This window comes from Streptomyces sp. NPDC054047 (genome assembly GCF_055585065.1).
This window is the reverse complement of record NZ_JBVJKV010000014.1, coordinates 12429-241923: the sequence shown is the minus strand read 5'-3', so window position 1 is coordinate 241923 and position 229495 is coordinate 12429. Positions and strand designations below refer to the sequence as shown.

Below are 229495 nucleotides of genomic sequence, written 5' to 3'. Positions count from 1 at the left end.
GGGGCCCCAGGCGTGCAGGCGCTTCAGGGCTTCGTCGAGGGTGCCTGTGGTGTCGGCTGTGGCGTCCATGGAGGCACGGTAGGCGGGGCGCGAACAGGGGCGTAACGGCCTTGCGGCCTAGGACGGGACCTAGGCCGTGACCTGCGGGACCTAGGTCCCGCTTGGGCGCTGGGGGCCCAGGGGACGCTCGTACCAGGCGACGTCCCAGTAGCGGCCGAACTTCCGGCCCACCTCGCGGTACGTGCCGACATGGCGGAAGCCGAAGCGTTCGTGGAGGCGGCCCGAGGCGTCGTTCGGCTGGGCGATCCCGGCGTAGGCGCGGTGCAGGTCCTCGCCGTCCAAGGCCTCGAAGAGCGCCTTGTAGAGCAGGGTGCCGATGCCGCGGCCCGCGGCCTGTGGCGCGCAGTAGACGCTCACTTCCACCGAGGTGGCGTAGGCGGGCTTGGCCCGGAAAGGAGAACTCGTGACGTACCCGAGGATCAGGCCGGAATCCCTCTCCTGGGCAACCAAGAGACGGTGGGGGCCGTCTTCAGGATGGGAGAGCAGCCAAGGGCGGCGCTCTTCCGGCAGGCAGACGGCCGTGTCGAAGGTGATCGCCGTCTCACGTACATAGTGGTTGTAGATAGCGGTCAGGGGCCCCAGATCGGCCTCAGTGCCCGGCCTGACCTGCACCTCTGTACGTTCCGACGGCATCTGGCCTCCCTTTGTGGCGGCACAGGGTACTGCAACGTCAGGAAAATAGATGCGCGGCTTGGGAATTCTGTCCGGATTCCAGTCGTTGTTTCCATCGGAAGCAGGGCACCCGGAAGGGTGTGGTTTCCACCACAGAGGCCCGTGAAAAGGGCCGACCAGGACCTCCACACGCAAGGGAGCACGCATGGCAACCCGTGCCGTCGCCCGTCGTAAGTCCGCCACCTCCGGCGAGACCGACGCGGCACGCAGTGTTCGCGCCGTAGGCGGGGAGATCGCCGACCGCGACCTGGTCGGCATGTACCTCGACGAGATCGCGCGTACGCCGCTGCTCGACGCCGCCAAGGAAGTCGAGCTGTCCCAGATCATCGAGGCCGGTGTGTTCGCCCGGAAGATAATCGACGGCGAGGTCGAGAGCTCCGGCGCCGGCGCGAAGGCGTCCCGCGAGGAGCTGGAGGCGCTCGTCGCCGACGGCGAGCGGGCCAAGGACGTCTTCATCCGGTCGAACCTTCGGCTGGTCGTCGCTGTGGCGCGACGCTATCCGCGCAGCGGTCTGCCGCTCCTCGACCTGATCCAGGAGGGGAACGCGGGCCTGGTGCGCGCGGTCGAGAAGTTCGACTACGCCAAGGGCTTCAAGTTCTCCACGTACGCCACGTGGTGGATCCGTCAGGCCATCACGCGCTCCATAGCCGACCAGTCGCGCACCATCCGTCTCCCCGTCCACCTGGTGGAGGAGCTGGGACGGATCCGCCGGGTGATGCGTGAGTTCAACCGCAAGCACGGCCGCGACCCCGAGCCCGCGGAGGTCGCCGCGGAGCTCGACTCCACGCCGGCGCGTGTCACGGACGTCCTGGACTGGGCCCGCGACCCGGTCTCGCTGAACATGGGCGTGGACGACAACGGGGACACGCAGTTCGGTGACCTCCTCGAGGACACCTCCGCGGTCTCGCCCGAGCAGTCCGTCCTGACGCTGCTGCGCAGCGAGGAACTGGACGACCTGATCGGCCGCCTCGACCAGCGCACGGCCTCCATCATCAAGATGCGGTACGGCATCGAGGACGGCCGCGAGCGGACCCTCACGGAGGTCGGCAAGCAGCACGGTCTGACGCGGGAGCGGATCCGCCAGATAGAGAAGCACGCGCTCCTGGAACTGAAGAAGCTGGCGAGGGACACGGGCTTCGACGCGGCGGCTTAGGCGGCGGCCTGCTTGACGGTTCCTTACAGCTGAGCGGGGCGGGGCCTGGGCGGGGCCTGGGCGCGGCCCCGCGAAGCCGCCCAATAGCTGAGCCCCGGTGCCATCCCCCCCGGCACCGGGGCTCATTTCTTTGCCTTGCGGCTGGTGGGCGGGTCCCCTTTCCCGCGCTCCGCGCGGAGGCCCCGCTCCCCGGGTGTGTCCTCGCGCTGGGCACGGGGGCCGCCCGCCCATGGGGTGCGGCCTCGCGCTTCGCGCGGAGATGTTCCGTCCACCGGGTTCTTTCCCGCGCTCCGCGCGGAGTTCTCCCGCCCACCCACCCGATTACCCCGGGGCAATGGGTGGGTGGGAGGGAAAGATCCGCGCGAAGCGCGGGAAGGGGTTGGCACCCACGGCCCGCTGGTAGGAGATCCGCGCAGAGCGCGGCGAAGGGGTTGGCACCCACGGCCCGCTGGTAGGAGATCCGCGCGAAGCGCGGGAAGGGGTTGGCACCCACGGCCCGCAGGTAGGTAAGAGATCCGCGCAGAGCGCGGCGAAGGGGCGGCACCCACGGCCCGCAGGGGAAGGATCCGGGCGGCGCGTGTAGGGGAGGGCCCTCTCCACGGCCTGCGGGGAGAGCCCTCGGCGCCACCTCCGCGGCCCGCGGGGCGGACCCACGGCCCGTGGGGTGAAGCACACGGCCTCAGTCGGAGGCGGCCGCCTGGGTCATGCGGGAGCCCAGCTTCCGGAGGGAAGCCAGCAGTTCCGGTGGGCCGTGGGCCACGAAATCGCAGCCCGCCGTAGCCAACCGCACCGCCAGCCAGTCGATGGAGTCCGTCACCTCCGAGCGGAGCCGGCACGACGTGGCCGTCACGGGCTCCGGAGTGCCGAGCGCCGAGGGGAACGCCCCCGCGACAACCTCCGCGGACGCGGCGAACGTCACGTCGATCGCGTACGAAGGCTGGCCCCGCCACATCGACCGGCGGATGAACTCCGCCGCGTCCCCCGTGGGCAGCTCCCGCGGGACGAAGCGCGCACCGGTAGCGAAGGGCGACGACACCCGGTCCACCCGGAAGGTGCGCCAGTCGTCGCGGTCGATGTCGTACGCGACCAGGTACCAGCGCCGTCCCGTCGACACCAGCCGGTGCGGCTCCGTCAGGCGGCGGGACTCGGTGCCGTCGCCGGAGCGGTACGCGAAGCGCAGACGCTCCTGGCCCGCCGCCGCGGACGCCATGACCGTGAGCGTCTCGGGCGCGATGCTGGCGCCGTCCCCGCTGGTCAGCGGGGTCGTCGCGATCTGGAGGGTCTGCACCCGGTGCCGCAGCCGCGAGGGCAGGACCTGCTCCAGCTTCGCCAGCGCCCGCACCGACGCCTCCTCCACCCCCTCCACCGCGTGCCCCGCCCCCGCCCGCAGGCCCACCGCGATCGCCACCGCCTCCTCGTCGTCCAGGACGAGCGGCGGCATCGCCTTGCCCGCGACCAGGCGGTACCCACCGGTCGCCCCCTGGCTCGCCTGCACCGGATAGCCGAGGTCCCGCAGCCGGTCGATGTCGCGCCGCACCGTGCGGCGGCTGACGCCGAGCCGGTCCGAGAGCTCGCCGCCCGGCCATTCGCGTGGGGTCTGGAGGAGGGAGAGGAGCTGCAGCAGCCGAGCCGGGGTGTCCGTACCGCCGGACCGTTCGGAGGTCGTGCCGGAAGTCGAAGTCATGTCACACAGGATGCCGCCCATCTAGGACATCTTCTGGCCTATATGACTTCTAGTCTTCTCTCATGACTTACAGCAGCTCCGCGAAACCCGTGCCAGGAACGGCAGCCGCCGCCGACCGGCGTCGCTGGTTCGCCCTCGCCATCGTGATGACCGCGGCCTTCATGGACCTCGTCGACGTCACCATCGTCAACATCGCGATCCCGTCCATCCAGGAGGACGCAGGCGCCTCGTACAGCCAGATCCAGTGGATCACCGCGGGCTACGCACTCGCGTTCGCGGCCGGTCTCATCACCGGCGGGCGGCTCGGTGACATCCACGGGCGCAAGCGGATGTTCCTCCTGGGGATCGCGGGCTTCACGGTCGCCTCCGCGCTCTGCGGCTTCGCCGCCAACCCGGAGATGCTGGTCGCGTCGCGGATTCTCCAGGGCGGCATGGCCGCGATGATGGTGCCGCAGGTCCTGTCGATCGTGCACGCCACCTTCCCCGCGCACGAGCGCGGCAAGGTCTTCGGGCTCTTCGGGATGGTCGTGGGGCTCGGCGCCGTCTCGGGTCCGCTGCTCGGCGCGCTGCTGACGCAGTGGAACCTCTTCGGGCTCGAATGGCGCCCGATCTTCCTGATCAACCTGCCCGTCGGGATCGTGGGACTGATCCTGGGCAGCAAGTTCATCACCGAGTCCAAGGCGCCGAAGGCGCTCAAGCTCGACCTCGTCGGCGTCGTCCTGGTCACCCTCGGCCTGCTGATGGTGCTCTACCCGCTCACCCGTGGCCGGGAGCTGGACTGGCCGCTGTGGGGTTACGCCGTGATGGCGGGCGGAGTCGCCGTCTTCGGCGCGCTCATCGCGTACGAGAAGGCGAAGGCGGCCAAGGACGGTTCGCCGCTGGTGGAGCTGTCCCTGTTCAAGGTGAAGAGCTTCGCGGCGGGCATCGCGGTGCAGACCGTGTTCGGTGTCGCGATGGGCATCTTCTTCCTGGTCTGGACGGTGTACATGCAGACGGGGCTCGGCTGGAGCGCGCTGCGTGCGGGCACCACCGGGGTGCCGTTCTCGATCGCCGTGTCGGTGGCGGCCGGCATGTCCGTGCAGAAGCTCGTGCCGCGGTTCGGCCGCAAGGTGCTCCAGGGCGGCGCGCTCGTCATGGCCGCCGGGGTACTGCTCTACATCTGGGAGGCGGACCGGTACGGCGCGGACATCGCGTCCTGGCAGATGGCGCTGCCGCTGGTCGTGATGGGCGCGGGCATGGGCTTCATCGTCGCGCCGCTGACGGACGCCATCCTGTCGGACGTGCCGCGCGAGCACTCGGGGTCGGCGTCCGGGCTGCTCAACACCGTGCAGCAGATGGGTACGGCGCTCGGGCTCGGCCTGGTCTCCGTGGTGTTCTTCGGCATGATCGACGAGAAGGCGGCGCGCAGCGAGGTGCCGATGGAGATCGTGGGCGCGTTCCAGAACTCGCTGTGGTGGGTCGTCGGCGTGCTCGTCGTCATCTTCCTGCTGATGTTCGCCCTGCCGGGCAAGCCGCGACAGCATGTCGAGGGCGGTGACACCGGTGACGCGGGTGACGCCGGGGACGGGGTCGTCGCCGGGGGCGCCGGTGAACTCCCGGAGCGGGAGCCCGCGTTGACCTCTTGATCTGACCCCCTGAGGGGGGAGTGGCGGGTGCGGCCCGGGTGGAGCCTAGAGCTCTGCCTGGGCCGCCGTCGTGTCCAGGGATTCGAGTACGGCGGCTGGGTTGCCGCCCTTCACGACGGCGGCGCCGATCTCCTTGCGGATGGTCGCCCGGACCGTCGGCCACGAGCGCAGGCTGACCGGCTGGAACTGCGCCTGCGGCATCTGGTCGATGAACTTCCACAGCGGGCGCTGCGCCGCGTCCGCGCGCAGCGCCGAGGACGCCGAGCTGGTCACCGGGAGCGCGGCCTGGCCCCCGCCGTACGCCTTCGCGGACTTGCGGCCGTAGAGGTAGCCGAGGAACGTGCCGCACGCGTCGCGGTGGCCGTTCTGCTTGAACGCCATCAGCCAGTCGCTCAGGCCCACGGGAGCTGCCGCCCCGCCCCTCCGGGCCGGGAACGCGGCGTGCGCGTAAGGGAACTTGACCTTGTCGGCGGCGCCCATGAGCACCGGGTGCGCGATCAGCATCCCGATGGTGCCGCGCATGAACTGCTCGTACGCCGCCGTCCTGTTGAGCCCCGCCGGGTCCGCGCCCGCGAGCCCCTTCGCGACCAGTTCGTCGCGCAGCCAGGTCAGCGTCCGGACGTTGCCGGCGGTGTGGAAGTCGTAGCCGGCCAGACCCGAGTAGCCGCCCTCGTCGGCGAGCAGCCAGGACAGGGTCTCGTCCTCGGCGGCTTCCGGCCCCAACTGCAGCCCGTAGGGGGTCTTCACGCCGATGCCCTTCAACGCCTGGGCCGTCTTGAGCAGTTCGTCCCAGGAGGTGGGGGCGCCGTTGATGCCTGCCCGCTTGAAGAGGGCCGTGTTGTAGAAGAGGCGAGGGGTGCTGGCGAGGAACGGGATGCCGTACTGGATGTGCCTGACCGATCCCGCCTCGGCGTACGAGCGGGTGAAGTCGGCCTCGGTGCGGATGTCGAAGAGGTCGGATGCGCCGTAGAGCTGCTCGTCCTCGGCGTAGGGCGCGAAGACGTTCGACTGCGCGATGTCGGGGGCGTTGCCGTCCTTCACCCGGCGGGCGAGCGTCCGGTCGAGCTTGTCGAAGGGGACCCGTTCCAGGGCGATCTTGACGGCGGGGTGCGCCTTCTCGAAGGCGGTGACCAGGCCGTCCCACTGGTCACCGATGGAGGAGCCGACGCTCTTGTCGTAGCTGGCGACGAGGACTTCGAGGGTGGTGGTGTCGCTGCCGGACGCGCAGCCGCTGAGGCTGACGCCGAGTCCGAGTCCGAGCGTGGATGCGCCGGTGAGGCCGGCGGAGTTGGTCAGGAACTGTCGACGACGCACCGGGCTTGCCACCTTCGTAACGCACTGGATCTCACGGCTCGGATCTCATGGCTCTCGTACGGTGGCAGATTCTGCCACACAGGCACAACATGCCCAGGAGTGCCCGTCCGCCTGCCTGGAGCGCTGGCATAACCTGCCTCGCATGCCCGCAAGTTCGCTCAACTCGCCCGATTCGCTCACCGAGCGCCGCAAGGCGGAGACGCGCCTGGACATCGCCCGCACCGCGGCCGCGCTCTTCGCCGAGAACGGGCTGCGGGCCACCCGCGCCGAGGACATCGCGCGCGCGGCGGGTGTCGCGCCGCGCACGTTCTACCGCTACTTCGCGACGAAGGAGGAGGCGGTGGCCCCGCTCTTCGCGGCCGGGGCGCAGCAGTGGGCGGAGGCGGTGCGGGGTGCGCCTGCCGGGCTCTCGGTGCGGGAAGCGCTGCGGTACGCGGCGGCGAGGGCGCTGGTTCCTGACAGCGATGCGGCGCCGGGGGTCGCCATCGGGGACGCGGAGGCGCTGGAGTGGGTGCGGGGGCTGCTGCGGATGGCGGGGGAGAGTGCTGCGCTGCGCGCGGTGTGGTCGGACGCCTGTCACGCCTCGGAGAAGACGCTGCTCGCCATCCTGGCCGAGCGGGAAGGTGGCGCCGCGCGGGAAGGCGGCGCCGCGCGGGAAGGTGGCGCCGAGCGGGAGCCCTCTCTGGAGCTGCGGCTGGCGGCGGGGGTCGCGAGTGCGGCGGTGCGGGTGGCGGTGGAGACGTGGGCGTCGGGCGACGCCCCGGCCGGTGGCGGGGGCGGTCCCGCGGCGCTGGCGGACCACTGCATCACGACCCTGGACGGCTTCACCTGGCCGTAGGCCCGCCCCTCGGGGTTCGTTGCCGACTGCGGGCGCGTGCGTGTTGCGGGGTGGTTGTCCGTGGGTGCGGTGCCGGGCCGGTATGTCCGTCCTCGCTATCGTCCGGTGGCCGCCGTGCTGTTTCGGCGCCGGAGCGCCGCGAGCCGTGCTCCGGGCGGACATACCGGCCCGTCCCCTCCCGAGCGTCGCCGACTGCGGGTGTGTGGGGGATGGGGCGGGCCCTGCCCCCCCCGCCTGCCAACCTCTGCCCCGCGGGGCAATCGGGTGGGTGGGAGAGGTCCCTGCGGGGGGAAGTCGTAGGGCCCAGTGGTGGCGGGGCGGAAGTCCGTTTGTGTCTGGTGGGGGTCCGAACTTGTTTACTTCGCGGAAATCTGGACGTACTCTGCGAGTGAAACCACACGCTCGGGCACAACTCGGAGGCGAACGGACATGTACGCAGCGGAGCGCCAGCAGGAGATCCTGCGGCTCGCGCGTGACGGCGGTCGGGTGGACGTGCTGTCGCTGGCCGAGGAGTTCAAGGTCACCGCCGAGACCGTTCGGCGTGACCTGAAGGCCCTCGACCGGGCAGGTCTCGTGCGCCGCGTACACGGCGGTGCCATACCGGCCGGACGCCTCGACTTCGAGCCCGACCTCGCCGAGCGGGAGGGAACGGCCGCCGACGAGAAGGACCGCATCGCCCGCGCCGCCCTCGCCGAGCTCCCGACGGAAGGCAGCGTCATCCTCGACGCGGGCTCCACCGTCGCCCGTCTCGCCGCGTCCCTCCCGCTGGAGGCGACCTTCACGGTCGTCACCCACGGCCTCCCCACCGCGGCCCGCCTCGCCGACCACCCCGGCATCCAGCTCCACCTGATCGGGGGCCGCGTCCGCAGCCGTACGCGCGCCGCCGTCGACGCGTGGGCGCTGCGGGCGTACGGAGAGATCCGCGCCGACGTGCTGTTCGTCGCCGCGAACGGCTTCTCCGCGGAGGGCGGGCTCACCACCCCCGACCTCGCCGAAGCGGCCGTCAAGCGCGCGGCGATCGGCGCGGCCCGCCGCGTGGTGCTCCTCGCGGACTCCACCAAGCACGGCCAGGAGCACTTCGCGCGCTTCGGCGATCTGACCGACGTGGATCTGCTGATCACCGACACCGGGCTCAGTCCCGAGGACGCCACGGCCATCGAGGGCGGCGGCACGGAGGTGATCCGGGCATGAGCGGCATGAGCGGCATGAGCGGCACGGACACGAACGTGGACAGCAACAGCAAGAACAGCCCGCAGGCCGGCAAGGAAACGGTACGTACGCGCATGATCCTCACCGTCACCCCCAACCCCTCCCTCGACCGCACCTACGAGGTTCCCTCGCTGGACCGCGGCGAGGTCATCCGGGCCACCGGCGACCGGATGGACCCGGGCGGCAAGGGCGTCAACGTATCGAGGGCCGTCGCCGCGGCGGGCGCGGAGACGCTCGCAGTCCTGCCCCTCGGCGGCGCGCCCGGCGCGCTCGTCGCCCAGCTCCTGGACGAGCAGGGCATCAAGGTCGCGCCGGTGTGGGTCGCGGGCCAGACCCGCTCCAACATCGCGGTGGCCGAACCGGACGGCACCCTCACCAAGATCAACGCGACCGGGCCCGAACTGACGTCGGCCGAGGCCGAGTTGCTGCTCGGAGCCGTGCGGGAGCGGTCCGCGGGCGCCGACTGGATCGCCTGCTGCGGCAGCCTGCCGCGCGGGCTCGCCCCCTCCTGGTACGCCGACCTCGTGGCCCGCGCGCACACCGCGGGCGCCCGTATCGCCCTCGACACCTCCGGCCCGGCGCTCCTCGCCGCGCTCGCCGAGCGTCCCGACGTCGTCAAGCCCAACGCGGAGGAGCTCGCCGAAGCGGTGGGCCGCCCCCTGGCCACCGTCGGCGACGCGGTCAAGGCGGCCGAAGAACTGCGGGAGTCGGGCGCGCGGGCCGTGCTCGCCAGCCTCGGCGCGGACGGCCAGCTCCTGGTGGACGGATCGGGTACGTACTTCGGCAGCGCACCGGTCGACGCCGTACGCAGCAACGTAGGAGCCGGTGACTCCTCCCTGGCCGGTTTCCTCATCGCGGGCGGCACCGGCGCGACCGCCCTCGCCTCGGCCGTGGCGCACGGCGCGGCGGCGGTGCAACTCCCCGGCAGCGCCATGCCCACCCCCTCCGACCTCGCACCCGACGCGGTCACCGTCACCTCACAGGTCCCGATGGACCGCGTACTGACGGAGCCGGCCGCATGACTCCCCACGCCCGCAAGGGCGCGAGCTCCACCTCAACCCCCGTCCCCACCCCCGCCCTCCGGGCGATACGCGTGCGAAGGAGCCCGCGATGAGCGAGATGATCACCGCGGAACTGGTCGACCTCGAAATCGACCGGTCCGCCGGAACCAAGGAAGCGGCGGCCCGTGCCCTCGCCGAGCGCATGGTCGCCCTGGGCCGGGTGACCGATCTGGAGGGGTTCCTCGCCGACGTGGCGGCCCGCGAGGCACAGATGCCGACCGGTCTCGACGGCGGCATCGGCATCCCGCACTGCCGCAGCGCCCATGTCACCGAGCCGACCCTCGCCTTCGGCCGCTCGGCCGACGGCATCGACTTCGGGGCGCCGGACGGGCCCGCCGATCTCATCTTCCTGATCGCGGCTCCTGCCGGGGCCGACGACGCGCACCTGACCATCCTGTCGTCGCTGGCACGGCAGTTGATGGACGAGGAGTTCACGAGCGCGCTGCGGGGTGCGACGGACGCGGAGTCCGCGGCCGCCCTGATCAGCGGGGAGCCCGCCGCGCGCGGTGCGGCGGAGGAACCGACCGACCCGCAGGCGGAAGAGGACCCCACCGAACCGCGGTCGGAAGACGACCCCATCGACCCCCGGTCGGAAGATGGCCCCACCCCGGTGGAGCCGTTCCGGATCGTGGCGGTCACCTCCTGCCCCACGGGCATCGCGCACACGTACATGGCAGCCGAGTCCCTGGAGAACGCCGCCCGCGAGGCAGGCGTGGAGCTCACGGTCGAGACCCAGGGGTCGGCGGGGTTCACCCGCCTCGACCCGGCGGTCGTCGCGGCCGCCGACGGCGTCGTCTTCGCGCACGACGTCCCCGTACGGGACAAGGACCGTTTCGCCGGCAAGCCCACGGTGGACGTGGGCGTGAAGGCGGGCATCAGCAGGCCCGCCGAGCTCATCGCGGAGGTCCGGGCGAAGGCGGCCCGCGGCGAGACCACCGCGGACGTCGGGCCGAGCCCCGTGGACAACGCCGGGGACAGCGGCGACGGCTACGGCACCAAGCTGCGCAAGTGGCTGATGTCCGGCGTCAGTTACATGGTCCCGTTCGTCGCGGCGGGCGGCCTCCTCATCGCGCTCGGCTTCGCCATCGGCGGCTGGAAGATCGACAAGGCCCCGTCCATCGCCGAGCACTTCGTGTGGACGGACACCACCAGCTGGGCCGCGCTCCTCTTCCAGATCGGCGGGCTCGCCTTCGCCTTCTTGGTGCCGGTCCTCGCGGGCTACATCGCGTACGGAATGGCCGACCGGCCAGGGCTCGTGCCCGGGTTCGTCGGCGGCTCCGTCGCCGTCACCATCAACGCGGGCTTCCTCGGCGGTCTCGCGGCGGGTCTGATCGCGGGTGCGGTCGTGATGGGCATCCAGCGCGTGCGGATCCCGTCCGTCCTTCGCGGCATCATGCCCGTGGTCGTGATCCCACTGATCTCGTCCGCGGTCGTCGGCTTCCTGATGTTCCTCGTCATCGGAAAGCCCATCGCGGAGCTCCAGAGCGCGCTCACCGACTGGCTGGAGGGCCTGTCCGGCGCCAACGCCATCATCCTGGGCGTCATCCTCGGCCTGATGATGTGCTTCGACCTCGGCGGTCCGCTGAACAAGGTCGCGTACGCCTTCGCCGTCGGCGGCCTCGCCAACCCGACCGACGGCAGTTTCAAGGTCATGGCCGCGGTGATGGCGGCCGGCATGGTCCCGCCGCTCGCCATGGCCCTGGCCACCACGGTCCGCGGCCGGCTCTTCACCAAGACCGAGCGTGAGAACGGCAAGGCGGCCTGGTTCCTCGGCGCCTCCTTCATCACGGAGGGCGCGATCCCGTTCGCCGCGGCCGACCCGCTGCGGGTGATCCCCGCCTCGATGGCGGGCGGCGCGGTCACCGGTGCCCTGTCGATGGCGTTCGGCTGCACGCTGCGGGCCCCGCACGGCGGCATCTTCGTGGTGCCGCTCATCGGGCAGCCGCTGCTGTACCTGGTGGCGATCGCCGCCGGTGTCGCTGTCTCGACCGTGACGGTCATCCTGCTCAAGGGCGGCCGGAAGACGAACCCCGCAGAGAGCGGTGCGGAGGCCGAGGCGGGCGCGACGGAGAAGAAGGTTCCGGCGGCCGTCTGAGCCCGGTTCCGCGGGCCCGGTTCCGCGGGTCCGGGCCGTTCGGGCTCTATGAGGGGGGTTGTGCGACATGCGTCACTTCAGGACGTAAGTCCCACAACCCCCTGTCGTAAGCCCTGGATCGTGTTGTCTACTGAGCGGCATGCTCCAGAATGTCTCGTTCCTCCAGCAGGCAGGCGTGGCCGTACTGGCCGTGGCGACCGCCGTCTGGGCCGTGGGCCTGGTGCGGGTACTGCGTCGCGACCAGGCCGACGTGGACGTCTGGCGTCAGTCCCAGGCGCTGCGGGCGCTGCCCGCGCAGACGGGCCCGCCGCGCGCGGAGACGGTCGAACTGACGCCGGACGAGCGAGCCGCCTTCGCGGGCCTCGTACGGCAGTTCGGCGGAGACGGCCGGTCCTGACGGACGCTTCTGACGGCCGGTCGTGACGGACGCTTCTGGCGGCCGGTCGTGAGGTTGGGTGCCGCCCCTGCGTGCCGCCCCCTGCTGTGTGCGCTGCCCTACTTCGTACGCTGCTGCGGAACGCTCCTCGCGCGCTGCTCCATCGCCGCGCGTGCCGCCTCCTCGGAGACGTACACCTCGCACCTGTGGCGCTTGTCGGGCGTGACCGTGTGCTCGACCTCCCAGAGGCTGAGCTCGCTGCCGTCGAAGAGCAGGAACGCGTGTTCGTAGAGCGAGAAGCAGAGGCGTGCCTCGCCCGCCAGGCAGGGGCGGCCGAAGGCCTGCGTGATCTGGTGCGCGAACGCCGAGCGCAGTAACCGCTCGATGTCCTCGGCGGGCCGCCCCTCGCTCACCGAGTTCTCCGCGCGGCGCAGCAGCCGGCGCGCGTGATCCGCCGAGTCGTCCGGGACGTACGTATGACGGGGCTCGTCGGCGACCGAGAGCTGGAGCACGACGGGCTGATCGCAGGCGGTGGCGGGGGTGTCGGGCGGCAGCGGCAGGCGTGAGGTGGCGACACCGGCCTCTTCCTCGTCCGCGTACAGCTCGTGCTGGGCGTGGCTGCCGGGGCCCGTGTTGTGCACGAGCTCCCAGAGGGTGAGTGACCCGGCGTCGGCGAGCAGCCACGTGTGCCGGTACGTCTCGCGGTGCAGGCCCGCGCTGTGGTGCGCGGAGTGCAGCGAACTGTCGTACGCGAGAGCTGAGTCCAGGCGCCCTATCGTCTCGTCCGGCAGGTCGAAGGAGTTCAGGGCGCGGCGAAGAAGCCGCTCCAGATGCTCCTGCGGAGAGTGCGAAGACTCCTGCTCGGCCGACTGTGGCTCGTACGCCGTCTCGTACTCGTACGGAACGCTCAAGGTTTCTCCCGGCGTTGCTGCATGTCACCTTGTGAGTGCATACCGTAGCCCCTGCGTCGGACATCATGTCCGGGAACGGGAAAACGTACGAGCCGCACGGCAAGTTCCCGTGCGGCTCGCGGTGTTGGGCCTGGTGAGAGGCTTGGCGCGGGGGCTGGAATCAGCCCGCGCTGCCCGCCGTCCACTGGCTCCAGGACATGTTCCAGCCATTGAGGCCGTTGTCCGGGGCGATCGTCTCGTCCGGGGAGCCCTTGACGGTCACGATGTCCCCGATGAGGGAGTTGTCGTAGAACCACGCGCCCGGCGTGCTGGAGTCGCCCGCGCCCTGCGCGTCCTGGAGGCCGACACAGCCGTGGCTGGTGTTGGAGCTGCCGAAGATCGAGGGCGAGCCCCAGTAGTTGCCGTGGATGAAGGTGCCTGAGGACGACAGGCGCATCGCGTGCGGGACGTCCTTGATGTCGTACTCACCGCCGAAGCCGACCGTGTCGCCGTTCATCCGGGTCTGGGTGAACTTCTCGGAGATCACCATTTTCCCGTTGTACGTGGGGTTCGCCGGGCTGCCCGCGGAGATCGGGATGGTCTTGACGACCTTGCCGTCCCGCTCGACCGTCATCGTCTTGGCCTTCACGTCGACCGTGGACACCTGCGCGCGGCCGACGGTGAAGGTGACCGTCTTGTTCTGTACGCCGGTGGCGCCGTCCGCGCCCTTCACGCCCTCCAGGGAGATCTTCATGGTGACCTTGGAGCCGGCCTTCCAGTACTCCTCGGGCCTGAAGTCGAGGCGCTGATCGCCGAACCAGTGGCCCACGACCTTCTGGCCGCTGTCCGAGGTGACCTTGATGTGCGACTGGACGGACTGCTTCTCGGTGATCGCCTTGTCGAAGTTGAAGGAGACCGGCATGCCGACGCCGACCTTCGTGCCGCCGTCGGGGGTGTAACTGCCGATGAAGCTGTTGTCCTTCGAGACGGTGGTGAAGATCGAGTTCTCGGTCGCTTCCTTGCCCTTGGTGTCCTTGGCGTTGGCCTCGATCTTGTACTTCATGCCGCGCTCCAGCTGGGTCTTGGGCTTCCAGCTGGTGCCGTCGGCGGCGAGCGTGCCGTCGACCGCCGCCCCGGTGGAGACCAGGGTCATCTTCACGTCGGTCAGCTTGCCGCCCTCGACCTTGACGCCGGTGGCGTTGATGGACGCGCCGGTCGAGCCGTCCTTGGCCGAGATGGTGATGTCGGCGCCCTGGGTCTTGGGCTTGCCGTCCTTGCCGTCGCTCGAGCCGTCCGAGTCGCCGCCGCAGGCCGTCAGGGAGAGCGCGCCCACGGCTGCCAGCGCGGTGGCCGCCAGAAGGGTGCGCCGCCGGGGCTTGGCTATGTGCGACGTTGTCACGGGCTGCTCCATCTTTGTGCGAAGTGCGCGTTCTGATCCAGTACGGGTTAAGAGCCGCCTGCGGGCGGAAAGGTTCCGTCCGCTTGGTGTGAGGGCGGGCACAGAGACATGGCCCGTCGGCGCCCAACGGGCCTCTCTATGCGGTCATTTGTAGCGTTTCTTTCTTGGAATTCCCTTAGGCAATGCTTTGGTGTTCCTGAGGGGTGGAGGGGGCGGAGGAGGGCGGAGGGGGCAGAAGGGGGGGAGGGGGAGCGGAAGCGGGGTGGCCGGGGCTATTCGGCTTCGGCTTCGGCGGCGGCCGCGGCCGCCGCCTGGTTGCCGTAAAGGTCGCGGTACGAGGGGAACTTGCCGCCCGGTGTCTCCACGGACTCCGCGGCCAGGAGCGCCCGGACGATCGCCGCCGTCACCATGTCCGCGCCGGCCGCGAGGATCTCGTTCAGGGCGAGCGGGCTCTGCTCGGCTCCCGGCAGGGGGCGCTCGCCGGTCGCGAGGGTGAAGACGGTGTCCCCGTCGTTGAGGAGGTGGACGGGGCGCACGGCGCGCGCCATGCCGTCGTGCGACGTGCCGGCCAGCTTCTGCGCCTGGGCCTTGGTGAGTTCGGCGTCGGTGGCGACCACGGCGAGGGTGGTGTTCAGCGGGGGAGGCCCGCTCCTGCCGGAGGCGGCGGCTTCGGCGAGGCGGCGCGTGGCCTCCGCGTGCGCCTCGGGGGTGGGGTAGTCCATGCGCCGCCCCTCGAAGTACCGCCCGTACAGCGCGCCCGTCGCCGGATCGACCCCGGCGCCCGCCGCGTTCGCCACGACCAGGGCGGCGACCGTGACGCCCGATTCCAGCCGGACGCTCGCGCTGCCGATACCGCCCTTGACCTTGCCGACCACGGCGCCGGTGCCCGCGCCCACGTTCCCCTCCTCCACCGGCGTGAACGGTTCGGTGCCCGCGGCGGCCTCCACGGCGGCGCGGCCCGTCGCGGCGTCGGGGCGCGCCGTGAAGTCGCCGCCGCGGCCGAGGTCGAAGACGCAGGCGGCCGGGACCACGGGGACGACGTGGGAGGGATCGGGGCCGACCCGCACACCGCGGCCCTGCTCCTCGAGCCACGCCATCACACCGGCGGCGGCGTCCAGGCCGTACGCGCTGCCGCCGGTCAGGACGACGGCCTCCACGCGCTGGACCAGATTGCGGGGGTCGAGCGCGTCCGTCTCCCGGGTGCCGGGGCCACCGCCCCGCACGTCCACGGCCGCGACGGCGCCGCCCACCGGGGCGAGCACCACGGTGGTGCCGGTGAGGTGGCCCTCGTGGGCGGGGGCGGTACGAGTGGCATGGCCTACGCGAAGCCCGGGGACGTCGGTGAGGGAGTTGAGGGAGTTGAGGGAGTTGAGGGGACTGGGGGAGCTGGGGGAATCGAGGGAGTCGGGAGAGCCGGGGGAAGGGGAGGAAGCCATGCCGACTTGCGTATCACGCGGGGGAGTTACGCGGCCGTCTCCCGGCGTGCCGTCCGGCTGGTAAGCGTCGAGCGGGTCGAGCCGGTCGAGCGGGTCGCGCCGGTGGCCGTCGCCACGAGTTCCCGCGCCCGCGCCCGCGCCCGAGCCCGAGCCCGCTCCCTCGCCCACACCCGCGAAGGGGCCCGCGAAGGGGCCCGCAGAACGGCGGGTGCGGGACGTGGGGCTGGTGCTGGTGGCGGCCCGGGGGCCGGTGCGGACGTCATGATCCCGGGCACAGCAGCAGGCGTCCGCCGGATCGGGCTGCGGCGCCCAGCGCGTCGGCGGGCCCTGGACGTGACACCCGGCAGCGCGTCGGCGGTGACACCCCGCAGCGCGTCGGCGGTGACACCCGGCCGCCGCACGGCGGGCGGCCGAGGCCCGCTCGCGCACCCCGGCCCACGAGGTCCGAAGACCCCCTGACCTTGGTGCCTTTGGGCTGGTCGGAGCATGCCCTACGCCTCTGCTCCCGGAGAGCCGCGCACGGGAACGTGGAAGCGTCAGGCCCCGGAGCAAGGTCGGGACCGGTAGCGAACTGGGAACCAACATGAGATCGCCTGCCACCCACGAAGCGCGGACCGCACCCACGGACGCGACGTACGACCCGGCGCAGTACCGCCCAGGCAGGACCATCACCGACTGGGAGCCGGAGAACGAACTCTTCTGGAAGTCCATCGGCAAGAAGGTCGCCTCCCGCAACCTGTGGATCGCCGTCCCCGCACTCCTGGTCGCGTTCGTCGTCTGGCAGGTGTGGTCGGTCACCGCGACCAACCTCAAGGACGTCGGCTTCGGCTTCTCCACCTCGCAGCTGTTCTGGCTGACGGCGATCCCCGGCATCACCGGCGGCACGGCGCGCGTCTTCTACACCTTCCTCGGCCCGATGATCGGCCAGCGCCGCTTCACCGCGCTCTCCACGATCGTCCTGGTCATCCCGCTGATCTGGCTGGGCATCGCGGTCCAGGACCCGAACACCTCGTACGGCGTGATGGTCGCCATCGCGGCCCTGTGCGGTGTCGGCGGCGCGAACTTCGCCTCGTCCCTCGCCAACATCGGCTTCTTCTTCCCCAAGCGCGACAAGGGCAACGCCACCGGCATCAACGGCGGGCTCGGCAACCTCGGTGTCTCCGTCGTCCAGCTGGTCACCCCGATCGTCATCACCAGCTCGGTCCTGGCGGTCGGCTCGGCCCAGCACAAGGCCGACGGCACTCCCGTGTGGCTGCAGAACGCCGCGTTCCTGTGGGTGCCCGTCCTGGTGGTCCTGGCCGCCGTCGCGTGGTTCGGCCAGAACGACCTGAAGGTCGCGTCGACCCCCTTCAGCCAGCAGAAGATCATCTTCAAGCGCAAGCACAACTGGCTGATGACCTGGCTCTACGTCGGCACGTTCGGGTCCTTCATCGGCTTCGCGGCGGCTCTGCCGATGCTCATCAAGACCACCTTCACGCCGATCGACGCGGCCTACTCCGCGGCCACCTACGCCTGGATGGGCCCGGCCGTGGGCGCGCTCGCCCGCTGGGCAGGCGGCTGGATCGCCGACAAGATCGGCGGCGCCAGGGTCACCATCATCTCGTTCGTCGGCATGGCGCTCTCGATCATCGGCGTCATCAACTTCCTGCCCTCCGGCGGCGACAGCGGCAACTTCTGGGGCTTCCTCGTCTGCTTCCTGTTCGCGTTCTTCTTCTCGGGCATCGGCAACGGCTCGACGTTCCGCCAGATCCCGGTGATCTTCCGCGCCCAGCACCTGAAGGGACTGACGGAAGGCACGCCCGCCTACACGAAGGCGCTGAAGCAGTCCGAGATGGAGGCGGGCGCCGTCACCGGCTTCACCTCCGCCATCGCGGCGTACGGCTTCTTCTTCATCCCTGCGATGTTCGCCAACTTCGCGGTGACCAGCGCGATGTGGGGCTTCGTGGCCTTCTACGTCAGCTGTATCGCGGTCTGCTGGTGGTTCTACGCCCGCAAGGGCGCGGAGTCCCCGAGCTGACGCCTTGAGCGGCGTCGGCGGAGCGGGCCGGGTGTGGGAGCACCCGGCCCCTTCGCATGTCCTGAATCCATGCGACGACATCCCGTACCACGAGATGTCCGGGAAATTCTTGTGAATGTGTTCACAAGCGAACTTAGGTCCAAAGTCCCGATGAAAACAGCAGGTCAGGGTGGGTGAGTTGAGCCGGGGGAGCGGAGAGAGGGGACCTCGGGCCCGGAAGTGGGGACCATTGCGGAGCCGCTGGACGATCGAACCGGAGTGCAATGGACGCATAGCGAAAAGGCGACTCGGAAGGTGCCGGCGATGACTGCCACTCCCGCGGAAACGACAGTGCACGGCGAGGCATGGGACGGCTTCAAGGGCGGTCTGTGGCGCGACGCCATCGACGTCCGCGACTTCGTGCAGCAGAACTACACCCCGTACGAGGGCGACGACTCCTTCCTGGCCGGCGCGACCGAACGCACCACCCAGGTCTGGCAGAAGCTCCTGGCGATGTTCCCGGCGGAGAACGAACGCGGCATCTACGACGTCGACGTGAAGACCCCCTCCCGCATCGACGCCTTCAAGCCCGGCTACATCGACGACGACCGCGACCTCATCGTCGGCCTGCAGACCGACGCCCCGCTGCGCCGCGCCATCATGCCCAACGGCGGCTGGCGCATGGTCGAGAGCGCACTCAACGCCTACGGCTACGAGGCCGACCCCGAGGTCAAGGAGGTCTACACGCACCTCCGCAAGACCCACAACGAAGGTGTCTTCGACGCCTACACGCCCGAGATCCGCGCCTGCCGCTCCTCCGGCATCATCACCGGCCTGCCCGACGCCTACGGCCGGGGCCGCATCATCGGCGACTACCGCCGCGTCGCCCTCTACGGAGTCGACCGCCTCATCGCCGAGAAGGAGGCGGGCAAGGCGCTCCTCGGCGAGGAGTGGGCGACCGAGGACGTCATCCGCGCCCGCGAGGAGACCTCCGAGCAGATCAAGGCCCTGGGGGAACTGAAGGCCATGGCGATGTCGTACGGCTACGACATCTCGGCGCCCGCCACCACCGGCCGCGAGGCCGTCCAGTGGCTGTACTTCGCCTACCTGGCCGCCGTGAAGGAGCAGAACGGCGCGGCCATGTCGATCGGCCGCATCGACAACTTCCTCGACATCTACCTCCAGCGCGACATCGAGTCCGGCCGCATCACGGAGGCCCAGGCCCAGGAGTACATCGACGACTTCGTCATCAAGCTCCGCATCGTCCGCTTCCTGCGCACCCCCGAGTACAACGAAGGCTTCTCCGGCGACCCGACCTGGGTCACCTGGTCGATGGCCGGCATCGGCGAGGACGGCCGCCCGCTGGTCTCCCGCACCACGTTCCGTGCCCTGCAGACCCTCTACAACCTGGGCCCGGCCCCCGAGCCGAACCTCACCGTCTTCTGGGCGCGGGAACTGCCCAAGGGCTTCAAGGACTTCGCCGCCAAGGTCGCCATCGACACCTCGGCCATCCAGTTCGAGTCCGACGACCTGATGCGCCCCAAGTACGGCGACGACACCGCGATCGCCTGCTGCGTCTCCGCGATGGCCGTCGGCAAGCAGATGCAGTTCTTCGGAGCCCGCGTCAACGTCGCCAAGGCCCTGCTCTACGCGATCAACGGCGGCCGCGACGAGAAGACCGGCAAGCGCGTCGTCGAGGGCTTCGAGCCCATCGAGGGCGACTACCTCGACTACGACACCGTCGCCGAGCGCTACGACGCGATGCTCGGCTGGCTCGGCAAGACGTACGTCCACGCGCTGAACGTCATCCACTACATGCACGACAAGTACGCCTACGAGCGCATCGAGATGGCGCTGCACGACCAGGAGATCCTGCGCACGATGGCGTGCGGCATCGCGGGCCTCTCGGTCGCCGCCGACTCGCTCTCGGCCATCAAGCACGCCAAGGTCAAGGTCGTCCGTGACGAGACGGGCCTGGCCGTCGACTACGAGATCGAGGGCGACTACCCCGCCTACGGCAACAACGACGAGCGGGCCGACCACATCGCCCAGCGGATCGTCTCGGACTTCATGGGCAAGATCAGGCAGCACCCGACCTACCGCAACGCCGTGCACACCCAGTCCGTTCTGACGATCACCTCGAACGTCGTCTACGGCAAGAAGACCGGCAACACCCCCGACGGCCGCCGCGCGGGCGAGCCGTTCGCCCCCGGCGCCAACCCGATGAACGGCCGTGACGAGCACGGCTACATCGCCTCGGCGCTCTCGGTCGCCAAGCTCGACTACGACGACGCCGAGGACGGCATCTCGCTCACCAACACCATCACGCCGGACGCCCTGGGCCGCACCCCCGGCGAGCGGATCCAGAACCTCTCCGGAGTCCTCGACGGCTTCATGGCCAGCGACGGCTTCCACATGAACGTCAACGTCCTCGACAAGGCGACCCTGGAGGACGCCATGGAGCACCCGGAGAACTACCCGCAGCTGACCATCCGGGTCTCGGGCTACGCGGTCAACTTCATCCGCCTGACCCGCGACCAGCAGCTCGACGTCATCAACCGCACCTTCCACGGCTCGCTCTGAGCCACCGGCTTTCGCTGAGCCACCGGCTCCCCACGAGCCACCCCTGATCCGCGGCCCCGGAGCCGGACCCTCACTCCGGCTCCGGGTGCCGCGAACACCACGTCCTGCCAGTAGTTCGGGAGTTCTGCCATGGCTGTCCTGCTCGACACGGCGACACCGGCGAATCCGGCGACACCGGAGACCCCGGCGGCGGCGGTCACCCGGCGCCCCGTCACCGGGTCCATCCACTCCTGGGACCTGTCCACCGGCGTCGACGGTCCTGGCACCCGCTTCGTCACGTTCCTCTCGGGCTGCCCGCTGACCTGCCTGTACTGCCACAACCCCGACACCTGGCGGATGCGCGACGGCAAGCGGACCACCGCCGACGACGTGATCACGGAGGCCGCCAAGTACACCAAGTTCATCTCGGCGGCGGGCGGCGGGGCCACGGTCAGCGGCGGCGAACCCCTCCTGCAGCCCGTCTTCACCGGCGAGCTGCTGCACCGCCTCAAGCACGAGCTGGGCCTGCACACGGCCCTGGACACGTCCGGCTTCCTCGGCGTGCGCGCCACCGACGCGCTGCTCCGCGACGCCGACCTCGTGCTCCTCGACATCAAGTCCTGGGACCGCGAGACGTACAAGAAGGTCACCGGTCGCCCCCTGCGGCCCACCGTCGACTTCGCCCACCGCCTCGCCGACCTGGGCAAGGACGTCTGGGTGCGCTTCGTCCTGGTCCCCGGCCTGACCGACGACCCGGAGAACATCGCGGGCGTCGCCCGCTTCGCCGCCTCGCTCGGCAACGTCTCGCGCGTCGACGTGCTGCCCTTCCACAAGCTGGGCGAGGCGAAGTGGGACGCCCTCGGCAAGGACTTCACCCTGCGCGACACCCCCTCGCCCACCCCCGGACAGGTGGCCGCCGCCAAAGAGATCTTCGCAGCTCAGGGACTGCTGGCCGTCTGACGGACGCCGCGGCGCCCCACGGACGTACCCTGGAGACATGAGCACCGCCCCTGCCCCCGAACCGCGCGATCCGAAGGAATCGGAGGGCTCCACGGCGCCGAAGAAGCCGAAGAGCGCCCTGGTCTTCGACGACCCCCTGTCGCAGCAGTCTTCGGACGACACGGACCGCGGGTGGGGCGAGCGGCCTCCGGTCGGCGGCGACAGCGCCGCCGACCTGGCGCGCTTCCTCGACGAGAAGCCGCCCCACCACCTCTGAGCCCGCTCTACCGCCCGTCGGGCCCAGGGCTCTGCGGCGCGTCGGGCCCCGATGCCGAGCCCGGGCCCGTGCCCGTGCCGCGCTGCTGGGCCACGAGGGCGTCGCGGATCTCCTTGAGGACCTCCAGCTCCGACAGTTCGAGGACCTCCTGCGTCCCCTCCTTGGCGGCCTTCCGCGCGGCCTGCCTCGCCAGGTACTTGGCCATGGGCAGCACCATCAGGAAGTACACGACGGCCGCCGTGATCACGAAGCTGAGGGTCGCGCTGAGGACCGTGCCCCACATGATCGGGATGCCGCTGGTGACCTCCCCCGCGTCGTTCATCTGGCACGGAGACTTCAGGCACGAGCTGTAGTGGTCGAGATCCTTCGTCCCGAAGGCGCCGACCAGCGGGTTGATGACACCCTTCACCACGGAGTTCACGATGTTCGTGAACGCGGCTCCGATGACCACCGCGACCGCCAGGTCGATGACATTGCCGCGCATCAGGAAGGCCTTGAAGCCCTCCCAGAGACTCGGGTCGTTCTTCTCGCTCACCAAAAGGCCCTTCGTTGCAAGTGCAGGTTGTGAAACAGACAGCTTCGCAACCTACGGCAGGCCCTGGTAGGACTGTCCAATTGGGTAGCTCGAATGAGCGACTTGACAGGAAGCCAGTGCAGTTGCACACGTCATGAATCAGCACAGCGTCACCGCCAGGCGCATGCTCGCACCGGCCCCGGCGAGCCGTGCCGCCGTCGCCCGCGGCACGGAGAGGACCACCAACGCCCCTGCTTCGGCGGCGCTTTCGGCCGCGCCCTCCCGGGGCTCGGGCACCTCGGTCACCCTGGCCCCGGCAGCCACCACCCGTGAAGCGGAGCCGTCGGCGGCGACGACGTCGACCCGATCGCCCCGGTGCAGCAGGCGCACCGTCTCCGCGTCCGCGATCCGCACGGGCGCCGTCACCCAGCGGGCGACACGGTCCGGCTGCCGCGAGGGGGAGGCGGCCGCCGGGTGCCCCTGCGGCGACGCCCGCTCGGCATCACGCGGCCCGGCGGCCACGAGCGCCGCCGCCGTCACCGCGAGCCCCGCGGCCACGGCCCGCCGTCTGTGCCGCAGCAGGCTTCGCAGGCGGCGGCGCCCGCCGCTCACCCGCACCGGGGAGAAATGCGGCACGGGGCACGGCGGGGGAGGAGAAGGGGAGGAGATGTCTGGGGGAACATGCGCCACGACGGCCACCACCTGCGGAGAGTTCGAGAGAGCTGAGGATCTTGCCTTCCGCTCCCACGATGCGCCGCCGCGCCGAATCCCGCTGAGCCCCGTGCACTACTCGCGGGTTGTGGACAACTCCCTCACCCGAAGGTGAAGTTCCGGCCCCGCACGCCTCCGCACGCCCCCGCCCGCCGGACCCCTCACGGCAGCCGAATCCCCGGATCCATCCCACCCAGCGCCCCCGCACACAGGCAGTCCCGCTCGCCCTCCGCCGGCAGCCCCGCCACCGCGTCGAACAGCACCGTCCGCAGCCGGTCCACATTCGCCGCGAACACCTGGAGCACCTCTTCGTGCGAGACGCCCTCGCCGCTCTCCGCGCCCGCGTCCAGATCCGTGACCAGCGTCAACGACGTGTAGCAGAGCTCCAGTTCACGGGCGAGCACGGCCTCGGGGTGCCCGGTCATGCCCACCACCGACCAGCCCTGCGCCGCGTGCCAGAGCGATTCGGCGCGGGTCGAGAACCGCGGCCCCTCGATCACCACGAGCGTCCCGCCGTCCACCGCCTCCCACTCCCGCCCGCGGGCGGCCTTCAGCGCGGCGCCGCGTCCGACGGGGCAGTACGGGTCGGCCAACGACACGTGCACGACGTTCGGAATGCTCCCGTCCGGCAGCGGTACCCCGTCGAAGTACGTCTGCGTACGCGTCTTCGTGCGGTCCACGAGCTGATCGGGCACCAGCAGCGTGCCGGGCCCGAACTCGGGCCGCAGCCCGCCCACCGCACACGGGCCGAGCACCTGCCGTACGCCCACGGAGCGCAACGCCCACAGATTGGCGCGGTAGTTGATGCGATGCGGCGGCAGATGGTGCCCGCGGCCGTGCCGGGGCAGGAACGCGACCCGCCGCCCGGCGATGTCACCGAGGAAGAGGGAGTCGCTCGGCGCTCCGTAGGGGGTGTCGACCTGGAGCTCGGTCACGTCGTCGAGGAAGGAGTAGAAGCCGGAGCCGCCGATGACACCGATATCGGCCCGCATCGCGTCCGCCGTGTTCACCATGTCGGGATTCACCATGCCGAGCACAGTAGCCGGGCGCGGGAACGCCGAGGTCCCCGCTGTCGGAGGACAGCGGGGACCTGGAAGAACGACGTGCGCGGGGCGCTGTGGCCTAGGCGGCCGACGAGCTGGAAGAGCTGGACGAACCGGCCGACGAACCCGAGGACGAGCCGGACGACTTCGAGTCCGAGCCCGAGGAGCCCGAGGAGGACGAAGAAGCGCCCGCGGAGGACTTGGAGTCCGACGGCTTGGAGTCCGAGGACTTCGACGCGTTCGCCGTCGACGGCGTGCTGCTCGACGACGAGCCGCGGCTGTCGTTGCGGTAGAACCCGGAGCCCTTGAAGACGATGCCGACCGCCGAGAACACCTTCTTGAGGCGTCCGTCGCAGCTGGGGCACACGGTCAGGGCGTCATCGGTGAACTTCTGCACCGCCTCGAGGCCCTCGCCGCATTCGGTGCACTGGTACTGGTACGTCGGCACTTGCTTCCTCCTGGCACTCTCACTCGATGAGTGCTAACGACGGTCCATAGTGACGTATTCCGCGTGATCAGTCCACCGTGACCGGCTCGCGGTGACCGACGCCACGTGCCACGGTGCGCCCGACGGACCGCGGAACGAGCCGCGAGCGCAGGGTCACGAGCACCGCGAGCGCCAGTGCCGTACCGCCCAGCGGCACCAGGAATCCGGCGCCGTCCCAGAAGTGGTCCTCCAGCTGACCCGCGACCGTGACGGCGGCTGCCTGGCCGAGCGCGACGGCGCCGGTGAGCCAGGTGAACGCCTCGGTCCGCCCGGACGGGTCCACGAGCTTGTCCACCAGCGTGTAGCCGGTGATCAGGGCGGGCGCGATGCAGACGCCGACCAGCAGGCCGAGTCCGGCGAGCAGCACCACGGAGTGCGCGGCCCAGAGGCCGGAGGCCATCAGGGTCAGTGCCGTGTAGCCGACCAGGAGCCGCCGCTGCGGGGCGATCTTCCAGGCGATGGCGCCGCAGACGAGACCGGAGAGCATGTTGCCCGCCGCGAACGTGCCGTACAGGACGCCGTTCAGGCCGGGTTCGCCGATGGACTCGGTGAAGGCCGCCAGGGAGACCTGCATGCCGCCGAAGACGGCGCCGATGCCCAGGAAGGTCACGATCAGCACGCGCACACCGGGGATCCGCAGCGCGGAGACGTGCTCCACGCGCGCGTGCTCCTCGCGGGTGGCGGGCTTGGGCTGGGTGCTCTTCTGCGCGGCGAACAGCAGGCCGCCCACCAGCGTGAGCCCGGCCTCCGTGAAGAGTCCGGCCGCCGGGTCGATGGTCGTGCACAGCGCGGTCGCGAAGAGCGGACCCAGGACGAATGTCAGCTCGTCCGTGACCGACTCGAAGGCGGCCGCCGTGCCCGCCAGCGGGGAGTCCTGGAGCTTGACGCCCCAGCGGGCCCGCACCATGGGGCTGATCTGCGGCTGCGAGGCGCCGGTGGGCACCGCCGCGACGAAGAGCGCCCACAAGGGGGCGTCGGAGAGCGCGAGGACCGTCAGGGAGAGCACCGACACCGTGTGGATGAGCACGCCCGGCACCAGGACGGCCCGCTGGCCGAACCGGTCGGCGAGTTTGCCGCCGAAGGGGGCGAACACCGCCATGGAGACACCGGTGACGGCCGACACGGCGCCGGCGACGCCGTACGAGCCGGTGGTGTGCTGCACGAGCAGCACGATGGAGATGGTCAGCATCGCGAAGGGCTGTCGCGCCGCGAAGCCGGGCAGGAGAAACGTCCAGGCGCCGCGGGTGCGCAGCAGCTGTCCGTATCCCGGGCGGGAGGTGACCGTGGATGCCACGGCCCGTGCCTTTCTGCCGCCTGGTAGCGCGGCCCCCTTTTCAGGGCGGCGGCGCCGAGAGCTGTCCTCTTGCGCGGGACTGCGGTAGATGCCGGTTGCCCACTGCGAGGACACGCGGCCGCCATACGGTCGGCGCCAGCTCTGCTTCAGACAGAGTTGGTTCGATCAGTTGGTACAGAAGAAGTGTGCCTTCATCGTACAGGGAATGGTGGCATCAGACCTGTGAATACGGAGAATGAGGCGCCCATCACCTGCGATTACCTCGCCCCTCCGGCTCCTGACCAGCGGTTCCCAGCCATCCGGCCAGTTTTCCGCCCTGTCCGACGGCCCGCAGTCGCTTCTCCGCCGCGTCCCGCACCGGGTCGGTCGCGACGACCAGGAGCTCGTCCCCGCGCTGCAGCACGGTCGTGGGCTGCGGCACGAAGGATTCGCCGTTGCGAACGACGAGGGTGACCGCGGCCCCCGCGGGCATCCGCAGTTCGCCCACCTCGACGCCGTGCATCCGCGATCCCTTCGGGATCGCCACCGAGAGCAGGTGTCCGCGCAGCCGCTCCAGGGGCGCCGATTCGATGCCCAGGTCGGCGGCGCCCGAAGAGTCGCCAAGGCGCAGCTTCCTGGCCAGCCACGGCAGCGTAGGACCCTGGATGAGGGTGTAGACGACGACCAGGACGAAGGCGATGTTGAAGATCCGCTGGCTGTCGTCGACGCCGTTCACCATCGGGATCGTGGCCAGGATGATGGGCACGGCTCCGCGCAGTCCCGCCCAGGACATCAGGGCCTTCTCCTGCCAGGGCATGCGGAACGGCAGCAGGCTGATGACGACCCCCAGGGGTCTGGCCACCATGGTCAGGATCAAGCCGATGATGATCGCAGGCCACATGTCGTCCAGCAGGTCGTGCGGGGTGACCAGGAGGCCGAGCAGTACGAACATGCCGATCTGCGCGATCCAGCCGAGCCCTTCGGCGAAGCCGCGGGTGGCCGGCCAGTGCGGCAGCTTCGCGTTGCCCAGGACCATCGCCGCGAGGTAGACGGCGAGGAATCCACTGCCGTGCGCCATGGCTCCGGCCGCGTAGGCGGCGACCGCGATGGCCATCACGGCGATGGGGTAGAGGCCGGACGCGGGAAGTGCCACGTGCCGCAGCCCGAAGGCGCCGAGCCAGCCCACCGCGATGCCGATCGCGGCACCGATCGCCAGCTCCAGGGCGATCTCGCCGAGCAGGATGTACCAGTGCTCCACGGGCCCCGCCGTGGAGAAGGCCACGACCAGGATCACCACAGGGGCGTCGTTGAACCCCGACTCCGCTTCCAGGATGCCCGTCACGCGTGAGGGCAGCGGCACCTTGCGCAGCACGGAGAAGACCGCCGCCGCGTCCGTCGAGGAGACCACCGCGCCGATGATGAGCGCTTGGCGCCACTCCAGGCCGACCAGGTAATGGGCACCGGCGGCCGTCACGCCGACGCTCACCGCGATGCCGGCGAGCGACAGGACGGCGGCTGCGGGCAGCGCGGGTTTGATCTCTTTCCACTTCGTGCCCAGGCCGCCCTCGGCCAGGATCACGACGAGCGCCGCATAGCCGATGACCTGCGTCAATTCGGCATTGTTGAAGGTGACGTTGCCGATGCCGTCCTGGCCCATGGCGATGCCGATGCCCAGGTACAGGAGCAGGCTGGGGAGCCCACTGCGCGACGAGATGCGGACCGCCGCGACCGCGACGAGCAGGACGAGCGAGCAGATGAGCAGAAGCTGGTTGAGGTCGTGGACAGTCAGGGGCCGTTCCTTCCTCCGCGCGAGCCAAGTACTTCGTTACCTTACCTAATTGTTAACGCTTCCTTGACGCCTTCGAACACCCATACGATGCGTCGCGATGTACGTTCCTGACTCCGCGTCCGGGGCCGCAGTGCCCTGCGCCTATGGTTGCTCCAGCGCTCCCACCACCGCCCAGCCAGCCCTGCCGCTCGCGTAAGGACAGCAAGGACAGCGATGCCCTCGAATACCACCGCCTCTTCCGGTCATAAGTCCGGCAAGAAGAAGGGGCGCCGAGCCCGCCTCCTCGTGATCGTCCTGGTCCTGGCCATCGTGGCGGGCATCGGTTACGGCGCGTACTGGAGCGTCAGCACGGTGCGGGCCTCCTTCCCGCAGACCAAGGGGACGATCAAGCTCGACGGCCTCTCCGGCCCCGTCGACGTGAAGCGTGACGGCAACGGCATCCCGCAGATCTATGCCGAGTCCGACGCCGACCTGTTCATGGCCCAGGGCTTCGTCCAGGCGCAGGACCGCTTCTGGGAGATGGACGTACGTCGCCACATGACCTCCGGTCGCCTCTCCGAGATGTTCGGCAAGGGCCAAGTAAAGACCGATGAGTTCCTGCGGACGCTCGGTTGGCACCGTGTGGCGCAGAAGGAGTACGACACCAAGCTCTCGCCCGCGACGAAGAAGTACCTCCAGGCGTACTCCAAGGGAGTCAACGCCTACCTGAAGGACAAGAGCGGCAAGGACATCTCCCTGGAGTACGCCGCCCTTGGCTTCACCAACGACTACGAGCCCCAGGAGTGGACCCCCGTCGACTCCGTGGCGTGGCTCAAGGCCATGGCCTGGGACCTGCGCGGCAACATGCAGGACGAGATCGACCGCTCCTTGATGACCAGTCGCCTCGGCCCGTCCCAGATCAAGGACCTGTACCCGCAGTACCCGTACGACCGGAACAAGCCCATCGTCCAGGAAGGCGCCTACAACAGCGTCACCAAGGAGTACGAGGGCAAGGGCAGCAGCACGGGCAGCCAGTCGCAGACCGGCGGCGCGGCGGGCACCGGCCTCGCGGGCAACACCGAGGCCCCGGGAGGGCTGCAGTCCCAGCTGTCGGGCCTCTCCGACATCCTGGACAGCGTCCCGGACGCGGGCCTGGGTCCGAACGGCAACGGCATCGGATCCAATTCCTGGGTCGTCTCCGGAGACCACACGATCTCCGGGAAGCCGCTGCTCGCCAATGACCCGCACCTGTCACCGCAGCTGCCGTCCGTCTGGTACCAGATGGGCCTGCACTGCCGGACGGTCTCCAAGGACTGCCAGTACGACGTCTCCGGCTACACCTTCGCCGGGATGCCCGGTGTGGTCATCGGCCACAACCAGGACATCGCCTGGGGCATGACGAACCTCGGCGCCGACGTCACGGACCTCTACCTCGAGAAGTTCGCGGGCGACGGCTACGAGTACGACAACAAGGTGCTGCCCTTCAAGTCGCGCGTGGAGACCATCAAGGTCGCGGGCGGCAAGTCCAAGAAGATCACCGTCAGAGAGACCGGCAACGGACCCCTGCTGTCCGACCGTGACGACGAACTGGTGAAGGTCGGCAAGAAGGCCACCGTCGACAGCGCCGCCCCCGACCGGGGCGACGGCTACGGAGTCTCGCTGCGCTGGACCGCGCTGAAGCCGGGCAGGTCGATGGACGCGGTCTTCGAGCTCAACAAGGCGAAGGACTTCTCGGGGTTCCGCAAGGCGGCCGCTTCTTTTGAAGTGCCCTCGCAGAACCTGATCTACGCGGACACCAAGGGCCACATCGGCTACCAGGCGCCGGGCAAGATCCCGGTCCGCGGCAAGGGCGACGGCGCGCTCCCCGCGCCCGGCTGGGACTCCGACTACCGCTGGACCGGCTACATCCCGCAGTCCGCGCTGCCCTACGAGTACGACCCCAAGCGCGGCTACATCGTGACCGCGAACCAGGCCGTCATCGGCAAGGAGTACCCGTACAAGCTCACGTCGGACTGGGGCTACGGGGCACGCAGCCAGCGCATCACCGATCTGATCCAGTCGAAGATCAAGAACGGTGGGAAGGTCTCCACCGAGGACATGCGCACGATGCAGATGGACAACAGCAGCGAGATCGCCAAGGTCCTCGTGCCCAAGCTGCTCAAGATCGACGTCAAGGACAGCTACGTCCGTGAGGCGCAGAAGCTCCTCGAGGGCTGGGACTACACCCAGGATCCCGACTCGGCGGCAGCGGCGTACTTCAACTCGGTCTGGCGCAACATCCTCAAGCTCTCCATCGGCAACAAGCTGCCCAAGGAGCTGCGGGTCAAGGGCCAGTGCCTGAACGTCGAGCCGGCCGGGAACACGGGTCCGGCCGACGAGGCCGAGCCGGTGCGCGAGTGCGGCCAGCGGGACGCGGAGTCCGCGCAGCCCGACGGCGGCGACCGCTACTACGAAGTGATCCGGTCGATCCTCGACGACGAGGACAACGACTGGTGGAAGTCGCCCAAGACCCGCACGGACGCCGAGACCAAGACCCGTGACCAGCTGTTCGGCCGGGCCATGGAGGACGCGCGCTGGGACCTGACGGCCAAGCTCGGCAAGGACGTCGACACCTGGAGCTGGGGCCGCCTGCACCGGCTGACCCTGAAGAACCAGACCCTGGGCGTCGAAGGCCCCGGCTGGCTCCAGTTCATGCTCAACCGCGGCCCGTTCAAGCTGGGCGGCGGCGAGGCGGCGGTCAACGCCACCGGCTGGAACGCGGCGGGCGGCTACGGAGTGCAGTGGGTGCCGTCGATGCGCATGGTGGTGAACCTCGACGACCTCGACAAGTCGAAGTGGATCAACCTCACCGGCGCTTCGGGGCACGCCTACAGCGCGCACTACACCGACCAGACGAGCAAGTGGGTCAAGGGCGAGCTGCTTCCGTGGTCCTTCTCCGAGAACGCCGTGAAGAAGAGCACGAACGACACCCTGGTGCTGCGGCCCTGAGCTGCCGCACGAGACAGTGAAAGGGCCCTCCACGCGCGCGTGGAGGGCCCTTTCGCGTACGGAGAGGGTCAGCGGAAGCGGCGTACTCCCGACGGCGTGACGACGGCGTGCACCGGCTTGTCGTGCGGCTCCTGGGGGAGGTGGGCGACGACCTCCGTGTCGTACAGGAGCACCACCAGGGCGGGATCGGCGCCGGCCCGGTCGAGCCGGGCGAGCACCCTGTCGTACGAACCGCCACCGCGCCCGAGCCGCATCCCGCGCTCGTCCACGGCCAGGCCCGGCAGCAGCACGGCGTCCGCCGCCAGGACGGCGTCGGGCCCCAGGCGCGCCCCTGAGGGCTCCAAGAGCTCGATCTTTCCCGGGTGTTGCACGCGGGTCAGCGAGCCCTCGCCCTCGTAGGCCGCCCAGTCCAGGTCGTTGTCCGCCAGGAGCACCGGCAGCAGGACCCGCGTCCCGCGCGCGTGCAGGGCGTCGAGGAGCGCCCGCGTCCCCGGTTCGCTGCCCACGGAGACGTACGCGGCGACCGTGCGCGCCCCGGCGAGCTCTTTCAGCTCCAATGCGCGGTCGGCGAGAACCGCGGCGGCCTTCTGCGCGTCATCCCTAGTCAACCGGCGTCTCACCGCGAGGAATTCTCCCCGCAACGTGCGCTTGGTTGGCTGGTCCGAGCCGGGTTCTTTCATGGTGCGCTCACAAACCCTTCCAGGTGCGCTCATATGAGAACAAAATGTCCGGAGACACAGATTCCGCACATACGCACCGGTTATGGTTACGGACATGACTGAGTCTCACCCCCCAAGGATCAGCAAGGCTGTCATTCCCGCAGCAGGCCTGGGCACCCGGTTCCTGCCGGCCACCAAGGCCACTCCCAAGGAGATGCTGCCGGTCGTCGACAAGCCGGCGATCCAGTACGTGGTCGAGGAGGCCGCCTCCGCCGGCCTGGACGACGTCCTCATGATCACGGGCCGCAACAAGCGCCCCCTGGAGGACCACTTCGACCGCAACTACGAGCTGGAGTCGGCCCTTCTGAAGAAGGGCGACGAGGCGAGACTCGCCAAGGTCCAGGAGTCCAGCGACCTCGCGACCATGCACTACGTGCGCCAGGGCGACCCCAAGGGACTCGGTCACGCCGTCCTGTGCGCGGCCCCGCACGTCGGCAACGAACCGTTCGCCGTCCTCCTCGGCGACGACCTGATCGACCCGCGCGACCCGCTCCTCGCCCGCATGGTCGAGGTCCAGGAGCGGCACGGCGGCAGCGTCATCGCCCTCATGGAGGTGGCCCCGGAGCAGATCCACCTCTACGGCTGCGCGGCGGTCGACGCCACGGACGAGGGCGACGTCGTCAAGGTGACCGGCCTGGTCGAGAAGCCCGACGCGGCGGACGCCCCCAGCAACTACGCCATCATCGGCCGGTACGTCCTGGACCCCCATGTCTTCGACATACTGCGCAAGACCGAGCCGGGCCGCGGCGGCGAGATCCAGCTCACCGACGCCCTCCAGCAGCTCGCCGTCGACGAGAAGGTCGGCGGCCCCGTGCACGGGGTCGTCTTCAAGGGCCGCCGCTATGACACCGGCGACCGCGGCGACTATCTGCGTGCCATTGTCAGACTCGCGTGCGAACGTGAAGACCTGGGCCCGGACTTCCAGGCCTGGCTTCGCAGTTACGTGTCCGAGGAGATGTAGCACTTTGAGCAGCAGCGCGACGACCGAAGTCACCGGCCAGGAACACGTCTGGTCGGTGAGCGAGCACCTGGACGACATCCTCGGAACCGTCCGCCCCCTGGAGCCCATCGAGCTCCAACTCCTCGACGCCCAGGGCTGCGTCCTCGTCGAGGACGTCACGGTGCCCGTCTCGCTGCCGCCCTTCGACAACAGCTCCATGGACGGCTATGCCGTCCGGGTCGCCGACATCGCGGGCGCGAGCGAGGAGTTCCCCGCCGTCCTGACGGTCATCGGTGACGTGGCGGCGGGCCAGGGCGAGCAGCCGGTCGTCGGCGCGGGCCAGGCCGCCCGCATCATGACCGGCGCCCCGCTGCCGCCCGGCGCCGAGGCCGTCGTCCCCGTGGAGTGGACCGACGGAGGACTCGGCGAAGGCCCCGTCTCCGGGATGCGCGCGCACAGCGCCGCCCCCGAGGGAGCCTCCGGAGAGGTCCGCGTGCACCGCCCCGCCGAGGCACGCGCGCACGTGCGGGCGCGTGGCAGCGACGTCCAGGCCGGTGACCGCGCACTGACCGCGGGCACGGTCCTCGGCGCCCCGCAGATCGGCCTGCTCGCCGCGATCGGCCGCGGCACGGTCAAGGTGCGCCCGCGCCCCCGCGTGGTCGTCATGTCCACCGGCAGCGAACTGATCCAGCCCGGCGAGGAGTTGGCCAAGGGCCAGATCTACGACTCCAACAGCTTCGCCCTCACCGCCGCCGCCCGGGACGCCGGAGCGATCGCCTACCGCGTGGGCGCGGTCGCCGACGACGCCGAGACGCTGCGCTCCACCATCGAGGACCAGCTGATCCGCGCCGACCTCATCGTCACCACGGGCGGCGTCAGCGTCGGCGCGTACGACGTCGTGAAGGAAGCCCTCGCCTCCGTGGGGGACGAGGACGAGGACGGCAGCGGCATCGAGTTCCGCAAGCTCGCCATGCAGCCGGGCAAGCCCCAGGGCTTCGGCTCCATCGGCCCCGACCACACCCCGCTGCTCGCCCTGCCGGGCAACCCGGTGTCGTCGTACGTCTCCTTCGAGATCTTCGTACGACCCGCCGTGCGCGCCCTGATGGGCCTGCCGGACGTCCACCGGCCCACGGCACGCGCGGTGCTCAGCGCCGACAAGGCGCTGAGCTCGCCCGCGGGGAAGCGGCAGTTCCTGCGCGGGCAGTACGACGCCGACGCGGGCAGCGTGCGGCCCGTGGGCGGCGCGGGCTCCCACCTCGTCGCGGCCCTCGCGCACGCGGACGCGCTGATCGTGGTCCCGGAGGACACCACAGCGGTGGAGCCGGGCACCGACGTCGAAGTGGTCCTGCTCGGCTGAAGGGCACTCTCGCGCGGTACGGTGTCGCGCACATAGGCCCCCTTGCGCCGCACCGCGAGAGGGCCCGGACCGGGAGCGCCACAGCACATGAGTACGCAGCAGAGCCTGACGCACATCGACGAAGCGGGCGCCGCCCGCATGGTCGACGTATCCGCGAAGGACGTGACCGCGCGCACCGCCCGCGCCAGTGGCCGCGTCCTGGTCTCGCCCCGCGTGATCGAGCTGTTGCGCGGGGAAGGCGTCCCCAAGGGCGACGCCCTCGCCACCGCGCGGATCGCCGGCATCATGGGCGCCAAACGCACGCCCGACCTGATCCCGCTCTGTCACCCGCTGGCCGTCTCCGGGGTGAAACTCGACCTCTCCGTGGCCGACGACGCCGTCGAGATCCTCGCCACCGTGAAGACGACGGACCGTACGGGCGTCGAGATGGAGGCCCTCACCGCGGTGTCCGTCGCCGCCCTCACGGTGATCGACATGGTCAAGGCCGTCGACAAGGGCGCGGTCATCACGGACGTACGCGTCGAGGAGAAGACGGGCGGCAAGTCCGGGGACTGGAGCCGCGAAGGAGCCGGAGCATGACGGCCTACCGCGCGCTCGTCGTCACCGCCTCCAACCGCGCTGCCGCGGGCGTCTACGCCGACCGGGGCGGGCCGGTCATCGCCGACGCCCTTGCCGCGCTCGGCTTCGAGGTCGAAGGCCCCCGGGTCGTCCCCGACGGCGCCCCCGTCGAGCAGGCCCTGCGCGCCGGAGTCGACGCCGGATACGACGTGATCCTCACCACAGGCGGCACCGGCATCTCGCCCACCGACCGCACCCCCGAGGCCACCCGCGCCGTCATCGACCACGAAGTGCCGGGCATCCCGGAGGCGATTCGCGCCCACGGCAGACAGCAGGTGCCCACGGCCGCGCTCTCCCGTGGTCTGGCCGGAGTCGCGGGGCGCACGCTCATCGTGAACCTGCCCGGCTCGACCGGCGGCGTACGGGACGGCCTGGCCGTCCTGGAGCCCCTGCTGACGCATGCCGTCGAGCAGCTCCGGGGCGGCGACCATCCCAGACCCCCTGGTGGTGCGAGCTGAACAGCCCTTCCTGGCCCGTCGAGCTGACGGACGGCGACGTCGCCCTCCGTCCGATAAAGATGCGCGACCAGCGGCCCTGGCGTGAGGTCAACCGGCGCAACCGGGACTGGCTGCGCCCCTGGGAGGCGACGATCCCGCCGCCCACGCCCAGCGGCCCGATCGTGCAGCGCCCGACGTACCGCCAGATGGTCCGGCATCTGCGCGCCGAGGCGCACGCCGGGCGCATGCTGCCCTTCGTGATCGAGTACCAGGGGCGTCTCGTCGGGCAGTTGACGGTCGCCGGGATCACCTGGGGATCGATGTGCTCGGGCCATGTCGGCTACTGGGTCGACCAGTCGGTCGCGGGCCGCGGCGTGATGCCGACCGCCGTCGCCCTCGCGGTGGACCATTGCTTCCGATCGGTCGGGCTGCACCGTATCGAGGTCTGTATTCGACCCGAGAACGGGCCGAGCCGCAGGGTCGTGGAGAAACTCGGATTCCGCGAGGAGGGGCTTCGTCCACGCTATCTCCACATCGACGGTGCCTGGCGCGACCATCTTGTCTTCGCGCTCACCGCGGAAGAGGTACCGGAAGGGTTGCTGCGGCGCTGGCACCAGGCACGACCCCGGAAGACCGCGTAAATAGAATAAGTGTTTGAAATTGATCGGTGATCGACCGTCTGGAACCCCAGTTGGTCCCTCTAGGGCATTAATTTCACGGTCCCGGTGGCCTGTTGATCGCATCAGTCACAAAAAAAGTTCGAGATATCAGCCAGATCGTGCGACACACCGGCTCAATTGGCAGATGGCCTCAAGCAAACCCCTCTACCGTGTGAGGCGTGAGCAGCAGCGGCCTCATCTACGCAGTCATCGTCGGGGCCTGGGCCGCCTACTTGGTGCCGATGTGGCTCCGTAGGCAGGACGAGCTCAATGAAGCCCGTCCGACGGAACGCTTCAGCACCGCCATCCGGCTCTTGTCCGGACGGGCGGGGATGGAGCGCCGATACGCCAAGGACCTGCAAGCGCGCTCGCCTGAAGAGGAGGAGTCGCGCGACCCGGACAACGCCACCGGCTCGGTGGACGTCCGGGCCTTCGTCGCGCCTCCGCATCGACAGGGCGACCAGGAGGAGCGGCCCGAGCCGCAGGGCAAGGCGCCGGTCAAACCCCAGGCGCAGCAGCCCTCGGTGCGACCGCCGGCGCAGCAGCCTGCGGCGCGCTCCCAGGCGCACCCCGCGGCGAAGCCTCCGGCCAGGTCCTCGGTGAAGGCCCAGGTGAACACCCCGGCACCGGTACCGGCGCAGGCCCCAGCGCAGTCCGCCGCGCGCCCCCAGCAGTCGCCCGCCCAGCGTGCGGCATCGGCGGAAGCCGCCGCGCGCGCCCGGCGCGTGAAGGTGCTGGCGCGCCGTCGGCGTACGACGGTGATGCTCTTCATCGCCTTCACGATCGGCACGGTCGTCGCCGCGGTGGGCGGGCTCGCGTTCCTCTGGGCGCCCGCGGCGCCGGCCGCGCTCCTGAGCGCGTACATCGTCTACCTGCGCGGCCAGGAGCGGCGCCGCTTCACCTACACCATGGACCGGCGCAGGGCCGAGGTCGCCGCGCAGCGGCTTCGGGAGCGCCAGCCGCGCAGGCGCGCGTCGAGCGCCGCGGAAGCCGTCGTCGACGACGCGGAGGAAGGACCGGCCCCCGACACCGAGACGGGCCTGTCCGCGCTCGCCGCCGACCGCCGCGCCCTGGTCGAGCAGACCGACCACGCGGAGTGGGTCGACCAGCAGCGCGAGCGGCAGCGCCGCCCCGGCCACGGCGACAGCTGGGACCCGGTGCCGGTGCCCCTGCCGACGTACGTGACCGCGCCGGTCGCACCCCGGGCCACCGGTGACGTCGACCTGGGCGCACCCGATGCCTGGAGCTCGGCGCGGTCGAGCACCGTGGAGCCCGCGGCCGACGAGACGGACGAGGGCGAGTACGCGCAGTACGGCGAGTACGCCGAGGGCACGGAAGGCGCCGACGGCGTGGACGGAGTCGGTGGCCGCAGCGACGCACGGCGGGCGGCGTCCGCCCGCCGGGCCCGCGAGCGCGGACGCACGCCGCTCTTCGACCAGTACGAGGAAGGCGAGCGGCCACGGGCCGCCAACGAGTGAGGCCTGACCAGCCAGGAACGGATTTCCAAGCACCCGGATCGGGATGCTAGAGTTTCACTCGTTGCAAGGGCCTGTGGCGCAGTCTGGTAGCGCACCTCGTTCGCATCGAGGGGGTCTGGGGTTCAAATCCCCACAGGTCCACTGCACATGAGATCCCGTCCGGTTCTTCGAACCGGGCGGGATCTTTGCGTGTGCCTCGACACCGAAGCGCCGAAGCGCCGAAGAACCGCCGTGAGGTGCTGAAGGGCTACAGCTGCTTCGCGAAGCAGCGGCTCAGGTCCTCGAAGCGGTAGTGGCCGAACTTGCTGGGGGCCGGGGTGTAACCGGTCGAGGTGTACAGGGCTATCGCCTCCGGCTGCTTCGTGCCCGTCTCCAGGACCATGCGCGTACGGCCCGCCGCCCGCGCGTCGTCCTCCAGGGCCGCCAGGATGCGGCGGGCCAGGCCCAGGCCGCGGGCCTCCGGGGTGACGTACATGCGCTTGATCTCGGCGTCGCCGTGCGCGTAGCCCTCGTCGTTCTCCTCGTGGCCGCGCCAGCCGCCGGTGGCCAGCGGGGTGCCGTTCTCGTCGTACGCGAGGAGGTACAGGCCGCGCGGGACCGTGAACATCGCCGGGTCCAGAGGTGTGACGTCGCCCTCATCGCCGTACCGCTCCGCGTACTCGAGCTGGACGCGGTCGTTGAGCCTGACCGCGTCGGGGTGGTCGAAGGGGGTGGGGCGCAGCTCGACGGCGGGCCGCCGCAACGGTGACTGGATACTCATGCGAACCATCGTACTTCTATGCGGTGGGGTGGAGGTATCCATTAAGTGTGCCGGTATCGTTCCCGGATGCTCACTGTGACCTCTGTGAATGTGAATGGGCTGCGCGCCGCCGCCAAGAAGGGCTTCGTGGAGTGGCTCGCCGAGACCTCGGCCGACGTGCTCTGCCTCCAGGAGGTGCGGGCCGAGCCGCAGCAGCTGCCGGAGGAGGTGCGGGCCCCTGAGGGGTGGCACGTCACGCACGCGCCGGCCGCCGCGAAGGGGCGCGCGGGCGTCTCCCTCTATACGCGCCGTGAGCCGGATCGCGTGCAGGTCGGGTTCGGGTCGGATGAGTTCGACGGCAGCGGGCGCTACGTCGAGGCCGATCTGCCCGGCGTCACGGTCGCGAGCCTCTACCTGCCCTCCGGCGAGGTGGGCACGGAGCGGCAGGACGAGAAGGTCCGCTTCATGGGGGAGTTCCTCACGTACCTGAAGGGGCTCAAGCAGCGGGCCGCCGCCGAGGGGCGCCAGGTCGTGGTCTGCGGCGACTGGAACATCGCGCACCAGGAGGCCGACCTCAAGAACTGGAAGGGCAACAAGAAGAACTCCGGCTTCCTGCCCGAGGAGCGTGCCTGGCTCGGTGAGGTCTTCGAAGGCGACGCCGGCTACGTGGACGTGATGCGGGCGCTGCACCCCGACGTCGAGGGCCCCTACTCCTGGTGGTCCTACCGGGGGCGAGCCTTCGACAACGACACGGGCTGGCGAATCGACTACCACGTGGCGACGCCGGGGCTCGCCGAGCGCGCGGTCAAGGGATTCGTGGAGCGGGCGGCCAGTCATGAGGAGCGGTGGTCGGACCATGCGCCCGTAACGGTGGTCTACGACATGTGAGGCCGCGCGGCGCCATGGCATGTTGCGGGCACGTACCTGACAATGACTCAACTGTCAGCCGTGTGGGGGAGACTTCATGTCCGGTATGTCGAGACCGTCGCGTCGGGGTGTGCTGCTCGGGGCTCTGGGAGCCGGGATCGGGGCGGGGCTCCCGCCGGCCGTCGCGTCATCGGCCTCCGCCACCCCTTCCGCGAATGCCTCCGCCTCCGCTTCCGGTGGAGTGCCCCGGCGTACTCCACCGGTGCTCCTCACCGAACAGGCGACCCAGCAGATCCTCGTGCTCGATCCGCGGCGCAGGGTATGGGACGTGGAGGCCGATCCGTCCGTCGTGCGGTGGGCGTTCTCGCCGATGCGGCAGGCGGGGTACAAGGACCTGCGGCCCGAGGACAGTTGGGTGTATCCGAGCGAGTCGAAGGTGCGCAGGCACAAGGGGCGTACGTACGTCCTGACGACCGCGTCCTTCGGCTTCGTCGGGGTCGTCGACTACCCGTCGGGGCGGCGCTACTGGGGCGCGGCGATCGGACCCGGCGACGACCTCTTCAACCCGCACAGCGCGGAGATCCTGCCGGACGGCAACGTGGCGGTGGCGTGCAGCACGGGCGCGCTGGTCAGGCTGTACGCGGCGTCGCAGGGGCCGCGCGCCTCGCGGTACGCCGAGGCGGAACTCAAGGGCGCGCACGGGCTGCACTGGGACGGTGCGCGCGAGGTGCTGTGGGCCATCGGCGACGACGACCTGGTCACGTACGAAGTGGGCGGCACGCGGGCCCGGCCCGCGCTGACGCGGCGGTCGTCGGTGGGCCTCCCGATCGGGACTCCGGGCAGGACCGCGGGCGGCCACGACCTCTTTCCCGTGGCCGGGCGTCCGGAGCGGCTCTGGGTGACGACGAACGCGGCCGTCTTCCAGTACGACATCCCGAGCGGGGACTTCACGCAGGACTTCGCGGGCCACGAGGAGATCTCCCGGAAGTCGGTCAAGGGCGTCGGCAACGATCCGCGGACGGGGCAGGTCATCAGCACCGTGCCGGAGAGCGGCCTTGAGGAGACCTGGTGGACGACGAAGGTGAGCGTCCATCAGCCGCGCGGTGAGTACAAGCTGGTCGACGGCGGGATCTACAAGGCGCGGTGGTTCCTGCCGCGGTGAGGCGTGGGTGAGTCTTGGGTGGGGCGTGGATGAGGCGTGCCGGACGGGTTAGGCGTCGTCGTCCGGCTTCTCCGAGGCCAGGCGGCGGTCCAGGGCCATCGACAGTTCCGCCTCCACCACGCTCTTCGCCAGCGGGCGCAGGCGGTCGATGCTCACGTCGCCCGCCTCGGCGGGCGTGTGGGTGCGGATGATCGTGATGAACAACTCCGCGAGCGCGTCCGCGTGTTCGCGCACGCGCTGGCCCGCCTCCAGGACCGCCGCCAGCGGGATGCCCTCGCGGACCAGCGCCGACGAGACGTCCAGGAGGCGGCGGCTCACGTGGACGATCTCCTCGCCGTCCGTGCCGAGGTAGCCGAGGTCCAGGGCCGCGGCGAGGTTCTCGGGGGTGACCTCGCCCGCGAAGTGGTCGGCCAGTTCCTCGGGGGTGAGGCGGACCGGGGTCTCCTCGGTGGGTTCGCCGATGCCCAGGAGCTCGCCGACGTCGCGCCCGTTCTCGAAGGCCTCCGCGAGTTCCGCGATGCCGCTCAGGGTGTGGCCGCGGTCCAGGAGTGCGGCGATCGTCCGCAGTCTGGCCAGGTGATGGTCGTCGTACCAGGCGATGCGGCCCTCGCGGCGGGGTGGCGGGATAAGGCCGCGCTCACGGTAGAAGCGCACGGTGCGGACCGTGATGCCGGCCGCCTTGGCCAGCTCCTCCATGCGGTACTCGCGTGTCTCTGCCACGGCAGCAGCCTATGTGCTGCCGGATCGTGCAGGTGTTCTCCTCGCGCTACCGGCGGTAACTCGCGACGCCTGACCCCTACCCATCAGTACGCAGCTGTTCTAGTCTCCCAATTGCGCCAGTGGTCACTGGCAGAGTCGTGAAGCAGTTCGGGAGGCGGCGGCATGGCCGAGGACGAGCGCCAGCGGGTGCGCGAGCAGGGGCGCGAGCCGGGGAGCGAACACGAGCATGTGCGGGTGGCGGTGATCGGGTCCGGATTCGGTGGGCTCGGGGCCGCGGTCCGGCTGCGCCGGGAGGGCGTCACCGACTTCGTCGTCCTGGAGCGGGCCGGCGCGGTGGGCGGCACCTGGCGGGACAACAGCTATCCGGGCTGCGCGTGCGACGTGCCCTCGCACCTGTACTCGTTCTCCTTCGCGCCCAACCCCGACTGGCCGCGCACCTTCTCGGGCCAGGGCAAGATCCAGGAGTACCTGGAGCAGATCGCCGACACCTTCCGCCTGCGCCCGCACATCCGCCTCGACACCGAGGTGAAGCTGATGCGCTGGGACGCGGAAAAGCTGTGGTGGGAGATCGAGACCAGCAACGGCACCCTCACCGCCGACGTCGTCGTCTCCGCCACCGGACCGCTCTCCGACCCCAAGCTCCCGGACATCCCGGGCCTGGACACCTTCGAGGGCAAGGTCTTCCACTCCGCGCGCTGGGACCACGACTACGACCTGCGCGGCAAGCGCGTCGCGATGATCGGCACCGGCGCGTCCGCCATCCAGATCGTGCCCGCCATCCAGCGCGAGGTGGGCAGACTGACCCTCTTCCAGCGCACCCCGCCCTGGGTGATGCCGCGCATGGACCGTGCGATCACGAAGGCCGAGCGCTGGCTGCACCGCCAGCTGCCGTTCACCACGCACGCCCGGCGCGGAATCCTGTGGGGCATACGGGAGTTGCAGGTCCAGGCATTCACCAAGCGGCCGAACGAGCTCGGCGCGGTCGAGCAGCTCGCCAAGCGGAACATCGCGCGCGCCGTCAAGGACCCGGCGCTCCGGGCCAAGCTGACGCCCTCGTACCGCATCGGCTGCAAGCGGATCCTGCTCTCCAACACCTACTACCCGGCGCTCGCGCAGCCCAATGTGGACGTGGTCGCCAGCGGGCTCAGCGAGGTGCGCGGGAACACCGTCGTCGCCGCGGACGGCACCGAGACCGAGGTCGACGCGATCATCTTCGGTACGGGCTTCCACGTGACGGACATGCCGATCGCCAACCGCGTGGTGGGCCCCGACGGCGTGACGATGATGGAGACCTGGAAGGACGGGATGAAGTCGCTGCGCGGCGCGACCGCCGCGGGCTTCCCCAACTTCATGACGGTCATCGGCCCGAACACCGGGCTCGGCAACTCCTCGATGATCCTGATGATCGAGTCCCAGCTGAACTATCTCGCCGACTACATGCGGCAGTTGGACGTGCTCGGCGGCCGGGCCGCGCTCGCCGTGCGGACGAGCGCCGTCAACGCCTGGAACGACAAGGTTCAGGAGCGGATGAAGCGCACCGTGTGGAACACCGGCGGCTGCAACAGTTGGTACCTCGACGAGAACGGCGTGAACACCACGATCTGGCCCGGTACGACGTCCGAGTTCCGCGCCGCCACGCGGCGGGTGGATCTCGCCGAGTACGAGGTGGTGCGGCCGCCGAAGGTGAGTGCGGACGCGGCGCCGCCGAAGTCCCGCAAGGCGAAGAAGGTCGAGGCAGGCGCATGAGCAGGCTGACGCACGTGACGAGCGGGCCCTTCGCCCCGCCTCCCGCCGCGCGGGAGCTGACCGTCGTGTCGGCGGACGGCGCGCGGCTGCACGCCGAGGTGCACGGCCCTGAGGGCGCGCCCGCGGTGGTCCTCGCCCACGGATGGACGTGCTCGACCGCCTTCTGGGCGGCGCAGATACGTGACCTGGCGGTCGACCACCGGGTGATCGCGTACGACCAGCGGGGGCACGGGCGCAGTGCCGCGCCCGCGGGGGCGGAGGGGTACAGCACGACCGCCCTCGCCGACGACCTCGAAGCGGTGCTCGCGGCGACGCTCGCGCCGGGGGAGCGGGCCGTGCTCGCCGGGCACTCCATGGGCGGCATGACGATCATGGCCGCGAGTACGCGGCCGGGGTTCCGGGAGCACGCGGCGGCGGTTCTGCTGTGCAGCACGGGGAGTTCGCGGCTGGTGGCCGAGTCGCTCGTGGTGCCGATGCGGGCCGGGCGGATCCGGACGCGGCTGACGCGGTCGGTCCTGGGCGCGAAGGCGCCGCTGGGTCCTGTGACGCCGCTGGCCCGCCGCATCCTCAAGTACGCCACGATGGGCCCGGGTTCGCCCCCGGAGCGGGTCGAGGTGTGTGCGCGGATCGTGCACGGATGTCCTCGGGTGGTGCGCTACCGCTGGTCGCACGTGCTCGACGAGATCGAACTCGACGCGGGCGTCCTGGAGTTGACGGTGCCGACCGCGGTCGTCGCGGGTACGGCGGACCGGATGACGCCCGTCGCGGGCGCGCGGCGCATCGCCGCGATGCTGCCGGACTCCCTGGGCCTGACCGAGCTGCCGGGGCTCGGTCACATGACGCCCGTCGAGGCGCCGGAAGCGATAACGGACGGGATCAGGGATCTCGTGAAGCGGTACGTACGGGTGGGCGAAGAGCAGGTCCAGGGACTCGAAGGGAGCAGCGCATGAGCAAGGTCAGCCTGGAGGGTCAGGTCGCGGTCGTCACCGGGGCGGCGCGGGGCGTGGGGGAGCTGCTCGCGCGCAAGCTGTCGGCGCGGGGGGCGAAGGTCGCGCTCGTGGGCCTGGAGCCGGACGAGCTGAAGCAGGTGGCGGCTCGGCTGCACACGGAGAGCGAGGCCTGGCACGCGGACGTCACGGATCACGTGGCGATGGCGCGGGTCGCCCAGGAGGTCAAGGAGCGGTTCGGGAAGGTCGACATCGTCGTCGCCAACGCGGGCGTCGCCAACGGGGGGCCGTTCGTCGAGTCCGACCCCGAGGCGTGGCGCCGGGTGATCGAGGTCAACCTCATCGGCAGCGCGGTGACGGGCAGGGCGTTCCTGCCCGTGCTCATGGAGAGCCGCGGCTATCTCCTCCAGATCGCCTCGCTGGCGGCGATCACGCCGGCGCCGATGATGACGGCGTACTGCGCGTCGAAGTCGGGCGTGGAGGCGTACGCGCACTGTCTGCGGGCCGAGGTGGGCTACAAGGGCGTGAAGGTGGGCGTCGGTTACCTGTCCTGGACGGACACGGACATGGTGCGGGGCGCGGACCAGGACGACGTGATGCGGGAGTTGCGGCAGCGCCTGCCGTGGCCGTCCAACAAGACGTACCCGCTGGGCCCCGCGGTGGACCGGATCGTCGCCGGCATCGAGCGCCGGTCCAGCCATGTGTACGCGCAGTGGTGGCTGCGGGGGATGCAGGGCATCCGGGGATACCTTCCGGGGATCATCGGCTCGGTCGGCCAGCGTGAGATGCGGAGGTTCGAACCCCGGCTGGGTTCGGTCTCCACGGGGCTCGTGGGAGCGGGCGGCTCCGCCGATGAACAGGGCCGCGCGGGGCGGTAGTTGCTCGCGGGGGTCCTGCTCCCGGGGGCGGGGCGGGGCGTGCGCCTCGCCTCGCCTCGCTCGCGGCGGGGGTGGGGCGGGGCCCGCTTCACTGCGGGGGAGTGGGGCCGATCCGCCTCGCCGTGAGCGTCTGACCCGCCGTGGGGGCGGACCCTGGCCCGCCGCTCCGCGGCGGATCTTTCCCGCCCACCCACCCGATTACCCCGTGGTGAACAGGTGGGTGGGTGGGGGTGATTCGCCGCGGGCCATGGGGAGGGCGGGCGGGGTTGATCCGCCGCGAAGCGGTGGGACAGGGGCCGCACCCACCGAGCCGCAGGTGACGGCAGCCCCCCCCGCAGCGGCGCCGCAGGTAACCCGGCGCCGCAGGCAACCGGCGCCGCAGGCAACCGGCGCCGCAGGCAACCGGCGCCGCAGGCAACCGGCGCCGCAGGCAGAGCGAAGCCCACCCGGCGTCCCGGGTGGGCTCACTGGTCAAAGCTCAGCGCAGCGTCAGGCGTCGTAGTCCTGGTTGAACTTGTCCTGCTGCTCCTGCGCCGCCCGCTGTGCCTCGTCCGGGGACTTCGCGGAACGCTCCCGCGACTCCTCCTGGGCCTGCTGGCCGCGCTCCCGCGCGTCGTCACGAGCCTGCGAGGCGCGCTCGCTCGCCTCGTCCTTCTCGCCGCCCATGGCGCCCTTCGCCTTGGCGGAGAGGTCGTTGGCCTTGTCCTGGAACTGGTCCTTGATGCCCATGCGGTTCACTCCTAGAGGGTGAGGTTGGAAGGGCCTCGACCAGACTTACATGACGGTACATTCCCCGCATTTCGATCAATCACGGCCAGTGATCCGACACCGTAGGCCGCCTGCGAAACCCGCGCACCGACTACCCCCTCGGCGGCAGCTTCGGCCGCCTCCTGTCCGGTACGTCCTCCATCCCCGGCGGGTCCGCCGCCGGCTGCCGTTCCAGGAGGTCGAGCGCCACCCCCACCGCGTCGTCCAGCTGGGCGTGCCGGCCCTCCGCCCAGTCCAGGGGCGTGCGCAGCACCTCCAGGTCCGGGGCCACGCCGTGGTTCTCCACGGACCAGCCGTACGCGTCGAACCACCCCGCGTTCATCGGCACCGTGATGATCGTCCCGTCGCCCAGGACGTGCCGCCCGGTCATCCCGACCACGCCGCCCCACGTCCGCTGGCCCACCACCGGGCCGAGGCCGAGCAGCTTGAAGGCCGCCGTGATCATGTCGCCGTCCGAGGACGTCGCCTCGTCGGCCAGGGCCACCACGGGGCCGCGCGGGGCGTTCGACGCGTACGACACCGGCTGGGCGTTCCGCGTCAGGTCCCAGCCCAGGATCTTGCGCGTCAGCTTCTCGACGACCAGCTCGCTGATGTGGCCGCCCGCGTTGCCGCGCACGTCCACGATCAGGGCCGGGCGCGAGACCTCAAGGCGCAGGTCCCGGTTGAACTGGGCCCAGCCGGAGCCGCCCATGTCGGGGATGTGCAGGTAGCCGCACTTGCCCCCGCTCAACTCCCGTACGACCTCGCGGCGTTTGGCCACCCAGTCCTGGTAGCGCAGGGGGCGTTCGTTGATGAGGGGGACGATCGCCACCCTCCTCGACCTGCCCTCCCGCTCAGCGGGCTGGAACGTCAGCTCCACCGTCGTGCCGCCCGCTGCCGCGAGCAGGGGGAAGGGGCCCGTCACCGGGTCCACCGGGCGGCCGTCGATGTGGGTGAGGACCGCGCCCTCGCGGATGCCCGCGCCCGCGAGCGGCGAGCGCGCCTTGGAGTCGGATGAGTCGCCGGGCAGGATGCGCTTGATCATCCAGCTGCCGTCCCGGCAGACCAGGTTGGCGCCGAGCAGCCCCATCGCCCGCTGGTAGTGCGGCGGCCCTTCGTTGCGGCGAGCGGCGGAGACGTACGCATGGGACGTGCCCAGCTCGCCCAGGACCTCGCGCAGGAGGTCGGCGAACTCGTCGGGGGACGCGACCCGGTCCACCAGCGGCCGGTACTGGTCCAGGATCGCGGGCCAGTCGATGCCGCACATCCGAGGCTCCCAGAAGTAGGCGCGGATCAGGCGGCCCGCCTCGTCGTAGGACTGGCGCCACTCGGCCGCCGGGTCGACCTCGTGCAGGATGCGGCGCAGGTCGATCCAGACGGTCGTGTCGACGTCGCCGGTCTCCGTCGAGGGGACCGCGCGCAGGTCGCCCTCGTCGACCACCACGAGCCGCGAGCCGTCGCCGCTGAGCGCGAACCAGTCGAGGTGGTCGACAAGCGCGGACTTCTTGCCCTTGGTGATGTTGAAGTACTCCAGGGTGGGGCGTCCCGAGGTGTCCGCCGGGTTGGCGAACGTCTCGCCGAGCGCGCCCGAGATCGGCCAGCGCAGCCAGACCAGGCCGCCACCGCTGACGGGGTGGAGCGCCGAGTACTTCGACGCCGAGACCGGGAACGGCGTCACCCTGCTCTCCAGGCCCTCCACCTCCACGATGACGGCGCCGTCCTCCGACCCGCTGTCGGCCGGGTCGAGCCCGCCCGCGGCCGGCCGGCCGTCGGGGGAGAGGGCGAAGGGGGACGGGGTGGCCGAGGACAGGGGGACCAGGTAGGGACGGCAGCCGAGCGGGAAGGACAGGTCGCCGGTGTGCACGTCGTAGACCGGGTCGAAGCCGCGCCAGGAGAGGAAGGCGAGATAGCGGCCGTCGCGGGTGAAGACCGGGTTCTCGTCCTCGAAGCGGCCGTTGGTCACGTCGACGATCGTGCGGGCGCCGGGACCGTGGATGCGGGCCATCTTGATCTGCCGCAGGGAGCGGCCGATGCCCGGATGCGACCAGGTCAGCCATGCCCCGTCCGGGGAGAACGCCAGGTCGCGCACCGGTCCGTTGACGGAGCGGATCAGCTCCGTCACCTCGCCGTTCGACTCCTCGGTGGCGTCGACCAGGAGGAGCCTGCCGTCGTTCGACGAGATGGCGAGCCGTTCGCCGTCGGGGTCGGAGAGCAGTTCGAGGACCCGGCCGAGCTCGCCCTGCGCCAGCCTGCGCGGTTCGCGCTCGCCGCTCGCGCGCGGCAGATAGGCGATCTCGACGGCGTCCTCGCCCTCCGCGTCGGTGACGTAGGCGACCTGCCCGCCCTTGCCGAGCATCTCCGGGAGCCGGACGCGCACGCCCGGGGTGTCCGTGATGGTGCGGGCGGGCCCGTCCCGGTGCGTGAGCCAGTACAGGCTGCCGCGTACGACGACGGCGCTGGCCCGGCCGGTCGTGTCCACGGAGATCGAGTCGAGGTGCTGCGCGGCCGGCACCTGATAGATCCGCCGTCCGGCGCGTGGCCCGCCCAGGCGCACGTCGAGGCGGCGCGGCACGGAGTCGGCGGACAGGTCGTCCACCAGCCAGACGTCGCCCGCGCACTGGTAGACGACGCGGGTGCCGTCGCTGGAGGCGTGCCGGGCGTAGAACGCGTCGTGATCGGTGTGCCGGCGCAGGTCGGAGCCGTCCGGCAGGCAGGAGTAGAGGTTGCCGACGCCCTCGTGGTCGGAGAGGAAGGCGATCCTGCCGTCCACGAACATGGGGGCGTCCAGGTGCCCGTCGAGGTCGGGCAGGAGCTGTTCGCCGTGCAGCCACAGGCGGCCCGTCGCCCCGCCCCGGTAGCGCTTCCAGGCGGCGGGCTCGTGCGGGGGCTTGCCGGTCAGGAGCAGCGTCTTGCGCTCGCCGTCGATGTCGTTGACCGCGATGTCGTACACCGGGCCCCAGGGCAGCTTGCCGCCGGGTGAGCCGTCGGTGTGCACGCTGTAGGCCCAGCAGAAGTACGAGAAGGGCTGGCCGTGCGAGGAGACGGCGAGGATGTCGCCGTCGGGGGACCAGCCGCAGACCCGGGTGTCCGTGCTCCCCCAGTAGGTGAGGCGCCGGGCCGGGCCGCCGTCGACCGGGGCGAGATGGATCTCGGGGTCGAGGCTGCGCCAGGTCGTGTACGCGATGTGGCGGCCGTCCGGCGAGAAGCGCGGGTGGCTCACCTTGGTCCGGTCGACGGTCACCCGCCAGGCCCTGCCCGCGGGGGCGCCGTCCGGGCTCAGCGGGGCCACCCAGAGATCGTCCTCGGCCGCGAAACAGAGACGGTCGCCGCTGAGGTGCGGAAATCGCAGGTAGGCGTGGTCAGCATGGGCTTCATCGCGCGCGTCGGTCACTTCACCATGCTTTTCCGGTGCGGAGGGCCCGGCAACTCGTACACGGGGGCGGACAGGTGCGGACGGGCGTGGATCGATGCGTGGATCGATGCGGGGAGCAGTGCGGGGAGCGAGCGCGTGACGCAGCACACGTACGAAACTGTTTCGTTTCGTTAAGGCCGCGGGTACAGTCATGGCGTACGCAGCGGTTTCGACGAGGAGCGGAGGGATCATGGCTGAGGCGGCAACGGTGCGGCGTAGCCGGATCACACCCGAGCGCGAGGCCGAGCTCTACGCGGCCGTGCTCGACCTGCTCCGCGAGGTCGGCTACGAGGCGCTCACGATGGACGCCGTCGCGGCCCGTGCGAAATCCAGCAAGGCCACCCTCTACCGCCAGTGGGGGAGCAAGCCGGAGCTGGTCGTCAGGGCGCTGCGGCACAACAAGCCGGTGTCCATCGAGGACATCGACACCGGGTCCCTGCGCGGCGACCTGATCGAGTCCGTGAACCGTTCGGACGACTGTCAGATGGAGCAGGACGCTGCGCTGATGCGCAGCCTGTTCCACGCCATCCACGAGAACCCCGAACTCCACCAGGCGCTGCGGCAGTTGCTCATCGAGCCGGAGATCACGGGCCTGAACGCACTGCTGCGCAGGGCCGTGGACCGCGGCGAAGTGGACCCGGGCAACCCGGCGTTGAACTACGTCATCCACATGATGGTCGGGGCCTTCGTCGCCCGTGACCTGATCGAGGACCGCACGGTCGACCGTGATTTCCTCCGTTCCTACATCGACGCCGTGATCCTCCCCGCTCTCGGCGTCTGACCCGACCCCCTCACCAGCCCCACCCTCTCCACCTGACGCGACCGCTCACGTCGTCGGGCTGATCCCCCCTGCCCTCAGACACAACGACCTGACCGGGAGTTCGCCCTCGTGGCCACTTTCCTCTACAAACTCGGCCGACTCGCCTTCAGGCGACGGCACTTCGTCGCCCTGATCTGGGTGGCGCTCCTGACGCTCGCCGGAGTCGGCGCCGCGTCCGCGCCCACCGCCGCCTCCAGCTCCTTCTCCATTCCCGGGACCGAGGCCCAGAAGGCCTTCGACCTGCTCGAAGAGCGCGTGCCCGAATCCAGTGCCGACGGCGCGAGTGCCCGTGTCGTCTTCAAGGCACCGGACGGCGAGAAGGTCACCGACCCGGCCAACAAGGCCGAGATCCAGAAGACCGTCGCCGCCCTCAAGTCCGGTTCGGACGAGGTGGCGCGGGCGGACAGCCCCTTCCAGACCAAGACGGTCAGCAAGGACGGCTCCACCGCGTACGCGTCGGTCTCGTACAAGGTCACCTCGATGGAGCTGACCGACGAGAGCCGTGACGCGCTGGAGAAGACCACCGAGCAGGCGCGTGACTCCGGGCTCACGGTCGAGGTCGGCGGCGACGCGCTGCAGGCCATGCCCGAGACCGGGGCCACCGAAATCATCGGCATCGCGGTCGCGGCCGTCGTCCTCGTCATCACCTTCGGCTCGCTGATCGCGGCGGGTCTTCCCCTCCTCACCGCGCTGATCGGCGTGGGCATCGGGGTCTCCTCGATCACCGCGCTCGCCAGCGCGCTCGACCTGGGGACGACGACCTCCACGCTCGCGATGATGATCGGTCTCGCGGTCGGCATCGACTACGCGCTCTTCATCGTCTCCCGCTACCGCGGCGAACTCGCCGACGGACGGGACCGCGAGGAGGCGGCGGGCCGCGCCGTGGGAACCGCCGGTTCGGCCGTGGTCTTCGCCGGGCTCACCGTGGTCATCGCCCTGGTCGGCCTCGCCGTGGTGAACATCCCGATGCTCACCAAGATGGGCTTCGCGGCGGCCGGCACGGTGGTCATCGCCGTACTCATCGCGCTCACCCTGATCCCGGCGCTGCTCGGGTACGCGGGCAAGAAGGTCAAGCCCACGGGCGAGAAGAGCAAGGTGCTCGGCAGGGGCGGCAAGAAGGCCGCCGCGGAGTCCGACGCCAAGCCGAAGGACAACCTGGGCACCCGCTGGGCGCGCTTCGTCATCCGCCGCCCGCTGACGGTCCTGCTGGTCGGTGTCATCGGCCTCGGCGCCGCGGCGCTGCCCGTCTCCTCCCTCGAACTGGGCCTCCCGGACGACGGCGCGCAGCCGACGTCCACGACCCAGCGCAAGGCGTACGACCTGGTCTCCGACGGATTCGGGCCCGGTTTCAACGGCCCGCTGATGACGGTCGCCGACCTCAAGGGGTCGGCCGACCCGAAGGCCGCGGCCGGTGAGATCAGCAAGACGATCTCCGGACTCGACGACGTCCTCTCGGTCGCCCCGCCGATGCTCAACAAGGAGGGCGACACGGCGATCATCAGCGTCGTCCCGTCCTCCAAGCCCAGCGGCATCGAGACCGAGAACCTCGTGCACTCGATCCGCGACGCGGGCGCCGACATCAAGGCCGACACCGGCGCGAGCGTCATGGTCACCGGCACGACGGCCATGAACATCGACGTCTCGCAGAAGCTGAACGACGCCCTGCTGCCCTACCTGGCCCTGGTCGTCGGCCTCGCCTTCCTCCTCCTGATCGTCGTCTTCCGCTCCATCCTGGTCCCGCTCAAGGCGGCGCTCGGCTTCCTGCTCTCGGTCCTCGCGGCCCTGGGCGCGGTCGTCGCGGTCTTCCAGTGGGGCTGGCTCGGCTCGCTCTTCGGCGTGGAGCAGACCGGCCCGATCATGAGCATGATGCCGATCTTCATGGTGGGCGTCGTCTTCGGCCTCGCGATGGACTACGAGGTGTTCCTCGTGACGCGCATGCGAGAGGCGTACGTCCACGGGGAGCGGCCCGGCCAGGCGGTCGTGACCGGCTTCCGGCACGGGGCGCGCGTGGTCTCGGCGGCCGCCGTGATCATGATGGCGGTGTTCGCCGGCTTCATCGGCTCCAGCGAGCAGATGGTCAAGATGATCGGCTTCGGTCTCGCGATCGCCGTCTTCTTCGACGCGTTCATCGTGCGCATGGCGCTGGTCCCGGCCGTGCTCGCGCTGCTGGGCAAGCGGGCGTGGTGGCTGCCGAAGTGGCTGGACCGCGCGCTGCCGAACGTCGACGTCGAGGGCGAGGGCCTGCGTGACCTCGACGCGTCGGGCGCGGGAGGTCCCGAGGAGGACCGGGAGCTCACGCGCGTCTGACCCGCGTCAGTGCGGGACGGGGGCGGTCGCGTACGTGCGGCGCAGGAAGCGGATCAGCGCCGATGCGTCGAACTGCACGACCGCCACTCCCTGCGCCGAGTGGAACTCCATGACCGTCTGGACCCGCCCACAGGGCCATATGTGTACGTCGCCGCTGGTGGTCGGGGCCCGCAGCCCCTGTTCGAGCAGCTGCCGGGCGAAGGTCCACTCGTGGGAACCAGGGAGGCCGATCCGCACCGACTGCGGGTCGGCCTCCGGGTCGTACCGGAGGACGGCGGGGACGGCCAGCTGGTCGTCAGGGGAGTCCGTGACGACGTGGGCACGTGCGAACTGCTCTACTGCGGACATCGCCGAACTCCTCACCATCACGTGCCTTCTGCCCTCTAATGTCCCATATATTCCGATTCCTGCTCCAGGTGTGACCGGGATAACTGGGTAGTCGCCGCTCTTGCAAACCGTTCGCAACAAGGCACTATCATTGAACGGTTCACGAGCGATCCGCTCTGCTTCTCTCTTCCTGTCCTGCCCAGGAGCGCGCGCATGCATGTCCCCGACGGATTCATCAACGCACCCGTCTCCGCCGCCACCGGGGTCATCGCCGCCGGGGCGATCGCCGTCAGCCTCCGTGGCGCACGGCGTGAGCTGGACGAACGGACCGCGCCGCTGGCCGGCCTCGTCGCCGCGTTCATCTTCGCGGTGCAGATGCTGAACTTCCCGGTCGCCGCCGGCACCAGCGGACATCTGCTCGGCGGAGCACTCGCCGCGATACTCGTCGGCCCCTATACAGGCGTCCTGTGCGTCTCCGTCGTGCTGCTCATGCAGGGCGTCCTCTTCGCCGACGGCGGCCTGACCGCGCTCGGCGTGAACATCACGGACATGGCGATCGTCACGACCGTCGTGGCCTACCTCGTCTTCCGCGGCCTGGTGAAGGTGCTCCCGCGCACCCGCCGCTCCATCACCGCCTCCTCCTTCGTCGCCGCGCTGCTCTCCGTGCCCGCCGCCGCGGTCGCCTTCACGTTCCTCTACGCGCTCGGCGGCACCACCGACGTCTCCATCGGCAAGGTCGCCACCGCCATGGTCGGCGTGCACGTCCTCATCGGCATCGGCGAGGCGGCCATCACCGCGCTCACCGTCGGAGCCGTCATCGCGGTCCGCCCCGACCTGGTCTACGGCGCCCGCGGCCTCACCCAGAAGCTGAAGCTGCGCGTCGCGGGCGAGCTGGTCGACGCCCCCGCCGCCGATACCCCGGCCCCTGCAGCCGCGCGCTCCCACCGCAAGGTGTGGATCGCGGGCCTGGTCACCTCCCTCGTCCTCGCGGGCTTCGTCAGCTTCTACGCCTCCGCGAACCCCGACGGCCTGGAGAAGGTCGCCGCCGACAAGGGCATCGACAAGAAGGCCGAGGAGCACGCCACGTCGGACTCCCCGCTCGCCGACTACGGCGTCAAGGACATCACCGACAGCCGCCTCTCCGGCGGCCTCGCGGGCGTGATCGGCGTCGGCGTCACCGTCGTCGCGGGATCGGCCGTCTTCTGGGCGCTGCGGCGTCGCCGTACGGCGGACACGGACCCGGCATCCACGGCGTCCGTCTCCGAGAACGCCTGACATGGGTTCGGGCCACGCCCACCGGCTCTACCGGCACGGCCACTCCCCGGTGCACGCGCTGCCCCCGCACACCAAGCTCGCGGCGGTCTTCTGCTTCGTGGTCGTGGTGGTCTCCACACCGCGCGAGGCGATGTGGGCGTTCGCTCTCTACGCGGTGCTGCTCGGCGTGGTGGCGTACGCGTCCCGCGTCCCGCTCCCCTTCCTCCTGAAGCGGCTGCTCATCGAGGTGCCGTTCGTGGCGTTCGCGGTGCTCATGCCGTTCGTGGCGGAGGGCGAGCGCGTCGACGTACTGGGCATGTCCCTGAGCGTGAACGGACTCTGGGGCGCCTGGAACGTCCTGGCCAAGGGCACGCTCGGCGTCGCGGCCTCCGTGCTCCTCGCCTCGACCACCGAACTGCGCTCGCTGCTCCTGGGCCTCCAGCGGCTGAAGCTGCCGCCGCTGCTCGTCCAGATCGCCTCGTTCATGATCCGCTACGGCGACGTGATCACGGACGAGATGCGCCGCATGAAGATCGCACGCGAGTCGCGCGGCTTCGAGGCGCGGGGCGTGAGCCAGTGGGGCGTCCTCGCGAAGTCCGCCGGCGCGCTCTTCATCCGCTCGTACGAGAGGGGCGAGCGGGTGCACCTGGCCATGGTCAGCCGGGGATACGCCGGTTCGATGCCGGTGATCGACGAGGTCACGGCCTCGCGTGCACAGTGGACGTACGCCTTCGCCCTGCCGGGCGCCGCTCTTGTCGTCTGCCTGCTGGGATGGACCCTGTGACTACTGCTCCCGCCTCTCTGGACGTCTCCGGCCTCGCCTTCGCCTACCCCGACGGGCACCAGGCGCTCTTCGGCGTCGACATGACGATCGGCCGCGGCGAGCGGGTCGCGCTGCTCGGCCCGAACGGCGCGGGCAAGACGACGCTCGTCCTGCACCTGAACGGCATCCTGACGGGCGGCGCGGGCACGGTCACCGTCGCGGGCCTGCCCGTCGGCAAGAAGCACATGGCGGAGATCAGGCGACGGGTCGGCATCGTCTTCCAGGACCCCGACGACCAGCTCTTCATGCCGACGGTGCGCGAGGACGTGGCGTTCGGCCCGGCGGCGGCCGGGATGCGGGGTCCCGAACTGGAGGCGCGGGTCCAGAAGGCGCTGGCGCAGGTGGGCATGGCGGAGTTCGCCGACCGCCCGCCGCACCACCTCTCCTTCGGCCAGCGCAGGCGGGTCGCGGTGGCGACGGTCCTCGCGATGGAGCCGGAGATCCTGGTCCTCGACGAACCGTCGTCGAACCTGGACCCGGCATCACGCCGCGAACTGGCCGACATCCTGCGGTCGTTGGACGTGACGGTCCTGATGGTCACGCACGACCTGCCGTACGCGCTCGAACTGTGCCCCCGGGCCCTGATCCTCAGCGAAGGCGTGATCGCGGCGGACGGGCCGTCGGGGGAGCTGCTCGGTGACGAGGACCTCATGGGCGCGCACCGGCTTGAGCTGCCGTTCGGCTTCGATCCGAAGACGGTGAAGGTGAACCGGTAGGGAATCCATGGCAGTGGGCGGCTGTTGGTCCTGGCATGGATGTCGATGTGCGCGGTGTGGTCGCCGAGGGGTTCGAGCCGGTCCGGGACGCTTTCGTCCGCAACTTCCGCGAACTCGGCGAGCAGGGAGCGGCGGTCACCGTGTACCGCGACGGGCGGCCGGTCGTGGAGCTGTGGGGCGGCACGGAGTCGTTCGACGGGGGCGGGGCGTGGGAGCGGGGGACCGCCCAGGTGGTGCGCTCGGCCACGAAGGGCGTGGCGGCGGCCGTCCTGCTCCTCCTCCACCAGCGCGGCGAGCTGGACCTGGACGCGCCCGTCGGCTCCTACTGGCCGGAGTTCAAGGCCGGGGGCAAGGAAGGGGCGCTGGTCCGCGACGTGCTCGCGCACCGGGCGGGGGTACCGGCGCTCGACGTTCCGCTGACACCTGCCCAGGCGGCGGACCCCGACTTCGCCGCCGCGGCGGTCGCGGCCCAGGCTCCGTTCTGGGAGCCGGGCACGGAGCACGGCTATCACGCGCATACGTACGGCTGGCTGACCGGGGAGTTGGTGCGGCGGGTGACGGGGCGGGGCATCGGGGAGTGGGTGGCCTCGGAGATCGCCGGGCCGCTCGGCCTCGACCTGTGGATCGGGCTTCCGGAGGGGGAGGCGGGGCGGGTCGGTCGGCTCGGGCAGGTCTCGGCTCCCGCGGCGCCGGGTGGCCTCAGGATCCGCCCCCGCCGGAACGTGGCCGAGGCGTACGCCGATCCCGACTCCCTCACGCAGCGGGCCTTCGGTGCGATCACCCCGTCACCGGACGAGAACGACCCGGCGTACCGGGCGGCGGTCCTTCCCGCGTCGAACGGCATCGCGACGGCTTCTTCGCTGGCGCGGTTCTACGCCTCGCTGATCGGTGAAGTCGAGGGCGGGGCGCGGTTGTTGACCCCGGAGGCGGTGGCGCTGGCGCGGGGCGAGGTGTCGGCAGGGCCGGACCGCGTCCTGATCGTCAACACCCGCTTCGGGCTCGGCTACATGCTGCACGGCGGTGCGTCGCCCCTGCTGCGGGCCGGGTCGTTCGGGCACCCCGGCCGGGGCGGCGCGCTCGGCTTCGCCGATCCGGAGTCGGGGATCGGCTTTGGGTATGTGACGAACGGGATGAACAAGGGGGTTACGGCGGACCCGCGGGCACAGGGGTTGGTGCGGGCCCTGCGGGGGCTGTTGTAGGGGCCTTTGCCCCAACCCCGCCCCTTCCCGTAAACCCGCTCTGGCGCGGGGGCCTTCCGGGAGCTTTGGGGGCCGTCATCACCGGCTCCGCCGAGTTAGTCCTCAAACGCCGGACGGGCTGGATTTCCAGCCCGTCCGGCGTTTGAGGACATCTTGTCCGGGGTCCGGGGCGGAGCCCCAGGTAGGTCCGGGGCGCAGGCACGGTTTTCGGGAAGGGGCGGGGCTGGGAAAAGAAAGACGCTCTCACCCCGCGTGCAGCATCAACCCGATCCCCGCCACCATCAGCCCCGCCGCCACCAGCCTCGGTGCGCCGAACTTCTCCTTGAAGAACACCGCTCCGATTCCCGCGCCCACGATGATCGACGACTCCCGCAGCGCCGAGATGGGCGCGAGGTCCGCCTTCGTCTGGGCCCACAGGACCAGGCCGTACGCGGCCACGGACAGGGCCGCCCCCAGCAGGCCCACCGCCGCGAACGGCCGCAGCCGGGCCACGAAAGCCCCGCGCCAGCGGTATGCCGCGTACACCGGGATCGCGAGGCCCTCCAGGATCATCAGCCACGCGATGTAGCCCAGGGAGGAACCGGAGGCACGGACGCCGAGTCCGTCCACCACCGTGTACGCCGCGATCGAGACGCCCGTCGCGAGCGCCGCGCCGATCGCCGCCCAGTGGGGGCGCCGGCCCGAGCCGCGTATGCCCCACAGGGCGAGGCCCGTCAGGCCCGCGCAGGAGACCGCGACGCCCGCCGCCTGCCAGCCGTCCGGGATCTCGCCCGCGAAGACCGCAGCGAGGATGGTGACCACCAGCGGCGCCGTGCCGCGCGCGATCGGGTACGCCTGGCCGAAGTCGCCGAGCTTGAACGACTTCATCAGCAGGGCGTAGTAGCCGATGTGGATCAGCGCGGAGACGATCAGGTACGGCCACGCACCGGCCGCGGGCATCGCCGCGAACGGGGCGATGAGCACGCCGATCAGCAGACCGCCGCCGGATATGAGGGTGAAGCCGACCAGCTTGTCGGTGATGTGGTGTGCGATCGCGTTCCAGCACGCGTGCGTGACGGCGGCAAGCAGCACCGCCGACGCGACCAGCGGCGTCACTTGGCGGTCTCGCGCACGTCCACCAGGGTGCCGTTCGCGTGGTGGACCAGGTCCTTGGGCGCCATGGGGAAGACGGCGTACGGGGTTCCTGCCGCCGCCCACACCACCTCGTGGCCGAGCAGCGAGCGGTCCGCGAGCACCCGGGTCCGCGTCACGTGGCCGAAGGGCGGTACGCCGCCGATCGCGTACCCCGTGGTCTCCCGCACGACGTCCGCCTTCGCGCGCGTCACCTTCTCCGCGCCCAGCTCACGCCGCACGAGCTCCAGGTCGACCCTTGAGGCGCCGTCCATCAGGACCAGGACCGGAACACCGTCCGCCGCGAAGATCAGCGACTTGCAGATCTGGCTCAGCTCGCAGCCGATGGCCGCGGCGGCCTCCTGGGCGGTGCGCGTCGCCTCCGGGAAGCGGCGGACCTCGCCGACGAGTTCAGCGAGACCGAGGTCCGCGAGGGCCGCGGCGAACCGGGGGTGGGCGGGGGAATCTGTAGCGCTCATGCCCGGCACGCTAGCGGTCCGTGTACCGGGCACGCGACCGTGTATCCGCATACCGGACAGCGGGTCCCGCCGAGTGCGACCGCGGCTACCGACCCGCCTGGAACATCGCCCGCACCAGCGGCCCGGCCGACTCGCCGCCGTGTCCGCCCTGCTGCACCACCGCTCCCGCGGCCAGGTCACCGCGGTACGCCGTGAACCAGCCGTTGGGCTTCTTCTGGCCGTCGACCTCCGCGGAGCCCGTCTTCGCGCCCATGTCGGAGCCGAGCCCGGACATGGGCTCCACCGCCGTGCCCGCGACCGCCGTGTAGTGCATCAGGTCACGCAGCGCCGAGGCCGTCGCGCCCGACATCTTCCGGGGCGCCGTCGCGAGCGTGCGCTTGTCGACGTCCGGGGAGACCAGGTACGGCTGCCTGAACGTGCCCGACTTCGCCGTGGCCGCCACCGACGCCATGTTCAGCGGGTTCATGCGGACCCCGCCCTGCCCGATCAGCGAGGCGCCCATCTGCGCGTCGCTCTGCACCGGGATCGCGCCGTCGAAGGACGGGACGCCGATCGACCAGTTGTCGCGGCCGAGGCCGAAGACCTCCTGCGCCTGCTTGGTCAGGGAGTCGTTCTGGAGCTTCTTGGCCTGGCTGATGAAGGCGGTGTTGCAGGACCGGGCGAAGCTCGCGCGGAACGTGCCGTCCTTGATCTGGAACTTGTCGTCGTTCTGGAACTTCCAGCCGCCGTACGTCACGTACTTCGGGCAGGGGTGCTTCTTGTCGACCCCCGCGAGCTTCTTCTCCAGGAGCAGCGACGACGTGATGACCTTCATCGTCGAGCCGGGGGCCAGCGAACCCTGGAACGCGGTGTTGAAGCCGCCGGGGTTCGAGTTGGCCGCCGCCAGGATCTCGCCCGTGCTGGGCTTCACCAGGACGACCGCCGCCTGCTTGCGCTTGCCCGTCTCCTTCTCCGCCGCCGACTGGAGCTTCGCGTCGAAGGTGGTCTTCAGGGTGCCGGGGGTTCCGGGGGAGAGCGTGAGCAGCGTCTTGTCGGGCGTCGCCTTGGCGTCGTCCTTCGTCGTCGCCGACTTCTCGGCCGCCTTCGCGCTGTCCTTGCGCACGACGCGCAGTTCCACGCCCGCCGTGCCGCCGGCCTTCTCGCCGTACTTCTCGCGCAGGCTGTCCAACACCGTGCCCAGGGAGGGGTACTTCGCCTTCGTCAGCTCGCCGCCGTCGCGGTCCACCGCCTTGATCGGCGGGTCACCGGCCTCGCCGGTGACCAGGCGGTCGCCGTCCTTCAGGTCCGGGTGGACGACGGAGGGCTGCCAGCCGACCAGCGTCTTGCCGTCGTGCTTTCTTCGCACCACGGTGAGCTCGGACCCGTAGGCGAAGGGCTTCTTCTTTCCCTCGTACGAGACCGTGGACGTGACCGAGAACGGCACCTTGGCGCCCGCCCGCTTGCCCGGCGCCAGCTTCACCTCGGTGAGGTGGGAGTCCTTGGCGTACGCGGTCAGCGCGGTCTTCGCGGCCGTCCGGTCGTCCGTGAGCGCCGCGGCCTTCGCCACGTCGCCCTTCTCCCACGCGGCGAGGAAGTCCCGCGTGGTGGCCCGGACCTCGGCGGCCGTCGGCGGGCCCGCGGCCACCGGCTTCTCGTCGACCGTCGGTCCTTCGTCGCCGGACGAGCCGCCGATCAGGCTGTACGCGGCGATGCCCACGCCGCACACCACCACGGCGGCGGCGCCGCCGAGCACGCCGGGGTGCACCTTGGCGCCGCCGGTGCCCGATGTGCCCGTGATGTTCTTGATGCCCTTGCGCTCGCTGGCGCGTCCTCGCTTGCCCACTGATCCTCCGCAGATCCCGGAGCCCCCAAGCTCCGCACCGGAAGGCCCAACACTAGGGGGCTTTCATGAAGCCCCCGACCAATCACCTCAACTGCCTGCGGCAAGCACCGCCGCCACGATAGGACCGGCCGCGTCGCCGCCGTGGCCGCCCTTCTGGACCACCGCGGCGGCCGCCACGTCCTCCCGGTAGCCCGTGAACCAGCTGTCCGGCTTCTCCTGGCCCGTGACCTCCGCCGAACCGGTCTTCGCGCCGATGCTGCCGCTGAGCCCGGACATGGCACGGGCGCCGGTGCCGCTGACCGCCGTGCGGTTCATCATCTGGCGCAGCTGCTGGACGGTGGAGGCGGGCAGGCCGCGCGCCTGGGCCAGTTCCCGGTCGTCGAGGCCCGGGTCCACGATGACCGGCTGCCGGAAGGCGCCCGTCATCGCGGTCGCCGTGACCGACGCCATGTTGAGCGGGTTCAGCTGCACCTTGCCCTGGCCGATCATGTTCTGCGCGCGGTCGGGGCCGCCGGACGCCGGGACCGAGCCGTCCGTCGTCCGGACGCCGACCTTCCAGTCGAGCCCGAGGCCGAACCGGTTCTGCGCCTCCTCGGTGAGGGACGCGTCCGTGATGCCGTCCTCGTCGACCAGCTTCACGAACGCGGTGTTGCAGGAGCGCGCGAAGCTGTCCGACAGGGTCGCGCCCTCGTCCGGGGCCAGGCCGGGGAGGTTGTTGATCCGGTTGCTCTGCCAGACCGCGCTGTCCGGACAGGGCGCGGGGCCGCTCGCCTTCGTCACGCCCTTGTCGATGAGCATCGCCGCCGAGACGATCTTCATGGTCGAGCCGGGGGCCATCGTGCCCTCGAAGGCCGCGTTGAACTCGTCCTGCCGGTGGTTGGCGACCGCGAGGACCTCGCCGGAGCTCGGCTGCACGGCGACCACGGAGGAGTCCGCGTGCCGCGCCACCGCCTTCTCCGCGGCGCGTTGCACGGACGCGCTCAGCGTCGTCCGCAACTGCCCGGCCTTGCCCTTGGCGAGGGTGAGGAGCGTCTTGGTGCCCGCGTTCTCGTCCGCGTGCTGGACGTAGAGCTCGACGCCCGGTGTGCCGCCCGCCTTGTCGCCGTACTTCGCGCGCAACTGGTCCAGGACCGGGCCGAGCGAGGGGTAGTCCTTCTTGTCCAGGACCTGGCCGTTGCGGTCCACGGCCTGGATGGGGGGCGCGGCGGCCTCGCCGGTCTCCAGGGTGTCGTCCCGCTTCAGGTCCGGGTGGATGACCGAGGGGTCCCAGTCGACGAGCGCGCGGCCGGTGGTCTCGCCGCGGACGACGGTCAGTTCGGAGTCGTACGCGAGGGGCTTGGTCCTCCCCTTGTACGACACCGTTGCCTCCACCGAGAACGGCACGATCGTGCCGGTGGTCTTGCCCGGCGTGAGCTTCACCTTCGTCAGGTGGGCGTCCTCGCGGTAGCCGGTCAGGATCTTCGAGGCCACTTCGGCGTTGTTCGTGTACTGCCCGGCCTGTTCGGCGTCGCCGGCGGCCCACGCGGCGAAGAACTTCTTCGTCGTCTCGCCGATCTCACCGCTCGTCGGCGGCCCCGTCTTCACGGCCCGCGGGCCCGCCCCCGACGAACCGCCGCCCCCGGTCACGCCGTTCACCACGTTGTACGCGCCGTACCCCGCGCCCCCCACCATGACGGCGAACACCCCGCCGACCAGAGTGACCTTTACCCCTCTTCGCATATCGCGTTCCCCTCCCCAGGAGCCCTCCCGAATGCATTCGGGAGGGACGCTCGCCCCGAACCCTAAGCGGCGGAGGAGACGTACGAGAGGGCTGTTATCCGAAGGTGTCCTAGGTGCCCACTACAGCCAGATGTCTAGACCCACGTGTCCAGGAGCATGCGGGCCCGCCAGGAATCGATGGGAATGGCCTGGCCGGTGTAAATGGGCCAGAACCAGATGAAGTTCCAGAGGATCAGGAGGACCAGAACACCCGATGCCGCGGCGCCCACCACGCGCCGCCGTTCGCCGGAACCGGGCGGACCCAGGATCGCGCCGATCATCATCGCGACGGCCAGGCACAGGAACGGCACGAAGACGACGGCGTAGAAGAAGAAGATCGTCCGCTCCTGGTACATGAACCACGGCAGATATCCCGCCGCGATCCCGCACACGATCGCGCCCGCGCGCCAGTCCCTGCGGAACACCCACCGCCACAGCACGTAAAGCAGCGCGAAGGCCCCGGCCCACCACAGCATCGGGGTGCCGAGCGCGAGGACCTCGCGCGCGCACTTCTCCGCCGTGCCCGAGGGGCAGCCGTCCTTGCCGGGCAGCGGCGACTCGTAGAAGTACGAGACGGGGCGCCCGTCGACGATCCAGCTCCACGGGTTCGACTGGTAGGTGTGCGGCGAGGAGAGCCCCACGTGGAAGTCGTACACCGCGTGTTCGTAGTGCCACAGGCTGCGCAGCCAGTCCGGCAGGAGCGTCCAGGAGCCGCCCTTGCCGTCCGTGGCCGCCCAGTTGCGGTAGTAGCCGCCCGTGCCGTCGGTCGGGGAGAGGATCCAGCCGAGCCAGGACAGGACGTACGTGCCGATCGCGACCGGCACCGTCGAGACGAACGCCGGGAACACGTCCCGCTTCAGGACCGCCAGGTAGGGGCGCGTCGCCCCGGCGACGCGACGGCCGCCCACGTCCCACAGGACGGTCATCAAGCAGAAGAAGACCATGATGTACAGGCCGTTCCACTTGGTCCCGAAGGCGAGACCGAGGCAGAGACCGGCCGCCCAGCGCCAGGGGCGCCGGCCCAGGCGCAGGTTCTCGGCGACGTACGCGTCCGGGCGCACGATCCCGTCCTCGTCCGTGGGCAGCGCGGCCGCGAGCCTCGCGCGCGCCTTGTCACGGTCGATCAGGAAGCAGCCGAACGCGGCGAGCACGAAGAACATCAGGACCTGGTCGAGCAGCGCGGTGCGGCTCATCACGAAGTGCAGCCCGTCCACCGCGAGCAGCCCGCCCGCCAGACAGCCCAGGAACGTCGAGCGGAAGAGCCGCCGTCCGATCCGGCACAGCATCAGGACCGACAGGGTGCCGAGCACCGCCGTCATGAAGCGCCAGCCGAAGGGATCGAAACCGAAGATCCACTCGCCGACGCCGATGACGTACTTGCCGACCGGCGGATGCACCACGTACGCGGCGTCCGTGGGGATCGTGACGTTCGATCCCTGCTCCAGGACGGTGTCGTTGACCTTCTCGGGCCAGTTGACCTCGAAGCCCCGGTGGATCAGCGCCCAGGCGTCCTTGGCGTAATACGTCTCGTCGAATATCACGGCCTTCGGGCTGCCGAGATTCCAGAACCGGGTGATCCCCGCGACGAGCGTGATCAGCAGCGGGCCGATCCAGCCCGACCACCGGACCAGTAGATCGGCGTACCGCTTGGGCATGCCGATCGACGCCCACAGCCGCGGGCTCGGCTCGGTGTACGCGGGCACGAGCCGGGCCCGGACATCGGCCGTGGGCCGCGCGACATGTCCGAAGCGGCGCAGCCTGTGCTGCCACGACGGCTGCTGCTCCTCGGCTGCCTGGCCCTGGCGGGTGTCCGGGGAAGACGCGGTACTGGTCACCGCGCCATCGTAGGGAACCCGACTGTGTGAGTCCCGCTCCCGGCCCCTGCGAGGATGGATCCGTGACAGGAAGCGCTGATTCCCCCGGAAACCCGTCCCCCGGAACCCTCGTGCTCGCGGGCACGCCCATCGGCGACGTCGCGGACGCGCCGCCGCGGCTCGCCACCGAGCTGGAGTCGGCCGACGTCGTGGCCGCCGAGGACACCCGGCGGCTCCGCAGGCTCACCCAGGCGCTCGGCGTGCAGGTGGGCGGGCGGGTCGTCTCGTACTTCGAGGGCAACGAGACCGCACGTACGCCCGAGCTGGTCGAGGCGCTGCTCGGCGGTGCGCGGGTGCTGCTCGTGACCGATGCCGGGATGCCCTCGGTGTCCGACCCCGGCTACCGGCTCGTGGCCGCCGCCGTGGAGAAGGACATCCGGGTCACCGCCGTGCCAGGACCGTCCGCCGTGCTCACCGCGCTCGCCCTGTCGGGCCTCCCGGTGGACCGTTTCTGCTTCGAGGGCTTCCTGCCGCGCAAGGCGGGCGAGCGGCTCTCGCGGCTGCGCGAGGTGGCCGACGACCGTCGCACTCTCGTCTACTTCGAGGCACCGCACCGGATCGACGACACCCTCGTCGCGATGGCCGAGGCGTTCGGCGACGAGCGCAGGGCGGCCGTCTGCCGCGAGCTGACCAAGACGTACGAAGAGGTCAAGCGCGGTTCGCTGAAGGAGCTCGCCGAGTGGGCGGCCGACGGCGTACGCGGTGAGATCACCGTCGTCGTCGAGGGAGCACCGGAGAAGAGCGCCGGTGACCTGGGCCCGGAGGAGCTGGTGCGCAGGGTGCGGGTGCGCGAGGAGGCGGGGGAGCGGCGCAAGGAGGCGATCGCCGCCGTGGCGGCCGACGCGGGGCTACCCAAGCGCGATGTGTTCGATGCGGTGGTGGCGGCAAAGAATGCGGCTCAGGCCGCCCCATCGGACGGCAAAGGACTATCGTAAAAGGCAAAGTGCGGGCCGTGCAGCGGGCCTGAAGGCTATGGAAAGGCCAAATCGCCTTCAACTGTCGACAGGTCTGATGCACTCGCTCCGGGAAAGGCGTCCACTGGTCAAAGGGGACGCACCCGTCCCCACGCTTCCGGTCGGGAGGAAATCCCCGGTCCGGCAGCGCTTGTCCAGCGGACAAGAGGAGCTGGCATGAGTGAGATCGCCGACACCGGTCACCACACCACGGCGTCCCGAGCGATAGACGCGACAAGCGTCGTTCACGAGTCGTACGCCTTCGCCTGCATGCGGTGCGGGCACGGCTGGGAGCAGTCCTACGACATCGAGCATCACGTGGACGGCAAGGGCAAGGAATTCGTGATGTACCGGGCGGACGGCCGGCATGTGCCGTCGCCCCTGACCCGGCCGACGTGCCTGAACTGCGGCGGACATGTCGTACGGATCATGCGAGCCGGGCAGGTGTCGTCGGTGCTCGATCTGATGCGAGGGCAGCGGCATCACGCGCCGCGGGCGGCGGGAGCGGTCGACGCCGGGGCCGGCTCGGGAGCCGAGGCCGCGCAGCCCCATGAGCCCAAACATCACCACTGGCATCTGTCGGCGCTGCTGCATCCCTTCCACCACCGCAAGGCGGGATGACGCCGGGAAGCCGGGATGACGTCGGGAAGCCGGGATGACGTCGGTGTGAGGACCCCTTCGTAGGATCGGGTCATGCCTTCCTCTTCCACTTCCGCTTCCAAGGGCGCCGACGCCAAGAACGCCGCGCCGCCGCTGCCCGAACCCCTGCGGGTTCCGGTCGCCGACTCCCACACCCACCTCGACATGCAGTCGGGGACGGTGGACGAGGGGCTCGCCAAGGCCGCGGCGGTGGGCGTGACGACGGTCGTGCAGGTGGGCTGCGACATCGCGGGTTCGCGCTGGGCCGCCGAGACGGCCGCCGCGCACGAGAGCGTGCACGCCACCGTCGCCCTGCATCCCAACGAGGCGCCGCGCATCGTGCTCGGCGACCCCGACGGCTGGTCCCGGCAGGGCGCGCGCGAGGCGGGCGGCGAGGGCGCGCTCGACGCCGCGCTCGCCGAGATCGACCGGCTGGCCGCGCTGCCGCAGGTCAAGGGCGTGGGCGAGACCGGGCTCGACTACTTCCGCACCGGACCCGAGGGTAAGGCCGCCCAGGAGCGGTCCTTCCGCGCCCACATCGAGATCGCCAAGCGGCACGGCAAGGCCCTGGTCATCCACGATCGCGAGGCGCATGAAGATGTGCTGCGGGTCCTGAAGGAAGAGGGGGCGCCGGAGCGCACCGTCTTCCACTGCTACTCGGGCGACGCGGCGATGGCCCAAGTGTGCGCGGAGAACGGCTACTTCATGTCCTTCGCGGGCAACATGACGTTCAAGAACGCGCAAGGGCTGCGGGACGCGCTGGCCGTCGCCCCGCTCGAACTGGTGCTCGTGGAGACGGACGCGCCCTTCCTCACGCCCGCTCCCTACCGCGGACGGCCTAACGCGCCGTATCTCATTCCGGTCACATTGCGGGCCATGGCCGAGGTGCGCGGTATCGGCGAGGACGCCATGGCCGAGGCGATCTCGGTCAATACGGCGCGCGCATTTGATTACTGAGCGATAACGAACGATTACGCCCATTGCCCCGCGGTTCAGGGCAACACCGCGACACTGCGTAGTCGTGCTGCTTTGGAGAGTGACGAATGCTCCGCTAGGTTCTGGTCCGCCTCGCCCGATCCGGACCCCGGACCAGAACGAGAACGCTGGAGCGTCGTCGTGAGTCATGCGCCGCAGTACGAGACGTCTTATGCAGGCGCCGCGACCTATGAGCCGGAGCTGGAACCGGAGCTGGAACCGGAGCTGGAACCGGAACTGAACCCGGAACTGGACCCGGAGCCGTGGCCCGCCGAGGCCGAGCCCGGGGACTGCTTCCCCCGGCAGGCCACCGGGTCCGCTCCCGACGGAGGGCGGGCCGAGGCGCGGCGGGCCGCCCGGCGGAAGAAGACGAAGCCGCGGTCGAGACCGAAGGCTCCGTCGGGGAAGCCCGAGGCGTTTCGGCGGCTGCTGCCGCAGGCGCTGGTCGTCGCCTTCCTCGCGGGCGGCACCTCCGCCTTCGTGGCCAACGACAAGGCCGTGCGGCTGAGCGTCGACGGCGAGTCGCGGACCCTGCACACCTTCGCGGACGACGTGGGGGAGCTCCTTGAGGACGAGGGCGTGGACTTCGGCACCCACGACATCGTGGCGCCGACCGCGAGCACGGCCCTGGCCAGCGGCGACGAGATCGCCGTCCGCTACGGCCGGCCGGTCAAGCTCACCCTCGACGGGCAGCGGCGCGAGGTGTGGACGACGGCGCGCACGGTGGACGGCGCGCTGCGGCAGCTCGGGGTGCGGGCCGAGGGCGCCTATCTGTCGGCCTCGCGGAGCAAGCGGATCGAGCGGGGCGGGCTCGATCTGGACGTACGCACCGAGCGCACCGTGACGATCATGGCGGACGGCCGTGAGCGGACCATCCGTACGAACGCGGCGACGGTGGGGGAGGCGGTCGCGGAGTCCGGGATCACCCTGAACGGCCAGGACACGACCTCCGTCGCGGCCGACAGCTTTCCGCGCGACGGGCAGACGGTCACCGTCATGCGGATCTCCGGGCGCAAGGAGGTGCGGGAGGAGCCGATCCCGTTCGACGTGCGGCGGGTGGACGACGCGTCGATCTTCGCCGGTACGGAGGTCGTGGAGCGGCAGGGGCACCAGGGGACCCGGCGGGTCACGTACGCGCTGCGGACGGTCAACGGCGTCAAGCAGAAGCCGCGGCGGGTGCGGTCGGAGGTCGTGCGGGAGCCGCAGACGCGGATCGTGAAGGTGGGGACGAAGCAGCTGCCGAATTCGGTGTCGGGGGCGGACGGCCTGAACTGGGGGTCGCTGGCGCACTGCGAGTCGGGCGGCCGACCGAACGCGGTGGACGCGTCGGGGACCTACGGCGGCCTGTACCAGTTCGATACGCGGACGTGGCAGGGGCTCGGCGGGTCGGGGCGCCCCCAGGACGCTCCGGCGGAGGAACAGACGTTCCGCGCGAAGAAGCTGTACGTGCAGCGGGGGGCCAGCCCGTGGCCGCATTGCGGGGCGCGGCTGTAGGGCCGGGGCGGCCGTTCCCGGCCCCGCTCCCTCCGCGGATCCCCCGTCGCCCCTCCCACCCTTGGTCGCCGCGGGGTAATGGGGCGGGTGGGAGAGGCTTGTTCGGGCAGGGGCGCTGCGGGGCGCCGGCGGCTGGCTGGGGCCAGGGGTCAGGACCCGTAACCTGGGGTGGTGAGTAACAGTGAGCCCGGCACCCTCCTCGGCGCCGCCGACATCCGCGAGCTGGCCGCCGCCCTGGGCGTACGCCCGACCAAGCAGCGCGGCCAGAATTTCGTCATCGACGCCAACACCGTCCGCCGCATCGTCCGCACCGCGGAAGTCGGCCCACAAGACGTGGTCGTCGAGGTCGGGCCGGGGCTCGGCTCGCTGACCCTGGCCCTGCTGGACACCGCGGACCGCGTCGTCGCGGTCGAGATCGACGACGTACTCGCGGGCGCCCTGCCGGCCACCATCGAGGCCCGCCTCCCCGCGAAGGCGGACTCCTTCGCGCTGGTGCACAGCGACGCCATGCTCGTGCGCGAGCTGCCGGGCCCCGCCCCGACCGCGCTGGTCGCCAACCTCCCGTACAACGTCGCCGTGCCCGTCCTGCTGCACATGCTCGACACCTTCCCCACCATCGAGCGCACGCTCGTGATGGTGCAGGCCGAGGTCGCCGACCGGCTCGCCGCCGATCCCGGCTCGAAGGTGTACGGCGTGCCCTCGGTGAAGGCGAACTGGTACGCCGACGTGAAGCGCGCCGGATCCATCGGGCGCAACGTCTTCTGGCCCGCCCCGAACGTCGACTCCGGTCTGGTGTCGCTCGTCCGGCGTGCCGAGCCGGTCAAGACCACCGCCTCGAAGAAGGAGGTCTTCGCCGTCGTCGACGCGGCCTTCGCCCAGCGCCGCAAGACCCTGCGCGCCGCGCTCGCCGGATGGGCGGGCTCCGCCGCCGCGGCGGAGGCGGCGCTCGTCGCCGCCGGAGTCTCGCCGCAGGCGCGCGGCGAGGCGCTGACGGTGGAGGAGTTCGCGCGGATCGCCGAGAACAAGGGAGCGGGCGCGTGAGCGTGACCGTCCGCGTTCCCGCGAAGGTCAATGTGCGGCTCGCCGTGGGCGGCGCCCGTGCCGACGGGTTCCATGACCTGGCCAACGTCTTTCTCGCCGTCGGGCTGTACGACGAAGTCACCGTGACCCCCGCCGAGCAGCTGCGCGTGACCTGCTCCGGGCCCGATGCCTCGCAAGTCCCCCTGGACCGAACGAACTTGGCGGCCAGGGCCGCGGAGCTGCTCGCCGCGCGCCATGGGCGTACGGCCGACGTGCACATCCACATCGCCAAGGACATCCCCGTCGCGGGCGGCATGGCGGGCGGCAGCGCGGACGGCGCGGGCGCGCTCCTGGCGTGCGACGTGCTGTGGGGGACCGAGGCCTCGCGGGACGAACTGCTCGACATCTGCGCCGAGTTGGGCAGCGACGTGCCGTTCAGTCTGGTGGGCGGGGCCGCGCTCGGTACCGGGCGCGGCGAGAAGCTCGAAGTCCTCGAGGTGGGCGGGGCCTTCCACTGGGTGTTCGCCGTGGCCGACGGCGGTCTCTCCACGCCCGCCGTCTATCGCGAGTTCGACCGGCTGACGCCGGACGCTCCCGCCCCGGAGGCGTCCGCCGAACTGCTCGACGCCCTGCGCACGGGGGACGTCACGGCGCTCGCCGGTGCCGTTGCCAATGATCTTCAGCCTGCCGCGCTCTCGCTCTTCCCCTCGCTCGTCGACACGCTCGCCGCGGGTACCGACGCGGGCGCCCTGGCCGCGCTCGTCTCCGGCTCGGGGCCGACGACCGCGTTCCTGGCCGCGGATGCCGCTGCCGCGGAACGGATCGCCGAGGCTCTCACGGCCTCCGGCACCTGCCGCTCGGCCCGGGTGGCGGACTCGCCCGCGACGGGTGCGACCGTCCTTTAGGGCGCTGCTGGGCGCTGCTGGGCGCTGCGTACTCAGGCGCGGATCTGAGTACGTACGCGCTGACGCGCGGCCCGCGGTGCGCGCGACCGTACGTGCATGGGATCAAGCGTTCGCGAACTGGCCGAGAAGACGCCCACCGGGCGTGACCGGTACATCGACCTGCTGCGGGTCGCCTCGCTCGGCACGGTCGTCGTCGGGCACTGGCTGATGGCGGCCGTGACCGTCGGCGCCGACGGCCGCACCGAGGTGGGGAACCTGCTCGCCGTCGTGCCCGGCCTGCAGCTGCTCACCTGGGTGCTGCAGATCATGCCGGTGTTCTTCTTCGTCGGCGGCTTCTCGCACGCCCTGTCGTATCGCTCCCTGAGCCGGAAGGCACCTGGCGGTTCCGTCTACTCGGCCTTCCTGCGGGCGCGGCTCCAGCGGCTGCTGCGGCCGACGATGGTCTTCATCGGGGTGTGGGGCGTCGCCGCGCTTGCGGTTCAACTGCTGGGCGAGGGCGGGGCGTTGCTGGACGTGACGCTGCGGCTCGTCGCCCAGCCGCTGTGGTTCATCGGCATCTACCTGGCCATGGTCGCCTTCACACCGCCGCTGCTGAGGCTGCACGAGCGGTACGGGTGGGGCGCGTTCGGCGGGCTCGTGCTGGCCGCGGGGGCGGTGGACGTGGCGCGCTTCGCCTTCGGCGTGCCGTACGTGGAGTTCCTGAACTTCGCCTTCGTGTGGCTCGCCGTGCATCAGCTCGGCTTCCTGCGGGCGGACGGCAGGCTGCGGGTGCCCGCCGCCCTGGCCGTGGCGGGGCTCGCGGGCGCATCGGCCCTGGTGGTCTTCGGGCCCTATCCGCTCTCGATGGTCGGCATGCCCGGCGAGCGCGTCTCGAACATGGCCCCGCCGACCCTCGCGCTGCTCTGCCACGGGATGTGGCTGGTGGGCGCGGTGGAGCTGCTGCGGGGGCCCGCGGTGCGGTGGCTCGCGCGGCCTCGGGTGTGGCGGGGCGTGGTGGCGGCGAACGGGGTCTCGATGACGGCGTTCCTGTGGCACCTGACGGCGATGCTCGGGGTGTACGGGGTGCTGATCGCGCTGGACGTGCCGCTGCCGGAGCCCGCTTCGGGCCAGTGGTGGGCGCAGGTTCCGCCGCGCATGGCGGCCGCGGCGGTGCTCACCGGGCTGCTGGTCGCGGCGTTCCGCCGCTTCGAGAGGCCGGGGCCGGCGCGGGAGCCGGGAGGGGGCTCCGGTCCCGTCGCCGCGGTGGGGGTCGTGCTCTGCCTCTTCGGGGTGCTCGGGATCTCCATGGTCGGGTTCGGGGGACTGCTCGAAGGGCGTACGGCGATGGTGGTGGCCGTGCGGATGACGGCGCCCGTGGCGGTGGGGATGGCGCTGGTGGGGTGGCTGCTGGTGGAGCGGGCGGGGCGTTCGTCCCTGTCCGGCTCCGGCGGCCGTACGGGCTGATCGCCCCGGGAACGGCCGCCGGTCCCGCGGCCGCCGCCTCCGACTACGCTGGAGGTCGATCGATCCCCTTCCCTGGAGCGTTAATGGCCGTCAACCTGGTCAATGTCGAGGCAGTCAGCAAGGTGTACGGCACGCGTGCCCTGCTCGACGGTGTCTCCCTCGGCGTGTCCGAGGGGGACCGGATCGGCGTCGTGGGGCGCAACGGAGACGGCAAGACGACCCTCATCCGCATGCTCGCCAAGCTGGAGGAGACGGACTCCGGCCGGGTCACGCACAACGGCGGTCTGCAGCTCGGCGTGCTGACCCAGCACGACTCGCTCGACCCCGAGGCCACCGTGCGGCACGAGGTCATCGGTGACCTCGCCGATCACGAGTGGGCCGGCAGCGCCAAGATCCGGGACGTCCTGACCGGGCTGTTCGGCGGCCTGGACATGCCGGGCTTCCCGCAGGGGCTCGACACCGTCATCGGACCGCTCTCCGGTGGCGAGCGCCGCCGTATCGCGCTCGCGAAGCTGCTCATCGGCGAGCCCGATCTGATCGTGCTCGACGAGCCGACCAACCACCTCGACGTCGAGGGCATCGCCTGGCTCGCCGAGCACCTGCGGACGCGGCGCTCGGCGCTCGTCTGCGTCACGCACGACCGCTGGTTCCTGGACCAGGTCTGCACGCGCATGTGGGACGTGCAGAGCGGGTCCGTCTTCGAGTACGAGGGCGGGTACTCCGACTACGTCTTCGCCCGTGCCGAGCGCGAGCGCATCGCGTCCACCGAGGAGACCAAGCGCAAGAACCTGATGCGCAAGGAGCTGGCCTGGCTGCGGCGCGGCGCCCCCGCCCGCACCAGCAAGCCCCGCTACCGCATCGAGGCGGCCAACGAGCTCATCGCCGACGTGCCGCCGCCCCGCGACACCAGCGAGCTGATGAAGTTCGCCACGACCCGGCTCGGCAAGACCGTCTTCGACCTGGAGGACGTGACCGTCCAGGCCGGTCCCAAGCTGCTCCTGAAGCACCTGACCTGGCAGCTCGGTCCCGGCGACCGCATCGGCCTGGTGGGTGTCAACGGCGCGGGCAAGACCTCGCTCCTGCGGGCGATGGCGCAGGCGCAGCGCTCCGACGGCGACGTGCAGCCCGAGGCGGGTCGCGTGGTGGTCGGCAAGACCGTCAAGCTCGCCTACCTCTCGCAGGAAGTGGCCGAACTGGCCCCGACGCTGCGGGTGTTGCAGGCCGTGCAGCAGGTGCGCGAGCGGGTCGACCTCGGCAAGGGCCGGGAGATGACCGCGGGGCAGCTCTGCGAGACGTTCGGGTTCAACAAGGAGAAGCAGTGGACGCCCGTCGGTGATCTGTCCGGCGGTGAGCGGCGGCGGCTCCAGCTGCTTCGGCTGCTCATGGACGAGCCGAACGTCCTCTTCCTCGACGAGCCCACGAACGACCTCGACATCGAGACCCTGACCCAGCTCGAGGACGTGCTCGACGGGTGGCCGGGTTCGATGGTCGTGATCTCCCACGACCGGTTCTTCCTGGAGCGCACCACCGACAAGGTCTTCGCGCTGCTCGGCGACACCACCATGCGGATGCTGCCGCGCGGCATCGACGAGTACCTGGAGCGGCGCAAGCGGATGGCGGACGCCGGTGTTCCGGCGGCTCCCGTCGCCGCCGCGTCCGCCGCGGCGCCGGCCGTCGCGCAGAAGACCGTCTCCTCCGCCGACGCCCGCGCCGCGAAGAAGGAACTCCAGAAGATCGAGCGGCAGCTGGACAAGATGTCCACGAAGGAAACATGGCTGCACGCCCAAATCGCCGATAACGCCACCGACTTCGGAAAAGTGGCCAAACTGGACGCCGAGTTGCGTGAACTCGTCAGCGAGCGGGACGAGTTGGAGATGCGCTGGCTGGAGCTCGCGGAGAGCGCGTAGAGGTCTCGTAACGGACGCATCACGGGCCGGTCCTCCCTTGGGAACAGGGGTCGGACCGGTCAGGTGTGCTAGGCGGTCAGGGTGATAGAAAGGGCGCCCTGAGCACCACTTGGCGTGCCGAAAAATCAGTGAAGGGGGAAGCGCTGATGACTCAGCCGCCCAACCAGCCGCCGTCCGGCGGTTTCGGAGCTCCGCAGGATCCGAAGCCGGGAGCGGCGCCGCAGCCACCGGGTCAGCCCGCGCAGCCGCCGCAGATGCCCGGCCAGCCGCCGCAGGCCCCGCCGACCGCGCCGTCGGGGACCCCGCAGACTCCGCCCGCACCGCAGCCCGGCTACGGCTACCCGCAGACTCCGCCCGCACCCCAGCCGGGTTACGGCTACCCGCAGCAGCCCGGCCAGCCCGGACCGTACAACCAGCCCGGACCCTACGGCCAGCCCACGCAGCCCGGTCAGCCGGGTCCCTACGGCCAGCCCACGCAGCCGGGCCCTTACGGGCAGCCCACGCAGCCGGGCCCCTACGCCCAGCAGCCCCCGTACGGCTACCCGCAGCAGCAGTTCCCCGGCGGCCCCGGCGTGCCCGGCACCCCGCCCGGCGGCGGTGGCGGCAAGAACCCCTTCAAGGGCAAGCCCGGTCTGATCGTGGCGGCCGTCGCGGCCGCCGCGCTCGTCATCGGCGGCGTCGCCTGGGCGGTCGTCGGCAGTGACGACGGCGGCAAGAAGAAGCCGGTCGCCGAGAAGACCGACGACCCCAAGGCCAGCGGCTCCGCACCGGTCAACCCGGGCGACGGCGACGGCGACGGCGAGAAGGAGCAGGAAGACCTCAACGCCGGCCGTCAGCCCGGCGAGGCGAAGGTGCTCTGGTACAAGGAGGCGCCCAAGGTGCCCGGTTCCGGCGCCGACGCCAAGGGCATGTGGGTCAAGGACAACGTCGCCGTCAAGGCCGCGTACAAGGAGATCACCGCCTACGACGTCACGTCGGGCGAAGAGGCCTGGCCGACGATCAAGTTCCCGCAGAAGATCTGTGGCACGACCCCGCAGATGACGGACGACGGCAAGATCGTCGTCGCGTACAAGGACGGCCAGAAGGACGACGCCAAGTGCAGCCAGGTTCAGGTCGTCGACCTGAAGACGGGTGACAGGGGATGGAAGAAGCCGGTCGAGGAGGAAGGTCTCTTCGACTTCGCCACCAACGCCGACCTCTCCCTGACCGGCGACACCCTGATGGTCGGCCGCTCCCAGTCCGGCACCGCCCTGCGGATGCGTGACGGCAAGGAGCTCTTCGTGGCCGGCAAGAAGGAGGAGGGCACCTGTTTCCCCAGCGGCTTCGCCGGCGGCAAGAAGATGCTCGTCTCCTACTCGTGCGGTGCGGGTTCGTCCTCCGAGCACGACGAGCTTCAGCAGATCGACCCGAAGACCGGCGACGCCGTGTGGACGAAGAAGTTCCCCAAGGGCTGGCGGGTGGGCCGGATCTACTCCGAGAGCCCCACGATCGTCTACCTCACCAATGAGGACAAGAAGAAGTGGAACATCACCACGCTGAAGCCCAACAGCAGCGCCACCCGCTCTGAGGTCACCGTCGACGAGAAGTTCGCCCCGGAGTGCGACGGCTCGACGTTCCTCGGCGGCAGTCTGCAGGGCTGCCTGGGCGCGACGACCGACGACAAGAACCTCTACCTGCCGACCGAGGCGACGTCCGGCGCCAACGAGGTCGTGGCGATCAGTCTCGCCACCGGCAAGGAGGCCTGGCGCACGAAATCCCCGCTTGAGGAATCGATGCTGCCGATGAAGGTCGAGGGCGGTTCGGTCATCGCCTACGTGAATCCTTCGTACGACGCCGGCGGCCGGGTCGTCTCGATCCCGATCTCGGGCTCGCACAAGCCGAAGACGCTCCTGAAGAACCCCGGCGGGATCTCGGAGATCGAGAACGGCTTCTTCTCCAAGACGGTCGACTACGTGGACGGTCGCTTCTACATCTCCACCACGCGGCTCTCGGGCAGCGCGAAGGGCCAGGAGAAGCTGATGCTGGCCTACGGCAAGTGACCTTCTCCGGCGGCCAAGCCGCCCCCTTTGTCGCCTAGTTCACCTCTCGTCCCCAAGGAATCGACGTCATGACCCAGCCGCCCCAGCCGCCCAACGAGCCCCCGCAGGGCGGGTTCGGCGCTCCCCAGGACCCCCCGCCCGGCGGTTTCGGCGCCCCCCAGGACCCCCCGCCGGTGGGCTTCGGCAAGGCTCCCGAGCCGAACAACCCGTCGTACGGCTACCCGCAGACCCCGCCGCCGGCCCAGCCGCCGACGCAGCCCGCGGGTCAGCCCCAGGTCGGCCCGCCGCAGACGCCGCCTCCGCCGCCGCAGGGCCAGCCCAACTACGGCTACCCGCAGGCGCCGCAGGCCCCCGGCACCCCGCCCCCCGGCCAGCCCCAGGGCTACGGCTACCCGGGCCAGCCGACCCAGCCCTACGGCCAGCAGCTCCCGTACGGGCAGCAGCCGCCCTACGGCGCCTACCAGCAGCCCGGCACGATGCCGATGGCGCCTGCCGCCGCGGGCTCGGGCGGCGGTTCGAAGCTCAGCAGCCAGATGAAGATCATCATCGGTGCGGTCGTCGCGATCGCCCTGATCGTCGGCGGCGGCGTCATCTACGCCACGACGTCGGACAAGGACAACACCGAGGCGAGCTCCGAGGGCTCGACCGGCGGCAAGGACGGCAAGGGCGGCGAGGAGAAGAGCGGCAACGAGCAGGGCCCGAGCGGCCCCGGCACGGAGAAGGTCCCGGCCAACACCAGCGCCACGGTCTCCATGCAGCTCCCGCAGCCCGAGGTCCCCAAGGACGCCGTCTGGAGCATCAAGGGCTCCTGGCTCACCGACGACGTGTACGCCAAGGCGGGCGTCAACGAGATCGTGGGCTACGACCCGACCGACGGCAAGGAGCTGTGGACGCTGCCGCTCGCGGGCCAGACGTGTGCGGGATCGCGCGAGGTCACCAAGGACGGCATCGCCGCGGTCGCGTACGAAGAGGCCAAGCGGAAGAAGGAGGGCGACCACGAGACCTGCTCGCAGATCTCCGCGATCGACCTGAAGAGCGGCAAGCGGCTCTGGACCGAGACCATCGACGAGGGCAGCTCGGCCGCCCGCGTCGAAGAGGTCACCATCAGCGGCAGCACCGTCGCCGCCGGTTCCAGCGCGGGTGGCGCGGCCTTCGACCTCACCACGGGCGACCACCTGTGGGAGCCCACCGTGGGCGACAAGTGCCAGGACGAGGGCTACGCCGGCGGCGAGCAGCTCGTCGTCGTCCAGAAGTGCGGTGACTACGGCGACGAGAAGCTGAAGGTCCAGCTCCTCAACTCCAAGACCGGCAAGGTCAAGTGGACCTACCCGGTGACGCCGGGCGTCGACAACGCCAAGATCATCTCGACCCGCCCGGTCGTCTTCGGCCAGGACACCCAGGAGATCACCGCGAGCGGCGTCACGGACGTCTTCTCGATCGACGACAAGGGCGAGCTCCGCGCCAAGATCTCGCTGCCCGACGGCAAGTACGACCACGACTGCGAGGTCAACGTCATCTACGCGTGCACCGCGCTGGCCGTCGGCAACGACAAGCTCTACGTCCCCACCCGTCAGCACGACGGCGGCGGTGACGGCTACAGCCAGACGAACGAGATCATCGCTTTCTCGCTGGCCACCGGCAAGACCACCGGCGACCGCGCCGACGCGGGCGAGGACGGCGAGATGTTCCCGATCCGCATGGACGGCGGCGACATCCTGGCGTACAAGGACGCGGGCTACAACAAGGGCGCCCAGGTCGTCTCCCTCAACGGCAAGACGATGAAGGAGACCAAGCTCCTGGAGACCCCCGCGGCCGAGTCCGTCGGCAGCGCGATCAGCAGCATGGTCCCGAAATCGAACGAACTCCTTTACGGGAACGGCAGGCTGTACCTCGGCAAGGAGCTGATCAGCAAGCCGTACTCGAAGGACGAGAAGGAGTACACGGCCCTGGGGTTCGTCGCCAAGTAACCCGTGTGACCTCCGCGTACGCACCGGACGGCCCCGTTCCTGAAGAGGAGCGGGGCCGCTGCGTTCTCCCCGCTTTCCCCCGCGATTCCCCGCGCGTCTTCCGTACGCGTGTACTCCCCCTCACCCGTACATGGCCGGGATTTGGGCATTCCGGGCCGCTTATCGCCGGTAGGGGGCGCGCGACGTCGAACAAGCGTGTAGCTTCCGGGGGATGAGTGGGTGCGGGGCCGGGGGGCCCTCGATCCGTGGGGGATCCGTGGGGGAAGGTGGGGGGTTGCTCGATGGGTGTGCGACTCATGGTGGTCGACGACCACCGACTGCTCGCCGAGGCACTCGCCTCGGCCTTGAAGCTGCGCGGGCACCGTGTGCTCGCCGCGGCCGCGCCCGCGGCCGGGGCGGCGGAGCTGGTCATCAGCCGCGCTCCCGAGGTCTGCCTGCTCGGTACGGCGACGCCCGCGGAGCCCGGGATGTTCGATCCGGTGGTGAAGATCAAGCGGGAGCGTCCGCAGGTCGCCGTGGTGGTGCTCGGCCCGGTGCCCAGCCCGCGCGGCATCGCCGCGGCCTTCGCGTCGGGGGCTTCGGGGTACGTACGCCACGACGAGCGGATCGAGGGCGTCGAGCGCGCCATCATGAAGGCGAGAGCGGGCGAGGCGGCCGTCGCCCCGCAGCTGCTCCAGGGCGCGTTCAGCGAACTGCTCAACCCCGCAGCGCAGCCCGACGACGAGGGGCAGCGCCTGCTCCAGATGCTGACGCCGCGCGAGGTCGAGGTCCTGGTGCGGGTCGCGGACGGCGAGGACACCCGGCTGATCGCCGCCGGGATGGGCATCGCGCCCAGCACGGCGCGCACGCATGTGCAGCGCGTCCTGATGAAACTGGGCGTCGGGTCCCGCCTGGAGGCCGCCGCGCTCGCCGCGCGGACCGGCCTGCTCGACCGGGCGGAGCGGCCCGCCGCGGCCTACGCGAACGACACGGAGACGCCGACGGGGCCCGAGTCACCGGCACAGTGAACTCGGGCCCCGCTCAAGGGTTACTTCTCCGGCGTTACTTCTCTTCCGCCGCCTCGGTGGGCGTTTCGGCGGGCGCCACCGTGGGGCGCAGCCAGAGCCAGCCGAGGAAGAAGAGCCCGAGCGCCAGCATGGCCAGGCCCGTCCACAGGTTGATGCTGATGCCCTCCGCCTTCTTCAGGTCGGCGTCGGACGGTGAGATTCCGGCGATCGTCACGATGATCCCGTAGACGACGAACAGGCCACCGATGATCCGCCGGATGTCGAAGAGGCGAGCCGCCGTGGCGGACTTGGCCTCCAGCTCGGAGACTTCGCGTCGCAGTTCAGACATGTTCTTCCAGACCTCCGATCGGGGTTAGAGCGAGTACGGCAGGTAGCAGAGCGCGGCGAGCACGATCGCTCCCCAGCCGAGCAGCGCGGGCTTGCGGTACCAGGCGTCGTCGCCCTCGGCGGGCGGCTCCTCCAGGCCGGGCGACGCCGTCCCGTAGACCAGACCGGCCAGTTCGGCCTCCGGCTTGGGCGCGGTGAAGAGCGTGACCACGACCATCACCACGGCTCCGGCCACGAAGCCGACGATCGCCGAGACGAAGTTGGCGCCCTGGTCGGTCGGGATGTCGATGACGCCCTGCTTGTAGATGTAGAAGTAGTTGACCATCGCGGCGGTCGTGCCCGCGAGCAGGCCCCACACGCCGGACTTCATCGAGGCCCGCTTCCAGAACATGCCGATGATGAAGACCACGAACATCGGGACGTTGAAGAAGGAGAACAGCGTCTGGAGGTACCCCATGATGTTCGAGAACGACGAGGCGATGAAGGCCGTTCCGACGGAGGCGAGGACACCGATGGCGGTGATCACGCGGCCGAACTTCAGGTAGTAGCCGTCCTCGCGGTCCTTGACCACGTACTTCGCCCAGATGTCGTACGTGAAGACGGTGTTGAAGGACGACACGTTGGCCGCCATGCCCGCCATGAACGCCGCGAGCAGACCGGTCACCGCGATGCCGAGCACGCCGTTGGGCAGCAGCTCCTGCATCAGGTAGGGGATCGCGTCGTTGTACGTCAGGTCCGAACCGGCGGTGCCGATCTTCGGGACGAGTACGGCCGCGACCAGGCCCGGGATCATCACCAGGAAGACGATGAAGATCTTCGGGAAGGCGGCGATCAGCGGCGTGCGCTGGGCGGCGGAGAGGTTCTTCGCGGACAGGGCGCGCTGCACCTCGGCGAAGTTGGTCGTCCAGTAGCCGAAGGAGAGCACGAAGCCGAGGCCGAGGATGATCGTCAGCCAGTTCGCGCCCAGCGGGTTGGCGTCACCGATGCCGGTGCCGCCCCACGCGCTCATGAAGTCCGCGCCGTGCGACTTCTCGATCGAGCCGGACAGACCGTCCCAGCCGCCGACCTTCTTCAGGCCGATGACGCAGATCGGGATGAGCGCGGCCAGGATCACGAAGAACTGGAGCACTTCGTTGTAGATCGCCGAGGAGAGCCCGCCGATCGTGATGTACGCGAGGACGAAGAAGCCGGCGACCACGATCGCCACCCACTGCGGCCAGCCGAGCAGCGCCTCGACGACGATCGACAGGGCGTAGAGGTTCACGCCCGCGATGAGGATCGCGGCGAACGCGAAGAGCACCGAGCTCAGCAGGTGCGCCGACTTGTCGAAGCGCTGGAGCAGGTATTCGGGTACCGAGCGGACCTTGCTGCGGTAGTAGAACGGCATCATCACGAGGCCGAGGAAGACCATCGCGGGGATGGCGCCGATCCAGTACCAGTGGACGACCGCGACGCCGTACTGGGCGCCGGTCGCGGCCATGCCCAGGATCTCGGTGGCGCCGAGGTTCGCGGCGACGAACGCGAGGCCGGTGACCCAGGCGGGCAGTGAGCGGCCGGACAGGAAGAAGTCGAGGCTGGTCTTCACGGAGCGCCGGGCGGCGAAGCCGATGCCGAGGACCACGATGAAGTAGATCGCGAGGATCGCGTAGTCGAGGCCGTTGGTGGGCAGCCGAAGCCCCTCGGCCAGGGTCTGTGTGGGGGACTGCATGGGGAACTCGCTTCGTTGCGCGAACTGATCAGACCGGAACCTACGCTCCTCACTTCAATAACTGAAGACTTCTGTTGGTGTTCTTTGTTGGATTGTGATCGGACCCATGGCTCCGACCGCATTGACGCCGCTGTTGCCTTGTGATTTGTTATGTTCGGTTATGTTGGGTGGGTGTTGGTGAGGAGCCCCGGACGTGAAGAAGACCTCGACCCGTCTCGCAGACGGTCGTGAGCTCATCTACTACGACTCGCGCGACGACGCGGTGCGCGACGCCATCGACCGAAGGCCCCTGGACCCCATCGCCACCACGGCGGAGATCCGCAGGGACCCGCTCCTGGGCGACGCGGTCGCCATCGCGTCGCACCGCCAGGGCCGCACCTACCACCCGCCGGCCGACGAATGCCCGCTGTGCCCCTCCGCGGGCGAGCGGCTGAGCGAGGTCCCCGACTCCTCGTACGACGTGGTGGTCTTCGAGAACCGCTTCCCCTCGCTGGCCGGGGACGCCGGACGGTGCGAGGTCGTCTGCTTCACCTCCGACCACGACTCGTCCTTCGCCGACCTCACGGAGGAGCAGGCGGGACTCGTCCTGGAGGCATGGACCGACCGGACCGCCGAGCTCTCGCACCTGCCCTCCGTGGAGCAGGTGTTCTGCTTCGAGAACCGCGGCGCCGAGATCGGCGTGACCCTGGGCCACCCGCACGGCCAGATCTACGCCTATCCCTTCGTCACCCCGCGCACGTCCCTGATGCTGAGGTCGCTCGCCGCGCACAAGGAGGCGACGGGCCGCAACCTCTTCGACGACGTCGTGGCCGACGAGTCGGCCGCCGAGCGGGTGGTCCTGGAGACCGGGCACTGGGTGGCGTTCGTCCCCCGCGCCGCGCACTGGCCGTACGAGGTGCACCTCTACCCCAAGCGCCGGGTGCCGGACCTGCTCGGGCTCGACGAAGCCGCGCGCACAGAGTTTCCCCAGGTCTATCTGGAACTGTTGAGGCGCTTCGACCGGATCTTCGGCGAAGGTGAGGGCGGGACCGGGGCCCAGGCGCTCACTCCGTACATCGCGGCGTGGCACCAGGCACCGTTCGGCGCGCTCGACGAGCACGAAGGGGTCAATAGGGACGACTTCGCGCTCCACCTCGAGCTTTTCACCATTCGCCGCACTTCGGGCAAGCTGAAGTTCCTCGCGGGTTCCGAATCCGGCATGAGCGTGTTCATCAACGACGTGCCGCCGGAAGCCGCGGCCCAGCGACTGCGAGAGGTAGCGAGTTCATGAGCGGTAAGTACCTGGTCACCGGCGGGGCGGGCTATGTGGGAAGCGTGGTGGCCCAGCATCTGATCGAGGCCGGGCACGAGGTGACCGTCCTGGACAACCTCTCCACCGGATTCCGCGAGGGCGTCCCGGCCGGCGCGACGTTCGTCGAGGGCGACATCCGCGATGCCGCCAAGTGGCTGGACTCCTCCTTCGACGCCGTGTTGCATTTCGCCGCCTTCTCGCAGGTCGGCGAGTCCGTCGTGAAGCCCGAGAAGTACTGGGACAACAACGTCGGCGGCACGATGGCGCTGCTCGCCGCGATGCGCGACGCCGGGGTCCGCAGGCTCGTCTTCTCCTCGACGGCGGCGACGTACGGCGAGCCGGTCAGCACCCCCATCACCGAGACCGACCCGACCGCCCCGACCTCCCCGTACGGCGCGTCGAAGCTCGCCGTCGACCACATGATCACCGGTGAGGCCACCGCCCACGGCCTGGCCGCGGTCTCCCTGCGCTACTTCAACGTGGCGGGGGCGTACGGCCAGTACGGCGAGCGGCACGACCCCGAGTCGCACCTGATCCCGCTGGTCCTCCAGGTCGCGCAGGGCCGCCGCGAGGCGATCAACGTCTTCGGCGACGACTACCCGACCCCGGACGGCACCTGCGTCCGCGACTACATCCACGTCGCGGACCTCGCGCAGGCGCACCTCCTGGCGGTCGAGGCGGCCGCCCCCGGCGAGCACCTGATCTGCAACCTCGGCAACGGCAACGGCTTCTCCGTGCGCGAGGTCATCGAAACCGTCCGCAAGGTCACCGGACACCCGATCCCCGAGGTCATGGCCCCGCGCCGCGGCGGCGACCCGGCGGTCCTCGTCGCGTCCGCGGCCACCGCGCGGGAACGGCTCGGCTGGAATCCGTCCCGCGCGGACCTCGCGGGCATCGTCGCCGACGCGTGGGCATTCGCCCGGCGTTGACCGGTATCAAGGGGTAACTGATGGACGTAGCGGGACAGTTCGCCGAGTTGTACGGGTACGAGGCGGACGGGGTCTGGTCGGCGCCGGGCCGGGTCAACCTCATCGGCGAGTACACGGACTTCAACGAGGGCTTCGTGATGCCGCTCGCCCTTCCGCACACCGCGGTGGCGGCGGTGGCGCGCCGCACCGACGGCGTGCTGCGGCTGCACTCGGCGGACATCGACGCTCCCGTCGCCGAGCTGCGCGTCGACGAGCTGACACCCCTGTCGAAGTACGGCCAGGGCGGCTGGGCGGCCTACCCGGCGGGCGTGGTGTGGGCGCTGCGGGACGCGGGCCACGAGGTCTCCGGGGGCGCGGACATCCACCTCGCCTCGACCGTGCCGACGGGGGCGGGCCTGTCCTCGTCGGCCGCCCTGGAGGTCGTCACGGCACTCGCCCTGAACGACCTGTACGAACTGGGCCTGGACCGGCCCGGGTTGGCGGTCCTGGCCCAGCGCGCCGAGAACGCCTTCGTCGGCGTGCCCTGCGGTGTCATGGACCAGATGGCCTCCGCGTGCGCCACCGAGGGCCACGCCCTGCACCTGGACTGCCGGGACCTGACGACACGGCAGGTCCCCTTCGACCTCGCCGCGCACGGCCTGCGGCTGCTCGTCGTCGACACCCGGGTCAAGCACGAGCTGGGCGACGGGGCGTACGCCGAGCGGCGGGCCGGCTGCGAGGAGGGCGCGCGCGTCCTCGGCGTCTCCCACCTGAGGGACGTGCCGTACGCCGAACTCCCCGCCGCCCTGGAGAAGCTGACGGACGAGAAGATCCGCCGCTACGTACGCCACATCGTCTCGGACGACCACCGGGTGGAGCAGGTCATCGGCCTGCTCGACGCGGGGGAGGTCCGGGCGATCGGCCCGGTCCTGACCGAGGGCCACGCCTCGCTCCGCGACGATCTCCGCATCTCCTGCGAGGAGTTGGACCTGGTGGTGTCCACCGCGAACGCGGCCGGGGCGATCGGCTCCCGGATGACGGGCGGCGGCTTCGGCGGCTCGGCGATCGTCCTGGTGGAGGAGGTGGACGCGGAGCCGGTGACGAAGACGATCCTGGAGGCGTTCGCCTCGGCGGGCTTCACGGCCCCGCGGGTGTTCCCGGCGGTCCCGTCGACGGGAGCGCGCCGGGAGAGCTGACTTTCCCCGGCCCCGGCTGATCCAGCCCCCGGCTACCCCAGCCGCTTCGTGAGGGTGAACTCCTTCGCGCCCTCGGGGTAGTCGGGGATCACCGCCACCACTTCGTACCCCTGCCCGCGGTAGAAGCCGGGCGCCTGGAAGTCCCATGTCTCCACACGGGAGTTGAGGCAGTCCCGCTCCTCGCGCGCGATGCGCTCCGCCTCGGCGAGCAGCCGCGCGCCCAGGCCTGCCCCCTGGTGGTGCTCGCTGACCCAGAGGTGGTCCACATGGAGCCAGCGGCCCCAGGTGTGCCCGGCGAGGCCGCCCACCAGGCCCTCCGTGCGCTCCAGCAGCCAGACGGCCAGCGGTATTTCGCGGTCCTGCGGGGTGCCGCGCAGTGCGCGGATCACGGGTGACGCGGCGTTGTTCGCGTCCTGGAGCCCGGCAAGGAGCAGAGCGAACCGGTCTTTGTCGACTCCTGTCTCAATACGAAACATACGGCTCACCATAAACGCGCTGGCCAGTCAGTTCTGTAAATTACCTTCCGCTCCTGCCGTGCGGCCCTACTCTGAGTGGCAGTGCCGGTGGGGGCCGGCACTGATCAGGGGGCGAGACAGTCGGGTACGACACCCGGCGTGGGGGTAGTGGTCCAGTCCGGCGGCGGCCGGGCGACTGCGGCGACCCCCGCTCCGAGTGTCGTGCCCGCACCGTACGTCCTCCGACGTCTTTTCGACGGGGACATCCCCTGCTCTCCGAGGAGAGCTTGGGGAAGGGGGTTTCAGTGGTTCGTATCCGAGTCCTGGTCGTCGACGACCATCGCATCTTCGCCGAGTCGCTCGCAGCGGCCCTGGCGGCGGAACCCGACGTGGACGTGTCCGCGGCGGGCAGCGGTCCGGCCGCGCTGCGCTGCCTGGAGCGGGCGATAGCCGAGGGGCGCAGATACGACGTGCTGCTCGTCGACGCCGATCTGGGCGCCTCCGCGAGCGCAGTGCAGGGCGTGCGCCCCGCACCTTCGGTGCAGGAGGGCAACGCGGACGCTCTGGTGGACGGCATCTCCCTGGTGGCCGGGGTCCGTTCGGGCCAGCCGATGGTCCGCACGGTCGTGCTCGCCGAGAAGGACGACCCGCGCAGGGCCGCTCTCGCGCTGCAGGCCGGCGCTTCGGGCTGGGTCGCCAAGGACTGTTCGCTCTCCCGGCTCCTGACGGTCATACGGGGAGTGCTGCGGGAGGAGACCCATCTGCCGCCCGCGCTGCTCACCGGCGTCCTGCGTGAGCTGACCGCCGCGCGCAAGCACCGCACGGAGTCCGAGCGCCTGGTGGAGTCCCTGACGCCGCGCGAGCGCGAGGTGCTGCGCTGCATGGTGGCGGGCCTGGGCAGGAAGGCCGTGGCCGAGCGCCTCTTCCTCTCCCCGCACACGGTGCGTACGCACATGCAGAACGTGCTGGGGAAGCTGGGCGTCCACTCCACGCTCGCGGCCGTCGCGCTGGCGCGCAGGGCAGGGGTCGGGCCGGTCGACCTAGCCGGGGATGTTGTCGAACGGGGCGGTCAACTGGCGTAGCAGCGCGGCCAGTTCGCCACGCTGTCCGCGCGAGAGCTCGGCCAGGATCGCCCGCTCCTGCTTGAGGAGCCCGGCGAGTGCCTGGTCGGCGCGGTCCTGCCCTTCCTCGGTCAGCCGCACGAGCACGCCCCGCCGGTCGCTGGGGTCCGGAAGGCGCTCGACCAGGCCCTTCTTCGCGAGCCGGTCGATGCGGTTGGTCATCGTGCCGGAGGTCACCAGGGTCTGGGTCAGGAGTTGTCCGGGGGAGAGCTGGTAGGGGGCGCCCGCGCGCCGCAGCGACGTCAGTACGTCGAACTCCCACGGCTCCAGATGGTGCTCGGAGAACGCGAGGCGACGGGCCCTGTCGAGATGCCGCGCGAGCCTGCTGACGCGGCTGAGCACCTCGAGTGGTTCCACGTCGAGGTCGGGGCGCTCCCGGCGCCATGCTGCGACCAGACGGTCGACCTCGTCCTCCATGACGATCAGTGTAGGGGGTCTGTCGACATGAAGTCTCTTGACGTCAAGATACTTCGGGGTTCAGGATGGCGATACGACGTCCGTGGCGCCGGTACGAAGCGATGTGACGCCGGTACGAAGGTGACGTGACGCCGGTCCGAAGCGTGCACGAAGTCTGTGCGACGCCGAGGTCCTTACCGCTCGCCCCTTGCCCCCTGCCCCCTGCCCCTTGCCCCATGCCCCTTGCCCCTTGGCCCGAGGAGGCCCTCTGATGCCCGCCGCTTCCGGTAGCCCCGCCCCCACCTGGGACCCCGGCCAGTACCTGCGCCACTCCGGCCACCGCGCCCGCCCCTTCGTGGACCTGCTGGCCCGCGTCCCCGAACTGCCCGCCGCCGAAGGGCGTGCGCCGCGCATCGCGGACCTGGGCTGCGGCCCCGGCAACGTGACGCGCCTGCTCGCCGAGCGCTGGCCCACGGCGCACGTCACGGGCTTCGACAACTCCCCGCAGATGCTGGAGCAGGCGGAGCGCCTCGCGGGCCCCACCTCCGGCGGTGGCCGCCTGGACTTCGCCGCGGCGGACGCGGCGGACTGGGCGCCGCCCGCAAAAACGTACGACCTGATCCTGTCCAACGCGACGCTGCAATGGGTGCCGGGTCACCCGGACTCCTTCCCCGCCTGGATCGCGGCGCTGGCCCCCGGCGGCACGTTCGCCTTCCAGGTGCCCGGCAACTTCGACGCCCCGAGCCATGTCCTGATGCGGGAGCTGAGCGAGTCGGAGCGCTGGCGCGGCCGGCTCGGCGGCCGGCTCCGCCACGCGGACGCGGTGCTCCCGCCGACGGCCTACCTGGAGCGGCTGGTCTCCCTGGGGTGCGAGGCGGACGTCTGGGAGACGACGTACCTGCACCTGCTGGAGGGGGCGGACCCGGTCCTGGACTGGGTGAAGGGAACGGGCCTGCGGCCTGTGCTCACGGCCCTGGCGGGCGACGAGGGGGCGAGGCGGGAGTTCCTCTCCGAGTACGGGGAGCTGCTGAGGAAGGCGTACCCGGCGGGGCCGGGGGGCAGCACGGTCTTCCCCTTCCGCCGGGTCTTCGGAGTGGCCCGGAGGGAGGTCTGAGCCGGATGCTGACTGGCATCGACCACGTCCAGCTGGTCGCTCCCCCGGGGAGCGAGCCGGAGCTGCGGGCGTTCTACTGCGGGGTGCTGGGCATGACGGAGATCCCGAAGCCGGGGGCGCTGGTGGGGCGGGGCGGGTGCTGGTTCCTGGCGGGGGCCGGGGCCGGGGCCGGGGCGGGGGCGGGGGCCGGGGCCGTGCAGCTCCACCTCGGGATAGAGGGGGACTTCCGCCCGGCGAGGAAGGCGCATCCGGGGCTGCGGGTGCGGGACATCACCGCGTACGCGGAGCGGCTTGCCTCGCGGGGCGCGCCGGTGACGTGGGACGACGCGCTGCCGGGCCACCGCCGCTTCTACACGAACGACCCGGTGGGCAACCGCCTGGAGTTCCTGGAGGGGGCCCCTCCCACTCCACCCTGACCCCCGCTTCGCGGCGGAAGCCCCCACCCACCCACCCGAGCGCCCGGCAGTGCCCGATGCCTTCCGCCCGTCTCGACCTGAACCCCCGCTTTGCGGCGGATGCCCCCACCCACCCACCCGAGCGCCCGGCAGTGCCCGATGCCTTGCGCCCGTCTCGACCTGAACCCCCGCTTCGCGGCGGATGCCCCCGCCCACCCACCCGGGCGCCCGGCAGTGCCCGATGCCTTGCGCCCGTCTCGACCTGAACCCCCGCTTCGCGGCGGATGCCCCCGCCCACCCACCCATTACCCCGTGGCGTCGGATGCTCAGGGATCACCCCACCAGTCCGCGTGCTCGCTGTGGGGTGATCGGGTGGGCCGGAGGGAGACATCTGCCGCGAGGCGGCGGTCTCGGAGGGGGCGCCCCCCGATTACCCCGTGGCGGCGGATGCTCAGGGATCACCCCACCAGTCCGCGTGCTCGCTGCGGGGTGATCGGGTGGGTGGGAGGGAGACATCTGCCGCGAAGCGGCGGTCTCGGAGGGGGCGCCCACGGCAGGGTGCCGGGCGAAGTTCGGCGGTGCAGGGCGCGGGTGCTGCGGGGTGCTCGCCGGGGGACCGCGGGGAGTTCGCCGGAGCTTGTGGGGTGGGCGCCCGCGGGGTCTCGGGCGGGGGGGCGCCTCCCGGGCACCTGGACGCCGGGGGTCCGAATCCCCGGTGTGCAGGTGTCCGCCCTGGGGCGTCAGCTTTTGCGGTGGCCTATCAGGCGCGGCTTCGGCTCCAGGCCGTCCAGGCCGTGCCAGGCCAGGTTCACCAGGTGCGCCGCCACCTCCGCCTTCTTCGGCTTGCGGACGTCCAGCCACCACTGGCCCGTCAGCGCCACCATGCCCACCAGCGCCTGGGCGTAGAGAGGCGCCAGCTTCTGGTCGAAGCCCCGCGTCTTGAACTCCTGGCCCAGGATGTCCTCCACCTGCGTCGCGATGTCCGAGATCAGGGAAGCGAACGTGCCCGTCGACTGCGCCACCGGCGAGTCGCGGACCAGGATGCGGAAGCCGTCCGTGTACGTCTCGATGTAGTCGAGGAGGGCGAACGCCGCCTGTTCCAGGAGCTCGCGCGGATGGCCCGCCGTCAGCGCTCCCGTCACGCCGTCGAGCAGCGCCCGCATCTCGCGGTCCACCACCACCGCGTACAGACCCTCCTTGCCGCCGAAGTGCTCGTACACGACAGGCTTGGAGACACCGGCCTTCGCCGCGATCTCCTCCACCGACGTGCCCTCGAAGCCCTTGGCGGCGAAGAGCGTGCGCCCGATGTCCAGCAACTGCTCCCGGCGCTCGGCACCCGTCATCCGCGTCCGGCGCGTACGCCGGGGCTGCTTCTCTTTGCTGGCAGAACTGGAATTGCTGGAGTCGGTCGCCACGTCGTCAATCATGCCGGGCCGACGGTGTTCGGCTTCCGGCGGGAGTCGATACGGGACTCCGAGGGCCAGCGCACGTCCGTCGCCCAGCCCAGCTGCTCGCACCAGCGGATGATCCGCGCGGAGGAGTCCACCTGGCCCCGCAGCACACCGTGCCGCGCCGACGTCGGGTCGGCGTGGTGCAGGTTGTGCCAGGACTCGCCGCAGGACAGGACCGCGAGCCACCACACGTTGCCCGAGCGGTCGCGCGACTTGAAGGGGCGCTTGCCCACCGCGTGGCAGATCGAGTTGATCGACCACGTGACGTGGTGGAGGAGAGCCACCCGGACCAGTGAGCCCCAGAAGAACGCCGTGCAGGCGCCCCACCACGACATCGTCACCAGGCCGCCGACCAGCGGCGGGATCGCGAGGGAAACGATTGTCCAGAGCAGGAACTGGCGGGAGACCAGACGGATCGCCGGGTCCTTGATCAGGTCAGGCGCGTACTTCTCCTGCGAAGTCTGCTCCTCGTCGAACATCCAGGCGATGTGCGCCCACCACAGGCCCTTCATCAGGGCAGGGACCGTCTCGCCGAAGCGCCACGGGGAGTGCGGGTCGCCCTCCGCGTCCGAGAACTTGTGGTGCTTGCGGTGGTCCGCCACCCAGCGCACCAGCGGGCCCTCCACCGCCATCGACCCCGCCACGGCCAGCGCGATCCGCAGCGGACGCTTCGCCTTGAAGGAGCCGTGCGTGAAGTAGCGGTGGAATCCGATCGTGATGCCGTGGCAGCCCAGGTAGTACATGAACACCAGCAGGCCGAGGTCCAGCCAGCTCACCCCCCAGCCCCAGACCAACGGCACCGCCGCGACCAGGGCGAGGAACGGGACGATGATGAACAGAAGCAGCGTGATCTGCTCAAGGGAGCGCTTCTGCTCACCGCCCAGCGTCGCGGAGGGGGCCGAAGAGGGCGAGGAGACGTTCGTGGGGGCGTCGGTCGTCGATCGCGAAGCGTCTTCGATCACATCGGTGTCGGAATACGCATCGGAAGATGTGGTCATGGGCACGTCCCCTGTGGGGTCGAGGGTATGAGGGTCACGGCGCGAGTGCGGCGGGCGCACGATCACGGGTCCCGCGTTATCTACGGTCCCGTAACCTACGGCGTCGTAAGTATGGCAGCGCGGAACCCCGCGGCAAGAGGCCGCGAGTCCGTGCCGCGATGTGACACCTATCCTTGGAAACGGTCGGACAGCGCGGTCCGCTCTCTCTAACTCCCCCGGAACGCGGATTCCTATCCGGCCGGGGACCCCCCTCCCAGACCTGACGTGCTTCAACACTGCAAGGAGCCGCACCTGTGAGCAGTGCCGACGACCAGACCACCACAGCCAGCACCGAGCTGCGCGCCGACATCCGCCGCCTCGGCGACCTGCTGGGCGAGACCCTCGTACGTCAAGAGGGCTCAGAGCTCCTCGAACTGGTCGAGAAGGTCCGCAGCCTGACCCGAGAGGACGGCGAGGCCGCCGCCCGCCTGCTCGGTGGCACCGAACTGGAGACCGCGGCCAAGCTGGTCCGCGCCTTCTCCACGTACTTCCACCTGGCGAACGTGACCGAGCAGGTCCACCGCGGTCGCGAGCTGCGCGCCCGGCGTGCCGCCGAGGGCGGACTCCTGTCCCGTACCGCGGACCGGCTCAAGGACGCCGACCCCGAGCACCTGCGCCAGACCGTGCAGCACCTGAACGTGCGCCCCGTCTTCACCGCGCACCCCACCGAGGCCGCCCGCCGCTCCGTCCTCAACAAGCTGCGCCGCATCGCCGAGCTCCTGGAGACCCCGGTCATCGAGTCCGACCGGCGCCGCCACGACACCCGCCTGGCCGAGAGCATCGACCTGGTGTGGCAGACCGACGAGCTGCGCGTGGTCCGGCCCGAACCCGCGGACGAGGCGCGCAACGCCATCTACTACCTGGACGAGCTGCACGCCGGCGCCGTCGGGGACGTACTCGAAGACCTCACCGCCGAGCTGGAGCGCGTCGGCGTCCAGCTGCCGGAAGGCACCCGGCCGCTCACCTTCGGCACCTGGATCGGCGGCGACCGCGACGGCAACCCGAACGTGACGCCCGCCGTCACCTGGGACGTCCTGATCCTCCAGCACGAGCACGGCATCAACGACGCGCTCCTGCTCGTCGACGAGCTGCGCGGCTTCCTCTCGAACTCCATCCGCTACACCGGAGCCACCGAGGAGCTGAAGTCATCCCTCCAGCTCGACCTGGAGCGGCTGCCCGAGATCAGCCCCCGCTACAAGCGGCTGAACTCCGAGGAGCCCTACCGCCTCAAGGCCACCTGCATCCGGCAGAAGCTGGAGAACACCAAGGAGCGCCTGGCCCGCGGCACCGCCCACGAGGACGGGCGCGACTACCTCGGCACCGGTGAGCTGCTGCACGACCTCACCCTCGTCCAGACGTCGCTGCGCGCGCACAAGGGCGCCCTGTTCGCCGACGGCCGGATGAACCGCACGATCCGTACGCTCGCCGCGTTCGGTCTGCAGCTGGCCACCATGGACGTACGGGAGCACGCCGACGCCCACCACCACGCGCTCGGCCAGCTCTTCGACCGCCTGGGCGAGGAGTCCTGGCGGTACGTGGACATGCCGCGCGAGTACCGGCAGAAGCTGCTCGCCAAGGAGCTGCGCTCGCGCAGGCCGCTCGGTCCCTCCCCGGCCCCGCTGGACGCCGCGGGGGAGAAGACCCTCGGGGTCTTCCTCACCGTCAAGAAGGCCTTGGAGGTCTTCGGGCCCGAGGTCATCGAGTCCTACATCATCTCCATGTGCCAGGGCGCGGACGACGTCTTCGCGGCGGCCGTCCTGGCCCGCGAGGCCGGGCTCATCGACCTGCACGCCGGCTGGGCGAAGATCGGCATCGTGCCGCTCCTGGAGACGACGGACGAGCTGCGCGCCGCCGACGTCATCCTCGACGAGATGCTCGCCGACCCGTCCTACCGCAAGCTGGTCGCGCTTCGGGGCGACGTCCAGGAGGTCATGCTCGGCTACTCGGACTCCTCCAAGTTCGGCGGCATCACCACCTCGCAGTGGGAGATCCACCGCGCCCAGCGCAGGCTGCGTGACGTCGCGCACCGCTACGGCGTGCGCCTTCGCCTCTTCCACGGCCGCGGCGGCACCGTCGGCCGCGGCGGCGGCCCCTCGCACGACGCGATCCTCGCGCAGCCGTGGGGCACCCTCGAGGGCGAGATCAAGGTGACCGAGCAGGGCGAGGTCATCTCCGACAAGTACCTCGTGCCCTCGCTGGCCCGGGAGAACCTGGAGCTGACGGTCGCGGCGACGCTGCAGGCCTCGGCCCTGCACACCTCTCCCCGCCAGTCGGACGAGGCGCTCGCCCGCTGGGACGCGGCGATGGACGTCGTCTCGGACGCCGCGCACTCCGCGTACCGCAAGCTGGTCGAGGACCCGGACCTGCCGACGTACTTCCTCGCGTCGACGCCCGTCGACCAGCTCGCCGACCTGCACCTCGGCTCCCGGCCGTCGCGCCGCCCCGGCTCGGGCGTCTCGCTCGACGGCCTGCGCGCCATCCCGTGGGTCTTCGGCTGGACGCAGTCGCGGCAGATCGTGCCGGGCTGGTTCGGCGTCGGCTCGGGCCTGAAGGCGCTGCGCGAGGCCGGTCTGGACACCGTGCTCGGCGAGATGCAGGAGCACTGGCACTTCTTCCGGAACTTCATCTCGAACGTGGAGATGACCCTGGCCAAGACGGACCTGCGGATCGCCCGGCACTACGTGGACACGCTCGTCCCCGACGAGCTGAAGCACGTCTTCGACGTGATCGAGGCGGAGCACGCGCTGACGGTGCAGGAGGTCCTGCGCGTCACCGGCGGCGAGCAACTGCTCGACTCCCACCCGGAGCTTCAGCAGACGTTCGGCATCCGGGACGCGTACCTGGACCCGATCTCCTACCTCCAGGTCGCGCTCCTCAAGCGCCAGCGCGACGCGGCCGCGGCGGGCGAGGAGGCGGACCCGCTCCTCGGCCGCGCGCTGCTCCTCACCGTGAACGGTGTCGCGGCGGGCCTGCGCAACACCGGCTGACGCACGTGCGGGCGGGTGCTCCGGCACCCGGAGCACCCGCCCGCACGTCAGGTCAGGTCAGAACGCCAGCGTCGCGAAGGACGCCGTCAGGAGCGCGCCGCCCGCCACCGCGAGGCCCCAGGCCGTACGAGGGAGGCGAAGACCCCCGGCGACCACCACCGCGGACAGCAGCAGCGCCCCGCCCAGGGGGAGCCACGCGTGCAGGAAACCGGGGCCGCCGGTGCGGACGACCTCGGAGGTGCCGGGCTTCACCGCCACCGGAATCCGCGCCCCCTCCTTCTCCGCGATCGAGCGGTCGATCTCGACCCGGTCGCGCGGCTTGAAGCCGGAGGCCGAGGAGGACGACGAAGGGGCGTACGGACCCACGCAGGTGTCCGACGAGCACCGCGTCACCCGCATCGTGCCCCGCTCCCGCTCACCGGAGAGCATCACGTGCTGCGCCGTGCCCCAGGACGCCCAGAACCCCGCGACCAGCAGCAGCGCCGCAAGCGTGCCCATGGCCGTCCGGCGTACGAGTAGCAGCGCAGTCATGGCGGCGATCCTTGGCCATGGCGCTGCGCTCAGTCAACAGCCCTGGGGCAACCGGTCAAGAGTTGTACGAACTCTGCGCCCGCTCAAGACCCTCGATCACCAGAGCCTCCGCCGCGTCCGCCGCCCGGTCCACGAAGTAGCCGAGCTCCTTGCGCTCCGCCGACGAGAAGTCCTTCAGGACGAAGTCCGCGACCTGCATGCGCCCCGGCGGACGCCCGATCCCGAACCGCACCCGGTGGTAGTCCGGGCCCATCGCCTTCGTCATCGACTTCAGACCGTTGTGGCCGTTGTCGCCGCCGCCCAGCTTCAGGCGCAGCGTGCCGTAGTCGATGTCCAGCTCGTCGTGGACCGCCACGATGTTCGCCGTCGGCACCTTGTAGAAGTCGCGCAGCGCCGTCACCGGACCGCCCGACACATTCATGTACGACATCGGCTTCGCCAGGACGACCCGGCGGTTCGCCGGTCCCACGGGGCCGATCCGGCCCTCCAGCACCTGCGCCTGCGTACGACCGCTCCGCTTGAACGAGCCGCCGATCCGCTCCGCCAGGAGATCGGCCACCATGAAGCCCACGTTGTGCCGGTTCATGGCGTACCCAGGGCCTGGATTGCCCAGACCCACGATCAGCCAGGGCGCGCTGGGGTCCGTCGTCATCTGCATGTCTCCTTCATAGCCCAACCGCCGCCCCGCGCAGGAGCGCGGAGCGGCGGTTGGCAGAGTTCGAACCAAGTCGAGCTCAGGCGTTCGCGGTCGAGGCTCAGGCCTCGGCGGCGGCGTCGCCCTCGGCCTCGGTCTCGGAGGCCTCCTCGGCCTGCGCGGCCAGAACCTGCAGGACGACGACGTCGTCCTCGACGTTCAGGGTGGTGCCGGCGGGCAGCGGGATGTCCTTGGCGAGGATGGTCGCGCCGGCCTCGAGGCCCGCGATGGAGACGGTGACCGACTCGGGGATGTGCGTGGCCTCGGCCTCGACGGGCAGCGCGTTCAGGACGTGCTCGAGCAGGTTGCCGCCCGGGGCGAGCTCGCCCTCGGTGTGGACGTAGATGTCGACGTTGACCTTCTCGCCCTGACGGACGAGGAGCAGGTCGACGTGCTCGAGGAAGCCCTTGATGGCGTCACGCTGGACGGCCTTCGGGATCGCCAGGTGCTTCTTGCCGTCGATGTCGAGGGCGAGAAGGACGTTGGACGTACGGAGCGCGAGGTGCAGCTCGTGGCCCGGAAGCGTGATGTGGACGGGGTCGGCGCCGTGACCGTAGACAACGGCCGGGACCTTGCTCTCGCGGCGGATGCGGCGGGCGGCGCCCTTGCCGAACTCGGTGCGGGTCTCGGCGGCGAGCTTGACCTCGGACATGTGCACTCCTCGTAAGTCAGAAATGTCGAATGGGGTCGGTTACCCGGCCATACGACTACTGGCCTGCTACGAAGAGCGCGTCGATAACGGACCGCCGTACTGCAATGAGTACGGCCTCCCTCGCCGAGCAACTCCGTGAGTCTACCCGGCGGGGGAGGCCGCCTCAAAGTTGATCTATCGAACCCGCGAGGGCTAGGCCTGCTCGTCGAAGAGGCTCGTGACCGAACCGTCCTCGAAGACCTCACGCACCGCGTTCGCGATGGTCGGCGCGATCGAGAGCACCGTGATCTTGTCGAGCTCCAGGTCACCCGGGTCGGGCAGCGTGTCCGTGAACACGAACTCGCTCACCTTGGAGTTCTTCAGACGGTCCGCGGCCGGGCCGGACAGCACGCCGTGCGTCGCCGTCACGATGACGTCCTCCGCACCGTGCGCGAACAGCGCGTCGGCGGCGGCGCAGATCGTGCCACCGGTGTCGATCATGTCGTCGACCAGGACGCAGACGCGGCCCTTCACCTCACCCACGACCTCGTGGACGGTGACCTGGTTGGCGACGTCCTTGTCACGGCGCTTGTGCACGATGGCCAGCGGGGCGCCGAGACGGTCGCACCAGCGGTCGGCGACACGCACGCGGCCGGCGTCGGGGGAGACCACTGTCAGCTTGTCGCGGTCGACCTTCGCGCCCACGTAGTCCGCGAGGATCGGCAGGGCGAAGAGATGGTCGACCGGGCCGTCGAAGAAGCCCTGGATCTGGTCGGTGTGCAGGTCGACCGTGAGGATGCGGTCCGCACCCGCGGTCTTCATCAGGTCCGCCACCATGCGGGCCGAGATCGGCTCACGGCCGCGGTGCTTCTTGTCCTGGCGCGCGTAGCCGTAGAACGGCACGATCACGGTGATGGAGCGGGCCGACGCGCGCTTCAGCGCGTCGATCATGATCAGCTGCTCCATGATCCACTTGTTGATCGGAGCCGTGTGGCTCTGGATCAAGAAGCAGTCCGCGCCACGAGCCGACTCCTGGTACCGCACATAGATCTCGCCGTTGGCGAAATCGAAAGCCTTCGTCGGCACGATGCCGACACCCAGCTTGTGTGCGACCTCCTCGGCCAACTCGGGGTGGGCGCGGCCGGAGAAGAGCATCAACTTCTTCTCGCCGGTCGTCTTGATCCCGGTCACAGCACTTGTCTCCTCAGACGAGTTCTTCCCGCTGCCGAGTCCGCGCGTCCCGTGCGCTGAGTCGGCCGAAATGGTGTGCATCTATCACGGTACGCCGTGTCCGACGCACCTGTTTCCGGTCAGCTTCCGCTTGCCGAATTCCTGGACTCCCCGGACGCCGCCTCGGCCGCCCTCGCGGCCGCGCTGCCCGGACGCTTGCGCGCCACCCAACCCTCGATATTCCTTTGCTGGCCACGGGCCACGGCCAGCGAACCCGCAGGAACGTCCTTCGTGATGACCGAACCCGCCGCCGTGTAGGCGCCGTCCCCGACCGTGACAGGAGCCACAAACATGTTGTCCGAACCGGTCTTGCAGTGCGAGCCCACCGTCGTGTGGTGCTTGGCCTCGCCGTCGTAGTTCACGAAGACGCTGGCGGCACCGATGTTGGTGAAATCACCGATCGTCGCGTCACCCACGTAGGAAAGGTGCGGGATCTTCGTCCCCTCACCGATCTTCGCGTTCTTCATCTCGACGTACGTGCCGGCCTTCGACTTCACACCGAGCCGGGTGCCCGGCCGCAGATACGCGTACGGACCGACGCTCGCCTGCTCCCCGACCTCGGCGTCGTTCGCCACCGTGTTGTCCACGCGCGCGCCCGCGCCCACCCTGGTGTCCTTCAGGCGGGAGTTGGGCCCCACCTCGGAACCCTCACCGAGGTGCGTGGCGCCCTGGAGCTGCGTGCCCGGGTGCACGAGCGCGTCCTGCTCGTACGTCACCGTCGCGTCGATCCACGTCGAGGCGGGGTCCACGACCGTGACACCGGCCAGCATGGCCTCCGTCAGGAGGCGGTCGTTCAAGGTGCGGCGGGCCTGCGCCAGTTGCACCCGGTTGTTGATCCCCGCGATCTCCTGGTGATCACCGGCGACGGCGGCCCCCACCCGGTGCCCCGCCTCACGGAGGATTCCCAGCACGTCGGTGAGGTACTCCTCGCCCTGGCTGTTGTCCGTGCGCACCTTGCCGAGCGCCTTCGCGAGCAGCTGCCCGTCGAACGCGAAAACGCCGGAGTTGATCTCACGGATCAGACGCTGCTTCTCGGTGGCGTCCTTGTGCTCGACGATGCCGGTCACCGCGCCGCTCTCGCCGTCCCGCACGATGCGGCCGTAGCCGGTCGCGTCCGGGACCTCGGCGGTCAGCACCGTCACGGCGTTGCCGTCGCCGGTGTGCGTGGCCGCCAGCTTCCGCAGGGTCGCGCCGGTCAGCAGTGGGGTGTCGCCGCAGACGACGATGACGGTCCCGTCCACGGCGCCGCCGAGCTCGTCCAGGCCGATACGGACGGCGTGGCCGGTGCCCTTCTGCTCGCTCTGGTAGGCGGTGCGCACGTCGGGGGCGACGGCGGAGAGATGGCCGATGACCTGCTCGCGGGCGAACCCGACGACGGTGACGAGCCGCTCCGGGCTCAGCGCGTACGCGGCCTCGAGGACGTGCCCGATGAGGGAACGGCCGCAGATCTCGTGCAGGACCTTGGGGGTGGCCGACTTCATACGGGTGCCCTCACCCGCTGCGAGGACGACGACGGCTGCCGGGCAGTTGGCGCTCACGGGGATGCCCTTCGGCTTCGGATTGTGCGGGGAGTGGACATCCGCAGGATACCGGGGCGTTGTGGGGCGGAAATGAGGGCGGGTCCTGACCTTGCGGTCAGGACCCGAACGTAAGCAGCTCCCCCGCCAGGACTTGAACCCGGACAGATGGCACCAAAAGCCACAGTGCTGCCAATTACACCACGGGGGATTGAAGCGACCCAAATTGGACATTTGGCTAGGTCGCCGTTTCGGCACCCAACACTATGCCGTACCAAGCCCCTTCCATGCGACGGTAGAGATCGGCGCTTTGCCTCACATAGATCACGAGGCACCCGTAGTACCCGTCTCCCGTGTTCTTGCGCACGGTGCGGGGGTGGTGCTTTTTCAGGGTCGGCTTGCTGAACGCTCCCGCGTCGATGCCGACGACCTCTGCCCAGTGTCTTTCGGCGGCCGCCACGTCCGCGGATTCATGAATGCTGACGCGCAAGGTCAAGCGGTCGAGGCCGACGCCGAGCAGCGCCAGCCAGCGCATGTGGAGTCGGATCACGTTCGGGTCGCTGTTGATGAACTGGAGTACCTCGGTGCGGCGGTACGGCTTGTCCTTGGAGCCTTCGGCCCAATAGAGGGCGACTCCGGCGATGAGCAGCTCGCGGTCCGACAGCTCGCCGATCGCTGCCGCCGCTGCCTGCTTGGTCGCCCGGCGTTCGCGGTCCTGGTCGGCTCGCAGCCGTGCGAGTCCGGCGTTCATGCGTGCTCGTTGTTCCTCGGGCGTGCACTTGGGTTCTGGCTTCGGCAGGTCCCGCACCCACAGCGATACCGAACTCTTCGAGCAGCCCAGCTCGGCCTGGATCTCGTTGTACGTCCGGCCTTGGAGGCGCAGCTCCCGTGCCCGCTCCCGTAGGCCGTCCTTCGCCCTCGGGCGCTTGGTCCACTCGGCGGGAGGCTCGCCCTGCACGAGTCGGCTCAAGGTCTCCTTGTTGCGCACCCCGAGTTCCTCGGAGATCTGCCGCAGGCTCAGCCCCTCGCGCCGCAGCGCGATCGCTCGCTCTCGCAGGCCCTCGAAGTCCGCGTACTTGCTCGTGATTTCCGTCATGCGACGACCGTCGTCCGGAATGTGGACGTCCGGCCGGAAAGCGGGAGCGGTTCAACAGTTCGAGGGATTCCGGGCGGTTTCGCTTTGCGTCGAACGGCGCGTGCGTTCGATCACCGAGCACGAAACTCGCCGGAAAAGGAGGGCTTGTCGCCCGTAGGCTGGAAGGCATGACCACGACGGGGGAGAACCACAGCGCGGCCGTGACCGGGCCGTGGTGGTGGGAGCGGCGGCGCAGTGCCGTGCTGGATGTGGGGCTCGCGCTGGCATCGGCGGCGGAGTGCGGGGCCGAGGGGATCACGTTCGCGGGGGACACGGGGGTGCCCACGGGGGTGGGGATCGCGTTCGGGGTGCTGGCCGGCGCCTCGCTCGTGCTGCGGCGGCGGTGGCCGATCGCCGTGGTGCTCATCTCCATCGCGATCACGCCGGCTCAGATGGGGATCTTCCTGACGGTTGTCGGGCTCTACACCCTGGCCGCCTCCGAGCTGCCCCGGCGCATCATCGGGTCGCTCGCCGGGATGTCCCTGCTGGGCACGATGATCGTGACGCTGGTGCGGACCCGGCAGGACATGGAGAGCGGGGAGCTGGGGTTCGCCGAGGGGTTCATACCGTTCATCGCGATCACCACCTCCATCGGGCTCACCGCGCCGCCGATCCTGCTCGGTCTTTACGTCGGGGCCCGGCGGCGGCTCATGGAGAGCCTGCGGGAGCGTGCCGACAGTCTTGAGCGTGAGTTGCAGCTGCTGGCCGAGCGGGCCGAGGAGCGGGCCGAGTGGGCGCGCAACGAGGAGCGGACCCGGATCGCGCGGGAGATGCACGACGTCGTCGCGCATCGGGTGAGTCTGATGGTCGTGCATGCGGCGGCTTTGCAGGCTGTCGCTCGGAAAGATCCCGAGAAGGCCGTCAAGAACGCCGCCCTCGTCGGTGACATGGGGCGGCAGGCGCTGACCGAGCTGCGCGAGATGCTCGGTGTGCTGCGGACCGGGGAGACCCCGCCGGCCGCGGGTGGCCGGCACGGGTCGGTCTCCGACGCGGTGCCGCTGGCCGCCGTGGGGTTCGCCGCCGCGGCCGCCGCCTCGCGTGCGGTGGACGAGGACGGGCCGTGCCTGGAGGAGATCGAGGAGCTGGTGGGGCAGTCCCGTGCCGCGGGGATGGCGGTGGACCTGTCCGTGGAGGGCGAGTCGCGTGCGTACGCGGCGGACGTGGAGCAGACCGCGTACCGCGTGGTCCAGGAGGCGTTGACCAACGTGCACAAGCACGCCGCGGGCGCCAAGACGTACGTACGCCTCGCGCACCGCGGTGCGGAGATCGCGATGCAGGTGGAGAACGAGCCGCCGCCGGAGGCGGGCTCCGGGGACGCCCGGCTGCCCAGTGGGGGCAACGGCCTGGTGGGCATGAAGGAGCGGGTCGTCGCGCTGGGCGGTGTCTTCGTGTCGGGGCCGACGGACGCGGGCGGCTTCCGGGTGTCGGCGGTACTGCCCGCGGCCGCGGCCTAGCTCCCCGGGGCTGCTGTCAGCTCGCCTTCAGGCGTTCCGGCTGGGTGCCCGATGCCAGGGTGGCCAGTGCCTCGTCGATGTGGGAGCCCAGGTACCAGTCGCCGCTGTGGTCGAGGCTGTAGACGCGGCCGTCCGCGTCGATGGCGAGCAGGGCCTGGGTCTCCGTCTCCTCTCCTATGGGGCAGACCTCGGTGTCGAGGGCGCGGCCCAGGTCGCCGAGGGTGCGGGCCAGGTGGAGGCCGTACAGCGGGTCCAGGTGCACGGCGGCGGGCGCTATGTGGCGGCCGGGGCCCTGCGGGGTGATGTGCAGTCCGCCGAACTCCGCCCACGCCTCGACGGCGGCGGGGAAGACGGCGTGCCGGTGGCCCGCCGGCGAGGTGTGGCGGCGCAGGACGTCGGCCCAGATCTCCGCCTGCTTTATGTCCCAGCGTCCGGGGCGCCAGCCCGCCGCGCGCAGGGCGGCGTCGACGGGGACGGGGAAGCGGGGCGACGCGGCGGTCGGCGCGGTGGGGTGGTCGGTGTGCTGTTCCGTGTGCATGGGCGGCCCTCGTTGCGGTTCGGCGGTTCGGCGGCTTGGTGGGGTCAGGATTCCGGGGTCGCGGGTTCCACGATCCGTACGCCGAAGTGCGCTGTGAGGGCGGTGCAGGAGCGGCACGGGCGGGCGAAGCCGCCGTGCAGGGGGTCGCCGTCCTCGCGGATGCGGCGGGTGGTGAGCTTGGAGTGCTTGAGGGCCTTGCGGGCCTCGCCGTTGGTCATCGGTTTTCGCGCCGCCCGTTTCGAGCGGGACCCGTCGGCCGCCGTGAGGTGGCGCGAGATGAGGATGGCCTCGGCGCACCGCCCGGTGAAGCGTTCGCGCTGACCGCTTGTGAGGGTGTCGAGGAAGTCCTGTACGAGTGGGTGCAGAGCGGGCGGTTCCTCCCCGCGGCCCGCGGTGCACGTGAGGGTCGCGCCGCGGACGGAGAGCGCCGCCGCGACGGTGGGAAGTATGCCGTCGCGGCGCTGGCGCAGCGTGGGCGCCTGCGCGGAGGTGCTGCTCCAGCCGACGCGCGGGTCCCCCGCGCCGTCGTGGTGCTCGGCGGTCGCCGAGGGCGCCGTCGTGGCCGCCGTGCGGCCTGCCGTACCGGTCTGTGCCGTGTGCATGGTGGTGCTTCCCTCCCCGCAACTCGCGGTGTGACCGCGTGTGCCACGCCCCCGCGTTGCGGTGACAGCCTGCCAAATGGGGCGGGTGGTGCGGAAGCTGGGGCACCGCGACACGCCCGGCTTTCGTCGCACGGTGACGGTCCGGTGGCTGCTGGTCATGGAACCGGAGGCCCGGTGACCCGTGTCGTCCTTACGCATAGGCTGTCGACATCCGCAGACCGCGGAACGCAGGACGAAGTACGCACAATCCACGCACAGCGACATCCACGCACGGCGCCGTCCGTGCACAGCGATCCGCAGAACTCACAGTGCCGCAGGGGGCAACCGCCATGACGACAGGTCGGCTGGGGCAGCAAGCCGCGCCGCCGAACGCGGCCTACGCCGGGCAGGTCGTGCACTTCCCGGATCCGGTCCGGGCCACGCGCCACCCCAGAGGGGTGCGCGTGGACGAGCACGGCTATCCGGACTTCTCCGTCTACGCGCGTGCGGCCGCCGAGATCGCCGAGCCCCCGGAGGGCTTCGGCGTCGACGAGCTGCGCCTGACGGACTACGTCTCCGCGAACGCGGCGCTGGCCGCGGCGGACCACGAGCTGTGGGACACGATTCCGCCGGTGGCGACCCCGCACGGCTGGACCTGGCACCACGTGCCGGGCGGCAGGCGCCTGGAGCTGGTCCCGGTGGAGGTGAAGGCGCTCCTGCGGCACCACGGCGGGCTCGCCACGACGCCGGTGGACCAGGACAAGCGGGGCACGCGCCCGCTCCAGGAGACCCGTCCCGCGCATCTCGCGCTGCCGAAGTCGGCGGTCGCGGTGAGCGAGCAGGAGGTCCTCGGCGCCGAGGAGGAGCTGGGCTACCGGCTGCCCGGCGCCTACCGCTCCTTCCTGAAGGCGGCGGGGGGCTGCGCGCCGGTCGGCGCGGCGCTGGACGCGGAGCTCGGCCTCCTGATCGACCAGCCGTTCTTCACGGTGCGGGACGAGGCAGCGGTCAACGACCTGGTGTACGTGAACAAGTGCCTGCGCGACCATCTCACCAAGGACTACTTGGGAGTTGGTTTCGTGCAGGGCGGCATTCTCGCCGTGAAGGTCAAGGGCGACCGGATCGGTTCGGTGTGGTTCTGCGCGTACGACGACGCACGGGACGTCTCGGAAACGGCTGCCTGGCAGCCCGCCGAGCGGGTGCAGCGGCTGCTGCTGCCGTGCGGTGACGACTTCGACGCGTTCTTGTCCCGGCTCGCGGGGAACCCGCCGGAGCTGGAGACCGTGGCGAACCTGATGGTGGACGGCGGCTTCGCGCGCGCCGTCCCGGTGGGGGAGTGACTTGTCGATGGTGACCTTCGCGCAGGCGCAGGAGCGCGCCGAGGAGTGGATCAACGGCGATGTGCCCGGATACCAGCACCGCGAGGTGCGGGTGCGGGAGTTCGAGCTCGGTTTCGTCGTGTGGGCGGAGGACCGTGAGAACGGTCCGGTGTCCGACGGCGGCCGTCAGCGGCTCGTCATCGCGCGCGACAGCGGCGATGCCTCGCTCTGGCCGGGCCTGCCGGTCGGTGAGGTGATCCGCCGGTACGAAGAGGAGTACGGCGCCCCTGAGGTGGCGCCGCAGGACGCGGCGCCGGCTCCGCCGGAGCGGGTCGACCTGAATCAGACGTCGTTCCTGTTGAGCCCTCCGGAGTGGCTCCAGGAGGCGGCGGACAAGCTGGGCATCCCTGATCGGCGGGCGGAGTCCGCGAAGGCGGGCGCGGCCGCGGCTGCGGACGCGGGGTTGTCTCCTGCTCCGGAGGCGTCCGACGAGGGTGTGGGGTACGGCGGTCCGGCGCCGTCCGAGCCGTCTGCGCCGTCTGTGCCGTCTGTGCCGTCCGCGCCTGCCGAGACCGCGGCGCCTGTCGCGTCCGCGGCTCCCGAAGCGCCCGGTGGCGGTACGCCGTGGCCCGCGGCCGGGGGGTCGGGTGAGCCCGTCGAGGACACCCCGTGGGCCGGTACGGACACCAACGCCGACTCCGGTGACGACCGTTCGGTACCGGCGCCCGCGACGGTGTTCGCGCCGCCGCTGGTCGGCGGTGACGATGACGACGTCCGGCCGCCCGGTGTGGCGCCGGAGGCCAAGACCGCGCTGATGCGCGGCGGCAGCGGCCTTCCGTCGACCACGGTGGCGCCCGCGCTCGACGGCCCGAACCTGCCGCCTCCGGGTGCCGGTGCGCCCGACGCGTCCGCGTACGGCTATCCGCAGGGGCCCGGTCCGCGGACCCCGGCGGCTCCGGGGCCGAACCTGCCCCCGCCGCCCGCCGGTGCCGCGGTGAACATGCCGCCGCCTCCGGGCGTGAGCCCGCCGGACCCGTCCACGTACGGCTACCCGCAGGGTCCCGCTCCCGGAGCCGCTCAGCACTCCGTGCCGCCCGGCTCCGGGGACATCGCCGACGCCGCGACCAGCAAGGCGCAGGCGCCGCCGCGCGGTGCGCGTGGCGGCGGTGCGGTCACGCCGCCGCCTCCCGGTGCCCCGGGTACGCCCGGTGTGCCCCAGGGGAGTACGCCGCCGCCGTCCGGTCCCGGTGCTCCGGGCACCCCGGCGGGGGGTTACGTCCCGACGCAGCTCGTATCGGCGCTGGGCCCCGACGGACCTCAGCCGCCCGCGGCTCCCGACGCCCCGCAGCCGCCGAACGCACCCGGCACCCCGCCTCCCGGCGGCGGTGTCCACCACGCGGCCACGATGCTGGCCGACCCGAGCCTGGGTGGCCCCGGCGGGATCAAGCCGCCGGGTGCTCCTGGTGCTCCTGGTGCTCCCGGCGCTCCGGGTGCCCCTGGAGCTCCTGGTGCGCCGCAGCCTCCCGGCCCGCCCGGTGCTCCGGGGACGCCTCCCGGCGGGGTGCACCACGCGGCGACGATGCTGGCGGACCCGAGCCTGGGTGGCCCCGGCGGGATCAAGCCGCCGGGTGCTCCTGGTGCTCCTGGTGCGCCGCAGCCTCCCGGTCCGCCCGGTGCTCCGGGCGCTGGTGCGCCGCAGCCTCCTGGTGCCCCCGGCACCCCCGGTGCGCCCGGCGGTGGCGTCCACCACGCGGCGACCATGCTGGCCGGGCCCGCGGTCGGCGGCCCCGGCGCGCCCCTGCCGCCGCAGGCCCCGGGCGCTCCCGGCGCTCCGGGTGCCCCCGGCATGCCGCCTCCCATGCAGGGCCGGCCCGGTCAGCCCGCTCCCGGTCAGCCCTACGGCTATCCGCAGCCGCCCGCAGGTCAGCCGACCGTCGGGCCCGGCTACCAGGCCGTACTCCGCTATCGCGCGCAGGACGGCTCCGAGCAGCAGCTCATCCGCCGCTCGGCGCCCGGTACCCCGCACCCGGAGTGGCAGATCCTGCACGAGCTGCGCGGCATGAACGTGCCGCCGCAGCAGGTGCTCGAACTCCACACCGAGCTGGAGTCCTGCGAGCTGCCGGGCGCGTACTGCGCCCGGATGATCCGCGAGACCTGGCCGCAGGCGCGGATCACGAGCATCGCCCCGTACGGCAGGGACCACGCGTCCCGGCAGGGCGGCATGCAGCAGCTCATCGCGCACCAGGCCGAGTTGCACCAGGTCGCGGACGGTCCGGCGCGCCCGGCGCCGGTGCGCGCGCCGCTGCCGCAGGTGCAGCCCGCGCCGCCGATCCCGCCGGAGGGCGTGGCGCAGGAGCTGGTGGGCGCGTTCGGGCCCGGCATCTTCCGCTTCGACCAGCGGGCGGTCTCCCGGCAGGGCGTGCCCGACCTCGTGGCGCACACGCTCGTCGTGGCGGGCCTGCCCGTCGACTTCGGTCCGTTCTTCTGGGCGCAGGCCCAGCCGGGTCGGCCGGTGCCGACCCTCGCCGAGACGGCGCAGGAGCGGGGGGTGCAGCCGGCGTCGGACGCGGGCTCGTACCTCGTCATGGGCAGCGACTTCGGCCGCGCGATCTGCGTCCAGTACGGCACGGCGAACATCGTCGCCGTGCCCGTGGAGGCGGGACCCGGCGGCGCCCCGGTGGCGCCGCAGTTCGTGAACACGGGTCTTCCCGAGTTCGCGCGCTGCCTGGCACTCCTCGGCCGCATGTGGCGGTTGCGGTTCGGGCTGAACCAGGAGCAGGCGGGGCGCTGGACCGTGGACTTCCAGGGGCAGCTGGCGGCGCTGGACCCGGCGGCGCTCGCTTCGCCGGAGAGCTGGTGGTCGGTGCTGCTCGAGCAGATGTGGGACGGGCTTCTGTAGCCCCCTCGCCGTGGTGAACGAGGCGCTCGACCCTGTGCGTGGGTCGGGCGCCTCGTGCGTTGTCCCGACGAGTGCGAACCCGATTCCGGCTTCTGGTGGCAAATAGAGCATCCTTGAGCGGATGACATGCGCGGAGTGTCGCGTTATGAGCGCTTCCGCTTGATCCATCAAGATGTGCGCCAATCGCGTAATACGCGCGTGGTGCGTCGGAGGAGGGATTCAAGGATGAGCAGCGGTGCAACGGCGTCGGAGCACGGCTTCGTCGCCGTGCGCGGACGTGGCTACCGTCCCGAGCAGGTGGACGCGTACGCCTTCGATCTGTCCCAGGACCGCGACGGCGCGTGGGAACGTGCCGCCCGGCTCACCGTCCTCGCCAAGGAGATGGAGGCGGAGGCGGAGCGGCTGCGGGACGTGGTGTCGCGGCTCGCGCCTCAGACGTACGAGAATTTGAGCGAGCGCGCGCGGAACATCCTCGCCCTGGGCGAGGAGGAGGCCGCGGCCGTGCGGGCAGCGGCCGAGGCGGACGTGCAGCGCGTGACGGAGGCGGCCGACGCGGAGGCCCGGGAGGTCCGTGAGGCCGCTCGCGCGTACGCCGACGAGGTCCTCGGCGAGGCCGAGGAGCGGGCCCGGCAGCGGCTGCTCGCCTGCCGCGCCGCCGCGGACGAGTCGCGGATCGCGGCCCGCCGTGACGTGAAGGAGTGGCGGGGCGAGGCCCTTGCCGCGCTGCGGGAGACGCGGCAGCGCAGTGCCGCGCTCCTGGAGGAGCAGGAGAAGGAGCACGCGGAGCGCTGGGAGGCCGCCGAGCGGGAGATCGCCCTGCGGGAAGCGGAGGCGGCGGCCGCGGAGGCCTCGCTCGTCGCTGCCGCGGAGGCCCGCCTCTCCGAGGCGAAGCGGGCCTCGGTCGAGGCGGAGGAGTCCGCCCGGCACGGGCAGGAGGACGCGGAGGCGCGGGGCGCCGAGTTGCTCGCTGCCGCGAGGGTGCGGGAGGAGCAGGTCGGGCGGGAGACGGAGCGGATGCTGCGGGAGCACGGGGAGGAGTGGGACGAGGTGCGGGCGCACATGGAGCATGTGCGCAGTAGCCTCGCTGCCCTGACCGGGCGGGCTGCCGCCGAGGGTGCCCCCTAGCTGGGCGGGGCGTTTCAGGCCGCCGCTTCGCGGCGATTCTTTCCCGCCCACCCACCCGATTTCCCCGCGTCGAGCCTTCCTGGAAGGGGCGGGGGTGGGTGATCAGCTCGCGTCGGCTCCTGAGGGGTGGGTGATCAGCTCGCGGCGAGTGTCATCTCCTCGTCACCCCCGCCAAGATCCAGCCCTCCACCGCCTCGTACCGCTTGCGCTGTTCCTCCGATTCCCTGGGGCCTGACGACACCGTGCCCAGCCAGCCCAGGAAGAAGCCGAGGGGGATGGAGGCCAGGCCTGTTGTGGTGAAGGGGAACCAGTTGAAGTCGTGGTTCGGGAAGGCTGATGTGGGGGCGCCCGAGACCAGGTTGGTGCCCGTCATGAGGATGACCGAGCCGAGCGTGCCGCCGATCAGGGTCCAGAGCAGGCCCCTGCGGGTGTAGCGGCGCCAGAAGAGGCTGTAGACGAGTGCCGGGGCGAGGGCGGACGCGCCCAGGCAGAACGACAGCGTGACCAGTGGCTGGAGGTTGTGGTGCTGGACCATGACCGCCAGGGCGATCGCCAGGCCCCCTATGGCCAGCGCCGAGACGCGGGCCAGTGTCATCTCCCGGCGTGGGGTCAGCTCCCTGCGCAGATGCGCGAAGACGTCGTGCGCCAGGGAATTGGCGCAGGCCAGGATCATTCCGGCGACCGAGGCCAGCAGCGTCAGGAAGATCGCCGTGGTGACCGTCGTGAAGACGAGGGTCTCCGCCGTCGACGCGTTCGCGCCGAACACCGCCTTGGAGCCGAGGAGATAGGCCGTGTTGCCCTGCGGGTCCGCCTGTGCGATGGCCGCCCGTCCGAGCATCGCCGTCGCGCCGAAGCCGACGATCGCGATGATCAGTACGAAGAGGGCCACCGACGACACCGCCCAGGACAGCGAGCGGCGTACCTCGCGCGCACTGCGCGCCGTGTACATCCGCATCGTGACGTGCGGCAGGCACGCGCCGCCGAGCACCACCGTCAGCTCCGAACTGATCATGTCCAGGCGGGGGTTGGGGCCGCCCGCGAACTGCAGTCCGGACTGGAGGAAGGCCGGGCCGACCCCGCTGCCCTTCTCGGCGGCGGCGAGCAGCGCGCCCGGGTCCCAGTCGAAGCGGCGCAGGATCAGGGCGGCGATGACCACTCCGGAGCCGAGCAGCATCACGATCTTCAGGATCTGGATGAGGGCGGTGCCCTTCATGCCGCCGATCGCCGCGTAGCTGATCATGAGCGCGCCGAGCGCGACGACGCAGCCCGTCTTCACGCCTTCGCCGGAGAAGCCGAGGATGAAGGAGAGCAGATCGCCCGCGCCCGCCAGTTGCACCAGCATGAGCGGGATCAGCGCGGCCAGCGTCGCCGCGCACGCGGTGATGCGTACGGCGCGGCCCGGCATCCGGCGGGTCAGTACGTCGCCCATGGTGAACTGGCCCGCGTTGCGCAGGGGTTCGGCCAGCAGGAACATCAGGAGCATGAGGGAGAGGGCCGTGCTCAGGGCCAGGACGACCCCGTCGTACCCGAGGAGCGCGATCACTCCGCCCGTGCCGAGCACGGTCGCCGCCGAGATGTAGTCGCCCGCGATGGCCAGGCCGTTGCGCATCGGTGAGAGGGCGCCGTAGCCGGTGTAGAACTCGCCGAGGTTGTCGCGGTCGGGGCCCGTCATCACGCACAGGAGCAGCGTGAGGGTGACGACGGCGGTGAACGCCACCAGGGACATGGCCTGGGCCGAGTCGGTGGCCAGCGTGATGTCGGAGCGGGTCAGCGGGGACGGGGGGCCGGTCAGAGGGGAGCGGGAGTTCATCGGTTGGCCTCCAACTCCGCCAGTTTGCGCAGGCGTTCGGCCAGCGGGTCGACCCTGCGGCGGGCGGTGTACTCGTACAGCGCTATGGCCAGCAAGGTGACGGGCACCTGGCACAGGCCGAGCAGCAGGCCGGTGGAGAGGCCGCCGGAGACCGTGCCCGTCATCAGGGTCGGGGCGAACGCGGAGAGGATCAGGAAGAGCGTGAAGTAGCCGAGCGCCGTGAGGGTGGCGACGCGGCGCTGCCAGCGGTAGGCGCTGCGCAGGTGGCGCAGGTCGCTGTGGCGGCCAAGTGCGGGGTGGCGGGGGAGCCTTGGGGGTGGTGGGGGGTCCGGTGGCGCGACGGGCTGCCAGGGATAGGTGGGGTAGGAGGGGGAGGAGCTGTGCGGGGGGAGGTGGGGGTGGTAGGCGTGATGCGGGTGCTGGGGTTGAGGGCTCTGAGGGCTCTGAGGGCTCTGAGGGCTCTGAGGGCGTTGAGGGTTCTGAGGGGGTTGCTGGGGGCGGTGCGGGCGCTGGGGTTGATGAGGGTAGGACATCCCGGTTCTCCTTGCGCGGCGTCGGTCCGGTGCGGGACCGCAGGGAGCGAGAGGTGAGAATCGAGCACGTTACTTGTAAGTAGTAGAGCCGCGTAAGGTTTTGCACATACTGGTTGGTCGGTCTATTCGGCCGGTTTGTTCATAGGGCGTTCGCGCGGGGTCGGTTCGGGGTTTTCCTGGCCCTTCAGGGCCTCTGACTCCCCGTTTTCCGGGGTTTCCGTCCCGATTACCGGAAAGCGCCGAGGCGCCAGGAACACCAGAACGAGGAGTGCGATCACCGCCGCGCACCCCGCTCCCACGTACACCGTGTCGACCGCCGAATCGACCGCGCGGCGCAGCCGTTCGGGGTCGGCGACCGCGGCCGGGTTCTCCAGGGCGTGGGCCACCGAGTCCAGGGAGCCCGCGCCGCCGAGCCGCGAGGTGAGCACCCCGTTGGCCACCGCGCCGAAGAGCGCGGCGCCCAGGGTCTGGCCGATCTGGCGGCAGAAGAGGATGGACGCGGTGGCCGTGCCGCGCTCGGACCAGCCGACGCTGGACTGCACCCCGATGATCAGCGGCAGCTGGAAGAGGCCGAGTGCCGCGCCGAGCAGCAGCATGATCAGGGCCGGCTGCCAGGCCTGCCCCGGGTAGGGCAGGAGGGGGAACGCGAAGAGGACGAGGGCGGCCCCGCCGATGCCGATGAGCGCCGTGTCGCGGAAGCCGAGCCTGCGGTAGACGTGCTGGCTCAGGGCGGCGGAGACCGGCCAGCTCAGGGTCATCACGGAGAGCACGAACCCGGCGGCGATCGGCGCGAGGCCGAGCACGGACTGGGCGTACGTCGGCAGGAACACGGTGGGCGCGACCATCAGGAGGCCGAGCGCGCCCAGGGCGAGGTTGACCGCCGCGATGGTGCGCCGGCGCCAGACCCAGCCGGGGATGATCGGCTCCGCCGCGCGCCGCTCGATGACCACGACGGCCCCGGCCAGCAGCAGTCCGCCCGCGAACAGCGCCAGTGACTGGGCGGAGAGCCAGCCCCAGGCGACGCCGCCCTGCACGAGCGCGGTGAGCAGGACGCCACCGCAGGCGAAGACGGTGAGCGCGCCCGCCCAGTCGGTGCGCCCCCGGGTGACCGCCTCGCGCTGCGGCTCGTGCAGGTGGCGCACGATCAGCCAGAGGGCGACCGCCCCGATGGGCAGATTGATCAGGAAGATCCAGCGCCAGTCGGCGTACGCGGCGATCAGGCCGCCGAGACCCGGCCCCGCGATCGAGGAGGCGGCCCACACGGTGGACAACTTGGCCTGGATCTTGGGGCGTTCCTTGAGCGGATAGAGGTCGGCGGCGAGCGTCTGCACCGTGCCCTGGAGCGCGCCGCCGCCCAGGCCCTGGATGACGCGGAAGGCGATCAGCGCCCCCATGTTCCAGGCCAGGGCGCACAGGGCCGAGCCGATCAGGAAGAGGACGCTGCCCGCGATGAGGACGGGCTTGCGGCCGAAGGTGTCGGAGAGCTTGCCGTAGATGGGCAGGGTGACGGTGACGGCGAGCAGATAGCCGGAGAAGAGCCAGGAGAAGACGGAGAAGCCGCCGAGGTCGCCGACGATCTGCGGGATGGCGGTCGAGACGATGGTGGAGTCCAGGGCGGCGAGCGCCATGGCGAGCATGAGGGCGGCGACGACGGGGCCGCGCCGCCCGCTGCCGGTGGCGTTCGAACGTATGCCGTCCGTGCCCGAACCTGCCGCGCCGCCCGCTCCGGCTGTGCCCACCGAGATTCCTTCCCCCTGCATCTAATTGCTCCGGGCCACCTTCTCACCCGGTGGGTTCCGAGGGCAGGGGTGGAGAACATCTCGGCAGGTGGGTCGGGGTGTGGTCAGCAGGAGGGTGGAGTGACCCCGAGAGCGGCTCCACCGGCGGGTGGAGATCCCTTAAGGGATCCTCCGTACTACGGACCGGGGTTCCTTCGTACCGCTGGAGGATGAGAAGGCCACGGCCGCTTCTTAGATTGGCTTTATGCCGACGGACGGACCGGGGGACGGCCGACGGAGGCGCCGACTTCAGGGCCGGGGGACGGCCCCGAAGTCGGCCGACCACACCCCCGGGGGTGGGGTTTTCCCCCGCAAAAGACTGCGCTGGGCACCAGGGTGCCGGAGCCGTCGGACGACCAGACTCTTTATGCGTAGCGAACACGCCTGACCCACCGCGCAACCGACTTAGGAGACTTACCGTGACATCGGCTGTAACCATTCCCAGGCACGGGGGCACTGGAGGGCGTACGGCCGTGGCGGCACGGGCGCGCCAGGTCGTGAAGGCGTACGGGTCCGGGGAGACCCGGGTCGTCGCGCTCGACGAGATCGACGTGGACATCGCCCGCGGGCAGTTCACCGCGATCATGGGTCCGTCCGGCTCCGGCAAGTCGACCCTGATGCACTGCCTCGCGGGCCTCGACACCGTCTCCTCCGGGCACATCTACCTCGACGAGACCGAGATCACCGGCCTCAAGGACAAGAAGCTCACGCAGCTGCGCCGGGACCGGATCGGCTTCATCTTCCAGGCGTTCAACCTGCTGCCGACGCTCAACGCCCTGGAGAACATCACGCTCCCGATGGACATCGCGGGCCGCAAGCCCGACCGCGGCTGGCTCGACCAGGTCGTGGAGACCGTCGGCCTCGCGGGCCGCCTCAAGCACCGCCCGACCGAGCTCTCCGGCGGCCAGCAGCAGCGGGTCGCCGTGGCCCGCGCCCTGGCCGCGCGCCCCGAGATCATCTTCGGTGACGAGCCGACCGGCAACCTCGACTCCCGTGCGGGCGCCGAAGTGCTGGGCTTCCTGCGCAAGTCGGTGACCGAGCTGGGCCAGACCATCGTGATGGTCACGCACGACCCGGTGGCGGCCTCGTACGCGGACCGGGTGCTGTACCTCGCGGACGGCCGCATCGTCGACGAGATGTACGCGCCGACCGCCGAGACCGTCCTCGACCGCATGAAGGACTTCGACGCCCGGGGGCGTACGTCATGACCGTCCTCAAGACCTCGATGCGCAACTTCTTCGCGCACAAGGGCCGCATGGCGCTCTCCGCCGTGGCCGTGGTCCTCTCGGTGGCGTTCGTCTGCGGCACCCTCGTCTTCTCCGACACGATGAACACGACGTTCGACAAGCTCTTCGCCGCGACGTCCGCCGATGTCACCGTCACCTCCAAGTCCGCGACGGACCCGGGCGACCGGCCCGACACGGGCAAGCCCGAGTCGATGCCCGCATCGGTCGTCGAGCAGGCGAAGAAGGCACAGGGCGCCAAGTCCGCCGAGGGCGCGGTCGTCAGCGAGAGCGTCACCGTCGTCAACTCCGAGAAGAAGAACGTGGGTCCCACCGGCGGCGGCCCGACCATGGCCGGCAACTGGACGCGCAACGAACTGCGTTCGATGGACATCACCTCCGGGCACGCCCCGCGCGGGCCCACCGACGTGATGGTCGACTCCGACACCGCCGACAAGCACCACCTCAAGATCGGTGACGAGCTGCGCACCATCGCCGTCACCGGCGACCACACCGCGAAGATCTCCGGCATAGCCACCTTCAAGGTGACCAACCCCGGCGCCGCGATCGTCTACTTCGACACCGCGACCGCACAGCGCGAACTCCTCGGCGCCACCGGCAGGTTCACACACGTCAACGTGGTCGCCGACGAGGGCGTCAGCGACACGGTCCTCAAGGGGAGCGTGACGCGGGCCATGGGCGCGGACGCCTCCGCGTACAAGGTCAAGACGCAGAAGGAGAGCTCGGACGACAACCGCAAGAGCGTCAGCGGCTTCCTGGACGTCATGAAGTACGCGATGCTCGGCTTCGCCGGGATCGCCTTCCTCGTCGGCATCTTCCTCATCATCAACACCTTCTCGATGCTGGTCGCCCAGCGCACCCGCGAGATCGGCCTGATGCGCGCCATCGGATCGAGCCGCAAGCAGGTCAACCGCTCCGTGCTCGTCGAGGCGCTGCTGCTCGGTGTCTTCGGCTCGGTCCTCGGTGTCGGCGCGGGCGTCGGCCTCGCCGTCGGCCTGATGCAGCTCATGTCCGGCATGGGCATGGAACTGTCCACCCAGGACCTCACCGTCAAGTGGACGACCCCCGCGGTCGGCATGGTCCTCGGCATCGTCGTCACCGTCCTGGCCGCCTACCTCCCCGCGCGGCGCGCCGCCAAGGTCTCCCCGATGGCCGCCCTGCGCGACGCCGGGACACCGGCCGACGGCAAGGCGAGCGCCGTGCGCGCGGTCATCGGCCTGGTCCTCACCGGCGCCGGCGGCTTCGGCCTCTACACCGCGTCCCAGGCGGACAAGGCGAGCGAGGGCTCGCTCTTCCTCGGCGGCGGCGTGGTCCTGACCCTGATCGGCTTCGTCGTCATCGGCCCGGTCCTGGCCAACGGCGTGGTCCGCGTCATCAGCGCCGTACTGCTTCGGATGTTCGGCCCCATCGGGCGGATGGCCGAGCGCAACGCCCTGCGCAACCCGCGCCGCACCGGCGCCACCGGCGCGGCCCTGATGATCGGCCTCGCCCTGGTCGCCTGCCTCTCCGTGGTCGGCTCCTCGATGGTCGCCTCCGCCACGGACGAGCTCGACAAGTCGGTCGGCGCGGACTTCATCATCCAGCCCGACGGCCAGCAGGCGATCACGCCGAAGGCCGCGAAGGCCCTGGAGAAGGCCGACCACATCGCCCACATCACCCAGTACAAGGACATCAAGGCGGACCTGACCGCCGCCAACGGCAAGGTCGCCAAGGGGGTCGGCCTCAGCGCCGCCGACGCGACGTACGCCCAGGACCTGCGCAGCGAGACGGTCGCCGGCAAGCTCGCCGACGCCTACAAGCCGGACTCCATGTCGGTCGGCGCGGACTTCGCCAAGGACCACGGCATCACCGTCGGCGACAAGGTGAAGCTCGCCTTCGACCACGGCAGGACGGGCGAGATGACGGTCCGGGCCATCACGTCGAGCGACACCTCGATCGACTCGGGCGCGATGTACGTGAACCTCACGACCGCCGAGAAGTACGTGCCGGCCGACCGGATGCCGCCGAACGAGATCATGTTCGCCAAGGCGGAGAAGGGCCAGCAGGACGCGGCGTACAAGTCGCTGAAGGCGGCCATGGCCGAGTACCCGCAGTACAAGGTCATGGACCAGACCGACTTCAAGCAGACCCTGAAGGACCAGGTCGGCCAGATGCTGAACATGGTCTACGGCCTGCTCGGCCTCGCGATCATCGTCGCGATCCTGGGCGTGGTGAACACGCTGGCCCTCTCGGTGGTCGAGCGCACCCGCGAGATCGGCCTGATGCGGGCGATCGGCCTCTCGCGCCGCCAGCTGCGCCGCATGATCCGCCTGGAGTCGGTGGTCATCGCCCTCTTCGGCGCGCTGCTCGGCCTGGGCCTCGGCATGGGCTGGGGGGCCACGGCCCAGAAGCTCCTGGCCCTGGAGGGCCTGAAGGTCCTGGAGATCCCCTGGCCGACGATCCTCACCGTCTTCGTCGGCTCGGCGTTCGTGGGCCTCTTCGCGGCCCTGGTCCCCGCCTTCAGGGCGGGCAGGATGAACGTCCTGAACGCCATCGCCACCGAATAGCTCCTGCTACGGGGGTGCGGGAAGAGCGGCCCCGGCGGCGCGAGTACGCGCCGCCGGGGCCGTCTGCTTTCGGCCGGTCCGGCGACCGCCCTGTCCGACCGAGCCGCGCCTGTCACTCCGGAGTCGTACGCTGGAGATCCCCCGGCCCGTTCACGTTGCCGGGCGGTTCGCGTTGCCCTGCGCGCCCCAGAACCTGGACGGAAAGCGAAAGCCCACATGAGCCTGCACGGTCTGCTCGACGCTGTCGTCAAGGACTCCGCACTCGCCGAAGCGGTCAAGACCGCCACCGACGGCAACCGCGCCCACGTAGACCTGGTCGGTCCGCCCGCCGCGCGCCCCTTCGCCATCGCGGCCCTCGCCCGCGAGACGAACCGCACCGTCCTTGCCGTGACGGCGACCGGCCGCGAGGCCGAGGACCTGGCGGCCGCCCTGCGCACGATCATCCCGCCGGACGGAGTCGTCGAGTACCCCTCCTGGGAGACGCTCCCCCACGAGCGCCTCTCGCCGCGCTCCGACACCGTCGGCCGCCGCCTCGCCGTCCTGCGCCGCCTGGCGCACCCCCGGCCCGACGACCCCGAGACGGGCCGGGTCTCCGTCATCGTCGCCCCCGTGCGCTCGGTCCTCCAGCCGCAGGTCAAGGGCCTGGGCGACCTGGAGCCCGTGGCCCTGCGCACCGGCGAGACCACGGACCTGAACGACACCGTGGAAGCCCTCGCGGCAGCCGCGTACTCCCGCGTGGAGCTGGTCGAGAAGCGCGGCGAGTTCGCCGTGCGCGGCGGCATCCTGGACGTCTTCCCGCCGACCGAGGAGCACCCCCTGCGCGTCGAGTTCTGGGGCGACGACGTCGAGGAGATCCGCTACTTCAAGGTCGCCGACCAGCGCTCCCTGGAGGTCGCGGCGCACGGCCTGTGGGCCCCGCCCTGCCGCGAGCTGCTCCTGACGGACGACGTACGGGAACGGGCCGCCGCCCTCGCGCAGGCCCACCCCGAGCTGGGCGAGCTGCTCGGCAAGATCGCCGAGGGCATCGCCGTCGAGGGCATGGAGTCCCTCGCCCCTGTCCTGGTCGACGACATGGAGCTGCTGCTCGACGTCCTGCCGCGGGACAGCATGGCCGTGGTCTGCGACCCCGAGCGCGTGCGCACCCGCGCCTCCGACCTCGTGGCGACCTCGCAGGAGTTCCTCCAGGCCAGCTGGGCCGCGACGGCCGGTGGCGGCGAGGCCCCCATCGACGTGGGCGCCGCCTCCCTGTGGGGCATCGCGGACGTCCGCGACCACGCCCGTGACCTGGGCATGATGTGGTGGTCCGTCTCCCCCTTCGCCGCCGACGAAGACGTGGACGACGACACCCTCAAGCTCGGCATGCACGCCACCGAGACCTACCGCGGCGACACCGCGAAGGCGCTCGCCGACACCAAGGGCTGGCTGGCCGAAGGCTGGCGCACCGTCTACGTGACGGAGGGCCACGGCCCCGCGGCCCGCACCGTCGAGGTCCTGGGCGGCGAGGGCATCGCGGCCCGCCTGGACGCGGACCTCAGCGAGCTCACCCCCTCCGTCGTGCACGTCTCCTGCGGCTCGATCGACTACGGCTTCCTGGACCCGGCCCTCAAGCTCGCGGTCCTCACCGAGACCGACCTCTCCGGCCAGAAGGCGGCCGGCAAGGACGGCCAGCGGATGCCCGCGCGCCGCAGGAAGACGATCGACCCGCTGACCCTGGAGACCGGCGACTACATCGTCCACGAGCAGCACGGCGTGGGCCGCTACATCGAGATGGTGCAGCGCACCGTCCAGGGCGCGACCCGCGAATACCTGGTCGTCGAGTACGCGCCCGCCAAGCGCGGCCAGCCCGGCGACCGCCTCTACATCCCCACCGACCAGCTGGAACAGATCACCAAGTACGTCGGCGGCGAGGCCCCCACGCTGCACCGCCTGGGCGGCGCCGACTGGACGAAGACGAAGGCGCGCGCGAAGAAGGCCGTCAAGGAGATCGCCGCCGACCTCATCAAGCTCTACAGCGCCCGCATGGCGGCCCCCGGCCACGCCTTCGGCCCCGACACCCCCTGGCAGCGCGAGCTGGAGGACGCCTTCCCGTACGTGGAGACGCCCGACCAGCTGACCACCATCGCCGAGGTGAAGGACGACATGGAGAAGACGGTCCCGATGGACCGCCTGATCTGTGGCGACGTCGGCTACGGCAAGACGGAGATCGCGGTCCGCGCCGCCTTCAAGGCGGTCCAGGACGGCAAGCAGGTGGCGGTCCTGGTCCCCACCACGCTCCTGGTGCAGCAGCACTTCGGCACGTTCTCCGAGCGCTACTCCCAGTTCCCCGTGAAGGTGCGGGCGTTGAGCCGCTTCCAGACCGACACGGAGTCCAAGGCGACCCTGGAGGGCCTGCGCGACGGCTCGGTCGACATCGTGATCGGCACGCACCGCCTCTTCTCCTCCGAGACGAAGTTCAAGGACCTGGGCCTGGTCATCGTCGACGAGGAGCAGCGCTTCGGCGTCGAGCACAAGGAGCAGCTGAAGAAGCTGCGCGCGAACGTCGACGTCCTGACGATGTCGGCGACACCGATCCCGCGAACCCTCGAAATGGCCGTGACCGGCATCCGCGAGATGTCGACGATCACCACGCCTCCCGAGGAGCGCCACCCGGTCCTGACCTTCGTCGGCCCGTACGAGGAGAAGCAGATCGGCGCGGCCATCCGCCGCGAGCTGCTGCGCGAGGGCCAGGTCTTCTACATCCACAACCGCGTCGAGTCCATCGACCGGGCGGCGGCCCGCCTGCGGGACATCGTCCCCGAGGCCCGCATCGCCACCGCGCACGGCCAGATGTCCGAACAGGCCCTGGAACAAGTGGTGGTGGACTTCTGGGAGAAGAAGTTCGACGTCCTCGTCTCGACGACGATCGTCGAGTCGGGCATCGACATCTCCAACGCCAACACCCTGATCGTCGAGCGCGGCGACAACTTCGGCCTCTCCCAGCTGCACCAGCTGCGGGGCCGCGTGGGCCGAGGCCGCGAGCGCGGCTACTCCTACTTCCTCTACCCGCCGGAGAAGCCCCTCACGGAGACCGCCCACGAGCGCCTCGCCACGATCGCCCAGCACACGGAGATGGGCGCGGGCATGTACGTGGCGATGAAGGACCTGGAGATCCGCGGCGCGGGCAATCTCCTGGGCGGTGAACAGTCGGGCCACATCGCGGGCGTCGGCTTCGACCTCTACGTACGCATGGTGGGCGAGGCGGTGGCCGACTACCGCGCGTCCCTGGAGGGCGGGGTGGAGGAGGAGCCGCCGTTGGAGGTCAAGGTCGAGCTGCCGGTCGACGCGCACGTCCCGCACGACTACGCGCCCGGCGAGCGCCTGCGCCTTGCGGCCTACCGTTCCATCGCATCGGCGAGCAGCGAGCAGGACGTCAAGGCGGTGCGCGAGGAACTCACCGACCGCTACGGCAAGTTGCCCGAGCCGGTGGAGAACCTCCTCCTGGTGGCGGGCCTGCGCATGCTGGCCCGCGCGTGCGAGGTCGGCGAGATCGTGCTCCAGGGCAACAACATCCGGTTCGCCCCGGTGGAGCTGCGGGAGTCGCAGGAGCTCCGGCTCAAGCGTCTCTACCCCGGCACGGTCATCAAGGCCAACGCCCACCAGCTCCTGGTGCCGCGTCCGAAGACGGCCAAGGTCGGCGGAAAGCCGTTGGTCGGCCGCGAACTGCTCGGCTGGGTGGGGGAGTTCCTCACGACGATCGTGGGGTCGTAGCGCTCGGGCCCCGCCCTCCTTCGGGGGCGGGGGTCACGGGGTGCAGGCGTCGGCGATCGACCGGCTGTTCTCGTAGAGGTGGTGCCGCGTGATCCGGCCGTCCTCGACCGTCAGGCGCAGCGAGAAGGGGCCCTCGAAGGACTTGCCGGTGGCGCGCACGGTGCCCCAGAGGCGGCCGAAGATCACGGCTTCCGTGCCCTCGACGACGATCGTGTCGACGGTGGCGCCCGCCTTCTCCGGGACGGTGTGCGCGGCGAGTTCTTCGGCCTGGGCCGCGCACTCGGCGGCGGTGGAGCGCGGCCGGATCCACGGCACGCCCGGGTTCTCGGCCAGCAGCCAGTCGACCTCGTCGGCGAAGAGGGCGGTGAGCCCCTCGGTGTCGCCCGCCAGCCTGCACTGCAGGAAGGCCTGGACGGCGGCGCGGGTGGTGTCTTCGGTCGTCATTTCTCACTCCTCGGTCGGCGTTCCTGCGGATGAGGTCGATGGTGCCGTGCGTCCTCCGGCGGGTCGATTACGCCGGAGGTAATGCGGGGGACGATATGGTCTAAACCAGTCGCTCGGTACGGTGGCGGTGCGAGACGAAAGCGTGTGGGCCAGGGGAGGGGAAGTGCCGTGGGGCATGGGGCTGTTGTGGGGCTCGTCTGTTTTCCGGTGAAGTCGATGCTGGGGGACGAGCGGGATCACCTCGTCGTCGACGAGCGGGGCGTGGCCGGAGACCGGCTGTGGGCCCTGCGCTACGAGGACGGGAAGCTGGCGAGCGGCAAGAACCACCGCCGGTTCCGGCGGACGCCGGGGATGCTGGAGCACACCGCCGTGTACGAGGGTGACGGCCCCGTCGTCACCACGCCGGACGGCGAGACGCTGCGGCCCGGCGATCCCCGGATCGCCGAACTCTTCGGCGTAGGCGCGGAGTTGGTGCGCGAAGGCGAGACGAGCCATCAGGACGCGGGAGCCGTCTCGCTCGTCGGCACCGCCTCGCTGCGCGCGCTCGGCGAGCTGCTCGGCGACTCCGACCCCGTCGACGTACGCCGGCTGCGCAAGAACATCGTGGTCGGTACCGACGAGCCGTGGGTCGAGGAGGACTGGGTCGGCCGGGAGATCGCCTTCGACGGCGGCCTGCGGCTGCGCGTCACCGAGCGCATCGAACGCTGTGTCATGACCACCCAGGCCCAGCGCGGGCTTCCGGCGGACGGCCGCATCCTGAAGACGCTCACCGCCTCGCGCGGCATGTGCATCGGCGTGTACGCGGACGTCGTGACGCCCGGCACGCTCGCACTCGGGGCGGAGGTGACCGTCGCGTGAACCCCCGTACCAGCCGCCGTGTCACTGGAGTTCGGGCCGCGCTGCTGCTCGCGGTCCTCGCCGCCGGGTCCGTCACCGGCTGTATGCCCGAGGAGAAGGACAGCGGCTCATCCGGGCCCGACGCCAAGGCCGGGCCCGCGCTCGCCGCCGTCGACGCGCTCACCGTCAAGGGCCGCGCGCCCAAGACCGGCTACGACCGCGACCGGTTCGGCAGCCCCTGGGCCGACACGGACTCCAACGGCTGCGGCACCCGCGACGACATACTCAAGCGCGACCTGGAGGACGTGAAGTACCGCGACGGGGACTGCGAGGTCGCCTCCGGCTCGCTCTCGCCGGACCCCTACACCGGCAAGGACGTAACGTTCGTGCGCGGTCGCAGCCAGGTCGACATCGACCACCTCGTCGCCCTCTCCGACGCCTGGCAGAAGGGCGCGGGCACCTGGGAGCCGAGCAAGCGCATCGCCTTCGCCAACGATCCGCTCAACCTCCTCGCCGTCGACGCGGGCCCCAACCGCGGCAAGGGCGACGGCGACACGGCCACCTGGCTGCCGCCGGACAAGGGCTACCGGTGCGCCTACGTGGCGCGCCAGGTGGCGGTGAAGAAGAAGTACGGGGTGTGGGTGACGGGCGCCGAGCGGGACGCCATGAAGCGGGTCCTGACGGGCTGCCCGGGGGAGAAGCTGCCGGCCGGGGACAGCCCGACGGCCGCGCCCGGGCGGTTCCACGCGCGCTGAGGTCTTCCCGTACGGACGGAAAACCGCTTAACAGACGGGCCCGTGGCCGCTAGCGTCCCGGGCATGGACCTGAAGATCACGACGCTGGCCGAGCGGCCCGAACTCGCCGGGCCGCTCTGGGCGATGGACGACACCTGGCCGGAGTTCATCGGGAACGACCCCATCGCGTGGTCGATGATCGGGCGGATCGTCAAGGATCTTCCCGAGTACGTCCTGGTCGCCACGGACGCGGAGGGCGCGGTCGTGGCCCGGGCGTTCAGCGTGCCGTTCGCGCTGCGGGCGGACGGGCGCGGGGAGCTGCCGGACGGCGGCTGGGACCAGGTCATGCTGTGGGCGTTCTCCGACCTGCGGCACGGCAGGAAGTCCGACACGGTGAGCGCGATCGAGATCACCGTGGCGAAGTCCTTCCTCGGGCAGGGCGTCTCGGGGCGGATGCTCACCGCGATGCGCGAGAACGCACGCGCGCGCGGCTTCACGGAAGTCGTCGCTCCGGTGCGCCCGAACGCCAAGCACCTCGAACCGGCCGCGCTGATCGACACGTACGCACAGCGCAAGCGCGACGACGGTCTGCCCGCCGACCCGTGGCTGCGGGTGCACGTGCGGGCGGGCGGCACCATCGCGAAGGTGGCGCACGCGTCGATGACGGTGTCCGGTTCGACCGCGCAGTGGCGGGCGTGGACCGGCCTTCCGTTCGACACGGCGGGTCCCGTCGAGGTGCCGGGCGCGCTGGTGCCGGTGCACTGCGAGCCGGAGCGCGGGTACGCCGTGTACGTCGAGCCGAACGTGTGGGTGCGGCACGTGCTGTGAGCCCGTGCCGCGTGCCACGTGGGACCGGGAGGCTCAGCCCGCGAGCTTGTCGATGTCCATGACGTCGCCGGCGGGAGGCGTCGTGTCGACCGGCTTGTCGAAGTCGCTGAACGCGATGGTGTCCGGCGTCTTCGCGGTCTCGTTCACGACCTTCAGGAGATACGGCTTGCCCTCCGTGGCGACGTAGAGGGTGTACCGGTCGGTGCCGTCGTTCTCGGTCAGCATGAGGGCCGGTGTGCCGTCGACGGTGGTCGTCTTCCCCCTGCGGGCGGGGGAGTCGGCGCCCCTGAACTCGTCGAGCAGGACGTCCAGGTCGCAGAACCCGGTGATGTCCTTGGCGTCGGAGCCGGTCGCGGACGTCTTCACCCACTTGCCCGCGAGCATGTCCACGGCGGCCTGCGTCTCGGCCGCGGGCTCGCCCTTGCCCTGGGCGCGCAGGAACTTCTCGTCGTACTTCATGTAGACCGTCTTCGCGGTCGTGATCAGGTCGAGCGAGCCCTCCCCGCCCATCGCCATCGTGCCCGCGCAGCGGCCCTTGGTGTCGAGGGCCATGTCCAGCTCGATGGTGCCGCTCTCGTCCGGGACGCTGCCCTGCACGGTGAGGGACGAGGCGCCGGTCGTCACCTTCACGGCCTTGTCGACGATGTCGGGCCCGGACAGGCCGGGGAACGGCCCCGCCTCCTTCTTCGGCTTGGCGGCGGTCGTGGAGCCGTCCGTCTCGGTGCCGCAGGCCGTCAGGCCGACGGTCGCGGCGGCGGCCAGGCACACGGCGGCAAGAGTGGTACGTCGCATGAAGATCCCCCCACGGGATTGGAAGTGCTGCCGCCATCTCAGCAGAGCCTGTGAACCGAGTCAACACGACGACAGGTGGATGGTCTGTTAACACCCGTGAAGCGGGCGGTCCCGCATGAGGTGGGTAGGATCGGCGCCACAGCGCCGCGGGGGGTACGCGCGCGGCGGGCAGCGGGACCGAGGGGAGCCAGTTGGTGCGGGAGAACGCGACAGAGGTGACCGCCGCGGGGATCGCCCGGCTCGCCGGCGTCGGCCGGGCGGCCGTCAGCAACTGGCGCCGCCGCCACCCCGACTTCCCCAAGCCCGTCGGCGGCACCGACACCAGCCCCTCCTTCGCGCTCGCGGAGGTCGAGGAGTGGCTGCGCACCCAGGGCAAGCTGGGCGAGCTGGGCGAAGTGCCGCTCAGGGAACGCGTCTGGCAGCACCTGGCGGGCCACCCCGCGGGCCCGGTCACCGCCCTCCTGCACGCGGGCTGCGCCCTGCTCCTCGTACGCGACCGCCACCCGGACTGGCTCAGGGTGAGCGCGGTGTCGGACGAACGGATGGCGGAACTGCTCCCGGAGGCGCTCGCGCAGGTCGTCACCCCGCGGTTCGGTGCGCCCGCGGCCGCCGCCCCGGGCCACGGCGGCCCGCGGCGGGCCGCCGTGGCCGTCCCGGACGCCGAGCGGCTCCTGCCCTCCGTCCCCCTCCTGCGGGGCGTGGCCGAGCTGGCCTCCGAGCTGGGCGCCCGGCAGACGTACGAGTTCCTGATCGGGCGGCACATCGACGCCAGCCCCCGGCAGTACACGCTCACTCCGGCCGGTCCCGCCGACCTGATGGCCGCGCTCGCCGAGCCCGCGCTCGCCGGTCCCGCGCCGACCGTGCTCGACCCGGCCTGCGGCACCGGCGCCCTGCTGCGAGCCGTCGCGCCCCGGCCGGGGCAGCGCCTCTACGGCCAGGACGGCGCCCCCGAACTCGCCGCCCTCACCGCCCTGCGCCTGGCCCTGCACTCCGACGCCACCGTGCGCGCCGCCGCCGCCGACACCTTGCGCGCGGACGCCTTCGGCGAGGCGCGGGCCGACGCCGTGCTCTGCCACCCGCCGTTCAACGACCGCAACTGGGGGCACGACGAACTCGCCTACGACCCCCGCTGGGAGTACGGCTTCCCGGCCCGTACGGAGTCCGAACTCGCCTGGGTCCAGCACGCGTTGGCCCGCCTCCGGGACGGCGGCACCGCCGTCCTGCTGATGCCGCCCGCCGCCGCGTCGCGCCGCTCGGGGCGCCGGGTGCGCGCCGACCTCCTGCGCCGCGGCGCCCTGCGCGCCGTCATCGCGCTGCCCGCCGGTGCCGCGCCCCCGTACAACATCCCGCTGCACGTGTGGGTCCTCAAGCGCCCGGTGCCGGACGGGCAGGCCTCGCCCGAGCTGCTCCTCGTCGAGACGGCGGGGCTCGCCGCCGCCGACGGCAGGGACCGGCAGGCGTGGCGGCCGGTGCAGGACGCCGTGCTGGACGTCTGGCGGCGCTTCGACCGGCACGGCACGGTCGAGGAACAGCCGGGGCTCGCCCGCTGCGTGCCGGTGCTCGAACTCCTCGACGACGAGGTCGACCTGGCCCCGGCCCGCCGCCTGCCGCCACCGGCCACGGACGGCGGCGCCGAGGAGCTGACCGCTGTTCGCGAACGGCTCGGGGACGCGGTGCGCCGCACGGCGGAGCTCATGCCGCCGCCCGCGCAGGCGGGTGACGCGACCCGGGGGCCGGTCACCACCGTGGGCGAACTCGCCCGCGCGGGCGCGCTGTCGCTGCGTACGGCGACGGGGTCCGGGGGCGGGGCGCCCGGCGTCACGCGGGTCCTCACCGAGCACGACGTGCTGGCCGGAACGGAACCCTCCGGCTCCGTCGACCCGTCGGCCGACCGGGCCGACTCCGTGGTGACCCGCCCCGGCGACGTCGTCATCCCGCTCTCCGGCGCCACCACCACCGCCCGCGTCGTCGACGAGGCCACGGCGGGCGCCGCGCTCGGCCGGGGGCTCACCCTCCTGCGCCCCGACCCGGCGGCCCTGGACCCGTGGTTCCTCGCCGGCTTCCTGCGGGGCACCGCCAACAACCGCCAGGCGAGCAGCTATGCGTCCACCGCGGCCCGGCTCGACGTCCGCCGCATCCGCCTTCCGCGCCTGCCGCTCGACGGGCAGCGCGCCTACGGAGAGCGGTTCCGGGCGCTCGCCGCCTTCGAGGACGCCCTGCGGCTCGCGGGCAGGCTGGGCGAGCAGTTGGTGCGGGGCCTGCACGACGGACTGACGGACGGCACGCTTCCGCCGGAGTGACAGGACCGGGTTCCGCCGAAGTGGCACGACCGGGTTCCGCCGGGGGCCGCGATCGGGACGTGACCAGTACGGCAACGGTTCGGTACAACCCTGGACCGCTTCTCCTTGTCGGCCTATACGCTCGAATCTGCATCCTTTCGTATTTCGACTTTCGGCCGCGCGTTCCTCCAGGCGAACGTGCGGCCGCATCAGGCACCAGGAGCAGCCATGCACGGCCACGGCTACGCGCCGCAGCAACCGCCGCCGACCTCCGGCGGCACTCATGTGACGCTGCGCGTGATGTTCGTGGTCCTCGCCGTCGTGACGTGCGGTCTGCTCGCCTGGGCGCCGATGCTGCGGCTCGCGATCGTGACGCGCAAGGCGTACGACTGGGCCTTCTTCGGCCTGGTGACCGCGCTCGACGTGACGGCCCTCGTGCTCGTCGGCGTCGACCCGGGCGAGGACGAGTTCCAGGGCCCCGGCAGCGCGGGCATGGTGATCCTGCTGAGCACGCTGGTCGCGGTGATCGCCTACTACTTGTTCGCGGACATCCGGCACTTCAGCCGCCACCGGCAGCCGCAGTACGTGGGCTACGCAGGGCCGCAGCCCACGTACGGCTATCCGCAGCAGCAGGGACCCGCCCCCGTCCACCTCCAGCCCACGCAGCAGCACCAGCCGCCGGTCCAGCCGACGCAGCAGCACCAGCCGCCGGTCCAGCAGACGCCGCCCCCGCCCACGCGCCCCGCACCGGCCCGCATCCACCAAGTACAGGCCGAGCTCGACGAGCTCAGTGACTACCTGCGCAAGCAGGAAGGCGGCAACTGACCGTGTCACTGGGGACGGGCGGCCGTGTGGTCGCCGGGCGCTACGAACTCTCCACGCTCATCGGCCAGGGCGGCATGGGCCAGGTCTGGACGGCGTACGACCAACGCCTCGACCGCCGCGTCGCGGTCAAGCTGCTCCGCCCCGACCGGGTCGCGGGCGCCGAGGCCGAGGAGCTGCGCCGCCGCTTCGTGCGCGAGTGCCGCGTCACCGCACAGGTCGACCACCCGGGCCTGGTCACCGTCCACGACGCGGGCACGGAGGGCGAGGACCTCTACCTCGTCATGCAGTACGTGGACGGGGCGGACCTCGGCGACCACCTCGCCGAGCACGACCCCTACCCGTGGCAGTGGGCCGTCGCGATCGCGGCCCAACTGTGCGCCGTGCTCTCCGCGGTGCACGCCGTGCCGATCGTGCACCGCGACCTCAAGCCGCGGAACGTGATGGTCAAGCAGGACGGCACCGTCGCCATCCTCGACCTGGGCATCGCCTCGGTGATGGACACCGACACCACCCGCCTCACCCACACCGGCTCGCCCATCGGCAGCCCCGCGTACATGGCGCCCGAGCAGGCGATGGGCGGCGCGGTCGGCCCGTACACCGACCTGTACGCCCTGGGCGTCCTGCTGCACGAACTCCTCAGCGGCGACGTGCCGTTCAGCGGCTCGACCGCGCTCGGCGTGCTCCACCGCCACCTCTACGAGCCGCCGCTCCCGGTCCGCCGGCTGCGCGCCGAGGTCCCCGAGGCCCTCGAAGCCCTGGTGCTCCGGCTCCTGGCCAAGGACCCCCAGCACCGGCACGCCAGCGCCCAGGAGGTCTACGAGGAACTGGCCCCGCTCCTTCCCGCGCGCGGCATCCCGACCGGCGGCCCGCTCGACCCGACCCGCCCCTTCCTGCGCCCGCACGCGCCGTGGCCCGACCGCGCCGCGACACCGGCGTCGGCCCCCGACATCCAGCCGGACCGGCCCGGCCAGAGCCAGGTCCCGGGCGGTCCCGGCAGCCAGACGGACGTCGTGCGCGCGGTCGACGAGGTCAAGCGGCTCCTGGGCGAGGGCCGCATCACCCAGGCCGTGGACATCCTCGGCTCGATCCTGCCCGCGGCCGCAGCCAAGCACGGCGAGCACTCCCCGGTGGTCCGCTCCCTGCGCAAGCAGTACGCGGCGACGCTGATGGACGACGGCCAGTACCGCCGCGCCCTGCCCGAACTGCGCCGCCTCGCCGACGAGCGCGCCGCCGAGTCGGGCCAGGCCGACCCGCACTCGCTCCAGTTCCGCTACGAGGCCGCGCAGTGCCTCGAACAGCTCGGCGAACCGGCGGCGGCACTCGCGGAGTACCGCGCCCTCCTGCCGTACTACGAGAACCGCTACGCGTCGGACGACCGCGAGCGCCCCCTCGACATCCGCCGCCGCATCGGCCACCTGCTCCTGGCCCTGGGCGACCGGGCGGCGGCCCACGACACGCTGGCGCGGCTGCTCATGGACGCCGAGCGGATGCACGGCGTGGGGCATCCGTTCCCCGCGGAGATCCGGCGGACGTTGCAGTGGCTAGGACAAGTGCGCGGGTAGTGACGGCTCGGCGCGGGGGTGCCCCAACCGGTGCCCCAACTCTTCGAGAATCGTTGGTCGAATAGGTGGCCGAGAGACCGGCCACTCCCTAACATCGATCACCGCAAGACTTTGTGCACCGCCGCACAATCTCTCGACCGGGAGGCTCACTTGCACCGCCGCCGTCGCACCGCGCTCACCCTCTCCGCCGCCGCGATCGCCGCGGCCCCTCTCCTCACGGCCTGCGGCAGCGAGGCGCATCCGGGCGCCGCGGCCGTCGTGGGCAACGACCGGATCACGGTCTCGCAGCTGGAGGGCCGGGTGAACGAGGTGCGTGACGCGCAGCGCGCGGCGATCCCGGACGAGCAGCAGTACGAGCAGGCGATCGCCAAGACCGGCGGCCTCACGCGCAGCACGCTGCACACGATGGTCCTGGACAAGGTGCTGCACCAGGCTGCGTCCGACGCCGGGGTGAAGGTCACGCGCCGCGACATCCAGACGATGAGAGCGGGCCTGGAACAGCAGGCGGGCGGCAAGAAGGCGCTCGAACAGGGCTGGCTCCAGCAGTACAGCGTCGCCCCGTCCCGCCTGGAGGAAAGCCTCCGTACGGAGATCGAGGCGCAGAAGCTGGCGAAGAGGCTGGGCGCGGACATGAACGCCCCGGAGGGCCAGGAGGCCTTCTGGAAGGAACTCTCCAAGGCCTCCAAGAAGCTGGACGTGGACCTGAACCCGCGGTACGGCACGTGGGACGTGGAGAAGAACAAGCGCACGGACACGAAGACGCCGTGGGTGCGCGAGGTCTCCGGGGACGGTGCCGCGGCGCCCAAACAGGCGTAGGGGGAGCCCGGGTAGCCCGAGCGGACGTGAGGAGGGGGCTGTCGGCGCCGTGGGTTACGTTCGACGGGTGAACGAAACCACGCTCCCGGCCGACGCCCCCGGCCGCGTCATCCTCCTCACCACCAGCCACCGGGTGGCCCCCGGCCTGCTGTCCTGGCCCGCGTGGCAGGCCCTGCACGGGGCGGACGAGGTGCTGTGCGCCGACGTGGACCACCCCCAGCTGCCGTATCTGCGTGAGGCGGGCGTGGCGGTGGACCAGGCGTCGCCCACGGCCCAGGAACTGGTGGACGCCTGCTCCGGCGGCCGCACGGTCCTGGTCGTCGCCACGGCCGAGGGCGACCGCGCCCTGACGGACGGCCTGGCCAGGCTCGCGGGCTCGGGCCGCGTGTCGATGCCGGACCTGGAACTGCTCCCGGCGTCGTACGACCTGCCGGGCGCGCGGCTCCTGGACCTGGTCCAGGTCATGGACCGGATCCGCGTCGAGTGCCCGTGGTCCTCCCAGCAGACGCACAAGGGCCTGGCGAAGTACGCGATCGAGGAGGCGTACGAACTCGTCGAGGCGATCGAGGAGGGCGACAGGGATGAGCTCCGGGAGGAGCTGGGCGACGTCCTGCTCCAGGTGGTCTTCCACGCGCGCATCGCCGAGGAGGACGAGGAGTCCCCCTTCTCCGTGGACGACGTGGCGGGCACGCTCGTCGAGAAGCTGATCCACCGTCACCCGCACATCTTCGGCGACGACTCGGCGGACACCCCCGAGGACGTGAAGGCGCACTGGCTGCGTACCAAGGCTGAGGAGAAGCAGCGCTCGTCCCTGACGGAGGGCATCCCCCTGGGTCAGCCGGGCCTCGCCCTGGCGGCAAAGCTGGCTTCACGGGTGCGGACGGCGGGCCTCGAGGTGCCGCTGCCCTCGGGCGAGGGCGTCGGATACGAACTCCTCGCGCTTGCCCTGCGGTCCGAGGCGCAGGGCGTCGACCCGGAGGCGGCGCTGCGGGTCGCGGCGCGGGCTTACCGGGACGCGGTTCGCGCTGCCGAGGGCACGGGGGCTGAGTACCTTTGAGATAGGGCAGTTCGAGATGCGTGGGGGCGTGCGTGGAACCGGAGTTGGAGGAGCTCGCGGCTTCGGCGGCACGGGCCCTGCTCGTGGCGTCCCGGACGCCGCGGTGGCGGGAAGTGGCCCTCCGGGTGACGCTGCTGCTCCGGGAGGTCGGGCTGCACGAAGGCTGGATCGGGCTCCCCACGACGGGCGGTTACGAGTGGCCTCCGAGTCGGCGGATCATGGAAGAGTGGCAGGGACGGATGGGGCGCCTGCTGGTCTCCAACCCCGGCTCCGCCGCCGAACTGCGAGGCATCGTGGCCGAGTTCGGCAGCGGGGACGTGCCCGCGCGCCGTGCCGACTTCTGCCCGAACGGGCACCTGGTCGGCGCCTCCGGCTGGTGTCCGCTCTGCGCGGCCCCGACCCCGGCTCCGACCCCGGCCCCGGACACCACCAACACCGTCTCCGGCGGCACCGTGCACGGCGCGGTGATCCAGTCGCGGGAGATCGACTCGGTCGTGGTGAACACCGCGCCCGTCGTCGCGGGCGACCACGTCGACTTCGGCGACGGCACCTTCAACGGCCCCACGATCGGCGTCCAGTACAACCACTACGGCCCACGGCCGGACAACGCCCCCGCGGCGGCGACCGGCTGGCCCCGCGTCGACCAACTGCGGCGCCTGGCCCTCGGCGTGCACCCCACCCGGCGGTTCGGCGACGAGCCGAGCCTGCCGCCGTACGTTCCGCGCGACTGCCACGGAGAGCTGACGGGCCTGGTCGCTCAGGCCGTGGCCAAGGGCGGCCTGGTCGTCGTCACGGGCGAGCCGCTCTCCGGCAAGACGATGACGGCATGGGCCGCGCTGCGCGGCGCCGTCGCGGACGACACCAGGGTCTACGCCCCGGACGCGGGGGCCGACCTGCGCGACCTCCCCGCCCGGCTCCGGGGTCGCGACGCCAAGGGCACGTACGTGGTGTGGCTCGACGACCTGGACGGCCACCTCGGCGAGCACGGCCTCACCGCGGGGCTCCTCGCCCACCTCACGCATGAGGGCATCCTCGTACTGGCCACGATGAACGACGAGGCGTACGACACCCACCGCTTCGGGGGCAGCCCCGCGTCCCGCGTCCTGAGCGCGGCCCGCACGGTGGAGGTGCCGGTCCAGTGGAGTCCCGCGGAGCTCGCGCGGCTCGCGCAGGCCGACGATCCGCGGCTCGTGGACGCCCTGCGGTGGCGCGGCGAGCGGGGGGTCGGCGAATTCCTCGTCATCGGGCCGGAGTTGTGGGACGAGTGGCGCCGGGCGCGGCGGCCCGCCGCGCAGCCGCTGGGGCATCTGCTGGTGAGGGCCGCGATCGACCTCGCCCGGTGCGGGATCGAGGACGTACCGGAAGAGCTGCTGGAAGCGGTGTGCGCCGTCTACGGCTCCGTCCTTGAGGACGCCGACTCCGAGGCGGTCGGCCAAGCGCTCTCCTGGGCGACCGAGCCTCGGCAGGGCATCACCGGGCTGCTGGTGTCGGACGACGAACGGGGCACCTGGCGGGTCTACGGCTCGCTCGTCGCGGACGCCGTCCGCTCTACGGACATCGCGCCGGTTCCGCTCATGGTCTGGCTCCAGGCTCTCGGAACGGCGGAGGACGACGCGCTCTCGTTCGACGCGGTGGCGGAGGCCGCCCGGCGGATCCTGACGCCGCGCGCCGCGCAAGAGGACGGCGACGCTCTGACGGCGCTCGGCATGCTGGCCGCCGCGGAGGACGACGAGGAGGGCGCGGTGGAGTGGCTGCGCAAGGCGGCGGACTCCGGGAGCCTCGTCGGGGCCGGGGCGCTGGGCGATCTCCTCTTCTTCCAGGGCAGGGACGCCGAAGCCATCCCGTACCTGGAGCGGGCCGTGGCGGGGGACTGGCCCGACGTCGAGGTCACGCTCGGCCGCGCCCACCAGAACCGCGCCGTCCACTACCTCCGCCGGGCCGAGGCCTCGGGCAACGCCGATGCCGGGCGGCGCCTGAAGGGCCCCCTCGCCCCGCCCGACCAGGGATCGGCCCCCGGCTAGGGATACCGTCGACCCCATGCAAGACCAGCCGCCCGCCCCCGCAGAGGCGACCCCCGCAGCCTGCCCCGCAGGGGCCGCGTCCCCGGCGCCCGACGCCCAGGGGCCCGAGCTCTTCACCTGGGAGTTCGCCACCGATCCCTACCCCGCCTACGCCTGGCTGCGCGAGCACGCACCCGTGCACAAGACCCGGCTGCCCAGCGGTGTGGAGGCCTGGCTGGTCACGCGGTACGCCGATGCCAAGCAGGCGCTCGCCGACCCCCGGCTCAGCAAGAATCCGGCCCATCACGGCGAGCCCGCGCACGCGAAGAGCAAGACCGGCATCCCGGGCGAGCGCAGCGCGAACCTCATGACGCATCTGCTCAACATCGACCCGCCGGACCACACGCGGCTGCGGCGCCTGGTCTCCAAGGCCTTCACTCCCCGCCGTATCGCCGCATTCGCGCCGCGCGTGCAGGAGTTGACCGACCGGCTCATCGACCAGTTCGTGGAGAAGGGGGAGGCCGACCTCATCCACGACTTCGCCTTCCCGCTGCCCATCTACGCCATCTGCGACCTGCTCGGCGTCCCCCGCGAGGACCAGGACGACTTCCGCGACTGGGCGGGGATGATGATCCGCCACGGCGGAGGGCCCAGGGGAGGAGTCGCCCGGTCCGTGAAGAAGATGCGCGGCTACCTCGCCGAGCTGATCCACCGCAAGCGCCTCGAACCGGGCGACGACCTCATCTCCGGGCTCATCCGCGCCTCCGACCACGGCGAGCACCTCACTGAGAACGAGGCCGCCGCGATGGCGTTCATCCTTCTCTTCGCCGGGTTCGAGACCACCGTCAACCTCATCGGGAACGGGACGTACGCCCTCCTGACCCACCCCGAGCAGCGCGAGCAGCTCCAGGACTCCCTCAAGGACGGCGACACCGCCCTCCTGGAGACCGGGCTCGAGGAGCTCCTGCGCTTCGACGGTCCCGTGGAGCTCGCCACCTGGCGGTTCGCCACCGAGGCGCTGACCGTCGGAGGGGAGGACATCGCCGCCGGCGACCCCGTCCTCGTCGTGCTCGCCGCCGCCGATCGCGACCCGGAACGGTTCCGGTATCCGGACACGATCGACCTCGCCCGCCGCGACAACCAACACCTCGGCTACGGCCATGGCATTCATTACTGTCTCGGCGCACCGCTCGCCCGGCTCGAAGGCCAGGCCGCCCTCGCGACCCTCCTGCGGCGCCTGCCTGACCTGCGACTCGCGGTGGAACCTGGTGATTTGAGGTGGCGTGGCGGGCTCATCATGCGCGGACTCCGCACGCTGCCCGTGGAGTTCACACCCGCACAGCGGAGCAAATATTCGACACCTGGAGAGACGTTTAACTGACGGACCGTCAAGACTGTGACTTTCACGTGATCTCCGCTGCATCGACTTGTGACAAGCGTTCGACTGCCGCTACGTTCACCGACGACTCGGCATCCCGTGCCGCAGTCGTCGCTCCAGTCACGCGAAAGGCAACCGCATGCTCTCCGGCAATGGTCGTCACCGACGCCCCCGCCAGGCCCCGGCCCTGATCGTCGCGGCAGGAGTCGCAGGATCGGCCATCGCGATCCCGCTGCTCGGTGCCACCAGCGCGAGCGCGGCGGACACCGCCACGTGGGACAAGCTCGCGGAGTGCGAGAGCGGCGGGTCCTGGAGCGCGGACGCGGGCAACGGGTACTACGGCGGGCTCCAGTTCTCGCAGCAGGTCTGGGAGGAGTACGGCGGCCTCGACTTCGCGCCGAGCGCCGACCTGGCCAGCCGCTCGCAGCAGATATCCGTCGCCGAGAAGGTCCTCGACGACCAGGGGACCAGCGCCTGGCCGAGCTGCGCGCCGATCGCCGGTCTCACCCAGGACGGCGCCGCCGCGGACGTCGACCCGGGCGCTCCGATCACGACGATTCCTTCCGACGAGTCGACCGAGTCCGGTGAGTCGGCCGAGCCGGACGAGTCGGACGAGCCGAGTAAGTCGCCGAGCGAGTCGGCCGACTCCGCGGACGGCACCAAGTCTTCGGACAAGCCCTCGGACAAGTCCTCCGAGAAGCCGGGCGCCGATGACGACGCTGACGCCGACGCCGACGCGCGAGACAAGAATCACGACGAGCCGGGCAACTCGGGCGAGTCGGATGACCCGGGCAAGTCCGGGCAGAGCGATGAAACTTCGCCCACTCCCACCCCCTCCTCCGGCGCGGGCGAGGGCCGTCACCGCGGCGACAGCGCGGACGACAAGCCCTCCGACGACACCTCCCGCGAGGGCTCGGGCCGGCACGCCTCCCGCGGAGAGGAGCGTCAGCAGGACGGCTCCGACGGGACGTACACGGTCCGTTCCGGAGACAGCCTCTCGCTCATCGCCGACGACCTCGACGTGAAGGGCGGGTGGACCGAGCTGTACTCCGAGAACGAGAAGTCCGTCGGCTCCGACCCCGATCTCATCCTTCCCGGTCAGAGCCTCGATTTGGGCGAAAAGTAGGGGTAGTTGACGACTCGTTTTGCGCTTGATGTCCCAATTGGCGCAAGTGAGAGATGGGTCTCAGAAGCCCTGATCGTCTTTGAGTTTCTCCCGATCGCATGACTACGGTCGGGACCGCTCGCCACAGCGGGCCCCGCCGGTCGGTACGCCGAGTCCTGCCAACGGCCGTTCGGGAACAGTCGTCGCGTAAGCGCCGTAGGCAGGAGCGGGGGACCCAAGGTTTCCGCCGGGACCGGATGTCGAGCGTCGCGAGAGCGAGGCCGACGGAAGGAAACGGCTAGGGGTTAAGTCGCGCTTCAAGGAAGCGCGGCCGGGCAACTTCATCGGCCCGAACCCGACAGCTCACCTCGCAGGCGTCGGTGAGGGGATCACTCATGCTGTTTTCCAGCAAGGGCAAGCACCGCCGCCCGTCCAAGGCCACCCGTGTCGCCACGCTCGCAGGCGTCACCGGTGTCGCCGTCGCCGCCCCGCTGATGGCGGCCGGCTCGGCCTCCGCCGCGACCGGCTCCGAGTGGGACGCCGTCGCCCAGTGCGAGTCCGGCGGCAACTGGTCCATCAACACCGGCAACGGCTACACGGGCGGCCTGCAGTTCTCGTCGTCCACGTGGGCCGCGTACGGCGGCACGAAGTACGCGCCCACCGCCGACAAGGCCTCCAAGGCCCAGCAGATCGAGATAGGCGAGAAGGTCCTCGCGGGCCAGGGCAAGGGTGCCTGGCCGAGCTGCGGCGTCGGCCTCTCGGGCGCCTCCTACGAGGGTGGCGGTGCGCAGGAGAGCGCCCCGCAGCAGACCCAGGAGCAGCCCAAGAGCCAGCCCAGCGCCCAGACCGAGCAGCCGCAGCAGGCCGCTCCGAAGGCCGAGGCCCCCAAGGCCGAGGCTCCGAAGACCGAGTCCAAGAAGACCGTCGAGACCCCGACCGGCAAGACGGTCAAGAAGGGCGACGGCGAGTACAAGGTCAAGAAGGGTGACACCCTCTCCAAGATCGCCGAGGCGAAGGACGTCAAGGGCGGCTGGCACAAGGTGTACAAGCTCAACGGCGACATCATCGACAACGCCGACATGATCTACCCGGGCCAGCAGCTCCACCTCAGCTAAGAGCTGACGGCGGCGGCGCCTCGGCGGAGGCGTCGCCCCACCCCCGTCCCCACGGGCCCTCCCCGCCCCGGTGCGCGTATCCCCCGTACGCACCGGGGCGGGGTCATGTGCGCCCTCCACGTTTTGTTCCGTTCGGAAACATTTTGCTCTCGGTTTGTCCACAGGGCGGTCGCTCGGCTGGCTCTTGTCCGGGAGCCGGTTAGGCTCGTGTCCGCGAGGCCAACGCCCCGCGTACCCGCGTCACATCCCAGAAGGAGATGCTCGTGCCGTCCATCGACGTCGTCGTAGCCCGGGAAATCCTGGACTCCCGAGGCAACCCCACGGTCGAGGTCGAGGTCGGCCTCGACGACGGCAGCACGGGTCGTGCCGCCGTTCCGTCCGGTGCGTCCACCGGTGCTTTCGAGGCCATCGAACTCCGTGACGGTGACCCCAACCGTTACCAGGGCAAGGGCGTGGAGAAGGCCGTCCTCGCCGTCATCGAGCAGATCGGCCCGGAGCTCGTCGGGTACGACGCGACCGAGCAGCGCCTGATCGACCAGGCGATGTTCGACCTCGACGCCACCGACAACAAGGGCTCGCTCGGCGCCAACGCCATCCTCGGCGTCTCGCTGGCCGTCGCGCACGCCGCGTCGGAGGCCTCCGACCTCCCGCTCTTCCGCTACCTCGGCGGCCCGAACGCGCACCTGCTGCCCGTTCCGATGATGAACATCCTGAACGGCGGGTCGCACGCCGACTCGAACGTGGACATCCAGGAGTTCATGATCGCGCCGATCGGCGCCGAGTCGTTCTCGGAGGCCCTGCGCTGGGGCACCGAGGTCTACCACACGCTGAAGAAGGTCCTGAAGGACAAGGGTCTCTCCACCGGCCTGGGCGACGAGGGCGGCTTCGCCCCGAACCTGGACTCCAACCGCGCCGCGCTCGACCTCATCCTCGAGGCCATCAAGCAGGCCGGTTACGTCCCCGGTGAGCAGATCGGTCTCGCGCTCGACGTCGCCGCGTCCGAGTTCTACAAGGACGGCAAGTACGAGTTCGAGGGCAAGTCCCGCTCGGCCGCCGAGATGACCGAGTACTACGAGGAGCTCGTCGCCTCGTACCCCCTCGTCTCCATCGAGGACCCGCTGTTCGAGGACGACTGGGCCGGCTGGAACGCCATCACCGAGAAGCTCGGCGAGAAGGTCCAGCTCGTGGGCGACGACCTGTTCGTCACCAACCCCGAGCGCCTGGCCCGTGGCATCGAGGAGAAGTCGGCCAACGCCCTTCTGGTGAAGGTCAACCAGATCGGCTCGCTGACCGAGACCCTGGACGCCGTCGAGATGGCCCAGCGCAACGGCTTCAAGTGCATGATGTCGCACCGCTCCGGTGAGACCGAGGACGTCACCATCGCCGACCTCGCCGTCGCCACCAACTGCGGCCAGATCAAGACCGGCGCCCCGGCCCGCTCCGAGCGCGTCGCCAAGTACAACCAGCTCCTGCGCATCGAGGAGATCCTCGACGACGCCGCGGTCTACGCCGGTCGTTCGGCGTTCCCCCGCTTCAAGGGCTGAGCCGCTTCTCCGGGCCGAGGCTCGGGCTCCGGCTCCGCTGAGCAGTTACCTACGTCCCCGTACTCGGTCCCGTACCGTGTGCGGGGACGTACGTACGTATCGGGGAGGCGGCACACATGGCCGTGAAGGACCGCGACCGGTTCTCCACCGCGACCAGACTGCGGCTGCTCGGCGAGCAGACCGCGGAGCGTGTCTACCGCTCCCAGACCAAGCGCCAGGCGCGCCGCTCCCGGCTCACGGGACGTGCCGCGCTCCTCGCGCTCGTGCTCTGCTCGCTGGTCGTCGCGCTCGCCTACCCGATAAGGCAGTACGTCTCCCAGCGCGCCGAGATCGCGGACCAGCGCAAGGAGCAGGCCGAGCGCCGCGCGAACGTCGAGAAGCTGCGCGACGAGAAGGCCCGCTGGCGGGACGACGAGTACGCGGAGCAGCGCATCCGGGACCGGCTGCACTACGTGATGCCGGGCGAGACCGGCTACACGGTGGTCGACCCCGAGGCGGCGAAGAAGCAGCGCTCCGACCAGGGGGCGGCCGCCAGGCCCTGGTACTCGAACGTCTGGGACGGCGTCGACAAGGCGGACCGCCCGGCCGACGACTGACCCGGTACCACCACCATTCTCCGTAGTCACCGCACCATCTCTCCTTGAGAACCGATCGAAAGACAGGCATGGAAACGCCCCCGCCGACCACCCCGCGCACCGAGCCCACCGACGCCGACGTCGAGGCCTTCAAGCAGCAGCTCGGCCGTCCGCCGCGCGGCCTGCGGGCCATCGCCCACCGCTGCCCGTGCGGGCAGCCGGACGTCGTCGAGACGGCGCCGCGCCTGCCGGACGGGACGCCGTTCCCGACGACGTACTACCTGACGTGCCCGCGGGCCGCCTCCGCGATCGGCACGCTTGAGGCCAACGGCGTCATGAAGGAGATGACGGAGCGGCTGGGGACGGACCCCGAGCTCGCCGCCGCGTACCGCGCGGCGCACGAGGACTACATCGCGCGCCGGGACGCCATCGAGGTCCTGGAAGGCTTCCCGAGCGCGGGCGGCATGCCCGACCGCGTGAAGTGCCTGCACGTCCTGGTCGGCCACTCCCTGGCCGCGGGCCCCGGCGTGAACCCCCTGGGCGACGAGGCGATCGCGATGCTCCCGGAGTGGTGGCGCAAGGGCGCGTGCGTGTCCCTTGCGGAGGCCGAGCCCGCCGCGGAGGAGCGCGCATGACCCGCGTGGCCGCCATCGACTGCGGTACGAACTCGATCCGCCTGCTCGTCGCGGACGCCGACCCCGCCACCGGCGAACTGGTCGACCTGGACCGCCGGATGACCATCGTCCGCCTGGGCCAGGGCGTCGACAAGACGGGCCGTCTGGCCCCGGAGGCCCTGGAGCGGACCTTCGCGGCGTGCCGCGAGTACGCCGAGGTCATCAAGGAGCACGGCGCCGAGCGCCTCCGCTTCGTGGCGACCTCCGCCTCCCGCGACGCCGAGAACCGCGACGACTTCGTACGCGGCGTCCTGGACATTCTCGGCGTCGAGCCGGAGGTCATCAGCGGTGACCAGGAGGCCGAGTTCTCCTTCACGGGAGCGACGAAGGAGCTGGCGGGCAGCGACCACCTGGCCAAGCCGTATCTCGTCGTGGACATCGGCGGCGGCTCGACGGAGTTCGTCGTCGGCGACGAACACGTCGCCGCGGCCCGCTCCGTCGACGTCGGCTGCGTGCGCCTGACGGAGCGCCACATCCGCTCCGACCCGCCCGCGCCCGCCGAACTCGACGCCGTCCGCGCCGACATCGAGGCCGCGCTCGATCTGGCCGAGCGGACGGTGCCGATCCGCGAGGCCCGCACCCTGGTCGGGCTCGCGGGTTCGGTGACCACGGTCTCCGCGATCGCGCTGGGCCTGGACGCGTACGACTCCGCGGCGATCCACCACTCCCGGATCTCCTACGAGCGGGTGAGCGAGATCGTGGGACGCCTGAGCCGGGCCACGCACGACGAGCGCGCCGCGATCCCGGTGATGCATCCGGGCCGCGTGGACGTGATCGTGTCGGGCGCCCTGGTCCTTCTGTCGATCATGGATCGGACCGGCGCCCGGGAGGTCGTCGTCAGCGAGCACGACATCCTCGACGGCATCGGCTGGTCGATCGCCTGAGCGCGTCATATAGCGTCTGAGCGGCTGGTGAGGGGGTCGAAGGGCCCCGCGGCGACATGCCGTCGGGAAACTTCGTGAAGTTCTTCACAAGGAAATCGGCTCGGTTGGTCGATGTTCAGGGGTTCCGAGCCCCTGAAAGTGCTCCCAGAGGACTCCGCGACCCATGACAGTGAAGGTTCGCGAGTGTGTCCGGAGCGTGTTCCGGGCGGGTGGTCCACACGGCCTCGGAGGCCAGAGTGGCAGCTCACAAGGGGTGCACAACGTTTCGGGTTGCCGCGTGGTTCCCCTGGGGCGCTATGGCCTGCGTCACGTGGGCGGCGAAGTGTAGCAGAGGGTCTACCCATGCTTGTGAAGGGGCGCACGAGCGACCCCCGTCGGGCAGGTGGATACTCGATGGCATGAGCACCACGGAGCGTCCCAGGATCCTCGTAGTAGGCGGTGGGTACGTAGGCCTGTACGCAGCTCGGCGCATCCTCAAGAAGATGCGCTACGGAGAGGCGACCGTCACGGTCGTCGACCCCCGGTCGTACATGACCTACCAGCCCTTCCTCCCCGAAGCTGCAGCCGGCAGCATTTCGCCTCGGCACGTCGTCGTCCCGCTGCGACGCGTGCTGCCCAAGGCGGAAGTTCTGACCGGCCGGGTCACCACCATCGACCAGGACCGCAAGGTCGCGACGATCGCCCCCCTCGTGGGCGAGGCGTACGAGCTGCCTTTCGACTACCTGGTCATCGCGATGGGCGCGGTCTCCCGCACCTTCCCGATCCCCGGCCTCGCCGAGCAGGGCATCGGCATGAAGGGCATCGAGGAGGCCATCGGCCTGCGCAACCACGTCCTCGAGCAGCTGGACAAGGCTGACTCCACGACGGACGAAGAGGTCCGCCGCAAGGCGCTGACCTTCGTCTTCGTCGGCGGTGGCTTCGCGGGTGCGGAGACCATCGGCGAGGTCGAGGACATGGCCCGCGACGCGGCCAAGTACTACAACAACGTGAAGCGCGAGGACATGCGCTTCGTGCTCGTCGACGTCGCGGACAAGATCCTCCCCGAGGTCGGTCCGAAGCTCGGCCAGTACGGCAAGGAGCACCTCGAGGGCCGCGGTGTCGAGGTCTACCTCAAGACCGGCATGGACTCCTGCGTGGACGGCCACGTGGTGCTGAACAACGGCCTCGAGGTCGACTCCAGCACCATCGTGTGGACCGCGGGCGTCAAGCCGAACCCGGCGCTCGCCCGCTTCGGTCTGCCGCTGGGCCCCCGTGGCCACGTCGACACCCAGACGACCCTCCAGGTCCAGGGCACCGACTACATCTGGGCCGCGGGCGACAACGCCCAGGTGCCGGACATGGTCGGCCGCAAGGCCGGCAACGAGAACGCCTGGTGCCCGCCGAACGCCCAGCACGCGCTGCGTCAGGCCAAGGTCCTCGGCGACAACGTGATCTCCGGCATGCGGGGCTTCCCGCAGAAGGAGTACAGCCACGCCAACAAGGGTGCGGTCGCCGGTCTGGGCCTGCACAAGGGCGTCGCGATGATCGTCATGGGCAAGGTGAAGATCAAGCTCAAGGGCCGTCTGGCCTGGTACATGCACCGCGCGTACCACGGCATGGCGATGCCGACGTTCAACCGCAAGATCCGTGTCTTCGCCGACTGGACGCTCGCGGTCTTCCTCAAGCGTGAGGTCGTCTCGCTGGGCGCCATGGAGACGCCGCGCGAGGAGTTCTACGAGGCCGCCAAGCCCGCGCCGAAGCCCGCCGCGGCCAAGGCCGAGCCGGTCGCCGCCGGGTCCGAGGAGAGGGCCAAGGCCTCCTGACCTCCGGTCGCTGAAAAGGCCCGAAGGGGCCGCCCGCCATCCGTGGTGCGGGCGGCCCCTTCGGGTTTTTCCGGCGCCGTATACATGCCGCCTACATGTATTTTGCCGATCCGTGACGCGGCAACGGGACTGCGGGAGCGTCCGGTTGGTGTTTACGTGGTGTTGAACCTATCCGGGATATCCCGAATCACGGAGGTGTGCACCATGCCAGACGCCGCACTGCGGCTGAAGAGCCTTGCCGAACAACTGCTGGGGGCCCCGCTCCCCGTACGCATTCGTGCCTGGGATGGTTCCGAAGCAGGCCCGCCGGGTGGCCCCACCCTCGTCGTACGCAATCGCCGCGCCCTGCGCCGCCTCATGTGGAAGCCGGGCGAGCTGGGCCTGGCCCGGGCCTGGGTGGCCGGGGACCTGGACGTCGAGGGCGACCTGTACGCCGCGCTCGACGCACTCGCCGGGTTCATCTGGGAGCGCGACGAGGACGCCAAGGGCCTAGGGCAGTCCCTGCGCGACCCGAAGTTCCGTGCCGCCGCCCGCACCCTGGTGGGCCTCGCCGCGCCCTTCCTGCCGCCACCCCCGCCCCAGGAGGAGATGCGCAGGCGGCGCACCCTCCACCTGCACACCAAGGGCAGCGACCGGCAGGCCATCAGCCACCACTACGACGTGGGCAACGACTTCTACGAGCTGGTGCTCGGCCCCTCGATGGTCTACTCGTGCGCCTACTGGGAGTCCGAGCACTCCACCCTGGAGGACGCCCAGCGCGACAAGCTGGAGCTCATCTCCCGCAAGCTCGACCTGAAGCCCGGCATGCGGCTGCTCGACGTCGGCTGCGGCTGGGGCTCCATGGCGATCCACGCGGCGCGCGAGCACGGCGTCACCGTCGTCGGCGTCACGCTCTCCCAGGAGCAGGCCGCGTACGGCAGGAAGCGCATCGCGGAGGAGGGCCTGACCGACCGGATCGAGATCCGCGTCCAGGACTACCGCGACGTGCGCGACGGTCCGTACGACGCGATCTCCTCCATCGGTATGGCCGAACACGTCGGCGCCGAGCGGTACTTGGAGTACGCACACGACCTGCACGCGCTCCTGGCGCCCGGCGGCAGGCTCCTCAACCACCAGATCGCGCGCAGGCCGCAGGCCGACGAGTCGGCGTACGAGGTGGACGACTTCATCGACGCCTATGTCTTCCCCGGCGGCGAGCTCGCGCCCGTGGGGTCCACCGTCGGGCTCCTGGAGCGCGCCGGGTTCGAGGTGCGCGACGTGGAGGCGATCCGCGAGCACTACGCCCTCACGCTGCGCCGCTGGGTCGCCAACCTGGAGGCCCACTGGAAGGAGGGCCAGCGGCTCACCTCGCCGGGCCGCGCCCGCATCTGGCGCCTCTACATGGCGGCGTCCGCGCTGGCCTTCGAGCGCAACCGCATCGGCGTCAACCAGGTCCTCGCGGTGAAGACCCCGGAGGTGGGCACCTCCGGGATGCCGCTGCGGGCCCGCGCCTGGCGGTAGGGCGTACGCGAGCGGGGCCCCGGACGGTGGATGTCCGGGGCCCCGCTCCTGTCACGTACCGCCGGGGGCTACTCGCTCTTGATCGCCATCAGCGGGTTCAGCTTGGCCGCGCTGCGGGCCGGCCACATCGCCGCGAGGACGCCGACCAGGGCCGCGATGCAGAGGAAGATCGCGATACGGCCGACCGGGACCTCCATCGCGTAGGTCTTCACCGTCCCGGAGATGCTGTTGCCCGCGGCCCAGCCCATGAAGAGGCCGAGGCCGATGCCGAGCACCGCGCCGAACAGGGAGATGATGACCGCCTCCAGGCGCACCATCTGCTTGACCTTCGCGCGGTCCAGGCCGATGGCCCGCATCATGCCGATCTCGTGCTTCCGCTCGAAGACCGACATGGCCAGGGTGTTGATGACACCGAGCACCGCGATCAGGATGGCCATCGCCAGGAGGCCGTAGAGCATGTTCAGCATCAGGTTGATCGCGCCCGCGATCTCGTTGCTGATCGCGTCCTTGTCCTGGATCTTGATGGCGGGGTTGTCGCCGAGGGCCTTGACGATGGTGTCCTCGGCCTTGTCGGACGTGCCGCCCTCCATCTTCACCAGGACCTGCTGGTCGGTGATCTTGGAGAGGTGCGGGTCGACCACGGCGAGCGGCGTGAACAGACCGTCGATCATCTCGTTCGGCTCGTAGACGCCGGCGACCTTCAGCTGTGCCGTCTTGTCGTCGTCGAACTTCACCGGGACGGTGTCGCCCGGCTTCAGGTTCTCCCTGTCCGCGGTCTCCTTGTCGATCAGCGTGGAGTCGCCCTTCAGGGCGGCGAGCGAGCCACTGGTGAAGTCCAGGCTGGCCAGCTTGCCGAAGGCCTTCTCGTCGACGCCGGAGATCTTGCTGTACGAGCCGTCCACCTCGCCGTAGGCCGTGCGCAGCGGGCTGCTCGCCTCGACCTCGGGAAGCTTGTCCAGCTTCTCGCGGACCTCCGGGGTCAGCGGCTGGTAGTTCGCCATGGAGACGGTGTAGTCGGCCTTCAGGGAGCCCGCGGCCATCTTGTTGATCGCGCTGCTCATGGAGGTCGCGACCACCGTCATCGCCGTGATGAGGGTCAGGCCGATCATCAGGGCCGCGGCCGTGGACGCCGTACGGCGCGGGTTGCGCACCGCGTTGAGCCGGGACAGCTTGCCCGTGACGCCGAACGGCTTCAGGAGCGGGGCCGACGCGGCGATGAACGGGCGCGACAGGAGCGGGGTGAGGACGATGACGCCGACCATGATCGTCGCGGCGCCGCCGGCCATCACGTAGTTGTCGTCCATGAAGAGCATGACCGCGCCGAGGGCGACGATGATCGAGCCGATGGTGTTGCGCACGACCAGGCCGCGCATGGTGGGCGACGCGTGGACGCTGTTCATCGCGGCGACCGGCGGGATCTTCGCGGCGCGGCGGCCCGGCAGCCAGGCGGCCAGCATGGTCACGACCACGCCGATGATCAGGGCGACGACGATCGTGGTCGGGGCGATGACGAGCGGTCCGTCGGGCAGCGAGGCGCCCGCGGAGTTCATCAGGGACTCCAGGCCCATGGCCACGCCGATGCCGAGCGCGAAGCCGGTCACGGCGGCCACCAGGCCCACCAGGAACGCCTCGATGAGCACGGAGCGCGTCACCTGACGGCGCGAGGCGCCGACGGCGCGCATCAGGGCCAGTTCCTTGGTGCGCTGGGCGACCAGCATCGTGAAGGTGTTGGCGATGATGAAGATGCCGACGAAGAGCGCGATGCCCGCGAAGATGAGCAGCACCTGGCTCATCGACTTGGTCTGCTCCTCGATCATCGCCTCCTGGTTGTCGGAGAGCTGGTCGCCGGTGAGGGCGTCCGTCTCCTTCGGCAGGATCTTCTCGACCGAGCTCTTCAGCGCCGTCTCGGAGGTGCCCGCGGCGGCCTTCACGTCGATCTCGTCGTACTCGGTCTTGCCGAGGACCTTGAGAGCGGTGTCGTTGTCGAACACCACCAGGCTGCCGCCCGCCAGGACGCTGCCGTCCTCGGTGTCGAAGACGCCGCTGATCTTCGCCTGCTTCACCGGTCCGTCGGTGGAGTAGCGGACCGTGTCGCCGACCTGGTAGCCGGTGCGCTCGGCGGTCCTGGAGTCCAGGGCGAGGTCACCGGCGGACTTGGGGGCCGCGCCCTCGGTGAAGTCGTAGCGGGGGTCCTTGCCGTCCTTGCCGGGGTAGTAGTTGGCCCCGTTGGTGCCCCACTCGCCGCCGACGAGCTTGCCGTCCTTGTCGGCGAGCGCGGTGAAGCCCATGACGCCGCCTATCGCCGATTCGGCGCCGGGCAGGTTCTGGGCCTTCTTCAGGAGGGCGTCGGTCAGCCGCGGCGGCTTCTTGGCCTCGCCCTCGTCGGGGGACGAGTAGAAGGAGGAGCCGCCTTCGGGCTGGACGGCGACGGAGACGTGGTCGAAGCTCTTCGCCGACTTGTTCTTGTAGGCGTTGCCGAAGGTGTCGGTGAAGACCAGGGTGCCGGAGACGAAGGCGACGCCGAGCATGACGGCGAGCACGGTCATGAGCAGCCTGGCCTTGTGCGCGAGCACGTTGCGCAGGGCGGTACGGAACATGGGTGTGAGTCCTGGGAGAGAGAAGGTGGGCCCCGGAGAGGGCGCCCTCGAAGGGGCGCGGGGAACTGCGCGACAAGCCACGGCGTACCCGCGGGCGGGAGCCTGCGGAGGTGGCACGGCGCTCAGCTCGTGCGGCCCTTGGCGTCGAAGTCCTTCATCCGGTCGAGGACCCCGTCGGCCGTCGGCCCGTGCATCTCGTCGACCACACGACCGTCGGCCAGGAAGATCACGCGGTCCGCGTACGCCGCGGCCACCGGATCGTGGGTGACCATGACGACGGTCTGGCCCAGTTCGCGTACGGAGTTGCGCAGGAAGCCCAGGACCTCCGCGCCCGAGCGCGAGTCCAGGTTTCCGGTCGGCTCGTCGCCGAAGATGATGTCGGGCTGCGAGGCCAGCGCGCGGGCCACGGCGACGCGCTGCTGCTGGCCGCCGGAGAGCTCGGTGGGCCGGTGCTTGAGCCGCCCGGCCAGGCCGACCATGGAGATGACCTGCTCCAGCCACGCCTTGTCGGGCTTGCGGCCCGCGATGTCCATCGGCAGCGTGATGTTCTCCAGGGCCGTCAGCGTCGGCAGGAGGTTGAAGGCCTGGAAGATGAAGCCGATCTTGTCCCGGCGGAGCTTGGTGAGCTGCTTGTCCTTGAGGGTGGACAGCTCGGTCTCGCCGATCCGCACGGAGCCGCCGCTGAAGCTGTCGAGCCCCGCGACGCAGTGCATCAGGGTCGACTTGCCGGAGCCCGACGGGCCCATGATCGCGGTGAACTCGCCCTGCCGGAAGTCGACGGAGACATGGTCCAGGGCGACCACCTGGGTCTCGCCCTGTCCGTACACCTTGGAGAGATCCGTGGCGCGCGCGGCCACTGCGGTGGTGCGGGCGGCGAAGGGGGTGGTGGTCACGGGGCGGTGCTCCTGTCGGGACGACGAGTGGGGACGTACTCCATCGTCCTTGCGGATCCGCGCCGTGTAGTCAGCCGCTGTTCCGGTTCCGAGGGCCCTCTGCAGTCGGACCCCGGGCGCCGGTGTCATACCTGGGGATGACACCGACCCCTGACACGGGTACCACTCGCCAGTGACCCCCCGGACGTTCCGGAGGCGGCTAAATTCCGTCATTCCGTCACGGAGGCCGCACAGTGGCGGAAGGGCCTGCGGCATGTACCTATGGGCTGTACCGGTGGCTGATGCACCCTCAGACGTCAATAAAATAAGACAACATCGGGCTGTTGTTCCGCTGTTCGGGGGACGCCTCCCGATAGGGTCGAATCACTTGATGCGGAGCCCATGGCCTGCCCGGATGGTGGAATGCAGACACGGCGAGCTTAAACCTCGCTGCCCCTAGCGGGCGTGCCGGTTCAAGTCCGGCTCCGGGCACCTCCGCTAAGACGTCGGCGGTATCCCGCTACGGCATCAGTACGCCGTTGAAGCGGGCCGCCGTGTGCAGGTCCGCCTCGATCGCCGCCGCCGTCTCGCGCAGTGCGGGAAGCAGCGCCCCGATGGTCTCCGCCAGCGGGGCGGTGCCCGCGTGCTGGGCCACGTTCAGGGCGCCGACCACGCGCCCCCGGGCGTCCTTGAGCGGTACGGCGACCGAGCGCAGACCTTCCTCCAGTTCCTCGTCCGCGGTGGCGTAGCCGTCGGCGGCGGCCCGGTCCAGGACGCGGTTCAGCTCCGCGGGGTCGGTGACGGTGCGCCGGGTGAGGGGCTCGGGCGGGGCGGCCTGCAGGATGCGCGCGCGCTCCGGCGCGGGCAGCCCGGCGAGCAGGACGCGGCCCATGGCGGTGGGGTAGGCGGGGAAGCGCGTGCCGAGCGTGATGTGGACGCTCATGACGCGGACGGTCGCCGCCCGCGCCACGTACAGGATGTCCGTGCCGTCGAGCACCGTCACCGAGGCCGACTGGTGGACGCGCCCCGTCAGTTGGCGCAGGTGCGGCTCGGCGATGTCGGCGAGGCCGAGGCGGGAGAGGCGCGCGTAGCCGAGCTCCAGGATGCGGGGGAGCGGGCGGTAGAGGCGGCCGTCGTGCGCCGCGTACCCCTCCAGTTCCAGGGTGTGCAGGCAGCGGCGTGCGGTGGCCCGGGGCAGCCCGGTGGCCGCGGCGATCGCGGTGAGCGGGAGTCCGTCGCCGCGGGCCCGGCCCAGCGCGCGCAGGACGGCGAGACCGCGGGCGAGCGACTGGAGGAACCCGGGGCCCAGTTCGGTCTTGGCGTCGGCGGTGTCCGGCTCCTGAGCTGCCGTCAGTTCCTCTTCCGCGTACGCCGCTTGGACGGTCGGCAGCGCTTCGAGCAGCGCCGCCTCCTGTCGCAGCCGTGGCAGCACGAGCTCCGCGAGGCCCTGCGCCGTGTGCCTGCTGGTGTGGCTCACCGCAGACAGGGCGTACCGGGCCTGGCCCGTGGCGTCGCGCACCGGGACCGCCGTCGCGATCAGGCCCGGCTCGATCAGCTGGTCGTCCAGGGCCCAGCCCGTCGCCCGCGAGCGCTCCACGCGGTCCGCCAGAGCCGGGGGCGGCGCGGCCGGGCCCGGCGGCAGCGCGGGGAAGGCGCTCCCCTCGGGGTCGGCGGCCACGCGGGCCCGCCACGCCGCCCACGCGGCCTCGTCCCACTCGGCGGCGAACAGTGCCCCCGGCGCGCACCGCTCGGCGGGCAGCAGATCGCCGATGCGGAAGGCCACGGACATGGCGCGGCGCCGCGCTGCCTGCGTGACGAAGCGGACGCCGTCGCCGTCCGGCACCGCGAGGGACACCGACTCGTCCAGCTCGTCCGCGAGCCGGGCGGTGCGCGCCGCGACCTCGCCGCTGAGGCCGCCGGCCGCGAGATAGGCGTTGCCGAGCTCCATCAGGCGGGGTGTGAGGTGCAGTTCCTGGCCGTGCTCGCGTACGTAGCCGATGCGGGCCAGGGTCGCCACGACCCGGTCCACCGTCGAGCGGGCCAGGCCGGTGGCGCGGACGAGGTCGCCCGCCCGTGCCTGGTCGGCGACGGCGAGGGCGCGCAGGACCGCGAGACCGCGCTCCAGGGGGCGTACGGACTCTTCTGGCATGGCGCCGCTCCTCGCACGGGTGGACATCGGGTTCCCCGCAACCGTTGACAGCCGCATGGTCCGGTCGGAGACTCCCGTCAGCACATTATGAACGAAAGTTCACCAGACGAACAAGTGGAGGGGTCGGCCGATGCGCACCACCGTCGGAATCATCGGAGCCGGACCGGCGGGGCTGCTCCTCGCCCGCCTGCTGCACAACGCCGGCATCGACTCCGTCGTCCTGGAGAGCCGGGACCGCGCCTACGTGGAGCAGCGCCAGCGCGCCGGAATCCTGGAGCAGGGCACCGTCGACGTCCTGCGCGCGGCGGGCGCCGCGGCCCGCATGGACCGCGAGGGCATTCCGCACGACGGCATCGAGCTGCGCTTCGACCGCCGCAGGCACCGCGTCGACTTCCCCGCCCTCACCGGCGGCCGGTCCGTGATGGTCTACGCCCAGACCGAGGTCTGCAAGGACCTCATAGCCCTCCAGCTCGCCGCCGGTGGCCCGCTGCTCTTCGAGGCCGAGGCGCTCGCCGTCGAGGGCGCGGAGACCGAGAGCCCCAGCATCCGCTTTTGCCACCAGGGCCGCGAGGACGTCCTCGAATGCGACTACGTGGTGGGCTGCGACGGCTCCTGGGGCGTGGCCCGCAAGGCCGTGCCCGCCGACGTCTCCCAGGTCTTCGAGCGGACGTACCCCTTCGGCTGGCTCGGCATCCTCGCCGACGTACCGCCCTCGCACGACGAACTGGTCTACGCCCGCCACGACCGGGGCTTCGCGCTCCTCTCGATGCGCTCGCCCACGGTGACCCGCGCCTACCTCCAGGTCCCCGCGGGCACGGACGCCGCCGACTGGGGCGACGAGGAGATCTGGGACGAGCTCGACCGGCGCCTGGAGACCGACGACGCCTGGACGCTGAAGCGCGGCCCCATCACCGCCAAGTCCGTCACCCCCATGCGCAGCTACGTCCACGAGCCCATGCGGCACGGACGCGTCTTCCTCGCCGGGGACGCCGCCCACATCGTCCCGCCCACCGGCGCCAAGGGCCTCAACCTCGCCGTCGGCGACGTCGTCACCTTCGCCCGCGCGCTCGTCGAACTCCGCGAGACGGGCTCCGACGCCCGCCTGGAGGCGTACTCCGCGACCTGCCTGCGCCGCGTCTGGCAGGCCGAGCGCTTCTCGTACGCGATGACCACGATGCTGCACCGTGCCCCCGACGCCACCGGCTTCGAGGACCGCATCCAGCTCGCTCAGCTGGACCGCATCACCACCGCACGCCCGGCCGAGACCGACCTCGCCGAGGGCTACACGGGCTTCCCCCTCGACTGAGCCCATCCCGCCGCACCCCCCAAAAAATCCCCACTCCACAAAGAAGTGAGAGCCCCGTGACCGCTCCCCAAGGCGCCGCGCCCCAGCGGACCTTCAAATCCGTCGCCCCCGTCATAGCCCTGTGCTGGCTCGTCGTCTTCTTCGACGGCATGGACGTCAACATCTACGGCGCCGTGATGCCGCACCTCATCGACGACGAGGGCTTCGGCTTCACCGCGTCGACCGCGGGCACCATCGGCTCCTGGACCACCTTCGGCATGCTCATCGGCGCCCTCGGCTGCGGCACGCTCACCGACTGGGCAGGCCGCAAGCCGATGGTGACGGGCAGCGTCGCGCTCTTCTCCCTGGGCTCCGCGGTCTGCGCGCTCGCGCCCAGCGCCGCCGTCTTCGGCGGCGGCCGGTTCATCGCCGGGCTCGGGCTCGGCGGCCTGATGCCGATCAGCCTCGCGATCGTCGCCGAGTTCGCGCCGCGGCGCAGGGCCGCGCTTGCCACCGGCCTGATGATGACCTCGTACCACGCGGGCGGCATGGCGGCCACGGGCCTCGGGCTCTGGCTCGGGCCCGACCACGGCTGGCGCGTCGTCTTCTGGGCGGGCGTGATCCCCGCCGTCGTCGCCATCCCCCTCGTACTGAAGTGGCTGCCCGAATCGCCCGGCGTGCTGCTCGCCAAGGGGCGCGCGAGCGAGGCCGATGCCGTCGCCGCCCGCTACCTGCTGCCGTCCCCGACGCTCGCCGAAGCCCCCGAGGCGGGCGCCAAGGGCCGCTTCGCCGCCGTCGCCTCGCTCTTCACGCCGGGCCAACGCCTGGCGACCCCGCTCCTGTGGCTCGCGTCCTTCGCCGGACTGCTCCTCGTCTACGGGGTCTCGACCTGGCTCCCCGAGCTGATGCGGGCCTCCGGCTACTCGCTCTCCTCCTCCGTCACCTTCCTCATGGTGATCAACGCGGGCGGCATCGTCGGCATGCTCGTCGCGGGGCGGATGGCGGACAAGTTCGGCGCCGTGCGGATCTCCGCCATCTGGTTCCTGCTCACCGCCTGCGGCGCCTTCCTGCTCAAGGCGGAGCTGCCGCTCGGTGTCGCGTACGTGATCGTCTTCGTCACCGGCATCTGGCTCTTCTCGGCGCAGGTGATGGTCTACGCCTCCGCCCCGTCCGTCTACACGCCCGCCCAGCGCGCCACCGGGCTCGGCTGGATCACCGGCGTAGGGCGCACCGGCGCGGTCGTCGGACCGTGGCTGGGAGGCGCCGTCGTCTCCGGCGGGAACGCGTCACTCGGATTCACCACGTTCGCCGTGGCCGCCGTGCTCGGAGCCGTCGCGATCTCGCTCGTGCCACTCGTCCGGCGCAGCCGGCGGACCCCGGCCGACGAGGGTGTATCCCCGGCCTCACCGGGAACAGAGAGCACCGGGCCGGACGTTCTTGGTCACAAGGAGGGAAAGATCCTCCCCAAGCACTAGGGTCTTCCTTTTGCCTACGCATTACTCTTGAGCCAAAGCCACGCACGGTGGCCATGGAGGAGTGAAATGAGGAGCAGCAACCCGGTCTTCTCGCGACGGGGGTTCAGCCGCGACAACGGCTACGCGGGCTTCGGCACGCAGCCGCAGGCCGGGGGACCCGCCGCCGGGACGCAGACCCAGCAGGGCAACCCGTACGCGGGCACCGCGGGCCAGCAGGCCCCGGCCAATCCGTACGCGACGAACCCCTACGCCCAGCAGGACCTGCAGCACGGCGCCCCCCAGGCGCCCGTAACCACCGCCGGCCGGATGACGATGGACGACGTCGTCATGCGTACGGCCACCACGCTCGGCACGCTCCTGGTCACGGCGGCGCTCGCATGGGCGCTGCTGCCCGTGGACGACGCCAACATCGGCAAGTCGTACGGCATCGCGATCGGCGCAGGCCTCATCGCGATGGTGCTCGGCCTCGTGCAGGCCTTCAAGCGCAAGGCCTCGCCCGCGCTGATCCTGACGTACGCCGCCCTGGAAGGTGTCTTCCTCGGCGTCGTCTCGAGCGTCGTCGACAACCGCATCGCGGACGGCGCGGCCATGCAGGCCGTGATCGGCACGATGGCGGTCTTCGTCGGAGTCCTCGTCGCCTACAAGGCGGGCTGGATCCGCGTCAACCGTCGCTTCTACGGCTTCGTGATGGCCGCGGCGATGGGCTTCCTGCTGCTGACCGCGGTGAACCTGCTGTTCGCGGTCTTCGGCGGCGGCGACGGCCTCGGGTTCCGCAGCGGCGGCCTCGGCATCGTCTTCGGCATCGTCGGCATCCTGCTCGGCGCGTGCTTCCTGGCCCTGGACTTCAAGCAGGTCGAGGACGGCATCGCGTACGGCGCGCCGAAGGAAGAGGCCTGGCTCGCGGCGTTCGGTCTGACGATGACGCTCGTCTGGATCTACCTCGAGTTCCTGCGCCTGATCGCCATCCTTCAGGGCAACGACTGACGCGGCTGATCAGCTCACCGAAGGGCCCCGCGGAACGGAAGTTCCGCGGGGCCCTTCGTCGTGTGTGAGTGAGTGAGGGAACAGGGGGGTCAGAGCAGCTTGCGCGCGGCCCGGCGCAAGTCGTACTCGTGAATGATGGCCTTTGCGTGCCCATAAGCCAGGTTGTGCTCCGCGCGGAGCCAGCTGACTTTCTCCTCGAAGCGGAAGAGCGAGGGGCCTTCGTCCACGGCGCGAAGCCAGTCGGAGATCTCACGACCGGTGCAGTGGGGGATGCGGGCGATCAGATTGCGGTGGGTCTCCTCGGAGAAGACTTGTGACATCGGCGCCTCCGGACGCGTCGCGATGTGTTCCGTCCTTCACGCCACCGTGCCTGAGCGTTGGGGCGTTGGCAACAGTCCCGCCCGGGCGCATAAGGTCGCCGGGTGCTTGATACGACGCCTTTGACGGCCGCAGTGGACCAATTCGCCGACCGGTTGCGGGCCGCCCCGCAGAGCCGCCTGCAGCGGGGGGCGGCGACCGAGGCGCTCGCTCTGGCCAGGGAACTGGCGGCGTGGGCGCAGCGGATCGAGGTACCGGACGCGGAGCCGCGGGAGATGCCGGACGCCGGGATGTTCGCGGCGGCCGACCAGATCACGGTCGCGGGGCGGGATTTGGCCCTTGTGCTGGAGGATTCCGGTCAGCTCGCGGAGGCGCTGACGCTCGTGGAGAAGGCGCAGAAGCGCGCCGCGGTGTGACGTGTGACCCCGGCGTGTGCCGGGGTCGCTCCGGTCAGACCGAGGCGATGACGCGGTCGGCCAGGATGTAGACGTTCTCGGTGCCGCACTCGAAGGTCAGCGCGTAGGCGCCGGAGACTCCGGAGCCGCCGAGCAGGACCGGGGTGTGGCCGTCGCGCAGGGCGTCGGACAGGAGCTCCGCGGTCTCGCGGTGGCCCGGGGTCATGCAGAGCGTCGTGCCGTCGGCGAAGACGTAGACGTCCAGCGTGCCGAGCGGTCCGGGGCGCACGTCGGCGAGCGCCGTGCGGGCGTCGGCCAGTTCCTCAAGACAGGCGACCGTGCGCTCGTGGTCGCCGTTGACGGGGGACTGGACCGGCACGAAGTCCGGGTGCGAGGGGTGGCGGCGGCGGGCCGCGGCCAGCTCCGGCGAATCTCCCCCATGGACTCCGTCCAGGGAGGTGCCCCCAGCGAACTCGTCGGCCGGATCGCCGTACGGCTCGACGACCGGCTCCAGGCTGTCCTGCTCCAGGCCCGAGAAGTCCGCCTGGCGGGGCAGGAACAGCTCGTCGGCCATGTCGGAGAGGCCGGGCAGGCCGCTCAGCAACGAGGGCGCGTCCGAGGCGTCACGGGCTTCCTGGGCGGCCCAGAAGGCCCGTGCCTCGGCCAGCTCGCGCTCCCGTTCCTCGGCGAGTGCCTCGGCGACAGCCGTGCGTATCTCGTCGGTGTCCGGAGTGGTGCGGGCGGCGGGCACGACGGCGTGTGCGGTCGCCGAGCGGCTCTGGGCCAGCTCGGTGCGCAACGTCGTGATCTGCTTCCGAAGCCCGTGCACGGCGTGCAGGGCGGCGGCACCCACGGCCGTGGCAGCGGCCGTGGAGAGCAGCAAGGCAATAGGCATGGCGCTCACTGACGTACTCCCGGTTTCAAGTCGACCCCCGACTTCCTACATCAGCTTGAAGCCTGCACGATCCACCTGTCAGTGCATTACGTCACGAATTGGACAGGTCTTTCGGCCCGGTGTTTATCCACAGACATGCTCTGACCTGGGGATATGCATCTCCCCCAGGAGATAGGTCACATCCTGGGGGAGATTGAGTCACGAATCAATGGAGACGTGAGGCATCCGCAGGGGCGGAAGGGGTCAGCTGAGGCGCTCGATGACCATCGCCATGCCCTGGCCGCCGCCGACGCACATCGTCTCCAGACCGAACTGCTTGTCGTGGAACTGGAGGGAGTTGATGAGCGTGCCGGTGATGCGGGCGCCCGTCATGCCGAAGGGGTGGCCGACGGCGATGGCGCCGCCGTTGACGTTCAGCTTGTCGAGCGGGATGTTCAGGTCGCGGTAGGAGGGGATCACCTGGGCGGCGAAGGCCTCGTTGATCTCGAAGAGGTCGATGTCGTCGACGGTGAGACCGGCGCGGGAGAGGGCCTGCTTCGACGCCTCGACCGGGCCCAGGCCCATGATCTCGGGGGAGAGGCCGGTGACGCCGGTGGAGACGATGCGGGCCAGCGGGGTCAGGCCGAGCTCGCGGGCCTTGGTGTCGCTCATGATCACGAGGGCGGCGGCGCCGTCGTTGAGCGGGCAGCAGTTGGCGGCGGTGACGCGGCCGTCGGGGCGGAAGACGGGCTTGAGGCCCTCGACGCCCTCCAGGGTGACGCCGGCGCGGGGGCCGTCGTCCTTGCTGACGACCGTGCCGTCGGGGGTGGTCACCGGGGTGATCTCACGCTCCCAGAAGCCGTTCTTGAGGGCTTCCTCGGCGAGGTTCTGGGACCGCACCCCGAACTCGTCCATGTCCTTGCGGGTGACGCCCTTGGCGCGGGCCAGGTTCTCGGCGGTCTGCCCCATCGCGATGTAGGCGTCCGGGATCAGGCCGTCCTCGCGCGGGTCGTGCCAGTCGGTGCCCTCGGTCTTGGACACGGCCTCGGTACGGGCCTCGGCGTCGGCGAAGAGGGGGTTGTGGGTGTCGGGAAGCCCGTCGCTGGACCCCTTGATGCTGCGCGACACCATCTCCACGCCGGCGGAGATGAAGACGTCGCCCTCCCCGGCCTTGATCGCGTGCAGGGCCATGCGGGAGGTCTGCAGGGAGGAGGAGCAGTACCGGGTGATGGTGCAGCCCGGCAGGTGGTCCATGCCCATCTGCACGGCCACGATGCGGCCGAGGTTGTGCCCCTGCTCGCCGCCCGGCAGACCACAGCCGAGCATCAGGTCGTCGATGAGCTTCGGGTCGAGCTCGGGGACCTTGGCGAGGGCGGCCTCGATGATCGTGGCGGTCAGGTCGTCCGGGCGCAGATCCTTCAGGGAGCCCTTGAAGGCGCGGCCGATCGGGGTGCGGGCGGCGGAGACGATCACGGCTTCGGGCATCGAGGCACTCCAGTGACGAGGGGGCAGGCAGGACTCCTTGGGAAGTTACCTGCACGTATCGCCATAGGTCATCGGGCGGGGACTGTGATGCGGGCCGCATTTTCCTAAGCGCTTGCTCAGCCTGGCGGGGGTGCGCCGGGGGCCTTGCGGGGGCCTTGCGAGGGGCCTCGGAGGGCTCGGAGGGCTCGGAGGGCTTGGACACCCCGCCCCCCCCTCGGCCCCCGCAGGGCTTGGACACCCCGCCCCCCCTCGGCCCCCGCAGGGCTACTGCGGCAAGGGGGACGGGTCCGGTGCGTGGTGGATGCGCCGCCGGCGACGGCGCTTGAGCAGGGCCCAGGGACCGCGAGGCCCCGTCGGCATCGCGGCCGCCACCTCCGTGCCGCCCTCCGAGGCGGCCTGCGCGGCCGCCCGGGCCACCGGCAGGAAGCCCTCGCGCCGCGACACGTCGGGGCGCTCCTCCTCCGGCCACAGCCCCAGCGAAGCGCACAGCGTCGGCAGCACCGCCATCGCCGCGGTCGCGTACCCCTCCGCGGAAGGGTGGTAATTGTCCGGGCCGAACAGCTCCCGCGGGTTCGCGAGGAACTCCGGGCCCAGCAGGTCGCCGAGCGACACCGTCCGCCCGCCCTGCTCGACCACGCCGATCGTCTGCGCGGCGGCCAGCTGCCGCGACACCCGCCGCGCCATCCACCGCAGGGGTTGGTAGACGTTCTCGACCGTCCCCAGGTCCGGGCACGTCCCGACCACCACCTCCGCCCCGGCCGTACGCAGCCTGCGCACCGCGGCCGCCAGATGGCGCACGGAGCGCGTCGCGGGCATCCGGTGCGTCACGTCGTTCGCGCCGATCATCACGACGCAGACGTCGGGAACCCAGGACGAAGGGTCGGACAGGATCAGCGTCACCTGGCGGTCCAGATCGTCCGACTGCGCACCCGGCAGCGCCACGTTCCGCAGCTCCACCGGCCGCTCGGCCACCGCGGCGAGCCCCGCCGCCAGCAGGGCTGCGGGAGTCTGCCGGGCCCGGTGCACCCCCTGGCCCGCGGCGGTCGAATCGCCGAGCATCGCGAACCGCAGGGGTTCCGCACCGTCCGGCCGATCCGCGTACCCCCAGCCGTAGCGACCGTCCGCCCGCGGTGGAGCCGCATGCTCCCCGCTGTTCCCGACGGTCCGCTTCGCCAGCTGCACCTCGGCGAGGACCACTCCCACGGTCGCCGCCCCGAGCAGCCCGATACCTCCGCCGCCGTAAGCCGCGCCCGCGGCGATCCGCCGCGCCACCCTCGCCCTCGACATGCCCTGCAGCCACCTCCTCGTCGTCATACCGCCCTACATCAACTCATTGCCCCGTAAGGACGGTCGGCCAATCGCATGCGGAGGTGAACGACTGAACGGGACCCTTAGGCTGACGGCACCCATTCGTCGCACTACATCGCAGCCCGGAGACAACGGTGCAATTCCACGACTCGATGATCAGTCTCGTCGGCAACACCCCGCTGGTGAGGCTCAACAACGTGACCACGGGCATTCAGGCGACCGTCCTGGCCAAGGTCGAGTACTTCAACCCCGGCGGTTCCGTGAAGGACCGCATCGCGCTGCGCATGATCGAGGCGGCCGAGCAGAGCGGGGAGCTCAAGCCCGGCGGCACCATCGTCGAGCCGACCTCCGGCAACACCGGGGTGGGGCTCGCCATCGTGGCCCAGCAGAAGGGCTACAAGTGCATCTTCGTGTGCCCGGACAAGGTCTCCCTGGACAAGATCAATGTCCTGCGGGCCTACGGCGCCGATGTCGTCGTCTGCCCCACGGCCGTCGATCCCGACCACCCGGACTCGTACTACAACGTCTCCGACCGCCTGGTGCGCGAGACCCCCGGCTCCTGGAAGCCCGACCAGTACAGCAACCCGAACAACCCGCTCTCCCACTACCACTCCACCGGCCCCGAGCTGTGGGAGCAGACGGAGGGGAAGATCACCCATTTCGTGGCCGGCATCGGGACCGGAGGCACCATCTCCGGGACCGGCGGGTACCTGAAGGAGATCTCGAAGGGCGCGGTCACCGTCGTCGGCGCCGACCCCGAGGGGTCCGTGTACTCCGGCGGCTCCGGGCGGCCCTACCTCGTCGAGGGCGTCGGTGAGGACTTCTGGCCGACGGCCTACGACCGGAACGTGACGGACGAGATCATCGCGGTGTCCGACAAGGACTCCTTCCAGATGACGCGGCGGCTCGCGAAGGAGGAGGGGCTGCTCGTCGGCGGGTCCTGCGGGATGGCCGTCGTGGCCGCGCTGCGGGTCGCCGAGCGGCTCGGTCCGGACGACGTCGTGGTCGTGCTCCTGCCCGACTCCGGCCGTGGCTACATGAGCAAGATCTTCAGCGACGAGTGGATGAACGACTACGGATTCCTGGAGCAGGCGGGCGACGCGCCTCGCGTCGGTGACGTACTGCGCCGCAAGGAGGGTGGCCAACTGCCCTCGCTCGTCCACATGCACCCGGAGGAGACGGTCGGCGAGGCCATCGACGTACTGCGTGAGTACGGCGTCTCGCAGATGCCCATCGTCAAGCCGGGCGCGGGCCACCCGGACGTGATGGCGGCCGAGGTCATCGGCTCCGTCGTCGAACGCGAGCTCCTGGACGCCCTGTTCACGCAGCGCGCCTCGCTCGGCGACCCGCTGGAGAAGCACATGTCGGACCCGCTGCCGCAGGTCGGCTCCGGCGAGCCGGTCGCGGACCTGATGTCGGTGCTCGGCGGGGCCGACGCGGCGATCGTCCTGGTCGAGGGCAAGCCGACCGGTGTGGTGAGCCGTCAGGACCTGCTGGCCTTCCTGGCGGAGCAGCAGGGGCAGTAGGAGCCGGCCCCGGGTGTGCCGTGGGTCGTGTGCCGTGAGGCGTGTGCCGTGGGGTCGTGGGGCCGTGGGGCGAACTTCGCGGAAGTGGTACGAGCGCGACACGTCCGCGCAGCACCCGCTTAACACGGCTCCGGCACATTGGTTGTTGTCGGCGTACAGGAACTCCGGAGCGGCTCCCGGACCTCTGAACGCCTGGACGTCGCCTGGTCCTGACCCGGCCGGCGTCCCTCGCGGGGACCGCCGTCGTCCCGCCCCCTGGGTATCCGGGGGTGCGGCGGTCCCCGCGCATGAACTTCGTATACGTCGCGGCGTCTCTTGTCGCGCGCCTCTTCAGGCGTGACGGGAGACGTGAGGGGCCGTCACTCCGCTCCCGGCGACACCACCAGGCCCCGCCCTGTCCCCTCGATCAACTCGACGTACGCGCGGACCACCTCGGCGACCGGAGTCCCCTGCGACCCGTCGCGCCCCATCTTCTCCAGCGTCTGCGCCACCCATCCGGGGCTGACGGAGTTCAGCCTGATGCCGCGCGGCATCTCTTCCGCTGCGGTCGGCACGAAGTGGGCGAGGCCCCCGTTCACGAGGGCGGCGAAGGAGAGGCCGGGCTCGGAGAAGGCCGAGATGCCGTTGGTGAGGGTGAGCGAGCCGCCGTCCGCGAGGTGGTGCGCGGCGCGGCGGGTGAGGTGGACCTGGCCCAGCATCTTGCCTTCGAGGCCCCGGAAGTAGTCCGCGTCGGAGGAGGCGTCGATCCGCGCGATCTGCCCGCTTCCCGCCACCGCGACGACCGCGTCGACGGCCCCGACCGCCTCGAACATCGCGTCGATGGACGTCGGCTCCGCCAGATCCACCACGACCGGACCGCGCCGCGACGCCCGGACCACCTCGTGGCTCCCGCCCGTCTCCAGGGTGTCGGCGAGTGCGGATCCGATGGTGCCGGTGGCACCGATGACGACGATCTTCATGAGGGTCCCGATTCCCGAGCGGTGAGCAACAGATTCCTGCGGGGTGAGCAGTGCTCGTTCAGGCTCGGGGAGTGTCCGACCGGCGTCCAATACCTGCCGTCATAACCACCGGGGATGACCCTCCCCCCGGGTGGCGATCGGCGGCGGAATGCCGTGAGCCGCAGCCTCAGTCGTCCCACTCCGACTTGCGCCCGCGGTCGCCGCGGCGCCCGAAGTTCATGCCCCGCATCGAGTGCACCGCGTTCACGCCGACGATGCCGCCCCAGGTGACGAAGAGGCCGGGCAGGTCCGCGTTGACCACGCCGATCGCCGAGAGCGGGATGGCGAGGATCAGCGAGACGATGCCGAAGCCGAAGCGCTCGCCCCAGGAGTCCACGGCGCCGTTGGGCGCGCGGGAGCCGCGGGCGACGACCATCTGCTGCTCGGCCATGTGCCGGCGCATCCGCCGGTCGATGGTGCCGTCCAGTCGCTGCTCGACCTTTCCGAGGAAAGAGTCGACCAGCGCGGACTCGTACTCTTCGCCTAGTTCCCTGCGGGCGTGCAGAGTGGCGTCGAGTTCCTTCTTGAGTTCGGCGTCACGGGCTTCCATGGTTCCGTACGGTACGCAGCCGTCGCGGGCCTGACAGTGGGGCTATCCCCCCTTTTTTCGGCGGGGCCCAGCACCCGTCCTCAGACCTTGCTCAGGGCGTGCTCCCGTTCCGTCGGGATGTGCGAGGTGTCGCGGCGGGCGATGAGCCAGTAGAGGACCGCCGGGACCACCAGGCCCACGATCCAGGAGATGTCCGCGCCGCCCAGCGGCTCCACGAGCGGGCCGGTGTAGAAGTGCGTGACCAGGAAGGGGAGTTGGGCGAGCAGGCCGACTCCGTAGACCGTGAGCGCGTCCCAGCGCCAGGCTCCGTAGCGGCCGTGGGGGTCCGAGAGCGCCGGGATGTCGTAGCGCTCCCGCGAGATCAGGTAGTAGTCGACCAGGTTGATCGCCGACCAGGGCGTGAAGAACGTCAGCAGGAACAGCAGGAAGTCCTTGAAGGACGTCAGGAAGCTGTCCTTGCCGAGCAGCGCCACGACCGTGCCCGCGATCATGATCAGGGTGATGTACGCCGCCCTGCCGCGCGGCGAGAGCGTCTTCTGGCCGCGGAATCCGCTGATGCTGGTCACCATCGACATGAAGCCGCCGTAGGTGTTGAGCACGTTGATGGTCAGCTTGCCGAGCGCGATCACGAAGTACAGGAACGACGCGATCAGGCCCGTGCCGCCCAGGCCCACCACGTATCCGACCTGGTTGGCGAGGAAGGCGTCGCCCGCGCTCGCCGCCACGAGCACACCGAACGTCATCGACCACTGCGAGCCGAGCGCGGAGCCGGACAGGGTCCACCAGAAGGTGGCCCGCCCCGACGTCGTACGCGGCAGATAGCGCGAGTAGTCCGCGACGTAAGGACCGAAGGCGAGCTGCCAGGACGCCGAGAGCGACACCGCGAGCAGGAACATCGGCAGGTCGAAGTGGGCGTCGCCGAGCAGTGCCGATATGTCCACGCGGTCCAGGAGGCGGATGCCGAGGTAGATGAAGGCGAGCGCGCAGATCACGCTCGCCACCCGGCCCAGGACGTGGATCACGCGGTAGCCGACCGCCGCCACCACGGCCGTGACCACCGCGAAGACGATGATGCCGGTGGTGTCGTTCGTGTGCGTGAGTTGGGCCGTGGCCTGTCCTGCCAGGACGCTGCCGCTGGCGAAGAAGCCGACGTACATGAGGATGACCAGCAGGAGCGGGACGACCGCGCCGCGCACCCCGAACTGGGCGCGGGACTGGATCATCTGGGGCAGGCCGAGCTTGGGGCCCTGCGCCGAGTGCAGGGCCATCACCGCGCCGCCGAGCAGATTGCCGAGCAGCAGGCCCACCACCGACCACACCACGTCGCCGCCGAAGACGACGGCGAGCGCGCCGGTGACGACCGCGGTGATCTGGAGGTTGGCGCCGAGCCAGAGGGTGAACTGGCTGAACGCCGTGCCGTGCCGTTCGTCGTCGGGGACGACGTCGATGGAGCGCCGCTCCACGAGAGTGTCTGCCATGATCCGGTGAACTCCCTGCTGCCGAGCCGGTGGTGAGCTACTTCTTGCTGATGCCGTGCTTCGCCGCCCAGTCGTTCGCGACGTCCTCGGGGTCCTTCTTGTCCTTGTCCACCAGGCGGTTGAGCTCGGTGAGGTCCTTGGTGGTCAGCGCGTTGCCCAGGCGGGCGAGCGCCGCCCGCACCGTCGAGTCGGCCTTGCGGTCGGCGATGAGCGGGACGACGTGCTGGCCGGGGATCAGGTTCTTGGGGTCGGTGAGCACGACCCACTTCTCGGCGATGATGTCGGTGTCGGTGGTGAAGAGGTTCGCCACGTCGACGTCGCCCTTGCGCAGGGCGCCCTTCACCAACGGGCCGGAGGAGTCGAGGGACTTGAACTCCTTGAACTCCACGCCGTAGACGTCCTTGAGGCCCACCGAGCCGACCGTGCGCTTCTTGACCTCGGGCGCGGCGCCGATGACGAGCTTGCCGTTGTGCTTCGCGAGGTCGGCGAGGGTCTTGAGGCCGTACTCGTCGGCGGTCTCGCGGGTGACGACGAAGGCGTCGGAGTCCTCGGCCTTGCCGTAGGGCAGGATCTGCAGGCCGCGCGGCAGGGCCATGGCGAGGGCGTTCTGCATCTCGCCCTCCTCGGTGGCCTTCGCCTTGGTGTCGAGGTAGTGCAGGAGCGCGCCCTGGTACTCGGGCAGGAGATCGATGTCGCCGCCCTTGAGGGCGGGGATGAGGATCTCGCGGGTGCCGAGGTTGGGGCGGACCTTGGTCGTCACGCCGGCCGCTTCGAGGGCGGCGGCGTAGAGGTAGCCGAGGACCTGGTTCTCGGTGAAGTTGGCGGTGCCGATGGTGACGCCGTTCTTGCTGGAGCCACCGCCCGAGCCGCCGGAGCCGCCGCCGTCGAGGGAGGTGATGCCGCCGCTGCAGGAGGCGAGCGCGGGGACGGACGCGGCGGCGAAGAGCCCGCCGAGGAGGTTTCTGCGGTTCATGGGGGCCATCTGGGTTTCTCCTAGGCCGACTTGGCGGGGCGGTGGCGGAAGAGGGCGCGCTGAAGCGCGGAGAGCGCGAGATCGAGTACGACGGCGACGAGGGCCACGAGCACGGCGCCGCCGAGCACCTGCACGAGGTCGCGCTGGGCGAGCCCGTCGAAGACGTACCGGCCGAGCCCGCCGAAGGAGACGTACGCGGCGATGGTGGCCGTCGCGACGACCTGGATGAGCGCGAGCCTCAGGCCGGTCATGATCAGGGGGAGCGCGAGGGGCAGTTCGACCTGGAACAGGACCTGGTGCCAGCGCATGCCCTGGCCGCGCGCCGCGTCCCGCACCTCGGGGTCGACGGCGGTCATGCCCGCGTACGTGTTGGTGACGATGGACGGCACGGCGAGGGCGACGAGCGCGATGTAGACGGGCCACATCGAGAGCCCGCTGGCCAGGAAGACCAGGACGACGAGCCCGACCGTGGGCAGCGCGCGTCCGAAGCTGGAGAGGTTGATGGCGAGGAAGGCGCCGCGCCCGGTGTGCCCGATGAGCAGGCCGACCGGCAGCGCGATCGCGGCGGCGATGAGGGTCGCGAGCAGTGAGTACTGGAGGTGCTCGGCGAGGCGGGTGCCGATGCCGTCGGACCCGGCCCACTGCTCGCCGCTGACCAGCCAGGCGCCGAGGTCCTTGAAGAGTTCGTACATGTCACGCGCTCCTCTTGCGGCGGGTCCAGGGCGTCAGGACGTACTGGAGGGTGACGAGCAGCGCGTCCGCGACGAGTGCGAGGAGCAGGGTCAGGACGACGCCGACGATGACGGGGGTGGGGAAGTTGCGCTGGAACCCGTCCGTGAAGAGCTGTCCGAGGCCGCCGTCGCCGATGTACGTGGCGACGGAGACGAGCGAGATCGCCATGACCGTCGCGATGCGTACGCCCGCCATGATCACCGGGAGCGCGAGGGGCAGTTCGACGGTGAGGAGGGTGCGCAGGGGTCGGGTGCCCATGGCCTTGGCCGCCTCCTTCGTCTTGGCCGGGACGGAGTCCAGACCCTCGACGGTGTTCCGCAGGAGCACGACGAGCGTGTAGATCGTCAGGCCGATGACGGTGGTGGTGCGGGTGAGCCCGCTGACCGGCAGGAGCAGCACGAAGATCGCGATGGAGGGGATGGTGAACAGGACGTTCGACAGGCCGAGGAGCAGTCCGCGCAGGGGGCGCACGCGGTGCGCGACGACGGCCAGGGGGAGCGAGATGAGCAGGCCGAGGAGTACGGCGGTGAGGGCGGCCTGAAGGTGCGAGAGGGTGAGGGTGGTGAGGTCGTCGGTGTGGTCGGCTATCCACGACCAGTCGACGCTCACGCGGGTCGCTCCGCGGGCTTGACCGGGTCCACTGCCTCGGCCTCGGCTTCGGCGTCCCGCGGGTGCGTCTGCGTCCGATGGTCCGTCGGCGGGTGCGGGTCGTCCTGGGTTGCTCGCGCTGTTCCCCGCGCCCCTTCGGCGGCACCCCTGTCCCGGCGGCCCTGCTCGTGCGCCACGCCTGCGTGCTCGTGGATGTCGTCGCGCGACGTCACACCGGTCAGGGTGCCGTCCGCGTCGACCCGGGCCACCAGACCGCTCGGCGCGGCTATCGACTCGTTCAGCGCCGACAGCAGCGAGTCCGTGTCCCGCAGCGGGCGTACGGGGATGTCCGCCGCGTCGCCGTCCTTGTGCCGCCAGGCCAGCGGTGCCCCCGCCGAGTCCAGGCGCAGCGTCCAGGCGCCGCCCTCAGGGGCGGGGCCCTGCGGGACCGCGGCGAGGGTGGAGAGCGAGAGCAGCTTGAGGCCGCGCTCGGCGCCCAGGAAGTCCGCGACGAAGTCGTCGGCGGGGCGGGCCAGGAGCTCGGCGGGGCTCGCGCACTGGACGAGGTGGCCGCCGGTGCGGAAGACGGCTATGCGGTCGCCGAGCCGTACGGCCTCGTCGATGTCGTGCGTGACGAAGACGATGGTCTTGTTCAACTCCCGCTGGAGGCGCAGGAGTTCGTCCTGGAGCTGGGTGCGGACCACGGGGTCGACCGCGCCGAACGGCTCGTCCATCAGGAGCACCGGCGGGTCCGCGGCGAGTGCGCGCGCCACGCCGACCCGCTGCTGCTGGCCGCCGGAGAGCTGGTGCGGGTAGCGCTTCCCGGCATCGGCGGCGAGGCCGACCGTCTCCAGGAGCTCCGCCGCCCGCGTCCGCGCCTTCCTGCGGCCCCAGCCGAGCAGGAGCGGCACCGTCGCGATGTTGTCCAGGACGGTCCGGTGCGGGAAGAGCCCGGACTGCTGGATCACGTAGCCGATGGAGCGGCGCAGCTCGGCCGCGTCCTGCTCCAGGACGTCCTTGCCGTTGACCCTGATCGTCCCGGAGGTCGGATCGACCATCCGGTTGATCATGCGGAGCGTCGTCGTCTTGCCGCAACCGGAAGATCCGACGAGGACGGTCACGCCCCCTTCCGGCATCTCAAGGGTCAGGTCGTGGACCGCGGTTGTGCCGTTCGGGAAGCGCTTGTGGACCGTATCGAATTGGATCATGAGGAGTCCCTTGCCCGGCTGTATATCGTCATGCAGAGTTCTCGTTGACTGAATAGATTGTCAATAGCTTGTCCACGCCCCGGCGTAAATCACTGGTAACGAGTGGTCGCAGGGCAAGACGGAGCGTCCGGGTTGAGGAGGAATTACGAGTGATGTCGTCTCGTATCGCGGACAGGGCGACCGACAGGGCACCTGACGACAGCGGCTCGGTCGTCGTCCTGGACGGCCGCGGATTGATGGTCGCAGATGTCGTACGTATGGCCGAATCCACCGCAAAGCCCGTTCCCGGCACGGACGGGATGAAGCGTGTGGAGGCCTCCTGGAACGCCGCGCGGGAGATCGCCTCCTGGGGCCGCGTCTACGGCCGCTCCACCGGCGTGGGCGCGAACCGGAATGAGTCCGTGCCCACCGAGGCGGCGTCCGACCACGGTCTGCGCCTGCTGCGCAGCCACGCCGGCGCGATCGGCGACGAGCTGCCCGCACGGCAGGTGCGCGCCATGCTCGCGGTCCGCGCCAACCAGCTGCTCGCCGGTGGCGCGGGGCTGCGCCCGACCGTCGTCACCGCGCTCTGCGAGGCCCTGGAGACGGGCGCCTACCCGAAGGTCAACGAATTCGGCTCGGTCGGCACGGGCGACATCGCCGCGCTCGCGCAGATGGGCCTCGCGCTCGCGGGCGAGCACCCCTGGCAGGGGTCGGGCGCGGCCCCCGCCCCGCAGCCCCTGGACAACAACGACGCCCTCGCCCTGATCAGCAGCAACGCCCTCACGCTCGGCCAGTCCGCGCTCGCCCTGCACGAGCTGCGCGGCCTCATCGCGGCCACGCAGGTGGTGGCTGCGCTCTCCCTGATGGCGGTCGACGGTTCGTACGAGGCGTACGCGCTGCCCGTGCACGAGGCGCGGCGCCACGCGGGTTCCTACGCGGTCGCCGAACGCATGCGGCTGATCCTGGGCGCCCCCGACCGCCCCACGCCCCCGCTCGGCCGCATCCAGGACCCCTACGGCCTGCGCTGCGTCCCGCAGATCCACGGGCCCGCGCACGACGCGGCGGACGCCCTTGAAGACGTCCTCACGGTGGAGATCAACGCGGCCGCCGAGAACCCGCTGATCTCGGCGGATGACATGGCGGCGTACCATCACGGCGGCTTCTACCTGGCCCAACTCGCCCTGTCCCTGGACCACTTCAGGCTCGCGGTGACGCAGGCCGCGCGCCTGTCGACCTCGCGCCTCTCGACCCTGAACGAGCCGGGCTTCACGCGCCTTCGCCCGTTCCTCGCGGACGGCGAACCGGCGTCGTCGGGCGTGATGATCCTGGAGTACGCGGCCGGGGCGGCCCTCGGTGACCTGCGCGCCTTCTCCGCGCCCGCGTCCCTGGGCCACGCGGTGCTCTCGCGCGGCGTGGAGGAGCAGGCCAGCTTCGCCTCGCTCGCGGCGCGGCAGACGCTGCGGGCGTGCGACGCCTACCGCCTGGTCGTGGGCTGTGAACTCGTCGCGGCGGTCAGGGCGTTGCGGCAGCGGGACATGCGGCTCGACCCGGACCTGCCCGTGGGGCGGGCCTTCGAGCTCGCGGACTCGATACTCGACGCGGAGCTGGCCGACCGGCCGCTGACGGATGATGTGACGGCGGCGGCCGGGCTGCTCGACCGGTTCACGGAGCTGTGGCTGGACCTCGGGGCCGGGGGCGGAACGGCCTTCGAGAGCAAGGGTGTTGTGAGGGGAACGGGAGCGGTATGAGTGACAGTCCTGCGGCGCGGCTGCAAGTGCTCTTCGAGGGGCACCGGCTCACGCCCACACAGCGGCGCATCGCGCACTGCATGGTGCGGCGGGCGGGGGACGTCCCCTTCCTCTCCAGCGTCGAGCTGGCGGAGCTGGCCGGGGTGAGCCAGCCCTCGGTGACCCGTTTCGCCGTGGCGCTCGGCTTCGACGGGTACCCGGCGCTGCGCAGGCACCTGCGGGAGCTCGCACCCGCGGAGGCGGCGGGCGAGGCCTCGCTCAACGAGTACCAGCAGGCGGTCGAGGCGGAGATCGCGAACCTCCGGCATCTGGCGGAGGTCCTCGCCGACCCCTCGCCGGTGGAGCGCGCCGGACAGCTCCTCGCCTCCTCGCGCCCGCTGCCGGTCCTCGGCCTGCGGGCGGCGGCGTCCCAGGCGTACGGCTTCTCGTACTTCGCGGCGAAGGTCCATCCCGACGTACGCCTCCTCGACGCGGGCGGCACGATGCTGGCCGACCGGATCGACGCGGCGGTGCGGGCGGGGGCCTCGGCCCTGCTCTGCTTCGCGCTGCCGAGGCATCCGCGGGAGGTGGTGGACGCGCTGGCCTACGCGCAGGCGGCGGGCCTCTCGGTGGTGACGGTCGCGGACTCGGCGTTCGCCCCCGTGGCGGCCCACTCCGACCTCCTGCTCCCGGCGGCGGTCGGCACGGGCCTGGCCTTCGACACGGCCTGCGCGCCGATGCTGCTCGGCCGGGTGCTCCTGGAGGCCATGTGCGACGGACTGCCGGACGCGCAGGCACGGTTGGAGGAGTTCGACGCGGGGGCCGCGGCGCGCGGTCTCTTCGTGGAGTAGCGGGCCGGGCCCGAAAGGCCCGGCCCGCCGGGTGTCACGTCCCGGCTCAGACCTCCAGATTCGCCTCGATGCGCCGGAGTTGATGGCGGGCCATGGCCAGGTTGGCCCGGTCCTTGTCGAGGGCGATGTAGAGGAAGAGGCCGTTGTTGTTGCGGCCCTTGATCAGCCGGATCAGGTGGTACTGGCTGCTGAGCGAGATCAGGATGTCCTCGATCTCTTCCTTGAGGTCCAGGAGCTCCATCGTGCGCAGCTTGGCCCGCACCACGTCGGTGTTGCCGGCCGCGGCGACGTTCAGGTCCAGGTCCTTTCCGCCGCCGATCGTGCCCAGCGCCATGCCGCTCGTGTAGTCGACCAGGGCGGCGCCGATGACTCCCTCGATCGAGGTGGTCGCTTCCTTGAGTGCTGTCTCTGTGTTGGCCATGAATTTCGCACTTCCTTTCCGTCTGCTGGGCGTCCGCGGTGACGGGGACGATGAGGGTGTTGTGGGGGACATGGGTCAGGTTTCCTCCGCTCGTTTTTCGACGGCGGCGTCGACGAGCTCTCCGATGAGCGCGCTGGAACGGCGGCCCTCCAGATGCAGCCGGCCCACGTTCACGCGGGGCTCGGCGAGCAGGGTCAGCACGGCGGAGGAACCGGCCGTGTACGTCGCCACATAGCCGTCCTCGCCGCGGATGAGCAGTTCGCGGAAGCCGCCCTGATGCGTCGCGTCGGACAGCCGCAGGGCCACCCCGAGCGCCGCCGCCGTCAGGGCGCAGACGCCCTCCGCGTCGACGTCCGCCGCGTCCTGCGCGAGCACGAGCCCGTCGACGCTGGCCGTCAGGGCTCCCCTGAGCTGAGGAATCCTGGTCCGCAGCCGTTTCAGTTCGCCCAGTACGTCGGCTTCCACGGCCATCAGCTGTCTCCTCCCGGCGCGCTTCCAGAGCGCGAAGAACTTCATGGGTGCGGGGGCCGGATCCGCCGAGCGGCACGGAGATTCACAGACTTGCCTCCAGCGCGTCGCGGACCCGGCGCAGGAGGTCGATGTCCGGCTCGGCGTGGTCCTCGGGGATCGGCAGGTGGAGCATCCTCGGCGCCGGGTCCGGTGTCCGCGGGGGCTCCACGAGCCCGGCCGCGGCGAGCCGTCTGACCTCGATGAGGGTGTGGAACGAAGGGCGGCCGAGCGCCCAGGCGATCGCCGTCGGCGTACGGACACCGTCGGCGAGCCGCAGCAGGGCGTCCTGGCGTCCGGTGACGGTCTGGCCGGGCGCGGGCTCGCGCGGCACGACGGGGGAGGTGTCCAGTTCCGGACAGGGCCAGACGCTGTCCAGCAGGGCCCGGCGCCGCCGGGTCTCGCGCTCCACGGTCTCGGCCGACACCGGCCGCACCCGGCCGAGCCAGTGCGCGACGCCGTATCGGAACCGGGTGGGCCCGCTCGCCGGGCCGAGGACGAAGAACGCGGCGTCGAACAGCGCGCCGGTGTGGCACATCTCCAGCTCGCCCGCGGTGACCCGGCCGCTGTCTATCAGATGCCGCCCCACCTCGTGCCGGGTGCCCGCGAGCGAGAGTGCCTCCTGCCAGCCCTGCGGGGGCAGCGCCCCGCCGGCCGTGAGCAGGACGTCGATGCCGGGCGCCGCGGGGCTCTCCGCGTGCACGACGCGGCCGTCGACGAGGTAGAGGGTGCCCTGGTCGCGCAGCAGGGCGCCGGTCGCCCGCTCACCGGCCAGGCGCATCAGCATGGGCGAGGTGGCGGGCGCCGTTATCCGCATGGCGCTCACACCAGCACCAGGCGCTCGGAGAGGTCCCGCAGCCGCATGCGCGCGAGCGCGAGATTGCCGGTGTGCCGGTCGAGCCAGAGATAGAGGAAGACGCTGCTGTCGAAGGTCGTCTCGACGAAGCGGATCAGGTGGTACTCGGTCCGCGTGGTGACCATGAGGTCCTCGACGGGGAGCCCCTTGCGGTCCGCGGTCCGCGCCGGGTCCAGCGCGTCGGGCCGGGGCGCGAACGCCTGGTACTCGGCCGCCGACCGCGCCACCTCCGCGGTCTCGGCCGCGGTCGCCTCGTGGTCGCCGCCCGGAGGATCGCCGACCGAACCGAGGGCGAGCCCACTGGTCCAGTCGACGATCGCCGCGCCGCGCGCACCGGGCAGTGTCATGGCTTCGAGCAGACACTCGTCGATTCCGGGCACGCGGCTCCCCTTCCCCAGGGTTGAACCGGGTGGCCCCTACCACCCGACCGGGGGCTCAGCGCCGCCCGGTGTGAGGAAGGTACGCAGAAGTGGTGGAGTTTCCAGGGAAATGGGCACTTTCCAGGGGTACATGCCCGACCTCGACGGGATCAGTGCGAGGAGAGGTCCGGGGCGGCCCATGACTGACCGAATGTGGCGATCGGACGACCGGACCGCCCCCGTTCCCCCCTGGCTCTTCACGACCCTTCATCCCTGAACCTTCACCCCTGGCCCGTCACTCCTCGCCGTGCGCCTTGAGTACCACCTTGTTCACGCCCCACAGCGCGATGCCGATGGCGATCAGCACCCCCGCCCGGATGTAGACCTCGGCAGGACGGTCCGCGAGAGGGCTCGCGAGGATCAGGGCGGTGATGGCGCCGAGCACCGGAAGGACCGTCGGCGCGCGGAAGTGCTCGTGGTCGACGGGGTCGCGGCGCAGGACAAGGACCGCCACGTTGACCACCGCGAACACGCACAGGAGCAGGAACGCGGTGGTGTCGCCGAGCCCCTCGATCTCACCCGTCGACACCAGGCCGATCGCGAGCAGCGACACGAAGACGATGCCGACCACCGGTGTACGGCGCCGGGGCAGGACCCGGCCCATCGCGCGCGGCAGGATGCGCTCGTTGGCCATGCCGTAGCAGAGCCGCGAGGCCATCATGATGTTGATCAGGGCCGAGTTGGTGACCGCGAACAGGGCGATCAGCGCGAAGAGTTTGTGCGGGAAGTCGATGCCGCCCGCCTTCACGACCTCAAGGAGCGGGCCGCTCGACCCTTCGAGCACCTTGTAGTCCACGAGCAGCGACGACACCAGCGCCACCAGGACGTAGATCGTGCCCGTCACCGCGACTCCGATGAAGATCGCCCGCGGGAACGTGCGCACCGGGTCCTTCGTCTCCTCGGCCATGTTCACCGAGTCCTCGAAGCCGACGAAGGCGAAGAAGCCGAGCGCGGTCGCCCCGAGCACGCCCGTCATCAGGGCGTAGGCAGTGCCGTCCCCGGCCTCGAACTCCGTCAGACGGGACGGTTCACCGTCCCCGCTCAGGACCGCGTACGCGCCGATGGTGAGGATGATGACCAGGCCCGTCAGCTCGACGATCGTGAGGACCACGTTCGTCTTCACCGACTCGGCGACGCCCCGCAGGTTCAGCGCCGCGAGCGCGAGGATGAAGAGGATCGCGATCAGGGTCGGCGGGAGCGCGTCGCTCGTCAGCTCGCTCAGGTAGTCGCCGCTGAAGGCGCGGGCCGCCGCGCTCGCGGACGAGAGCCCCGACGCCATCACCATGAACGCGACGATGAAGGTGAGGAACGGGACCTTGAAGGCCTTCTGCGTGTAGAGCGCGGCGCCCGCCGCCTTCGGGTACTTGCCCACCAGCTCGACGTACGACGCGGCGGTCAGGATCGCCACGACGAAGCCGATCGCGAACGGCACCCACAGCGCGCCGCCGACCTTCCCCGCGACCTTGCCGGTGGTGGCGTAGATGCCGGTGCCGAGGATGTCGCCGATCACGAAGAGGATCAGGAGCTTGGGGCCGATCGCGCGGTTCAGCGCGGGTTCTTCGGCGGGTGGCGGTGTGCTGGTGGCTTTTCCGGATGTCGTCACAGGATCATCTCCCCCGAGGGTGTGCCTGGGGGGAGCATCTGCCCCGGATGTGGCGCGGGAATGCGGGAGTTGAGGAACTTCAGAGCTCGCGCAGCGCGTCCCGCCGCGCGCCTCCCGACTCGGCGACGATCTCCTCCAGGGTCTGCGGCTCCCGCACGGTGGCGAAGGCGACGGACCCGGCCGCGCCCGCCGCGAAGCCGTAGATCCCGGGCCGGGCAAGGCTGTTGTACGAGTAGTGGTGCGCGAAGTAGTAGGCGCCCGTGTCGAGGACCGCCGCGTAGTCGCCCTGTTCGAGCAGCGGCAGCGGACGGTTCTCGGCGAGCAGGTCGCCCGCGAAGCAGGCAGGGCCCGCGATGTCCTGGCCGACGGGCGGGCCGCTCTTGGCGCGCCCCTTCGCGTCGTACGCGGCGATCCGCAGCGGCCAGGACGCGGGCGCGTACACCGTGCGCGCCGCCACCTGGACGCCCGCGTGCGTCACCGCGATGGGCCGGGCGCCCGCCGTCTTGGCGTACTCGACGCGGGCCAGGATCGTGCCGTGCTTGGCGAGCAGCGAGCGGCCGAACTCGGTGACCAGGCCGTAGCGCCCGTCGAGCAGGCCGGGCACGCGGGACTTCAGGCGGCGCGCGTACTGCGCGTGCGTCGGGGTCTCCTCGTCCGAGCCGAAGTTGACGGGCAGGCCGCCGCCGATGTCGATGGTGTCGATCTGCTGCCGGCCGACCCGTTCGTTGATCTCCTCGGCCAGCTCGTACGTCGCCGCCACACCCCGCACCATCAGTTCCAGCGGCATGCCCTGCGACCCCGAGTGCGCGTGCAGCCGCGTCAGCCAGGGGCGGTCGAGATACGCCTGGACGATCCACTCGCGGGCGCCCTCGTCGCGCAGCGCGACGCCGAACTTGGAGGTCGCCGTGGCGGTGGAGAGGGCGCCGATGGAGCCGCCGCCGATCTGCGGGTTCACGCGCAGGCCGACGGGGGAGCGGGTGGGCGCGGAGCGGGTCATCGCGTCGATGCGGGCCAGCTCCTGCGGGTTGTCCGCGTTCACGGCGATGCCGAGGGCCAGGGCCTCGCGCAGCTCGGCGGGGGTCTTCGCGGGCGAGTCCAGGACGGTGTGCGTGGGCGGCACGCCGGCGGCCCGCGCCAGGGCCAGCTCGCCGGGGCTCGCCACCTCGGCGCCGATGCCCGCGTCGCGCAGCAGGCGCAGGACCGGGACCAGGGGCGATGCCTTGACCGCGAAGGCGTGCAGGACGGGGGTGCCGGGCGGCGTGACCGCCTCGAAGGCGGCGCGCAGGGCGGCGGCGGACGAGCGGATGCCGGTGACGTCCAGGAGGCCGACGATGGGGGACGCGGGGTCGACGAGGCCCTGCTCGACGGCGGCGCGGACGGCCTGGTCGCGCCGGGCGGCGGCGTCCGGCGCCGCATCCGCCGGGGGAGGTCCCGCGGGGTCGGCCGTCGCGAGGCGCCGGGTGGCGGCCTCCGGGTCCGTGACCGCCTCGGATACGTGTGTGGTCTCCGCGCCCTGATCGCTCATGTGTTCCAGCCAATCACCCGCGACGCGGTATCGCTGCCCCGTCAACGTATTGACTAGCTCTATTCAGCATCGCAGGATGTGAATAACAAGGTCACAGCAGCACGTGACCGCCGGAGCACCACCAGCAGAACTTCACGCGAGGAGGCATCGCCATGTCAGGACCCCGCCCCGTACGGGCACCGCGCGGTACGGAATTGAGCGCCCTGGGATGGCAGCAGGAAGCCGCCCTGCGCATGCTGCAGAACAACCTCGACCCCGAGGTCGCCGAGCACCCCGACAAGCTCGTCGTCTACGGCGGCACCGGCAAGGCCGCCCGCGACTGGCGCTCCTTCGACGCGATGGTCCGTACGCTCAAGACCCTCAAGCAGGACGAGACGATGCTCGTCCAGTCCGGCCGCCCGGTCGGCGTCATGCAGACCCACGAGTGGGCCCCGCGCGTCCTGATCGCCAACTCGAACCTCGTGGGCGACTGGGCGAACTGGGAGGAGTTCCGGCGCCTTGAGGCCCTCGGCCTCACCATGTACGGGCAGATGACCGCGGGCTCCTGGATCTACATCGGCACGCAGGGCATCCTCCAGGGCACGTACGAGACGTTCGCCGCCGTCGCCGCCAAGAAGTTCAACGGCACCCTCGCGGGCACGATCACCCTCACCGCCGGGCTCGGCGGCATGGGCGGCGCCCAGCCGCTCGCCGTCACCATGAACGACGGCGTCGCGATCTGTATCGACGTCGACCCGCGCGCCATCGAGCGCCGCATCGAGCACAAGTACCTGGACGTGAAGGCCGACTCCCTGGAGCACGCGCTCCAGCTGGCCGTCGAGGCGCGCGACGCCCGCCGTCCGCTCTCCATCGGCCTGCTCGGCAACGCGGCGGACCTGCTCCCGCGCATGCTCGCCGAGGGCGCTCCCATCGACATCGTCACGGACCAGACCTCCGCCCACGACCCGCTCGCCTACCTCCCGACCGGCGTCGACTTCGACGACATGCAGACCCTCGCGGCCAAGGACCCGGCGGGCTTCACCACCCGCGCCCGTGAGTCCATGGCCAGGCACGTCGAGGCGATGGTCGGCTTCATGGACGCGGGCGCCGAGGTCTTCGACTACGGAAACTCGATCCGCGGCGAGGCCCAACTGGCGGGCTACGACCGCGCGTTCGCCTTCCCCGGCTTCGTCCCCGCCTACATCCGCCCCCTCTTCTGCGAGGGCAAGGGCCCGTTCCGCTGGGCCGCGCTCTCCGGCGAGGCATCGGACATCCACAAGACCGACAAGGCGCTCCTGGACCTCTTCCCGGAGAACGAGTCCCTGCACCGCTGGATCAAGATGGCGGGGGAGCGGGTCCACTTCCAGGGCCTGCCCGCGCGCATCTGCTGGCTCGGCCAGGGCGAGCGCGACAAGGCGGGCGACATGTTCAACGACATGGTCGGCAACGGCACCCTCGCCGCCCCGCTCGCGATCGGCCGCGACCACCTCGACTGCGGCTCGGTGGCATCCCCGTACCGCGAGACCGAGGCCATGCTCGACGGCTCCGACGCGATCGCCGACTGGCCGCTCCTGAACGCCATGGTGAACGTCGCGTCGGGCGCCTCCTGGGTCTCCATCCACCACGGCGGCGGCGTCGGCATGGGCCGCTCCATCCACGCGGGCCAGGTCTCGGTCGCCGACGGCACCGCGCTGGCCGGCGAGAAGATCCGCCGCGTCCTGACGAACGACCCCGGCATGGGCGTCATCCGGCACGTGGACGCGGGCTACGACATCGCGGAGTCGGTGGCGGACGAGAAGGGCGTACGGATTCCGATGCGCGAGGACGGCACCGCGTGAGCGACACCTTCCTCGCCATGTGGCGTTCGCTGCGGCCCATCGGCCGCAGCGACGCCTCCGGCGGCTACCGCCGCTACGCCTGGACCGGCGCCGACGCCGACTGCCGCGTCTGGTTCCAGGCGCAGGCGGAGGCGCGCGGCCTCGACTACGAGGTCGACCGCAACGGCAACCAGTGGGCCTGGCTCGGCGACCCGTCCCGGGGCGACGCGGTCGTCACCGGCTCCCACCTGGACTCCGTCCCGGACGGCGGCGCCTTCGACGGCCCCCTCGGGGTCGTCTCCGCCTTCGCCGCGCTCGACGAGCTCCGCGCACGGAAGGTGGCATTCCGCCGCCCCCTCGCCATCACCAACTTCGCCGACGAGGAGGGCGCCCGCTTCGGCCTGGCCTGCGTGGGCTCGCGTCTGACGGCGGGCAAGCTGACCGTCGAGGCCGCGGGTGCGCTGACGGACGCCGACGGCATCACGCTCCCGCAGGCGATGGAGGCGGCCGGGTACGACCCCGAGGCCATCGGCCCGGACCCCGAACGCCTCGCCCGCATCGGCGCGTTCGTCGAGCTGCACGTCGAGCAGGGCCGCGCCCTTGACCTGACCGGCGACCCGGTCGGCATCGCCTCCGCCATCTGGCCGCACGGCCGCTGGCGCTTCGACTTCAGGGGCGAGGCCAACCACGCGGGCACCACCCGCCTGGTGGACCGCCGCGACCCGATGCTCACGTACGCGGAGACGGTCCTGGCGGCCCGCAGGGAGGCCGAACTTGCGGGCGCGGTGGCGACCTTCGGCAAGATCGCGGTCGAGCCGAACGGCGTCAACGCGATCCCGTCCCTGGTCCGGGGCTGGCTGGACTCCCGCGCGGCGGACCAGTCGACGCTCGACACGGTCGTGACGGGCATCGAGAAGGCCGCGCGCGAGTACGCGGACCGGCACGGCATCGACCTCGACGTCGTACGCGAGTCCTTCACGCCGGTGGTCGAGTTCGAGCACGCGCTGCGGGACGAGCTCGGCACGATCCTGGGGAGCGGATCGGAGAGGCCGCTCCCGGTCCTCGGGACGGGTGCGGGACACGACGCGGGCATTTTGTCCGAATCGATCCCCACCGCCATGCTGTTCGTACGGAACCCCACGGGCATCTCGCACTCCCCGGCCGAGTTCGCCGCCGAGGACGACTGCCTGACCGGGGTGACCGCACTGGCCGACGTACTGGAAGGGCTGGCGTGCAGGTGACGACGGAGACCTACTGGCTGGAGCATGCCTGGCTCGACCCGACGGTGGAGCCGGGCGTGGCGGTGGAGGTGACGGGCGACCGGATCACGGCCGTCCGCAAGGGGGTGGACTCCCCGCCACCCGGTGCCACGGTCCTGCGCGGCCTGACGGTCCCCGGCCTGGCGAACACCCACTCGCACGCCTTCCACCGCGCGCTGCGCGGCACGGTCCAGGTGGGCTCGGGCACGTTCTGGACGTGGCGCGAGGTCATGTACTCGGTGGCGGACCGTCTGACGCCTCAGACGTACCACGCGCTGGCCCGCGCGGTGTACGCGGAGATGGCCCTCGCGGGCATCACCACGGTGGGCGAGTTCCACTACCTGCACCACGGGCCGGGCGGCACGCCGTACGCCGACCCGAACGCGATGGGCGAGGCGCTGATCCAGGCTGCGGCGGACGCGGGCATCCGCATCACGCTCCTGGACACGGCGTACGTGGCGTCCGGTCTCCTGACGGAGTCGCGGGGCGAGCCCCCCAACCGCCACCAGCTGCGCTTCTCCGACGGCACGACGGAGGCGTGGGCGGAGCGGGCATCGGCGCTGACGGACCGCGACCACGCGCGCATCGGCGCGGCGATCCACTCCGTACGGGCCGTGCCCGCGCGACAGTTGGGGGTGGTGGCGGAGTGGGCATCGGCCCGCAGCGCACCGCTCCACGTGCACCTCTCCGAACAGACGGCGGAGAACGAAGCGTGCCAGGCGGTGCACGGCCGCACCCCGACGCAACTCCTCGCGGACCACGGGGTGTTGGGCGCCCGCACGACGGGCGTGCACAACACGCACCTCACGGACGAGGACATCGCCCTGCTCGGCCGCACGACGACGGGCACGTGCATGTGCCCCACGACGGAGCGGGACCTGGCGGACGGCATCGGCCCCGCGGTCCGCCTGCAACGGGCGGGCAGCCCGCTCTCCCTGGGCAGCGACAGCCACGCGGTGATCGACATCCTCGAAGAGGCGCGGGCGATGGAACTGAACGAGCGCCTGCGCTCGCACACGCGGGGCCACTGGACGGCGGCGGCGCTGCTGCGGGCGGCGACGGCCGACGGGCACGCGGCGCTGGGCTGGGCGGACGCGGGCGTGATCGAGGCGGGCGCGCTGGCCGACTTCGCGACGGTCGCGCTCGACTCGGTCCGCACGGCGGGCCCGCTGCCACGCCTCGCGGCGGAGACGGCGGTCTTCGCGGCCACGGCATCGGACGTCCGCCACACGGTGGTGGGCGGCCGGCATGTCGTCCGGGACGGGGAGCATGCGCTGGTTCCGGACGTGGCCTCGGCTCTGACGGAGGCGATCGCGGCGCTCAGAGAGTGAAGTTGTCCCCAACCCCACCCCTTCCCGAAAACCCGCTGGCGCGGGGGCCCTGGCCTTGGGTGCTGTCGTCACCGGCTCCGCGGAGTTCGTCCTCAAACGCCGGACGGGCTGGAAATCCAGCCCGTCCGGCGTTTGAGGACATCTTGTCCGGGGTCTGGCGCGGGAGCCCCAGGTAGGTCCGGGGCGCAGGCACGGTTTTCGGGAAGGGGCGGGGCTGGGAAAAAAGTGTCCGAACCTCAGCCCCCTGGAGCCAGCCATGCCCACCACCCTCATCACCAACATCGCCAGCCTCGTCACGAACGACCCCTCCCAGGGCGACGGAACCCCCCTCGGCCTCCTCACGAACGCAGCCGTCGTCCTGGACGGCGAACGAATCGCCTGGGTGGGCCCCGCCGCCAAGGCCCCCGCGGCGGACGAGACCCACGACGCGCAAGGCCAGGCGGCCATCCCCGGCTTCGTCGACTCCCACTCCCACCTGGTCTTCGCGGGCGACCGCACCCAGGAGTTCAACGCCCGCATGTCGGGCCGCGCGTACTCGGCGGGAGGCATCCGTACGACGGTCGCGGCGACCCGGGCCGCGACGGACGCCGAGCTGGAGGCGAACCTCACCCACTACCTCCGCGAGGCCCTGCGCCAAGGCACCACCACCTTCGAGACGAAGTCGGGCTACGGCCTCAACACCGAGGACGAGTCCCGAGCCCTGCGCATCGCGGCGGCCCACACCGACGAGGTGACGTTCCTCGGCGCGCACATCGTCTCCCCGGACTACGCCGAGGACCCGGCGGCATACGTGGACCTCGTCACCGGCGAGATGCTGGAGGCCTGCGCGCCCCACGCCCGCTGGATCGACGTCTTCTGCGAGAAGGGCGCCTTCGACGGCGACCAGGCCCGCGCCATCCTGACGGCCGGCAAGGCGAAGGGCCTGCACCCCCGCATCCACGCCAACCAGCTCTCCTACGGCCCCGGTGTCCAGCTCGCCGTAGAGCTGGACGCGGCGTCGGCGGACCACTGCACGCACCTCACGGACGCGGACGTGGACGCCCTGGCCAACAGCGACACGGTGGCGACGCTGCTCCCGGGCGCGGAGTTCTCCACCCGGGCCGAGTGGCCGGACGCCCGCCGCATCCTGGACGCGGGCGCGACGGTCGCCCTCTCCACGGACTGCAACCCGGGCTCGTCCTTCACGTCCTCGGTCCCCTTCTGCATCGCCCTGGCGGTACGGGACATGGGCATGACCCCGGACGAGGCGATCTGGTCCGCCACGGCGGGCGGCGCGGCGGCCCTGCGCCGCACGGACATCGGCGTCGTCCGCGAGGGCGCCCGCGCCGACCTCGCCCTCCTCGCCGCCCCGAGCCACGTCCACCTGGCCTACCGCCCGGGCGTCCCGCTGGTGAGCGAGGTCTGGCGCCGGGGTACGCGGGTGGCCTGACGTCCGGGGCGAGCCGTACCGCACTGCCCGGCGGCCCGCTCTAGCGGCCCGCGGGCTCCAGCGGGATGTCCAGGACCGCCTTGCCCGCGACCTCGCGGGCGAGCAGCGCGGCCAGGGACTCGCCGGTGCGGCTCCAGTCGTCGCGGCGGCCGATCTGGGGGTCCAGTTCGCCACGGGCGACGAGGGAAGCGAGCCAGCCGAGGTCGGCGCCGAGGCCGTCGGCGTCGTCCAGCAGGAAGAACGTGGTGAGGGAGCGGTCGTGGCGCCCGCCGTCCCCGAACAGGGCGCCGAACGGGAACTCCTCGCCGGCGCCCGAGCTGTGGCCGACGGCCACCAGGGTCCCGTGGGGCGCCAACGTGTCGTAGGCGTCGACCAGTTGGGGACCGCCGACCACGTCGATCACCCCGTGGACCGGCTGTATGGACTTCAGGGCGTCGTTCGCCACGATCTCGTGGGCGCCCAGACGGGTCAGCGCATCGCCGTTGGCGGGGTCGCTGGTCGCCGCCACGACCTGCGCGCCGCCGCGCGCCGCGAGCTGTACCGCGAACCTGCCCACGCCGCCGCTCGCCCCCGTCACCAGGACCCGGCGCCCCAGGATCGGCCCGAGTCGCCGCAGCGCGCGCAGCGCCGACCCGGCGGCCACCGGCAGCGCACCGGCCGCGCCCAGCTCCGCGCCCTCGGGCACCGTACCCATGAACTCCGTTTCGACCGCCCGGAGTTCGGCCCAGGCGCCGGTGGGTCCGATCGTGACGACCCGGGTACCGGGCGCGGGTCCGGAGCCGTCGGCGGCTGCCCGCACGACGACCCCCGCGGCGTCCCATCCGGGGACGGTGCCTTCCTCACCGCTCGGTACGACGAACGCGGCTTCCCCGTGGTTGACGGAGAACGTGTGGATGCGGACGAGCGCCTGGTGGGGGGCGGGTTTCGGGTCGGGAATCTCGTTCAGGGCGAGGTGGCCGGGGGCGGAGTGATCGATCGTGAGTGCTCGCATGCCGGTGATAGTGCCACTGAGTGGCATAAGCCAGCAAGGGGCAAATGCTCTCGGGGGGCGGGCCGAGTTAGAGTGACGACATGACGGATGGCAAGGAGACCGGCAAGAACGGCGGCAAGAAGGGCGGCGGCCGCGGCGAGTTGCCGCTGCGGGAGCGGAAGAAGCTGCGTACACGGCGGGCTCTGGCCGAGACGGCCCTCGAACTGTTCTCCGCCAAGGGGTTCGCGGCCGCCACGCTCGACGAGCTGGTCGAGGCCGTCGAGGTCTCCAAGCGCACCTTCTTCCGCACGTTCGCCTCCAAGGAGGACGTCGCGCTCGCGCCGGAGCGCGAGCTCTGGCGGGCCTACGTCGACGACATCAGCGAGCGGCCGTTCGGCGGACAGCCCCTGCTCGCCGTCTTCGAGGGGTCGCTGTACGCCGCCGTGGCGAGCATGGATGAGGGCTGGGAGCGGCGCTTCCTGACGAGCCGCGCGCTGGCCGATGCCACGCCCGCACTCAACGCGCACAGCCTGCGGCACTGCGCGGAGGTCACCGACGAGGTCGTCGCCCTCGCCGTCGCGCGGCTCGGCGCGGAGCCCCGCACGGACATCACCCCGCTGCGGGTACGGCTGCTCCTGGAGCTGATGCTCTCGGCCTGGCGCGGCGCGCTCAAGGAGTGGTCGGCCCCCGGCGGTGAGCAAGGCCGCGCGGCCCTCGTCGAGGGGATGGACGCCGCGTTCGGCGAGATCCCGGCGCTCCTCGAACTGGCCGCGCAGGAGCCCGTCTTCCGTAGGGTGCGGGCATGAGGGCGATGAAGACCATCGGGCTGCTGGGCGGCATGAGTTGGGAGTCCAGCGCCGAGTACTACCGGCTGCTCAACGAACTCGTGCGGGAGCGGCTCGGCGGTCTGCACTCCGCGCGCTGCGTGCTGTACTCCGTCGACTTCGCCGAGATCGAGCGGCTCCAGGCCGCGGGGGAGTGGGAGCGGGCGGGCGAGGTGCTCGCGCGGGCCGCCAAGGGGGTCGAGGCGGCCGGTGCCGACCTCGTCCTCATCTGCACCAACACCATGCACAAGGTCGCTGAACAGGTCCAGGCGGCTCTCTCCGTGCCTCTCCTGCACCTGGCGGACGCGACCGCCGACGCGGTGCTGCGAGGCGGCGTACGGCGCGTAGGGCTGCTCGGCACCGCGTTCACCATGGAGCAGGACTTCTACCGGGACCGGCTGGCCGCGCGCGGCCTCGAGGTGCTGGTGCCGGACGCGGAGGGGCGCGCGCTGGTGCACCGGGTGATCTACGAGGAATTGTGCCTCGGGGTGGTGCGTGCGGAGTCTCGCGCTGGGTACCAGAAGGTCATCGGCGAACTCGTACGGGACGGTGCCGAGGGCGTGATTCTCGGGTGCACGGAGATCGAGCTGCTCATCGGGCAGGAGCACAGCCCGGTGCCGGTCTACCCGACGACCAGGCTGCACGCGGAGGCGGCCGTGGCGGCGGCGCTGTAGATCAACTCAATAGCGATGCAGCGATGCAGCGATGCCATGAGGGCTCCCGCCCCGGGCCGCGAGACGAACGAACCCACCCGCCTGCCCCGAGCTGCGGGGCAAACGGGTGGGTGGGGATGATCCGTCGCGAAGCGGCGGCCTCGATGTCCGCGAGAACGCCGAGCGGCGAGACCCCTCACTCGTCGACGGTCAATCCCTTGCGGAGCTTGACGAGCGTGCGCGACAGCAGCCGCGACACATGCATCTGCGAGATGCCCAGCTCATCGCCTATCTCCGACTGCGTCATGTTGGCGACGAAGCGGAGCGAGAGGATCTTCCGGTCGCGCGGCGGCAGTTCGGCGATCAGCGGCTTCAACGACTCGACGTACTCGATGCCTTCGAGTCCGTGGTCCTCGTAGCCGATCCGGTCCGCCAGCGCGCCCTCGGAGTCGTCCTCCTCGGGCTGGGCGTCCAGCGAGCTGGCCGTGTAGGCGTTGGACGCCGCCATGCCCTCGACGACCTCGTCGTTGGAGATGCCCAGGCGCTCGGCGAGCTCGCCCACCGTGGGGGCGCGATCGAATTGCTGGGCGAGTTCGTCGCCCGCCTTGGCGAGGTCCAGTCGGAGTTCCTGAAGGCGGCGCGGGACGCGCACCGACCAACTCGTGTCGCGGAAGAAGCGCTTGATCTCGCCGACGATGGTCGGCATCGCGAAGGTGGGGAACTCGACGCCTCGGCTGAGTTCGAAGCGGTCGATCGCCTTGATCAGGCCGATCGTGCCGACCTGGATGATGTCCTCCATGGGCTCACTGCGGGAGCGGAACCGGGAGGCGGCGAACTTGACCAGGGCGAGGTTGAGTTCGACGAGGGTGTTGCGGACGTACGCGTACTCGTGCGTGCCTTCCTCGAGAGACTCGAGGCGTTCGAAGAGGGTCTTGGACAGAGCCCTCGCATCCAGCGGCCCCACCTCGGCGAACGGCGGGATCTCAGGCAGGTCGGCGAGCCCCTCGGGGACCGCCTCCGTCTCCGGCACGGCCGTCAGGGCCGGAAAGTCGTCCGGCGTGGCTTCCGTGCGGGGACCCGGGATCTCGGTCTCGATACGGTTCGGTGAGAGTGTCGACGTCGCTCGGTCAGTGCGCGATTCGTCGAGCCGGGGTGACATGGTGTCCTCCATCGTTCTCGGCATATGGCTGCCGATGCCAATACGTGCACTGCGGTGTGCGGCGCCTCCAAAGCCGTCCGTGTTGATTACTGTCTCTTCTACCCCTACCCGGTTCCACAGCCCGGTCGCAAGTGCGTTGTGCGGCGAAATGTCCGAATTCGGGGGGATGTTCGGGTACCCGAGCGCGTGTGGAAGGCGTAATGTTCGGGGGCGTCATCAACAGCCACGACGGTCGGAAGTGAGTGACGGAATGGACCGCGGGACAGTCGGTAGCGCGCAGGGTGGCCGGCTTCTGGTCGAAGTCCGGGCCGAGGGCCCGAGCGTCGTCGTGACTCCGGCAGGTGAGTTGGATCACCACACCGCCGATTTGTTGCGTGAACCACTCGAGGCCTGCCTCGACGACGGCTTCTCGCGCCTGGTCGTCGACTGCTCGCGACTGGAATTCATGGACTCCACCGGACTCAATGTCCTCCTGGGGGCCCGGCTCAAGGCCGAGGCCGCGGGGGGCGGAGTGCATCTGGCCGCGATGCAGTCGGTGGTGGCCCGAGTCTTCGAGATCACGGGAGCCGAGGCGGTCTTCACTGTCCACGAGACGCTGGAAGCGGCGTTGACCGACTGACGGGCGGCCCGCTGACGGAGCGTGCTCAAGAGTTACGTGCCGGTTGTCTCTATGTGATCACGGCGTTACCAGCGTCACACGGGTCACGTCGAATAAGTGGGTGTTCTCACGGTTCGGCCGGGCAGGAGACACTCTGGATCCGTCGACAGCGGTCCGCGAAATCAATCGTTGCCAAAACAACAGCAGGAACGGCCGAGCAGCCGATGATCCCTCTTGGAGTCCCGCTACTTGTCCAGTTCCTTGTCCAGAGTCCTCCTTGTCGGTGAGGTGAAGCGCTGATGAGCACCACCCGGCCTTGCTCGCCGGGCGACCGCGGTCCGGAGTACGAGACCGCCGTCGCGGACGCTCCCGCGGACCAGGCCGCTCCGGCGGCCGCGGGTCGTCAGGGGCGCCAGGTCCGCAGGCTGAGCCTGAGCGGCGCGAGCGGCATCGTGCCGCTCGCCCGGGACTTCGCGCGCCAGGCGCTTCAGGCGTGGGGCTGGCTGCCCGCGGCGGGCGCGGATCAGCGGGCGGCCGCGGAGGACGTCCTCCTCGTCGTGTCCGAGCTGGTGACCAACGCGTGCCTGCACGCCGAGGGCCCGGACGAGCTCTGGATCTCCTCCGACAGCAAGGTGCTGCGGATAGAGGTCTCCGACCGCGGCGCCGGTCAGCCCGCGCCCCGTACACCGCACCGCGCCGGCCGGCCCGGCGGGCACGGGATGTTCATAGTCCAGCGGCTCTGCCTGGACTGGGGGGTCGTCCGCACCCCGGGGGTCTCGGGCAAGACGGTGTGGGCGGAACTGAGCGCGCCGGTGTAGGGCCGCTCAGTTCCCCCTTGGGTTACCCACGGTTAGTACGCGCGCCGGATCACTGAGATCCGGCGCGTTCTTTGTCTTCCCTCGACAAGGCCCCGGGCGTACCTTGAGCGCCCAATCTGATGTGCCGTCAGTAAATCCGCACCGCGGCACGCCACGACCGGCATGAGGGGAACCTGAGGTGTCTCACCAGAAACGAAGCGCCGCACTCGCGCTCGCCACGGTCCTGGCCGGCGGCTCGGCGGTGCTGATGGCCGCCCCCGCCGCGCAGGCCGAGGTCCAGGACGTCAACTATCAGTGCAAGACGCCCATCGGCAACAAAGGCGCCGTATCGCCGATCGACATCAAGAGCGTCAAGAGCGGCAGCGGCTACAAACTCACCATGTCCTTCCAGAAGGGCGTCTCCTCCAGCCCCGTGGAGCTGGGCAAGGGTGCGATGAAGCCGAGCGCGCTCATCAAACTCGGCGGCGCGGAGAGCGGCACCGTGCCGGTCTCCGGGGCGCCTAACGACAAGGCGATCCCCGCCAACACCCCCATCAAGATCAGCGACCTGTCGGGGACGTACACGCCGAAGAAGAGCGGCAAGGTCACCTTCACCGCGGGTGTCCTGACGATCAAGGCGCTCGGTACGACGACGACGTGCACGCCGTCCAACAGCCCCAAGCCCTCGCTCTCCCTCGACGTGAAGGGATCGGGCGGCGGTGGCACCACGGGCGGCGGCTCCGGCGGCTCCAGTGACGACGGCGGCTCCGGCGGCTCGGCGAGCGCCCCCTCCGGCGGCGACGAGCTCCCGCAGACCGGACCCGCGGACTCCGCGATCGCGCTCGGCACCCTCGGCGGCACGGTGCTGCTCGCGGGCGCGGCCGGCGCGCTCTGGCTGACCCGCAGGAACCAGGCGGCCCGGTCGCGCTAGGCGCGGTGCGCGGCGTCGCAGGGACGCGGTGACCGCGCGCGCCCCTGCCCCGACCACCGTGTACGACGCGTACGCCGTGTACGACGCGCACATCGCGCACATCGCGCACATCGCGTACGAAGATCCAGGAGCCGCCGATGCCGTCGCTGCTGTCCGTTGCCCGTGCTCTCACCGTGGCCGTGGCCCTACTGGTGACGGGCGTGGCACCGGCGCCTGAGGCGTTCGCCGACGACGCCGGAGCGTGGTCGCTCGCGCCCTCCGCGGGAGGAGGGACGCGGCCCGCGAAGGACGGGCGGCCCTACTTCTACGTGGAGGGCACGCCGGGCTCCGTCCTGGAGGACACGGTGACGGTCACCAATCCGGGGGCGAAGCCGCGCACGGTGGAGCTGAGCGGCGCGGACGCGGACAACACCAAGGGTGGCGCGTTCTCCCTGGAGCGGGGAAAGCCGAAGGACACCGGCTCCTGGATCACGTTCGCCGAGCGCAAGGTCAAGGTGCCGCCGCGCACCCGCGCCGAGGTGCCGTTCAGCGTGAGCGTGCCCGAGGGCGCGGTACCGGGCGACCACCCCGGGGCGATCGTCGCGCGGGAGGGCGGCCGTGACGCCGGGGTCCGCGTGCACCTGCGGGTGAGCGGTCCGACGCTCTCGGCGCTGACGGTGGAGCGCGTGAAGGCCGAGGGCGGGCGCATCTCGTACGACGTCGTCAACCGCGGCAACACGGTCCTGACCCCCAGGCTGACGGTCCACGCGGAGGGTCTCTTCGGCCCGCTGCTCGACCGGGGCCCGCGCCCGCTCCCGGTGGAGCTCCTGCCCGGCCGCAGGGTCTCCCTGACGGAACCGTGGTCCGACGCACCCGCGCTGGACTCCGTCCAGGTCACGCTCACGGTGACGGCGTCGGGCGGAGCCCACGACAAGGCGAAGGCGTCGGCCCGCTTCGTGCCGTGGGGCGCGGTGGCGGGGGCGGGCGCCGGGGTGCTCGGGCTCGTGGCGGCGGGGGTGTGGGCCGTGCGCAGACGCAGAGCCTCCGGGGACCCACCGCGGGACGAACTCGAACAGGGCGGTACGGAGCTGGAGTTGGCGGGAGCGGGCACGGGAAGGGGCGAGCAACTGTGAACGGCTACCGACGAGGCGGCAGGGCATCCATGGCCGCGGCCGCCGTGCTTGCGGCACTCGTGGCGCTCCTGCTCCCTGCGGGGCAGGCCGCCGCCGCGGACAAGCCGGAGGTCACCCTCTCCAAGGCCGAGGCCGGCAAAGGGGGCGACATCACCGTCAAGGGCGAGGGATGGCGGCCCGGCGCCCTGCTCATGATGCTCGTCTGCGGTCAGGCCACCCCGGCCAGGGGCGTACCCGGCGGCACGAACTCCTGCGCCAACGACACCGGCCGCGCCGTCACCACGGACGGCAAGGGCACCTTCAGCAAGAAGCTCCCCGTGGCCGAGCCGCCCAAGGCCTGCCCCTGCGTGGTCCACGTGGCGACGGTGACCGGGGAGAAGGCCCAGGCGGACGCCGCCTTCAAGGTCGCGGGCCACCCCGTGGAACCCCTGCCCAAGCAGCAGGGCGGCGGCAGGCTCTCCGTCCTCACCGACACCCGGCTCGAAGGCTCCAGCGGCGTACTGACCTGGTTCGGCGCCCCGCCGTCCCGCACGTTCGTCTTCACCGTGGGCAACGTCGGCTCGGCTCCCGTCAAGGACCCCGTCTTCCAAGTGGGCACCTCGCACGGCGTGTTCGCCCCGCAGTGGGAGGAGCAGCAGTGGCGCGGCACCATCGCCCCCGGCAAGAAGGCCCAGATCAAGCTGCCGGTCGAGCTCTCGGCCGGAGCGCACGGCGACTACCTCGTCTCCCTGAAGTTCGGCGGCAAGGTGCTCGCCGAGCAGCCCTGGGGCGTCGGCCGCCCCTGGGGCGTCACCGTCTTCTGGATCCTGCTCTGCGTCGTCGTGCCGGCCGCCGTCTTCCGCATCGGCATGGCGGTGGTGGACAAGCTCCGCCCCAACCGCCGCCGAGGAGGCCGGGGCTCCCGCCCGGCGGGGCGCCACCGCACCGGCAGGATCGCCGAACTCACCGACCGGCTGCCGAAGTTGCGACTGCCCCAGGGTGCGGTCGCGGCGGACGAGACGGCCCGTACGCCACGTACGCAGCCGCCCCGCGATTCCGGCAGGTCCGGCAAGTCCGGCAAGTCCGCCAACGACGGGGCCACGACCACGGGCACCCTCCCGTGGTTCACCCCTGACACAGACCCCGGCGCAGGGACCCCACCCGCCGGAAAGCTCTCCGCACCGTCAGAGAACAGCCCGACGACGAAGGGAAACACGTGATCAGCACACGACGGAGAGCGGGCGCGGCCTCGGTCTCGCTCCTGCTGGGCGGGGCGGGCATCCTGCTGGGCGCGAGCCCCGCGCAGGCGGCCGAGGTGGCGTACAAGACGGAGTGCATACCGCCGTCGATCTCGGGCCTTCCGCCCGTGCAGGGCACCACGAAGGTGGAGATCACCGCGCCCGCCACCGCGAAGGTGGGCGACGAGGTCGAGGTCGTGTGGAAGACCACTCAGGCCGCGTCCAAGAACCCGGACATCCTCGACCTGGACAAGGACACGGTGAAGCCGACCGGCACCATCAAGCTGGGCGGCGGCCAGAGCGGTGACCTGGCGGTGGCGGGCGAGCGGGTCAATCCGCCGATCAAGAAGAACAGCCCGATGATCCTGTCCGACATGAAGGGCAAGCTGAAGCTGACCAAGGCGGGCGACATCACGCTCACCCCGGGCGCGTACAACATCAACGTCAGCAAGCCGATGTCGACCGACACCAAGTGCACGCCGAAGGAAGAGGTCAAGGCGGGCGCGACCATCAAGGTGACGGAGGGCGGCGGCGGTTCGGGCGGCGGTACGTCGGGTGGCAGCACCTCGGGCGGCAGCACGTCCGGAGGCACCACGTCCGGAGGCAGCACCTCCGGCGGCTCCAACGGCGGTGACACCGGGGGCGGTTCCACCGGCGGTGGCGGCGGCGAGACCGACTTCCCCGGCAAGGAAGTCCAGACCCCCTACAAGTGCAAGACGCCCATCGGCGACAAGGACGCCACCTCCCCCGTCCAGATCAACGCCAAGAAGGACGGCGGCGACTACGGCCTCACCGTCGAGTTCAAGAAGTCCGTCATGGACAGCCCCGCCGACATCCCCGCGGACTCGGTGAAGCCGTCGATGGAGGTCAAGCTGGGCGGCGCGGACAAGGGCACGGTGCACGTCGAGGGCCCCACCAACAAGGAGCCCATCAAGTCCGGCGACCCGATGACCATCCCTGACCTGACGGGCACGTACAAGCCGGGCGCCGACGGCAAGTCGACGCTCTCGCCGGGCGTCCTCACGGTCAAGGCGCTGGGTACGACGACGACCTGCACCCCGACCAAGGCCGATGTGTCCCTGGAGATCGACACGGCGGCACAGCCTGGTGGCGCGGCCGGTGGTTCCGGCGACGGTTCTGCGGGCGGATCCGCAACCGGCGGTGGCTCCGCCGCGGGCGGTGGCGGCGACCTCGCCGAGACCGGCGCCGACGACAACGGGGCCTTGCGGGCGCTCGGCCTCGTCGCGGGCACGGTGATCCTGCTGGGCGGCGCGGTCTTCACGTTCCTCCCGAGGCGAAGGAGTGGCGTGCGCTGAGGCCCCCGTAAGGGGGCGCGGGGAACTGCGCGAGCAACCAGAGATGACCCGCACCGGCCGATGGTGTGCACCCCGCAGACGCGTCTGCCCGCGGCGGTCCGACCGGCGGGTGCGGGCCGCCTTGCGTTGCTCGCGCAGTTCCCCGCGCCCTTCAAGGGGCCCTCAGGCGTGCTGCCGCAGCCAGCGGAGGACCGCCTGGGCGAGACCGGGGCGCTTCAGGAGCTCGCCCCCATGAGCCGTACCCGGCTCGACACGCACGGTGACGTCGCGCAGGCCCGCCCGCCGCTCCGCGCCCGCGAGGTCGTTGGAGTGCGCGGTCGGCACGAAGTCGCCCGCCGAGTGCGTGAGGAACATCGGCGGGTCGTCCGTGCCCGACGCGTGCGACATGGCGGCGAGGTCGTCCCACTTCCGCAGGCACCGCCGCTCGCCCCGGTCCGGCGAGCACCCCGCGAGCCGCTCCGCCGAGCGCCGCAGCTTGCGGTGCGCCGGCGAGGCGCCGGGCGTCCCGCCGTCGAGCCAGGCGCGGTAGGGCGAGGCCACGGGGGAGAGGGCCACCACGCCGCGCACCCGCCCCCGCCCCGCGCCGTAGGCCCCGGCGCTGACGGCGAGGTGCCCGCCGGCGGACGATCCGAGCACCACGGGAGCGCCGCCGCCGCGCCGCTTCACCCACCGCAGGGCCGCGAGCACGTCGTCGCGCTGCGCGGGCCAGGCGGCGTCCGTGGCGAGCCGGTAGTCGGTGTCGTACACGGTGAACCCGCGGGCCGCGAACCACCGCGCCCACCCGCTCCAGTCGGTGTCCCGCACCCAGGAGCCGCCGTGCAGGATCAGCAGGGCCGGGCGCCCGGAACGGTCGCCGTACACGGTGATCTTCTGCCGCGCGTGCCCCCCGTACGAGAAGGTCCGGCCCGGCGACGGCTCGGGAGCCGCCTGGACGGCGGCACTGGACGACAGCAACGCCACACAGAGGGCGAGGACCGGCAATGTACGGCGCATGGCCAGATGCTCCACCGCGCGGCCCCGCCACCGGCACAGAAACGTTCCGCGTCACCGCCACGGGTTAGCGAACGATCCCCTGTTCGCGCGAGTGGACGTACGAAAAGGGCCGCCGCACCCTTCACAGGTGCGGCGGCCCTTCCCTTCGTCCACCGGCCCGCTGAGGGCGCGGCGGACGTCAGTTGACGGAACCCATGAGTTCCTTGACCTTCTTGCGGTTCATCCAGATGCCGAAGCCCGCGATGACGGCGATGGCCGCCTCGACGGCGACCGCACCCGAGTTGTTCAGGTCGATGCCGAGCTGCGGCGATGTCAGCAGACCGGTGACGGAGTCGCCCGCGGTGACCGCGAGGAACCAGACACCCATCATCTGGGCGGTGTACTTCGCCGGGGCCATCTTCGTGGTGACGGAGAGGCCGACCGGGGAGAGGCAGAGCTCGCCGACGGTCTGGATGAAGTAGATCGCCACCAGCCACATCGGGCTGACCTTGCCGCCGTTGTTGGCGGTGTCGATCAGCGGGATGAGGAAGACGAGGAAGGAGATGCCGATCAGCGTGAGGCTGGAGGCGAACTTGACCGCCGTGCTCGGCTCCTTGCCCCGCTTGTTCAGCCAGAGCCACGCCGAGGCGACCACGGGGGCGAGCGCCATGATGAAGATCGGGTTCAGCGACTGGTACCAGGAGGTCGGGAAGTCGAACCCGAGCAGGTTGTTCGTCGTCGAGTGCTCGCCGAAGATCGACAGCGTCGAGCCGTTCTGGTCGTAGATCATCCAGAAGACGGCGGCGACGATGAAGAACCAGACGTAGCCCGACAGCTTGGACTGCTCCAGGTCCGTCAGTTCCTTGTCGCGCTTCATACGGACCAGGACGGTGACCGGGATGACCAGACCGGCGATGGTGAGGGGCATCAGGGCCCAGTCGGCGAAGTTGCCGGTCACACCGAGGAACGAGTAGAGGGCGACCGCGACGATCAGCCAGATCAGGCCGTTGCGCAGGGCGGACGCGCGCTGCTGCGGCGTCGCGGGCTGCGAGACGACGCTGCTCTCCGCGCTGAGGTGGCGCGAGCCGAGCATGAACTGGCCGAGGCCGAGCGCCATGCCGATCGCGGCGAGCGCGAAGCCGAAGTGCCAGTTGACGTTCTCGCCCACGGTGCCGATGGTCAGCGGGGCGAGGAAGGCGCCCACGTTGATGCCGATGTAGAACAGCGTGAAGCCGCCGTCACGGCGCGGGTCCTCCGGACCGTCGTAGAGGTGGCCGACCATCGCGGAGATGTTCGCCTTCAGCAGGCCGGAGCCGAGCGCGACGAGACCGAGACCCGCGAAGAACGTCGCCGAGCTGGGCAGGGCGAGCGTGATGTGGCCGAGGATGACGACGATGGCGCCGATGGCGACCGTCTTGCGCGGCCCCCAGAAGCGGTCCGCCATCCAGCCGCCGGGCATGGCGAGCAGGTAGACCATCGACATGTAGACGGAGTAGATCGCCGTCGCCGTCGTGGCCGACATGTTCATGCCGCCGGGAGCGATCAAGTACAGCGGGAGCAGAGCTTTCATGCCGTAGAAGCTGTAGCGCTCCCACATCTCGGTCATGAACAGTGTGGCCAGTCCGCGGGGGTGGCCGAAGAAGGTCTTCTCAGAGCCGGGGGTACCGGCGGAGTCCTTCGTCAGGCTGGACGCCATGGGTCGATCCTCGTGTTCGGGACGCGCGGCAAGAGCGTGTGCGCGCCCGGTGGGGGGCGGTCGGCACCGGGGTCCTGCCGTCCACACCCCCACGCCCGGGGGGAGTTCGCGCTCCGTAGGGGGAAGGCGCTGGTACGGGGACTCCGAGATCCACGCCCTGGCGCGTCATCACGCTCAGGGCCCGACCACAGGTCATTCCTTTCAAGGCTGGCAGAAGCCGGCCCGCACATAAAAGAGACCTAAGGCCGCACAGTGGGCCAAAGGTCCTTGCATAGTGCATCAGGCGTTGGGTCACCATACGCCACGACAGTGCGGCATATGGAAGGACTTGAGAGATGGATCACAGGTTGTGATGGAACCAACGGCCCACATTTGAAGGTGATCCTCAGGATCGCACCCCATAGCCGCAGGCGTCGACGATCAGCGGGCGATCACCCCACGACGGTCGTCCGGCGCGGACTACCATCACCCCATGACCCGTGTACTGCTCGCCGAGGACGACGCGTCCATCTCGGAGCCGCTGGCCCGTGCCCTGCGCAGGGAGGGGTACGAGGTCGAAGTGCGTGAGGACGGCCCGACCGCCCTCGACGCCGGGCTGCAGGGCAGCGTCGACCTCGTCGTACTCGACCTGGGGCTGCCCGGCATGGACGGCCTCGAGGTGGCCCGCCGCCTCCGTGCGGAGGGGCACACGGCGCCGATCCTCATCCTGACCGCCCGCGCCGACGAGGTGGACACCGTCGTCGGCCTGGACGCGGGCGCCGACGACTACGTGACCAAGCCCTTCCGCCTCGCCGAACTGCTCGCCCGGGTCCGGGCCCTGCTCCGGCGCGGCGCGGCCGAACCGCAGCAGCCGCCGGCCACGCACGGCGTGCGCATCGACGTCGAGTCGCACCGCGCCTGGATGGGCGAGGAGGAGCTCCAGCTCACGGCCAAGGAGTTCGACCTGCTGCGGGTCCTGGTCCGGGACGCGGGCCGGGTGGTGACGCGGGACCAGCTGATGCGGGAGGTCTGGGACACGACGTGGTGGTCGTCCACGAAGACCCTGGACATGCACATCTCCTGGCTGCGCAAGAAGCTGGGCGACGATGCGGCCAACCCCCGGTACATCGCCACCGTGCGGGGCGTCGGCTTCCGCTTCGAGAAAAGTTAGGGGCTGCGCCCCGTCAGGGGCGCGGGGAACTGCGCGAGCAACTCAAGAAGACCCGCACTCGCCGTAAGACCGCCGTGGGCAAACGCGTCCGCGGGCCCGTCGTGGCCGGCCGCGCAGTTCCCCGCGCCCCTGACGGGGCCCCTGCCGGTTCGTGATCCGGGACACTGGGGGCATGCGCCGTCGTCTCATCAACTCCACGCTCGCCGTGGTCCTCGTCGTCATCGCGGTCTTCGGGGTGAGCCTCGTCATCGTGGAGACGAGGACCATCAGCAGCAGCGCCCAGGAGCGGGTCACATCCGAGGCGCTCCGCCTGGCCAGCATCGTCGACAGCCGTCTCATCAGCGACGAGCGGATCAGCGCCGAGATCCTGCGGGACGTGGCCGCGGTCGACACCGACCGCTATGCCCTCATCGAGATCCCCGGCCGCCGCCCCATCGAGATCGGCAGCCGCCCCACCGGTGACGTCATCCACGACACGGCCAGGGGCGAGGAGGGCGAGAAGGTCACCGTCGAGGAGCCGCGCACCGCGGTCACCCAGGAGGTCGGCCGCACCCTGCTGATCATCGCCGCGGTGGCCCTGCTCGCGATCGTCGCCGCCGTGCTCCTCGCCGTCCGGCAGGCCAACCGCCTGGCCTCGCCGCTCACCGACCTCGCGGAGACCGCGGAGCGCCTCGGCTCGGGCGATCCCAGGCCCCGCCACAAGCGGTACGGGGTGCCGGAGCTCGACCGCGTCGCGGACGTCCTGGACGGCAGCGCCGAGCGGATCGCCCGGATGCTGACCGCCGAGCGCAGGCTCGCCGCCGATGCCTCGCACCAGCTGCGTACGCCGCTGACGGCCCTCTCCATGCGCCTGGAGGAGATCACCGTCACCGAGGACCTGGACACGGTGAAGGAGGAGGCCACGATCGCGCTCGCGCAGGTCGAGCGCCTCACCGACGTCGTGCAGCGGCTGCTCACGAACTCACGCGACCCGCGCACCGGCTCCGCGGTCTCCTTCGACCTGGACGAGGTCATCAAGCAGCAGCTGGAGGAGTGGCGCCCGGCCTACCGCAGCGCGGGCCGCGCCATCGTCAGCTCGGGCAAGCAGCACCTGCGGGCCGTGGGCACGCCGGGGGCGGTCGCACAGGTCCTCGCGGCGCTCATCGAGAACTCGCTCATGCACGGCGGCGGCACCGTGGCCCTGCGGACCCGCGTGACGGGAACCCAGACGGTCGTGGAGGTCACGGACGACGGTCCCGGCGTCCCCGCCGATCTCGGCGCGCGGATCTTCGAGCGGACCATCAGTGGCCGCAACTCGACGGGGATCGGCCTGGCGGTCGCCCGGGACCTGGCCGAGGCCGACGGCGGCCGCCTGGAGATGCTCCAGACCAAGCCACCGGTGTTCGGCCTGTTCCTGTCGCGCACGCCGCCGCACAAGCGCGACCGTGAGCACGAGGAGACGGTGCGCTAGCGCGTGCCCCGCACGACGGGCCGCTTCTCTTCGCCCGCCGGAGCCGCCGGAGCCGCCGGAGCCGCCGGAGCCGCCGGAGCCGCCGGGGCCGCCGGGGCCGCGGTCCCGTCCTCCAGGAACGATTCCGCACGGGCGACGGCCTCCCGCGCGGGCAGCGTCTTGAAGACCCAGGTGCGGTAGGACCAGAAGCGGAAGCAGGTGGCGATGCCGATGCCGACGAACTTGAAGATGTTGCGCTGCAGCGGGCTGTCCCAGTCGAAGCCGTAGATCGCCGCGTACAGGACGCCGTTCTCGATCACCAGGCCGACCGCGCTGAACATCAGGAACAGCGTGAGCTCCTTGGTGCGGGAGCTCTTGTCGCGGTCCCTGTACGTGAAGTAACGGAAACCGACGTAATTGAAGGCGATGGCCACGACCGTGGCGATCACGTTCGCGCGCACGGCCTGGAGATCCGTCGTGTGCCACAGCAGGTTGGAGACGCCGAAATTCACCAGCGTGCCCAGCGCCCCCACGGCGCCGAACTTGGCCACTTCGCGCGCGAGCTGCTCCAGTCGCACCCGTAGTGCGCCACGTTCCGTCATGGTGGTCGCCCCAACCCCCGTCGTCGATTCGTTCCGGTCCGGTCCTCGTCGACGTATGTGGTGATTCGGTCGCGTCAACCCAGCCATGCTAACCAGCGACCCCCACCGGTCGCGCGCGGACTTCTCCACACTGTGGCGGCTCCGTGACGACGCTGCCCGTGCGGTGCACGGAAACCGGCCGTTCCCGCGTGGCTGATACAGGCCGATACCCTGGGGGTGTGACGTTCCCGGTAGTCGGCATGGTCGGCGGCGGTCAGCTCGCTCGTATGACACACGAGTCGGGCATCCCGCTAGGCATCAGATTCAAGCTCCTCAGTGACACCCCTCAGGATTCCGCGGCGCAGGTCGTCAGCGATGTCGTCATCGGCGACTATCGCGACCTCGACACGCTGCGTGCGTTCGCGAGGGGCTGCGACGTGATCACTTTTGATCACGAACACGTACCCACCGAGCATCTACGGGCCCTGGAGGCGGACGGCATCCCCGTGCGTCCGGGGCCCGACGCGCTGGTGCACGCCCAGGACAAGGGCGTGATGCGCGAGAAGCTCACGGAGATCGGCGTGCCGTGTCCACGCCACCGGATCGTGCGCGATCCGGCCGACGCGGCGGCCTTCGCGGCCGAAGGCGACGGCTTCCCCGTGATCCTCAAGACGGTGCGTGGCGGCTATGACGGGAAGGGGGTGTGGTTCGTCCGTTCCGTCGAGGACGCCGAAGACCCCTTCCGGGCCGGTGTCCCCGTCCTGGCCGAGGAGAAGGTCGACTTCGTACGGGAGCTCGCGGCGAACGTCGTGCGCTCGCCGCACGGCCAGGCCGTGGCCTACCCCGTCGTCGAGTCGCAGCAGGTCGACGGCGTCTGCGACACGGTGATCGCACCCGCGCCCGGCCTCTCGGAGGAGCTCGCGGGCCAGGCGCAGGAGCTGGCGCTCAGGGTCGCCAAGGAGCTCGGCGTGGTCGGCCACCTCGCGGTCGAGCTCTTCGAGACGCGCGACGGCCGCATCCTGGTGAACGAACTGGCGATGCGCCCGCACAACTCGGGCCACTGGACGCAGGACGGGGCGATCACGTCCCAGTTCGCGAACCACGTGCGCGCGGTCCTCGACCTGCCCCTGGGCGACCCGCGCCCTCGGTCGAAGTGGACGGTCATGGCCAATGTCCTGGGCGGCGACTACCCGGACATGTACCAGGCGTACCTGCACTGCATGGCGCGCGACCCGCAGCTGAAGATCCACATGTATGGCAAGGACGTGAAGCCGGGACGCAAGATCGGCCACGTCAACACCTACGGCGATGACCTGGACGACGTGCTCGAGCGCGCGCGTCACGCGGCCGGCTATCTCAGAGGAACGATCACCGAATGACCGCACCTGTAGTTGGCATTGTCATGGGCTCGGACTCGGACTGGCCGGTCATGGAGGCCGCGGCCAAGGCCCTGGACGAGTTCGAGATCCCGTACGAGGTGGACGTCGTCTCGGCGCACCGCATGCCGCGCGAGATGGTCGCGTACGGCGAGGAGGCGGCGGACCGGGGCCTCAAGGCGATCATCGCCGGGGCCGGCGGCGCCGCGCACCTGCCGGGCATGCTGGCTTCGGTCACCCCGCTGCCGGTGATCGGCGTGCCCGTACCGCTCAAGTATCTGGACGGCATGGACTCGCTCCTGTCCATCGTGCAGATGCCCGCGGGTGTGCCGGTGGCGACGGTCTCGGTGGGCGGCGCGCGCAACGCGGGCCTCCTCGCGGCGCGCATCCTTGCCACGCACGACCCCGAACTCCTGGCCCGGATGCGGGAGTTCCAGCAGGAGCTGAACGAACAGGCCACGGAGAAGGGCAAGCGACTTCGCGCCAAGGTCGAAAGCATGGGTTCCGGCTTCGGCTTCGGCTCGGGAAAGTGAGCGGCATGACGTCTCCCGCTCTTCCCGACGCCCGCGCCCTGCTCGCCGAATTCCCGGTGGTCGACGGCCACAACGACCTGCCCTGGGCCCTGCGCGAGAAGGCCGGTTACGACATCGACCGCCTCGACATCGCGGCCGACCAGACCGGCAGGCTCCACACGGACATCGCGCGCCTGCGGGCGGGCGGGGTCGGTGCGCAGTTCTGGTCGGTGTACGTCCGCACGGACCTGACGGGCGACGCCGCGGTGAGCGCGACGCTCGAACAGATCGACTGCGTCGACCAGTTGATCACGCGCTACCCGGCGGACCTGCGGCGCGCGCTGACGGCGGCGGACATGGAGGAGGCGCGGGCGGAGGGCCGCATCGCGTCCCTGATGGGCGCCGAGGGCGGCCACTCCATCAACAACTCCCTGGCGACACTGCGGGCGTTGCACGCGCTCGGCGTCCGCTACATGACGCTGACGCACAACGACAACATCGCGTGGGCGGACTCGGCGACGGACGAGCCGGGGGTCGGCGGGCTCTCCCCGTTCGGCCACGAGGTCGTACGCGAGATGAACCGCAGCGGCATGCTCGTGGACCTCTCCCACGTGGCGGCGACGACGATGCGGGCGGCCCTGGACACCTCCGTGGCGCCGGTGATCTTCTCGCACTCCTCGGCGCGCGCGGTGTGCGACCACCCGCGCAACATCCCGGACGACGTCCTGGAGCGCCTGCCCGCCAACGGCGGCGTCGCGATGGCCACCTTCGTGCCGAAGTTCGTGCTCCAGGCGGCGGTCGACTGGACGGCGGCGGCCGACGAGAACATGCGGGCGCACGGCTTCCACCACCTGGAGACGACGCCGGAGGCGATGAAGGTCCACGCGGCCTTCGAGGAGTCGACCCCGCGCCCGGTGGCCACGGCGGCGACGGTCGCCGACCACCTCGACCACATGCGCGAGGTCGCCGGCATCGACCACATCGGCATCGGCGGCGACTACGACGGCACGGCGTTCACGCCGGACGGCCTGGACGACGTCGCGGGATATCCGAACCTGATCGCGGAGCTCCTGACCCGCGGCTGGTCGAAGGACGACCTGGCCAAGCTGACGTGGCGGAACGCGGTGCGCGTCCTGGGCGCCGCGGAGGACGTGGCACGCGACGTGCGGTCCCGTCGCGGTCCGTCGAACGCGACGCTTCAGCAGCTGGACTGCTGAGGGCCGCAGACGGTCAAGAGAGTGGGGGCGCGGCCGGTCGGCCGCGCCCCCACTCCCGTTTCCAGACCACGCACTTCCGCTCTAGGCCACGCACGTGCGCGCGAAACGCAGCGAGCCGGCGAAGACCTCCTCCACCGCGTCGTCGGACGCGCCGTACCAGCCGTGGTCGGCGCCCGGCACCGTACGCAGTTCCACCGGCGCGCCCACCTCCCGCAGCCGCGCGGCGAGCGCCTCGCTGTGCGTGCCCGGGACCATCGTGTCCTGCTCGCCGTGGACCAGGAGGAAGGGCGGGGCGGCGCGGTGGGCCTGCGAGACGGGGCTGGCCGCGCGGGCCCGCTCGGGCACGGTGGCGGGGGCGGCGCCGAGCAGCAGGGCCTCCGGGGTCGTGGCGCTGTGCGGGTCGAACGGGCCGCGGGGGACGGTCAGGTCGCTCGGGGCGTACCAGATGACGGCGCCGGTGGCCGGGGCCGCGGGGTCGAGGGCGAGGAGCGAGGCCAGGTGGCCGCCCGCGGACTCGCCCCACACCACGGTCCGTGCGGTGTCGATGCCGAGCTCCGGCGCACGCAGTCCGAGCCAGCGCAGTGCGGCGCGCAGGTCGTCGAGGGGGGCGGGGAAGAGGGCCTCGCCGCTGAGCCGGTAGTCGGCGCAGGCCACCGCGAAGCCCGCCGCGGCGATGCGCGCCAGAGGGCTCGGGTCCCAGTGCCGGGTGCGCAGCCCCATGTCGTCACGGCGCCCTCGCCGCCAGGCGCCGCCGTGTACGAAGAGGACCAGCGGGGCGGGCCCCTCCGCGGTGGCGGGCAGCCAGAGGTCGAGCTCCAGCGGGCGCCCGCCCTCGACCTCGCCGTACGGGACTCCGCGCAGCAGGCGCAGGTCCGGTGCCGGATGCGCGGCGGGCGGCAGGGGAGCGGCGTCCGGGTGGGGCGAGGCGATCAGTGCCCGCAGGGCGGGGCCCGTGGCGCTCACCGGGTGCGCCACTGGTGCTCGGGCATGAAGCGCACGTCGTACTGCCCGGGGACGGTGGCGAACTTGTCGGGGGTGGGCACGACCGGCTCGCGCGGCAGACCGAGGCCGTCGGCGGGCGCCCCGAGGGTCTCGAAGAACCGCTCGAAGGTGCCGCCGGGGCCCGCGGCGACGCCGACGACCTGGCTGTGGTGGCGCTCCATGCGGTAGGCGTGCGGGCAGTTCTTCGGTACGAAGCCGAAGTCGCCGGGGGTGAGGAGCTTCTCCTGCTGCTCGCCCTCCAGGTCCTCGACGAAGAGGCGGACGGCGCCCTGGGTGACGTAGAAGACCTCGTACGTGTCGGGGTGCAGGTGGGCCGGGATGACGTTGCCCTTGGGGCCCTCGACGGTGAAGAAGTTGAAGGCGTTCTCGGTCTGCTCGCCGCCCGCGTAGATGGTGATCAGGTCGCCGAACAGATGGGCGCGGTCGCCCTCGCCCTTCTCGATGACGTAGGGCTTGCCCGGCTCGGCGGGGATGCGTGACGAGCGCCGGTAGCGGGTGGCGTACTCGATGGTCATGGGCTCTCCCTGGGGGTGCGGAGCTGGGGTGCGGAGCTGGGCGCATAGCGATGCGCTGGAATGTCAGGCAGCCTGACATAGTGGAGGCAGTTCGGGCAACCCGTCGACGCATAGGCTCTTCGACATGCAAGCCACCGGCCGCAACCTCCCCCAACTGCTCGGCGACGCCCGCCGCTGGTTCGAGGACGCGCTCCTCGCGACCCTGGAGGAGGCGGGGGAAGCCCATGTCTCGCCCACCCAGGCGGGCCTCTTCGCCGTCCTGGACGAGCAGGGCACGACGGTCTCCGAGCTGGCCCGCCGCATGGGCGTCACCCGGCAGACCTGCCACCAGGCGGTGCACGGCCTGGTGGCGGCGGGCCTCCTGGAACAGGTCCCGGACCCCTCCTCCGGCCGGCAGCGGCTGATCCGCCGCACCGAGGAGGGCGCGCGCACGCACCGCAGGGCGGAACTGGTCCTGCGCCGCGTCGAGCAGGAGCTCGCCGACCGGATCGGCGAACAGGCGGTGCGCGCGCTGCGGGCGGCGCTCGAACAGCCGTGGGGGAGCCCTCCGGTCCTCGCCCCGCCCGAGGAGTGAGCCCAAGCCCCGGGAAAACACGATCGCCCTCCCCCTGTGACAGGGAGAGGGCGATCGCGTACCGCTCAGGGTTACGGCAGGTTGCGGGCCATCACGATCCGCTGGACCTGGTTCGTGCCCTCGTAGATCTGTGTGATCTTCGCGTCGCGCATCATCCGCTCGACGGGGTAGTCACGGGTGTAGCCGTAGCCGCCGAGCAGCTGGACGGCGTCCGTGGTGACCTCCATCGCGACGTCCGAGGCGAAGCACTTGGCGGCGGCGCCCTGGAAGGTCAGGTCCGCGTCGCCGCGCTCCGACTTGGCCGCGGCCGCGTACGTCAGCTGACGCGCGGCCTCGATCTTCATCGCCATGTCCGCGAGCATGAACTGCACGCCCTGGAAGTCGGCGATCGGCTTCCCGAACTGCTTGCGCTCCTTGACGTACCCCTTGGCGTAGTCCAGGGCGCCCTGCGCGATGCCGAGCGCCTGGGCCGCGATCGTGATGCGGGTGTGGTCCAGGGTCTTCATCGCCGTGGCGAAGCCCGTGCCCTCCTCGCCGATCATGCGGTCGGCGGGGATGCGGACGTTGTCGAAGTAGACCTCGCGGGTCGGCGAACCCTTGATGCCGAGCTTGCGCTCGGGGGCGCCGAAGGAGACGCCCTCGTCCGACTTCTCGACGACGAAGGCGGAGATGCCCTTCGAGCGCTTGGTCGGGTCGGTGACGGCCATCACCGTGTAGTACTCGGAGACGCCCGCGTTCGTGATCCAGCGCTTCACGCCGTTCAGGACCCAGGAGTCCCCGTCACGGACGGCCTTCGTCTTCATGCCCGCCGCGTCCGAACCGGCGTCCGGCTCGGAGAGGCAGTACGAGAACATGCCCTCGCCCTTGGCGAGCGGCGTCATGTACTTCTTCTTCAGCTCCTCGGACCCGGAGAGGATCACGGGGAGCGAGCCCAGCTTGTTCACGGCCGGGATGAGCGAGGACGAGGCGCAGACGCGGGCCACCTCCTCGATCACGATGACGGTGGCGAGCGCGTCGGCGCCCGTGCCGCCGTAGCTCTCCGGTACGTGCACGGCGTGCAGGTCGGAGGAGACGAGGGCGTCGAGCGCCTCCTGGGGGAAGCGGGCCTCCTCGTCCACCGCCGCGGCGAACGGCGCGATCTTCGCCTCGGAGAGCGAACGGATCGCGTCGCGGAGCATGTCGTGCTCCTCGGACGGGCGGTACAGGTCGAAATCAGCCGATCCGGCCAAGGTCTCTCACGCTCCAAGGATGCTAATTACCGTTAAGTAACCCAAATTTTAGAGGGCGGCTCACGTGAGGGATACGTGAGCTTGCCGACAGCGGGCATCCCGCCGGTGGCAATGCCGGAAACGTGCCCTGTCAGGGGCCCGACTATGCTCGGGCACCGCACTGACGGCCGTAGACCCCTGGAGCACCGCATGGCCCTCAAGATCACCGTGATCGGCACCGGGTACCTCGGTGCGACGCACGCCGCGGCCATGGCCGAGCTCGGTTTCGAGGTGCTCGGCCTCGATGTCGTGCCCGAGAAGATCGAGATGCTCCAGCGGGGCGAGGTCCCGATGTACGAGCCCGGCCTCGAAGAGCTGCTGCGCAAGCACGTCGCCGGGATCGAGGGCTCCAGCGGGCGGCTGCGCTTCACCATGGACTTCGCCGAGGCCGCCGCCTTCGGTGACGTCCACTTCGTCTGCGTGAACACCCCGCAGAAGCACGGCGAGTACGCCTGTGACATGAGCTACGTCGACAGCGCCTTCGCGCAGCTCGCCCCGCACCTGACGAAGCCCGCGCTCGTCGTCGGCAAGTCGACCGTGCCGGTCGGCTCCGCGGACCGCCTCGCGCGTGAGCTCGCCGCGAACGCTCCGGTGGGCGCGGAGGCCGAGCTGGCCTGGAACCCGGAGTTCCTGCGGGAGGGCCTGGCCGTGCAGGACACGCTGCACCCGGACCGCATCGTCGTCGGCGTACGCAGCGCGCACGCGGAGAAGCTGCTTCGCGAGGTGTACGCGGGTCCGGTGAACGAGGGTTCGCCCTTCGTCGTGACGGACTTCCCGACCGCCGAGCTGGTGAAGACGGCCGCCAACTCCTTCCTCGCCACGAAGATCTCCTTCATCAACGCGATGGCCGAGGTGTGCGAGGCCGCGGGCGGCGACGTCGTGAAGCTGGCCGAGGCGCTCGGCTACGACGACCGGATCGGCAAGAAGTTCCTGCGGGCCGGGATCGGCTTCGGCGGCGGCTGCCTGCCCAAGGACATCCGGGCGTTCATGGCCCGTGCCGGGGAGCTGGGCGCCGACCAGGCGCTGACCTTCCTCCGGGAGATCGACTCCATCAACATGCGGCGGCGCGGGCAGATGGTGGAGATGGCGCGCGAGGCGCTGGGCGGCGGGTCCTTCCTGGGCAAGCGCGTCGCGGTCCTCGGCGCCACGTTCAAGCCGGACTCGGACGACGTCCGTGACTCGCCCGCGCTGAACGTCGCCGGGCAGATCCACCTCCAGGGCGGCCAGGTCACCGTCTACGACCCCAAGGGGATGGCGAACGCGGGCCGCCTCTTCCCGACGCTCGCGTACGCGGAGAGCGCCGTGGACGCGGTCCGGGGCGCGGACGTGGTCCTGCACCTCACGGAGTGGCGCGAGTTCCGCGAACTCGACCCGGCGGCGCTCGGCGAGGTGGCGTCGAACCGGCTCATCCTGGACGGCCGCAACGCGCTGGACCCCGCGGTGTGGCGCGCGGCGGGCTGGACGTACCGCGCGATGGGCAGGCCGTCGGCCTGAGGGCCTTCAGCGCTCCCCGTTCCATCAGCGTTTCTCCTTCTTTCAGCGCTCCCCGGTCGAGCCCTTCGTGCCCTTCCGTGCCCGGTAGGCCCGCATCTTCGCGCGGGCCCCGCACACGCCCATGGCGCACCACCGGCTGCGCCCCGCCGGGCTGCGGTCGTAGTACGCCCAGTGGCAGTCCGGGGCTTCGCACGCCTTGAGGCGGCCCCACGTGCCGGCGGCCGCCGCCTGAGCGACGGCCGCCGCCACCCGTGACACCAGCGGCGCCGGGTCGGCCGGGGCGAGCGACGCCGACCCGTCCTCCGCGTCGACCAGCACCAACAGCGGCGCCCCCGCGAGGAGTCGGGTGAGCGCCGGCACGGTCGCGTGCGGGCCGTGCCCCGCGTGGGCGAGACAGGCGACCCGCAGCGACTCGCGCAGCTCCTGAGCCGCCCGCGTCTGCGCACCCGGCGCGAGGCCGAACGGGGCGCGCCCCTCCGACGTGTCGAGAGCGTCCGCGCCCGTCTCCAGGTCCAGGGTGTTCACCAGCGCCTGGACCAGCGCGAGGCCCCCTGGAGCAGGTGCTCTGTCATTCATGCTTGCGACGTTACCGCCAGTGCGGGAGTATGCAGTAACCGTTACTGGAAGAGCTCTTCTTCCGGTAACCCTTCCGCGAACGAGGAGAAGTAGTCATGCCCCTCGCCAAACTCGGTTACGTCGTACTCGACTGTCCCGACCCCCTCGCGCTCGCCACCTTCTACGCGGCCGTCGTCGGCGGCACCCCCAAGGACGACGGTGACGGCTGGGCGAGCCTCGACGGCACCGGCGGCACACCGCTCGCGTTCCAGGCCGCCCCCGGTCACGAGCCGCCGCAGTGGCCATCCGCGGCGCACTCGCAGCAGTTCCACCTCGACCTGCACGTGGCGCAGGCGGAGATGGACGCCGTCGAGAAGGAGGTGCTCGCGCTCGGCGCCACCGTGCTCGACGCACAGGACCGCGACCGGAGCTTCCGTGTGTACGCCGACCCCGCCGGGCACCCGTTCTGTCTCTGCGCCTGCTAGGAGTACTCATGACGCCCACGTCCACGCCTTCCGGGGCACCCGTCGCGCGCATGCGCAACGTCGTCCTCGACTGCCCCGACCCCGGTCGACTGGCCGAGTTCTACGCGCACTTGCTTGGCGGCGCCGTCGAGGGGGACGAGGACAACGACTGGGTCACCCTGCACACCCCCGGTGGCCTGCGGCTCTGCTTCCAGGAAGCCCCGGGCCACCGGCCGCCGAACTGGCCGCAGGAGGACGCCGGTTCCCAGCAGATCCACCTCGATCTCGACGTGGGGCCCACCGTCCAGGACATCGAGCGCGCCCAGGACCGCGTACTCGCCCTGGGCGCCAAGCCGTTGGACATCGACGACGACGACGGCGAGCGCGACTTCCGCGTCTACGCCGATCCGGCAGGGCACCCCTTCTGCCTCTGCCGGATCACCGAGGACTGAGGCCCCAAAACCTCGGAGGCGTCAGCCGCCCGCCTGCTGCTGCCGCCGCCTCTCGCGCGCCGCACGCGCCGCGAAGTCCGCCCCGCGCAGCACCCGTTGGACATTGCCCCACGTCAGGCGGGCGAGGTCGGCCTGCGGCCAGTCGCGGTCGATGAGCTCGGCGACGAGGTGCGGATAGCGCGAGGCGTCGGCCAGGCCCTCGGGGTGCGCGGCCGAGGTGTCGTACGTCCCCGAGAGGCCCACGCACTCCGGGCCCGCGATGCGGCGTACGTGATCGAGGTGGTCCGCCACCTCGCGTATCGAGGAACCCGTCTGCTCGGCCGCCAGGGGCACCAGGCACAGGCCCTTGGCGGCGCCGAGCGCGGTGAGCAGGTCGTCCGGGAGGTTCGCCGGGGCGTCCCGCAGCGCACGCGCCCCCGAGCGCGCGAACAGGACCGGCGCCCTGGAGACGGTGAGCACCCGGTGAGCCGTGGCCTCGGAGGCGCCCGACAACTCGGCGAGCACCCCGAGCCGGTTCAGCTCGCGCACCACCTCCTCGCCGAACGGGGTCAGCCCCTGCGGGCCCGCCCATGACGTGCCGGAGAGCGTGAGCGAGCACAGGCCGAGGGTGTGCAGGGCGCGCAGCGTGGCGAGCGAGTCGCCGATCGCCTCGGCGCGCGCCGGGCCGATCAGCGTGGCGATGCGGCCGCAGTGACGGGCGTCGGCCACCTCGGAGGCCGTACGGGCCAGGCGCAGGCCCTCGGAGTGGCCGCCGACGACGTGCTTGACGAGGTCGAGCTGTTCGAGGGTCGCGCCGAGCACGCGGTCACCGGTGATGGTCTCCGGGACGTGCACGGACCAGAACTGCGCCCCCACGCCCCCCTGACGCAGCCGCGGCACATCGGCGTCCACGGCGCTGTCGCCCAGCTCCAGGTCGTACCAGGGCAGCCCGCGCAGCGTCCAGGGCAGTCCGCTGTACCCGTCGGCGACGGGGTGCGCGCAGAGCAGCGCGCGGGCGCGGCGCAGCGGGTCGGGTGCGGGCTCGGATATCGGTAGGGGCGGGGGCTCGGGGGGCCGTACGAAGGGCTGGTCCAGCTCTCCGGCTTCGGCGGTGGCGTTGAGTTCGACCTGCAGGTCTGCCATGGCAGTGCTCCGGACTTCAGGGTGGCAGTCCGGTCAACCGTGACACGCGGGAGCCGCGGCTTCACGGCGGGCGAAGCGTTCGGGGTACGAGGCCGGGACCGCGGCACGCGAGAGGGCCCCGCCGGTGGATCGGCGGGGCCCTCTCGCATGCGGGTGAGACGCCTCAGTCGCTGGAGACGGTCACCTTCTCGTCGTTGTTCAGCTGCTTCACCATCTGCTTGACCTTGGCCTTGTCCCACAGGAGGTTGCCGCCGGTCTGGCCCGCGATCGGAATGTTCATGGACTTGCCTTCGCCGCCGGTGACGCCCTTCATCGCCCAGAACATGGACGCCACGTCGAACAGGCCCATGTCCTTGTCGACGATCAGCGTGTCCAGGCCGGCGCCCATCGTGGGGTAGAGCTTGAAGGGGTTCATGACCGTGCCCGGCGTCGCCGCCTGGTTGGCCAGGGACGCGAGGAACTTCTGCTGGTTCTTCGTGCGGTCCAGGTCGCTGGAGAAGGCGTGCCGGGTGCGGACGAAGGCCAGGGCCTCCTGGCCGTTGAGAGTCTGCTTGCCCGCCTCGAAGTCGGCGCCCGACCACTTGTCCTTGAAGGCCTTGGGGATGTCCATCTCGACGCCGCCGACCGCGTCCACGATCTTGGCGAAGCCGCCGAAGCCGATCTCGGCGTAGTGGTCGATCTTCAGGCCGGTGTTGTACTCGACGGTGCGGACGAGCAGCTCGGGGCCGTCCTCCGCGTACGCCGCGTTGAGCTTCGTCTGGCGGCCCTGGTTCGGGTAGAGCTTGCCGGACTCGGCGCCCTTGAAGGAGGGGATCGTCACGTTCGAGTCGCGGGGCAGCGAGATCATCGTGTTCCCGCCGTCGTCCGCGACGTGCAGGATCATCATCGAGTCCGTGCGCTTGCCCGCGGCGGAACCCGTGTGGAGGTCCTTCTTGTCCTGATCGGACATGCCCTCGCGGCTGTCGGAGCCGACGATCAGGTAGTTCGTGCCCGCGCCGTCCTCGGGGCGCTCGATGACCTTGGAGAGGTCGACCTCGCGCTTGAGCTTGGAGTCGGCCCAGAAGTACGTGCCGATGGAGACGGCGAGCAGCACCACGACGAGGGTGATCGAGCCGATCTTGATGCGGCGCCGCCAGTTCGGGGCGGGACGGGACGCGCGGGTGCCGTACCCGTCGTCGCCCTCGCCGCCCTGGCGGTAGCCGCCGCCCTGACCGCCGTCGTTCGGCGAGCCGTAGACCTGGCCGGTGTTGTAGCCGCTGTCGTAGCCCTCCTGGCGGGGGCTGCGGGGCTCGAACATGTCGTCGCGCGCGTCGCCGTACGGCCGGCCGTACCCGTCGTCGTACGCGGGCTGCTGCGGGACGCCTCCCTGCTGCTGGCCCGGTCGGCCGGACGGGCCGCCGCGCTGGACATGCCGCATCCTGCGGGCGCCCTCAGGCTGCGTGCTCCCGCTGCCACGGCCGTATCCTCGGCCGTTGCCCTGGTCGTCAGGCCAATCGCTCATGTGGCCCAGTGTGCCGTCTCTGCCTACGTGCCTCACAGGGCAGGCGGGATTTCGGTTCAGGGCTGTTGCAGAGCTGATGCAAAGCGGCCGGGGGCGGCCATGGCATACGTCAGACATAGGGTGGAGCCCATGACAGACCTGGCCCCTGGCACGGAATCGGAGATTCCGGGCAAGCCGACCTCGGCATCCCGTACGACACTCAGCCACATCATGACCCACGGCGACACCAACCTCCTGGGCACGGTGCACGGTGGCGTGATCATGAAACTGGTGGACGACGCGGCGGGGGCCGTCGCGGGGCGGCACTCGGGCGGGCCCGCGGTCACCGCGTCCATGGACGAGATGGCCTTCCTGGAGCCGGTGCGGGTGGGCGACCTCGTCCATGTGAAGGCGCAGGTGAACTGGACCGGGCGCAGCTCCATGGAGGTCGGCGGCCGGGTCCTGGCCGAGCGCTGGAACGAGTCGACGCCCGCGCAGCAGGTGGGCTCGGCCTACCTCGTCTTCGCCGCCGTCGACGCGGACGGCAAGCCGCGGGGCGTGCCGCCGGTGCTTCCGGAGACCGAGCGGGACCGGCGCCGCTACCAGGAGGCGCAGATCCGGCGTACGCACCGCCTCGCGCGGCGCCGTGCCATCAAGGAGCTGCGGCAGGCGCGTGCCGCGGAGGGCCTGGACGACTGAGCGCCGGGCGCGCCCGGCCCCTCGCTACTGGCACACCACCTGGTCGCCGGTCAGCGCCCCGAACTCGCCTTGGTAGGCGTCCTCCGCCCGCACCGGCCTGACCTGCTTGAAGTCCTGGCCCGCGAACACCTTCAGGGTCGCTCCCTGGCCCTTGACCGCCCGCAGCTCACAGCCGGGCAGCGCCGTCGCCAGGGACTTAGCCGAGCGGTCCCAGCGCGGGTCGAACGCGACGACCGTGCGCTTCAGCGGCCCGCCCACGAAATTGCCCGGGGCCCGCGTCGTGCGGAAGCCGGTGGACCGCAGCGCGGTGTCGACCCGCTTGCCCAGGCCCGGCGTGCCCGCGGCGTTGTCGACCTGCACCCGGATCTGCTGCGGCGACACGTCGACGATGGCCTTGCGCCTGGCGCCGTGCGCGGCCAGGGGGCGGTCGTCGCGCAGCGCCTGGAAGAGCCTCGCGGACCGCTTCGGGTCCCACTTCAGCGTCGAGCCGATGCCCGGCACCAGCTCGCCCTTGCTGCGCAGCGGCACGGTGGTGAACTCCGACGAGGACGGCGAGAAGCCGCGCATCGCCCGCCCCAGGGCGAGCATCTCGTTCGTCCCGAAGCCCTTGTCGGCCCGGACCGAGCTGAGCAGCGTCCTGGTCACGTCGCGGAACTTGAGCGGGTTGAGCAGCACCCCGCTGCCGGTCGCCTTCGAGATCAGCGCCGCGAGGAACCGCTGCTGGCGCTGCATCCGCCCCAGGTCGGATGTGCCGTCGACGTGGCGTGTGCGGACGTACTGGAGCGCGGCGCCGCCGTTCAGCTTGTGCGTGCCGACGGCCAGATCGAGTCCGGTGTACGAGTCCTTCAGCGGGCGTGCGGTGCAGATGTCGACGCCGCCGAGCACGTCCACGGTCTTCATGAAGCTGGTGAAATCGACCTCCAGATAGTGGTCGATCTTGACCTTCGTCATGTTCTCGACGGTCCGCACGGTGAGGTTGGGGCCGCCCTCCGCGTACGCCGCGTTCATCTTGACCGGATGCGGCTTGTGCTTGTCGCCGGAGTTCCGGTCGACGTGCTCGGGCATCTCGGCGTAGCTGTCCCGGGGCAGGCTCACGACGCTGGCGCGGTCCCGGTCCTCCGAGATGTGCACGATCATGATCGTGTCCGTGCAGTGGCAGGGCGCTCCGCCGAGGCGGTACTTCTCCCGCTCGGCCTTCGTGATCTTGTCGCGGCCGTCGGTGCCGACCAGCAGCACGTTCATGCCATTGCCGCCCTTGGGCCGGTTCTTCATGTCCTTGAAGGCGTCGACCCGGTTGATCTCGGTGTCGAGGCTGGTCACGACGCCGTGCCCGATCCCGGCCGCCGCGAGCACGCACAGGGAGAACGTGGTCACCACCCGCATCGCCCACCGTGGCCGCCTGCGCTGCTTGACCGGCCGCCCCGCGGGGTGCTGCACGGGTTGCCTCGCACGGGGCGGGCGGGGGCCGTGCGGTGGCGGAGCGGGGGAGCGGCGGGGCGGTGTGGGCACGTGAAGGGACACCTCCGCGGTGACGGGCCTGTCCGGGACGGGTAGGGGGGACCTGTCGATGGGGCCGGGGAACGCGAGAACCGTAGGCCCATACGATCTGCGACCCGGGGCAGCAGGCCGGGCGGCGCGCGCCGGTGTCCCCCATTCGCGGTAACGTGGCGCCGATGAACGCGACGCCCGACGTGCAGCTTCCTGCCGTATCCGTGATCATGCCGGTGCTCAACGAGGAACGGCATCTGCGTGCTGCCGTCTCCGCGATCCTTGAGCAGGACTACGACGGTGAGATGGAGGTCGTCGTCGCGCTGGGTCCCTCAACGGACCGCACGAACGAGATCGCCGCCGAACTGGTCGCCGAGACCGCGGGCAACCGCGCGAAGGTGCAGACGGTCCCCAACCCCACGGGGCGCACCCCCGCGGCACTGAACGCCGCGATCAAGGCGTCGAGTCACCCGATCGTGGTGCGCGTGGACGGCCACGGCATCCTGTCGCCGGGTTACATCGCGACCGCCGTGCGCCTCCTGGAGGAGACCGGCGCGCAGAACGTCGGCGGCATCATGCACGCCGAGGGCGAGAACGACTGGGAGCACGCGGTCGCCGCCGCCATGACGTCGAAGATCGGCGTGGGCAACGCGGCCTTCCACACCGGTGGCGCCGCCCAGCAGGCGGAGACCGTCTACCTCGGCGTCTTCCGCCGCGAGGCCCTGGAGCAGCAGGGCGGTTACAACGAGGAGTTCATCCGCGCCCAGGACTGGGAGCTGAACTTCCGCATCCGCGAGGCGGGCGGCCTCATCTGGTTCTCGCCCGAACTGAAGGTGCAGTACCGCCCCCGGCCGAGCGTGAAGGCGCTCGCCAAGCAGTACAAGGACTACGGCCGCTGGCGGCACGTCGTCGCCCGCTACCACGAGGGCTCCATCAACCTGCGCTATCTCGCGCCGCCGACCGCGGTCTGCGCGATCGCGGCGGGCGTCGTGGTGGGCGCCCTGGTGACGCCCTGGGGCTTCGTCGTCCCCGCCGGATACGTCGCGGCGATCGCGGCGGGCTCGCTGCCCGCGGGCAAGGGGCTTCCGCTGAAGGCGCGCCTCCAGATCCCGGTGGCGCTCGCGACCATGCACATGTCGTGGGGCTGGGGCTTTTTGACCAGCCCGCGCTCGCTCGCCAAGAAGGTCATCGCCTCCCGGCGTCCGGCTGTTCTCAGCGAGGCCTGAGCACAGCCGGACGGACCGGAACGGACCGGACGGACCGGAAGCGGCTTCACTTCCAGGTGAACGCCGGATCGACGTGCATGCACGCCTTCTTGTCCGAGCCGTTGAGCGCTTCGGCCGACTCCGGGGTCTTGTCGTCCTGCTTCGACTTCGACTTGGGGTAGGCGTTCCCCTCCCGCCAGTCGGCGCCCACGACCAGGGTGACCCCCGAGACGTCGGTCGACTTCTTCACCGAACTCAGCGGCATGCCCAGGGACTTGGCGACCCGCTGGGCGTCACCCTCCAGCTCGGCGCTGGGGAACTGGATGACGGTCTTCTCCTGGGAGAGGACCGTCGTCGTGTCGGCCGCCGCCTTGGCGAAACCCTTGCCGGCGAGGACCTGGGTGACGGTGCTCGCGCGCCCGCTGACCGGCGGCTCGACGTCCGTGCGGGTGCCGTTCTGCACCTGCACGGCGATCTCGGCGTCGTCGGCCGCCGGGTCGTCCGAGAGCTTCTCCTTGGCGGGCTTCTTCTTGCCCTTGCCGTCCAGTGAGATGTCGTCGCGCACGAGACGGAAGAGCTGCTCGGCGTCGCCCGGCTTGGGGATCACACGGGCGCCCACGTACTCGTAGGGCATGGTCGTCATCGTGGTCCGCTCCGGCGAGACCTTCTTGAGCTCGTTGCTCAGGTCGAAGAGCTTCTTGACGGTGCCCAGGCCGTCGTCGACCTTGAGCGCGTTGGTGGCCGTCTCGGCGAGCCTGCGCAGCTTGTTGGGGCTGCTCAGATTGGCGTTCTCGCGCAGCTCGCGCACGAGCGCGTTCATGTACATGTGCTGGGCCTTGGCCCGGCTGATGTCGGTGCCGCCGTCGAAGCCGTAGCGGGTGCGCAGCCACTGCAGGGCCTGCTCGCCCTTGACGTACGTGGTGCCCTTCTCGAGCTTGAGACCGGAGCCGTGGCCCTGGTTGTCGCGCGAGTGGATGTTGGCGTCCACGCAGACCGGTACGCCGCCGATGGCGTCGGCCATGGAGACCACACCCGCGAAGTCCACCTCCATGAAGTGGTTGATGCGGATGTTGGTGAGCTTCTCCCAGGTGGCGACCGTGCAGCCGGGGCCGCCGCGGCCGAGCGACTGGTTCGTCATCGTCCGCTGCGTCGACGCTTCGTAGACCTTGCCGTCGTCAGGATCGGTGCACTTGGGAATGTCGAGGAGGGTGTCGCGCGGCATGCTGACGACCGACATGTTCGTGCGGTCGGCCGACAGGTGCAGCAGCATCTGGACGTCGGCGAGCGGCGTGCCGCCGAAGGTCTCCTTGGCACCGCCGAGCTTCTGGTTCTCCTTGGAGTCCCGCGCGTCCGAACCGATCAGCAGGATGTTCAGCGGGGTCTGGCCCGCCGCGTTCGGCGTGGGCTCGGGGGCCCGGTGCTCGCCGAGGTTCAGGTCGTCGGTCTCCAGGTTGCCGTTCAAGTGCTGGTAATAGAGATATCCGGCGCCGGCCGTGCCAAGTATCAGCAGCGAAAGGATCGTTGCCGACCAGCGCAGTATCCGCCGTCTTGGACGCGGTGCCCGGCCGCCACCACCCCCGCGGCGACGTCTCTGGTGCCCGCTGTCCGCCGAGGGCTCCCCTCCCTCGTGCGGCGGGCCTTCTTCCAAGCCAAGATCACTGGCGTGCGGGGCGCGTGGTCGCGCCCCCTCCCCACGCACGCTGCTCTTCCCCATCCCCTGCCCCTCCCCGCGCTCCCCGCGCTACCCCGAATTACGGCCATCCTGCGCCTGGTTAGACGCAGAACGGCCGCTTCAGGTCACTTGGCACACACAGTCTTGTCCGCTTCGACCTTCTGAATGCCCTCAGGCGCCTTCGACGGGGTGCTGATGGGCACCCCGGCCCCCTTGAAGTCGCTGCCGAGCGTCAGCTTGATGGCGGGGAGACCCTGCGAGTTCTTCTCGCTCTTGCCGGGCTTCATCGCGGAGCCGGAGAGCCCCATGACGTCGGCGAGCCGCCGGGCCTGGTCGGCCTGGTCGGGGGCGTACTCCAGCGTCGTCTTCTTGAGGTCGGACGGCGCGTTGCCGAGCTGGCTGGCTTTGGACATGCCCTCAGTGTTCTGCAAGTACGTGAGAGTTGCCTGAGCGGCGCCGGTCTTCCCGCTGCCGTTGTAGATGTTGACCCGTACCTCGGAGGCCGCGGACTTGCTGCCCTTGAGGCGGGCGGCGACGGCGGCCTTCTCCTTCTTCTCCTTCTTCTTCACCGCGGTCAGCGACTCGTCGGCGCGCATCATGGCGAAGAGCGGATCGGCCTTGGCCTCGTTCACGACGACCGTCGTGTGGACCTCCTCCGCCGGGTTGTCGACCACGGGCACGGTCGCGAAGCTGAGGTTCTTCATGTCGAACTTGCCGAGCTCCATGCCCAGGTCACGGAGTTTCATGATGTCCGCGATGGTGGAGTCGACGGTGAGCGCCTTCGTGCCCGCTTCGGCCAGCTTTATCATCTTCGACGGGCTGGTCAGCGTGTCGTTCGACTTGAGCTTGCGCATCAGCGAGCTGAGGAACTGCTGCTGCAGCTCGATGCGGCTCAAGTCGCCGCCGGTGCCCACGGAATGGCGCGTGCGGACGAACGCCAGCGCCTCCTCGCCCTCGATGTTGTGCTTGCCCGCGGACAGCTTCAGGTGCGAGTCCGGGTCGTCGATGTCCTTGGCCAGACAGACGTCCACGCCGCCGACCGCGCTGGAGAGCGTCTTGACCGCGTTGAAGTCGGCCACCATGAAGTGGTCGGGCACTATCCCGGTGATCTCCGTGACCGTACGCATGGTGCAGCTGGGCGTGCGTTCGTTCTGACCGAGGCTCTCGTTGAAGCGGACGCCCTTCGAACCCGGGATGGTCTTCTTGCTGCCGTCCTCCATCGTGGTCGGGCAGTCCGGAATGTCCGTGATCATGTCGCGCGGGATGCTCAACGCGGTGGCGTTCGTGCGGTCCTTGGAGACGTGCAGCAGGATCGTCGTGTCGGCGTGACCGAGGCTTCCCTTGTCGCCGTACTTCTCGTTGCCCTTGCCGCTGCGCTTGTCCGTGCCCATCACGAGGATGTTGATGGCGCGGTCCTTGCTGAAGCCGCCGGTGCTCGCGCCGTCGTCGGCGATCGAGTTGATGTTGTCGTTGAGGTGTTGGTAGTAGAGGTACCCCGACACACCCGCCGCGACCAGGACGAAGGCGAGCGTGCCGCCCGTCCACATCGCGATCTTCTTGCCCTTGGCCTTCTTCGGCTTCTGCTTGCGCCGGCCGCCCGCGGCCTCCGGCTGCGGAGCCCGTCGCCTGCGCTGCGGCGGCACGTCGCGCTGCTCGTCACGGCGCTCGTCGCGTCGGCCATCGCGGCCGCGCGTTCCCTGGCGTGACGTGGACCTCGGTGATCTGCGAGGTCCGGGCACTGCCGACTGCCCTGCGGAAGGGCTCAGTCGCAGTTCGTAATCGCCGGTGTTCGGGTTGAGCACCCACTGGTCTGCGGGGTCGATGTTCTCCGCCCGCCCACGGCCTTGCGCGTCCACGGTTGTCTGCGTCCTCCGTCGGGGCCACGCGGCGCCTTTCCCCCCTCAAGAAAGACGCTCGGTCAGTCGTTCAGCGATGCTCGGCCCTGAAGGGGCCCGGCGCACCGGATCGCTCACACTATCCGGCCAGTTCGACGTCGAACGACGCCGGTGACAAATTCCACTCCCCTACAACTGGGCAATCCGCCCTATTTCTTTGTGCAGGCGGTCTTGCGCTTGGCGATGGCTTTACTCGCAGGTCGTTCCGGCGGCCGTGTTGCCCCGGAATGTGGGAGCGGGGCTCGGCGTATGGGAAGGGTCGTCCGGCTTCTCGTCGCTGTCGTACTCGTCGGGGTCCTCGTAGCCCTCGGCCTGTTCGTCGAGAGGGGTCGTTTCGGGCTCCTCGCGCGTCACTTGAAGGGGTGCGTCCGTTCGGATGCGGGTGAAAAGTTCGTCCGCCGCGGGCTCCACGAGTTCATCCCGATTGGCGTCGTAGACATAGGACCGCCGGGGCACCGTGAGGAACTGCACCTGTTCTGTGGGGATGTTGCGCATGCCGCGCACCAGTTCGTACAAACCACGCAAACTCGCTAGTGCCGGGTCCGTGGTCAGTGAGGAAGTGGCCGCGTCGAGAACCGGATAGAGCTTCGCCGGATTGAGCAGGACGTCATTGCTCTGCACCTTGTTGACGAGCGCCGCGAGGAACTGCTGCTGGCGGTCCATCCGGTCGGTGTCGCTGCCGTTGCCGATGCTCTTGCGGGCCCGCACGTAACCGAGCGCCTGCTCGCCGTCGAGGGTGTGCCGGCCCGCGGGGAGCTTGAGCCGCGCGGCCTTGTCGTTGATCGGCTTCTTGAGGCAGACCCGTACGCCGTCGACGGCGTCGACCATGTCCTTGAACCCGGCGAAGTCCACGACCATGTGGTGATCGATGCGGATCTTCGTCATCTTCTCGACCGTACGGATGGTGCAGGCGGTCCCGCCGAACTGGAACGCCCAGTTGAACTGCGCGAACTGGGCCCGCGTCCGCGTTCCGTCGGGCCTGCGGCAGCGGGGCAGGTCCACCATCACGTCCCGCGGGATCGACACCGCGGTCGCGCTCTGCCGGTCGGCCGCCAGGTGCAGCAGGATCGTGGTGTCCGAGCGCTGGGTGCCCGGGTCGCGCCCGTACTTCTTGTTGCCCCGGCCCGAACGGGTGTCGGAGCCGATGAGCAGGATGTTCTGCGCGTCGTGCACCAGCGGCGTCGGGCGCTCCTTCTCGAAGCGCGCCAGCTCCGCCGCGGCGTCGGTGTCCTCGGTGATGTTGCCGTCGAGCTTGTTGTAGACCGCCCATCCGGCGCCCCCGGCGACCAGCACGAGCCCGGCCGCCCCCATGGCCGTCCACCGCAGCCAGCGCCGCCTGCGCCGGGCGACGCCCGCACCCGTGGGGCTCGAGCCCGCGCCGGGTGCGTACGTGGCCAGCGGCTCAGGCGGGGTGCCGTCCGGGTCCGGGCGATCCGGTCCGGCGGGCATGCCTGCGGTGTCGGGCACGTGTACGGCCACCCCTCATAGCGACGTCGGTGCATGGTGCGCTCCTACGACCATGGACCGACGTGACGCCGGGGGCCTGCGGGCCAGGGGCTCGCGTGGGCCGAACGGGGGAGGGTGAGGGCGGGCGAGGGAGGGCGGGGGCGCGCTACTTCGCGGTCGTGGTGACCCGCTCGTCCTCGACCCGCTTGGCGAGTCCGTCCTCGGAGAGCTGGTCGAGGTGGCGGCAGAGCACCACGGAGCCGCCCGCCGCCAGCGGGGCGTACAGACCGGAGCTCAGCCCCTCCCAGGTGTCGTACGACAGACCGGAGAGCAGCCGGGAGCCGGGCGCGAGCCCCAGCGCGGCGGCGTCGGCGCGGGCCCGCTCCACCAGCTCCGCACCCGTCAGCTCGCCCGCGCCGCCGACGGCGAGCGCGGGCTCGTCCGGGTCCACGGGGGCGTACGGAGCGAAACGGTCGCCCTGGCTCGGCACCTCGACCGCGTAGTCCGCGAAGCCGTCGGGGGCCTGCGGGAAGCGCCCGCCGAGCGGCCGGAGCGCGAGCGCCACCCGCTCCCCGGAGCAGGCCCGCGCCGCGTCGAGCGAGACGGGCCCGCTGACCACGAGATCGGCGCCCGCCGGGTCGCCGCCCACGTCCGCGACGACCCCGACGGACGAACAGGCGAGCAGCCAGACCGCCGTCTGCCAGTGCGCGGGCAGCAGCAGCGCGAGCCGGTCGCCGGGCTGCGCGGCGAGATCGTCCTGGAGCAGATTGGCGGTCTTGGCCACCCAATTGGCGAAGGTGGCCACGGACAATTCGACGCGCTCGCCCGTGGCGTCGTCGTAGAAGGTGATGAGCGGGCGGCCCGGGTCCGCGGCGAGCGCGGATCGCAGCAGGTCGGCAGGGGTGCGGTCGGTGGCGTTCACGGGCGCAAGGGTACGCGGCTGCCCTGGTGCCCCCGGGTGTGGCGGGGGAGGGAGGGCCACCGGTTCGGCGGACACGAACAGACGGTCCGTCAATTCCGCAATGGACAGATGCGTTCGGCTATGCGAACTATCGGTTGTATGCGTGGATTTCTAGCTTCCTCGATCGGCGTCACGTGCGCGGCCGCCCTGGCCCTTCCCCTCACCCTGCCGTCGTCCGGCGCTCGCGCCGCGACCCCGGCCGCGGAGTCCCCGGCGGGGCGATCCGCGGAATCGGTCCCCGGCAGCACCCAGTCCCTCCCGCTCACCCCACTCGGCGCCGACCGCTCCGGCGGCGGCGCGTCCCACGAACAGGGCCTGCTCCAGCGCGAGGTCCGGCCCTTCTCCCTCGTCGGCGTCGTCTGGGACGACCCGGACGACGAACTGCACGGCAGCGTCCAGGTCCGCACCCGGGCCAGCGACACCGGCACCTGGTCCGGCTGGCAGCCCGTGGAGACGCACAACCACGAGCACGCCGCCGACCCCGACGCCCCCGAGCGCGCGTCGGGCCGGGTCCGCGGCTCCACGGCACCGCTGTGGGTCGGCGACTCGGACGGCGTCGAGATCCGCGTACGGGGCGAGGCGGATCAGCACCGCGCGAGCGCGGGGTCGCCCGCCGGGCAGGCCCTTCCGGCGGGCCTGCGCCTCGAACTCGTCGACCCCGGCGCCGACCCGCCCCCGCAGGGCTCCGTGCCCGAGGGCCCCGGCACCACGGTCATGACCGCCGAGAGTGCCGCCTCCTCCGCGGTCAACGCGGACCTCGCCCCGATGGGCGCCGCCGTCATCCCCGCGCTCAGCAAGAAGGAGACGGAGGCCGACCTCATCGCGGCCCGTGGGGGACCGCAGGACGCCGCGGGGAAGGCCAGGCCCTACGTGGGCCCCCGGCCGCGCATCATCACGCGCAAGGGCTGGGGCGCGGACGAGAAGCTCCGCGAGAAGCAGTTCGGGTACTCCAAGACGGTGAAGGCCGCCTTCGTGCACCACAGCGCGACCGGCAACAACTACCGCTGCTCACAGGCGGGCTCCGTCCTGCGCAGTATCTACCGCTACCACGTCAAGAGCAGCGGCTGGCGTGACTTCGGCTACAACTTCGCGGTCGACAAGTGCGGAAACATCTACGAAGGCCGTGCCGGAGGTGTGGCCAAGCCCGTCCTCGGGGCCCACACTCTCGGTTTCAACACCAACAGCATGGGCATCGCCGTCCTCGGCAGCTTCGGCTACTCCGCCCCGCCCGCGGCCGCCGTGAACGCCATCGCCCGGCTGACGGCGTGGAAGCTCGGCCTGTACGGCGCGAACCCGCGAGGAACGACCTATCTGAAGTCCGGGGGTGGCAATCTCTACAAGAAGGGCAGGAACGTCCGGCTCCACGTGATCTCCGGGCACCGTGACGGCTTCGCCACGGAATGCCCCGGCAGTCGCCTGTACAAGAAGCTGGGCAAGGCCCGGTCCAGCTCGGCCCGCTACCAGGGCCGCTGAGGCCGGGGCGCCCGCGACCGGTACCACGGGGCACACCGCACGACCCGCACAGCGCACTGCACGATCTGCAAAGCCATCTGCATACACTGGCCGGCCGCGACTCAAGTTCGGCCGGCCCCAGCAGGAAGCAGAGACGACAGGTGACAGAAGCGATCCTCCTGGTCGGCGGCAAGGGAACCCGGCTGCGTCCGCTCACGGTGCACACCCCCAAGCCGATGGTTCCGGCGGCGGGCGTCCCGTTCCTCACCCACCAGCTGGCGCGCGCCCGCGCGGCAGGCGTGGACCACATCGTCCTGGCGACCTCGTACCTCGCCGAGGTGTTCGAGCCGTACTTCGGGGACGGCTCGGCGCTCGGCCTCCACATCGAGTACGTCACGGAGACCGAGCCCCTGGGGACGGGCGGCGCGATCCGCAACGTGGCGTCGCGCCTCACGTCGGGCCCCGACGACCCGGTCCTGATCTTCAACGGCGACATCCTCACGGGCCTGGACATCCGCGCCCTGGTCGCGACGCACGAGGAGTCGGGGGCGGACGTCTCCCTGCACCTGACGAAGGTCACCGACCCCCGCGCGTTCGGCCTGGTGCCGACCGACGCGACGGGCAGGGTGCAGGCCTTCCTGGAGAAGCCGCAGACCCCCGAAGAGATCGTCACCGACCAGATCAATGCGGGGGCGTACGTGTTCCGCCGCTCGGTCATCGACACGATCCCGGTGGGCCGCCCGGTCTCGGTCGAGCGCGAGACGTTCCCCGACCTCCTGGCCGCCGGAGCCCACCTCCAGGGCATGGTCGACTCGACGTACTGGCTGGACCTGGGCACGCCCCAGGCCTTCGTACGCGGCTCCGCCGACCTGGTCCTCGGCCGCGCCCCGTCCCCCGCGGTCCCCGGCCGCTGCGGCGACCGCCTGGTCCTGCCGACCGCCACGGTCGCCCCGGACGCGAAGCTCACCGGCGGCACGGTGATCGGCGACGACGCGGTGATCGGCGAGGGCGCACGGGTGGACGGCAGCACGGTCCTGTCCGGCGCGGTCGTCGAACCGAACGCGGTGATCACCGACTCCCTGATCGGCGCGGGCGCGAGGGTGGGCGCACGCACGGTCCTGGCAGGCGCGGTGATCGGCGACGGCGCGGACGTAGGCCCGGACAACGAACTGCGCGACGGAGTACGGGTGTGGTGCGGGGCGAGGCTGCCGGCGGGGTCGGTGCGGTTCTCGTCGGACCAGTAGTTCTTTTTCGCGCGGGGCAGCGAGGTCTTCAGCCTGGACCGGCGGATAATTTCAGCCCGTCCGGCGTCTGAGGACGAGCTCGGCGGAGCCGGTGATGGCGGTGCGCAGGGCTTCGGGACAACCGGTCCTCGGGGTGGGGCGGGCTGCTCTTCAGCCCGTCCGGCGTCTGGGGACCAGCTCGGCGGAGCCGGTGATGGACGGCGACCAAGGCCCCCGCGCCGGAGCGGGTTTTCGGGAAGGGGCGGGGTAGGGGAGAAAACCCCCTACCCTCGTACAGATGTCATCCCGTTTCGCCCCCCGCCCCACCCGCACCACCGTGCGCGGCGGCGAAACGGCGATCCCCCAGGGCACGCCCCGCCTGGCGACGGCGGCGCGGACCCGCACCTGGACCCCGCCCCACCCCCTGAACCTGGGCCTGACCCTGGGCCCCCTCCGCAGGGGCCCCGCGGACCCCACCTTCCGCGCCACCCCCGACGGCTCGGCCTGGCGGGCGAGCCGCACCCCGGCGGGCCCCGGCACCCTCAGGGTGGCCTTCCGCACGAAGGCGAACACGGTGGAAGCAGAGGCCTGGGGCCCAGGAGCCGGCTGGCTCCTGGACCAGCTCCCGGACCTCCTGGGCGGGTCCGACACCCCGGAGGACTTCACCCCCCGCCACCGCCTGCTCGCAGCGACAGCGCACCGCCGCCCGGGCCTGCGCCTCCTGCGCACGGGCCTGGTCCTGGAGTCCCTGATCCCGTCGATCCTGGAGCAGAAGGTCACGACGGACGAGGCGTACCGCGCCTGGCGCCTCCTGGTCCGCAAGTACGGCGAACCGGCACCGGGCCCGGTCCCCGCCCAGCTCCGCATGCACGTCATGCCGGACCCGAGGACCTGGACCCTGATCCCGTCCTGGGAGTGGCACAAGGCGGGCGTGGACGACAAACGCGCCTCGACGATCCTGCGGGCGGCACGAAGGGCCGCGCGCATGGAGGAGGCGGCCACGATGTCCCCGCCCGAAGCCCAGGCACGCCTGGAGCTGATCCCGGGCATCGGCCCCTGGACGTCGGCGGAGACGGTCCAGCGCAGCAACGGCGCCCCGGACGCGGTCACGGTGGGCGACCTGCACCTGCCGGGAATCGTCGGCCACGCGCTCGCGGGCGACCGTACGGCGGACGACGAGGAGATGCTGCGGCTCCTGGCCCCCTACGAGGGCCAGCGCCACCGGGCGGCCCGCCTGATCCTCCTGAGCGGCCGCACCCCGGCCCGCAGGCAGCCACGTATGCCGGTGGGGGACATCGCGGCGCTGTAGGACACCGACGCGGGGCCGGTGTCCACGGAAGCCGGGGCCGGCGTCAACGCACCTGGATGAAGTCCTCCGCGTCCCGCGCGGGCCGAGCGCCGGGCTCGACCGCGGAGTGGCCCACAGCCACGGCTCCCATCGGGTCCCACGACTGCGGGAGCCCCAGAACGTCCCGTACGACATCCCGGCAGAACATCGTCGACGAAACCCACGCGGAGCCCAGCCGCTCCCCGGCGAGCGCGACCAGGAAGTTCTGCACCCCGGCCCCGGCCGCGACCACGAACATCTCCCGCTCGGCCGCGTCCCGCCGCTCGTCCCCGTACGTGTGGGAGCCGTCCATGACGAGGCAGGGCACCACCAAGTAGGGGGCCCTGCGCAGCACATCACCGCGCCGCACCCGCTTGGCGACGGACTCCGCGGACTTGCCGTCCTTCTGGAGATCGGCGATCCACGCGTCCCGCATCGCGTCGAGCAGCCGCACCCGCGCGTCCTCGGACTCCAGCAGGACGAACCGCCACGGCGTCGTGTGATGCGGCGCGGGCGCGGTCACCGCCGCCGCCACGGCCCGCCGCACGGCCCCGGGGTCGACCGGCTCGTCCGTGAACTCCCGCACGGTCCGCCGCTGCGTCACCGCTTCCCGCACGGCCTCGGACGTGCCGAGCCGGAACATGTCGTCACGTGAGTCGCGCACCATGACCCGGGCGCCATCGCCGGTCTCCCCGACGACGTGCGGCAGCCCGCGGACCACCGCGACCGGCAGTCCGCCGGCCTTCCCCTTGACCAGATCCCCCGCGGCGGCCAGCTCGTCCGCGGTGGCGACGACCGTCGCGCTCAGCGGATTGCCGTACGCGTCGAACCCGCCCCGCAGATCGTCCAGGACCCGCACGCCCGCCGCCCCGATGGCGACATCCGTCAGGCCGTTGCGCCAGGGCCGCCCGAAGGTGTCCGTGACCACGACTCCCACGTCCACCCCCAGCGCGTCCCGCAGCCCGTCCCGCACCGCGCGCGCGGACGCGTCGGCGTCCTCGGGCAGCAACAGGACGGTCCCGGCAGGCGTGTTCGAGGCGTCGACACCGGCGGCGGCCATCACCAGGCCCTGCCGGTTCTCGACGATGCGCAGCGTCCCGCGCCGCGCCACGACCCGCACGGTCTCCGCGTCGATGGCCGCCTCGCGGTCACCCGCCTCGACGATCCGCCCCTCGGCCTTGCTGACGATCTTCGAGGTGACCAGGAGTACGTCGCCGTCGGCGAGGCCCGGCTCCGCCGCGGCGATCAGCTTGGCGAGGTCGTCCCCCTGCCGCACCTCGGGCAGCCCGGGAACGGCCCACACACGGAACGACGGCGAAGAGCCGGCAGCGGACCCGGCCTCGGAGGAACTCACGCCCGCACCTCCTCCGCGAGGGCGAGCGCCGCACGCGCCATCTCGGCGGTCGCGTCCACGTCGCTCATCATCAGCGGAATCGCCCGGCACTGGATGCCCGCCGACTCGACCCGCTCCACGACCCCGGCGTCCACGGTGTCGACGAGCCAGCCGTCGAGCAGCCCGCTTCCGTAGTGCTCGGCGACCGCGGCGGCCGTCGTCTCCACGCCCACCGCGGCGAGCACCTTGTCGGCCATGCCCCGCACGGGTGCGTCCCCGACGATGGGGGAGAGCCCGACGACGGGCACGCCCGCGTCGGCGATGGCCTCGCGGATGCCCGGCACGGCGAGGATCGTCCCGACGCTCACCACGGGGTTGGACGGCGGGAAGATCACGACGTCCGCGTCGGCGATCGCCTCCAGGACGCCGGGTGCCGGCTTGGCCTGGTCCGCGCCGACCGGCACGATGGCGTGCGCGTCCACGGAGGCCCGCAGCCGCACCCAGTACTCCTGGAAGTGCACGGCCTTCTGCTCGCCGTCGACCGTGACGGCGACATGCGTCTCGACACGGTCGTCCGACATCGGGATGAGCCGAACGCCGGGCTGCCACCGCTCGCAGAGCGCTTCCGTCACCGCGCTGAGCGGGAATCCGGCGGCGAGCATCTGCGTCCGCACGATGTGCGTGGCGAAGTCGCGGTCGCCGAGCCCGAACCACTCGGGCCCCACGCCGTACGCCGCGAGCTCTTCCTTGACCTTGAACGTCTCGTCCGTACGCCCCCAGCCCTGCTCTTCGTTGATGCCGCCGCCGAGGGTGTACATCACGGTGTCGAGGTCGGGGCAGACCTTGAGCCCGAACAGGTGGATGTCGTCACCGGTGTTGCCGATGACGGTGATGTCCGCGTCAGGCGCGGCTTTCTTGAGCCCGCGGAGGAAACGGGCGCCGCCGATACCGCCGGCCAGGACCACAATGCGCATGGCACCAAGCATGTCAGGCAGGTACGACAGTGCGTCAGGCGGTTACGACATCTCCGGCCGCCGGAGCGGTGGCCCGCTCGCCGCACTGCGCCGCGTGCATCGGCATGTCGGTCAGGCCGGGGTAGTAGATGTGCAGGCTGACGGCCGGTTCCAGGGAGTCGTTGACCACGTCGTGCACGTACCCGGGCGCGAACACGCGCTGGGACCCGGCGTCGAGCGCGCGCTGCCCGCGCTCCGTACGCTCCGTCAGTTCACCCTCCAGGACCGTGAGTACGCCGGAGGAGCGGCCGTGGTCGTGCGGTCCACTGCCCTGTCCGGGCACCCAGGAGAGCAGCCAGACCTCGTAACCGGGGCCCGTGCGCAGGCGGTGGTACCAGCGGCTCGTCGCGTCGTACTCGACGAGGTGGGACCACTGTGCGCGGTCGGCCGCGATGGTGCGGGCCAGGCCGACGAACTCGGCCACGGTGGCCGGGTGCTCGCGGGCGGGCTGCAGGAGGTGCGTGACTTCGAGGATGTCGCCGGCGATCTGGAGGTCGCTGTCGCTGTTCATGGTGCGGTGGTTCCTCAACGTGAGAGTGCTGGGGTGTCGCGCGGAAGGTGGAGCGGGGAGGTGCTCGACAACAAGCCGGAAGGCTTCAGACGATTGCTCGGGCGGTGAAGGGCCGGAGCGGGCTCAACAGCTGGAAGCGGTGTGGCTCAACAGCTGGAACAGGAACAGCGACAGCGCGCGTGGGCAGCACCGAGGAGCCCGCTGGTGCGGGTCGTCGAGAGTGCCAAGTTTGCGAGCATGCCCACTAGAACAGCGGCTCACACCTTCCCTGTCAACTCTATGTCCGCTATGTGGGATATGTTTCACCTCATCCGGTTGTTCTCTCAGGTGAAAGGTTTGTGCACCGGGCTCACGGGACACATCGCGCTTCAACCGGCGCGTAAACCCCGGCGTGATCTCGTGACCCGAATGTGATCCCCTTCGCTTCGGTGGACCGGTCGCAACGGGATCGATCTCCGTGACGTCCTTCCCTGATGAGGGCGGCCGCGGGGCGCCTCGGGATGGGCCACTGGCAAGTGTCAGGGTTTATGCCGATTTGAACACTTTCCGCATTACCTTGGTTCCGCAGGGTGAATAAGGGGCCCAATAGCAGATCTCGGCTTGACTGGCCCGGATCGGCACACTTGTAATTTCACTCGTGTCGTTCAGCCGAAATCGGTAACGGCAAGCACCACGGGGACGCACAGACAGACGAGGGGCGCACATGACCGAGCTGGTTCAGGAACTGCTGGTCGAGGACGCGGACGAGGAACTCGGCTGGCAGGAGCGCGCGCTGTGCGCCCAGACCGATCCCGAGTCCTTCTTCCCCGAGAAGGGCGGCTCCACGCGAGAGGCCAAGAAGGTCTGTCTCGCCTGCGAGGTTCGCTCGGAATGCCTTGAGTACGCACTGGCGAACGACGAGCGGTTCGGAATCTGGGGCGGCCTTTCGGAGCGCGAACGGCGCCGTCTGAAGAAGGCCGCCGTCTGAACACCAGCTGGTTCTGCCCGACCATCCGCCCGACCAAACGGCACACACCCCTACGTAAGGAACAGCCCGTCGCCCGTGGGTTATCCACAGGCGGCGGGCTGTTGTGATGCCAGCCGTTAGTGTGGGGCCCCGTCCGAGACGCCCCGGCGCCCCCATGAAGCGCAGGCGTCCACCGCAGTCCATCGAACCGGGGCCCGTACCTCGATGTCCGTGCACAGCCATCCGGCAGCCAGTCACCACGACGCTGCCGCCCCTGAGTTCCCGCGGCACGTCGTCACCGCCGTGATCGTCTCCCACGACGGCGCCCGCTGGCTGCCCGACGCCCTCGCCGGCCTGCTCGGCCAGGAGCGCCCGGTGCAGAACGCCGTGGCCGCGGACACCGGCAGCGCGGACGACTCCGCCCGCCTGGTCACCGAGGCACTCGGCCCCGACCGCGTCCTGCACCTGGCCCGGCGCTCCGGCTTCGGCACCGCCGTCGACGAGGCCAACCGCACCGCCGGCGTGCTGACCCCGGAAGAGCTGCCCTATCTGAAACGCCCCAGCGGCTGGGACCCGGTCAGCCGGTCCTGGCGCGACGACGCCTACGACCTGCCCGACCTGCCGCACGGCGAGCCCGAGCAGTGGCTGTGGCTGCTGCACGACGACTGCGCGCCCGAGCCGGGCGCCCTCGCCGAGCTGCTCCGGGTGGTGGAGAACGAACGCGAGGTCGGCAAGGACGTCGCCATCGTCGGCCCCAAGCTGCGCGGCTGGTACGACCGCCGCCAACTCCTTGAGGTCGGCGTCTCGATCGCCAACAGCGGCCGCCGCTGGACCGGCATCGACCGCCGCGAACAGGACCAGGGCCAGCACGACCACGTACGGCCCGTCCTCTCCGTGTCCACCGCCGGCATGCTGATCCGGCGTGACGTCTTCGACGAACTGGGCGGCTTCGACCGGCGCCTGCCGCTCATGCGGGACGACGTCGACCTGTGCTGGCGCGCGCAGAACGCGGGCCACCGCGTCCTCGTCGCCCCCGAAGCCGTCGTCCGGCACGCCGAGGCCTCCTCGCGCGAGCGCCGCACCGTCGACTGCGTCGGCCGTACGTCGACGTCGCCGCACCGCGTGGACAAGGCGGGCGCCGCCTACACCCTGCTCGTCAACGCGCGTACGGCCGTGCTGCCCTGGGTGCTCTTCCGGCTCGTGGTGGGCACCCTGCTGCGCACCGTCGCCTATCTGGTCGGCAAGGTCCCCGGCCAGGCCGTCGACGAGGTCGCCGGGCTCCTGGGGACGCTGCTGCGGCCCGGACGGATCGTCAGCGCCCGCAAGCAGCGCGGCAAGTCGGCGCTCGAACCGGCCGAGATGCGGCCGCTCTTCCCGCCGCCCGGCGCCACCGTGCGCGCCACCGTCGAACAGGTCGCCGGCAATGTCGTCGGCCGCTCCGACCCCGAGGCCGTCACCGGCGCGGGCCGGCACGGCGCCGTCGAGTCGGGACCCGGCGGGGACGACGCGGACTTCCTCCAGGTCGAGCAGTTCGCACGGCTCAAGCGCGTGGCCCGCAAGCCGGGACCGATGCTCTTCGTGGTGCTCCTGTTCGTCTCGCTCATCGCCTGCCGCGAACTCCTCGGCGGCGGCGCGCTCGCGGGCGGCGCGCTGCTGCCCGCACCCGGCGACTCCTCCGGCCTCTGGGCGCGCTATCTGGATGCCTGGCACCCCGTGGGGACCGGCGGCACGCAGTCGGCGCCGCCCTACCTCGCGCTCGTCGCGGGGCTCAGCACCCTGATGTTCGGGTCCACCGGGCTCGCGGTCACGGTGCTCCTGGTCGGCTCGGTGCCGCTGGCCGGCTTCGCCGCCTACTTCGCCTCACGGCCGCTGGTCGAGTCGCGCCTGCTGCGCGCCTGGGCCTCGGTCGCCTACGCCTTCCTGCCGGCCGCCACGGGCGCGCTCGCGGGCGGGCGCATCGGCACCGCCGTCCTCGCGGTCCTGCTGCCGCTCATGGCGCGCGCGGGCATCGCCGCGAGCGGACTGTCCTCTTCGGAGGGCACGCGCGGCAGCTGGCGCGCCTCGTGGGCGTTCGCCCTGCTCCTGACGATCACCACCGCCTTCACGCCGATCATCTGGCCCATCGCCGTGGTGCTCGGCCTCGCGCTCCTCGTGGTCCGCAGGGGCGACATCACGGCGTACGGCCTGCGCTTCCTCGCCGCGCTCGGCACCCCGCTGCTGATCCTCGCGCCCTGGTCGCTCTCGCTGCTGCCCTTCGGCTTCTTCGGTGAGGCGGGCCTGGAGTTCGGCACCGGCTCGGCGACCGGGCTCGATCTGCTCGGCGGCAGCCCCGGCGGCCCCGGGACCGTGGACGGGCTGCTGCTCATCGGCATCGTGCTCGCCGCCCTTGCCGCGCTCCTTCGTACCGAGCGGCAGCTCGCCGTCCGTACCGCCTGGGTCGTCGCGCTGGTCTCGCTGGTCTTCGCGGCTCTCTCGAACGGCTCGGCGTGGGCGGGCCCCGCCACCCTCGGGTACGGCATCGCGCTCCTTGCCGCCGCCGCGCTCGGCGCCGACGGCGCACGCACGCGTGTCGCCGAGCAGAGCTTCGGCTGGCGCCAGCCGGTCGCCGTCCTCATCGCCTTCGCGGCGGCCGCCGGGCCGCTGCTCGTCGCCGCCGGATGGATGATCCGCGGCGCCGACGGCCCCCTGGAGCGGCGCGACCCGGTGCAGGTGCCCGCGTTCGTCGCCGAGGAGAGCGGCACGCAGGACCAGGCCCGCACGCTCGTCCTGGACAGCGAGTCGGCCGCCCAGGTGTCGTACACGCTCGTCCGCGGCTCGGGTGCCCGGCTCGGAGACGCCGAACTCGCCGACGCGGGCGGCTCGAACCGGAGCCTCGACAAGATCGTCGCCCGGCTCCTCGCGGGCTCCGGCGCCGACCAGGCCGACCAGCTCGGCGGCTTCGCCGTGCGCTACGTCCTCGTACGCGACGGCGCGCCCCGCCAGATGAGCCGCACCCTGGACTCCACCCCCGGCCTCACCCGGCTCAGCCAGGAGGACGGCAGCGCCCTGTGGCGCGTGGACCGGCAGGTCTCGCGCGCCGCGATCGTGCCCGAGTCCGGCGATCCGATGCCGGTGGCCGCGGGCCCCGTCGAGCTGCACACGAACATCCCGGCGGGCGACGAGGGCCGCACCCTGCGGCTCGCCGACGCGGCCGACGACGGCTGGACGGCGACCCTGGACGGCACCCCGCTGACCAGGACCACCCTGGACGGCTGGGCGCAGGGCTTCGACCTGCCCGCGACGGGCGGCCGTCTGGACGTCACGTACGACGCGCCCGCGAGCCACACGGGATGGCTGTGGGCCCAGGGCGCGCTCGCCGTGGTCCTGGTGGTCCTCGCCCTTCCGGGACGCCGCCGCGACGTGGACGACGACCTCCCCGACGAGCCCGTCGTCCCGGCCCAGCCGGTCGAGGGCGAGGGGCGCAGGGCCCGCAGGCTGCGGGCCGCGCAGGCCGAGCAGGAGGCCGCGCTGGAAGGCGCCGGGCAGGACGACGCCGGGCAGGACGACGCCGGTACGCCGCCCCCTCCTCCGGAGGAGGCCTACGCGGCGGTGCCCCATCAGCAGTCGTACGGCGAGTGGGAGGCCCCCGCCCACGCGGGCGCCGACCACGGCACGTACCAGGGCGAGCAGCAGTACCAGGACGCGCGGTACCCACAGGGCGGCTACGACCAGGGCGCGTACCAGGACCCCTACCAGGGCGGCCAGTACGACCCGTACGCCTACGGAGCGCAGGGCGGCGCCGAGCAGTACGGCCAGTCGTTCGACGCCACGTACGGTCAGCCCCCGATGCCGCCCCAGCCCCCGCAGCCGCCGCACGGCACCGACAGTGAGCGCCCCGACGGGAGCCAGCAGTGAACCGCACGACCCAGTCCCTGATCGCCGCGGTGGCCGCGCTCGCCGCCGTCACCGGATTCGCCGTGGCCAACGCCCCCGACGGCAGCGGAGACGACGGCGCGAAGGCGGCCGCGCGGCTGCCCGTCGAGCGCACCAGCCTGCTCTGCCCGGTGCCCAGTTCGTCCGACCTCGCCGAGACCTCGTACACGGCGTTCACGCCCAAGGGCGAGGGCTCCGGCGAGGCGGGCAGGGCGGAGCTGCTGCCTGCCACCAGGGCGTTGAAGGTCACGCCGGAGGACGCCCCCAGGGAAAAGAAGAAGGACGACAAGCCCTTCCTGACCTCGAAGACGCCGGGCAAGCCCGTCACCGGCGAGGAGTCCGGAGGGGAGTCGCCCGCGCTCCTGGGCACCGCCGACGGCACGCTGGCCCCGGGCTGGACCGTCCAGCAGACCACCAAGTACTCCGTGGGCAGCGGCCGCGGCCTCCAGGGCGCCAACTGCACGGCGCCCGACACGGACTTCTGGTTCCCGGGCGCGAGCACCGACAAGGACCGCAGCGACTACGTCCACCTGACCAACCCGGACGACACGGCGGCCGTCGTCGACGTCGAGCTGTACGGCTCGGACGGCGCCCTCAAGACCGAGGTGGGCGAGGCCATCCAGGTCCAGCCGCACTCCAGCGTCCCGGTGCTGCTGTCCACGCTCTCGCCCAAGGAGCACACCAACCTCACGATGCACGTGACCGCGCGCAGCGGCCGGGTGGCGGCCGCCGTGCAGTCGTCGGACGACAAGCTCGGCGGCGACTGGCTGCCCGCGTCCGCCGACCCCGCGAGCCGCCTGGTCCTGCCCGGCATCCCCAAGGACGCCACGTCCGTACGTCTGGTGGCCTTCGCGCCCGGCGCTGACGACGCCGACCTGAAGGTCCAACTGGCCGCGCCCAGCGGCTCGATCAGCCCGGCCGGACACGCGAACCTGCACGTCAAGTCCGGCATGACGACCGCCGTCGACCTCGGCGACGTCACCAAGGGCGAGGCGGGCTCCCTGCTCCTGACGCCCACCGACGACGCGGCGCCGGTGGTGGCCGCCCTGCGCGTCACCCGGGGCAAGGGCGTCGACCAGGAGACGGCGTTCATCCCCGCCACGAACCCGATCGGCATGCGCGCGACGGTGGCCGACAACCGCGCCAAGGGCTCCACGCTGTCCCTCGTCGCCCCCGGCAGGACCGGGAAGGTGAAGGTCACGGCGTCGGCGGGCACCGAGGGCGGTACGCCGACGAGCAAGACGTACACGGTCAAGGGCGGTACGACGCTGGGGATCAAGGCCCCGGTCCCGAGCGGCCTGAAGGGCACGTACGCACTCACGGTGGAACCGGTGTCGGGGGGCTCGGGGGGCTCGGGGGGTGACGTCTACGCCTCGCGCATGCTGGAGGAAGCGGAGGACGGCGTCCCGATGTTCACCGTGCAGACGCTGCCGGACGACAGGGGCACGGTGTCGGTGCCGAAGGCGGAGCAGGACCTGAAGGTGCTCCAGAAGTAGACGTAGCGGCGGGGAGGCCGGGAAGCCAGGGAAGCCGGGGAGGCTCAGTCTTCCCCGTATCTCGGGTCCACCGACTCGGGCGAGAGGCCGAGGAGCTCGGCGACCTGCTCGACCACCACTTCGTGGACGAGTGCGGCCCGGTCGTCCCGCCCCTTGGTGCGGATCTCCACCGGGCGCCGGTAGACGACCACCCGCGCGGGCCGCCCGTCGGCGGCCTCGATCGTGCCGCCCAGCGGTACGACGTCATCGCTCCAGTCGTCCTCGCCCGCGCCCCCGCCACGCCCCAGCGCGGGAACCTCGAGCACCAGGAACTCGATCTCGCTCAGCTGCGGCCACCGCCGCTCCAGGCGCTCCACGGAGTCCTGCACCAGGTCGGTGAAGACCTCGGCGCGGCTGGCGGACAGCGGCACCTGGGGAGGCGCCACGGGGCCGCGCATGCCCCTGCCGTGGCGGTCGCGGCGGCGGGGCCTCGGGTCTGCGGTGCGGGGCTGTACGGGGTCGTCCATCACTGACGAAGAGTAGTCCTCGAGATCGCCGTTCCCGCACAGCTTGACCCGGCTTTCACCTGGCTTCCGCAGGCTTTCCGCACGGCTTCCGGGTGGCGCGCGGGCGGCGTGCGTCCGGCGTGCGCCATGTCGTCCGATGACCGTTCCAGCCAGGCTTGGGCTCGATTCCGTATCTCTCCAGGACCGTCGATCTCGCGATGAATGACGGGATTTGCGCCACGTGGTGACCGGATTCAACACCACTGGACACTCAGGCCCCTTGTGTCACCGCAGGTCAGCGAGGCGCCGTGCGAAGGCGCCGTGGCGGGGATCACAGCACGACACGGTGGGGTGACCTCCCGGAGAGTCGTCGCGGCCCGCTCAAGAGTGCGGTACCGTCCAACATCGTGAGCCCTGTACGTCGCTGTTCGCGCACCGCTTGCGGCCGTCCCGCCGTCGCGACGCTGACGTACGTCTACGCCGACTCGACCGCGGTCCTCGGCCCCCTCGCCACCTACGCCGAACCCCACTGCTACGACCTGTGCGCCGAGCACTCCGAGCGCCTCACCGCGCCCCGCGGCTGGGAGGTCGTCCGCCTCGCCGACGCCTCCGGTCCGGCCCGCCCCAGCGGTGACGACCTCGAAGCGCTCGCCAACGCGGTGCGCGAGGCGGCACGCCCGCAGGAGCGCGCGGCGGAGGCCGGCGGTGCGGGCCCGCGCAGGGCCGACCCGATGGAGGTCGCGCGCCGCGGCCATCTGCGGGTGCTGCGCTCACCGGATTCCTGAGCGCCCCTCTTTCCGGACTTCCTGCTGCCCCTCCGCGAAGCCCCCTGTCGTTTATCGCTGAACAATTTCTCGCACACGACCCATTGACGTGCCCACGCCATCGACACGACCATTCCCCCACTCGTGAGAGATCACTTTCCGCATCACGGAAACCGGGGAGCCGTCCGTGTACGTGCAGCAGCTGGAGCCCGTGGCCGATTCGCTCGGCCTGTCCGCCCTCATCGCGACCCTGCCCCTCCTGACCGTCCTCGTCCTGCTCGGCGCCGTCCGCATGAAGGCCCACCACGCGGGACTCATCGGCCTGGCCGTCGCCGCCCTGGTCGCCTGGCTCGCGTACGGGATGCCGCTGGGCCAGACCGCCTCGGGCGCCGCGCAAGGTGCCCTCTTCGGGCTCTTCCCCATCCTGTGGATCGTCGTCAACGCCCTGTGGGTGTACCGGATGACCGTCCGCACCCGGCACTTCGACATCCTGCGCCGCTCCTTCGGACGGCTCTCGGACGATCCGCGCATCCAGGCACTCGTCGTGGCCTTCTGTTTCGGCGCGCTCCTGGAGGCGCTCGCGGGCTTCGGGGCGCCCGTCGCGATCTGCGCGGTGATGCTGGTGGCGCTCGGCTTCGACCCGGTCAAGGCCGCGGTCGTCGCCCTCGTGGCCAACACCGCGCCCGTCGCCTTCGGCGCCATGGGTACCCCCGTGGTGACGCTCGCGCAGGTCACCGGGCTTCCGCTGGACACCGTCGCCACGGTCGTCGGCCGCCAGACACCGCTGCTCGCCCTGGTGGTGCCGCTGCTCCTGGTCGGCCTGGTGGACGGGCGGCGCGGCCTGCGCGAGACCTGGGTGCCCGCCCTGGTGTGCGGATTCGCCTTCGCCGCGGCGCAGTTCGCCGCGTCCAACTACGTCTCCGCCCAGCTGGCCGACATCGGGGCGGCGTTGGCCGGCGCGGGCGCGCTGGTGGCGGTGCCCAGCGCCCGCAGGCCCGCCGCGGAGCCCGTACGCGTCGCGGTCCTCACCGGCGTACGCAGCGAGGACCTGGACCAGGACGACCCGCGCCCCGAGATCCTGCGCGCCTACGCCCCGTACGCGCTCATCGTCGCCATCTTCTCCGTCGCCCAAATCCCGCCGGTGAAGGACTTCTTGGCCAAGGCGACGCAGACCTTCGACTGGCCCTTCCTGAACGTCGCCGACCCGGACGGGGACCCGGTCGCGGGCAACCTCTTCTCGCTGCCGCTCGTCGCGACGGGCGGGACGCTCGTGCTGCTGGCCGGTGTGGGCACGGCGGCCGTCATCGGGGTGCACGCGCGCGTGGCGGTGCGGGAGTGGCTGGCGACCGTGCACGAACTGCGGTTCGCGATCCTCACCGTGACCTCGGTCCTCGCCCTCGCGTACGTGATGAACCTGTCCGGGCAGGCCGCCACCATCGGCCACTTCGTGGCGGCGGCGGGTGCGGGGCTCGCCTTCCTGTCGCCGGTGCTCGGCTGGTTCGGCGTCGCGGTCTCCGGCTCGGACACCTCGGCCAACGCGCTCTTCGGCGCGCTCCAGGTGACGGCCGCTCAGCAGTCCGGGCTCTCGCCCGAACTCCTCGCCGCCGCCAACAGTTCGGGCGGTGTGCTCGGCAAGATGATCTCTCCGCAGAACCTGACGATCGCGTGCGCGGCGGTCGGGCTCGCGGGCAAGGAGGGCGATCTGCTGCGCAAGGTGCTGCCCTGGAGCCTGGGGTTGTTGCTGGTGATGTGTCTGATCGTGGTGGGACAGAGCACGGTGGTGCTCGGCTGGATGCTGCCGTGAGGGGCCTGAGGTCAGCCCGAGGAGGTGAGCCCGAGGCCGGCCTGACGTCGCCCTGACGTCGGCCTGACGTCGGCCAGGAGGCGCCTTGGGGCCGCTCACAGCTGGTTGTCAGTCGTTGCGGGTAGTTTGGGTCACCGACGAGCACTCGTCGGTGTCGCTGAACTCGCAGAACCTGCAGAGAGGGTTGGCCGTGACTGCTGATCTGTCCCAGATCGTGAAGGCGTACGACGTGCGCGGGGTGGTCCCGGACCAGTGGGACGAGTCGCTTGCCGAACTGTTCGGCGCGGCCTTCGCGAAGGTGACGGGCGCGGACGCGATCGTGACCGGGCACGACATGCGGCCGTCGTCGCCCGGCCTCTCCCGGGCCTTCGCGCGCGGGGCCGCGGCGCTCGGCGTGGACGTCACGGAGATCGGCCTCTGCTCGACGGACCAGCTCTACTACGCGTCGGGTGCGCTGAACCTGCCGGGCGCGATGTTCACGGCCTCGCACAACCCCGCGCAGTACAACGGCATCAAGATGTGCCGCGCGGGCGCCGCCCCGGTCGGCCAGGACACCGGCCTCGCCGAGATCCGCGCCCTGGTGGAGGGCTGGTCGGAGTCCGGCGCCCCCGAGGCGGCGGCCACGCCCGGCACGCTCACGGAGCGGGACACCCTCAAGGACTACGCGGCGCACCTGCGCGGCCTGGTGGACCTGACCTCCATCCGCCCCCTGAAGGTCGTCGTCGACGCGGGCAACGGCATGGGCGGGCACACCGTCCCGACGGTCTTCGAGGGCCTGCCGCTCACGCTCGTACCGATGTACTTCGAGCTGGACGGCACGTTCCCGAACCACGAGGCCAACCCCCTCGACCCGAAGAACATCGTGGACCTCCAGCAGCGGGTGCGCGAGGAGGGCGCCGACCTCGGCATCGCCTTCGACGGCGACGCGGACCGCTGCTTCGTCGTCGACCAGAACGGCGACCCGGTCTCCCCGTCGGCCATCACCGCCCTGGTCGCCTCGCGCGAGCTCGCGCGCAACGGCGGCAAGGGCACGGTCATCCACAACCTCATCACCTCGTGGTCGGTCCCCGAGGTCGTGCGGGAGAACGGCGGCACGCCGGTCCGTACGCGGGTGGGCCACTCCTTCATCAAGGAGGAGATGGCCAAGACGGGCGCCATCTTCGGCGGCGAGCACTCGGCGCACTACTACTTCCGCGACTTCTGGAACGCGGACACGGGCATGCTGGCCGCGCTCCACGTCCTCGCGGCGCTCGGCGGCCAGGACGGCACGCTGTCGGCCCTCGTCGCGCAGTACGACCGCTATGCGGCGTCCGGCGAGATCAACTCCACGGTCGACGACCAGACGGCCCGCCTCGCGGCGATCAAGACCAAGTACGAGGCCGAGGAGGGCGTCACCATCGACGACCTGGACGGCCTCACGGTGACGGCCACGGACTGGTGGTTCAACGTCCGAGCCTCCAACACGGAACCGCTCCTGCGCCTGAACGTAGAGGCAAGGGACGAGGCCACGATGACCAGGGCCCGGGACGAGGCACTGGCCATCATCAGGGCCTGACCGAAGTCCTCGGCGACCGGGTGGGCGGGCGCTCCACCGCTCCCACCCACCCGGCCCGCGCGTTCGTGGGCGGGCGTTCTGGCGCTTCCATCCACCCGGTCCGCGTGTTTGTGGGCGGGCGTTCTGGCGCTTCCATCCACCCGGTCCGCGTGTTTGTGGGCGGGCGTTCCGGCGCTTCCATCCACCCGGTCCGCGTGTTCGTGGGCGGGCGTTCTGGCGCTTCCATCCACCCGGTCCGCGTGTTTGTGGGCGGGCGTTCTGGCGCTTCCATCCACCCGGTCCGCGTGTTTG

The 229495-nt window shown here is 71.0% G+C and carries 194 protein-coding genes, 3 tRNA genes and 1 riboswitch (1 of these 198 running past the window's edge); of the genes, 113 read left to right on the top strand and 84 right to left on the bottom strand.

The annotated features are described in order from the left end of the window. Together ACZ6ZP_RS38130 and ACZ6ZP_RS38125 are read right to left on the bottom strand one after the other, a co-directional pair. Positions 1-69 carry the start of a questin oxidase family protein gene (locus tag ACZ6ZP_RS38130; protein WP_351162827.1) on the bottom strand. It extends 963 nt beyond the left edge of the window, so only the first 69 of its 1032 coding nucleotides appear in the window; its start codon is at positions 67-69; its stop codon lies beyond the left edge, outside the window. Between the two features lie 81 nt (positions 70-150). Beyond that, the gene (locus ACZ6ZP_RS38125) at positions 151-693 is read right to left on the bottom strand and encodes a GNAT family N-acetyltransferase (protein WP_469410243.1); all 543 of its coding nucleotides are present in this window, start codon (positions 691-693) and stop codon (positions 151-153) included. Between the two features lie 184 nt (positions 694-877). Here ACZ6ZP_RS38125 and ACZ6ZP_RS38120 point away from each other — a divergent pair, with 184 nt between their 5' ends. Beyond that, positions 878-1885, top strand: a complete 1008-nt coding sequence (locus ACZ6ZP_RS38120) for a sigma-70 family RNA polymerase sigma factor (protein WP_351162831.1) — start codon at positions 878-880, stop codon at positions 1883-1885. A gap of 679 nt (positions 1886-2564) precedes the next feature. Here ACZ6ZP_RS38120 and ACZ6ZP_RS38115 read toward each other — a convergent pair. Beyond that, positions 2565-3569 (bottom strand): helix-turn-helix transcriptional regulator, encoded by a 1005-nt coding sequence (locus tag ACZ6ZP_RS38115; protein WP_469410242.1) that lies wholly within the window; start codon positions 3567-3569, stop codon positions 2565-2567. Between the two features lie 62 nt (positions 3570-3631). Between ACZ6ZP_RS38115 and ACZ6ZP_RS38110 the strand changes: the two genes are divergently transcribed. Next, the gene (locus ACZ6ZP_RS38110; protein WP_361466296.1) at positions 3632-5194 is read left to right on the top strand and encodes an MFS transporter; all 1563 of its coding nucleotides are present in this window, start codon (positions 3632-3634) and stop codon (positions 5192-5194) included. Positions 5195-5239: 45 nt separating this feature from the next. Here the strand turns inward: ACZ6ZP_RS38110 and ACZ6ZP_RS38105 are convergent, their stop codons facing one another. Then, positions 5240-6508, bottom strand: coding sequence for an extracellular solute-binding protein (locus ACZ6ZP_RS38105; protein ID WP_383819216.1), 1269 nt, complete (start codon positions 6506-6508; stop codon positions 5240-5242). Positions 6509-6650: 142 nt separating this feature from the next. On the opposite strand from ACZ6ZP_RS38105, the gene ACZ6ZP_RS38100 reads away from it, so the two are divergent. The 5 genes from ACZ6ZP_RS38100 to ACZ6ZP_RS38080 all read left to right on the top strand — a co-directional run bounded on the left by ACZ6ZP_RS38100 (position 6651) and on the right by ACZ6ZP_RS38080 (position 12108). Continuing rightward, positions 6651-7346 (top strand): TetR/AcrR family transcriptional regulator, encoded by a 696-nt coding sequence (locus ACZ6ZP_RS38100; protein WP_469410241.1) that lies wholly within the window; start codon positions 6651-6653, stop codon positions 7344-7346. 429 nt (positions 7347-7775) lie between these two features. Beyond that, a complete protein-coding gene (locus tag ACZ6ZP_RS38095; protein WP_351162841.1) occupies positions 7776-8537 on the top strand; it encodes a DeoR/GlpR family DNA-binding transcription regulator in 762 nt (253 codons plus the stop codon). A gap of 92 nt (positions 8538-8629) precedes the next feature. Further along, a complete protein-coding gene (gene pfkB / locus ACZ6ZP_RS38090) occupies positions 8630-9577 on the top strand; it encodes a 1-phosphofructokinase (protein ID WP_469410253.1) in 948 nt (315 codons plus the stop codon). Positions 9578-9665: 88 nt separating this feature from the next. Beyond that, positions 9666-11711 (top strand): PTS fructose transporter subunit IIABC, encoded by a 2046-nt coding sequence (locus ACZ6ZP_RS38085; protein WP_469410240.1) that lies wholly within the window; start codon positions 9666-9668, stop codon positions 11709-11711. A gap of 139 nt (positions 11712-11850) precedes the next feature. Beyond that, positions 11851-12108 (top strand): hypothetical protein, encoded by a 258-nt coding sequence (locus ACZ6ZP_RS38080; RefSeq protein ID WP_351162845.1) that lies wholly within the window; start codon positions 11851-11853, stop codon positions 12106-12108. Between the two features lie 98 nt (positions 12109-12206). On the opposite strand, the gene ACZ6ZP_RS38075 is transcribed toward ACZ6ZP_RS38080, so the two are convergent. From ACZ6ZP_RS38075 to ACZ6ZP_RS38065, 3 genes are all read right to left on the bottom strand, one after another. Further along, on the bottom strand, positions 12207-12998 hold the full coding sequence (locus tag ACZ6ZP_RS38075) for a DUF6227 family protein (protein WP_361466309.1): 792 nt from the start codon (positions 12996-12998) through the stop codon (positions 12207-12209). A 160-nt stretch (positions 12999-13158) separates the two neighbouring features. Further along, positions 13159-14388 (bottom strand): L,D-transpeptidase, encoded by a 1230-nt coding sequence (locus tag ACZ6ZP_RS38070; protein WP_469410239.1) that lies wholly within the window; start codon positions 14386-14388, stop codon positions 13159-13161. 260 nt (positions 14389-14648) lie between these two features. Further along, positions 14649-15812, bottom strand: a complete 1164-nt coding sequence (locus ACZ6ZP_RS38065) for a P1 family peptidase (protein WP_469410238.1) — start codon at positions 15810-15812, stop codon at positions 14649-14651. 583 nt (positions 15813-16395) lie between these two features. On the opposite strand from ACZ6ZP_RS38065, the gene ACZ6ZP_RS38060 reads away from it, so the two are divergent. The 4 genes from ACZ6ZP_RS38060 (at position 16396) to ACZ6ZP_RS38045 (ending at position 21586) form a co-directional block, all read left to right on the top strand. Then, positions 16396-17829, top strand: coding sequence for a NarK family nitrate/nitrite MFS transporter (locus ACZ6ZP_RS38060; protein ID WP_399981155.1), 1434 nt, complete (start codon positions 16396-16398; stop codon positions 17827-17829). Positions 17830-18132: 303 nt separating this feature from the next. Beyond that, positions 18133-20391 carry a formate C-acetyltransferase gene (gene pflB, locus ACZ6ZP_RS38055; protein ID WP_469410237.1) on the top strand — a complete coding sequence of 753 codons (2259 nt, stop codon included), beginning with the start codon at positions 18133-18135 and terminating at the stop codon, positions 20389-20391. 129 nt (positions 20392-20520) lie between these two features. Beyond that, entirely contained in the window at positions 20521-21330 is an 810-nt protein-coding gene (gene pflA, locus ACZ6ZP_RS38050) for a pyruvate formate-lyase-activating protein (RefSeq protein WP_469410236.1), read from the top strand. A 37-nt stretch (positions 21331-21367) separates the two neighbouring features. Next, on the top strand, positions 21368-21586 hold the full coding sequence (locus ACZ6ZP_RS38045; protein ID WP_469410235.1) for a hypothetical protein: 219 nt from the start codon (positions 21368-21370) through the stop codon (positions 21584-21586). A gap of 7 nt (positions 21587-21593) precedes the next feature. Here the strand turns inward: ACZ6ZP_RS38045 and mscL are convergent, their stop codons facing one another. The 6 genes from mscL to ACZ6ZP_RS38015 all read right to left on the bottom strand — a co-directional run bounded on the left by mscL (position 21594) and on the right by ACZ6ZP_RS38015 (position 27403). Continuing rightward, a complete protein-coding gene (gene mscL / locus ACZ6ZP_RS38040) occupies positions 21594-22121 on the bottom strand; it encodes a large conductance mechanosensitive channel protein MscL (protein WP_399981146.1) in 528 nt (175 codons plus the stop codon). A gap of 138 nt (positions 22122-22259) precedes the next feature. Next, a complete protein-coding gene (locus ACZ6ZP_RS38035) occupies positions 22260-22736 on the bottom strand; it encodes a hypothetical protein (protein WP_469410234.1) in 477 nt (158 codons plus the stop codon). Between the two features lie 236 nt (positions 22737-22972). Further along, on the bottom strand, positions 22973-23839 hold the full coding sequence (locus ACZ6ZP_RS38030; RefSeq protein WP_469410233.1) for an S-methyl-5'-thioadenosine phosphorylase: 867 nt from the start codon (positions 23837-23839) through the stop codon (positions 22973-22975). Positions 23840-23933: 94 nt separating this feature from the next. Then, entirely contained in the window at positions 23934-24302 is a 369-nt protein-coding gene (locus ACZ6ZP_RS38025; protein ID WP_351162864.1) for an FmdB family zinc ribbon protein, read from the bottom strand. A gap of 67 nt (positions 24303-24369) precedes the next feature. Next, complete coding sequence (locus ACZ6ZP_RS38020; protein ID WP_469410232.1) at positions 24370-25635, bottom strand: MFS transporter; 1266 nt, start codon at positions 25633-25635, stop codon at positions 24370-24372. A gap of 247 nt (positions 25636-25882) precedes the next feature. Beyond that, positions 25883-27403, bottom strand: a complete 1521-nt coding sequence (locus ACZ6ZP_RS38015) for a potassium/proton antiporter (RefSeq protein WP_469410252.1) — start codon at positions 27401-27403, stop codon at positions 25883-25885. A gap of 213 nt (positions 27404-27616) precedes the next feature. Here ACZ6ZP_RS38015 and ACZ6ZP_RS38010 point away from each other — a divergent pair, with 213 nt between their 5' ends. After that, the gene (locus ACZ6ZP_RS38010; RefSeq protein WP_351162867.1) at positions 27617-30370 is read left to right on the top strand and encodes a penicillin acylase family protein; all 2754 of its coding nucleotides are present in this window, start codon (positions 27617-27619) and stop codon (positions 30368-30370) included. A 68-nt stretch (positions 30371-30438) separates the two neighbouring features. Here the strand turns inward: ACZ6ZP_RS38010 and ACZ6ZP_RS38005 are convergent, their stop codons facing one another. Beyond that, positions 30439-31050 (bottom strand): 5-formyltetrahydrofolate cyclo-ligase, encoded by a 612-nt coding sequence (locus tag ACZ6ZP_RS38005; protein WP_383819242.1) that lies wholly within the window; start codon positions 31048-31050, stop codon positions 30439-30441. Positions 31051-31144: 94 nt separating this feature from the next. Here ACZ6ZP_RS38005 and galU point away from each other — a divergent pair, with 94 nt between their 5' ends. From galU to ACZ6ZP_RS37970, 7 genes are all read left to right on the top strand, one after another. Next, entirely contained in the window at positions 31145-32050 is a 906-nt protein-coding gene (gene galU, locus ACZ6ZP_RS38000; protein WP_351162871.1) for a UTP--glucose-1-phosphate uridylyltransferase GalU, read from the top strand. A gap of 4 nt (positions 32051-32054) precedes the next feature. Next, the gene (gene glp / locus ACZ6ZP_RS37995; RefSeq protein WP_351162874.1) at positions 32055-33386 is read left to right on the top strand and encodes a molybdotransferase-like divisome protein Glp; all 1332 of its coding nucleotides are present in this window, start codon (positions 32055-32057) and stop codon (positions 33384-33386) included. Between the two features lie 87 nt (positions 33387-33473). Then, positions 33474-33965: a cyclic pyranopterin monophosphate synthase MoaC gene (gene moaC, locus ACZ6ZP_RS37990; RefSeq protein WP_351162876.1), complete on the top strand. Its 492-nt coding sequence runs from the start codon at positions 33474-33476 to the stop codon at positions 33963-33965. After that, positions 33962-34462 carry a MogA/MoaB family molybdenum cofactor biosynthesis protein gene (locus ACZ6ZP_RS37985; protein WP_351162878.1) on the top strand — a complete coding sequence of 167 codons (501 nt, stop codon included), beginning with the start codon at positions 33962-33964 and terminating at the stop codon, positions 34460-34462. The genes moaC and ACZ6ZP_RS37985 overlap by 4 nt, the downstream gene beginning before the upstream one ends. Beyond that, positions 34459-35082 (top strand): GNAT family N-acetyltransferase, encoded by a 624-nt coding sequence (locus tag ACZ6ZP_RS37980; RefSeq protein ID WP_351163264.1) that lies wholly within the window; start codon positions 34459-34461, stop codon positions 35080-35082. The genes ACZ6ZP_RS37985 and ACZ6ZP_RS37980 overlap by 4 nt, the downstream gene beginning before the upstream one ends. A gap of 197 nt (positions 35083-35279) precedes the next feature. Beyond that, positions 35280-36578 (top strand): divisome protein SepX/GlpR, encoded by a 1299-nt coding sequence (sepX, locus tag ACZ6ZP_RS37975; RefSeq protein WP_469410231.1) that lies wholly within the window; start codon positions 35280-35282, stop codon positions 36576-36578. 67 nt (positions 36579-36645) lie between these two features. After that, positions 36646-36719, top strand: a tRNA-Ala gene (locus ACZ6ZP_RS37970). Between the two features lie 106 nt (positions 36720-36825). On the opposite strand, the gene ACZ6ZP_RS37965 is transcribed toward ACZ6ZP_RS37970, so the two are convergent. Beyond that, positions 36826-37338: a GNAT family N-acetyltransferase gene (locus tag ACZ6ZP_RS37965; protein WP_351162882.1), complete on the bottom strand. Its 513-nt coding sequence runs from the start codon at positions 37336-37338 to the stop codon at positions 36826-36828. Between the two features lie 66 nt (positions 37339-37404). Here ACZ6ZP_RS37965 and ACZ6ZP_RS37960 point away from each other — a divergent pair, with 66 nt between their 5' ends. Both ACZ6ZP_RS37960 and ACZ6ZP_RS37955 read left to right on the top strand, forming a co-directional pair. Further along, entirely contained in the window at positions 37405-38205 is an 801-nt protein-coding gene (locus ACZ6ZP_RS37960; protein ID WP_351162884.1) for an exodeoxyribonuclease III, read from the top strand. A gap of 241 nt (positions 38206-38446) precedes the next feature. Beyond that, a complete protein-coding gene (locus ACZ6ZP_RS37955) occupies positions 38447-39346 on the top strand; it encodes a DUF6528 family protein (protein WP_351162886.1) in 900 nt (299 codons plus the stop codon). Positions 39347-39394: 48 nt separating this feature from the next. Here ACZ6ZP_RS37955 and ACZ6ZP_RS37950 read toward each other — a convergent pair whose 3' ends face one another. Then, a complete protein-coding gene (locus ACZ6ZP_RS37950; protein WP_383819361.1) occupies positions 39395-40042 on the bottom strand; it encodes a MerR family transcriptional regulator in 648 nt (215 codons plus the stop codon). Positions 40043-40228: 186 nt separating this feature from the next. Here ACZ6ZP_RS37950 and ACZ6ZP_RS37945 point away from each other — a divergent pair, with 186 nt between their 5' ends. From ACZ6ZP_RS37945 to ACZ6ZP_RS37935, 3 genes are read left to right on the top strand one after another with little or no spacing between them, the layout of a single operon-like run. Further along, positions 40229-41812, top strand: coding sequence for a flavin-containing monooxygenase (locus tag ACZ6ZP_RS37945; RefSeq protein WP_351162890.1), 1584 nt, complete (start codon positions 40229-40231; stop codon positions 41810-41812). Beyond that, complete coding sequence (locus ACZ6ZP_RS37940) at positions 41809-42762, top strand: alpha/beta fold hydrolase (protein WP_351162892.1); 954 nt, start codon at positions 41809-41811, stop codon at positions 42760-42762. Before ACZ6ZP_RS37945 ends, ACZ6ZP_RS37940 begins: the two co-directional genes overlap by 4 nt. Further along, positions 42759-43637 (top strand): SDR family oxidoreductase, encoded by an 879-nt coding sequence (locus ACZ6ZP_RS37935; protein WP_351162894.1) that lies wholly within the window; start codon positions 42759-42761, stop codon positions 43635-43637. The genes ACZ6ZP_RS37940 and ACZ6ZP_RS37935 overlap by 4 nt, the downstream gene beginning before the upstream one ends. Before the next feature lie 489 nt (positions 43638-44126). On the opposite strand, the gene ACZ6ZP_RS37930 is transcribed toward ACZ6ZP_RS37935, so the two are convergent. After that, positions 44127-44366 carry a hypothetical protein gene (locus tag ACZ6ZP_RS37930; protein ID WP_351162896.1) on the bottom strand — a complete coding sequence of 80 codons (240 nt, stop codon included), beginning with the start codon at positions 44364-44366 and terminating at the stop codon, positions 44127-44129. 130 nt (positions 44367-44496) lie between these two features. Then, positions 44497-47775 carry a S41 family peptidase gene (locus ACZ6ZP_RS37925; RefSeq protein WP_351162898.1) on the bottom strand — a complete coding sequence of 1093 codons (3279 nt, stop codon included), beginning with the start codon at positions 47773-47775 and terminating at the stop codon, positions 44497-44499. 229 nt (positions 47776-48004) lie between these two features. On the opposite strand from ACZ6ZP_RS37925, the gene ACZ6ZP_RS37920 reads away from it, so the two are divergent. Continuing rightward, on the top strand, positions 48005-48577 hold the full coding sequence (locus ACZ6ZP_RS37920) for a TetR/AcrR family transcriptional regulator (protein WP_366463869.1): 573 nt from the start codon (positions 48005-48007) through the stop codon (positions 48575-48577). Between the two features lie 108 nt (positions 48578-48685). After that, a complete protein-coding gene (locus tag ACZ6ZP_RS37915) occupies positions 48686-50923 on the top strand; it encodes an MMPL family transporter (protein ID WP_469410230.1) in 2238 nt (745 codons plus the stop codon). Between the two features lie 6 nt (positions 50924-50929). Here the strand turns inward: ACZ6ZP_RS37915 and ACZ6ZP_RS37910 are convergent, their stop codons facing one another. Continuing rightward, positions 50930-51271, bottom strand: a complete 342-nt coding sequence (locus ACZ6ZP_RS37910; protein WP_351162904.1) for an SsgA family sporulation/cell division regulator — start codon at positions 51269-51271, stop codon at positions 50930-50932. Between the two features lie 192 nt (positions 51272-51463). Here ACZ6ZP_RS37910 and ACZ6ZP_RS37905 point away from each other — a divergent pair, with 192 nt between their 5' ends. The 4 genes from ACZ6ZP_RS37905 to ACZ6ZP_RS37890 are packed head-to-tail and all read left to right on the top strand — an operon-like array spanning position 51464 to position 55242. Then, entirely contained in the window at positions 51464-52525 is a 1062-nt protein-coding gene (locus tag ACZ6ZP_RS37905) for an energy-coupling factor ABC transporter permease (RefSeq protein WP_361466353.1), read from the top strand. A 1-nt stretch (position 52526) separates the two neighbouring features. Then, positions 52527-53288 carry a cobalt ECF transporter T component CbiQ gene (cbiQ, locus tag ACZ6ZP_RS37900; RefSeq protein WP_351162908.1) on the top strand — a complete coding sequence of 254 codons (762 nt, stop codon included), beginning with the start codon at positions 52527-52529 and terminating at the stop codon, positions 53286-53288. Continuing rightward, positions 53276-54043, top strand: a complete 768-nt coding sequence (locus ACZ6ZP_RS37895) for an energy-coupling factor ABC transporter ATP-binding protein (protein ID WP_469410229.1) — start codon at positions 53276-53278, stop codon at positions 54041-54043. Before cbiQ ends, ACZ6ZP_RS37895 begins: the two co-directional genes overlap by 13 nt. A 35-nt stretch (positions 54044-54078) precedes the next feature. Next, entirely contained in the window at positions 54079-55242 is a 1164-nt protein-coding gene (locus tag ACZ6ZP_RS37890; RefSeq protein ID WP_366463865.1) for a serine hydrolase domain-containing protein, read from the top strand. Positions 55243-55485: 243 nt separating this feature from the next. On the opposite strand, the gene ACZ6ZP_RS37885 is transcribed toward ACZ6ZP_RS37890, so the two are convergent. The 5 genes from ACZ6ZP_RS37885 to ACZ6ZP_RS37865 form a co-directional block, all read right to left on the bottom strand. After that, positions 55486-56337 (bottom strand): EamA family transporter, encoded by an 852-nt coding sequence (locus ACZ6ZP_RS37885; protein WP_469410228.1) that lies wholly within the window; start codon positions 56335-56337, stop codon positions 55486-55488. Continuing rightward, on the bottom strand, positions 56334-56831 hold the full coding sequence (locus ACZ6ZP_RS37880; protein ID WP_351162916.1) for a YbaK/EbsC family protein: 498 nt from the start codon (positions 56829-56831) through the stop codon (positions 56334-56336). The genes ACZ6ZP_RS37885 and ACZ6ZP_RS37880 overlap by 4 nt, the downstream gene beginning before the upstream one ends. An 85-nt stretch (positions 56832-56916) precedes the next feature. Beyond that, complete coding sequence (locus ACZ6ZP_RS37875) at positions 56917-58653, bottom strand: penicillin-binding transpeptidase domain-containing protein (protein WP_383819261.1); 1737 nt, start codon at positions 58651-58653, stop codon at positions 56917-56919. Between the two features lie 87 nt (positions 58654-58740). After that, entirely contained in the window at positions 58741-60372 is a 1632-nt protein-coding gene (locus ACZ6ZP_RS37870; protein ID WP_469410227.1) for a penicillin-binding transpeptidase domain-containing protein, read from the bottom strand. Between the two features lie 134 nt (positions 60373-60506). After that, the gene (locus tag ACZ6ZP_RS37865) at positions 60507-62246 is read right to left on the bottom strand and encodes a dolichyl-phosphate-mannose--protein mannosyltransferase (protein ID WP_351162920.1); all 1740 of its coding nucleotides are present in this window, start codon (positions 62244-62246) and stop codon (positions 60507-60509) included. Positions 62247-62308: 62 nt separating this feature from the next. Between ACZ6ZP_RS37865 and rsmI the strand changes: the two genes are divergently transcribed. From rsmI to ACZ6ZP_RS37810, 11 genes are all read left to right on the top strand, one after another. Next, a complete protein-coding gene (rsmI, locus tag ACZ6ZP_RS37860; protein ID WP_383819267.1) occupies positions 62309-63220 on the top strand; it encodes a 16S rRNA (cytidine(1402)-2'-O)-methyltransferase in 912 nt (303 codons plus the stop codon). 195 nt (positions 63221-63415) lie between these two features. After that, complete coding sequence (locus ACZ6ZP_RS37855; RefSeq protein WP_351162924.1) at positions 63416-63859, top strand: hypothetical protein; 444 nt, start codon at positions 63416-63418, stop codon at positions 63857-63859. A gap of 72 nt (positions 63860-63931) precedes the next feature. After that, a complete protein-coding gene (locus ACZ6ZP_RS37850) occupies positions 63932-64834 on the top strand; it encodes a TatD family hydrolase (protein WP_351162926.1) in 903 nt (300 codons plus the stop codon). Positions 64835-64993: 159 nt separating this feature from the next. Continuing rightward, positions 64994-66346: a ubiquitin-like domain-containing protein gene (locus ACZ6ZP_RS37845; protein WP_469410226.1), complete on the top strand. Its 1353-nt coding sequence runs from the start codon at positions 64994-64996 to the stop codon at positions 66344-66346. Between the two features lie 171 nt (positions 66347-66517). Continuing rightward, a complete protein-coding gene (gene rsmA, locus ACZ6ZP_RS37840; protein WP_351162930.1) occupies positions 66518-67387 on the top strand; it encodes a 16S rRNA (adenine(1518)-N(6)/adenine(1519)-N(6))-dimethyltransferase RsmA in 870 nt (289 codons plus the stop codon). Continuing rightward, complete coding sequence (locus tag ACZ6ZP_RS37835) at positions 67384-68271, top strand: 4-(cytidine 5'-diphospho)-2-C-methyl-D-erythritol kinase (protein ID WP_468615213.1); 888 nt, start codon at positions 67384-67386, stop codon at positions 68269-68271. Before rsmA ends, ACZ6ZP_RS37835 begins: the two co-directional genes overlap by 4 nt. Before the next feature lie 96 nt (positions 68272-68367). Next, on the top strand, positions 68368-69714 hold the full coding sequence (locus tag ACZ6ZP_RS37830) for an acyltransferase family protein (RefSeq protein ID WP_361469988.1): 1347 nt from the start codon (positions 68368-68370) through the stop codon (positions 69712-69714). A gap of 83 nt (positions 69715-69797) precedes the next feature. Further along, positions 69798-71621, top strand: coding sequence for an ABC-F family ATP-binding cassette domain-containing protein (locus tag ACZ6ZP_RS37825; protein ID WP_351162936.1), 1824 nt, complete (start codon positions 69798-69800; stop codon positions 71619-71621). A 146-nt stretch (positions 71622-71767) separates the two neighbouring features. Next, positions 71768-73660, top strand: coding sequence for an outer membrane protein assembly factor BamB family protein (locus ACZ6ZP_RS37820; protein ID WP_361469990.1), 1893 nt, complete (start codon positions 71768-71770; stop codon positions 73658-73660). Positions 73661-73728: 68 nt separating this feature from the next. Then, positions 73729-75627 carry an outer membrane protein assembly factor BamB family protein gene (locus ACZ6ZP_RS37815; protein WP_351162940.1) on the top strand — a complete coding sequence of 633 codons (1899 nt, stop codon included), beginning with the start codon at positions 73729-73731 and terminating at the stop codon, positions 75625-75627. Positions 75628-75908: 281 nt separating this feature from the next. Beyond that, entirely contained in the window at positions 75909-76634 is a 726-nt protein-coding gene (locus ACZ6ZP_RS37810; RefSeq protein ID WP_351162942.1) for a helix-turn-helix transcriptional regulator, read from the top strand. Positions 76635-76668: 34 nt separating this feature from the next. Here ACZ6ZP_RS37810 and ACZ6ZP_RS37805 read toward each other — a convergent pair whose 3' ends face one another. After that, positions 76669-76962 (bottom strand): hypothetical protein, encoded by a 294-nt coding sequence (locus ACZ6ZP_RS37805; protein ID WP_469410225.1) that lies wholly within the window; start codon positions 76960-76962, stop codon positions 76669-76671. 24 nt (positions 76963-76986) lie between these two features. Beyond that, on the bottom strand, positions 76987-78669 hold the full coding sequence (locus ACZ6ZP_RS37800; RefSeq protein ID WP_351162947.1) for a sodium:solute symporter family protein: 1683 nt from the start codon (positions 78667-78669) through the stop codon (positions 76987-76989). Between the two features lie 193 nt (positions 78670-78862). Between ACZ6ZP_RS37800 and galT the strand changes: the two genes are divergently transcribed. From galT to galK, 3 genes are read left to right on the top strand one after another with little or no spacing between them, the layout of a single operon-like run. After that, positions 78863-79939: a galactose-1-phosphate uridylyltransferase gene (galT, locus tag ACZ6ZP_RS37795; RefSeq protein ID WP_351162949.1), complete on the top strand. Its 1077-nt coding sequence runs from the start codon at positions 78863-78865 to the stop codon at positions 79937-79939. Beyond that, entirely contained in the window at positions 79936-80889 is a 954-nt protein-coding gene (gene galE, locus ACZ6ZP_RS37790) for a UDP-glucose 4-epimerase GalE (RefSeq protein ID WP_469410224.1), read from the top strand. The genes galT and galE overlap by 4 nt, the downstream gene beginning before the upstream one ends. A 20-nt stretch (positions 80890-80909) precedes the next feature. Continuing rightward, on the top strand, positions 80910-82064 hold the full coding sequence (gene galK, locus ACZ6ZP_RS37785; RefSeq protein WP_366463712.1) for a galactokinase: 1155 nt from the start codon (positions 80910-80912) through the stop codon (positions 82062-82064). A gap of 32 nt (positions 82065-82096) precedes the next feature. On the opposite strand, the gene ACZ6ZP_RS37780 is transcribed toward galK, so the two are convergent. Then, positions 82097-82552 (bottom strand): GNAT family N-acetyltransferase, encoded by a 456-nt coding sequence (locus ACZ6ZP_RS37780; RefSeq protein WP_366463711.1) that lies wholly within the window; start codon positions 82550-82552, stop codon positions 82097-82099. Between the two features lie 272 nt (positions 82553-82824). On the opposite strand from ACZ6ZP_RS37780, the gene ACZ6ZP_RS37775 reads away from it, so the two are divergent. Further along, on the top strand, positions 82825-83601 hold the full coding sequence (locus ACZ6ZP_RS37775) for a response regulator transcription factor (protein ID WP_351162960.1): 777 nt from the start codon (positions 82825-82827) through the stop codon (positions 83599-83601). Here the strand turns inward: ACZ6ZP_RS37775 and ACZ6ZP_RS37770 are convergent. Continuing rightward, the gene (locus tag ACZ6ZP_RS37770) at positions 83560-84057 is read right to left on the bottom strand and encodes a MarR family winged helix-turn-helix transcriptional regulator (protein ID WP_351162962.1); all 498 of its coding nucleotides are present in this window, start codon (positions 84055-84057) and stop codon (positions 83560-83562) included. The two genes, ACZ6ZP_RS37775 and ACZ6ZP_RS37770, sit on opposite strands and share 42 nt — an antisense overlap. A 250-nt stretch (positions 84058-84307) precedes the next feature. Between ACZ6ZP_RS37770 and ACZ6ZP_RS37765 the strand changes: the two genes are divergently transcribed. Beyond that, positions 84308-85150, top strand: a complete 843-nt coding sequence (locus ACZ6ZP_RS37765) for a trans-aconitate 2-methyltransferase (RefSeq protein WP_469410223.1) — start codon at positions 84308-84310, stop codon at positions 85148-85150. A 5-nt stretch (positions 85151-85155) separates the two neighbouring features. Further along, positions 85156-85566 carry a VOC family protein gene (locus ACZ6ZP_RS37760; protein WP_469410222.1) on the top strand — a complete coding sequence of 137 codons (411 nt, stop codon included), beginning with the start codon at positions 85156-85158 and terminating at the stop codon, positions 85564-85566. Between the two features lie 719 nt (positions 85567-86285). On the opposite strand, the gene ACZ6ZP_RS37755 is transcribed toward ACZ6ZP_RS37760, so the two are convergent. Together ACZ6ZP_RS37755 and ACZ6ZP_RS37750 are read right to left on the bottom strand one after the other, a co-directional pair. Further along, positions 86286-86972, bottom strand: coding sequence for a TetR/AcrR family transcriptional regulator (locus ACZ6ZP_RS37755; protein ID WP_351162969.1), 687 nt, complete (start codon positions 86970-86972; stop codon positions 86286-86288). Beyond that, positions 86969-87994, bottom strand: coding sequence for an acyl-CoA desaturase (locus ACZ6ZP_RS37750; RefSeq protein ID WP_351162971.1), 1026 nt, complete (start codon positions 87992-87994; stop codon positions 86969-86971). The genes ACZ6ZP_RS37755 and ACZ6ZP_RS37750 overlap by 4 nt, the downstream gene beginning before the upstream one ends. A gap of 293 nt (positions 87995-88287) precedes the next feature. Between ACZ6ZP_RS37750 and ppc the strand changes: the two genes are divergently transcribed. Next, positions 88288-91020: a phosphoenolpyruvate carboxylase gene (gene ppc, locus ACZ6ZP_RS37745; RefSeq protein ID WP_351162973.1), complete on the top strand. Its 2733-nt coding sequence runs from the start codon at positions 88288-88290 to the stop codon at positions 91018-91020. 57 nt (positions 91021-91077) lie between these two features. On the opposite strand, the gene ACZ6ZP_RS37740 is transcribed toward ppc, so the two are convergent. From ACZ6ZP_RS37740 to ACZ6ZP_RS37710, 7 genes are all read right to left on the bottom strand, one after another. Then, positions 91078-91551 carry a hypothetical protein gene (locus ACZ6ZP_RS37740; RefSeq protein ID WP_366463708.1) on the bottom strand — a complete coding sequence of 158 codons (474 nt, stop codon included), beginning with the start codon at positions 91549-91551 and terminating at the stop codon, positions 91078-91080. Positions 91552-91606: 55 nt separating this feature from the next. Next, positions 91607-92209, bottom strand: coding sequence for an aminoacyl-tRNA hydrolase (pth, locus tag ACZ6ZP_RS37735; protein ID WP_249589448.1), 603 nt, complete (start codon positions 92207-92209; stop codon positions 91607-91609). 97 nt (positions 92210-92306) lie between these two features. Then, on the bottom strand, positions 92307-92897 hold the full coding sequence (locus ACZ6ZP_RS37730) for a 50S ribosomal protein L25/general stress protein Ctc (RefSeq protein ID WP_351162978.1): 591 nt from the start codon (positions 92895-92897) through the stop codon (positions 92307-92309). 192 nt (positions 92898-93089) lie between these two features. Further along, positions 93090-94067, bottom strand: coding sequence for a ribose-phosphate diphosphokinase (locus tag ACZ6ZP_RS37725; RefSeq protein WP_351162981.1), 978 nt, complete (start codon positions 94065-94067; stop codon positions 93090-93092). A 119-nt stretch (positions 94068-94186) separates the two neighbouring features. Continuing rightward, positions 94187-95644, bottom strand: coding sequence for a bifunctional UDP-N-acetylglucosamine diphosphorylase/glucosamine-1-phosphate N-acetyltransferase GlmU (gene glmU / locus ACZ6ZP_RS37720; protein WP_351162983.1), 1458 nt, complete (start codon positions 95642-95644; stop codon positions 94187-94189). A 118-nt stretch (positions 95645-95762) separates the two neighbouring features. Next, positions 95763-95834: transfer RNA gene (locus ACZ6ZP_RS37715), tRNA-Gln, on the bottom strand. A 27-nt stretch (positions 95835-95861) separates the two neighbouring features. After that, positions 95862-96719, bottom strand: a complete 858-nt coding sequence (locus tag ACZ6ZP_RS37710; protein ID WP_469410221.1) for a hypothetical protein — start codon at positions 96717-96719, stop codon at positions 95862-95864. A 167-nt stretch (positions 96720-96886) separates the two neighbouring features. Between ACZ6ZP_RS37710 and ACZ6ZP_RS37705 the strand changes: the two genes are divergently transcribed. Then, positions 96887-98212, top strand: a complete 1326-nt coding sequence (locus ACZ6ZP_RS37705) for a sensor histidine kinase (protein WP_351162988.1) — start codon at positions 96887-96889, stop codon at positions 98210-98212. Between the two features lie 16 nt (positions 98213-98228). On the opposite strand, the gene ACZ6ZP_RS37700 is transcribed toward ACZ6ZP_RS37705, so the two are convergent. Further along, positions 98229-98750: an SUKH-3 domain-containing protein gene (locus ACZ6ZP_RS37700; protein WP_351162990.1), complete on the bottom strand. Its 522-nt coding sequence runs from the start codon at positions 98748-98750 to the stop codon at positions 98229-98231. 44 nt (positions 98751-98794) lie between these two features. Next, entirely contained in the window at positions 98795-99352 is a 558-nt protein-coding gene (locus tag ACZ6ZP_RS37695; RefSeq protein WP_351162992.1) for a YwqJ-related putative deaminase, read from the bottom strand. Positions 99353-99681: 329 nt separating this feature from the next. On the opposite strand from ACZ6ZP_RS37695, the gene ACZ6ZP_RS37690 reads away from it, so the two are divergent. From ACZ6ZP_RS37690 to ACZ6ZP_RS37680, 3 genes are all read left to right on the top strand, one after another. After that, on the top strand, positions 99682-100668 hold the full coding sequence (locus tag ACZ6ZP_RS37690) for an SMI1/KNR4 family protein (RefSeq protein WP_351162994.1): 987 nt from the start codon (positions 99682-99684) through the stop codon (positions 100666-100668). A 7-nt stretch (positions 100669-100675) separates the two neighbouring features. Continuing rightward, positions 100676-103546 (top strand): SUKH-4 family immunity protein, encoded by a 2871-nt coding sequence (locus ACZ6ZP_RS37685; RefSeq protein ID WP_469410220.1) that lies wholly within the window; start codon positions 100676-100678, stop codon positions 103544-103546. A gap of 225 nt (positions 103547-103771) precedes the next feature. Then, positions 103772-104671, top strand: a complete 900-nt coding sequence (locus ACZ6ZP_RS37680) for a coiled-coil domain-containing protein (protein WP_361470013.1) — start codon at positions 103772-103774, stop codon at positions 104669-104671. Positions 104672-104822: 151 nt separating this feature from the next. Here ACZ6ZP_RS37680 and ACZ6ZP_RS37675 read toward each other — a convergent pair whose 3' ends face one another. The 3 genes from ACZ6ZP_RS37675 to ACZ6ZP_RS37665 form a co-directional block, all read right to left on the bottom strand. Then, positions 104823-106397: a sodium/solute symporter gene (locus ACZ6ZP_RS37675; RefSeq protein ID WP_361470063.1), complete on the bottom strand. Its 1575-nt coding sequence runs from the start codon at positions 106395-106397 to the stop codon at positions 104823-104825. Positions 106398-106477: 80 nt separating this feature from the next. After that, on the bottom strand, positions 106478-107014 hold the full coding sequence (locus ACZ6ZP_RS37670; RefSeq protein ID WP_469410219.1) for a DUF485 domain-containing protein: 537 nt from the start codon (positions 107012-107014) through the stop codon (positions 106478-106480). Between the two features lie 122 nt (positions 107015-107136). Then, complete coding sequence (locus tag ACZ6ZP_RS37665) at positions 107137-108774, bottom strand: MFS transporter (RefSeq protein ID WP_399984263.1); 1638 nt, start codon at positions 108772-108774, stop codon at positions 107137-107139. Between the two features lie 437 nt (positions 108775-109211). Here ACZ6ZP_RS37665 and ACZ6ZP_RS37660 point away from each other — a divergent pair, with 437 nt between their 5' ends. From ACZ6ZP_RS37660 to mfd, 3 genes are all read left to right on the top strand, one after another. Continuing rightward, positions 109212-110000 (top strand): ABC transporter ATP-binding protein, encoded by a 789-nt coding sequence (locus tag ACZ6ZP_RS37660; protein ID WP_351163002.1) that lies wholly within the window; start codon positions 109212-109214, stop codon positions 109998-110000. Next, positions 109997-112582 (top strand): ABC transporter permease, encoded by a 2586-nt coding sequence (locus tag ACZ6ZP_RS37655; RefSeq protein WP_469410218.1) that lies wholly within the window; start codon positions 109997-109999, stop codon positions 112580-112582. Before ACZ6ZP_RS37660 ends, ACZ6ZP_RS37655 begins: the two co-directional genes overlap by 4 nt. 216 nt (positions 112583-112798) lie before the next feature. Beyond that, a complete protein-coding gene (gene mfd, locus ACZ6ZP_RS37650; protein WP_351163006.1) occupies positions 112799-116329 on the top strand; it encodes a transcription-repair coupling factor in 3531 nt (1176 codons plus the stop codon). A 33-nt stretch (positions 116330-116362) separates the two neighbouring features. Here the strand turns inward: mfd and ACZ6ZP_RS37645 are convergent, their stop codons facing one another. Continuing rightward, positions 116363-116773 carry a nuclear transport factor 2 family protein gene (locus ACZ6ZP_RS37645; protein WP_399984258.1) on the bottom strand — a complete coding sequence of 137 codons (411 nt, stop codon included), beginning with the start codon at positions 116771-116773 and terminating at the stop codon, positions 116363-116365. Positions 116774-116854: 81 nt separating this feature from the next. Here ACZ6ZP_RS37645 and ACZ6ZP_RS37640 point away from each other — a divergent pair, with 81 nt between their 5' ends. From ACZ6ZP_RS37640 to ACZ6ZP_RS37630, 3 genes are all read left to right on the top strand, one after another. After that, the gene (locus tag ACZ6ZP_RS37640; protein ID WP_469410217.1) at positions 116855-117631 is read left to right on the top strand and encodes an MOSC domain-containing protein; all 777 of its coding nucleotides are present in this window, start codon (positions 116855-116857) and stop codon (positions 117629-117631) included. Positions 117632-117714: 83 nt separating this feature from the next. Beyond that, complete coding sequence (locus tag ACZ6ZP_RS37635; protein WP_361470067.1) at positions 117715-118365, top strand: HNH endonuclease family protein; 651 nt, start codon at positions 117715-117717, stop codon at positions 118363-118365. A gap of 63 nt (positions 118366-118428) precedes the next feature. Further along, a complete protein-coding gene (locus ACZ6ZP_RS37630; protein ID WP_469410216.1) occupies positions 118429-119172 on the top strand; it encodes an N-acetyltransferase in 744 nt (247 codons plus the stop codon). A gap of 33 nt (positions 119173-119205) precedes the next feature. Here ACZ6ZP_RS37630 and ACZ6ZP_RS37625 read toward each other — a convergent pair whose 3' ends face one another. After that, positions 119206-119964 (bottom strand): hypothetical protein, encoded by a 759-nt coding sequence (locus ACZ6ZP_RS37625; RefSeq protein WP_351163016.1) that lies wholly within the window; start codon positions 119962-119964, stop codon positions 119206-119208. A 194-nt stretch (positions 119965-120158) separates the two neighbouring features. On the opposite strand from ACZ6ZP_RS37625, the gene ACZ6ZP_RS37620 reads away from it, so the two are divergent. The 15 genes from ACZ6ZP_RS37620 (at position 120159) to ACZ6ZP_RS37550 (ending at position 139080) form a co-directional block, all read left to right on the top strand. After that, positions 120159-122264, top strand: a complete 2106-nt coding sequence (locus ACZ6ZP_RS37620) for an N-6 DNA methylase (RefSeq protein WP_469410215.1) — start codon at positions 120159-120161, stop codon at positions 122262-122264. A gap of 207 nt (positions 122265-122471) precedes the next feature. Continuing rightward, on the top strand, positions 122472-123068 hold the full coding sequence (locus tag ACZ6ZP_RS37615) for a hypothetical protein (RefSeq protein WP_351163021.1): 597 nt from the start codon (positions 122472-122474) through the stop codon (positions 123066-123068). A gap of 74 nt (positions 123069-123142) precedes the next feature. Beyond that, positions 123143-124630 carry a serine/threonine-protein kinase gene (locus tag ACZ6ZP_RS37610; protein WP_383819369.1) on the top strand — a complete coding sequence of 496 codons (1488 nt, stop codon included), beginning with the start codon at positions 123143-123145 and terminating at the stop codon, positions 124628-124630. A 150-nt stretch (positions 124631-124780) separates the two neighbouring features. Continuing rightward, positions 124781-125446: a SurA N-terminal domain-containing protein gene (locus ACZ6ZP_RS37605; protein WP_351163023.1), complete on the top strand. Its 666-nt coding sequence runs from the start codon at positions 124781-124783 to the stop codon at positions 125444-125446. A 67-nt stretch (positions 125447-125513) separates the two neighbouring features. Then, positions 125514-126503, top strand: a complete 990-nt coding sequence (locus ACZ6ZP_RS37600) for a nucleoside triphosphate pyrophosphohydrolase (protein WP_469410214.1) — start codon at positions 125514-125516, stop codon at positions 126501-126503. A 32-nt stretch (positions 126504-126535) separates the two neighbouring features. Further along, on the top strand, positions 126536-128524 hold the full coding sequence (locus ACZ6ZP_RS37595) for a tetratricopeptide repeat protein (protein WP_469410213.1): 1989 nt from the start codon (positions 126536-126538) through the stop codon (positions 128522-128524). A gap of 16 nt (positions 128525-128540) precedes the next feature. Further along, the gene (locus tag ACZ6ZP_RS37590) at positions 128541-129884 is read left to right on the top strand and encodes a cytochrome P450 family protein (protein ID WP_351163031.1); all 1344 of its coding nucleotides are present in this window, start codon (positions 128541-128543) and stop codon (positions 129882-129884) included. Between the two features lie 136 nt (positions 129885-130020). Then, on the top strand, positions 130021-131007 hold the full coding sequence (locus ACZ6ZP_RS37585; protein ID WP_469410212.1) for a transglycosylase family protein: 987 nt from the start codon (positions 130021-130023) through the stop codon (positions 131005-131007). A gap of 181 nt (positions 131008-131188) precedes the next feature. Beyond that, a riboswitch (cyclic di-AMP (ydaO/yuaA leader) is annotated at positions 131189-131378 on the top strand. 3 nt (positions 131379-131381) lie between these two features. After that, complete coding sequence (locus ACZ6ZP_RS37580) at positions 131382-132101, top strand: transglycosylase family protein (RefSeq protein ID WP_351163036.1); 720 nt, start codon at positions 131382-131384, stop codon at positions 132099-132101. 257 nt (positions 132102-132358) lie between these two features. Further along, on the top strand, positions 132359-133645 hold the full coding sequence (gene eno / locus ACZ6ZP_RS37575; protein WP_351163038.1) for a phosphopyruvate hydratase: 1287 nt from the start codon (positions 132359-132361) through the stop codon (positions 133643-133645). 116 nt (positions 133646-133761) lie between these two features. Next, the gene (locus ACZ6ZP_RS37570; protein ID WP_351163041.1) at positions 133762-134241 is read left to right on the top strand and encodes an FtsB family cell division protein; all 480 of its coding nucleotides are present in this window, start codon (positions 133762-133764) and stop codon (positions 134239-134241) included. A 68-nt stretch (positions 134242-134309) separates the two neighbouring features. Then, positions 134310-134855 carry a DUF501 domain-containing protein gene (locus ACZ6ZP_RS37565; protein WP_351163043.1) on the top strand — a complete coding sequence of 182 codons (546 nt, stop codon included), beginning with the start codon at positions 134310-134312 and terminating at the stop codon, positions 134853-134855. Beyond that, complete coding sequence (locus ACZ6ZP_RS37560) at positions 134852-135778, top strand: Ppx/GppA phosphatase family protein (RefSeq protein WP_351163045.1); 927 nt, start codon at positions 134852-134854, stop codon at positions 135776-135778. Before ACZ6ZP_RS37565 ends, ACZ6ZP_RS37560 begins: the two co-directional genes overlap by 4 nt. Before the next feature lie 398 nt (positions 135779-136176). Beyond that, on the top strand, positions 136177-137580 hold the full coding sequence (locus ACZ6ZP_RS37555) for an NAD(P)/FAD-dependent oxidoreductase (RefSeq protein WP_351163048.1): 1404 nt from the start codon (positions 136177-136179) through the stop codon (positions 137578-137580). 204 nt (positions 137581-137784) lie between these two features. Continuing rightward, a complete protein-coding gene (locus ACZ6ZP_RS37550) occupies positions 137785-139080 on the top strand; it encodes a cyclopropane-fatty-acyl-phospholipid synthase family protein (protein WP_351163050.1) in 1296 nt (431 codons plus the stop codon). A 68-nt stretch (positions 139081-139148) separates the two neighbouring features. On the opposite strand, the gene ACZ6ZP_RS37545 is transcribed toward ACZ6ZP_RS37550, so the two are convergent. Further along, a complete protein-coding gene (locus tag ACZ6ZP_RS37545; RefSeq protein WP_469410211.1) occupies positions 139149-141677 on the bottom strand; it encodes an ABC transporter permease in 2529 nt (842 codons plus the stop codon). A 122-nt stretch (positions 141678-141799) separates the two neighbouring features. Further along, entirely contained in the window at positions 141800-142570 is a 771-nt protein-coding gene (locus ACZ6ZP_RS37540; protein ID WP_351163055.1) for an ABC transporter ATP-binding protein, read from the bottom strand. 388 nt (positions 142571-142958) lie between these two features. Between ACZ6ZP_RS37540 and ACZ6ZP_RS37535 the strand changes: the two genes are divergently transcribed. Next, a tRNA-Leu gene (locus ACZ6ZP_RS37535) sits at positions 142959-143041 on the top strand. 28 nt (positions 143042-143069) lie between these two features. Here the strand turns inward: ACZ6ZP_RS37535 and ACZ6ZP_RS37530 are convergent. Next, positions 143070-144698 (bottom strand): IclR family transcriptional regulator domain-containing protein, encoded by a 1629-nt coding sequence (locus ACZ6ZP_RS37530; RefSeq protein ID WP_399984226.1) that lies wholly within the window; start codon positions 144696-144698, stop codon positions 143070-143072. A 130-nt stretch (positions 144699-144828) separates the two neighbouring features. Here ACZ6ZP_RS37530 and ACZ6ZP_RS37525 point away from each other — a divergent pair, with 130 nt between their 5' ends. The 3 genes from ACZ6ZP_RS37525 to ACZ6ZP_RS37515 all read left to right on the top strand — a co-directional run bounded on the left by ACZ6ZP_RS37525 (position 144829) and on the right by ACZ6ZP_RS37515 (position 148442). Next, positions 144829-146004, top strand: coding sequence for a 4-hydroxybenzoate 3-monooxygenase (locus tag ACZ6ZP_RS37525; protein WP_361470039.1), 1176 nt, complete (start codon positions 144829-144831; stop codon positions 146002-146004). Between the two features lie 56 nt (positions 146005-146060). Then, a complete protein-coding gene (locus ACZ6ZP_RS37520; protein ID WP_468615171.1) occupies positions 146061-147458 on the top strand; it encodes an MFS transporter in 1398 nt (465 codons plus the stop codon). 66 nt (positions 147459-147524) lie between these two features. Next, a complete protein-coding gene (locus ACZ6ZP_RS37515; protein WP_351163064.1) occupies positions 147525-148442 on the top strand; it encodes a Bax inhibitor-1/YccA family protein in 918 nt (305 codons plus the stop codon). Between the two features lie 89 nt (positions 148443-148531). Here ACZ6ZP_RS37515 and ACZ6ZP_RS37510 read toward each other — a convergent pair whose 3' ends face one another. Continuing rightward, positions 148532-148762: a DUF4287 domain-containing protein gene (locus ACZ6ZP_RS37510; protein WP_160505450.1), complete on the bottom strand. Its 231-nt coding sequence runs from the start codon at positions 148760-148762 to the stop codon at positions 148532-148534. A 132-nt stretch (positions 148763-148894) separates the two neighbouring features. Between ACZ6ZP_RS37510 and ACZ6ZP_RS37505 the strand changes: the two genes are divergently transcribed. Continuing rightward, positions 148895-149176 (top strand): hypothetical protein, encoded by a 282-nt coding sequence (locus tag ACZ6ZP_RS37505; RefSeq protein WP_399984215.1) that lies wholly within the window; start codon positions 148895-148897, stop codon positions 149174-149176. Between the two features lie 34 nt (positions 149177-149210). Here the strand turns inward: ACZ6ZP_RS37505 and ACZ6ZP_RS37500 are convergent, their stop codons facing one another. The 3 genes from ACZ6ZP_RS37500 to ACZ6ZP_RS37490 all read right to left on the bottom strand — a co-directional run bounded on the left by ACZ6ZP_RS37500 (position 149211) and on the right by ACZ6ZP_RS37490 (position 152786). Further along, complete coding sequence (locus ACZ6ZP_RS37500) at positions 149211-150050, bottom strand: hypothetical protein (RefSeq protein ID WP_351163068.1); 840 nt, start codon at positions 150048-150050, stop codon at positions 149211-149213. 243 nt (positions 150051-150293) lie between these two features. Then, positions 150294-151514, bottom strand: a complete 1221-nt coding sequence (locus tag ACZ6ZP_RS37495) for an acetyl-CoA C-acetyltransferase (protein ID WP_351163070.1) — start codon at positions 151512-151514, stop codon at positions 150294-150296. Positions 151515-151778: 264 nt separating this feature from the next. Next, positions 151779-152786: an SGNH/GDSL hydrolase family protein gene (locus ACZ6ZP_RS37490; RefSeq protein ID WP_383819371.1), complete on the bottom strand. Its 1008-nt coding sequence runs from the start codon at positions 152784-152786 to the stop codon at positions 151779-151781. A 170-nt stretch (positions 152787-152956) separates the two neighbouring features. Between ACZ6ZP_RS37490 and ACZ6ZP_RS37485 the strand changes: the two genes are divergently transcribed. Continuing rightward, on the top strand, positions 152957-154348 hold the full coding sequence (locus ACZ6ZP_RS37485; protein ID WP_351163074.1) for a cystathionine beta-synthase: 1392 nt from the start codon (positions 152957-152959) through the stop codon (positions 154346-154348). A gap of 359 nt (positions 154349-154707) precedes the next feature. Here the strand turns inward: ACZ6ZP_RS37485 and ACZ6ZP_RS37480 are convergent, their stop codons facing one another. From ACZ6ZP_RS37480 to ACZ6ZP_RS37450, 7 genes are all read right to left on the bottom strand, one after another. Next, complete coding sequence (locus ACZ6ZP_RS37480) at positions 154708-155307, bottom strand: short chain dehydrogenase (RefSeq protein WP_361470045.1); 600 nt, start codon at positions 155305-155307, stop codon at positions 154708-154710. A 166-nt stretch (positions 155308-155473) separates the two neighbouring features. Continuing rightward, positions 155474-155896: a hypothetical protein gene (locus ACZ6ZP_RS37475; RefSeq protein ID WP_351163079.1), complete on the bottom strand. Its 423-nt coding sequence runs from the start codon at positions 155894-155896 to the stop codon at positions 155474-155476. Between the two features lie 80 nt (positions 155897-155976). Then, the gene (locus ACZ6ZP_RS37470; RefSeq protein WP_361470047.1) at positions 155977-157374 is read right to left on the bottom strand and encodes a purine-cytosine permease family protein; all 1398 of its coding nucleotides are present in this window, start codon (positions 157372-157374) and stop codon (positions 155977-155979) included. Between the two features lie 37 nt (positions 157375-157411). Then, positions 157412-158347, bottom strand: a complete 936-nt coding sequence (locus tag ACZ6ZP_RS37465) for an ABC transporter substrate-binding protein (RefSeq protein WP_469410251.1) — start codon at positions 158345-158347, stop codon at positions 157412-157414. Positions 158348-158367: 20 nt separating this feature from the next. Beyond that, a complete protein-coding gene (locus ACZ6ZP_RS37460) occupies positions 158368-159039 on the bottom strand; it encodes an ABC transporter permease (RefSeq protein WP_351163084.1) in 672 nt (223 codons plus the stop codon). Position 159040: 1 nt separating this feature from the next. Then, a complete protein-coding gene (locus ACZ6ZP_RS37455) occupies positions 159041-159688 on the bottom strand; it encodes an ABC transporter permease (protein WP_351163087.1) in 648 nt (215 codons plus the stop codon). After that, positions 159685-160875, bottom strand: a complete 1191-nt coding sequence (locus ACZ6ZP_RS37450; RefSeq protein WP_361470052.1) for an ABC transporter ATP-binding protein — start codon at positions 160873-160875, stop codon at positions 159685-159687. The genes ACZ6ZP_RS37455 and ACZ6ZP_RS37450 overlap by 4 nt, the downstream gene beginning before the upstream one ends. A gap of 152 nt (positions 160876-161027) precedes the next feature. Here ACZ6ZP_RS37450 and ACZ6ZP_RS37445 point away from each other — a divergent pair, with 152 nt between their 5' ends. Further along, the gene (locus tag ACZ6ZP_RS37445) at positions 161028-162605 is read left to right on the top strand and encodes an aromatic amino acid ammonia-lyase (RefSeq protein WP_351163091.1); all 1578 of its coding nucleotides are present in this window, start codon (positions 161028-161030) and stop codon (positions 162603-162605) included. Continuing rightward, positions 162602-163435 carry a MurR/RpiR family transcriptional regulator gene (locus tag ACZ6ZP_RS37440; RefSeq protein ID WP_351163093.1) on the top strand — a complete coding sequence of 278 codons (834 nt, stop codon included), beginning with the start codon at positions 162602-162604 and terminating at the stop codon, positions 163433-163435. Before ACZ6ZP_RS37445 ends, ACZ6ZP_RS37440 begins: the two co-directional genes overlap by 4 nt. 46 nt (positions 163436-163481) lie before the next feature. On the opposite strand, the gene ACZ6ZP_RS37435 is transcribed toward ACZ6ZP_RS37440, so the two are convergent. From ACZ6ZP_RS37435 to ACZ6ZP_RS37410, 6 genes are all read right to left on the bottom strand, one after another. Then, positions 163482-163856 carry a hypothetical protein gene (locus ACZ6ZP_RS37435; RefSeq protein WP_351163095.1) on the bottom strand — a complete coding sequence of 125 codons (375 nt, stop codon included), beginning with the start codon at positions 163854-163856 and terminating at the stop codon, positions 163482-163484. A 75-nt stretch (positions 163857-163931) separates the two neighbouring features. Continuing rightward, positions 163932-164327 carry a roadblock/LC7 domain-containing protein gene (locus tag ACZ6ZP_RS37430; RefSeq protein WP_351163097.1) on the bottom strand — a complete coding sequence of 132 codons (396 nt, stop codon included), beginning with the start codon at positions 164325-164327 and terminating at the stop codon, positions 163932-163934. A gap of 82 nt (positions 164328-164409) precedes the next feature. Next, a complete protein-coding gene (locus tag ACZ6ZP_RS37425; protein WP_399984290.1) occupies positions 164410-165180 on the bottom strand; it encodes a transcriptional regulator in 771 nt (256 codons plus the stop codon). A gap of 5 nt (positions 165181-165185) precedes the next feature. Further along, the gene (locus ACZ6ZP_RS37420) at positions 165186-165599 is read right to left on the bottom strand and encodes a hypothetical protein (RefSeq protein ID WP_351163103.1); all 414 of its coding nucleotides are present in this window, start codon (positions 165597-165599) and stop codon (positions 165186-165188) included. Positions 165600-165873: 274 nt separating this feature from the next. Beyond that, positions 165874-167241, bottom strand: coding sequence for an APC family permease (locus ACZ6ZP_RS37415; RefSeq protein WP_351163105.1), 1368 nt, complete (start codon positions 167239-167241; stop codon positions 165874-165876). Between the two features lie 79 nt (positions 167242-167320). Then, complete coding sequence (locus ACZ6ZP_RS37410; protein WP_361467044.1) at positions 167321-168766, bottom strand: type III PLP-dependent enzyme domain-containing protein; 1446 nt, start codon at positions 168764-168766, stop codon at positions 167321-167323. Between the two features lie 152 nt (positions 168767-168918). On the opposite strand from ACZ6ZP_RS37410, the gene hutU reads away from it, so the two are divergent. From hutU to hutI, 4 genes are all read left to right on the top strand, one after another. Then, positions 168919-170583 carry a urocanate hydratase gene (hutU, locus tag ACZ6ZP_RS37405; RefSeq protein WP_351163109.1) on the top strand — a complete coding sequence of 555 codons (1665 nt, stop codon included), beginning with the start codon at positions 168919-168921 and terminating at the stop codon, positions 170581-170583. Between the two features lie 17 nt (positions 170584-170600). Then, positions 170601-171803 (top strand): allantoate amidohydrolase, encoded by a 1203-nt coding sequence (locus ACZ6ZP_RS37400; RefSeq protein ID WP_351163278.1) that lies wholly within the window; start codon positions 170601-170603, stop codon positions 171801-171803. Continuing rightward, complete coding sequence (locus tag ACZ6ZP_RS37395) at positions 171800-173152, top strand: formimidoylglutamate deiminase (protein ID WP_468615157.1); 1353 nt, start codon at positions 171800-171802, stop codon at positions 173150-173152. The genes ACZ6ZP_RS37400 and ACZ6ZP_RS37395 overlap by 4 nt, the downstream gene beginning before the upstream one ends. Positions 173153-173408: 256 nt before the next feature. After that, positions 173409-174581: an imidazolonepropionase gene (gene hutI / locus ACZ6ZP_RS37390; RefSeq protein WP_469410210.1), complete on the top strand. Its 1173-nt coding sequence runs from the start codon at positions 173409-173411 to the stop codon at positions 174579-174581. 40 nt (positions 174582-174621) lie between these two features. On the opposite strand, the gene ACZ6ZP_RS37385 is transcribed toward hutI, so the two are convergent. After that, a complete protein-coding gene (locus tag ACZ6ZP_RS37385) occupies positions 174622-175572 on the bottom strand; it encodes a zinc-binding dehydrogenase (protein WP_469410209.1) in 951 nt (316 codons plus the stop codon). An 80-nt stretch (positions 175573-175652) separates the two neighbouring features. Here ACZ6ZP_RS37385 and ACZ6ZP_RS37380 point away from each other — a divergent pair, with 80 nt between their 5' ends. Continuing rightward, positions 175653-176357: a TetR/AcrR family transcriptional regulator gene (locus ACZ6ZP_RS37380; RefSeq protein ID WP_351163117.1), complete on the top strand. Its 705-nt coding sequence runs from the start codon at positions 175653-175655 to the stop codon at positions 176355-176357. A gap of 5 nt (positions 176358-176362) precedes the next feature. Then, the gene (locus ACZ6ZP_RS37375; RefSeq protein WP_361471480.1) at positions 176363-177049 is read left to right on the top strand and encodes an aspartate/glutamate racemase family protein; all 687 of its coding nucleotides are present in this window, start codon (positions 176363-176365) and stop codon (positions 177047-177049) included. 175 nt (positions 177050-177224) lie between these two features. Here the strand turns inward: ACZ6ZP_RS37375 and ACZ6ZP_RS37370 are convergent, their stop codons facing one another. Beyond that, positions 177225-178187: an RNA polymerase sigma factor SigF gene (locus ACZ6ZP_RS37370; RefSeq protein ID WP_351163120.1), complete on the bottom strand. Its 963-nt coding sequence runs from the start codon at positions 178185-178187 to the stop codon at positions 177225-177227. Between the two features lie 250 nt (positions 178188-178437). Here ACZ6ZP_RS37370 and ACZ6ZP_RS37365 point away from each other — a divergent pair, with 250 nt between their 5' ends. The 6 genes from ACZ6ZP_RS37365 to ACZ6ZP_RS37340 all read left to right on the top strand — a co-directional run bounded on the left by ACZ6ZP_RS37365 (position 178438) and on the right by ACZ6ZP_RS37340 (position 184158). Further along, positions 178438-178806 (top strand): STAS domain-containing protein, encoded by a 369-nt coding sequence (locus tag ACZ6ZP_RS37365; RefSeq protein WP_351163122.1) that lies wholly within the window; start codon positions 178438-178440, stop codon positions 178804-178806. Between the two features lie 278 nt (positions 178807-179084). Further along, positions 179085-179603: an ATP-binding protein gene (locus tag ACZ6ZP_RS37360; RefSeq protein WP_351163124.1), complete on the top strand. Its 519-nt coding sequence runs from the start codon at positions 179085-179087 to the stop codon at positions 179601-179603. 178 nt (positions 179604-179781) lie between these two features. After that, a complete protein-coding gene (locus ACZ6ZP_RS37355) occupies positions 179782-180513 on the top strand; it encodes an LPXTG cell wall anchor domain-containing protein (RefSeq protein ID WP_351163126.1) in 732 nt (243 codons plus the stop codon). A gap of 137 nt (positions 180514-180650) precedes the next feature. After that, positions 180651-181625, top strand: a complete 975-nt coding sequence (locus ACZ6ZP_RS37350) for a hypothetical protein (RefSeq protein WP_469410208.1) — start codon at positions 180651-180653, stop codon at positions 181623-181625. Between the two features lie 29 nt (positions 181626-181654). After that, positions 181655-182824: a hypothetical protein gene (locus ACZ6ZP_RS37345; RefSeq protein ID WP_383819347.1), complete on the top strand. Its 1170-nt coding sequence runs from the start codon at positions 181655-181657 to the stop codon at positions 182822-182824. Next, on the top strand, positions 182824-184158 hold the full coding sequence (locus ACZ6ZP_RS37340; protein ID WP_399984284.1) for a hypothetical protein: 1335 nt from the start codon (positions 182824-182826) through the stop codon (positions 184156-184158). Before ACZ6ZP_RS37345 ends, ACZ6ZP_RS37340 begins: the two co-directional genes overlap by 1 nt. Before the next feature lie 162 nt (positions 184159-184320). Here ACZ6ZP_RS37340 and ACZ6ZP_RS37335 read toward each other — a convergent pair whose 3' ends face one another. Both ACZ6ZP_RS37335 and ACZ6ZP_RS37330 read right to left on the bottom strand, forming a co-directional pair. Beyond that, a complete protein-coding gene (locus tag ACZ6ZP_RS37335) occupies positions 184321-185151 on the bottom strand; it encodes an alpha/beta hydrolase (RefSeq protein WP_361471429.1) in 831 nt (276 codons plus the stop codon). Between the two features lie 178 nt (positions 185152-185329). Continuing rightward, positions 185330-186826: a peptide MFS transporter gene (locus ACZ6ZP_RS37330; protein WP_351163137.1), complete on the bottom strand. Its 1497-nt coding sequence runs from the start codon at positions 186824-186826 to the stop codon at positions 185330-185332. Positions 186827-187298: 472 nt separating this feature from the next. On the opposite strand from ACZ6ZP_RS37330, the gene ACZ6ZP_RS37325 reads away from it, so the two are divergent. Together ACZ6ZP_RS37325 and ACZ6ZP_RS37320 are read left to right on the top strand one after the other, a co-directional pair. Next, a complete protein-coding gene (locus tag ACZ6ZP_RS37325; RefSeq protein WP_351163139.1) occupies positions 187299-187976 on the top strand; it encodes a response regulator transcription factor in 678 nt (225 codons plus the stop codon). Positions 187977-188148: 172 nt separating this feature from the next. Then, positions 188149-189426 (top strand): ATP-binding protein, encoded by a 1278-nt coding sequence (locus ACZ6ZP_RS37320; protein WP_351163141.1) that lies wholly within the window; start codon positions 188149-188151, stop codon positions 189424-189426. Here the strand turns inward: ACZ6ZP_RS37320 and ACZ6ZP_RS37315 are convergent. Further along, positions 189423-190007, bottom strand: coding sequence for a GtrA family protein (locus ACZ6ZP_RS37315; RefSeq protein WP_469410207.1), 585 nt, complete (start codon positions 190005-190007; stop codon positions 189423-189425). The genes ACZ6ZP_RS37320 and ACZ6ZP_RS37315 overlap by 4 nt on opposite strands. Before the next feature lie 158 nt (positions 190008-190165). On the opposite strand from ACZ6ZP_RS37315, the gene ACZ6ZP_RS37310 reads away from it, so the two are divergent. Genes ACZ6ZP_RS37310 through ACZ6ZP_RS37300 form a run of 3 tightly spaced genes read left to right on the top strand, consistent with a single transcriptional unit; the run spans position 190166 to position 193091 of the window. Further along, a complete protein-coding gene (locus ACZ6ZP_RS37310) occupies positions 190166-191365 on the top strand; it encodes a 5-(carboxyamino)imidazole ribonucleotide synthase (protein WP_351163285.1) in 1200 nt (399 codons plus the stop codon). Further along, positions 191362-191895 (top strand): 5-(carboxyamino)imidazole ribonucleotide mutase, encoded by a 534-nt coding sequence (gene purE / locus ACZ6ZP_RS37305; RefSeq protein WP_351163147.1) that lies wholly within the window; start codon positions 191362-191364, stop codon positions 191893-191895. The genes ACZ6ZP_RS37310 and purE overlap by 4 nt, the downstream gene beginning before the upstream one ends. A gap of 5 nt (positions 191896-191900) precedes the next feature. Then, positions 191901-193091, top strand: coding sequence for a dipeptidase (locus tag ACZ6ZP_RS37300; protein WP_351163150.1), 1191 nt, complete (start codon positions 191901-191903; stop codon positions 193089-193091). A gap of 81 nt (positions 193092-193172) precedes the next feature. Here the strand turns inward: ACZ6ZP_RS37300 and ACZ6ZP_RS37295 are convergent, their stop codons facing one another. Together ACZ6ZP_RS37295 and ACZ6ZP_RS37290 are read right to left on the bottom strand one after the other, a co-directional pair. Then, positions 193173-194054, bottom strand: a complete 882-nt coding sequence (locus ACZ6ZP_RS37295; RefSeq protein WP_351163152.1) for an alpha/beta hydrolase — start codon at positions 194052-194054, stop codon at positions 193173-193175. Then, positions 194051-194608 (bottom strand): quercetin 2,3-dioxygenase, encoded by a 558-nt coding sequence (locus tag ACZ6ZP_RS37290; RefSeq protein ID WP_351163155.1) that lies wholly within the window; start codon positions 194606-194608, stop codon positions 194051-194053. The genes ACZ6ZP_RS37295 and ACZ6ZP_RS37290 overlap by 4 nt, the downstream gene beginning before the upstream one ends. Positions 194609-194732: 124 nt before the next feature. On the opposite strand from ACZ6ZP_RS37290, the gene ACZ6ZP_RS37285 reads away from it, so the two are divergent. Then, on the top strand, positions 194733-195182 hold the full coding sequence (locus tag ACZ6ZP_RS37285) for a MarR family winged helix-turn-helix transcriptional regulator (protein ID WP_351163157.1): 450 nt from the start codon (positions 194733-194735) through the stop codon (positions 195180-195182). 71 nt (positions 195183-195253) lie between these two features. Here ACZ6ZP_RS37285 and ACZ6ZP_RS37280 read toward each other — a convergent pair whose 3' ends face one another. Continuing rightward, complete coding sequence (locus ACZ6ZP_RS37280; protein ID WP_351163159.1) at positions 195254-196411, bottom strand: acyl-CoA dehydrogenase; 1158 nt, start codon at positions 196409-196411, stop codon at positions 195254-195256. Between the two features lie 189 nt (positions 196412-196600). Here ACZ6ZP_RS37280 and ACZ6ZP_RS37275 point away from each other — a divergent pair, with 189 nt between their 5' ends. Beyond that, a complete protein-coding gene (locus ACZ6ZP_RS37275) occupies positions 196601-197944 on the top strand; it encodes a UDP-glucose dehydrogenase family protein (protein ID WP_399984551.1) in 1344 nt (447 codons plus the stop codon). A 42-nt stretch (positions 197945-197986) separates the two neighbouring features. Here the strand turns inward: ACZ6ZP_RS37275 and ACZ6ZP_RS37270 are convergent, their stop codons facing one another. Then, complete coding sequence (locus ACZ6ZP_RS37270) at positions 197987-198520, bottom strand: CGNR zinc finger domain-containing protein (RefSeq protein ID WP_351163164.1); 534 nt, start codon at positions 198518-198520, stop codon at positions 197987-197989. A gap of 95 nt (positions 198521-198615) precedes the next feature. Here ACZ6ZP_RS37270 and ACZ6ZP_RS37265 point away from each other — a divergent pair, with 95 nt between their 5' ends. Together ACZ6ZP_RS37265 and ACZ6ZP_RS37260 are read left to right on the top strand one after the other, a co-directional pair. After that, positions 198616-198984 (top strand): VOC family protein, encoded by a 369-nt coding sequence (locus ACZ6ZP_RS37265; protein ID WP_351163166.1) that lies wholly within the window; start codon positions 198616-198618, stop codon positions 198982-198984. 8 nt (positions 198985-198992) lie between these two features. Continuing rightward, the gene (locus ACZ6ZP_RS37260; protein ID WP_351163168.1) at positions 198993-199415 is read left to right on the top strand and encodes a VOC family protein; all 423 of its coding nucleotides are present in this window, start codon (positions 198993-198995) and stop codon (positions 199413-199415) included. A 21-nt stretch (positions 199416-199436) separates the two neighbouring features. On the opposite strand, the gene ACZ6ZP_RS37255 is transcribed toward ACZ6ZP_RS37260, so the two are convergent. Both ACZ6ZP_RS37255 and ACZ6ZP_RS37250 read right to left on the bottom strand, forming a co-directional pair. Continuing rightward, positions 199437-200537 (bottom strand): dipeptidase, encoded by a 1101-nt coding sequence (locus ACZ6ZP_RS37255; protein ID WP_366464265.1) that lies wholly within the window; start codon positions 200535-200537, stop codon positions 199437-199439. 163 nt (positions 200538-200700) lie between these two features. Beyond that, positions 200701-202038 carry an LCP family protein gene (locus tag ACZ6ZP_RS37250; protein WP_361471450.1) on the bottom strand — a complete coding sequence of 446 codons (1338 nt, stop codon included), beginning with the start codon at positions 202036-202038 and terminating at the stop codon, positions 200701-200703. A gap of 99 nt (positions 202039-202137) precedes the next feature. On the opposite strand from ACZ6ZP_RS37250, the gene ACZ6ZP_RS37245 reads away from it, so the two are divergent. Next, positions 202138-202716: an acyl-CoA thioesterase gene (locus ACZ6ZP_RS37245; protein WP_469410206.1), complete on the top strand. Its 579-nt coding sequence runs from the start codon at positions 202138-202140 to the stop codon at positions 202714-202716. Between the two features lie 24 nt (positions 202717-202740). On the opposite strand, the gene ACZ6ZP_RS37240 is transcribed toward ACZ6ZP_RS37245, so the two are convergent. Continuing rightward, positions 202741-204225, bottom strand: a complete 1485-nt coding sequence (locus ACZ6ZP_RS37240; RefSeq protein ID WP_469410205.1) for an LCP family protein — start codon at positions 204223-204225, stop codon at positions 202741-202743. 164 nt (positions 204226-204389) lie between these two features. Between ACZ6ZP_RS37240 and ACZ6ZP_RS37235 the strand changes: the two genes are divergently transcribed. Next, positions 204390-205430 carry a glycosyltransferase family 2 protein gene (locus tag ACZ6ZP_RS37235; RefSeq protein ID WP_351163177.1) on the top strand — a complete coding sequence of 347 codons (1041 nt, stop codon included), beginning with the start codon at positions 204390-204392 and terminating at the stop codon, positions 205428-205430. Between the two features lie 46 nt (positions 205431-205476). Here the strand turns inward: ACZ6ZP_RS37235 and ACZ6ZP_RS37230 are convergent, their stop codons facing one another. The 4 genes from ACZ6ZP_RS37230 to ACZ6ZP_RS37215 form a co-directional block, all read right to left on the bottom strand. Next, positions 205477-207123: an LCP family protein gene (locus ACZ6ZP_RS37230; protein WP_351163179.1), complete on the bottom strand. Its 1647-nt coding sequence runs from the start codon at positions 207121-207123 to the stop codon at positions 205477-205479. Between the two features lie 83 nt (positions 207124-207206). Continuing rightward, positions 207207-208937, bottom strand: coding sequence for an LCP family protein (locus tag ACZ6ZP_RS37225; RefSeq protein ID WP_351163182.1), 1731 nt, complete (start codon positions 208935-208937; stop codon positions 207207-207209). 228 nt (positions 208938-209165) lie between these two features. Beyond that, positions 209166-210443, bottom strand: a complete 1278-nt coding sequence (locus ACZ6ZP_RS37220) for an LCP family protein (protein WP_469410204.1) — start codon at positions 210441-210443, stop codon at positions 209166-209168. 145 nt (positions 210444-210588) lie between these two features. Further along, on the bottom strand, positions 210589-211344 hold the full coding sequence (locus tag ACZ6ZP_RS37215; RefSeq protein WP_351163186.1) for a TIGR03089 family protein: 756 nt from the start codon (positions 211342-211344) through the stop codon (positions 210589-210591). 138 nt (positions 211345-211482) lie between these two features. Between ACZ6ZP_RS37215 and ACZ6ZP_RS37210 the strand changes: the two genes are divergently transcribed. From ACZ6ZP_RS37210 to ACZ6ZP_RS37200, 3 genes are all read left to right on the top strand, one after another. Then, positions 211483-212856, top strand: a complete 1374-nt coding sequence (locus tag ACZ6ZP_RS37210) for a peptidoglycan recognition protein family protein (protein ID WP_366464264.1) — start codon at positions 211483-211485, stop codon at positions 212854-212856. Between the two features lie 140 nt (positions 212857-212996). After that, complete coding sequence (manB, locus tag ACZ6ZP_RS37205; RefSeq protein WP_351163191.1) at positions 212997-214079, top strand: mannose-1-phosphate guanylyltransferase; 1083 nt, start codon at positions 212997-212999, stop codon at positions 214077-214079. A 277-nt stretch (positions 214080-214356) separates the two neighbouring features. Continuing rightward, positions 214357-215367, top strand: a complete 1011-nt coding sequence (locus tag ACZ6ZP_RS37200) for a DNA-3-methyladenine glycosylase family protein (RefSeq protein ID WP_361471461.1) — start codon at positions 214357-214359, stop codon at positions 215365-215367. 43 nt (positions 215368-215410) lie between these two features. Here ACZ6ZP_RS37200 and ACZ6ZP_RS37195 read toward each other — a convergent pair whose 3' ends face one another. Genes ACZ6ZP_RS37195 through ACZ6ZP_RS37185 form a run of 3 tightly spaced genes read right to left on the bottom strand, consistent with a single transcriptional unit; the run spans position 215411 to position 218242 of the window. Further along, complete coding sequence (locus tag ACZ6ZP_RS37195; RefSeq protein ID WP_361471463.1) at positions 215411-216739, bottom strand: coenzyme F420-0:L-glutamate ligase; 1329 nt, start codon at positions 216737-216739, stop codon at positions 215411-215413. Beyond that, positions 216736-217692, bottom strand: a complete 957-nt coding sequence (gene cofD / locus ACZ6ZP_RS37190; RefSeq protein ID WP_351163199.1) for a 2-phospho-L-lactate transferase — start codon at positions 217690-217692, stop codon at positions 216736-216738. The genes ACZ6ZP_RS37195 and cofD overlap by 4 nt, the downstream gene beginning before the upstream one ends. 34 nt (positions 217693-217726) lie before the next feature. Then, positions 217727-218242, bottom strand: a complete 516-nt coding sequence (locus tag ACZ6ZP_RS37185; RefSeq protein WP_351163201.1) for a cysteine dioxygenase — start codon at positions 218240-218242, stop codon at positions 217727-217729. Positions 218243-218945: 703 nt separating this feature from the next. On the opposite strand from ACZ6ZP_RS37185, the gene ACZ6ZP_RS37180 reads away from it, so the two are divergent. The 3 genes from ACZ6ZP_RS37180 to ACZ6ZP_RS37170 all read left to right on the top strand — a co-directional run bounded on the left by ACZ6ZP_RS37180 (position 218946) and on the right by ACZ6ZP_RS37170 (position 224596). Then, positions 218946-219209, top strand: a complete 264-nt coding sequence (locus ACZ6ZP_RS37180; RefSeq protein WP_016642094.1) for a WhiB family transcriptional regulator — start codon at positions 218946-218948, stop codon at positions 219207-219209. Positions 219210-219413: 204 nt separating this feature from the next. Then, complete coding sequence (locus tag ACZ6ZP_RS37175) at positions 219414-223082, top strand: glycosyltransferase family 2 protein (RefSeq protein WP_383827015.1); 3669 nt, start codon at positions 219414-219416, stop codon at positions 223080-223082. Next, the gene (locus ACZ6ZP_RS37170; protein ID WP_469410203.1) at positions 223079-224596 is read left to right on the top strand and encodes a DUF5719 family protein; all 1518 of its coding nucleotides are present in this window, start codon (positions 223079-223081) and stop codon (positions 224594-224596) included. The genes ACZ6ZP_RS37175 and ACZ6ZP_RS37170 overlap by 4 nt, the downstream gene beginning before the upstream one ends. 44 nt (positions 224597-224640) lie before the next feature. On the opposite strand, the gene ACZ6ZP_RS37165 is transcribed toward ACZ6ZP_RS37170, so the two are convergent. After that, entirely contained in the window at positions 224641-225102 is a 462-nt protein-coding gene (locus ACZ6ZP_RS37165) for a metallopeptidase family protein (protein ID WP_351163207.1), read from the bottom strand. A gap of 386 nt (positions 225103-225488) precedes the next feature. Here ACZ6ZP_RS37165 and ACZ6ZP_RS37160 point away from each other — a divergent pair, with 386 nt between their 5' ends. The 3 genes from ACZ6ZP_RS37160 to ACZ6ZP_RS37150 all read left to right on the top strand — a co-directional run bounded on the left by ACZ6ZP_RS37160 (position 225489) and on the right by ACZ6ZP_RS37150 (position 229204). Continuing rightward, positions 225489-225866 (top strand): DUF3499 domain-containing protein, encoded by a 378-nt coding sequence (locus tag ACZ6ZP_RS37160; protein ID WP_351163209.1) that lies wholly within the window; start codon positions 225489-225491, stop codon positions 225864-225866. Positions 225867-226032: 166 nt separating this feature from the next. Further along, on the top strand, positions 226033-227649 hold the full coding sequence (locus ACZ6ZP_RS37155; protein WP_469410202.1) for an L-lactate permease: 1617 nt from the start codon (positions 226033-226035) through the stop codon (positions 227647-227649). A 190-nt stretch (positions 227650-227839) separates the two neighbouring features. After that, on the top strand, positions 227840-229204 hold the full coding sequence (locus tag ACZ6ZP_RS37150; protein ID WP_366464262.1) for a phosphomannomutase/phosphoglucomutase: 1365 nt from the start codon (positions 227840-227842) through the stop codon (positions 229202-229204). The last annotated feature ends 291 nt before the right edge of the window (positions 229205-229495 follow it).

What these genes read in the sequence shown, in the direction of transcription:
- ACZ6ZP_RS37460 (WP_351163084.1), bottom strand. Translation starts at nt 159,039, where the DNA reads ATGTACGAACTCTTCAAGGACCTCGGCGCCTGGCTGGTCAGCGGCGAG.
- ACZ6ZP_RS38120 (WP_351162831.1), top strand. Translation starts at nt 878, where the DNA reads ATGGCAACCCGTGCCGTCGCCCGTCGTAAGTCCGCCACCTCCGGCGAG.
- ACZ6ZP_RS37425 (WP_399984290.1), bottom strand. Translation starts at nt 165,180, where the DNA reads ATGCGGATAACGGCGCCCGCCACCTCGCCCATGCTGATGCGCCTGGCC.
- ACZ6ZP_RS37690 (WP_351162994.1), top strand. Translation starts at nt 99,682, where the DNA reads ATGACGACAGGTCGGCTGGGGCAGCAAGCCGCGCCGCCGAACGCGGCC.
- ACZ6ZP_RS37805 (WP_469410225.1), bottom strand. Translation starts at nt 76,962, where the DNA reads ATGTCTGAACTGCGACGCGAAGTCTCCGAGCTGGAGGCCAAGTCCGCC.
- pflA (WP_469410236.1), top strand. Translation starts at nt 20,521, where the DNA reads ATGGCTGTCCTGCTCGACACGGCGACACCGGCGAATCCGGCGACACCG.
- ACZ6ZP_RS37940 (WP_351162892.1), top strand. Translation starts at nt 41,809, where the DNA reads ATGAGCAGGCTGACGCACGTGACGAGCGGGCCCTTCGCCCCGCCTCCC.
- ACZ6ZP_RS37700 (WP_351162990.1), bottom strand. Translation starts at nt 98,750, where the DNA reads ATGCACACGGAACAGCACACCGACCACCCCACCGCGCCGACCGCCGCG.
- ACZ6ZP_RS37290 (WP_351163155.1), bottom strand. Translation starts at nt 194,608, where the DNA reads ATGACCATCGAGTACGCCACCCGCTACCGGCGCTCGTCACGCATCCCC.
- ACZ6ZP_RS37930 (WP_351162896.1), bottom strand. Translation starts at nt 44,366, where the DNA reads ATGGGCATCAAGGACCAGTTCCAGGACAAGGCCAACGACCTCTCCGCC.
- pfkB (WP_469410253.1), top strand. Translation starts at nt 8,630, where the DNA reads ATGATCCTCACCGTCACCCCCAACCCCTCCCTCGACCGCACCTACGAG.
- ACZ6ZP_RS37285 (WP_351163157.1), top strand. Translation starts at nt 194,733, where the DNA reads ATGCAAGCCACCGGCCGCAACCTCCCCCAACTGCTCGGCGACGCCCGC.
- pflB (WP_469410237.1), top strand. Translation starts at nt 18,133, where the DNA reads ATGACTGCCACTCCCGCGGAAACGACAGTGCACGGCGAGGCATGGGAC.
- pth (WP_249589448.1), bottom strand. Translation starts at nt 92,209, where the DNA reads ATGCAGATGACGACGGACCCCAGCGCGCCCTGGCTGATCGTGGGTCTG.
- ACZ6ZP_RS38085 (WP_469410240.1), top strand. Translation starts at nt 9,666, where the DNA reads ATGAGCGAGATGATCACCGCGGAACTGGTCGACCTCGAAATCGACCGG.
- ACZ6ZP_RS37315 (WP_469410207.1), bottom strand. Translation starts at nt 190,007, where the DNA reads ATGACGGAACGTGGCGCACTACGGGTGCGACTGGAGCAGCTCGCGCGC.
- ACZ6ZP_RS37325 (WP_351163139.1), top strand. Translation starts at nt 187,299, where the DNA reads ATGACCCGTGTACTGCTCGCCGAGGACGACGCGTCCATCTCGGAGCCG.
- ACZ6ZP_RS37820 (WP_361469990.1), top strand. Translation starts at nt 71,768, where the DNA reads ATGACTCAGCCGCCCAACCAGCCGCCGTCCGGCGGTTTCGGAGCTCCG.
- ACZ6ZP_RS37630 (WP_469410216.1), top strand. Translation starts at nt 118,429, where the DNA reads ATGGACCTGAAGATCACGACGCTGGCCGAGCGGCCCGAACTCGCCGGG.
- ACZ6ZP_RS37180 (WP_016642094.1), top strand. Translation starts at nt 218,946, where the DNA reads ATGACCGAGCTGGTTCAGGAACTGCTGGTCGAGGACGCGGACGAGGAA.
- ACZ6ZP_RS37615 (WP_351163021.1), top strand. Translation starts at nt 122,472, where the DNA reads ATGCACGGCCACGGCTACGCGCCGCAGCAACCGCCGCCGACCTCCGGC.
- ACZ6ZP_RS37815 (WP_351162940.1), top strand. Translation starts at nt 73,729, where the DNA reads ATGACCCAGCCGCCCCAGCCGCCCAACGAGCCCCCGCAGGGCGGGTTC.
- ACZ6ZP_RS37360 (WP_351163124.1), top strand. Translation starts at nt 179,085, where the DNA reads ATGAGCACCACCCGGCCTTGCTCGCCGGGCGACCGCGGTCCGGAGTAC.
- ACZ6ZP_RS37230 (WP_351163179.1), bottom strand. Translation starts at nt 207,123, where the DNA reads ATGGGGAAGAGCAGCGTGCGTGGGGAGGGGGCGCGACCACGCGCCCCG.
- ACZ6ZP_RS37890 (WP_366463865.1), top strand. Translation starts at nt 54,079, where the DNA reads ATGGATGTCGATGTGCGCGGTGTGGTCGCCGAGGGGTTCGAGCCGGTC.
- ACZ6ZP_RS37680 (WP_361470013.1), top strand. Translation starts at nt 103,772, where the DNA reads ATGAGCAGCGGTGCAACGGCGTCGGAGCACGGCTTCGTCGCCGTGCGC.
- ACZ6ZP_RS37430 (WP_351163097.1), bottom strand. Translation starts at nt 164,327, where the DNA reads ATGGCCGTGGAAGCCGACGTACTGGGCGAACTGAAACGGCTGCGGACC.
- cbiQ (WP_351162908.1), top strand. Translation starts at nt 52,527, where the DNA reads ATGGGTTCGGGCCACGCCCACCGGCTCTACCGGCACGGCCACTCCCCG.
- ACZ6ZP_RS37985 (WP_351162878.1), top strand. Translation starts at nt 33,962, where the DNA reads ATGACGGCCTACCGCGCGCTCGTCGTCACCGCCTCCAACCGCGCTGCC.
- ACZ6ZP_RS37400 (WP_351163278.1), top strand. Translation starts at nt 170,601, where the DNA reads ATGTGGCGTTCGCTGCGGCCCATCGGCCGCAGCGACGCCTCCGGCGGC.
- ACZ6ZP_RS37165 (WP_351163207.1), bottom strand. Translation starts at nt 225,102, where the DNA reads ATGGACGACCCCGTACAGCCCCGCACCGCAGACCCGAGGCCCCGCCGC.
- ACZ6ZP_RS37435 (WP_351163095.1), bottom strand. Translation starts at nt 163,856, where the DNA reads ATGGCCAACACAGAGACAGCACTCAAGGAAGCGACCACCTCGATCGAG.
- ACZ6ZP_RS37755 (WP_351162969.1), bottom strand. Translation starts at nt 86,972, where the DNA reads ATGATTGACGACGTGGCGACCGACTCCAGCAATTCCAGTTCTGCCAGC.
- ACZ6ZP_RS37670 (WP_469410219.1), bottom strand. Translation starts at nt 107,014, where the DNA reads ATGTCCTACCCTCATCAACCCCAGCGCCCGCACCGCCCCCAGCAACCC.
- ACZ6ZP_RS37335 (WP_361471429.1), bottom strand. Translation starts at nt 185,151, where the DNA reads ATGCGCCGTACATTGCCGGTCCTCGCCCTCTGTGTGGCGTTGCTGTCG.
- ACZ6ZP_RS37515 (WP_351163064.1), top strand. Translation starts at nt 147,525, where the DNA reads ATGAGGAGCAGCAACCCGGTCTTCTCGCGACGGGGGTTCAGCCGCGAC.
- ACZ6ZP_RS37895 (WP_469410229.1), top strand. Translation starts at nt 53,276, where the DNA reads ATGGACCCTGTGACTACTGCTCCCGCCTCTCTGGACGTCTCCGGCCTC.
- moaC (WP_351162876.1), top strand. Translation starts at nt 33,474, where the DNA reads ATGAGTACGCAGCAGAGCCTGACGCACATCGACGAAGCGGGCGCCGCC.
- ACZ6ZP_RS37245 (WP_469410206.1), top strand. Translation starts at nt 202,138, where the DNA reads ATGGCATACGTCAGACATAGGGTGGAGCCCATGACAGACCTGGCCCCT.
- ACZ6ZP_RS38115 (WP_469410242.1), bottom strand. Translation starts at nt 3,569, where the DNA reads ATGACTTCGACTTCCGGCACGACCTCCGAACGGTCCGGCGGTACGGAC.
- ACZ6ZP_RS37705 (WP_351162988.1), top strand. Translation starts at nt 96,887, where the DNA reads ATGACCACGACGGGGGAGAACCACAGCGCGGCCGTGACCGGGCCGTGG.
- ACZ6ZP_RS37235 (WP_351163177.1), top strand. Translation starts at nt 204,390, where the DNA reads ATGAACGCGACGCCCGACGTGCAGCTTCCTGCCGTATCCGTGATCATG.
- ACZ6ZP_RS37580 (WP_351163036.1), top strand. Translation starts at nt 131,382, where the DNA reads ATGCTGTTTTCCAGCAAGGGCAAGCACCGCCGCCCGTCCAAGGCCACC.
- ACZ6ZP_RS37880 (WP_351162916.1), bottom strand. Translation starts at nt 56,831, where the DNA reads ATGAGCGCTACAGATTCCCCCGCCCACCCCCGGTTCGCCGCGGCCCTC.
- ACZ6ZP_RS37375 (WP_361471480.1), top strand. Translation starts at nt 176,363, where the DNA reads ATGAAGACCATCGGGCTGCTGGGCGGCATGAGTTGGGAGTCCAGCGCC.
- ACZ6ZP_RS38125 (WP_469410243.1), bottom strand. Translation starts at nt 693, where the DNA reads ATGCCGTCGGAACGTACAGAGGTGCAGGTCAGGCCGGGCACTGAGGCC.
- ACZ6ZP_RS38030 (WP_469410233.1), bottom strand. Translation starts at nt 23,839, where the DNA reads ATGGTGAATCCCGACATGGTGAACACGGCGGACGCGATGCGGGCCGAT.
- ACZ6ZP_RS37910 (WP_351162904.1), bottom strand. Translation starts at nt 51,271, where the DNA reads ATGTCCGCAGTAGAGCAGTTCGCACGTGCCCACGTCGTCACGGACTCC.
- ACZ6ZP_RS37330 (WP_351163137.1), bottom strand. Translation starts at nt 186,826, where the DNA reads ATGGCGTCCAGCCTGACGAAGGACTCCGCCGGTACCCCCGGCTCTGAG.
- ACZ6ZP_RS37200 (WP_361471461.1), top strand. Translation starts at nt 214,357, where the DNA reads ATGTCATCCCGTTTCGCCCCCCGCCCCACCCGCACCACCGTGCGCGGC.
- ACZ6ZP_RS37275 (WP_399984551.1), top strand. Translation starts at nt 196,601, where the DNA reads ATGGCCCTCAAGATCACCGTGATCGGCACCGGGTACCTCGGTGCGACG.
- ACZ6ZP_RS38045 (WP_469410235.1), top strand. Translation starts at nt 21,368, where the DNA reads ATGAGCACCGCCCCTGCCCCCGAACCGCGCGATCCGAAGGAATCGGAG.
- ACZ6ZP_RS38010 (WP_351162867.1), top strand. Translation starts at nt 27,617, where the DNA reads ATGCCCTCGAATACCACCGCCTCTTCCGGTCATAAGTCCGGCAAGAAG.
- ACZ6ZP_RS37270 (WP_351163164.1), bottom strand. Translation starts at nt 198,520, where the DNA reads ATGAATGACAGAGCACCTGCTCCAGGGGGCCTCGCGCTGGTCCAGGCG.
- ACZ6ZP_RS38005 (WP_383819242.1), bottom strand. Translation starts at nt 31,050, where the DNA reads ATGAAAGAACCCGGCTCGGACCAGCCAACCAAGCGCACGTTGCGGGGA.
- ACZ6ZP_RS37260 (WP_351163168.1), top strand. Translation starts at nt 198,993, where the DNA reads ATGACGCCCACGTCCACGCCTTCCGGGGCACCCGTCGCGCGCATGCGC.
- ACZ6ZP_RS37830 (WP_361469988.1), top strand. Translation starts at nt 68,368, where the DNA reads ATGGGATCAAGCGTTCGCGAACTGGCCGAGAAGACGCCCACCGGGCGT.
- ACZ6ZP_RS37935 (WP_351162894.1), top strand. Translation starts at nt 42,759, where the DNA reads ATGAGCAAGGTCAGCCTGGAGGGTCAGGTCGCGGTCGTCACCGGGGCG.
- galE (WP_469410224.1), top strand. Translation starts at nt 79,936, where the DNA reads ATGAGCGGTAAGTACCTGGTCACCGGCGGGGCGGGCTATGTGGGAAGC.
- ACZ6ZP_RS37855 (WP_351162924.1), top strand. Translation starts at nt 63,416, where the DNA reads ATGAGTGAGATCGCCGACACCGGTCACCACACCACGGCGTCCCGAGCG.
- ACZ6ZP_RS37770 (WP_351162962.1), bottom strand. Translation starts at nt 84,057, where the DNA reads ATGGAGGACGAGGTCGACCGTCTGGTCGCAGCATGGCGCCGGGAGCGC.
- ACZ6ZP_RS37450 (WP_361470052.1), bottom strand. Translation starts at nt 160,875, where the DNA reads ATGATCCAATTCGATACGGTCCACAAGCGCTTCCCGAACGGCACAACC.
- ACZ6ZP_RS37625 (WP_351163016.1), bottom strand. Translation starts at nt 119,964, where the DNA reads ATGCGACGTACCACTCTTGCCGCCGTGTGCCTGGCCGCCGCCGCGACC.
- ACZ6ZP_RS37645 (WP_399984258.1), bottom strand. Translation starts at nt 116,773, where the DNA reads ATGACGACCGAAGACACCACCCGCGCCGCCGTCCAGGCCTTCCTGCAG.
- ACZ6ZP_RS37800 (WP_351162947.1), bottom strand. Translation starts at nt 78,669, where the DNA reads ATGCAGTCCCCCACACAGACCCTGGCCGAGGGGCTTCGGCTGCCCACC.
- ACZ6ZP_RS37950 (WP_383819361.1), bottom strand. Translation starts at nt 40,042, where the DNA reads ATGGAGGAGCTGGCCAAGGCGGCCGGCATCACGGTCCGCACCGTGCGC.
- ACZ6ZP_RS37665 (WP_399984263.1), bottom strand. Translation starts at nt 108,774, where the DNA reads ATGCAGGGGGAAGGAATCTCGGTGGGCACAGCCGGAGCGGGCGGCGCG.
- ACZ6ZP_RS37760 (WP_469410222.1), top strand. Translation starts at nt 85,156, where the DNA reads ATGCTGACTGGCATCGACCACGTCCAGCTGGTCGCTCCCCCGGGGAGC.
- ACZ6ZP_RS37350 (WP_469410208.1), top strand. Translation starts at nt 180,651, where the DNA reads ATGCCGTCGCTGCTGTCCGTTGCCCGTGCTCTCACCGTGGCCGTGGCC.
- ACZ6ZP_RS37510 (WP_160505450.1), bottom strand. Translation starts at nt 148,762, where the DNA reads ATGTCACAAGTCTTCTCCGAGGAGACCCACCGCAATCTGATCGCCCGC.
- ACZ6ZP_RS37320 (WP_351163141.1), top strand. Translation starts at nt 188,149, where the DNA reads ATGCGCCGTCGTCTCATCAACTCCACGCTCGCCGTGGTCCTCGTCGTC.
- ACZ6ZP_RS37550 (WP_351163050.1), top strand. Translation starts at nt 137,785, where the DNA reads ATGCCAGACGCCGCACTGCGGCTGAAGAGCCTTGCCGAACAACTGCTG.
- ACZ6ZP_RS37565 (WP_351163043.1), top strand. Translation starts at nt 134,310, where the DNA reads ATGGAAACGCCCCCGCCGACCACCCCGCGCACCGAGCCCACCGACGCC.
- eno (WP_351163038.1), top strand. Translation starts at nt 132,359, where the DNA reads ATGCTCGTGCCGTCCATCGACGTCGTCGTAGCCCGGGAAATCCTGGAC.
- ACZ6ZP_RS37175 (WP_383827015.1), top strand. Translation starts at nt 219,414, where the DNA reads ATGTCCGTGCACAGCCATCCGGCAGCCAGTCACCACGACGCTGCCGCC.
- ACZ6ZP_RS37765 (WP_469410223.1), top strand. Translation starts at nt 84,308, where the DNA reads ATGCCCGCCGCTTCCGGTAGCCCCGCCCCCACCTGGGACCCCGGCCAG.
- ACZ6ZP_RS37440 (WP_351163093.1), top strand. Translation starts at nt 162,602, where the DNA reads ATGAGTGACAGTCCTGCGGCGCGGCTGCAAGTGCTCTTCGAGGGGCAC.
- ACZ6ZP_RS37870 (WP_469410227.1), bottom strand. Translation starts at nt 60,372, where the DNA reads ATGCGAAGAGGGGTAAAGGTCACTCTGGTCGGCGGGGTGTTCGCCGTC.
- ACZ6ZP_RS37300 (WP_351163150.1), top strand. Translation starts at nt 191,901, where the DNA reads ATGACGTCTCCCGCTCTTCCCGACGCCCGCGCCCTGCTCGCCGAATTC.
- galU (WP_351162871.1), top strand. Translation starts at nt 31,145, where the DNA reads ATGACTGAGTCTCACCCCCCAAGGATCAGCAAGGCTGTCATTCCCGCA.
- ACZ6ZP_RS37675 (WP_361470063.1), bottom strand. Translation starts at nt 106,397, where the DNA reads ATGTCCCTGGTGGCGTTCACCGCCGTCGTCACCCTCACGCTGCTCCTG.
- ACZ6ZP_RS37255 (WP_366464265.1), bottom strand. Translation starts at nt 200,537, where the DNA reads ATGGCAGACCTGCAGGTCGAACTCAACGCCACCGCCGAAGCCGGAGAG.
- ACZ6ZP_RS37960 (WP_351162884.1), top strand. Translation starts at nt 37,405, where the DNA reads ATGCTCACTGTGACCTCTGTGAATGTGAATGGGCTGCGCGCCGCCGCC.
- ACZ6ZP_RS37810 (WP_351162942.1), top strand. Translation starts at nt 75,909, where the DNA reads ATGGGTGTGCGACTCATGGTGGTCGACGACCACCGACTGCTCGCCGAG.
- hutI (WP_469410210.1), top strand. Translation starts at nt 173,409, where the DNA reads ATGCCCACCACCCTCATCACCAACATCGCCAGCCTCGTCACGAACGAC.
- ACZ6ZP_RS37610 (WP_383819369.1), top strand. Translation starts at nt 123,143, where the DNA reads ATGGGCCAGGTCTGGACGGCGTACGACCAACGCCTCGACCGCCGCGTC.
- ACZ6ZP_RS37945 (WP_351162890.1), top strand. Translation starts at nt 40,229, where the DNA reads ATGGCCGAGGACGAGCGCCAGCGGGTGCGCGAGCAGGGGCGCGAGCCG.
- hutU (WP_351163109.1), top strand. Translation starts at nt 168,919, where the DNA reads ATGTCAGGACCCCGCCCCGTACGGGCACCGCGCGGTACGGAATTGAGC.
- ACZ6ZP_RS37380 (WP_351163117.1), top strand. Translation starts at nt 175,653, where the DNA reads ATGACGGATGGCAAGGAGACCGGCAAGAACGGCGGCAAGAAGGGCGGC.
- ACZ6ZP_RS37370 (WP_351163120.1), bottom strand. Translation starts at nt 178,187, where the DNA reads ATGTCACCCCGGCTCGACGAATCGCGCACTGACCGAGCGACGTCGACA.
- ACZ6ZP_RS37555 (WP_351163048.1), top strand. Translation starts at nt 136,177, where the DNA reads ATGAGCACCACGGAGCGTCCCAGGATCCTCGTAGTAGGCGGTGGGTAC.
- ACZ6ZP_RS37570 (WP_351163041.1), top strand. Translation starts at nt 133,762, where the DNA reads ATGGCCGTGAAGGACCGCGACCGGTTCTCCACCGCGACCAGACTGCGG.
- ACZ6ZP_RS37710 (WP_469410221.1), bottom strand. Translation starts at nt 96,719, where the DNA reads ATGACGGAAATCACGAGCAAGTACGCGGACTTCGAGGGCCTGCGAGAG.
- ACZ6ZP_RS37250 (WP_361471450.1), bottom strand. Translation starts at nt 202,038, where the DNA reads ATGAGCGATTGGCCTGACGACCAGGGCAACGGCCGAGGATACGGCCGT.
- ACZ6ZP_RS37475 (WP_351163079.1), bottom strand. Translation starts at nt 155,896, where the DNA reads ATGGAAGCCCGTGACGCCGAACTCAAGAAGGAACTCGACGCCACTCTG.
- ACZ6ZP_RS37210 (WP_366464264.1), top strand. Translation starts at nt 211,483, where the DNA reads ATGCGTGGATTTCTAGCTTCCTCGATCGGCGTCACGTGCGCGGCCGCC.
- ACZ6ZP_RS38080 (WP_351162845.1), top strand. Translation starts at nt 11,851, where the DNA reads ATGCTCCAGAATGTCTCGTTCCTCCAGCAGGCAGGCGTGGCCGTACTG.
- ACZ6ZP_RS38095 (WP_351162841.1), top strand. Translation starts at nt 7,776, where the DNA reads ATGTACGCAGCGGAGCGCCAGCAGGAGATCCTGCGGCTCGCGCGTGAC.
- ACZ6ZP_RS37385 (WP_469410209.1), bottom strand. Translation starts at nt 175,572, where the DNA reads ATGCGAGCACTCACGATCGATCACTCCGCCCCCGGCCACCTCGCCCTG.
- ACZ6ZP_RS37530 (WP_399984226.1), bottom strand. Translation starts at nt 144,698, where the DNA reads ATGCCAGAAGAGTCCGTACGCCCCCTGGAGCGCGGTCTCGCGGTCCTG.
- ACZ6ZP_RS37545 (WP_469410211.1), bottom strand. Translation starts at nt 141,677, where the DNA reads ATGTTCCGTACCGCCCTGCGCAACGTGCTCGCGCACAAGGCCAGGCTG.
- ACZ6ZP_RS37590 (WP_351163031.1), top strand. Translation starts at nt 128,541, where the DNA reads ATGCAAGACCAGCCGCCCGCCCCCGCAGAGGCGACCCCCGCAGCCTGC.
- ACZ6ZP_RS38065 (WP_469410238.1), bottom strand. Translation starts at nt 15,812, where the DNA reads ATGGCTTCCTCCCCTTCCCCCGGCTCTCCCGACTCCCTCGATTCCCCC.
- ACZ6ZP_RS38110 (WP_361466296.1), top strand. Translation starts at nt 3,632, where the DNA reads ATGACTTACAGCAGCTCCGCGAAACCCGTGCCAGGAACGGCAGCCGCC.
- purE (WP_351163147.1), top strand. Translation starts at nt 191,362, where the DNA reads ATGACCGCACCTGTAGTTGGCATTGTCATGGGCTCGGACTCGGACTGG.
- ACZ6ZP_RS37345 (WP_383819347.1), top strand. Translation starts at nt 181,655, where the DNA reads ATGGCCGCGGCCGCCGTGCTTGCGGCACTCGTGGCGCTCCTGCTCCCT.
- ACZ6ZP_RS37635 (WP_361470067.1), top strand. Translation starts at nt 117,715, where the DNA reads ATGCCCGAGGAGAAGGACAGCGGCTCATCCGGGCCCGACGCCAAGGCC.
- ACZ6ZP_RS37750 (WP_351162971.1), bottom strand. Translation starts at nt 87,994, where the DNA reads ATGACCACATCTTCCGATGCGTATTCCGACACCGATGTGATCGAAGAC.
- ACZ6ZP_RS37825 (WP_351162936.1), top strand. Translation starts at nt 69,798, where the DNA reads ATGGCCGTCAACCTGGTCAATGTCGAGGCAGTCAGCAAGGTGTACGGC.
- ACZ6ZP_RS37445 (WP_351163091.1), top strand. Translation starts at nt 161,028, where the DNA reads ATGTCGTCTCGTATCGCGGACAGGGCGACCGACAGGGCACCTGACGAC.
- ACZ6ZP_RS37470 (WP_361470047.1), bottom strand. Translation starts at nt 157,374, where the DNA reads ATGGCAGACACTCTCGTGGAGCGGCGCTCCATCGACGTCGTCCCCGAC.
- ACZ6ZP_RS37525 (WP_361470039.1), top strand. Translation starts at nt 144,829, where the DNA reads ATGCGCACCACCGTCGGAATCATCGGAGCCGGACCGGCGGGGCTGCTC.
- ACZ6ZP_RS37495 (WP_351163070.1), bottom strand. Translation starts at nt 151,514, where the DNA reads ATGCCCGAAGCCGTGATCGTCTCCGCCGCCCGCACCCCGATCGGCCGC.
- ACZ6ZP_RS38060 (WP_399981155.1), top strand. Translation starts at nt 16,396, where the DNA reads ATGAGATCGCCTGCCACCCACGAAGCGCGGACCGCACCCACGGACGCG.
- mfd (WP_351163006.1), top strand. Translation starts at nt 112,799, where the DNA reads ATGAGCCTGCACGGTCTGCTCGACGCTGTCGTCAAGGACTCCGCACTC.
- ACZ6ZP_RS37850 (WP_351162926.1), top strand. Translation starts at nt 63,932, where the DNA reads ATGCCTTCCTCTTCCACTTCCGCTTCCAAGGGCGCCGACGCCAAGAAC.
- galK (WP_366463712.1), top strand. Translation starts at nt 80,910, where the DNA reads ATGGACGTAGCGGGACAGTTCGCCGAGTTGTACGGGTACGAGGCGGAC.
- ACZ6ZP_RS37780 (WP_366463711.1), bottom strand. Translation starts at nt 82,552, where the DNA reads ATGGTGAGCCGTATGTTTCGTATTGAGACAGGAGTCGACAAAGACCGG.
- ACZ6ZP_RS37480 (WP_361470045.1), bottom strand. Translation starts at nt 155,307, where the DNA reads ATGAAGATCGTCGTCATCGGTGCCACCGGCACCATCGGATCCGCACTC.
- ACZ6ZP_RS37740 (WP_366463708.1), bottom strand. Translation starts at nt 91,551, where the DNA reads ATGACTGCGCTGCTACTCGTACGCCGGACGGCCATGGGCACGCTTGCG.
- ACZ6ZP_RS37685 (WP_469410220.1), top strand. Translation starts at nt 100,676, where the DNA reads ATGGTGACCTTCGCGCAGGCGCAGGAGCGCGCCGAGGAGTGGATCAAC.
- ACZ6ZP_RS37365 (WP_351163122.1), top strand. Translation starts at nt 178,438, where the DNA reads ATGGACCGCGGGACAGTCGGTAGCGCGCAGGGTGGCCGGCTTCTGGTC.
- ACZ6ZP_RS37265 (WP_351163166.1), top strand. Translation starts at nt 198,616, where the DNA reads ATGCCCCTCGCCAAACTCGGTTACGTCGTACTCGACTGTCCCGACCCC.
- ACZ6ZP_RS37185 (WP_351163201.1), bottom strand. Translation starts at nt 218,242, where the DNA reads ATGAACAGCGACAGCGACCTCCAGATCGCCGGCGACATCCTCGAAGTC.
- ACZ6ZP_RS37730 (WP_351162978.1), bottom strand. Translation starts at nt 92,897, where the DNA reads ATGTCCGAGGTCAAGCTCGCCGCCGAGACCCGCACCGAGTTCGGCAAG.
- ACZ6ZP_RS37465 (WP_469410251.1), bottom strand. Translation starts at nt 158,347, where the DNA reads ATGAACCGCAGAAACCTCCTCGGCGGGCTCTTCGCCGCCGCGTCCGTC.
- ACZ6ZP_RS37965 (WP_351162882.1), bottom strand. Translation starts at nt 37,338, where the DNA reads ATGAGTATCCAGTCACCGTTGCGGCGGCCCGCCGTCGAGCTGCGCCCC.
- ACZ6ZP_RS37560 (WP_351163045.1), top strand. Translation starts at nt 134,852, where the DNA reads ATGACCCGCGTGGCCGCCATCGACTGCGGTACGAACTCGATCCGCCTG.
- ACZ6ZP_RS38100 (WP_469410241.1), top strand. Translation starts at nt 6,651, where the DNA reads ATGCCCGCAAGTTCGCTCAACTCGCCCGATTCGCTCACCGAGCGCCGC.
- ACZ6ZP_RS37585 (WP_469410212.1), top strand. Translation starts at nt 130,021, where the DNA reads ATGCTCTCCGGCAATGGTCGTCACCGACGCCCCCGCCAGGCCCCGGCC.
- ACZ6ZP_RS37500 (WP_351163068.1), bottom strand. Translation starts at nt 150,050, where the DNA reads ATGCCTATTGCCTTGCTGCTCTCCACGGCCGCTGCCACGGCCGTGGGT.
- ACZ6ZP_RS37640 (WP_469410217.1), top strand. Translation starts at nt 116,855, where the DNA reads ATGCGGGGGACGATATGGTCTAAACCAGTCGCTCGGTACGGTGGCGGT.
- ACZ6ZP_RS37905 (WP_361466353.1), top strand. Translation starts at nt 51,464, where the DNA reads ATGCATGTCCCCGACGGATTCATCAACGCACCCGTCTCCGCCGCCACC.
- ACZ6ZP_RS37695 (WP_351162992.1), bottom strand. Translation starts at nt 99,352, where the DNA reads ATGCACACGGCACAGACCGGTACGGCAGGCCGCACGGCGGCCACGACG.
- ACZ6ZP_RS37410 (WP_361467044.1), bottom strand. Translation starts at nt 168,766, where the DNA reads ATGAGCGATCAGGGCGCGGAGACCACACACGTATCCGAGGCGGTCACG.
- ACZ6ZP_RS38070 (WP_469410239.1), bottom strand. Translation starts at nt 14,388, where the DNA reads ATGGAGCAGCCCGTGACAACGTCGCACATAGCCAAGCCCCGGCGGCGC.
- cofD (WP_351163199.1), bottom strand. Translation starts at nt 217,692, where the DNA reads ATGCGCATTGTGGTCCTGGCCGGCGGTATCGGCGGCGCCCGTTTCCTC.
- ACZ6ZP_RS37655 (WP_469410218.1), top strand. Translation starts at nt 109,997, where the DNA reads ATGACCGTCCTCAAGACCTCGATGCGCAACTTCTTCGCGCACAAGGGC.